At 60.4% G+C, this 230,686-nt stretch carries 188 protein-coding genes, 2 tRNA genes, 1 pseudogene and 1 riboswitch (2 of these 192 only partly in view); of the genes and pseudogenes, 95 read left to right on the top strand and 96 right to left on the bottom strand.

Features of this window, described 5'->3' with window-relative positions; translation table 11 throughout:
• The 4 genes from ACA051_RS03330 to ACA051_RS03315 form a co-directional block, all read left to right on the top strand.
• Positions 1-192, top strand: partial view of a 3-oxoacyl-ACP reductase gene (locus ACA051_RS03330; protein WP_497373489.1) — the 3' end only. The gene continues 1,161 nt to the left of window position 1, outside the view; 192 of the gene's 1,353 nt are visible here — the last part of the coding sequence; its start codon lies off the left edge, out of view; it ends in the stop codon at positions 190-192.
• A 2-nt stretch (positions 193-194) separates the two neighbouring features.
• Positions 195-1,049, top strand: coding sequence for a MaoC family dehydratase (locus ACA051_RS03325; RefSeq protein ID WP_497375497.1), 855 nt, complete (start codon positions 195-197; stop codon positions 1,047-1,049).
• A gap of 398 nt (positions 1,050-1,447) precedes the next feature.
• Positions 1,448-2,998, top strand: a complete 1,551-nt coding sequence (locus ACA051_RS03320) for a collagen-like triple helix repeat-containing protein (RefSeq protein WP_497373487.1) — start codon at positions 1,448-1,450, stop codon at positions 2,996-2,998.
• 137 nt (positions 2,999-3,135) lie between these two features.
• Entirely contained in the window at positions 3,136-4,806 is a 1,671-nt protein-coding gene (locus ACA051_RS03315; RefSeq protein ID WP_497307630.1) for a ShlB/FhaC/HecB family hemolysin secretion/activation protein, read from the top strand.
• Positions 4,807-4,928: 122 nt separating this feature from the next.
• Here the strand turns inward: ACA051_RS03315 and ACA051_RS03310 are convergent, their stop codons facing one another.
• Positions 4,929-5,339: a response regulator gene (locus ACA051_RS03310; RefSeq protein WP_497307628.1), complete on the bottom strand. Its 411-nt coding sequence runs from the start codon at positions 5,337-5,339 to the stop codon at positions 4,929-4,931.
• 68 nt (positions 5,340-5,407) lie between these two features.
• Complete coding sequence (locus tag ACA051_RS03305) at positions 5,408-5,620, bottom strand: Flp family type IVb pilin (RefSeq protein ID WP_497307626.1); 213 nt, start codon at positions 5,618-5,620, stop codon at positions 5,408-5,410.
• 331 nt (positions 5,621-5,951) lie between these two features.
• Here ACA051_RS03305 and cpaB point away from each other — a divergent pair, with 331 nt between their 5' ends.
• Genes cpaB through ACA051_RS03265 form a run of 8 tightly spaced genes read left to right on the top strand, consistent with a single transcriptional unit; the run spans position 5,952 to position 13,429 of the window.
• Positions 5,952-6,893, top strand: coding sequence for a Flp pilus assembly protein CpaB (gene cpaB / locus ACA051_RS03300; protein WP_497373485.1), 942 nt, complete (start codon positions 5,952-5,954; stop codon positions 6,891-6,893).
• Positions 6,894-6,914: 21 nt separating this feature from the next.
• Entirely contained in the window at positions 6,915-8,177 is a 1,263-nt protein-coding gene (locus ACA051_RS03295) for a type II and III secretion system protein family protein (RefSeq protein ID WP_497307622.1), read from the top strand.
• Entirely contained in the window at positions 8,174-9,364 is a 1,191-nt protein-coding gene (locus ACA051_RS03290; protein ID WP_497307620.1) for a CpaE/TadZ family protein, read from the top strand. Before ACA051_RS03295 ends, ACA051_RS03290 begins: the two co-directional genes overlap by 4 nt.
• On the top strand, positions 9,361-10,641 hold the full coding sequence (locus ACA051_RS03285) for a TadA family conjugal transfer-associated ATPase (RefSeq protein WP_497307618.1): 1,281 nt from the start codon (positions 9,361-9,363) through the stop codon (positions 10,639-10,641). Before ACA051_RS03290 ends, ACA051_RS03285 begins: the two co-directional genes overlap by 4 nt.
• A gap of 10 nt (positions 10,642-10,651) precedes the next feature.
• A complete protein-coding gene (locus tag ACA051_RS03280; protein WP_497373483.1) occupies positions 10,652-11,536 on the top strand; it encodes a type II secretion system F family protein in 885 nt (294 codons plus the stop codon).
• Positions 11,533-12,423, top strand: coding sequence for a type II secretion system F family protein (locus ACA051_RS03275; RefSeq protein WP_497307615.1), 891 nt, complete (start codon positions 11,533-11,535; stop codon positions 12,421-12,423). The genes ACA051_RS03280 and ACA051_RS03275 overlap by 4 nt, the downstream gene beginning before the upstream one ends.
• Before the next feature lie 10 nt (positions 12,424-12,433).
• On the top strand, positions 12,434-13,147 hold the full coding sequence (locus ACA051_RS03270) for a tetratricopeptide repeat protein (RefSeq protein ID WP_497373481.1): 714 nt from the start codon (positions 12,434-12,436) through the stop codon (positions 13,145-13,147).
• 12 nt (positions 13,148-13,159) lie between these two features.
• Positions 13,160-13,429 carry a DUF3613 domain-containing protein gene (locus tag ACA051_RS03265; RefSeq protein WP_497307611.1) on the top strand — a complete coding sequence of 90 codons (270 nt, stop codon included), beginning with the start codon at positions 13,160-13,162 and terminating at the stop codon, positions 13,427-13,429.
• 92 nt (positions 13,430-13,521) lie between these two features.
• On the opposite strand, the gene ACA051_RS03260 is transcribed toward ACA051_RS03265, so the two are convergent.
• The 3 genes from ACA051_RS03260 to ACA051_RS03250 all read right to left on the bottom strand — a co-directional run bounded on the left by ACA051_RS03260 (position 13,522) and on the right by ACA051_RS03250 (position 16,216).
• Positions 13,522-13,890 carry a DUF6124 family protein gene (locus tag ACA051_RS03260; protein ID WP_497307609.1) on the bottom strand — a complete coding sequence of 123 codons (369 nt, stop codon included), beginning with the start codon at positions 13,888-13,890 and terminating at the stop codon, positions 13,522-13,524.
• A 948-nt stretch (positions 13,891-14,838) separates the two neighbouring features.
• Positions 14,839-15,621, bottom strand: a complete 783-nt coding sequence (locus ACA051_RS03255) for a response regulator transcription factor (protein ID WP_497307605.1) — start codon at positions 15,619-15,621, stop codon at positions 14,839-14,841.
• 124 nt (positions 15,622-15,745) lie between these two features.
• Positions 15,746-16,216: a prepilin peptidase gene (locus ACA051_RS03250; RefSeq protein ID WP_497373479.1), complete on the bottom strand. Its 471-nt coding sequence runs from the start codon at positions 16,214-16,216 to the stop codon at positions 15,746-15,748.
• 75 nt (positions 16,217-16,291) lie between these two features.
• Between ACA051_RS03250 and ACA051_RS03245 the strand changes: the two genes are divergently transcribed.
• Together ACA051_RS03245 and ACA051_RS03240 are read left to right on the top strand one after the other, a co-directional pair.
• Positions 16,292-16,732, top strand: a complete 441-nt coding sequence (locus tag ACA051_RS03245) for a TadE/TadG family type IV pilus assembly protein (protein ID WP_497307601.1) — start codon at positions 16,292-16,294, stop codon at positions 16,730-16,732.
• Positions 16,729-19,488: a PAS domain-containing sensor histidine kinase gene (locus tag ACA051_RS03240; RefSeq protein WP_497373477.1), complete on the top strand. Its 2,760-nt coding sequence runs from the start codon at positions 16,729-16,731 to the stop codon at positions 19,486-19,488. Before ACA051_RS03245 ends, ACA051_RS03240 begins: the two co-directional genes overlap by 4 nt.
• Here ACA051_RS03240 and ACA051_RS03235 read toward each other — a convergent pair.
• The 5 genes from ACA051_RS03235 to ACA051_RS03215 all read right to left on the bottom strand — a co-directional run bounded on the left by ACA051_RS03235 (position 19,458) and on the right by ACA051_RS03215 (position 23,761).
• On the bottom strand, positions 19,458-21,299 hold the full coding sequence (locus tag ACA051_RS03235; RefSeq protein WP_497307598.1) for a pilus assembly protein TadG-related protein: 1,842 nt from the start codon (positions 21,297-21,299) through the stop codon (positions 19,458-19,460). The genes ACA051_RS03240 and ACA051_RS03235 overlap by 31 nt on opposite strands.
• A gap of 165 nt (positions 21,300-21,464) precedes the next feature.
• A complete protein-coding gene (locus ACA051_RS03230; protein WP_497307596.1) occupies positions 21,465-22,022 on the bottom strand; it encodes a DUF4136 domain-containing protein in 558 nt (185 codons plus the stop codon).
• Positions 22,023-22,076: 54 nt separating this feature from the next.
• The gene (locus ACA051_RS03225) at positions 22,077-22,697 is read right to left on the bottom strand and encodes a DUF4136 domain-containing protein (RefSeq protein WP_497307594.1); all 621 of its coding nucleotides are present in this window, start codon (positions 22,695-22,697) and stop codon (positions 22,077-22,079) included.
• A 12-nt stretch (positions 22,698-22,709) separates the two neighbouring features.
• Positions 22,710-23,459, bottom strand: coding sequence for a methyltransferase domain-containing protein (locus ACA051_RS03220; RefSeq protein WP_497307592.1), 750 nt, complete (start codon positions 23,457-23,459; stop codon positions 22,710-22,712).
• Entirely contained in the window at positions 23,459-23,761 is a 303-nt protein-coding gene (locus ACA051_RS03215) for a MazG-like family protein (protein ID WP_497307590.1), read from the bottom strand. Before ACA051_RS03215 ends, ACA051_RS03220 begins: the two co-directional genes overlap by 1 nt.
• A gap of 187 nt (positions 23,762-23,948) precedes the next feature.
• Between ACA051_RS03215 and ACA051_RS03210 the strand changes: the two genes are divergently transcribed.
• Positions 23,949-24,242, top strand: coding sequence for a hypothetical protein (locus tag ACA051_RS03210; RefSeq protein ID WP_010463857.1), 294 nt, complete (start codon positions 23,949-23,951; stop codon positions 24,240-24,242).
• A 63-nt stretch (positions 24,243-24,305) separates the two neighbouring features.
• Positions 24,306-25,655: an MATE family efflux transporter gene (locus tag ACA051_RS03205; RefSeq protein WP_497373475.1), complete on the top strand. Its 1,350-nt coding sequence runs from the start codon at positions 24,306-24,308 to the stop codon at positions 25,653-25,655.
• Here ACA051_RS03205 and ACA051_RS03200 read toward each other — a convergent pair.
• The 7 genes from ACA051_RS03200 to ACA051_RS03170 all read right to left on the bottom strand — a co-directional run bounded on the left by ACA051_RS03200 (position 25,649) and on the right by ACA051_RS03170 (position 33,321).
• Positions 25,649-26,524, bottom strand: a complete 876-nt coding sequence (locus ACA051_RS03200) for an alpha/beta hydrolase (RefSeq protein ID WP_497373473.1) — start codon at positions 26,522-26,524, stop codon at positions 25,649-25,651. The two genes, ACA051_RS03205 and ACA051_RS03200, sit on opposite strands and share 7 nt — an antisense overlap.
• A gap of 18 nt (positions 26,525-26,542) precedes the next feature.
• Entirely contained in the window at positions 26,543-27,340 is a 798-nt protein-coding gene (locus ACA051_RS03195) for a DUF4123 domain-containing protein (protein ID WP_497373471.1), read from the bottom strand.
• Positions 27,337-28,659 carry a type VI secretion system Vgr family protein gene (locus tag ACA051_RS03190; RefSeq protein ID WP_497373469.1) on the bottom strand — a complete coding sequence of 441 codons (1,323 nt, stop codon included), beginning with the start codon at positions 28,657-28,659 and terminating at the stop codon, positions 27,337-27,339. The genes ACA051_RS03195 and ACA051_RS03190 overlap by 4 nt, the downstream gene beginning before the upstream one ends.
• Before the next feature lie 232 nt (positions 28,660-28,891).
• Complete coding sequence (gene speA, locus ACA051_RS03185; protein WP_219093800.1) at positions 28,892-30,805, bottom strand: arginine decarboxylase; 1,914 nt, start codon at positions 30,803-30,805, stop codon at positions 28,892-28,894.
• A gap of 223 nt (positions 30,806-31,028) precedes the next feature.
• Positions 31,029-31,400 (bottom strand): translation initiation factor Sui1, encoded by a 372-nt coding sequence (locus ACA051_RS03180; protein ID WP_497307580.1) that lies wholly within the window; start codon positions 31,398-31,400, stop codon positions 31,029-31,031.
• A gap of 292 nt (positions 31,401-31,692) precedes the next feature.
• Positions 31,693-32,250, bottom strand: a complete 558-nt coding sequence (locus tag ACA051_RS03175) for an NUDIX hydrolase (protein WP_497307578.1) — start codon at positions 32,248-32,250, stop codon at positions 31,693-31,695.
• Between the two features lie 3 nt (positions 32,251-32,253).
• Complete coding sequence (locus ACA051_RS03170; protein ID WP_403102875.1) at positions 32,254-33,321, bottom strand: DUF2333 family protein; 1,068 nt, start codon at positions 33,319-33,321, stop codon at positions 32,254-32,256.
• Positions 33,322-33,729: 408 nt separating this feature from the next.
• On the opposite strand from ACA051_RS03170, the gene gcbA reads away from it, so the two are divergent.
• The 14 genes from gcbA (at position 33,730) to ACA051_RS03100 (ending at position 52,465) form a co-directional block, all read left to right on the top strand.
• Positions 33,730-35,400: a diguanylate cyclase GcbA gene (gene gcbA, locus ACA051_RS03165; protein WP_497307576.1), complete on the top strand. Its 1,671-nt coding sequence runs from the start codon at positions 33,730-33,732 to the stop codon at positions 35,398-35,400.
• Between the two features lie 52 nt (positions 35,401-35,452).
• Positions 35,453-37,399: a methyl-accepting chemotaxis protein gene (locus ACA051_RS03160; protein ID WP_497373467.1), complete on the top strand. Its 1,947-nt coding sequence runs from the start codon at positions 35,453-35,455 to the stop codon at positions 37,397-37,399.
• A 168-nt stretch (positions 37,400-37,567) separates the two neighbouring features.
• Positions 37,568-39,319 (top strand): protein-disulfide reductase DsbD, encoded by a 1,752-nt coding sequence (locus ACA051_RS03155; protein WP_497307572.1) that lies wholly within the window; start codon positions 37,568-37,570, stop codon positions 39,317-39,319.
• Positions 39,320-39,450: 131 nt separating this feature from the next.
• Positions 39,451-39,903 carry a type II 3-dehydroquinate dehydratase gene (gene aroQ / locus ACA051_RS03150; protein ID WP_497307571.1) on the top strand — a complete coding sequence of 151 codons (453 nt, stop codon included), beginning with the start codon at positions 39,451-39,453 and terminating at the stop codon, positions 39,901-39,903.
• 48 nt (positions 39,904-39,951) lie between these two features.
• Positions 39,952-40,410, top strand: coding sequence for an acetyl-CoA carboxylase biotin carboxyl carrier protein (gene accB, locus ACA051_RS03145; protein WP_497307569.1), 459 nt, complete (start codon positions 39,952-39,954; stop codon positions 40,408-40,410).
• A 17-nt stretch (positions 40,411-40,427) separates the two neighbouring features.
• Positions 40,428-41,786, top strand: a complete 1,359-nt coding sequence (gene accC, locus ACA051_RS03140) for an acetyl-CoA carboxylase biotin carboxylase subunit (protein WP_008153754.1) — start codon at positions 40,428-40,430, stop codon at positions 41,784-41,786.
• Positions 41,787-42,111: 325 nt separating this feature from the next.
• Positions 42,112-42,990: a 50S ribosomal protein L11 methyltransferase gene (gene prmA, locus ACA051_RS03135; RefSeq protein ID WP_497373465.1), complete on the top strand. Its 879-nt coding sequence runs from the start codon at positions 42,112-42,114 to the stop codon at positions 42,988-42,990.
• A gap of 30 nt (positions 42,991-43,020) precedes the next feature.
• Entirely contained in the window at positions 43,021-44,238 is a 1,218-nt protein-coding gene (locus ACA051_RS03130; RefSeq protein ID WP_497373463.1) for a DUF3426 domain-containing protein, read from the top strand.
• Between the two features lie 185 nt (positions 44,239-44,423).
• Positions 44,424-45,434 carry a tRNA dihydrouridine synthase DusB gene (gene dusB, locus ACA051_RS03125; protein WP_056746229.1) on the top strand — a complete coding sequence of 337 codons (1,011 nt, stop codon included), beginning with the start codon at positions 44,424-44,426 and terminating at the stop codon, positions 45,432-45,434.
• Positions 45,431-45,751, top strand: coding sequence for a DNA-binding transcriptional regulator Fis (gene fis, locus ACA051_RS03120; RefSeq protein WP_007907419.1), 321 nt, complete (start codon positions 45,431-45,433; stop codon positions 45,749-45,751). The genes dusB and fis overlap by 4 nt, the downstream gene beginning before the upstream one ends.
• An 81-nt stretch (positions 45,752-45,832) precedes the next feature.
• On the top strand, positions 45,833-47,440 hold the full coding sequence (gene purH, locus ACA051_RS03115) for a bifunctional phosphoribosylaminoimidazolecarboxamide formyltransferase/IMP cyclohydrolase (RefSeq protein WP_497373461.1): 1,608 nt from the start codon (positions 45,833-45,835) through the stop codon (positions 47,438-47,440).
• Between the two features lie 191 nt (positions 47,441-47,631).
• A complete protein-coding gene (purD, locus tag ACA051_RS03110) occupies positions 47,632-48,927 on the top strand; it encodes a phosphoribosylamine--glycine ligase (protein WP_497373459.1) in 1,296 nt (431 codons plus the stop codon).
• Between the two features lie 99 nt (positions 48,928-49,026).
• A complete protein-coding gene (locus tag ACA051_RS03105; protein ID WP_497307563.1) occupies positions 49,027-51,804 on the top strand; it encodes a hybrid sensor histidine kinase/response regulator in 2,778 nt (925 codons plus the stop codon).
• A 64-nt stretch (positions 51,805-51,868) separates the two neighbouring features.
• Complete coding sequence (locus ACA051_RS03100; protein WP_007937197.1) at positions 51,869-52,465, top strand: MarC family protein; 597 nt, start codon at positions 51,869-51,871, stop codon at positions 52,463-52,465.
• Here the strand turns inward: ACA051_RS03100 and ACA051_RS03095 are convergent, their stop codons facing one another.
• The 5 genes from ACA051_RS03095 to cobG form a co-directional block, all read right to left on the bottom strand.
• Entirely contained in the window at positions 52,466-59,413 is a 6,948-nt protein-coding gene (locus tag ACA051_RS03095; protein WP_497373457.1) for a TcdA/TcdB pore-forming domain-containing protein, read from the bottom strand.
• Positions 59,414-59,907: 494 nt separating this feature from the next.
• On the bottom strand, positions 59,908-61,611 hold the full coding sequence (gene cobJ, locus ACA051_RS03090) for a precorrin-3B C(17)-methyltransferase (RefSeq protein ID WP_497373455.1): 1,704 nt from the start codon (positions 61,609-61,611) through the stop codon (positions 59,908-59,910).
• Positions 61,611-62,342 carry a precorrin-2 C(20)-methyltransferase gene (locus ACA051_RS03085; RefSeq protein ID WP_219093862.1) on the bottom strand — a complete coding sequence of 244 codons (732 nt, stop codon included), beginning with the start codon at positions 62,340-62,342 and terminating at the stop codon, positions 61,611-61,613. Before ACA051_RS03085 ends, cobJ begins: the two co-directional genes overlap by 1 nt.
• Positions 62,342-62,968: a precorrin-8X methylmutase gene (locus ACA051_RS03080; protein WP_403102924.1), complete on the bottom strand. Its 627-nt coding sequence runs from the start codon at positions 62,966-62,968 to the stop codon at positions 62,342-62,344. Before ACA051_RS03080 ends, ACA051_RS03085 begins: the two co-directional genes overlap by 1 nt.
• Positions 62,961-64,268: a precorrin-3B synthase gene (cobG, locus tag ACA051_RS03075; RefSeq protein ID WP_497373453.1), complete on the bottom strand. Its 1,308-nt coding sequence runs from the start codon at positions 64,266-64,268 to the stop codon at positions 62,961-62,963. Before cobG ends, ACA051_RS03080 begins: the two co-directional genes overlap by 8 nt.
• A 143-nt stretch (positions 64,269-64,411) precedes the next feature.
• Between cobG and cbiE the strand changes: the two genes are divergently transcribed.
• From cbiE to ACA051_RS03010, 13 genes are all read left to right on the top strand, one after another.
• Positions 64,412-65,623 (top strand): precorrin-6y C5,15-methyltransferase (decarboxylating) subunit CbiE, encoded by a 1,212-nt coding sequence (gene cbiE, locus ACA051_RS03070; protein WP_497373451.1) that lies wholly within the window; start codon positions 64,412-64,414, stop codon positions 65,621-65,623.
• On the top strand, positions 65,616-66,713 hold the full coding sequence (locus ACA051_RS03065) for a cobalt-precorrin-5B (C(1))-methyltransferase (protein ID WP_497373449.1): 1,098 nt from the start codon (positions 65,616-65,618) through the stop codon (positions 66,711-66,713). Before cbiE ends, ACA051_RS03065 begins: the two co-directional genes overlap by 8 nt.
• The gene (locus ACA051_RS03060; RefSeq protein ID WP_497373448.1) at positions 66,710-67,498 is read left to right on the top strand and encodes a cobalt-precorrin-6A reductase; all 789 of its coding nucleotides are present in this window, start codon (positions 66,710-66,712) and stop codon (positions 67,496-67,498) included. The genes ACA051_RS03065 and ACA051_RS03060 overlap by 4 nt, the downstream gene beginning before the upstream one ends.
• Before the next feature lie 64 nt (positions 67,499-67,562).
• Positions 67,563-67,874 (top strand): helix-turn-helix domain-containing transcriptional regulator, encoded by a 312-nt coding sequence (locus ACA051_RS03055; protein ID WP_497307549.1) that lies wholly within the window; start codon positions 67,563-67,565, stop codon positions 67,872-67,874.
• Positions 67,875-67,922: 48 nt separating this feature from the next.
• Positions 67,923-68,321 carry a DUF2946 domain-containing protein gene (locus ACA051_RS03050; protein WP_497307547.1) on the top strand — a complete coding sequence of 133 codons (399 nt, stop codon included), beginning with the start codon at positions 67,923-67,925 and terminating at the stop codon, positions 68,319-68,321.
• Positions 68,322-68,369: 48 nt separating this feature from the next.
• Positions 68,370-68,849, top strand: a complete 480-nt coding sequence (locus ACA051_RS03045) for a copper chaperone PCu(A)C (RefSeq protein WP_497307545.1) — start codon at positions 68,370-68,372, stop codon at positions 68,847-68,849.
• 21 nt (positions 68,850-68,870) lie between these two features.
• On the top strand, positions 68,871-69,320 hold the full coding sequence (locus ACA051_RS03040) for a DUF2946 domain-containing protein (protein WP_497373447.1): 450 nt from the start codon (positions 68,871-68,873) through the stop codon (positions 69,318-69,320).
• 223 nt (positions 69,321-69,543) lie between these two features.
• Positions 69,544-71,661 carry a TonB-dependent copper receptor gene (locus tag ACA051_RS03035; protein ID WP_497373445.1) on the top strand — a complete coding sequence of 706 codons (2,118 nt, stop codon included), beginning with the start codon at positions 69,544-69,546 and terminating at the stop codon, positions 71,659-71,661.
• A 155-nt stretch (positions 71,662-71,816) separates the two neighbouring features.
• A complete protein-coding gene (locus ACA051_RS03030) occupies positions 71,817-73,196 on the top strand; it encodes a PepSY-associated TM helix domain-containing protein (protein WP_497307539.1) in 1,380 nt (459 codons plus the stop codon).
• Positions 73,197-73,346: 150 nt separating this feature from the next.
• Positions 73,347-75,467 carry a TonB-dependent receptor gene (locus tag ACA051_RS03025; RefSeq protein WP_497373444.1) on the top strand — a complete coding sequence of 707 codons (2,121 nt, stop codon included), beginning with the start codon at positions 73,347-73,349 and terminating at the stop codon, positions 75,465-75,467.
• A 125-nt stretch (positions 75,468-75,592) separates the two neighbouring features.
• A complete protein-coding gene (locus tag ACA051_RS03020; protein ID WP_497307535.1) occupies positions 75,593-76,381 on the top strand; it encodes an ABC transporter ATP-binding protein in 789 nt (262 codons plus the stop codon).
• On the top strand, positions 76,378-77,325 hold the full coding sequence (locus ACA051_RS03015) for an ABC transporter substrate-binding protein (RefSeq protein ID WP_497373443.1): 948 nt from the start codon (positions 76,378-76,380) through the stop codon (positions 77,323-77,325). Before ACA051_RS03020 ends, ACA051_RS03015 begins: the two co-directional genes overlap by 4 nt.
• Positions 77,322-78,332, top strand: coding sequence for a FecCD family ABC transporter permease (locus ACA051_RS03010; protein WP_497373442.1), 1,011 nt, complete (start codon positions 77,322-77,324; stop codon positions 78,330-78,332). The genes ACA051_RS03015 and ACA051_RS03010 overlap by 4 nt, the downstream gene beginning before the upstream one ends.
• A gap of 58 nt (positions 78,333-78,390) precedes the next feature.
• On the opposite strand, the gene ACA051_RS03005 is transcribed toward ACA051_RS03010, so the two are convergent.
• Positions 78,391-82,878, bottom strand: a complete 4,488-nt coding sequence (locus ACA051_RS03005) for a hypothetical protein (protein WP_497373440.1) — start codon at positions 82,876-82,878, stop codon at positions 78,391-78,393.
• 702 nt (positions 82,879-83,580) lie between these two features.
• On the opposite strand from ACA051_RS03005, the gene ACA051_RS03000 reads away from it, so the two are divergent.
• The 13 genes from ACA051_RS03000 to ureC all read left to right on the top strand — a co-directional run bounded on the left by ACA051_RS03000 (position 83,581) and on the right by ureC (position 94,801).
• Entirely contained in the window at positions 83,581-83,952 is a 372-nt protein-coding gene (locus tag ACA051_RS03000; protein WP_497307527.1) for a DUF6124 family protein, read from the top strand.
• A 75-nt stretch (positions 83,953-84,027) separates the two neighbouring features.
• A complete protein-coding gene (locus ACA051_RS02995) occupies positions 84,028-84,327 on the top strand; it encodes a 7(1) septoil knot domain-containing protein (RefSeq protein WP_497307525.1) in 300 nt (99 codons plus the stop codon).
• A gap of 223 nt (positions 84,328-84,550) precedes the next feature.
• Entirely contained in the window at positions 84,551-85,816 is a 1,266-nt protein-coding gene (urtA, locus tag ACA051_RS02990; protein WP_497307523.1) for an urea ABC transporter substrate-binding protein, read from the top strand.
• 163 nt (positions 85,817-85,979) lie between these two features.
• Complete coding sequence (gene urtB / locus ACA051_RS02985; RefSeq protein ID WP_497307521.1) at positions 85,980-87,482, top strand: urea ABC transporter permease subunit UrtB; 1,503 nt, start codon at positions 85,980-85,982, stop codon at positions 87,480-87,482.
• A complete protein-coding gene (urtC, locus tag ACA051_RS02980; protein ID WP_010464088.1) occupies positions 87,482-88,561 on the top strand; it encodes an urea ABC transporter permease subunit UrtC in 1,080 nt (359 codons plus the stop codon). Before urtB ends, urtC begins: the two co-directional genes overlap by 1 nt.
• Positions 88,558-89,430, top strand: a complete 873-nt coding sequence (urtD, locus tag ACA051_RS02975; protein WP_497307519.1) for an urea ABC transporter ATP-binding protein UrtD — start codon at positions 88,558-88,560, stop codon at positions 89,428-89,430. The genes urtC and urtD overlap by 4 nt, the downstream gene beginning before the upstream one ends.
• A gap of 122 nt (positions 89,431-89,552) precedes the next feature.
• Positions 89,553-90,251 (top strand): urea ABC transporter ATP-binding subunit UrtE, encoded by a 699-nt coding sequence (gene urtE / locus ACA051_RS02970; RefSeq protein ID WP_008031204.1) that lies wholly within the window; start codon positions 89,553-89,555, stop codon positions 90,249-90,251.
• A 30-nt stretch (positions 90,252-90,281) separates the two neighbouring features.
• Positions 90,282-91,121 (top strand): urease accessory protein UreD, encoded by an 840-nt coding sequence (locus tag ACA051_RS02965; RefSeq protein WP_497307517.1) that lies wholly within the window; start codon positions 90,282-90,284, stop codon positions 91,119-91,121.
• Positions 91,122-91,259: 138 nt separating this feature from the next.
• Complete coding sequence (ureA, locus tag ACA051_RS02960) at positions 91,260-91,562, top strand: urease subunit gamma (RefSeq protein WP_497307515.1); 303 nt, start codon at positions 91,260-91,262, stop codon at positions 91,560-91,562.
• 9 nt (positions 91,563-91,571) lie between these two features.
• Positions 91,572-92,105 carry a GNAT family N-acetyltransferase gene (locus tag ACA051_RS02955; protein ID WP_497307513.1) on the top strand — a complete coding sequence of 178 codons (534 nt, stop codon included), beginning with the start codon at positions 91,572-91,574 and terminating at the stop codon, positions 92,103-92,105.
• 6 nt (positions 92,106-92,111) lie between these two features.
• Positions 92,112-92,645: a GNAT family N-acetyltransferase gene (locus ACA051_RS02950; RefSeq protein WP_497307511.1), complete on the top strand. Its 534-nt coding sequence runs from the start codon at positions 92,112-92,114 to the stop codon at positions 92,643-92,645.
• Positions 92,645-92,950 carry an urease subunit beta gene (locus ACA051_RS02945; protein WP_008146494.1) on the top strand — a complete coding sequence of 102 codons (306 nt, stop codon included), beginning with the start codon at positions 92,645-92,647 and terminating at the stop codon, positions 92,948-92,950. Before ACA051_RS02950 ends, ACA051_RS02945 begins: the two co-directional genes overlap by 1 nt.
• Positions 92,951-93,100: 150 nt before the next feature.
• Complete coding sequence (gene ureC / locus ACA051_RS02940) at positions 93,101-94,801, top strand: urease subunit alpha (protein ID WP_497373438.1); 1,701 nt, start codon at positions 93,101-93,103, stop codon at positions 94,799-94,801.
• A 65-nt stretch (positions 94,802-94,866) separates the two neighbouring features.
• Here the strand turns inward: ureC and ACA051_RS02935 are convergent, their stop codons facing one another.
• Positions 94,867-100,152, bottom strand: a complete 5,286-nt coding sequence (locus ACA051_RS02935; protein WP_497373436.1) for an NEL-type E3 ubiquitin ligase domain-containing protein — start codon at positions 100,150-100,152, stop codon at positions 94,867-94,869.
• A gap of 237 nt (positions 100,153-100,389) precedes the next feature.
• Here ACA051_RS02935 and ACA051_RS02930 point away from each other — a divergent pair, with 237 nt between their 5' ends.
• Positions 100,390-101,517, top strand: coding sequence for a sensor histidine kinase (locus tag ACA051_RS02930; RefSeq protein ID WP_497373434.1), 1,128 nt, complete (start codon positions 100,390-100,392; stop codon positions 101,515-101,517).
• Positions 101,518-101,649: 132 nt separating this feature from the next.
• On the opposite strand, the gene ACA051_RS02925 is transcribed toward ACA051_RS02930, so the two are convergent.
• Both ACA051_RS02925 and ACA051_RS02920 read right to left on the bottom strand, forming a co-directional pair.
• A complete protein-coding gene (locus ACA051_RS02925; RefSeq protein ID WP_497307503.1) occupies positions 101,650-101,955 on the bottom strand; it encodes a chaperone modulator CbpM in 306 nt (101 codons plus the stop codon).
• 23 nt (positions 101,956-101,978) lie between these two features.
• Positions 101,979-102,926, bottom strand: coding sequence for a DnaJ C-terminal domain-containing protein (locus ACA051_RS02920; protein WP_497307501.1), 948 nt, complete (start codon positions 102,924-102,926; stop codon positions 101,979-101,981).
• Positions 102,927-103,222: 296 nt separating this feature from the next.
• Here ACA051_RS02920 and ACA051_RS02915 point away from each other — a divergent pair, with 296 nt between their 5' ends.
• On the top strand, positions 103,223-104,497 hold the full coding sequence (locus ACA051_RS02915) for an Hsp70 family protein (protein WP_497307499.1): 1,275 nt from the start codon (positions 103,223-103,225) through the stop codon (positions 104,495-104,497).
• A 143-nt stretch (positions 104,498-104,640) separates the two neighbouring features.
• On the opposite strand, the gene ACA051_RS02910 is transcribed toward ACA051_RS02915, so the two are convergent.
• The 4 genes from ACA051_RS02910 to ACA051_RS02895 all read right to left on the bottom strand — a co-directional run bounded on the left by ACA051_RS02910 (position 104,641) and on the right by ACA051_RS02895 (position 111,624).
• Entirely contained in the window at positions 104,641-105,654 is a 1,014-nt protein-coding gene (locus tag ACA051_RS02910) for an AI-2E family transporter (protein WP_497307497.1), read from the bottom strand.
• Positions 105,655-105,888: 234 nt separating this feature from the next.
• Positions 105,889-106,194 (bottom strand): PsiF family protein, encoded by a 306-nt coding sequence (locus tag ACA051_RS02905; protein WP_497307495.1) that lies wholly within the window; start codon positions 106,192-106,194, stop codon positions 105,889-105,891.
• Between the two features lie 98 nt (positions 106,195-106,292).
• A complete protein-coding gene (locus ACA051_RS02900) occupies positions 106,293-110,693 on the bottom strand; it encodes a dermonecrotic toxin domain-containing protein (RefSeq protein ID WP_497373432.1) in 4,401 nt (1,466 codons plus the stop codon).
• A 148-nt stretch (positions 110,694-110,841) separates the two neighbouring features.
• Complete coding sequence (locus ACA051_RS02895; RefSeq protein ID WP_497307491.1) at positions 110,842-111,624, bottom strand: AraC family transcriptional regulator; 783 nt, start codon at positions 111,622-111,624, stop codon at positions 110,842-110,844.
• Between the two features lie 97 nt (positions 111,625-111,721).
• On the opposite strand from ACA051_RS02895, the gene ACA051_RS02890 reads away from it, so the two are divergent.
• Entirely contained in the window at positions 111,722-112,609 is an 888-nt protein-coding gene (locus ACA051_RS02890) for a DMT family transporter (protein WP_497307489.1), read from the top strand.
• Positions 112,610-112,735: 126 nt separating this feature from the next.
• On the opposite strand, the gene ACA051_RS02885 is transcribed toward ACA051_RS02890, so the two are convergent.
• The 3 genes from ACA051_RS02885 to ACA051_RS02875 all read right to left on the bottom strand — a co-directional run bounded on the left by ACA051_RS02885 (position 112,736) and on the right by ACA051_RS02875 (position 114,678).
• A complete protein-coding gene (locus tag ACA051_RS02885; protein WP_497307487.1) occupies positions 112,736-113,626 on the bottom strand; it encodes an esterase/lipase family protein in 891 nt (296 codons plus the stop codon).
• 108 nt (positions 113,627-113,734) lie between these two features.
• Positions 113,735-114,040, bottom strand: a complete 306-nt coding sequence (locus ACA051_RS02880) for a DMT family transporter (protein ID WP_497297194.1) — start codon at positions 114,038-114,040, stop codon at positions 113,735-113,737.
• The gene (locus ACA051_RS02875; RefSeq protein WP_497307485.1) at positions 114,040-114,678 is read right to left on the bottom strand and encodes an FMN-dependent NADH-azoreductase; all 639 of its coding nucleotides are present in this window, start codon (positions 114,676-114,678) and stop codon (positions 114,040-114,042) included. The genes ACA051_RS02880 and ACA051_RS02875 overlap by 1 nt, the downstream gene beginning before the upstream one ends.
• A 117-nt stretch (positions 114,679-114,795) precedes the next feature.
• On the opposite strand from ACA051_RS02875, the gene ACA051_RS02870 reads away from it, so the two are divergent.
• The gene (locus ACA051_RS02870) at positions 114,796-115,698 is read left to right on the top strand and encodes a LysR substrate-binding domain-containing protein (RefSeq protein WP_497373430.1); all 903 of its coding nucleotides are present in this window, start codon (positions 114,796-114,798) and stop codon (positions 115,696-115,698) included.
• A 176-nt stretch (positions 115,699-115,874) separates the two neighbouring features.
• Positions 115,875-116,025 (top strand): annotated as a pseudogene (locus ACA051_RS02865) (ferritin-like domain-containing protein); the annotation flags it as partial.
• 102 nt (positions 116,026-116,127) lie between these two features.
• On the opposite strand, the gene ACA051_RS02860 reads toward ACA051_RS02865, so the two are convergent.
• A complete protein-coding gene (locus tag ACA051_RS02860; RefSeq protein ID WP_497373428.1) occupies positions 116,128-118,203 on the bottom strand; it encodes an AsmA family protein in 2,076 nt (691 codons plus the stop codon).
• Positions 118,204-118,589: 386 nt separating this feature from the next.
• On the opposite strand from ACA051_RS02860, the gene ACA051_RS02855 reads away from it, so the two are divergent.
• The 7 genes from ACA051_RS02855 to ACA051_RS02825 all read left to right on the top strand — a co-directional run bounded on the left by ACA051_RS02855 (position 118,590) and on the right by ACA051_RS02825 (position 123,964).
• On the top strand, positions 118,590-119,144 hold the full coding sequence (locus ACA051_RS02855) for a hypothetical protein (protein WP_497307479.1): 555 nt from the start codon (positions 118,590-118,592) through the stop codon (positions 119,142-119,144).
• A 175-nt stretch (positions 119,145-119,319) separates the two neighbouring features.
• Positions 119,320-119,952, top strand: a complete 633-nt coding sequence (locus ACA051_RS02850; protein ID WP_010464134.1) for a TetR family transcriptional regulator — start codon at positions 119,320-119,322, stop codon at positions 119,950-119,952.
• Between the two features lie 284 nt (positions 119,953-120,236).
• Positions 120,237-120,737 carry an urease accessory protein UreE gene (gene ureE / locus ACA051_RS02845; RefSeq protein ID WP_497307476.1) on the top strand — a complete coding sequence of 167 codons (501 nt, stop codon included), beginning with the start codon at positions 120,237-120,239 and terminating at the stop codon, positions 120,735-120,737.
• Complete coding sequence (locus ACA051_RS02840; protein ID WP_497373426.1) at positions 120,734-121,408, top strand: urease accessory protein UreF; 675 nt, start codon at positions 120,734-120,736, stop codon at positions 121,406-121,408. The genes ureE and ACA051_RS02840 overlap by 4 nt, the downstream gene beginning before the upstream one ends.
• A 23-nt stretch (positions 121,409-121,431) precedes the next feature.
• A complete protein-coding gene (gene ureG / locus ACA051_RS02835; protein WP_497373424.1) occupies positions 121,432-122,049 on the top strand; it encodes an urease accessory protein UreG in 618 nt (205 codons plus the stop codon).
• 29 nt (positions 122,050-122,078) lie between these two features.
• Positions 122,079-122,651 carry a HupE/UreJ family protein gene (locus tag ACA051_RS02830; protein WP_497373422.1) on the top strand — a complete coding sequence of 191 codons (573 nt, stop codon included), beginning with the start codon at positions 122,079-122,081 and terminating at the stop codon, positions 122,649-122,651.
• A 185-nt stretch (positions 122,652-122,836) separates the two neighbouring features.
• Complete coding sequence (locus ACA051_RS02825) at positions 122,837-123,964, top strand: AGE family epimerase/isomerase (RefSeq protein ID WP_497373420.1); 1,128 nt, start codon at positions 122,837-122,839, stop codon at positions 123,962-123,964.
• 123 nt (positions 123,965-124,087) lie between these two features.
• Here the strand turns inward: ACA051_RS02825 and ACA051_RS02820 are convergent, their stop codons facing one another.
• The 8 genes from ACA051_RS02820 to amaB form a co-directional block, all read right to left on the bottom strand.
• Complete coding sequence (locus ACA051_RS02820) at positions 124,088-124,858, bottom strand: SDR family oxidoreductase (RefSeq protein WP_497373418.1); 771 nt, start codon at positions 124,856-124,858, stop codon at positions 124,088-124,090.
• Positions 124,859-125,699: 841 nt separating this feature from the next.
• The gene (locus tag ACA051_RS02815; protein ID WP_497307464.1) at positions 125,700-126,416 is read right to left on the bottom strand and encodes an ABC transporter ATP-binding protein; all 717 of its coding nucleotides are present in this window, start codon (positions 126,414-126,416) and stop codon (positions 125,700-125,702) included.
• On the bottom strand, positions 126,413-127,288 hold the full coding sequence (locus ACA051_RS02810) for an ABC transporter ATP-binding protein (RefSeq protein WP_497307462.1): 876 nt from the start codon (positions 127,286-127,288) through the stop codon (positions 126,413-126,415). The genes ACA051_RS02815 and ACA051_RS02810 overlap by 4 nt, the downstream gene beginning before the upstream one ends.
• Positions 127,285-128,568, bottom strand: coding sequence for a high-affinity branched-chain amino acid ABC transporter permease LivM (gene livM / locus ACA051_RS02805; protein ID WP_497307460.1), 1,284 nt, complete (start codon positions 128,566-128,568; stop codon positions 127,285-127,287). Before livM ends, ACA051_RS02810 begins: the two co-directional genes overlap by 4 nt.
• A gap of 3 nt (positions 128,569-128,571) precedes the next feature.
• On the bottom strand, positions 128,572-129,486 hold the full coding sequence (locus ACA051_RS02800) for an ABC transporter permease subunit (RefSeq protein ID WP_010464150.1): 915 nt from the start codon (positions 129,484-129,486) through the stop codon (positions 128,572-128,574).
• A 171-nt stretch (positions 129,487-129,657) separates the two neighbouring features.
• On the bottom strand, positions 129,658-130,791 hold the full coding sequence (locus tag ACA051_RS02795) for an ABC transporter substrate-binding protein (RefSeq protein WP_219093672.1): 1,134 nt from the start codon (positions 130,789-130,791) through the stop codon (positions 129,658-129,660).
• Positions 130,792-131,154: 363 nt separating this feature from the next.
• A complete protein-coding gene (amaA, locus tag ACA051_RS02790) occupies positions 131,155-132,438 on the bottom strand; it encodes an L-pipecolate oxidase (RefSeq protein WP_497373416.1) in 1,284 nt (427 codons plus the stop codon).
• A 130-nt stretch (positions 132,439-132,568) separates the two neighbouring features.
• The gene (amaB, locus tag ACA051_RS02785) at positions 132,569-134,059 is read right to left on the bottom strand and encodes an L-piperidine-6-carboxylate dehydrogenase (RefSeq protein WP_497307456.1); all 1,491 of its coding nucleotides are present in this window, start codon (positions 134,057-134,059) and stop codon (positions 132,569-132,571) included.
• A gap of 175 nt (positions 134,060-134,234) precedes the next feature.
• Here amaB and ACA051_RS02780 point away from each other — a divergent pair, with 175 nt between their 5' ends.
• The 3 genes from ACA051_RS02780 (at position 134,235) to nadE (ending at position 137,443) form a co-directional block, all read left to right on the top strand.
• Entirely contained in the window at positions 134,235-135,140 is a 906-nt protein-coding gene (locus tag ACA051_RS02780) for a LysR family transcriptional regulator (RefSeq protein WP_497307454.1), read from the top strand.
• Between the two features lie 235 nt (positions 135,141-135,375).
• Entirely contained in the window at positions 135,376-136,611 is a 1,236-nt protein-coding gene (gene pncB / locus ACA051_RS02775) for a nicotinate phosphoribosyltransferase (protein ID WP_497307452.1), read from the top strand.
• Positions 136,612-136,615: 4 nt separating this feature from the next.
• Positions 136,616-137,443: an NAD(+) synthase gene (gene nadE, locus ACA051_RS02770; RefSeq protein ID WP_497307450.1), complete on the top strand. Its 828-nt coding sequence runs from the start codon at positions 136,616-136,618 to the stop codon at positions 137,441-137,443.
• A 191-nt stretch (positions 137,444-137,634) separates the two neighbouring features.
• On the opposite strand, the gene azu is transcribed toward nadE, so the two are convergent.
• A complete protein-coding gene (gene azu / locus ACA051_RS02765) occupies positions 137,635-138,081 on the bottom strand; it encodes an azurin (protein ID WP_497307448.1) in 447 nt (148 codons plus the stop codon).
• Positions 138,082-138,424: 343 nt separating this feature from the next.
• Here azu and ACA051_RS02760 point away from each other — a divergent pair, with 343 nt between their 5' ends.
• Together ACA051_RS02760 and ACA051_RS02755 are read left to right on the top strand one after the other, a co-directional pair.
• Entirely contained in the window at positions 138,425-139,012 is a 588-nt protein-coding gene (locus tag ACA051_RS02760) for a cytokinin riboside 5'-monophosphate phosphoribohydrolase (protein WP_497307447.1), read from the top strand.
• A gap of 68 nt (positions 139,013-139,080) precedes the next feature.
• Positions 139,081-139,269 (top strand): hypothetical protein, encoded by a 189-nt coding sequence (locus tag ACA051_RS02755; protein ID WP_007947526.1) that lies wholly within the window; start codon positions 139,081-139,083, stop codon positions 139,267-139,269.
• A 221-nt stretch (positions 139,270-139,490) separates the two neighbouring features.
• Here the strand turns inward: ACA051_RS02755 and ACA051_RS02750 are convergent, their stop codons facing one another.
• The 11 genes from ACA051_RS02750 to rnr all read right to left on the bottom strand — a co-directional run bounded on the left by ACA051_RS02750 (position 139,491) and on the right by rnr (position 156,506).
• On the bottom strand, positions 139,491-140,381 hold the full coding sequence (locus tag ACA051_RS02750; protein ID WP_497307446.1) for a transglutaminase family protein: 891 nt from the start codon (positions 140,379-140,381) through the stop codon (positions 139,491-139,493).
• Complete coding sequence (locus ACA051_RS02745) at positions 140,381-142,867, bottom strand: circularly permuted type 2 ATP-grasp protein (RefSeq protein WP_497307444.1); 2,487 nt, start codon at positions 142,865-142,867, stop codon at positions 140,381-140,383. The genes ACA051_RS02750 and ACA051_RS02745 overlap by 1 nt, the downstream gene beginning before the upstream one ends.
• Before the next feature lie 88 nt (positions 142,868-142,955).
• A complete protein-coding gene (locus ACA051_RS02740; protein ID WP_497373414.1) occupies positions 142,956-146,231 on the bottom strand; it encodes a transglutaminase family protein in 3,276 nt (1,091 codons plus the stop codon).
• Positions 146,232-146,620: 389 nt separating this feature from the next.
• On the bottom strand, positions 146,621-148,924 hold the full coding sequence (locus ACA051_RS02735; RefSeq protein ID WP_497373412.1) for a YgiQ family radical SAM protein: 2,304 nt from the start codon (positions 148,922-148,924) through the stop codon (positions 146,621-146,623).
• Between the two features lie 287 nt (positions 148,925-149,211).
• A complete protein-coding gene (dnaB, locus tag ACA051_RS02730; protein WP_497373410.1) occupies positions 149,212-150,606 on the bottom strand; it encodes a replicative DNA helicase in 1,395 nt (464 codons plus the stop codon).
• A 109-nt stretch (positions 150,607-150,715) separates the two neighbouring features.
• The gene (gene rplI, locus ACA051_RS02725; RefSeq protein ID WP_003197251.1) at positions 150,716-151,162 is read right to left on the bottom strand and encodes a 50S ribosomal protein L9; all 447 of its coding nucleotides are present in this window, start codon (positions 151,160-151,162) and stop codon (positions 150,716-150,718) included.
• A gap of 19 nt (positions 151,163-151,181) precedes the next feature.
• On the bottom strand, positions 151,182-152,075 hold the full coding sequence (locus ACA051_RS02720; RefSeq protein ID WP_497307437.1) for a hypothetical protein: 894 nt from the start codon (positions 152,073-152,075) through the stop codon (positions 151,182-151,184).
• A gap of 36 nt (positions 152,076-152,111) precedes the next feature.
• Positions 152,112-152,342 carry a 30S ribosomal protein S18 gene (gene rpsR, locus ACA051_RS02715; protein ID WP_002551829.1) on the bottom strand — a complete coding sequence of 77 codons (231 nt, stop codon included), beginning with the start codon at positions 152,340-152,342 and terminating at the stop codon, positions 152,112-152,114.
• A gap of 28 nt (positions 152,343-152,370) precedes the next feature.
• Complete coding sequence (rpsF, locus tag ACA051_RS02710) at positions 152,371-152,793, bottom strand: 30S ribosomal protein S6 (RefSeq protein ID WP_003236224.1); 423 nt, start codon at positions 152,791-152,793, stop codon at positions 152,371-152,373.
• A gap of 318 nt (positions 152,794-153,111) precedes the next feature.
• Positions 153,112-153,879 carry a 23S rRNA (guanosine(2251)-2'-O)-methyltransferase RlmB gene (gene rlmB, locus ACA051_RS02705; protein ID WP_497307435.1) on the bottom strand — a complete coding sequence of 256 codons (768 nt, stop codon included), beginning with the start codon at positions 153,877-153,879 and terminating at the stop codon, positions 153,112-153,114.
• Positions 153,876-156,506 carry a ribonuclease R gene (gene rnr, locus ACA051_RS02700; RefSeq protein ID WP_497373408.1) on the bottom strand — a complete coding sequence of 877 codons (2,631 nt, stop codon included), beginning with the start codon at positions 156,504-156,506 and terminating at the stop codon, positions 153,876-153,878. Before rnr ends, rlmB begins: the two co-directional genes overlap by 4 nt.
• A 226-nt stretch (positions 156,507-156,732) precedes the next feature.
• Between rnr and ACA051_RS02695 the strand changes: the two genes are divergently transcribed.
• The 4 genes from ACA051_RS02695 to ACA051_RS02680 all read left to right on the top strand — a co-directional run bounded on the left by ACA051_RS02695 (position 156,733) and on the right by ACA051_RS02680 (position 159,885).
• Positions 156,733-156,819 (top strand) — tRNA-Leu (locus ACA051_RS02695).
• A 166-nt stretch (positions 156,820-156,985) separates the two neighbouring features.
• Positions 156,986-157,072 (top strand) — tRNA-Leu (locus tag ACA051_RS02690).
• Positions 157,073-157,309: 237 nt separating this feature from the next.
• On the top strand, positions 157,310-158,320 hold the full coding sequence (locus tag ACA051_RS02685) for an iron ABC transporter substrate-binding protein (protein ID WP_497373406.1): 1,011 nt from the start codon (positions 157,310-157,312) through the stop codon (positions 158,318-158,320).
• Complete coding sequence (locus tag ACA051_RS02680) at positions 158,320-159,885, top strand: ABC transporter permease (RefSeq protein ID WP_497373404.1); 1,566 nt, start codon at positions 158,320-158,322, stop codon at positions 159,883-159,885. Before ACA051_RS02685 ends, ACA051_RS02680 begins: the two co-directional genes overlap by 1 nt.
• A 127-nt stretch (positions 159,886-160,012) precedes the next feature.
• Here the strand turns inward: ACA051_RS02680 and ACA051_RS02675 are convergent, their stop codons facing one another.
• From ACA051_RS02675 to ACA051_RS02620, 12 genes are all read right to left on the bottom strand, one after another.
• Complete coding sequence (locus tag ACA051_RS02675; protein WP_497373402.1) at positions 160,013-161,947, bottom strand: methyl-accepting chemotaxis protein; 1,935 nt, start codon at positions 161,945-161,947, stop codon at positions 160,013-160,015.
• A gap of 150 nt (positions 161,948-162,097) precedes the next feature.
• Positions 162,098-163,390 (bottom strand): adenylosuccinate synthase, encoded by a 1,293-nt coding sequence (locus tag ACA051_RS02670; protein ID WP_010464193.1) that lies wholly within the window; start codon positions 163,388-163,390, stop codon positions 162,098-162,100.
• 54 nt (positions 163,391-163,444) lie between these two features.
• Positions 163,445-164,632, bottom strand: a complete 1,188-nt coding sequence (locus ACA051_RS02665; protein WP_109627704.1) for an ATP phosphoribosyltransferase regulatory subunit — start codon at positions 164,630-164,632, stop codon at positions 163,445-163,447.
• Between the two features lie 315 nt (positions 164,633-164,947).
• A complete protein-coding gene (gene hflC, locus ACA051_RS02660; protein ID WP_497297163.1) occupies positions 164,948-165,817 on the bottom strand; it encodes a protease modulator HflC in 870 nt (289 codons plus the stop codon).
• On the bottom strand, positions 165,817-166,989 hold the full coding sequence (gene hflK, locus ACA051_RS02655) for an FtsH protease activity modulator HflK (protein ID WP_497307422.1): 1,173 nt from the start codon (positions 166,987-166,989) through the stop codon (positions 165,817-165,819). The genes hflC and hflK overlap by 1 nt, the downstream gene beginning before the upstream one ends.
• 96 nt (positions 166,990-167,085) lie before the next feature.
• Positions 167,086-168,387 (bottom strand): ribosome rescue GTPase HflX, encoded by a 1,302-nt coding sequence (gene hflX / locus ACA051_RS02650; RefSeq protein ID WP_219093612.1) that lies wholly within the window; start codon positions 168,385-168,387, stop codon positions 167,086-167,088.
• A 12-nt stretch (positions 168,388-168,399) separates the two neighbouring features.
• On the bottom strand, positions 168,400-168,660 hold the full coding sequence (gene hfq, locus ACA051_RS02645; protein WP_007902656.1) for an RNA chaperone Hfq: 261 nt from the start codon (positions 168,658-168,660) through the stop codon (positions 168,400-168,402).
• 94 nt (positions 168,661-168,754) lie between these two features.
• Positions 168,755-169,726 (bottom strand): tRNA (adenosine(37)-N6)-dimethylallyltransferase MiaA, encoded by a 972-nt coding sequence (gene miaA, locus ACA051_RS02640; protein ID WP_497310530.1) that lies wholly within the window; start codon positions 169,724-169,726, stop codon positions 168,755-168,757.
• Positions 169,726-171,624, bottom strand: a complete 1,899-nt coding sequence (mutL, locus tag ACA051_RS02635; protein WP_497310529.1) for a DNA mismatch repair endonuclease MutL — start codon at positions 171,622-171,624, stop codon at positions 169,726-169,728. Before mutL ends, miaA begins: the two co-directional genes overlap by 1 nt.
• Positions 171,625-171,632: 8 nt before the next feature.
• Positions 171,633-173,012, bottom strand: coding sequence for an N-acetylmuramoyl-L-alanine amidase (locus ACA051_RS02630; RefSeq protein WP_497375495.1), 1,380 nt, complete (start codon positions 173,010-173,012; stop codon positions 171,633-171,635).
• Between the two features lie 48 nt (positions 173,013-173,060).
• On the bottom strand, positions 173,061-173,531 hold the full coding sequence (gene tsaE, locus ACA051_RS02625; protein ID WP_497373400.1) for a tRNA (adenosine(37)-N6)-threonylcarbamoyltransferase complex ATPase subunit type 1 TsaE: 471 nt from the start codon (positions 173,529-173,531) through the stop codon (positions 173,061-173,063).
• On the bottom strand, positions 173,519-175,018 hold the full coding sequence (locus ACA051_RS02620) for an NAD(P)H-hydrate dehydratase (RefSeq protein ID WP_497373398.1): 1,500 nt from the start codon (positions 175,016-175,018) through the stop codon (positions 173,519-173,521). The genes tsaE and ACA051_RS02620 overlap by 13 nt, the downstream gene beginning before the upstream one ends.
• Positions 175,019-175,081: 63 nt before the next feature.
• Here ACA051_RS02620 and queG point away from each other — a divergent pair, with 63 nt between their 5' ends.
• Complete coding sequence (queG, locus tag ACA051_RS02615) at positions 175,082-176,161, top strand: tRNA epoxyqueuosine(34) reductase QueG (RefSeq protein ID WP_497373396.1); 1,080 nt, start codon at positions 175,082-175,084, stop codon at positions 176,159-176,161.
• On the opposite strand, the gene ACA051_RS02610 is transcribed toward queG, so the two are convergent.
• Positions 176,143-176,754, bottom strand: a complete 612-nt coding sequence (locus ACA051_RS02610; protein WP_007945604.1) for a trimeric intracellular cation channel family protein — start codon at positions 176,752-176,754, stop codon at positions 176,143-176,145. The genes queG and ACA051_RS02610 overlap by 19 nt on opposite strands.
• A gap of 212 nt (positions 176,755-176,966) precedes the next feature.
• Positions 176,967-177,509, bottom strand: a complete 543-nt coding sequence (orn, locus tag ACA051_RS02605; RefSeq protein ID WP_008048058.1) for an oligoribonuclease — start codon at positions 177,507-177,509, stop codon at positions 176,967-176,969.
• A 107-nt stretch (positions 177,510-177,616) separates the two neighbouring features.
• On the opposite strand from orn, the gene rsgA reads away from it, so the two are divergent.
• The 4 genes from rsgA (at position 177,617) to ACA051_RS02585 (ending at position 180,716) form a co-directional block, all read left to right on the top strand.
• On the top strand, positions 177,617-178,648 hold the full coding sequence (gene rsgA / locus ACA051_RS02600; RefSeq protein WP_074873186.1) for a small ribosomal subunit biogenesis GTPase RsgA: 1,032 nt from the start codon (positions 177,617-177,619) through the stop codon (positions 178,646-178,648).
• A gap of 212 nt (positions 178,649-178,860) precedes the next feature.
• Complete coding sequence (locus tag ACA051_RS02595) at positions 178,861-179,268, top strand: TIR domain-containing protein (RefSeq protein ID WP_497297159.1); 408 nt, start codon at positions 178,861-178,863, stop codon at positions 179,266-179,268.
• A 3-nt stretch (positions 179,269-179,271) separates the two neighbouring features.
• Positions 179,272-180,231 carry a caspase family protein gene (locus tag ACA051_RS02590; RefSeq protein ID WP_497373394.1) on the top strand — a complete coding sequence of 320 codons (960 nt, stop codon included), beginning with the start codon at positions 179,272-179,274 and terminating at the stop codon, positions 180,229-180,231.
• The gene (locus tag ACA051_RS02585) at positions 180,231-180,716 is read left to right on the top strand and encodes a toll/interleukin-1 receptor domain-containing protein (RefSeq protein WP_497307411.1); all 486 of its coding nucleotides are present in this window, start codon (positions 180,231-180,233) and stop codon (positions 180,714-180,716) included. The genes ACA051_RS02590 and ACA051_RS02585 overlap by 1 nt, the downstream gene beginning before the upstream one ends.
• Before the next feature lie 42 nt (positions 180,717-180,758).
• Here ACA051_RS02585 and motB read toward each other — a convergent pair whose 3' ends face one another.
• The gene (gene motB, locus ACA051_RS02580) at positions 180,759-181,793 is read right to left on the bottom strand and encodes a flagellar motor protein MotB (protein ID WP_497373392.1); all 1,035 of its coding nucleotides are present in this window, start codon (positions 181,791-181,793) and stop codon (positions 180,759-180,761) included.
• A gap of 3 nt (positions 181,794-181,796) precedes the next feature.
• Complete coding sequence (gene motA, locus ACA051_RS02575) at positions 181,797-182,648, bottom strand: flagellar motor stator protein MotA (protein ID WP_219093597.1); 852 nt, start codon at positions 182,646-182,648, stop codon at positions 181,797-181,799.
• A gap of 166 nt (positions 182,649-182,814) precedes the next feature.
• Between motA and ACA051_RS02570 the strand changes: the two genes are divergently transcribed.
• From ACA051_RS02570 to asd, 3 genes are read left to right on the top strand one after another with little or no spacing between them, the layout of a single operon-like run.
• Positions 182,815-184,353 (top strand): HDOD domain-containing protein, encoded by a 1,539-nt coding sequence (locus ACA051_RS02570; RefSeq protein ID WP_497373390.1) that lies wholly within the window; start codon positions 182,815-182,817, stop codon positions 184,351-184,353.
• A 42-nt stretch (positions 184,354-184,395) separates the two neighbouring features.
• The gene (locus tag ACA051_RS02565; protein WP_497307404.1) at positions 184,396-185,211 is read left to right on the top strand and encodes a rhodanese-like domain-containing protein; all 816 of its coding nucleotides are present in this window, start codon (positions 184,396-184,398) and stop codon (positions 185,209-185,211) included.
• Between the two features lie 18 nt (positions 185,212-185,229).
• Positions 185,230-186,090, top strand: coding sequence for an archaetidylserine decarboxylase (gene asd, locus ACA051_RS02560; protein WP_497307402.1), 861 nt, complete (start codon positions 185,230-185,232; stop codon positions 186,088-186,090).
• Positions 186,091-186,147: 57 nt separating this feature from the next.
• On the opposite strand, the gene ACA051_RS02555 is transcribed toward asd, so the two are convergent.
• Positions 186,148-186,549, bottom strand: a complete 402-nt coding sequence (locus ACA051_RS02555) for a lectin OAA family protein (protein ID WP_497307400.1) — start codon at positions 186,547-186,549, stop codon at positions 186,148-186,150.
• A 197-nt stretch (positions 186,550-186,746) separates the two neighbouring features.
• Between ACA051_RS02555 and ACA051_RS02550 the strand changes: the two genes are divergently transcribed.
• Positions 186,747-188,525, top strand: coding sequence for a cyclic-di-GMP receptor FimW-related protein (locus ACA051_RS02550; RefSeq protein ID WP_497373389.1), 1,779 nt, complete (start codon positions 186,747-186,749; stop codon positions 188,523-188,525).
• A gap of 147 nt (positions 188,526-188,672) precedes the next feature.
• Here ACA051_RS02550 and serB read toward each other — a convergent pair whose 3' ends face one another.
• Positions 188,673-189,887, bottom strand: coding sequence for a phosphoserine phosphatase SerB (gene serB, locus ACA051_RS02545; RefSeq protein WP_054053330.1), 1,215 nt, complete (start codon positions 189,885-189,887; stop codon positions 188,673-188,675).
• Between the two features lie 135 nt (positions 189,888-190,022).
• Between serB and ACA051_RS02540 the strand changes: the two genes are divergently transcribed.
• A complete protein-coding gene (locus tag ACA051_RS02540) occupies positions 190,023-191,549 on the top strand; it encodes an AhpA/YtjB family protein (RefSeq protein ID WP_497307397.1) in 1,527 nt (508 codons plus the stop codon).
• 230 nt (positions 191,550-191,779) lie between these two features.
• Here ACA051_RS02540 and ACA051_RS02535 read toward each other — a convergent pair whose 3' ends face one another.
• The 9 genes from ACA051_RS02535 to ACA051_RS02495 form a co-directional block, all read right to left on the bottom strand.
• Positions 191,780-192,493 (bottom strand): PqiC family protein, encoded by a 714-nt coding sequence (locus ACA051_RS02535; protein WP_497307395.1) that lies wholly within the window; start codon positions 192,491-192,493, stop codon positions 191,780-191,782.
• A gap of 176 nt (positions 192,494-192,669) precedes the next feature.
• Entirely contained in the window at positions 192,670-194,937 is a 2,268-nt protein-coding gene (gene parC, locus ACA051_RS02530; RefSeq protein ID WP_497307394.1) for a DNA topoisomerase IV subunit A, read from the bottom strand.
• Between the two features lie 7 nt (positions 194,938-194,944).
• Entirely contained in the window at positions 194,945-195,469 is a 525-nt protein-coding gene (locus ACA051_RS02525; protein WP_497307392.1) for a retropepsin-like aspartic protease family protein, read from the bottom strand.
• Positions 195,466-196,455 (bottom strand): esterase-like activity of phytase family protein, encoded by a 990-nt coding sequence (locus ACA051_RS02520; protein WP_497307390.1) that lies wholly within the window; start codon positions 196,453-196,455, stop codon positions 195,466-195,468. The genes ACA051_RS02525 and ACA051_RS02520 overlap by 4 nt, the downstream gene beginning before the upstream one ends.
• The gene (gene parE / locus ACA051_RS02515) at positions 196,455-198,359 is read right to left on the bottom strand and encodes a DNA topoisomerase IV subunit B (RefSeq protein WP_309675704.1); all 1,905 of its coding nucleotides are present in this window, start codon (positions 198,357-198,359) and stop codon (positions 196,455-196,457) included. The genes ACA051_RS02520 and parE overlap by 1 nt, the downstream gene beginning before the upstream one ends.
• Positions 198,360-198,413: 54 nt before the next feature.
• Entirely contained in the window at positions 198,414-199,022 is a 609-nt protein-coding gene (locus ACA051_RS02510) for a YqiA/YcfP family alpha/beta fold hydrolase (protein ID WP_497307388.1), read from the bottom strand.
• An 896-nt stretch (positions 199,023-199,918) separates the two neighbouring features.
• A complete protein-coding gene (cpdA, locus tag ACA051_RS02505; RefSeq protein ID WP_497307386.1) occupies positions 199,919-200,734 on the bottom strand; it encodes a 3',5'-cyclic-AMP phosphodiesterase in 816 nt (271 codons plus the stop codon).
• Between the two features lie 98 nt (positions 200,735-200,832).
• Entirely contained in the window at positions 200,833-201,285 is a 453-nt protein-coding gene (locus ACA051_RS02500) for a DUF1249 domain-containing protein (protein WP_008153350.1), read from the bottom strand.
• The gene (locus tag ACA051_RS02495; RefSeq protein WP_131058782.1) at positions 201,276-201,893 is read right to left on the bottom strand and encodes an NUDIX domain-containing protein; all 618 of its coding nucleotides are present in this window, start codon (positions 201,891-201,893) and stop codon (positions 201,276-201,278) included. Before ACA051_RS02495 ends, ACA051_RS02500 begins: the two co-directional genes overlap by 10 nt.
• 215 nt (positions 201,894-202,108) lie before the next feature.
• Here ACA051_RS02495 and ACA051_RS02490 point away from each other — a divergent pair, with 215 nt between their 5' ends.
• A complete protein-coding gene (locus ACA051_RS02490) occupies positions 202,109-202,855 on the top strand; it encodes an RsiV family protein (protein WP_497307384.1) in 747 nt (248 codons plus the stop codon).
• Here ACA051_RS02490 and cytX read toward each other — a convergent pair.
• Positions 202,824-204,116, bottom strand: coding sequence for a putative hydroxymethylpyrimidine transporter CytX (gene cytX, locus ACA051_RS02485; protein ID WP_497307382.1), 1,293 nt, complete (start codon positions 204,114-204,116; stop codon positions 202,824-202,826). The genes ACA051_RS02490 and cytX overlap by 32 nt on opposite strands.
• Positions 204,117-204,267: 151 nt before the next feature.
• Positions 204,268-206,157 carry a phosphomethylpyrimidine synthase ThiC gene (gene thiC, locus ACA051_RS02480; RefSeq protein WP_497307380.1) on the bottom strand — a complete coding sequence of 630 codons (1,890 nt, stop codon included), beginning with the start codon at positions 206,155-206,157 and terminating at the stop codon, positions 204,268-204,270.
• A gap of 166 nt (positions 206,158-206,323) precedes the next feature.
• A riboswitch (TPP riboswitch) is annotated at positions 206,324-206,429 on the bottom strand.
• A gap of 192 nt (positions 206,430-206,621) precedes the next feature.
• On the opposite strand from thiC, the gene ACA051_RS02475 reads away from it, so the two are divergent.
• Positions 206,622-208,061, top strand: a complete 1,440-nt coding sequence (locus ACA051_RS02475) for a TolC family outer membrane protein (protein ID WP_497373386.1) — start codon at positions 206,622-206,624, stop codon at positions 208,059-208,061.
• Positions 208,062-208,112: 51 nt separating this feature from the next.
• On the opposite strand, the gene waaA is transcribed toward ACA051_RS02475, so the two are convergent.
• Together waaA and ACA051_RS02465 are read right to left on the bottom strand one after the other, a co-directional pair.
• Positions 208,113-209,393, bottom strand: a complete 1,281-nt coding sequence (gene waaA, locus ACA051_RS02470; protein ID WP_497373384.1) for a lipid IV(A) 3-deoxy-D-manno-octulosonic acid transferase — start codon at positions 209,391-209,393, stop codon at positions 208,113-208,115.
• Positions 209,386-210,306, bottom strand: coding sequence for a LysR family transcriptional regulator (locus ACA051_RS02465; RefSeq protein ID WP_497307375.1), 921 nt, complete (start codon positions 210,304-210,306; stop codon positions 209,386-209,388). The genes waaA and ACA051_RS02465 overlap by 8 nt, the downstream gene beginning before the upstream one ends.
• A 103-nt stretch (positions 210,307-210,409) precedes the next feature.
• On the opposite strand from ACA051_RS02465, the gene ACA051_RS02460 reads away from it, so the two are divergent.
• From ACA051_RS02460 to ACA051_RS02445, 4 genes are all read left to right on the top strand, one after another.
• Complete coding sequence (locus ACA051_RS02460) at positions 210,410-210,742, top strand: DMT family transporter (RefSeq protein WP_008027887.1); 333 nt, start codon at positions 210,410-210,412, stop codon at positions 210,740-210,742.
• Between the two features lie 212 nt (positions 210,743-210,954).
• Positions 210,955-212,130 carry an NAD(P)/FAD-dependent oxidoreductase gene (locus ACA051_RS02455; RefSeq protein WP_497307373.1) on the top strand — a complete coding sequence of 392 codons (1,176 nt, stop codon included), beginning with the start codon at positions 210,955-210,957 and terminating at the stop codon, positions 212,128-212,130.
• Positions 212,127-212,939 (top strand): aldo/keto reductase, encoded by an 813-nt coding sequence (locus ACA051_RS02450; RefSeq protein WP_497307371.1) that lies wholly within the window; start codon positions 212,127-212,129, stop codon positions 212,937-212,939. Before ACA051_RS02455 ends, ACA051_RS02450 begins: the two co-directional genes overlap by 4 nt.
• A gap of 32 nt (positions 212,940-212,971) precedes the next feature.
• Complete coding sequence (locus tag ACA051_RS02445) at positions 212,972-213,940, top strand: metal ABC transporter ATPase (protein ID WP_497373382.1); 969 nt, start codon at positions 212,972-212,974, stop codon at positions 213,938-213,940.
• A gap of 101 nt (positions 213,941-214,041) precedes the next feature.
• On the opposite strand, the gene hldE is transcribed toward ACA051_RS02445, so the two are convergent.
• Together hldE and msbA are read right to left on the bottom strand one after the other, a co-directional pair.
• A complete protein-coding gene (gene hldE, locus ACA051_RS02440; RefSeq protein ID WP_131058771.1) occupies positions 214,042-215,466 on the bottom strand; it encodes a bifunctional D-glycero-beta-D-manno-heptose-7-phosphate kinase/D-glycero-beta-D-manno-heptose 1-phosphate adenylyltransferase HldE in 1,425 nt (474 codons plus the stop codon).
• 173 nt (positions 215,467-215,639) lie between these two features.
• Entirely contained in the window at positions 215,640-217,442 is a 1,803-nt protein-coding gene (gene msbA, locus ACA051_RS02435) for a lipid A export permease/ATP-binding protein MsbA (RefSeq protein WP_497307367.1), read from the bottom strand.
• A gap of 156 nt (positions 217,443-217,598) precedes the next feature.
• Here msbA and ACA051_RS02430 point away from each other — a divergent pair, with 156 nt between their 5' ends.
• Together ACA051_RS02430 and ACA051_RS02425 are read left to right on the top strand one after the other, a co-directional pair.
• Entirely contained in the window at positions 217,599-219,461 is a 1,863-nt protein-coding gene (locus tag ACA051_RS02430) for an O-antigen ligase family protein (protein ID WP_497373380.1), read from the top strand.
• Positions 219,461-220,678 (top strand): acyltransferase family protein, encoded by a 1,218-nt coding sequence (locus tag ACA051_RS02425; RefSeq protein ID WP_497307363.1) that lies wholly within the window; start codon positions 219,461-219,463, stop codon positions 220,676-220,678. Before ACA051_RS02430 ends, ACA051_RS02425 begins: the two co-directional genes overlap by 1 nt.
• Before the next feature lie 81 nt (positions 220,679-220,759).
• Here the strand turns inward: ACA051_RS02425 and ACA051_RS02420 are convergent, their stop codons facing one another.
• The 9 genes from ACA051_RS02420 to ACA051_RS02380 all read right to left on the bottom strand — a co-directional run.
• The gene (locus ACA051_RS02420; RefSeq protein WP_497373378.1) at positions 220,760-221,644 is read right to left on the bottom strand and encodes a glycosyltransferase; all 885 of its coding nucleotides are present in this window, start codon (positions 221,642-221,644) and stop codon (positions 220,760-220,762) included.
• Positions 221,641-222,795: a glycosyltransferase family 4 protein gene (locus ACA051_RS02415; RefSeq protein ID WP_497307359.1), complete on the bottom strand. Its 1,155-nt coding sequence runs from the start codon at positions 222,793-222,795 to the stop codon at positions 221,641-221,643. The genes ACA051_RS02420 and ACA051_RS02415 overlap by 4 nt, the downstream gene beginning before the upstream one ends.
• The gene (locus ACA051_RS02410; protein ID WP_497373376.1) at positions 222,792-223,676 is read right to left on the bottom strand and encodes a DUF6625 family protein; all 885 of its coding nucleotides are present in this window, start codon (positions 223,674-223,676) and stop codon (positions 222,792-222,794) included. The genes ACA051_RS02415 and ACA051_RS02410 overlap by 4 nt, the downstream gene beginning before the upstream one ends.
• Before the next feature lie 53 nt (positions 223,677-223,729).
• A complete protein-coding gene (locus ACA051_RS02405; protein WP_497373374.1) occupies positions 223,730-225,163 on the bottom strand; it encodes a PIG-L deacetylase family protein in 1,434 nt (477 codons plus the stop codon).
• Between the two features lie 8 nt (positions 225,164-225,171).
• Positions 225,172-226,068, bottom strand: coding sequence for an antimicrobial resistance protein Mig-14 (locus ACA051_RS02400; protein WP_497373372.1), 897 nt, complete (start codon positions 226,066-226,068; stop codon positions 225,172-225,174).
• A complete protein-coding gene (locus ACA051_RS02395; RefSeq protein ID WP_497373370.1) occupies positions 226,068-227,198 on the bottom strand; it encodes a glycosyltransferase in 1,131 nt (376 codons plus the stop codon). The genes ACA051_RS02400 and ACA051_RS02395 overlap by 1 nt, the downstream gene beginning before the upstream one ends.
• A complete protein-coding gene (locus ACA051_RS02390; RefSeq protein ID WP_497307351.1) occupies positions 227,182-228,939 on the bottom strand; it encodes a carbamoyltransferase family protein in 1,758 nt (585 codons plus the stop codon). Before ACA051_RS02390 ends, ACA051_RS02395 begins: the two co-directional genes overlap by 17 nt.
• Positions 228,940-229,102: 163 nt before the next feature.
• Positions 229,103-229,438 (bottom strand): YceK/YidQ family lipoprotein, encoded by a 336-nt coding sequence (locus ACA051_RS02385; RefSeq protein ID WP_497307349.1) that lies wholly within the window; start codon positions 229,436-229,438, stop codon positions 229,103-229,105.
• Between the two features lie 148 nt (positions 229,439-229,586).
• Positions 229,587-230,686 carry the 3' portion of a lipopolysaccharide kinase InaA family protein gene (locus tag ACA051_RS02380; protein WP_497307348.1) on the bottom strand. The gene runs 352 nt beyond the window's last position, so only the last 1,100 of its 1,452 coding nucleotides appear in the window; the start codon falls outside the window, past its right edge — the gene reads right to left on this strand; its stop codon occupies positions 229,587-229,589.

Below are 230,686 nucleotides of genomic sequence, written 5' to 3'. Positions count from 1 at the left end.
TTCATCGAAACCCAGATGACCGCGCACCTGCCGTTCGGCATCCGCGAGGCCGGGCGACGCATGAGTTCATTGGGCCAGGGCGGCCTGCCACAAGACGTTGCCGAAGCAGTCGCGTGGCTCGCTCAGCCGGGGACCGGCGCGTTCACCGGGCAAGCGTTGCGAGTCTGCGGCCAAAGCGCCTTGGGGGCATGAAAATGATCACCGATTGGCACACCCTCAACCGCGAACCGAGCCTGACGGGCCTGTACGTGAAGGCGGCATCGCGGCGCAAAATCACCGGCACCACGTTGCCCGACACGGGGTTGCGCTGCTGGGTCGAGGTCGATCCAAAACGCCTGGCGGCCTATCGCAAGGTCTGTGGTTTTGCCGATAACGGTTTACTGCCGCCGACCTATCCACACATCCTGGCGTTCGCGTTACAGATGCAATTGCTCACGGCCAAGGACTTTCCGTTCCAACTGCTGGGGCTGATTCACCTGAGCAATCGCATTCGTGTATTGCGCCCCATGGGCGGGGTCAACCGCGTGCGGGTCAGCGTGCAGGTTCAGAATCTGCAACCCCATGCCAAGGGTGCGACGTTCGATCTGGTGACGACGCTCGACGATCAGTTGGGGCCGCTGTGGGAAGCTGAAAGTCAGATGCTGTGCCGCGGGGTCAAGCTGGAAGGTGAACCGATCGAGGACGTGTTGGCAACAACCCTGGAGGGGGTGGAAGTGGCTCGCTGGACAGCGCCGGCGGACATTGGCCGGCAATACGCCAAGGTGTCCGGGGACTACAACCCGATTCACCTGAGTGCCGTCAGCGCCAAATTATTTGGCTTCCCCACAGCCATCGCCCATGGGCTGTGGAACAAGGCTCGGACCCTGGCGGCGTTGAGTGAGCATCTGCCCACGGCGAATGTCGAGATCGCGGTGCAGTTCAAGAAACCGGTGCGCTTGCCCAGTGAAGTCACGTTGCTCGCGAGTGCGGCAGGGTCCAGCGGGGATTTCCGGTTGGTGGGGGCTGGAGACTTTGAGCACATGGTCGGGCATTGGCGGCCGATTGCCTGAACCGGTTAATCGTCTGTGAAATCGTCATCGCGAGCAGGTCGAACCGCCGCACCTGCTTGCGATAAGCGATTTCGCGCCATGGCTGAAGCAACAGACGATGCTTAATTGTGTGTATATCACTTAAGTTTTTTCAGGCTCTCCCGCCTCCTGCGCAAATCCCTTTCCTTCTGATCTACAACGCATTTCCCCGACAGAAACTTCCTGCCTTATACCCAAGCGGTTAGTCCTTAGGCAGCATCCGCACGCCCCTATATCAAACGGTTAATACCAACTTGAGAATGGTGCCCGCACGCCCTTGCGATTGTTATGTGCACAACGGACGAAGGCATTGCCGGCAACAGAAACCGGCAGGCTATCGAAGACAGCGAACGTTGTAACAGGTGCAAGGAATACCTCTCATGACTACTCAAGTGTGGTGCAAGTCGGCAACAGCATTGGCGCTCATTCTCTCGCTCGGCCTGACCGGTTGCAGCAGTGGCGGTGGCGGTCATCGCAGCAGCTCCGGCAGTTCTTCCCCTGACAGCGCGACTGCTGCGGGAACCGGCGGGACGGGCGACACTGCGGGCACCGGCGGAACGGGGGGGGCCAGTGGCGGCACCGCGGGGACGGGCGGCACTGGCGGTACTGGCGGTACCGGAGGCACCACTGGCCCGACCAACCCCACCAACCCGACGGACCCGGCCAACCCCACTGATCCGGCCAATCCATCCGTTACGCCTCTGGTCACCACCACGCTGATACAGGATGTCGGCAATACCGTCAGTGGCGTGGGCGATGGCGTGGGTCAACTTGGCGACGCCCTGAGCACCGTGCCAGTGGTTGGCGGCGTTGTGCAAAGTGCGGTCAACACCACCGGCAATGTGGTCACCACTTTGGGTGATGGCGTGACCAACGGCGTCGGCAAACTGGGCACCGACCCTAACGGGCTGGGTGTCACCGCCTCGGCGGTCGGCGGTGTCGTGCAAGATGTCGGCAACGGCGTTTCCGATGCCAGCGGCAAACTGGCCACCGCGACCAACAGCATCCCTGTAGTGGGCGGCGTGGTGACGAAAGTTGCGCCCGTCCTGGATGGCGTCGGCGAAAAAGTCACCATGCTCGGCGACACCTTGAGCCTCGCCACCACCACCGGCCCCCTGGGTTCGGTGACTCAAGAAGTCGGCAGCAAACTGGTCCCCGTGATCGCCATGGCAGAAAGCACGACCGACAAGATCGGTGATGCCACCGGCCTGGGTGATCCGCTCAAAGGCCTCGTCAAGAACATCGGCGATACGGTGAATGGCGTGGGCGACAAGGTTACCCTCGCAGGCAACGGCAATGCGCTGACCAACACCGTTGGCGGCGCCTTGAGCAACACCGGCACCGCCGTCGGCAAGACGGGCGGCCTGGTGTCCAACGGCACCGGTTCGAGCGGCGGCCTGGGCGGCACCGGCCTGCTGCAAACGGTGGGGGGTGCGGTGGCTAACGTCGGCAGCGGCTTGAATGTCGGCAGCAGCAGCGGCGTGGTCAGCGCTGGTGGCGCCAACGTCGTCGGGGCCGGCACGCTAGTGGCCTCGGTCAACACCCTCCTTGGCGGTTCGGGTGCACCGAACACCGGGGCCACTGCGCCGCTGGCAGCGCTCACCGGCAACGTGGCCAATGGTTTGAATCCGGTGACCAGCGCGGTCACCAGCCTCACGCAAAATGTCGGTGCCGCGACGGGCCTCGGCAGCCCGGTGGCCAGCCTGACCGGGCAGACCGGTGGCGCCGTCGCCAGCCTGGGCGGAGCGATTGCCGCGAGCAACGCCAACCCGGTGTTGACGGCCGTCGGCAACACCGTCACGACCGTGGGCAATACCGTCGCGGCGGTCGGTGGGGTGGTCAACGGCCCTGCCGGCGGCACCGGCGTAGCGGGAGGCCTGGGCGGCGTGCTCGGCGGGCTGACCGGAGCCCTCAACAACGGCAATCGCTGATTTGCACCTGGCCGATTCGACGGCCCTTTCTACAGCGCCTACGCTTGGTTGATGGCGGAGGATTCACATGAGTCCTCCGCTTTTTCTTCTGGAGCATGAAGCTCCAGGTGATGCCGGATCTGAACAGGGAGTGTCCTATGCGCGTCATGGCTTCTTTGCTGTTATTGGTCGCCTGCTCTAATGCCTTCGCCGATACCCTTCCCGCTTTTCTCAACAGCAACGAAACCATCCGCAACCTCCCGGTGCCCAACCTGCCCGCCGATGCCTATCGCCCGACGACGGCGCCGCTGCAAGTGCCGGAGCCGGGTACGACCCAGACACAACCGCTGATGATGGGCACCCGAGTCGTCATCAAGACTGTGCAGATCGAAGGCGGAACGATTTACCCGCTCAGCGAGTTGGCGGCGGCGTATCAACCGATCATCGGTCATGAGGCCAGCCTTGCCGATCTGATCGAAGCGACCCGCAACATCACTCGACGCTATCAGCAGGACGGTTACCTGTTGTCCTACGCTTTTTTACCGCAGCAGACCTTCGATAACGGCGTGGCGCGCGTGGTGCTGGTCGAGGGTTACATCAAGGATTATCGGTTGCAGGGCGACATCGGCCGGGTCAAGGGCCTGCTCGATAAACTGGTGGCCAAATTACAGGCCGAACGCCCCCTGACCCGCAAAACCTTCGAGCGTTACACCACCTTGATGAGCCGCATTCCCGGTGTAACCTTGCAGGCGCAAGTGCCGCCACCGGGCACCACCGATGGCGCGGCCGACCTGGTCGCCCAGGCCAGTCGCAAACCGTTCACCAGCACCCTGAGCACCACAGCCGACAACCGCAATGGCACCCAGGCGTTGTTGGGTGTCAGCAGCAATTCGCAGACGTCCATGGGCGAACAGTTGAGCCTCAGCGGGCTGTTTCCACCGGGCGATGACGCTGAGCACTACTACCGTCTGGACTACAACCAATTCCTCAATGCCGAAGGCACTCAACTGGCTTTGTCCGCCTCGCGCTATCGCGCCGACCCCGGCACGCTGGTGCAACTGAACAATGGCCTGCAGCTCAAACCGCATCGCGAAAACGATCGCTACTCCATCGGCTTCAGCCATCCCGTCATCGCCTCGCCCAACGAATTACTGAGTGCCGGCGCGCGGCTGTATGCGGTCAACGACAAGACCCGCTACAAGGTCGTCGGTTTCCCGCTAAGCGTCGAAGAACGCACCGACACCCGCGCCGTCGCCTTCGAGAGTGACTGGCGCAAAGCCGATGCCCAACAACTGCGAATTCTCAGCGGCGGGATCTATCAAGGCATCGACGGCATGGGAGCAAAAACCAACAATACTGCCCTTGACCTCGACTTTTTGCGGCTGCGGTTATCCGGGGTGCAAAGCGACAAGTTTTTCGAGCATTGGCAGGGCGTGTTGTCGGCGGCGTTGTACTGGAGTGAAGACACCTTGCCTGACAGCGAACGCGCGGTATTCGGCGGGCAGAATTTCGGTCGCGGCTACCCCGATGATCAGGCGTCCGGCGACAAAGGCTGGGGCGTGGCATACGAAGTGAACTACAGCTTCAACCGCGATGGGGATTGGGTGCGGATTCTTCAGCCCTATGCGGTGCTGGACCGGTCCAGGAGCTGGTTCAACCAACTGCCAGTCAAGGGCAACGACCTGTCATCGGCTGCCGTGGGGCTGAGGTTGGGCGATGCCAAGTACTACAACATTGCGCTGGAAGCGGCGAAGCCGATGTCGGACGAAGCGCTGGATACGTTTAACAGAAGGCCTCGATACAGCATCAGTTTCAGTTACCAACTGTAGCGGTGGGCTGAGCCTGAAAATGTGCTGTCAGGGAGGCCGTCTTCGCGAGCAGGCACGCTCCCACAGAGGGGCGTGTTTCCAGGTCGACTGAGGCCACGAGCCTGCTCGCGAAAAGCGGCGGCTCAGGGATTCAAGAGCGCGCTCGGCTGCGGAAACAGGTTATTGAGCGTCTCCAGCAACCGCACGTGATAGATCGGCTTGCGGAACAGGTCGAGCACCTGCAAGCGCAGCATGTCGCTGACATCTTCCATGTCGGCATGGCCGGACGTCACAATCACGGGTAAATGTTGGCGGGAGGTGTGCTCGCGCAGGCGTTTGATCAGCGACATGCCGCTTTCCTCCGGCATGCGCAGATCGGTGATCACCAAGGCGATATCAGGGTGGCGGGTCAAATGATGCAGGGCGAGTTTGACTGAGGTTGCGGTAAAGCAATTGAAGCCCTCGCCCTCAAGCAGCTCCGCCAGTTCCAGCAACGCATCCTCCTCATCATCGACCAGAAGGAGTTGTTGGCGTGGGAATGCGAGAGCGTTCATAGGGTGTTCCTGCGATGGACTAAGCGCTGACGTTAGATCCACTCAGGCCCGTTGGCAAACGGCAACGATCAAGGCGCTGCCGCCGGCAGTACCGCCTTGATACTGTTGAAGATCGAAGTAATCGAACCCGAGATCGGCGTCATGAAGGCTGCCAGCGCGACCGCCGCCATCCCCGCGATAATGGCGTACTCAATCCCCGAAGCCCCTTCGGTGTCTTTCGCCAGGTTGATGTAGAAGACGACTTCAGACTTCAGCCGCTGAACAAACTGAGTGAGGGGCATGACGATTTCTCCTTGGAGGGTGCCGGGTGTTGCATGGCCGCAACATGATTCCCCTGTGCCAGCATCAGCATTGTCGGCATTTCCCTTACCAACAACTGTAAGAACGTATTAATACCTAAGTATTAACCGGCCAATTGACGCCAAAAAACGGGGTTTGGCACGATACCTACTTACTTTCGTTAGATATTTGCCAAGCAGTAATGGCATTTTGTTCTACCTGCGCTAACGTCAAATAGCGAAATAGTTAGAAGGTCAAAGCTGCCTGATTGCGAAGTTATCTCGTTGGACCTTACGAGTCGAGTCATCAAGCAGCAGGAAAGGGAGAGCCGTCATGAACAGCCGCGTCACCATGGGTCTGGCCGGGTTGTTTCTGGTGGGTGCCATCATTGCCGGTTATTGGGGGCTGACACTGAGTCGACAACCAGCCCCCGACCCCGTCACACCGCCGAACACTGTCGCCACCGCACCTGTTCTGGCACCTGCGCCGGTAGACGATCCCACCCGCCAACCCGTTGTCGTGCTGCTGCGCGACGTGGCACCCTTCGTTCAAATCACCGCCGCCGACGTGACCCTGGAAAAACTGCGCACCGCCCCTGCCGGCAGTCTGACAAGACTCGATCAGGCCATTGGTCGCACGCCGTGGCGCGCACTGACCGCAGGCGCCTGGCTCAACGCTGAAAGCTTCGAAGCCGGCAGTGCATTGGCGCGAATGATCCGGCCCGATGAACGTGCGCTCGCCGTCGCAGTAGACGAAGTGATCAATGCCGGCGGGCAACTGAGCCCTGGCGATTATGTCGACGTGATGCTGTTTCTGCGTGCAGACGCCAACAATGTTCAGCAGTCGGCTCAGGTCGTCATCCCGGCGTTGCGGGTGCTCGGCGTCGGCGAACAGCTGGGACTGACCAACGATGGGCGCCCGGCCAAACCGGTGCGCAGCAGCGAAGAACAACTCAAGCAGGACCCACTGCGCGCCAACGCCCGTTCGGTGGTGCTCGCCGTGCCCGAGTCGCTGCTGAGCCGGCTGATGCTGGCGACCCAGGCCGGGGTGCTGCGCCTGGCCGTGCGCAGTGCCGAAGAGAAACGCCTGGCGCATTACTGGGCCGGTGAAAACGATTTAAACGCCAACCTTGCCCGTGCTGATCGCGACCTGGTGCAGTTCAGCCAGCTGGCCCTCGTTGGCACACCCAAAGCACTCACCCTCGGCAGCACGGCACCGCGCAAATCAGGAGTGGAAGTCATTCGCGGCAACCAAGTCACCCAACAAACCCCCTGAGTCGAGCAAGGACGCCTTTAAATGCGCAGATGTTCCATGTCCATGTTCCAAGGCCTGCTCTGGGTCTCCTTGCTGGGTGCTCAACCGCTCGGCATGGCATTCGCCGCCGTGGGCAATTGCTCTGCATTGGGGCCCCTGCCGGCGGTGCTGGAAGTCGGCGAAGGGTTGCAGCAGGAACTGCAATCGCCGGTAGCGATCACGCGACTGGCCGTGGGCGATCCGAAAATCGCCGACGTGCGCGTCAACGGCAATCAGGCCTTCCTGCTCACCGGCATGGCGCCGGGCGCCACCAGCCTGATGGTCTGGACCGCCTGCGCCAGCGCACCGCGCCAAAGCATGGTGTTCGTTCAGGGCCGGGCCACGGCGGCCATGACCGGCACGGCGTCGATGCCCTCCGAAGACCCGATGCTGGCGGCGCAAGTGCAGACCGATATTCGTTTCGTCGAGGTCAGCCGGACCAAACTGAAAGAGGCCAGCAGTTCGATCTACGGCAAAAACTCGAACTTCCTGTTCGGCTCACCCGGCACCGTGCCCAACACGTCGGTGACGCCGCGCGTGCTGCCGTTGCGCAACATCGATCCACGCATTGCCGTGCCGAGTATTCCGCTGGCCAACGACATGTACAACATCGTCGCCGGCGGCGGTAACTTCCTCGCCATCATCAACGCCATGGAAGGCAGCGGCTTTGCCTACACCCTGGCACGGCCGAGCCTGGTGGCGATCAGCGGGCAGAGTGCGAGCTTTCTGGCGGGCGGTGAAATCCCGATTCCGGTGCCCAGCGCCAACAGCAACAGCTACTCGATCGAATACAAAGAATTCGGTATTCGCCTGACACTCACGCCGACCGTCGTCAGCAACCAACGCATCGCCCTGAAAGTGGCACCCGAAGTCAGCGAGCTGGATTACAACAACGGCGTCACCATCGGCGGCACCACGGTCCCGGCGCTCACCATCCGCCGTACTGACACCAGCATCTCTCTGGCCGATGGCGAAAGTTTCGTCATCAGCGGTTTGATCAGCACGCAAAACGCCTCGCAGGTCGACAAATTTCCCGGGCTGGGTGACATCCCGATACTCGGTGCGTTTTTCCGCAGTTCATCGATCAAACGCGAGGAGCGTGAACTGCTGATGATCGTCACGCCGCACCTGGTGCAGCCGCTGGCGGCCAACGCGAAATTGCCGTCGCTGCCTGGTGAACAACTGCGCAACTACGACCCCGGTTTCTATCGCATGTACTTCCTCGAAAACGGCAACTTCGATAAACGCAGCGGGTTGTCGCAATGAGCCAGAACCTGAGCCAGACCTTCCTCGCGATCACGCGCAACCACACCGACCTTGAGTGGCTGCAAGGCGCCCTCGCTCCGCTGGGCCAGGTGGTCAGCGCCGGTGGCGGTAGCCTCGACGAACTGCTGGCGCTGGTCGACGTGACCTTCGCCAGCCTGGTGTTCGTGGGGCTGGATCGCGAACACGTGGTGGCGCAGAGCGCCTTGATCGAGGGCGCACTGGAAGCCAAACCGATGCTGGCCATCGTCGCGCTGGGCGACGGCATGGACAACCAGCTCGTGCTCAACGCGATGCGGGCCGGCGCCCGGGATTTCGTCGCGTATGGCTCGCGCTCCAGCGAAGTCGCGGGGCTGGTGCGACGTCTCAGTAAACGCCTGCCACCGGTGGCTCCGAACACCCATCTGGGTGGCCTGACCGTGCTGTATGGCGTGCAAAGCAGTGCCGACGGCGCGCTGCTCGCCAACCATATGGCGCACGTGGTGCAAAAGAGCGGACAGCAAACCTTGCTGCTGGACCTCGGCCTGCCACGCGGCGACAGCCTTGCCTTGCTCGGCCTGGAGAGCTCGTTTCACTTCGGCGATGCCCTGCGCCATTTGCGGCGGCTGGACGCGACACTGATCGACAGTGCGTTCACCAGCGACGGTGACGGACTGCGGATTCTGGCTTACGCCAATCACGACGAACCGCTGGAACACACCAGCGCCGCCGAGTTGTACATGCTGCTGAGCGCCCTGCGCCAACACTTCCAGCACATTGTGGTGAACCTCACCGGCCAGCCGGACAGCGAGGCACTGCGCACGTTTGTCAGCCATTGCGACAAGCTGCTCTGGTACACCGATCAGAACGTGCTGGACTGTCGCCGCAACCTCGCGGTGCTGAATCTGTGGCGCGAAAAAGGCATGAAGCTTGATCACGCCAAATTGCTGATCGACCGCTATTTGCGCCACGTCGCGCCGGACTCGGAAACCCTGGGTAAAAGTTTCGGCATGGAGATAATCGCCACCCTCGCCTACAGCCCGGAAGTGCGGCTCAACGCCAAGAACCAGGGCGTCAGCCTGTTCGAACTGGCCCCTCGTGAAAGCCTGAGCCAAGGCCTGCGAGCCCTCGGCGAACGCCTGGCCAAACGCTCCGAAGCCCTGTCCAAACCCAGGACCGGTTGGCTCAACCGGTTGCGAGGTACGCCATGAGCGGTGAAAAACTGTTCGGAGCACCGCAACGCACTTCGAGCGGCAACACCGACTACGAAGGCCTCAAACTGGTGTTGCACCGTTTCATCATCGACGCCATCGAAGAGTCCGGAAAAAACCTGCTGGAGGGCTCGCGGCAGGTGCTGTCGCAATTCGTCACCGACAAAGTGGCCGAGTACATCGCGCGACTGCACCTGGCGATTTCCCGTTATGAAATGGAGCGACTGGCCGAAGAACTGGTCGACGAACTCACCGGTTTCGGTCCTCTTGAAGTGCTGCTGCGCGACCCGGCAGTGACCGAAATCCTGGTCAACGGCCCGCACCGGGTGTTCATCGAGCGCGACGGTGTGCTGCATCAAAGTGACTTGCGTTTCATTGATGCGCACCACGTCGAACGCGTCATGCAAAGGATTCTCGCGCCGCTGGGTCGGCGGCTCGACGAATCATCGCCGATGGTCGATGCACGCCTGCCGGATGGCAGCCGGGTCAACGCAATCATTCCGCCGATCGCCCTCGACGGCCCCTGCCTGTCGATCCGAAAATTTCGCAAGGACATGCTCAAGAGCACCGACCTGATGGCGATGCAAACCATCGATCAGCCGATCTTCGAGTTCCTTCAGGAAGCCGTGGGCAAGCGCTGCAATGTCTTGATCAGCGGCGGCACCGGCACCGGCAAAACCACGCTGTTGAATATTCTCAGCCAGTTGATCAACCCGCACGAGCGGCTGGTCACCATCGAAGACGTCGCCGAATTGCAACTCGGCCATCCGCATGTCGTGCGCCTCGAAACCCGTCCGCCCAATGCCGAGGGCCACGGTGAAGTGAAGTCCAGCGACTTGATCCGCAACGCCCTGCGGATGCGCCCGGACCGCATCATCCTCGGCGAAATTCGCGGTGTCGAAGTGCTCGACGTGCTCACCGCCATGAACACGGGCCACGACGGTTCGATGAGCACCGTGCACGCCAACAACGCCCAGGATGCGCTGCTGCGCCTGGAAACCCTGGTCGGCCTGACCGGTCGCGCCATTGCTGAAAAAACCCTGCGGCAAATGATCTGCGCAGCGCTGGACGTGGTCATCCAGTTGACGCGCATGCCCGATGGTCGACGTTGCGTCAGCGAAGTGGTGGAGGTGGTTGGCGTGCGTGACGACGTCTATGTCACCAATACGCTGTTCCGGCTAGACCGGCGAAGCGGATTCGGGTTTCTGCGCGAGGCCGTCAACCCGGCCGGCGATAAACTGCGCCGCGAGTCAGCGCTCCCGTCATCACCGCACTGAGGGTCACGGCATGCTCAAACCGGCGTTGCTCATCCTCGTTTGTCTGATCATGCTCGGCTTGTCGATGCACCTGCTGCTCAAAGGTTTGCGCCAGACCGGCACCGAGCGCGTGCTCAATCGCCTGGCCCAGGGGCAGCCGCAATTAGTGGTGGAAAAAACCTCCTGGGTGGGCCTGGAACGGGCTTTCCTGCGCGCGGGCCTCGGGCGCCCGAACGAACGGCTGGGGCGCTGGATGCTGTTGTGGGCGTTCGGTATGTTGATCGGCTTCGCCGCCGGTGGCTGGATCGGGCTCGTGGTGTGCTTGCTGGTACCGCCACTGGTGCTTCGGCTGTTCATAAGCTGGCGCTATCAGCGCCGGCTCACGCGCATGATCGAACAACTGCCGACGTTGCTCGATCACACCGTGCGTAGCCTGAAGTCCGGTCGCACCCTGGCCGACGCGGTGCTGGGTGCTATTCATGCCGCCGACAATCCGCTCAAAGAGGCCATGGGCCGGATACAACGCAACGTGCAGTTGGGTGTCAGCCTGCCGGACGCCGCGACGGACTTCGCCGAGCTGTATGAGAGGGATGAACTGCGCCTGCTTGCCCTCGGCCTGAAGGTCAATCACCGCTACGGCGGCAATGCCAGCGAACTGTTGGAGAACCTGATCAAAATGATCCGTGAACGCGAACAGGCCGCCCGCCAGCTCAGCGCCATGACCGGAGAAACCCGCGTGACGGCCTGGGTGCTAGGCAGTTTGCCGCTGGGCCTGGCCACTTATTTCCTGGCCGCCAACCCCGCTTACCTGCTTGCGATGTGGCACGACAGCTCAGGGCAAATGATGCTCGCGAGCGCGTTTGGCTTGCAGGCGGTGGGCAGCCTGGCGCTCTGGCGCATGTTGCGCAGCGTATGAAAATACCGCTGCTGATCAGTGCGCTGTTGTTTACGGCAGCTACGTTGTTGCTGCTCGGCAGTTTGCTGGAACAGCGTCGGCGTGCGCGTCAGGTGGCGCAACGACTGGACGGCAAAGTGGCCGAAAACAACCGCATGGGCCACTGGCTGCAAGCGCTGGGCAACAGCCGCATCGGTCAGCGTTCGGTCAATCTGGACAACGAAACTCAAACCCTGCTCAACCGCCTGGGCTGGCGCAGCGCCCGCCGCCGCTCACAGTTCGCCGCGTTCCAGGTGGGAGTGCCTGTGCTGGCGCTGGCCCTGGCGTTGCTGATTCAGGGCGTGTTTTACCCTAGCGTGCAAAACCAGTGGATCGCCCCGCTCTTCGCCACGGCCATCGGTTACCTGCTGCCCAAACGCCTACTCGCCGCCGCGTCTCAACGCCGGCAAAAACAGTTGGCCCTGGAGATATCGACCTTCATTCCGCTGCTGCGCATCCTGTTTGAATCGGGCATGGCCGTAGAGCAATCGCTGCGCGTGCTGAGCCAGGAAGGCAAGCAACTGATGCCCGCGCTGACCCACGAACTGCGCCTGGTTCTGGCCCGTGTCGATTCCGGCCTGGAGCTGGGCGAAGAGCTGAGCAAGGCCAGCCGCTTGCTGGCGGTCGACGAATTTACGGACACCTGCGTGATCCTTCAACAGCTGATCCAGCAGGGTGGCGGTGCGATGAAATCGCTGCTGGCGCTCAAGCAACTGTTCGATGACCGGCGCCTCACGCGCTTGCAGGAATACATCTCCAAGATGTCCGCCAAAATGTCCGTCGTGATGATGCTGTTTCTCTTCCCGGCGTTATTGATCGTCCTGGCCGGCCCGGGCTTCACCGCCCTGGCCCGGGCCATTGGTTCATAGAGGGATCGTGATGAAAGCAATGATTGCCGGTTTGAGTTTGCTCCTGTTGAGCGGTTGCGCCACCGACGGCCAGACGCCTTGGAACGCTCTGACCCAAGGCGCCAGTTGCAGCAAGTTGGGTTCCGATGAACAGCTGAAATTGAACCTTGCCGATGACATGGCCAACGACGGCAAACTGCACGCCAGCCTCGCCAACCTGCAAAGCCTGCCCGACAACGTCGCCGACGTGCGCTTGCGTCGGGCCAAGGTCTACCGCCTGCTGGGCCGCAGCGAAGCCGAGCCGCTTTACCGCAGCCTGCTCGGCACCTGCCTCGCCCCCGCAGCCGAACACGGCCTCGGCCAACTCGCGGCCGCCAGGGGCGACAACGGCCAGGCCCAGGCCCACCTGCAACGCGCCGCCCGACTGGCGCCAACCGACGAAAAAATCCGCAACGACCTCGGCGTGGTCTACCTCAATCAACGGCGCGTCGACGATGCGCGCTTCGAATTCCTGACGGCCATGGAGCTCAAGCAAAGCGATCAACTGGCGGCGTTGAACATGGTGACGCTGCTGATCTACCAGGACGACTGGAGCCGCGCCGCCGAACTCGTCAGCCGCGTCGGCCTGAGCCCCGCCCAAGTCACCGAAGCCCAGGAGCGCGCACAAAAACTCAAGGCCCCGGCCAAGGTGACCCCGACACGCGCAAACCAGGTCGCCACCGTCGCAACGCCGGACCTTCAATAGGAGAAGACTCAGATGAAACCGCCCCTCCTCTACCTTGCCCTGCTGGCCTTGCCACTCACCGCCAACGCCCTCGACGGCCCCGCCTCGCCACAACAACAGGAAACCGAAGGCTGGTTGAAATTGCAGATCAGCAACCAGGCCGCATCACACACCCCACAGACCTCAACCGCAACCGAACGTGAGCTGAGCATGCAGCGCTGGCTGAAGAGCTATCAGCATGAGATTCCAAGGTTCTTTGATCAGGAGGAAGGCGGGACCGTGAACGGTGGCTCGGGCGGGTAGCGTCAGGCTTTCTTGCATCTGATTCATCGCCTTCGCGAGCGGTGCAGCGATCCGACGCGCCCGCGAAGAACGATAACGCGGCCTAACCGGTACTACACCGCTTGCGATAGATCCACATTATCCAACGCTCGATTGACCGCCAGCTCAGCCAGCATGATGACCTGCTGGATCGCCAACGCCGTATGCCGCTGCGCCCCTTCCAGATGCCCCGCAAAATCACTGGCCAGCACACTCGCCGACGCCAGGGATTCGCAAGCGTGGGCCAACAGGCTTTCGTTATCGATATCGGGGGCGACGATGAACATTGTGCTGGGTCTCCGGATGGCAGGGACTTTCAAGGCAGACGGATTGAGGTAGTGATCCAACGCGCGATCGGCGGCTTCGTGGAGTTTTTTGGGATCGAGGGGATCGTAGGGGGAAACGTCGTTGGCTTCCGGGGGATTGGGTGTGGCTTTGAACATGGTGACACCTCAGATATTCACTGGAGCCACTTCCAAATTGCCGCGATGCAAATTGGGGTGGCGACTGTACGCAGGTTCGCGGACCGATTCTGAGGCAACTCGGCATACCCGAAGGTATCCCGCGCACAGACGCCATGACACGAATGACAGACACGAAACGTGCTGAAAATTCGGGCGAGTGATTATGCCTCAGTTGAATGGACCGCGAAGTCCGATCGCTGATTGGCAGCGATGGGGAAACGATAAAGACCAGGGTCAAAGCGCACAAGCCGGCGGATTCTGGCGTAGTCGTAGGCAAAGGAGCAAGAAACTGTAGCTTTCAGGAAGTAACGCTAAACACTATTAAACACAGCCCTCAAATCCACATGCATTCCCCCTGTGGGAGCGAGCCTGCTCGCGATTGCGGTCCGACATCCGGCATTCACGTCGTCTGACACTCCGCCATCGCTGGCAGGCCAGCTCCCACAGGGTTGGGTGTACACCTGCAAGTCATTGGTCGGCTGTCAGGCCGCCTTCGCGGGCAAGCCTCGCTCCTACAAGGGTTCGGTGTACACGCTTCGCTTCTCACCACTCATCAGGCCGAGCGTTAGCTCGCCTGCAGCTCTTGATCTTGATCCACCCGCCCCTTTCGGGAGGCTGAGTGGAGGTGTTCATCCGGGGAGTGGCGCGCAGCGCCGTTCGACGCAGTCGAACACGCTGCATGTAGGTCGTCGCGAAGCAGACCGGAGGGCAGTGTCCCCGGATGGATACCGGAGCGAAGGAACGCCGAGCCCAAGCGAGGGGCCGGACGCTTGGGGCGAGCCTTTTTTGCTTACTTTTTTTGGCGTTTGAAAAAAAGTGAGTCGCCGTAAGGGCGAAACCGCCAGCCGCCGTTACCGCAGAAACGGATATATACCCAACCACCAAGAACATGGTCGGCCCAAAGGCCGCCAAAGCAACCCACCACAATCAGTGAGCCGTAACCCGCTGGCGCATCCCGGAGTTACTGGGCGACAACGCCAACGCCAACTGCGTCCGATTATGCATATGCGTCAACCGCAACACCTGCGACACATACAACTTCACCGTATTCTCGGTAATCCCCAACTCACAGGCAATCTGATAATTGGTCTGCCCCTTCCCCACCAACCGCGCCACATCCAACTGCCGGGGCGACAACTGATTGAAAATCGCCGGGATCTCCACCCGATCCACATCACTGACATCAGCCCCGGAAGAATCCGACCCCTGCGGACCACGCCGCACCTTATCAAGATCCTGATACAAATCATCGATCGACTCAGTCAGGTACTGCAGCTTCTGATTCAAATGCCCCAACTGCAAACTCTTCTGCCGCTCCTGCAACGCCACCTCTTGGCGCTGAACCCCTTCGAGCAACTCATCGAGATCAATCGGCTTCTGGTAATAATCGGCAATCCCCGCCCGCAACGCCTTGATCACATCCTGCTTGTCCGCACGCCCGGTGAGCATGATCGCCTCGAAAGCCCGGTGCTTGCCGGACAACCGCTGCAACTCCTTCACCAGATCAATCCCGTCCATGTCAGGCATATGCAAATCACACAGCACCAGGCCGATTTGCAGATCCTCGCTGTAACGGGCAATGGCTTGCTTGCTCGACTCGCATGGAACGCAGCGATAGCCGCTCGCCTCCAGAAACTCGCAGAGTTCTTCGACAATCAACGCCTGATCATCAACCACGAGGACTTTTACTGCCGAGGTGAATTTGTTCACGCGCCACTCCATGCTCGGTCTACAGCTGACCGTTCCTGTACGAAAGCCACTGGCTGTACCACTACCAATTTGAAAAGTAGACGCACTTTCCGACTATGTACATAGGGGGGGTGGAACAAGATGACTAGTGGATCCAAAGCAGGGCCAATGAAAAACCCATCAGCACGAACGGCGCAAATGGCTGCTTTTTTGACAGCCCAGGGCCTAAATATCGAAGACGCTCCCTAACCCGTTGACTCATATGAGTCCATACTTTTGGCGCGAGCAGCAGCCAGCACACGCTGGCCAGCGCGGCCCCGACAAAGCTGCCCAACAGGTGCATACCGTCCGTCGCCAAACCCAAGGCTGTCATTAATTTCACATCGCCGGCGCCCAATCGCCTCAACGCATAGCCGGGCAACGTGAAGGCCAATGCCAGAAAAACAGCCCAGCCGCCCTGCGCGCCCTCTGCCCCCAGCCAAGTGGTGCCGGTCCATAGCAAATACGCCAACGCCAACACTCCCACGCCCAGGGTCAGCGAGTTGGCAATGTGCTTTTCTCGGGCATCCTGCGCTGCGCAAAGCGTCAGCCAGATCAGTAGGACAAAAATTTGCATTGCGTAAAAAAAGTCCCTTTTGGCTGAATGATTCTATGCTGATATTACGCAGTGACAGTCAGGGTAGACGCACTCATGAATTCGAGCCTCCCCCGCCAGCAAAAAGGCGCCGTAGCGATTGAGTTCGCCTTGGTGTTCGTGATTTTTTTCGCCGTGTTTTACGCCATTGTCAGTTACAGCCTGCCGCTGTTGCTGATGCAGTCGTTCAACCAGTCGACCGCCGAAGCGGTGCGCCGCAGCGTGGCGGTGGACCCGGGCACGCCCGGTTACGCCGCCAACGTCCAAGCCACGGCCTCAGCCGAACTGACCCGGCAACTGGCGTGGATTCCCGCCGCACTGAATTTCAATGTCGCCACCGATTCGACCATTACCTTCGTCGGTGGCACGCTCAAGGTCAAAATCGATTACCCCACCACCAAGCTCAACCGGGTGCTGCCGTTCCTGGTGCTGCCGGGCATCGGCGCGGTGCCCAACCTGCCGGCGACCCTCTCGGCCAGCTCGAGCCTGCAATTTTGAGTTCCAGGGAAAAACTCTTCGGGCGCCTGCTCAACCGCCAATCGCCACAGCCTCAGGTCGCGCCGGACACCCTGAGCGTGCCGAGTGTCGGCTTGCAGGTGCACCTGGATGGCGAAGGCCGGGTGCTGCACCTGACCGGTCCATTGCGCCATACGCTCGCCCCGCAACGACTCTCCACACAGGCGCCGCCCCTGCTCGATTACCTGATGCCCCACAGCAGCCTGGTCATCGAAGGTATCCCCGCTGACTGGCAAGGCCAAACCCTCGACCTGGACTTTCACAGCGTCAGCGGGCACCCGCTGCACCTGCGCGGCTGGGTCCTGCCGTTGGCGGACAACTGGCTGTTGCAGTTGCTGGACATCAGCGATGTGTTGGTTGAACGTCGGCAATCGTGCCGCCGCGAACAGAATCAGCTACTCGCGGCAAGGATCAGCGAACAGTTGCGCCTGTGCAGCCTCACGCGTCTGCCCGACGTGTTGCAGGAGCAGCTTCAAGTGTTGGCGCAGCGCTTTCACATTCCGTGCATCGCGGTGGCGCTGCTCGATGAGCAGGAACAGGGTTGGCAAATCCATCAGCATTACGCGGCCTTCGATGCACCGACGCTGTGGCAGAACGGACAACGCCTGGGCACCGGGCTCGACAGTCTGAACGGCTCTGCCCCGCAACACCTGGCGCGTGGCGAGCACCCGCGTCTGCAAGAAATATTCGGGCATGCCGAAGGGCTTGCGGTGCCCTATTACGATGCTCACGGCGTGGTGTCCTGGTTGCTGTGCGGTGTTTACACGGCGCAGCAGCGGGCGCCGGAATTAAACGATGGCGATTGGTTACAGCTCACCGCCGCCCTCGCCAGCCCCCTGCTGGAACGCTTGCGCGAGCATCGGCATCATCTGCAACTGGAGCGCCTGGCGTCGCTGCAAGCGCTACTCGGCACCGGATGGTGGGAAGTGTTCAGCGACAGCGTCGAGGTGCAACTGGCCCCTTCGCTCGCCGCCACGCTGAACCTTGCGAGCCCCCGCCTGACACTCGGCGAATGGCTTGATCAAGTGCACCCTGCCGACCGCGAGGAACTGCGCAGCCGACTGCATGCCTTGGAGGACTCTGGCGCCCCGTTGCTGCTCTGCGTGCGCTGGAACCGTCCGCAAACGCCCGTCTGGTATCGGCTGCAAGGCCAAGCCATCGGTATCGGTAAAAACCGCCGGCTAGTGGGCTTCATGCTCGACATCAGCGACATCAAAAACCAGGAGCAGAACGCCGCCACCGCCCATGCCCGACTGGACAACCTGATCGCCAGTTCGCCGGCCGTGATTTATGTGCAGCGCTACGTTGAAGGCGCGCTCCTGCCGACGTTTTTCAGCGCCAGCCTGCTGCCATTGCTCGGTCTGACACTCGCCGATTGCAACGCAGGCGCCTTGATAGAAAGGGTGCATCCAGAAGACCGTGAGCACTACTTCGAGCGCACCCGACGGCTGCTGCGTGAAGGTACGGTGCGCGCCCGTTACCGCTTGCGCGACAGTCGCGGCGAGTACCACTGGCTGCTTGACGAGGCCAAGGTGCTGCGCGACGACCTCGGCCTGCCGGTGGAAGCTGTCGGCTTGTGGCTGGACGTCACCGAAGCGACCCTCGCCACCGAGCAGGTGAAACAGAGTGAAGAGCGCTATCGAATCCTCGTGGAGGATTCCCCGGCGATGATCTGCCGGTATCGCCCGGACCTGACCCTGAGCTTCGGAAACCGTCCGCTGGCGACGTACCTGGAGTGTCAGCCCGAACAACTGCCCGGCGTGAACCTGGGCAACTGGATGTCAGACGATCAGCGCCAGGCATTCGTGCTACGTCTCAGCCAACTGACGCCGCAAGCCCCGGTCAGTACTGCGGAAATCAACCTGCAACTGCCGGGGCGGGAACACGCCTGGTGGGTCTGGTCGGACCGCGGCGTGTTCGACGCCGAGGGTCGTTTGCTGGAGGTGCAAGCGGTCGGTCGCGACAACACCGAAGTCCGCCGCTCGCAGCAGCAACTCACTCAGAGCGCAAAAATGGCCACCCTCGGCGAAATGGCCACGGGCCTGGCTCACGAAATCAATCAGCCGCTGAACGTGATGCGCATGGCCATCGTCAATGTGCTCAAGCGCTTGAACAATGGCGACGTGCAGATCGATTACCTGAAAGACAAACTCAACCGCATCGATTCACAGGTCCAGCGCGCCGCACGGGTGGTCGATCATATGCGCGTGTTTGGCCGCCGTTCGGAGATCGAGCAGCAACCTTTCGACCCTGCCGACGCGATCGAAGGCACGCTGTCGCTGCTGGCCGAAGGCATGCGCGGCAAAGGGGTTGAGCTGCGTATCAGCGAGACCGGTTTTGCCGTGCGAGTGTGCGGTTTTATCGACCAGCTGGAGCAAGTGCTGATCAACCTGATGGTCAACGCCCGGGATGCGCTGCTGAGCAAACGCAAAGCCGACCGTGAGTTCAATCCGTGGATTGCGGTGTACGCCGAACGGGACGAGCAATGGGTGCGGTTATGGGTCGAGGACAACGGTGGCGGGATAGACCCGCGGTTGATGGAGAAGATTTTCGAGCCGTTTTTCACCACCAAACCGGTGGGCATCGGCACCGGGCTGGGGTTGTCGGTGAGCTACGGCATCATCGAGAACATGGGTGGGCGGCTGAGTGTGCGTAACTCGGCGCAGGGTGCGAGGTTTTGCATTGAGTTGCCGATAGTCCCCGAGGATCAGATCACCAGCGCTGGCCGCCCGGAATGACAACTGAGGTTGGCACCGACCTGGATTTTCCCGACCTCGATTCCGAGGGTTTTCAGGAGCGTGTTAAGCAGGTTATCCAGCAGTGGGCTGAGGATTGAGATCAGTGTCGTCTTCAGCAACGACATCACACCATCGAGCAGTGTTTTCAATAATTCGAAGGCCACGGTCAACAGGAAGTTGGGCGTGAACGACGGCGTGTGGACGATCAGGTTCAATCCACTGACAGTTTGCGACAGTCCGGAAACCGCGTTGGTGGCGGTCAAGGTGTAAGGCGGATCCGACGGGGCCAACCCGACTTTCGGCGGGTTGATGAACGTCGAGGTGGCATTGGTCGGCAACACGGGACTGTAAATTTGCAGCTCAGCGCCACCGCCGGAAAAGGGCACGCCCGCTTTGCGGATATCGAGCAGGGTGACAGGCGTGACCGTCAGGGGCGCAGACGACGAAGCCCAGTCCGAATTGACCCGTCCAACGCGTAATTCAGCCACGCTGGTGGTGGTGTTCACGGTCAGGCTTTTATTGGTATCGCTGGGGCAGGTGTAATCGGTGACGTAGCTGTTGCCTCCACCGGCTTCCAGGCTGACGTCCAGGTTGGGGCTGGGCAACACGTACAAGTCGAGCCCGAGCAATCCGGTGACCACGTTCAAGGTCCCCGTCACCAAGCCGAGCAGGTTGGTGACCAATGACAAATCCAATGTCACCAGCACCCGGACCTGAGCAGTGCGCACATAGATTCGATTGGCCCCCAAGGGTGCCGTTTTTGCCAGTGCGGGATTGCCCACCGCCGACCACTGCGGGGGTTCGATGACTTTGATCTTTGCGCTGGCCCCGACGCCCAGACCCAGCAGATTCACCGGAATGGTGCCTGCCACGGCGCTCTTGCTGTTGCCGAGTTCGATAAAGGCCTGCACCAGTTGAAGCGCGTTCACGTTGGCATTAAGGCCGGCAGACGTGGTGCCTGTCTGCAGTTTCAACAGGTCCCCCAAATGCACTTTGAGCGGGCTGACGACCGTGCTGGCCAAGCTATCGAAACCGGCCTGCACGTCCGCCGTCGCCCCATTGAGTCGCGCCACCGTGGCAGCGGCTTGAAGTAACTGGCCCACGGTGGCCTCGGCACCGAGCAGCCCCGTGTAATCGCCTGCCGTGACCTGCAGATCAATGGCCAACTGGTCCATGTATTTGAGCAAGTTGATGTCGGCGCCCAGCAGCCCGTTCCAACTCGCGACCGGCAGGTTGATGGACGTCCCCGCGAGCGCGGAAAGGAAGCCGTTCAACAAGTTGACGTCGACCAGGGTGCTGCGAATGGTCAGTTGGGCGACCGGCGGCCCCGGCAGCCCGGCCACCGCCGTGGCGCTGAGGGTGATGGTCGAGTTCGCGGGGGCGCCCCCGAACATCGCGCCGATTCCGCCGACGAGACTCTGCGGCACGCCATGGCTGGCGATCACACGGACGGCTTCGCTTTTGCTCGGGTCAACGCCGAAAACCCGAAGGTTGTTGGCGCCGACGGTCAGCGCACCACAGGCAACGGCCAGTGTGCGATCCGCGCCGGGCACGGTGAAATTATTGCGTTGGGCGCTGGCAGTGGCGTAGATGAGCGCCGTTGTACCGACGCCGCAGTCACCGCCGCGCGTGGCGGCTTCGAGCGCGGCCATGTCGGCGACGCGCTGCAGGTTGCGCTTTTCCAGGTAAAGCCGGCCGCTGTCGATCACCACCAGCAAGAACACCAGCGCCAACGCGAATGTCAGCGCCGCCATCAAGCCTATAGCCCCCCGTTGGCGGGACGGGCCGCAAAACTGCAAGCGTGGAGACATCACGCACTCCTTTGCCGGTGAACCGCCGGGGGTTACCTCCATGGGTAAAAAGCAGTGTAGACAAGGCTGGGCAAGACTGCTGGCGACAAGCCACAACGACACACATCAAATGTGGGAGCAGGCTTGCCCGCTCTCACAGAGTTTGTGGTTGGGGCTGGGTGATGGTTAGTGCGGTGGATAGTTGGCGAGGATTCGCCCGACGGTTTCGCGTATCGCATTGCTGCGATCAGAGGGGTTCGTCGTGCGGCTGAGCAGTTGCTCATCGCTGCCGCGCCACACCAGCTTGCCGTCATTGCCATCGAGCAAATCAATCTGGATGGTCGCCACTTTGTAACTGACGCTACGGGTTTCGTTGTACATCGGCGCGCCCCAGTAGCCGTTCCAGGGATTGCCCCAGCCGCCGCCATAGTTGGTGGTCACTTGTTGCTGGCGTTCTTCGATGATCAGGTAGGTCTGAACGTACAAGTTACCCTTGCTGCCGGCGGCGGCCGGGCGCAGGCCACGCTGATCCAGTTGATCGGCCACCGATTGGCGGATGCGCTGTTCGGTCAGGTCGCTCTTGATCCGAGGGTCATCGGGACGATATTGCAGGGCCGGTTCTTTCCAGCTCCAGCTGCGATAGGCGGCGAAGTCGCGGCTGGCATCGAAGTCATTATTGACCTGGTTGGCGGCGCAGGCACTGAGCAGCGCGGCCACAGCCAGTAAAGCGAAACGGCGGACCATGAGCATTCTCCGGTTGAAGACATGAACCTGTGACAGGCTTACCGACGACAGAAGCTAACTCGGAGGATACGCCGACATGGCCTTTTCCACAGCCTCCCGTATCGCATCGGCACGCTCACTCTGGCTGCCCCGATTGCCGGTTTCTGCGCTGGCGCTCCACACCGGTTGACCGCTTTGCGCGTCGAACATGTCCACCCGCACCACCACGACCTGTTCCTGATACGTGCGCACGATCGGCACCGTGTTGTACATCCCGTAGCCGTTGCCGTAGTGGTTGTATCCGCCGCCGTAGTAACCACCGCCGTAACCATAGTCGTCCCGAACCTGGCGCAAACGGGTTTCCAGATGCAGATTGGCGCTCACAAACAGGTCAGCCGGACGGGTGTTGTCGTGCAGCGGGCGCAGGCCGCGCTGATCGAGGGCGTTGCTGACCGCTTCGGCGACCTGGGCCGAGTCTGCCCAGGCGCTGCCCGGTGGCAGTTGCCCGTTGAGCCAGGCCCAGCTGCGATAGCGCCCATAGTCACGCGGCGGTGCCGGGTAGGCGCTGCGGTCGAAGGTATTGGCCGCCTGAGGCGGTGCAGGCGGCAAGGGGTTGGAGGTCGCCACATAAGGGTTGCTGCCCTGGCAGGCCGCCAACCCGAGACAGATCACCAGTAACCCTGAACGACTTTTCATGTTGCGCTCCGATCAGACTGGCCGACAGATCCAATGCAAATAGCGCCCAAGCCCGGCAAAACTTGGGTGACGACGGTGGGCCAGCTCCATTTCGAGCAGGTCCACGAGTTCGGCGCGGGCCTGGAATTCCACCGGCATGTAGTCGTGGAAAACCCGCACCCCACTCTGGGTTTCGACCTGCCACATGCCCTCAAGTTGCGCCGCCAGTTCACGTGGATCAAGGGGCTGCTGCGGGGTCAGGCTCTGCTTCTCGCCGGCCATGTCGTTCTTGCGCATCTTGCGGAAATGGCCTTTGAGCAAGTTGCGGTAGATCAGCGCATCGCGGTTGTAGAAGGCCAGGGAGAGCCAACCCTCCTGTTTGGTCAACTGATGCAGCACCGGCAAGATGGCATGGGGTTCGGCCAGCCATTCGAGGACGGCGTGGCAGAGCACCAGGTCGTAAGGCTCGGTGAGCTGGCCGAGCAAATCCTGCCACGGAGCCTGAATGAACGTGGCGGTCTGCCCGGCGTCGGCGAAACGCTGGCGGGCGCCGTCGAGCATCGGTTCGGCGGGTTCGGCCAGCGTGACGTCATGACCACGCTGGGCCAGCCACAACGACATGTGGCCCAGGCCCGCGCCGATATCCAGCACGCGCAGCGGCCGGTCCGGCAGGGTTTCGGCCAGGTCGGCCTGAAGCACCGCCAGGCGGATCGCACCTTTGGCCCCGCCGTAGATTTTTTCGGCAAACCGGGTCGCCAGTTGATCGAAATGACGATCGCTCATCAGCTGAACCTCCGTTCACTGTCCGCGAGTTTGCTGCGCACCACGTCATTCATGTCCAGCCCCAACTCGCTGCACAGCAGCAGTAGATAGAGCACGATGTCGCCAATTTCCTGGCCGGCGTGGGCCAGTTTGTCCGCCGGCAACTGGCGCGACTGGTCTTCGGTCAGCCACTGGAAAATCTCCACCAGCTCGGACATTTCCACGCTCGCGGCCATGGCCAGGTTTTTCGGGCTGTGAAATTGCCGCCAGTCATTGCGATCACGGATGGCGTGCAGGCGTTCGGTCAGTTCAACAAGGTTCATCGGGCTCTCCTGAAGGCGTATAGCTTCGGGGGGATGATCGGGGATGGCAAGTGGGTAGATTGAGTGTGGGTGCAAGCCCGCTCCCACAGGTGCGATGCAACGCTCTATGCTTGTGGGGAACTCGGCACCGTAATCCATGGCCCAAGTCCGGCAAGCACGCCACCACTTACATCAGGACGTTCACGACATGCAGGTAGAAAGTTTCTTCGAATGGCTCGGCCAGGCACTCGGTTCGGTCATCCGGTTTATCGTTGATGGCCTCAGCGGCTTGTTCAACCTGCTGAGCCATGCCGGCAGCAATTTTGTCGAAGGCTTGTCCAGGGCGCTGGGCATGGACACATCGATCATCAGCATCATTGCGCTGATCCTGGGGTTGATGCTGCTGTGGTCGGCGATCCGGGCGTTCATGAATGCGTCGATCATCATGGGGATCATCTGGTTGGTGCTGGGGCTTTGGTTGCTGAGCTGGATCATCCACTAACTCTCCCGCTCCCACATTAATACGACACCTCCCGCTACAATGCCCGCTCCTCAAGGAGCCTGCATGTCCAACCTGATTGCCGACTGGCGCGACCGCCCTACCCATCGTCGGGTCTGGGCGCTGGCCGCACCGATGATTCTTTCGAACATTTCCGTTCCGCTGGTGGCACTGGTCGACAGCACCGTCATCGGCCACCTGCCCCACGCCCATCAGTTGGGCGCCGTCGCGGTCGGGGCCAGCCTGTATACCTTTCTGGCCTGGGGCATGGGTTTTTTGCGCATGGGCACGACCGGTTTCGCCGCACAGGCTGCCGGGCGCGGGGATGGCGCAGCGTTGCGGCAGATTTTGTTACAGGGTTTGTTGCTGGCGATGGGGCTGGCGATTGTCCTGGGCGCATTGGGCGTCCCGTTGAGCGGCGTCGCGTTGCACTTCATGCAACCCTCGACCGAGCTTGACCAACTCACCCGCGAATTTTTCCACACGCGGTTATTCGGCCTGCCGGCGGCGCTGGCCAGTTATGCATTGGTCGGCTGGTTCCTGGGCACCCAGAACGCCCGGGCGCCGCTGGCGATTCTGCTGAGCACCAACCTGGTGAACATCGCGCTGAACCTGTGGTTCGTGCTCGGGCTGGACTGGGGCGTGGTCGGTGCGGCCCGGGCGTCGGTGATCGCTGAATGGATCGGCGCCCTGATCGGCCTGCTGATGACTCGCAAAGCCCTGCGCGCCTATCCCGGCCACATCGCCTGGGCCGCGCTCGCGCTGTGGCAGAGCTGGCGGCCATTGCTGGCCGTCAACCGCGACATTTTCATCCGCAGCCTGGCGCTGCAATCGGTGTTTTTCCTGATCACCGTACAGGGCGCGCGACTCGGTGATGCCACCGTCGCGGCCAACGCACTGCTGCTCAACGGCTTGCTGCTGACCGCCCACGCGCTGGATGGTTTGGCCCATGCCGTGGAAGCCCTGTGCGGGCATGCCATCGGCGCGCGCGATCGAGAGGCGCTGCGTCGTTCATTGGTGGTGGCCTGCGGCTGGTCGTTGCTGGTGAGCCTGGGTTTTGCCGTGCTGTTTGCGTTCGCCGGGCATCTGTTCATCGAGATGCAGACCGACATCCAGAGTGTGCGCGACACCGCGTTTCTCTACCTGCCCTACCTCGCCGCCCTGCCGCTGATTGCGGTCTGGAGTTACCTGCTCGACGGGCTGTTCATCGGCGCCACGCGTGCCCGGGAAATGCGCAACGGCATGCTGTTGACGGTCATTCTGCTACTGCCGTTCGCCTGGGCGCTGCAAGGCCTGGGCAACCATGGGCTGTGGATAACGTTCTTGTTGTTCATGTTGCTGCGCAGCCTGACCCTCGGCGCTTTGGCCTGGTATTTACGCAAGATCGACGGCTGGTTCGCAGGCAAAGCTCACTGAGTCGGCGTGGATTTAACGAAGGACGTGACCTCATCCAGCACCGGCGCCAAACCCCGCATGGGCCGAGACAGCGTCGCCACCAGCGTGGCGTGGCCGGTGCGGGCAAAATAGAAGTCCTGAACCCGCACCCCGGCCTGGCGCAACTTCAGCGCCAGGCCACCAGTGTTACGCGTCGGGTTGACCACCTCATCGTCGCGCGAAGCCATCAACAAGGCCGGCGGCGCGCCTCGACTGACGTGGTTGATGGGCTGCGACTGGGGCGGTGAATCCGGCCAGAAGAATACCGGCCGCACATCCGGATTCTGGATAGGCAGAAAATCATAAGGCCCGGCCAGACCGATCCAGCCACTCAGATCGTGCGGCGACATCCCCACCGCTCCCAGCAAACCGGGGTCCAGCGCCAGCATGGCGACGTTATAAGCCCCGGAGCTATGACCCATCAGGTACAGCCGCTGCGGGTTACCGGAAAATTGCCGAATGTGTTCGTGAGTCCAGGCCACGGCTTTGGCGCCATCCTGGAGGAACAATGGATAGCGCACCTGTGGATACAGCCGATAGTCCGCCAGCACCGCAACGATCCCTCGCGACGCCAGTGCCTCGCCGACAAAACCGTAATCACTGCGTGAACCGCTGTTCCAGCTGCCGCCGTAGAAAAACACCACCACCGGAGCGCTCTCCAGAGAATGACGAGGCACATACACATCGAGTTTCTGCCGCGGATCATCGCCGTAGGCAATGCCCTCGGTCTTGTCGAACGTGCTGTCGGGGGTCAGGGCATTGAGTATTTTCAGCGGTGAACATGCCGTCACCATGGCCAGCAAAAAGACGCCCATGGTCAGGCCGAACAGCCAGCGGATTTTACTCGGCATCAATGTCGAACCTCGTGTTCAGGGTTGATCGTTCTGCCACAGGTTGCGCAGGCTATCGAGACGCTCCTGCTGAGTGATGCCCGGTAATGGCTGCACGGGCAAAGCGTCGGGATACTGCAAGCGTAGCCATAACCAGCCATCGAGCACCGGGCGTTCGCTGAAACCCAGCGCCAGCCCTTCCTGCACATGGGACCACAGGCTGTTGTAATCGGTCCCGGTGGCTCGGCTCCAATGCCAGATGTGCTGCTCAAGCAGGCAGGTTTGCAAGGTGTCCCGCTGACGAGGCGTCAGGTTTTCTTCGACGGCCAACGGACTGACGGCTAGCCCCGGATTGAACAACTGCTGCCAGCCCTGACTGCCGATGGCCCGGTCAGCCCAGGTTCCACCGAACCAGCGCAACTGGCTGATCGGCCCCAGCCAGCGACTCAGTTCCAGGGCATCGCAGGCATCGAAAAAATAGCTGGCGGTGTGTGGGTTGTAGTAACTCAACAACGCTCGGTGATGCAGGCCAAAGGTGACCGTCAGCATACGGCGCAAATGCTCGAGCAACTGCGACGGCGAAGCCTCACTGACCAGCAACAAACCGCTCCAGTTGTGCGGCTCACGCAGGCACAGCTCGGCCAGCGCCGGGCATCCCTTGAGGTCGACCAACAACGGGCCGTGCTCGCGCAACGGCTGCAACTCGGTGCTATCGAACAGCCAGAACCGTCGGGCCTGCGCAAACTGCTGAATCAGCCTCGCGCCAGCCCGGGGCGTGCCCGGTACGTCGAGCAATAGCCATTGTGCGGTTGAGTCCGGCGCCTGGGCGACGATCATGCCGCACCGCTCTGGCCAAGCTGCGTCGCTGCCCGGCAGGCACAGAAGGATTGTGCACAATGGCTGAAACTGCCCCCGCCGGGCATCAGACACAGCAGCACGACCGGTTCGCTGGATTGCAACAAACGCAACAATCCGTCGACTGACCCATTGTCATCTGTCGTCGCGGTGGGTGGATGCTCGGGCAAACCTGTCGCCTGGGTGAAGGGGGGGCCGGGAAGAAACCCGGTGATTAACGGTTGATCCGGATCGCCTTCGATAAAGCTCACCAGCACCTGGGTGCCTTCATTCAATGGCGTGGCGTGCGCGTCGCCCAACTCCGGCGCCAGCGGCAGCCAGCAATGACTGGGCGCAGCGCCTTCGCCCTGATAGACCCAATCAAATTGCACGGCAACGGGCCTGGATGAATCGGGTTGCGACTCATCGACATCCACCACCCAGGCCCGCTGCAGGCCGTGCATACGGGGGCTCATGACTGAATGAGGCGCCGAGAGCGGTACCGCCCCGGCAACAGCGCGGATCTTGTTGCCATAGGCAAACCCCGGCGTCTGCCCACCCTGATGCTCGACATGGATCAGCAGCCAGAGACGATTCCAATCGGCGCACGGATGGCCGAGTAATGGGACACGCTGGCCACTGCGCAACGGAGTCAGGTTGGTCTGACCTTCGCCGATCTGCGCAGTGCCTTGAACTTTGAACTGCCGCACGCCGGGCTGTTCCGGGTCGGGTGCAAAGACCATCTCGACGCCCTGCTGAAAGGGCCCCTGCCTATCACCCACTACCAGACAGTGCCCGCGCCGGCGATGCTCGAAGCGGTAGTGAAGCCGCTCCTGTGCACACAGCCGCTGGAGGAACTGCAAATCCGATTCCCGGTACTGCGTACAGAAATCACGCGTCGGGTAATCGCCGCTCAAGTCAAAGCGCAGATCGTTGCCGGCAATGCCATGCTCCTTGAGCACCTGAGCGAGGATTTCGGGCACTGAACGGTTGCTGAAGATGCGCTGGCTGAAACGCTGGGCCAGGCAGGCCAGTTTCGGCCTCAGACGCACACGACAAAGCCTGGGCGCAGCGCCATGACCTGCCTGGACGAGCTCATGCAACTGCCCGTGAAACCCGTTCCCCGGCGGCCCGAGATGCAAAAAGGCCGGGCGGTACAGCAGGCTTGCCAGGTCCAGTGTCGGGTCATCGATCAGCAGATCCACGTCAAACGCGAAGGGTTCGCTGATCGCTTCACTGCCGGTAAAGGCCAAGACCTCAACGGGGTCGGGCAGACCCTCTACATCCAGACGAAATGACGGCTCGTTGACTGGATCGAACATCGGCGATTCTCTACAGGAGGGGCGGCCGAGGATTCTCTCCGAGAGAGTTGGCCGAGTAGAGTGCCGAAGTACAACTTAGGAAATGACCTACGCGAAAAGAGGACCACATCGCTTGGATAGCGGAGATGTGAGTCATTTCGCTTGAAATCAGGGAGGCGTCCCACCAGGTCATCTGAAATTTCCGCAGCACACGGAACATTTTCCGACAACCTGATGAGACCAGTGCCTTACCTCAAGAAGACAGGTAAGACGAACGGGTCAGGCCCAGGCGCAGAGCGTCGAGGAACTGGGTGCGCTCGGCAGCGGTGATGCGCGCACTCGCGCACTTGTCGCGGTAGTGGGTCATCAGTTCTTCCGGCGACAAGTGCACGTAACGCAGCATGTCTTCGATGGTGTCGTGGGTTTCGATACCGGCGTGGTACACGCTACCGTCGGCGTTCTGGTAGATGTTCACCGAGTCGGTGTCACCAAACAGGTTGTGCATGTCGCCGAGAATTTCCTGGTAGGCACCGACCAGGAAGATGCCCAGCAGATAGTCCTCGCCCTCGTTCAAACCGTGAACCGGCAGGCTGGTTTCAATACTCTGCTCGTCGACGTATTGCTTGATCTTGCCGTCGGAGTCGCAGGTCAGATCCTGTAGCACGGCACGGCGCAGCGGCTCTTCATCGAGGCGGTGCAACGGCAGGATCGGCAGGACCTGGCCGATGGCCCAGGTGTCCGGCAGGCTCTGGAAGACCGAGAAGTTGCAGATGTACTTGTCGGCCAGCTTGTCGTTGAGTTCGTCGAGCACCTGACGGTGCGAACGCTGACGCGCCTTCAACGAGTTGTGCAGGCGACGGCACACGGCGAAGTAGCATTGCTCGGCCAGGGCTTTCTCGGCCAGGGTCAACTTGCCATCGGCGTACTGGGTCGCGATGTCGCTCATGTAGTGAGTGGCGCGCCAGTAGGTTTCGGTGACCATCTCGATGTCGGTCGGGCCCAGCAGGTCAACCAGCCACTGTACGGTTTCCGGCAGCTCTTCCTTGTTGTCGATCTTCGGCACGTCGTCGTTGTGCTTCTCGACGTCGGTGACCTGCACCACCAGCATGGCGTGGTGAGCGGTCAGGGAACGCCCGCTTTCGGAGAAGATGTTCGGGTGCGGCAGGCTCTGCGCGTCGCAGAATTCCTTGAGCATCCCGACCACGACACCGGCGTAATCGTCCATGTCGTAGTTGATCGAGCTGGCATTGCGCGAGTGCGTACCGTCGTAGTCCACGCCCAAACCGCCACCGACGTCGATGTGGTCCACCGGCAAGCCGAGGTTGCGCAGTTCACCGTAGTAACGAATCGCTTCCTTGAAACCGTGCTGGTAGTCGGCCAGGTTGGCGATCTGCGAGCCCATGTGGAAGTGCAGCAGGCGAATGCCTTGATCCAGGCCAGCCGCGCGGAAGCGCTCGACCACCGACAGCAGCTGCGCCGCCGACAGACCGAACTTGGATTTCTCGCCGCCGGTGTCAGCCCACTTGGACGAAGCGAGGGACGACAGACGCACGCGCAGGCCGACTTGCGGCTTGACCTTCAACGAGGCGGCTTCTTCGATCACCAGCTCAACTTCGGATTCTTTCTCGATCACGATGAACACGTTGTGACCAAGCTTCTGGCCCATCAGCGCCAGACGGATGAACTCGCGGTCCTTGTAACCGTTGCAAACGATGGTGCCGCCCTTCGGTGCCAGGGCTAAAACGGCCAGCAGCTCAGGCTTGGAGCCGGCCTCCAGGCCGATGGACACGTCCTGGGTAGCGATGATGTTTTCGATCACCGCTTCCTGCTGGTTCACCTTGATCGGGTAAAGCGCGGTGTACTTGCTCTGGTACTCCAGGCGCTCGATGTTGGCGTCGAAGGCGCCGGTCAGCTGACGCACGCGGTCTTGCAGAATGTCAGGGAAACGTACCAGCAACGGCAAGGACAGGCCGCTTTTACGCAGCTGGTCGACTTGCTCGAAGAGGTCAATAGGCGAACTGGTCGGACCGTTCGGACGAACTTCGACGCGACCGGCGTCATTGATCGCGAAATACCCGGCCCCCCAATGGCGAATCCCGTAAACACTGCGGCTGTCCGCAACTGTCCATTGGCTGCCATCGTCTTTGCGTGTGCGTCTTACGGACATTGAAGTCCCCTATAAAGAAGTCATAGAGCGTCGCCTGGGTTCAGGCCGGCGCAGTCTAAAGAATGAAAATGACGATTAGCCTGCATGCAAGGGCCATAGACCTCACATTCAGCACTGAGTTTAGAAACCGGTCAGAACAGGCTCTGTGAAAACCATGTAGACGACGCCAGGCCAGAGTTGAATCGGGACTGGATCAAGCCGAGGGTGGTTTTCACAGAGGCTGCTAGCCGCCGGACTTCTTCGCTTTGAAACCCAGCTTGATCAGTTCAGCCAAGAGTAGCTCGACATGATCGCCCTGGATTTCGATGATTCCGTCTTTCAACGCTCCCCCGGTGCCACAGCGTTTCTTCAACGTGGTGGCCAGGTCCTTGAGCGCTTCTTCCGCCAACGGCACGCCGGTGATGGTGGTCACCGTCTTGCCGCCACGCCCCTTGCTTTCGCGACGTACGCGAGCGATGCCGTCGCCGGCAGGGATAACGGTCTGTTTGCAGATGCAGGAGTCCACCGGTTGACTGCAATCCGGGCAATGACGACCTGCGTCGGTGGAAAATACCAAGCCACCAAGGGCGGCGAAGGATGCGGCTTTTTTGGCCACCGGCAATCCTCTTGGGAGGACAAAGACTGGTCGCGGCAACTTGGGAAGCTGCCATCGACCGCGAAGCCCCACTCAGGCAGGGGCAGCGCTACTGAACCGGTACAGACTTGTAGGAGCGAAGCGTGCTCGCGAAGAACGCAAGGACGATGCATACAATCTGGATGCACGCGTTTTCGTTAACGTCCTTCGCGAGCACGCTTCGCTCCTACAGAGAGCAATGCTGGTTCAGTTTGAAAAGGTCGCGCAGTGTAACGGCAAAAAGCCGACTTGCTAAGAGCCAATCGGCGCCAATTTACAGCTCTTTTGCGACGTCCTCGCCACAGGCACGCAGATAGCGCTTCAACGCGGCCAGGGAGTCCGGGCAATAAGGCTTTTGCTGGATTTCCAGCATGACTTGATCGACGGGGATGAAACGCGCTTCCAGCACTTCTTCCGGTTGCAGGATCAACGGGCCGTCCCACACCGCCGAAAACGCCGAACACCAGAGGCGATTGCCGGTGTCCTCGAAGAAGAAGTGATCGTGGGCGGTCAACTCCACGCCGCTCACGCCCAGCTCTTCTTCCAGTTCACGTGCAGCCGATTCGGCATACGTCTCGGTGGCGAGCACCATGCCGCCCGCCGCCACATCCCAGTAACCGGGGTAAATGGCCTTGCTCAGGGTTCGACGATGAACGCACAGTTCACCGGCCGAGTTGAACAGCATGATGTAGGTGCCACGCCCGATCAGCCCGCGTTCGCGCAGGTCGGAGCGGACCAGGGCGCCGAGCAGGTTGTCCTGCTCGTCGACCCAGGCGATGTGTTCGGCATCCGAGGCCGCGCGATGGGCGGCCTCTTTGGCGTTATCCCCCATGACTCAGCCCTGATTGAGCAGTTGACGCAGATCGATCACTGCAGCGTTCGCCCGGGAGATGTAATTGGCCATGACCAGCGAGTGGTTGGCCAGCACACCGAAGCCGCTGCCATTGAGGATCATCGGGCTCCAGACAGGCTCTTGCGAAGCTTCCAGCTCACGAATGATCTGACGCACGCTGACCGTGGCGTTCTTCTTGGCCAGCACATCGGCGAAGTCGACTTCGATGGCGCGCAGCAAGTGCGATAACGCCCAGGCCTGGCCGCGGGCTTCATAGAACACGTTGTCGATCTGCATCCACGGGGTTTCGACGATTTCTTCATCGACCTGCGGCACCTGACCCGGGGCCAGGACTTCGGTTTTCAGTGCGGTATTGAGCTTGACACGGCCGACGCTGGCCGACAGCCGTTGCGACAGCGAACCCAAACGGGTGCCGACATCGCCCAGCCAGTTGTTCAGGTTGTCGGCGCGGGCATAGAACAGTGCGCTTTTTTGACTCGGATCGGACAGACGCGCCTGATAACGGCTCAGGGAATTGATGCCTTCCTGGTATTCGGACTCACTGGAGGGCAGCACCCAGCTCTTGTTGTCGAAGTTGAAACGCGGCTCGGCCTTGGCCAGGTCAGCGTCTTCGGTGGACTGCGACTGGGAACGCGCGAAGTCTTTACGCATTGCACGACTCAGGTCGCGAACCTGGACCAATACGCCATATTCCCAGCTAGGCGTGTTGTCCATCCACAGGCCCGGCGGGAAACGGTCGTTGGAAATATAGCCACCTGGTTTGCTCAGCAACGTACCGGCGACGGTCTTGAGGGTTTCCACCGTGGTGTACCCGATGACCATCTGCTTGCCTTCTTTCTCGGCCGCCACTTGAGCATTCTGTTGAACCGGGAACAGCGCAGGCTCCTGGCTCCAATACCAACCCAGCCCTATCGTCACCAGCAGGTAAAGGCCAATCAACGTGGCCAGCGCCCGGCTGAACAACAGGCCGCCGACGTAACTGCGGGTGGCCGATTTCGGTTCAGCGGCACGTTCAGGCGCGCTGCCCGCGCGATTCTTCCAGTCCAGCATGGCGATATCCTTTCAATCACTTGAGTTCATCGGTTCGACCACAACCCTACGCCATCGTGCCTCGTTTGCCGCGTATTAATCGGGTCGAGGCGCCACTATAAATGAAGCACACACCTTTGTAGCAGCTGGCGTAGCCTGCGTTCGGCTGCGCAGCCGTCGTGAAATCAGGCAATGTGGTGTTTCAGGAATACCTCGCGCTCAGGTTTTACGACTGCTTCGCAGCCGAACGCAGGCTGCGCCAGCTGCTACATGATTGCGCACAGCGGCGAGCCTTTGCGACCAACCAGTCAGGAACTGAATGAGGCCGCTTTGCAGATTATTGACACACGACGCTCATGGGATTGAAAAGAGGTGCTAGCATAGAGCCACCAGTCGATCTCAGCATGCACCCTAACTAGTAGTCAGGATATGACCGAGCCAGAAGACCCCAGCCGTGAGCGCCTCAAGCACCACTTTGCCCAGCGGGTAATTCATCAGGCACGTCAGATTCTTGAGATATGGCAGCGCCTGCAACGCAGCGAGTGGTCCGCCACCGACTTGTCGGAACTGAGCGAGGCCAACCTGCGCCTGCTGCGGTTTGCCGAGCGTTTCGAACAACCGGAGCACACCCAACTGTCGCGCCACATAGGCCTGTCGCTGGAAGCTGTCGACGCCAATCGCGGACGCCTGAGCAGCGGACTGATCACTGACCTCAATCGCTTGATGCAGCGTCTGTCGCGCACTGGCCTGCGTCACGGCGATCAGCTCGAACAGACTTTCCTGCCACCGCTGCGCAAGCCGATCTACGTGATGCTGCAGGATCACGACCGCGCCGAGCGCCTGGCCAAGCAGCTGGAATTTTTCGGGCTCAGCGCCCAATCCCTGGACAGCGTCGCTGCGTTTCGCTCCTCGATGATCGAGCGCCTGCCCGCGGCGATCGTTATGGACGTGGACTTCAGTGGCACCGGTATCGGCCTGAAACTGGCCGCCGAAGCCCAGGTCGGACTGGACGAACCTTTACCGCTGCTGTTCTTCAGCCTGAACGAAACCGACACCCCGACCCGCCTCGCCGCCGTGCGCGCCGGTGGCCAGGAATTTCTCACCGGCACCCTCGAAGCCTCGAGCCTGTTGGAGAAGATCGAAGTCCTGACCTGTGTCGCCCAGTACGAACCTTATAAAGTGCTGATCATCGACGACTCCCGCGCCCAGGCCTTGCACACCGAGCGCCTGCTGAACAGCGCCGGCATTGTCACGCGCACCTTGATCGACCCGATTCAGGCCATGGCCGAACTGGCGGACTTTCAGCCGGACCTGATCATCCTCGACATGTACATGCCGACCTGCACCGGCACGGAACTGGCCAAGGTGATCCGTCACAACGACCGTTACGTCAGCGTGCCGATCATTTACCTGTCGGCCGAAGACGATCTGGACAAGCAACTCGACGCCATGAGCGAAGGCGGCGATGACTTCCTGACCAAACCGATCAAGCCTCGACACCTGATTACCACCGTGCGCAACCGCGCGGCGCGGGCACGCAATCTGAAAGCGCGGATGGTGCGCGACAGCCTGACCGGTTTGTACAACCACACCCACATCCTGCAATTGCTCGAAGACTGCAGCTTCCGCGCCCGCCGCGAGAGCAAGCCGTTGAGTTTTGCGATGCTCGACATCGACCACTTCAAACGGGTCAACGACAGCCACGGCCATCCCATGGGCGACCGGGTGATCAAGAGCCTGGCGCTGTTCCTCAAGCAGCGGCTGCGCAAGACCGATTTCATCGGCCGCTATGGCGGCGAAGAATTCGCCATTGTCATGCCGGACACCGATCTCGAAGCGGCCCACAAAGTGCTCGATGAGATCCGTCAGCGCTTTGCCGAAATCCACTACCCGGCCCAACCCCAGGACCTTTGGTGCACGTTCAGCGCCGGGGTGGTGGAACTGTGCGAACACTCCGACAGCCTGATGATGGCCAGCCAGGCCGACGAAGCGCTGTACCGCGCCAAGGACGGTGGACGCAACCGCGTGCAGGCCGCGCGGACGTCAAAGCAAAGTGCCACTTTTTCATCGGAATGGACCCATTCGGTCATAACCCTGTAACAGAAACGCAATAACTTCAGGCGCTTACCATTCTGCCGTTGGTACACCCGCGATGCGCCTGAAGCTGCTGACCAATCTCAACACCCTCCTTTTAGTCGCCGTGTGCGTGGCCCTTGGCGCGACGCTCTGGTGGTCACAAAAAGCCCTCGAACGCCCTTATCTGCTGATGGAGCGTTACCTCGGTTTGTCTCAGCAATTTCAAAATGAAGTAGCGCGCAACGTCGAGGATTACCTCGCCAGCGGCGATGCCCTGCGCCTGAGCAGCGCCAGCCAGGCCATCGACGGCCTGCAAAAGGAACTCGCTGAGTTGCCGCCGGCCCTGGCCGACACCTTGCGTCCGAGCCTGTCGAACCTGAGTGAATTCAGCAAAACCGACCTGCTGGCTGCCGGAAAACTCGCCGGTGATCCTCAGGCGCTGCTGCTGCAAGCCGAACGCGAACTCGGCGCCAGCCTCGACCAGTTGAGCCAATACGCCAGCGGTAACGCGGCCTACCTCGCGCCCTTGCTCGCTGCGTCCCAGCACTTGGGCAAACTGTCGCTGGCCCGGGACAAACTGGTCAGCAGCGGCCGCAGTGAACTGGCCGCCGATGTCGAGCGCGAAGTCGCCAGCATCCGCGCGCAGTCTGAGCTGATCGGCGCCTTGCCGCTGCTCGGCGTGGCCGCGAGCAGCGAATCCGGCACGGATGATTTCGCCGCAATGATGGGGTTGGAGAACACCGAAAAAACCGTCGCCGAAGATGCCGGGGTCGGTCTCAAACGGGAACTCAACAGCCTGCTGACGCGTTACCCCGCTGAACTGGCGCGCACTCGCGAGCAGATCCAGAAACGCACCGACCTCAGCGCCGCGACACACCTGAAAATCGCCGACGTACAGCAGGCCATTGCCGGCCTGGAGCCAGTGGTCCGCGCCCAGCACGGGCAGATCCAGGGCGAAGTGCGCTTGATGCAAGGCGTGATGATCGGCCTGATTCTGCTGATTGCCTTGTTGATCGACACCTTGCAACGGAAACTGGCCCGGACACTGACCAACCTCGCCCCAGCCCTTTCGACCTGGGCCGAAGGCGACTTCAGCCAGGACATTCAATTGGGCAAAACCAATCGCGAACTGCACGACATTGAAGCCTCGCTCAATCGCTTGCGCGCCTATCTGGTGGACCTGGTGGGGACCATTCGCCTCAATGCCGAGCAGGTGGCCTGCAGCAGCCGCACCCTGGCCGAGTTGAGCAACGACTTGCACAGCGGTGCCGAACACCAGGCGGGCGACACCGCGCTGATCCGTGATTCTCTGGGTGAACTGGAAGCAACGATTCAACAAGTTGCCGGCGATGCCAGCCAGGCCGCCGACGCCAGTCGTCACGCCGGATTGGCGGTCGAGCATGGTCAGCAGGTCATCGGCTTGAGCCTCACCGGCTTGCATGCGCTGGTGGGTGAAGTGCAAGGCAATGCGCAAATGATCGAGCACCTGGCTGAAGAGTCGGCGACCATCGGCGGCGTGCTGACGGTGATCCGCTCGATTGCCGACCAGACCAACCTGCTGGCCCTGAACGCCGCCATCGAAGCCGCCCGCGCCGGGGAGATGGGTCGTGGATTTGCGGTGGTGGCGGAGGAGGTTCGCTCACTGGCGCAACGCACCGCCGGGGCCACGGCAGAGATCCAGACCTTGATCGCCGGCCTGCAAGCCGCCGCGCGGCAATCGGTGGAAGGCATGCGCGCCCAGGTCGAACACGCCGAAGCCACGGCCAATCAAGCGCAAGCGGCCGACGGTGCCCTGGATAAAATCGTCGGGGCGATCCAGACCATTTCCGACACTGCCGTGCGCATTGCCGATGTCACTGCGCAGCAGAGTGGCGCCGTCAGTGAGATCCGCGATCACAGTGAGCGGATTCACCAGTTGGGTGGGGATAACTTGTTGCGCATCGGCGAGGGACGCGTGCAAGGGGAGAATTTGTTGGTGTTGGGTGGGCGACTGCATACAGCCGTTCAGGCCTTCCGCGTCTGACACACCCCAGCCCCCCGTAGGAGCGAGGCTTGCCCGCGAACCATACGATGCGGTCATTCGGACAAACCGCGTAATCGTTCTTCGCGGGCAAGCCTCGCTCCTACAGGGGCGGGGCAATCCGCGCGACTGTCCGCTATCATGCCCTCACTTTCGATACGCGAGATTGTCATGCGCCGCTTGCTCTGCCTGCTGCTTTTAGTGCTCGCCCTGCCGGCCACCGCCGCCGGGTTGCTGGAGAGTCGGCCCAGTTCCACCCTGGGCTCGATCAACAACAGCGCCGACTTCCTGCCGGTGCGCGAGGCGTTTCAGCTGCGTCTGGTCGACAGCACGCCGCAATCGATCAAGCTGCGGTTTGTCGCGACCGAGGGTTACTACCTCTATCGGCATCGCTTTCAGTTTCGCGCCGATCCTGCCGAAGTTGGCTTAGGCGCGGCGCAATTGCCCAAGGGCGAACAGAAGCACGATGAGTACTTTGGCGACGTCGAGGTCTATCACGGCGTGCTCGACGTCGAAGTGCCGCGCACCGATCCGCGCGCCTTCACGCTGGTCGTGACCTATCAGGGCTGCGCCGACAAAGGCCTGTGTTATCCGCCCGAAACCGAACGACTGAACATTGACGGCATTGGCGCACCGACGCCCGCCACCGCCCAGACCTGGACCTGGCGCGAGCTCGCCTTGTTCTTTCTTGCGGGTCTGGGGTTGACCTTCACCCCGTGCGTGTTGCCGATGCTGCCGATCCTCTCCGGCGTGGTATTGCGCGGCCAGGTCGGCGGGTTGCGCGGTTTCAATCTGTCGCTCGCTTACGTGCTGCCAATGGCTGCCTGTTTCGCCCTGCTGGGGGCATTGATGGGCCTGTTCGGCGCCCAGCTCAACCTTCAGGCGCGCCTGCAATCGGCGTGGGTGCTGGTGCCGTTCGCGATGTTTTTTGCGGTGTTTGCCCTCGCGATGTTCGGCGTGTTCGAACTCAAGTTGCCCCACGCCATCAGCAGTCGCCTGGACCGGATCGCCGGCCGCACCGAAGGCGGTTCGCTATGGGGCGCCGCGGTCCTGGGCGTGGTATCCAGCCTGCTGGTGTCGCCCTGCGTGTCGGCGCCGCTGGCCGGCGCGCTGCTTTACATCAGCGCCAGCGGCGATGCGCTGGGGGGTGGTTTGAAACTGTTCATGCTCGGCCTCGGCATGGGCGCGCCGCTGTTGCTTGTGGCCACCGGCGGCGCAGCCTGGCTGCCGAAAAGCGGGCCGTGGCTGGTCTATGTGAAAAATGCGATTGGCGTATTGCTGCTGGGGCTGGCGATCGGACTGGTCAGTCGCGTGTTGCCAGGGCAAATCACCTTGCTGCTGATCGGTTTGCTGGCCGGCGGCGTCGGCTTGTTCATGGGCGCGCTGGAGTTCGTCTACAAACCGCCGCGAAAACGCCTCGGCCAACTGCTCGGGATGTTCCTGCTGTTTTACGCGCTGGCCTGTTGGTTCGGAGCGTTCAGCGGGCAGACCGACCCGCTCAACCCGATTGGCTCACCACGCATCATTGCCGGCAATGAACAGCCGCAAAACACCGGCGCCTGGCAAACCATCAGCACCCCGGCGGACCTGGATCGCGTCCTCGCCGACGCCCGATCCGCCGGCACCCCGCTGCTGCTCGACTGGTACGCCGACTGGTGCATCAGCTGCAAAGTCATCGAACGCGAAGTGCTCAACGACGCCACCGTCGTCGAACGACTGAAAGGCTATCGTCTCGTGCGCTTCGACATCACCGCCAGCAATGCCGAGCAACGCGCCTTGCTCGATCGCTACAAACTGTTCGGCCCTCCGGCCCTGATGTTTTTCGGCAAAGACGGTGTCGAACGGACCGATGTGCGAGTGATCGGCGAGATCAACGCAGCAGACTTCGCCGAACGTGTTGCGAAAGCAAATGACCGGATTTAACAAGCCGGTCACATATTTCGCGCAAACATCGGCTATCGTGCTGGCTATTGCATAGAACTGGACAGTCACAAAGGCTTTGCGGCATAGTCGCCGAGTTCTGACAACTGCACACAGATAACAAGGAACAGCAGATGGCGACGTTATTGGTTCTGCACGGCCCCAACCTGAACTTGCTCGGCACCCGCGAACCGGGTACCTACGGCGCTACGACACTGGCGCAGATCAACCAGGACCTGGAACGCCGTGCCCGTGAAGCCGGCCATCATTTGCTTTACCTGCAAAGCAACGCCGAGTACGAATTGATTGACCGCATCCACGCTGCCCGTGGCGAAGGTGTGGACTTCATTCTGATCAATCCAGCAGCTTTTACACACACAAGTGTCGCATTACGTGACGCGCTGCTGGCGGTGAGCATCCCATTCATCGAAGTGCATTTGTCTAACGTGCACAAACGCGAACCTTTCCGCCATCACTCTTACTTCTCCGACGTAGCGGTGGGAGTGATCTGCGGCCTTGGCGCCAGCGGTTATCGACTGGCCCTGGAGGCCGCACTAGAGCAGCTTGAAAGACAGGCAACGACTTGAACAACAAGCGTTAAACGCCCCTGACCGACCCTTGGGAGTTGATGATTCATGGATATCCGTAAAGTTAAGAAACTGATCGAACTGCTGGAAGAGTCCGGCATCGACGAGCTCGAGATCAAGGAAGGCGAAGAGTCCGTACGCATCAGCCGTCATAGCAAAACCCCGGCTCAGCAGTTCTACGCACCGGCTCCGATGCAACAGGCGCCTGCGCCAGTGGCTGCTGCTCCGGTCGCCGCTGCAGCGCCTGCTGCTCCGGCCGCGCCAGTGCTGAACGGCACCGTTGCCCGTTCGCCGATGGTCGGCACCTTCTATCGCAAATCTTCGCCAGGCTCGCCGTCCTTCGTTGAAGTCGGCCAGACCGTGAAGAAAGGCGACACTCTGTGCATCGTCGAAGCCATGAAGATGATGAACCACATCGAAGCTGAAACCAGCGGTGTGATCGAATCCATCCTCGTCGAAGACGGCCAGCCGGTTGAGTACGACCAACCGCTGTTCACCATCGTTTGAACCGCGGAGAGACTTTGATGACTGCGAAGTTGGAAAAAGTTCTGATCGCCAACCGCGGTGAGATCGCCCTGCGGATCCTGCGCGCCTGCAAAGAGATGGGCATCAAGACTGTCGCCGTTTACTCCAAGGCCGACAAAGAGCTGATGCACCTGGGCCTGGCAGATGAATCCGTCTGCATCGGTCCGGCCTCGGCCGCCCACTCTTACCTGCACATTCCGGCCATCATCGCCGCGGCTGAAGTGACCGGCGCCACCGCCATTCACCCAGGCTACGGTTTCCTTGCGGAAAACGCTGATTTCGCTGAACAGGTCGAGAACTCCGGCTTCGCGTTCATTGGCCCGAAAGCCGACACCATTCGCCTGATGGGCGACAAGGTATCGGCCAAGCACGCCATGATCGCGGCTGGCGTTCCAACTGTTCCGGGTTCCGACGGCCCACTGCCGGAAGACGAAGAAACCGCTCTGCGCATCGGTCGCGAAGTCGGTTACCCGGTGATCATCAAAGCCGCTGGCGGCGGTGGTGGTCGCGGCATGCGCGTTGTGCATAAAGAAGAAGACCTGATCTCCTTCGCCAAACTGACCCGCACCGAAGCAGGCGCTGCCTTTGGCAACCCGATGGTCTATCTGGAAAAATTCCTGACCAACCCACGTCACGTGGAAGTCCAGGTGCTTTCCGATGGCCAGGGCCACGCCATCCATCTGGGCGACCGCGATTGCTCACTGCAACGTCGTCACCAGAAGGTTCTCGAAGAAGCGCCAGCACCGGGCATCGACGAGAAGGCTCGTGCTGAAGTCCTCGCCCGCTGCGTCAAGGCGTGCATCGACATCAACTACCGTGGCGCGGGCACGTTCGAGTTCCTGTACGAGAACGGCGCGTTCTATTTCATCGAAATGAACACCCGCGTTCAGGTTGAACACCCGGTTTCGGAAATGGTCACCGGCATCGACATCGTCAAGGAGATGCTCAGCATCGCCGCTGGCAACAAGCTGTCGTACACCCAGGAAGACGTGGTTATCCGCGGTCATGCACTGGAATGCCGGATCAACGCCGAAGACCCGAAAACCTTCATGCCAAGCCCAGGCACGGTCAAGCATTTCCACGCTCCAGGCGGCAACGGCGTTCGCGTCGATTCGCACCTGTACAGCGGTTATGCCGTTCCGCCGAACTACGATTCGTTGATCGGCAAGCTGATCACCTACGGCGCAACCCGTGACGAAGCGTTGGCGCGCATGCGCAATGCGCTGGACGAAATCGTTGTCGACGGGATCAAGACCAACATCCCGCTGCACCGTGACCTGGTCCGCGATGAAGGCTTCTGCAAAGGTGGGATCAACATCCACTACCTGGAACACAAGCTGGCTGGCGAAAAGCACTAAGCTTTAGCCCGATCAACAAAGCCGCCCTAGGGCGGCTTTGTTGTTTCTGGAGATTGCTACGCACAGAAACCCTGTGGCGAGGGAGCTTGCTCCCGCTCGGCTGCGCAGCAACCGCAAACCATTCAACTTCGCTTTATCAGACTGATCCGACCTTGCCATTTTGGGAGCGCTTCGCGCTCCAGCGGGAGCAAGCTCCCTCGCCACAGGTGATTTGTTAACCGCTGAACCCTGGCAACCCGGTCGTCTTCTGTCGCGCGCTCGCGTAAACTTGCGCGCTTCTCGCAGCCCGCTAGGCTGCAATCAATATTTTTCAAAGGTGCCCGCCATGCCTTGGCTGCAAGTCCGTCTCGCCATCAGCCCAGAACAAGCCGAAACCTACGAAGACGCTTTCCTTGAAGTGGGCGCCGTATCGGTGACGTTCATGGACGCCGAAGACCAGCCGATCTTCGAGCCGGAACTCAATACCACGCCACTGTGGTCGCACACTCACCTGCTGGCCCTGTTCGAAGGCGGCACCGAAGCGGCCAGCGTGCTGGCTCATCTTGAGTTGCTGACCGGCAGCCCGCTGCCCGAGCATCACAGCGAAGTCATCGAAGACCAGGACTGGGAACGCAGCTGGATGGACGATTTTCAGCCAATGCGCTTCGGCCAACGCCTGTGGATCGTTCCAAGCTGGCACGCTGCCCCTGAACCCGACGCCGTGAACATTCTGCTGGACCCGGGCCTGGCGTTCGGCACCGGCACCCACCCGACCACCGCACTGTGCCTGGAATGGCTCGACGGTCAGGACCTCAAAGACTGCAACGTCCTCGACTTCGGTTGCGGCTCGGGGATCTTGGCGATTGCCGCCCTGCTGCTGGGCGCCAAGGAAGCCGTCGGCACCGACATCGACGTCCAGGCGCTGGAAGCGTCCCGTGACAACGCCGGGCGCAACAACATTGCCGATGCACTCTTGCCGCTGTACCTGCCGGAAGATCTGCCACAGGTTCAGGCCGACGTGCTGGTGGCCAACATTCTGGCCGGACCGCTGGTTTCCCTGGCGCCGCAATTGTCCAGCCTGGTCAAGCCCGGTGGTCGTCTGGCGTTGTCGGGCATCCTCGCCGAGCAAGGCGAAGAAGTCGCCAAAGCCTACGCTCAAGACTTCGATCTGGACCCGATCGCCAATCGCGATGGCTGGGTGCGCATCACTGGCCGTCGGCGCTAGAATGAGCGCCTGCATAAACCGGATCGCCGCATGACCGACAGCTTCGTCACCCAGTGCCCGCATTGCCAAACCAGCTTCCGCGTCAACCATGCTCAATTGAGCGTGGCTCGCGGAGTGGTTCGTTGCGGCTCGTGCTTGCAGGTATTCAACGCCGCCAAGCAGCTGCTTGAGCAACGGGCCGGCAAGGAAGCGGTCAAACCGGTCGCCCCGGCCATTGTCGAACCGCCGGCACAGCGAGCCATCAGCCAAAAGCAATGGACCGCTGCCGAAATGGATCTGGACAGCCTGGACCTGGACGAAGAACTCGCCCGGCTCGAGCAACGGGAAATCCAGCCGACCACGGAATTCGGCCGGCACCGCGAAGACGGTCTCAGCGCTCGGCGCGACTCTGTGGAGCACGACGAAGAGCCCTGGTCAGACAGCCTCTTCAGCGAATCGGCGGCCGATCGCGCCCAGGCGGTCGAAGCCGACCAACGGGAAACGCAGACAGAACCGGGCAAGCACTCGCGCACTGAACCTTCGTTCTCGCTGGAACCGGTTGATCTGGACGACGAGCCCCAGGTGCCGCAACTGCGCCTGAATGATCCACTCGACGTGCCCCTGCACCATGATCGTCTATCGGCAACCGATGTACCTGACGACGACCGGCCCCCAATTGTCCCTTTGCGCAAGCGACACGAACGCAGCGAGTCGACCGAACGTGTCGACGCCTTGCAGGACTTGACCGACGACCCGCTGCAACTGGATTGGCAACAACGTCGCTCCCCCTGGGGCCGACGGCTTTTCTGGCTGCTGCTGGTCCTGCTCGGTACCGCCGCTCTCGCCGGCCAATACATCGCTTACCACTTCGACGAACTGGCGCGCCAGGATCAGTACCGTCCGTGGTTTCAGCAACTGTGCCCGCAAGTCGGCTGCACGGTGCCATCGAAAGTTGATATCGCGAAAATCAAAAGCAGCAACCTGGTGGTCCGCAGCCACCCTGAATTCAACGGTGCCTTGGTGGTCGATGCAATCATCTACAACCGTGCGCCCTTCTCCCAACCCTTCCCGCTGCTGGAACTGCGTTTCGCCGACCTTAACGGCCACCTGATCGCCAGCCGTCGCTTCAAGCCCGGCGAGTACCTCAACGGCGACCTCGAAGGCCTGGCAGAGATGCCGCCGCAAACGCCGATCCACATCGCACTGGATATCCTCGATCCAGGCTCCAAAGCGGTGAATTACAGCCTGAGCTTCCACTCACCCGAGTGAAACGCTTCAGTGTTACCGCTTTGGCGGCATATTTCTGACTTTGACCGCTCAGCCCAAACCGCTGGCGATAACAGAATTACTGTTCAGATTTTGTTCAATTCAGCCTTTATCCAGTCATCGAGAGCGGGTATCATGCCAACCCTTTTTCGAACTCTCATGATCCGGCCCCACAACAGGGAAGTCCTATGTCGGCGGTACGCATCGGTCCATATACATTGCACAACGGCTTGATTCTCGCCCCCATGGCGGGCGTCACCGACCAGCCCTTTCGTCAGCTGTGCAAGCGACTGGGCGCAGGGCTTGTAGTCTCGGAAATGGTCACCAGCGACATGAGCTTGTGGAACACCCGCAAATCGCGGATGCGCATGATCCACGAAGGTGATCCCGAGCCCCGCTCGGTCCAGATCGCCGGTGGTGATGCACAGATGCTGGCGGATGCGGCCCGAGCCAACGTCGAACTGGGCGCACAGATTATTGACATCAACATGGGCTGTCCGGCGAAGAAGGTCTGCAACAAGGCCGCGGGTTCCGCCCTGTTGAAGGATGAGGCACTGGTGACCGAGATCCTGCAGGCCGTCGTGGCTGCGGTTGATGTGCCGGTCACCTTGAAGATCCGTACCGGCTGGGACCGGGACAACAAGAACGGTCTGACGGTGGCGAAGATCGCCGAGCAGGCAGGCATTACGGCGCTGGCGGTCCATGGCCGCACCCGTGCCGACCTGTACACCGGTGAAGCCGAGTACGACACCATTGCCGCGATCAAGCAGGCGGTGTCGATTCCGGTCTTTGCCAACGGCGATATCGATTCGCCCGAGAAGGCCCGGTACGTGCTCGACGCGACCGGTGCCGATGGCCTGCTGGTAGGCCGGGCCGCCCAGGGGCGGCCGTGGATTTTTCGTGAGATCGATCATTTCCTGCGTACCGGCGAAAAACTCCCGGCGCTGGAATTGATCGAGGTGGAACGCATTCTGCTAGAGCATCTGGCTGCGCTGCACGTCTTCTATGGAGACGTGATGGGCGTCCGTATCGCTCGAAAGCATGTGGGCTGGTATCTCGCAACCTTGCCGGGCGCCAGGGAGTTTCGCGCCCACTTCAATCGTTTGGAAGATACGGAAGCACAATGCGCCAACGTTCAGGGCTTCTTCGCCGAACGTTACAAGAGCCTGACAGGGGACGGAGAAGGGGTGGCCGCATGACGATGATGACCGAGACTTTAGTGAGTGGAACAACACCCGTGAGCGACAACGTGAATTTGAAACAGCACCTCAATACGCCGAGCGAAGAAGGCCAGACCCTTCGCGGGAGTGTCGAGAAGGCGCTGCACAATTATTTCGCCCACCTTGAGGGCGCTGCCGTCACGGATGTGTACAACCTGGTGCTCTCCGAAGTCGAGGCGCCCCTGCTCGAGTGCGTGATGAACTACGTCAAGGGCAACCAGACCAAGGCCAGCGAGCTGCTCGGTCTGAACCGAGGCACGCTGCGCAAGAAACTCAAGCAGTACGATTTGCTGTAAGCATTCAATCAAACCAGAAAGGCGCCCGCGTAAAAACGGTCGCCTTTTTTGCTGACTCCTTTGCTTTTGATGGAAATTGAAATGACCGACCAGACTACCCGCCTGCCGATCCGCCGCGCCTTGATCAGCGTTTCCGACAAGACCGGGATCCTCGAATTCGCCAAAGAGCTTGAAGCCCTGGGCGTCGAGATCCTCTCCACCGGCGGAACGTTCAAGCTGCTGCGCGACAACGGTGTTGCCGCAGTGGAAGTCGCGGATTACACCGGTTTCGCAGAAATGATGGACGGTCGGGTGAAAACCCTGCACCCGAAAATCCACGGCGGGATCCTCGGTCGTCGCGGTATCGATGACGCCATCATGAGCGAGCACGGCATCAAGCCGATCGATCTGGTAGCGGTCAACCTGTACCCGTTCGAAGCCACCATCAACAAGCCAGGCTGCGACCTGCCGACCGCTATCGAAAACATCGACATCGGCGGCCCGACCATGGTCCGTTCGGCAGCCAAAAACCATAAAGACGTGGCCATCGTGGTGAACGCCAGCGATTACGCCAACGTACTGGAAAGCCTGAAGGCCGGCGGCCTGACCTACGCTCAGCGTTTCGACCTGATGCTCAAGGCTTTCGAACACACCGCCGCCTATGACGGCATGATCGCCAACTACATGGGCACCGTGAACCAGGCCGCTGAGACCCTCAGCACCGAAGGTCGCAGCGAGTTCCCGCGCACCTTCAACAGCCAGTTCGTCAAGGCTCAGGAAATGCGCTACGGCGAGAACCCGCACCAGAGCGCGGCGTTCTACGTTGAAACCAAGCCTGCGGAAGTCGGTATCGCCACCGCGACCCAACTGCAAGGCAAAGAACTGTCATACAACAACGTGGCCGACACCGACGCCGCGCTGGAATGCGTGAAGAGCTTCGTCAAGCCAGCCTGCGTGATCGTCAAGCACGCCAACCCGTGCGGCGTGGCTGTGAGCCCGGACGCCGAAGGCGGCATCCGCCAGGCCTATGAACTGGCCTACGCCACCGACACCGAGTCGGCGTTCGGCGGCATCATCGCGTTCAACCGCGAGCTGGATGCTGAAACCGCCAAGGCCATCGTCGAGCGTCAGTTCGTCGAAGTGATCATCGCCCCAAGCGTCAGCGAAGAAGCCCGCGCCATCGTGGCGGCAAAAGCCAACGTGCGCCTGCTGGCCTGCGGCGAGTGGTCGGCTGATCGCGCCGCTGCCTGGGACTACAAACGCGTCAACGGTGGTCTGCTGGTGCAGAGCCGCGACATCGGCATGATCGGCGCCGATGACCTGAAAGTCGTGACCAAGCGCGCCCCGACCGAACAGGAAATCCACGACCTGATCTTCGCCTGGAAAGTTGCCAAGTACGTTAAGTCCAACGCCATCGTCTACGCCAAGAACCGTCAGACCATCGGTGTCGGCGCTGGCCAGATGAGCCGCGTGAACTCTGCGCGTATCGCCGCGATCAAGGCTGAACACGCCGGTTTGCAGGTGGCAGGCTCGGTGATGGCCTCCGACGCGTTCTTCCCGTTCCGCGACGGCTTGGATAACGCGGCCAAGGTTGGCATCACTGCGGTGATCCAGCCAGGCGGCTCGATGCGTGATGCGGAAGTGATTGCTGCTGCTGATGAAGCCGGCATAGCCATGGTATTCACCGGCATGCGCCACTTCCGTCACTGATTTTTGCTCTTTGCTTCTGTAGGAGCGAGGCTTGCCCGCGAAGAGGACGCTGCGGTGCAACTGCAATACCGAGGTGAGGCCTTCGCGGGCAAGCCTCGCTCCTACAGGTTCGGTGCACGGCGGATACCGCGCATCGTTAGCCAGGCAGCTGAGGCTGCTCCACAGAATTAGCGTCATCCGAGGTTTTTGAAATGAATGTTTTGATCATTGGCAGCGGTGGCCGTGAACACGCACTGGCCTGGAAAGTGGCTCAGGATCCGCGCGTGCAGAAAGTGTTCGTTGCCCCGGGCAACGCCGGCACCGCCATTGAAGCCAAGTGCGAGAACGTCGCTATCGACGTGCTGGCCCTTGAGCAACTGGCCGATTTTGCCGAGAAGAACGTCTCCCTGACCATCGTTGGCCCGGAAGTGCCTCTGGTCGCTGGCGTCGTCGATCTGTTCCGCTCCCGTGGCCTGGATTGCTTCGGTCCGACGGCCGGTGCGGCCCAGTTGGAAGGTTCAAAAGCCTTCACCAAGGACTTCCTGGCGCGCCACAAGATCCCGACAGCCGACTATCAGAACTTCACCGAGATCGAGCCGGCCCTGGCTTATCTGCGTGAAAAAGGTGCACCGATCGTGATCAAGGCCGATGGCCTGGCCGCCGGTAAAGGCGTGATCGTTGCCATGACCCTGGCCGAAGCCGAAGACGCCGTGCGCGACATGCTCGCGGGCAACGCATTCGGCGACGCCGGTTCGCGGGTCGTGATCGAAGAATTCCTGGATGGCGAAGAGGCCAGCTTCATCGTCATGGTCGACGGCAAGAACGTGCTGCCGATGGCTACCAGCCAGGACCACAAACGCGTCGGCGACGGCGACACCGGCCCGAACACCGGCGGCATGGGTGCCTACTCCCCTGCCCCGGTCGTGACCGCTGAAGTCCACAAGCGCGTCATGGACCTGGTGATCTGGCCGACCGTGCGCGGCATGGCCGATGAAGGCAACGTCTACACCGGTTTCCTGTATGCCGGCCTGATGATCGACAAGGCTGGTAACCCAAAAGTTATCGAGTTCAACTGCCGTTTCGGTGATCCTGAGACCCAACCGGTGATGCTGCGTTTGCAGTCGAGCCTGGTGTTGCTGGTCGAAGCGGCCCTGGCGCAAGCCCTGGACAAGGTCGAAGCGCAATGGGATCCACGTCCGAGCGTCGGTATCGTGCTGGCGGCTGGCGGTTATCCTGGCGACTACGCTAAAGGCGTCGCCATCAACGGCCTGGATGCAGCCTCCGCACTGGAAGGCAAAGTCTTCCACGCCGGCACTGCGCTCAAGGACGGTAAAGTGGTGACCGCCGGTGGTCGCGTTCTTTGCGCTACCGCCATGGGCGCCAGCGTTGATGCTGCCCAGCAACAGGCTTACAAACTGGCGGCAAAGATTGATTGGGAAGGCAGTTTCTATCGCAAGGACATTGGCTACCGTGCCATTGCCCGCGAGCGTGGCGAAAATCAGGAATAAGCGATCCGTTCGGCAGGGCTTGGGCTTCAGGCCCTTGCCGGACTGTTCCGACGCCGCGCATAGTTATAATCTGGCATCAACCTACGAAGGGATTTCGCCGTGCGCTGGCTCAGGATTGCCATAGGTTTTACTGTCACGCTGCTGACCTTGCTCTGCATGCTCCCGGCACAGGCCGCGCAAGGCAGTGGCTGGGCGGTATTGCTTGACGAACAGGGCGACCTGCAGCTGAGCGACATCCGTTCCGCGCGCTACACCAATCAATTCAGCCCCATCGAACTCGACCGCCTCACCGCGGCCGAGCCCGAAGGTGCATTGTGGCTACGCTTTCGGCTGGCGCCCGGCAAGCACGAACAATTGCTGCGAGTGTTCGCCCCCGACCTGTCGCGCCTCAATCTGTATGTGCTCGACGGCGACACGCTGATCGATCAACTGAACACCGGCACCGGGCAGCCCCAGGCTGACCGTCCCCTGCCCAGCAGCGATTTCATGTTGCCGCTGCCGCAAAGCGACAAACCTCTCGACGTCTACCTGCGGCTGGTGTCAGAACACCAGTTACGGCCGTACATCACCCTGCAATCGGCGATCATGACCGCGGCCAATCAGAACCAGATGCTGATTTACGGCCTGCTGTTCGGTTGCATCGGCATGCTGATCCTGCACAACCTCGTCCGCTATGCCTATACCCGCTCACGCAGCAGCCTCTGGCTGGCCGGATGCGAAGCGTTGTTGATGCTCAGCCTGTTGCTGTTACTGAATCTGGCAGGACCATGGCTACCCAACTGGCACGCGGTGCAGACGCCCGGCGCTTATCTCGCCTTGCTGCTGACGGCGCCGTGCGGCCTGATGTTCGCCTATCGTTTCTTCGCCCCGCTCGGGTCGCACCCGCTGAACAAGCTGCTGCTGGGGGACATTCTGTTCATCGTGGCCTGCGGCTTGCTGCTGTTGTTCGTCAACACGCTGCCGCTGAACATCATTACCTACGCCCTGGTCGCCCTGGCGGGCCTGAGCATGTTGTTCGTCGGTGCCTACCATTGGCAAAAAGGCTATCGCCCGGCGCGCCTGTTTGTGGCGGCGATGGTGGTGTTCAACATCGGCACGCTGATCATGTTGCCCGCCCTGCTGGGGCTGACGCTGGTCGCGCCGCAGGGCTTGATCATGACGCTGCTGGCGTTCATCTGCATCAGCGGCCTGTTGATGAGCATTGCGTTGGGCGAACGTCAGCGCAGCATCACCGAAGATCGTTTCAGCGTCAGCCGCGACCTGGCGGCCAGCAACGCCGAGATCAACGCCAAGGCCGAGTTCCTGGCGAAGATCAGCCACGAAATCCGTACCCCGATGAACGGCGTACTGGGCATGACCGAATTGCTGTTGGGGACGCCACTGTCGGTCAAGCAGCGTGACTATGTGCAGACCATCCATAGCGCCGGTAACGAACTGCTGACCCTGATCAACGAGATTCTCGACATCTCCAAGCTCGAGTCCGGGCAAATCGAACTGGACGACGTTCAATTCGATCTCAATGCCCTGATCGAAGACTGCCTGAGCATCTTCCGCGCCAAGGCCGAACAGCAGAACGTCGAGCTGATCAGCTTCATCCAGCCACAAGTGCCTCGGGTCATCAGCGGTGACCCGACGCGTTTGCGCCAGACCTTGCTGAGCCTGCTGGAAAACGCCCTGAAGAAAACCGAAGAAGGTGAGATCCTGATCGTCGTTGCCCTCGATGAACGCAGCGCCAAACCGCGCCTGCGCATCGCCGTGCAAGACAGTGGCGTGCCGATGGAGGCCGAAGAACGCGACGCCCTGATGCACGCCGAACTGCACAGCAAGCACTTCCTCTCGGCGACCAGCCTGGGCGGCAACCTGGGGCTGGTGATTGCGCGTCAGTTGATCCGTTTGATGCAAGGGGAATTCGGCATCAAGAGCGGCGCCAATCAGGGCAGCACCTTGTGGCTGACCCTGCCCCTGGACCCTGATCGTCTCGAACACCCGACCTCAGACCTCGACGGACCGCTGCAAGGTGCGCGTGTGCTGGTTGTGGACGATAACGACACCTGTCGCAAAGTATTGGTGCAGCAGTGCAGCGCCTGGGGCCTGAATGTCAGCGCCGTGCCGTCCGGCAAAGAGGCACTGGCGTTGCTGCGCACCAAGGCTCACCTGCGCGATTATTTCGACGTGGTCCTGCTTGACCAGAACATGCCCGGCATGACCGGCATGCAACTGGCGGCCAAGATCAAGGAAGACCCGAGCCTGAACCACGACATTCTGCTGATCATGCTCACCGGTATCAGCAACGCGCCGAGCAAGATCATCGCGCGCAATTGCGGGATAAAACGCATCCTCGCCAAACCGGTGGCCGGCTACACCCTCAAGACCACTCTGGCGGACGAACTGAATCAGCGCAACAAGGGCCCGGCCGTCTCGCCGCACCTGCCCTCCGGTCCGACGCTTCCGGTCAAGGTCCCGAGTGATTTCCGCATTCTGGTGGCCGAAGATAACAACATCTCGACCAAGGTGATTCGCGGCATGCTCGGCAAACTCAACCTGCAACCGGACACCGCCAGCAATGGCGAAGAGGCCTTGCAGGCGATGAAAGCCCAGCGCTACGACCTGGTCCTGATGGATTGTGAGATGCCGATCCTCGATGGCTTCTCTGCTACCCAGCAGTTACGTGCCTGGGAAGTCGGCAACCAGCGGATTCGCACCCCGGTGGTGGCGTTGACCGCGCACATCCTTGCCGAGCACAAAGAGCGCGCGCGCCAGGCCGGCATGGACGGGCACATGGCCAAACCGGTCGAACTGTCGCAATTGCGCGATTTGATCGAGCATTGGGTTGCACAACGGGATCAGCAGAACCGGGCGACGGCACCGGCCTCTTGAGCCGACAGACCTTGTAACGCCTGATAGACTCCTCCTCGACCTTCCCAGACTGTGAGCCTGCACCATGCTCCATGTGTTATTCAGCGTTTACCTGAAGATGCTGGTGCTCTACAGCCCGTTCTTCGTGTTGTCCTGCTTCATCAGCCTGACCCGCGGTTATTCACGCAAGGAACAGCGTCGGCTGGCCTGGAAAGTGGCCACCGCGACGCTGGTGTCCAGCGTCTTGCTGTACTTGTTCGGACGGGTGATTTTCAGTGTCTTCGGCATCACCGTGGACGCGTTCCGCATCGGTGCCGGCAGCGTGCTGTTTATTTCGGCACTGGGCATGGCCCAAGGCAAGTCGGCGGTGCAAACCGACAATGTGCAGCAGGACGTGACGATCGTCCCGCTGACGATTCCATTGACGGTCGGCCCCGGCACCATCGGTGCCTTGTTGGTGATGGGCGTGAGCCAACCGCATTGGGACGACAAACTCACGGCCATTCTCAGCATTGCCCTGGCCAGTTTTACGGTTGGCGTGGTCCTTTATTTGTCCAACCGCATCGAACGGATTCTCGGAGACCAGGGCTTGCAGATTGTCAGCCGGCTGATGGGATTGTTTGTGTGCGCACTGGCCGCACAGATTATCTTCACAGGCGTGAAAGGTTACCTGGTGCCCTGATCAGCCAGGGAGCGCAACGTCCTGAATAGCCGGTTCTGCGACCACCTCGACCTGAGAGGTCGACATCAGCTCCGCTAACGTTGCGCTGCCGGAAACGCCTTTTCGCCTCAGTAACTCGGTCACAATTTCCGAAACCGCACGTGATCGATAGCCATTGAGCGAAAGGAACACGTCACCTCGCAACGCCACATCCGCGGAGTAAACACCGCGAAAAATCAGGCTACGCCCGCTGTCCAGGCCGTTCATCACCAAGTGTTCATCGACCAGACTGACCCATAACTGATCCATGATTGAAGCGTCCAGAATCAGTTTCCCCGGAATCAACGGTGGGCGCTCAAGCGGATAACGACAATCGACGATGACCGAGTCAAGTTTCAACCAGGCCGCTCGGGTCAGTCGGCTTGTCGTGGCCCCCTGACCCATTTTGAGCACCAGAATGCTGACATCATCGGCAATCAACGGCAGAAGGTCATGGGTCGTCTTCGGCCCCTCGACCACCAGTACTTCGGCGTTTCGCTGGACATAGTCGAGCGGCCCGACCGTGCTTTTTTGCGGATAGGTGCGCAATAAACCATCTTCGCTTTCGTGCAACATCACGCTGGTTTGATCCCGGGTGCCCACCAGCGTGTAGTGCGCAGTAACGGTGGCTTTCGGAACCCGGATCAATCGACCGCTGCGGACCACATACCATTGAAGGTTGTCAGGGTCTTTGACGGACAGGAAATCGGCGCAGCGATATTCGTTCGCCAGCGCCGCCAGCGCCTCACTCAATGAACCTTCCAATGCTGCGACCCAGCGGCTGCCCACACCCGTTATCCGTACCGGGGCGTTGTGCTGTAAATCCACTTCCAGACCATCAAGCGTTGTTGCCCTCAGGCCAGCGCCCTCCACTTTCACGTCGGTAAAGGTCCAGGGCGCCCACTCCTGCATCGGAACGGGCAATGCTTCGGCTTGCAAAAGCCGGGTTCCCTGGCCGAATGCGGCGTTCAAGTGTGTCGTTTCGATAAAGCGCTGGCTGAAAATCTTGCCCGTTGAAAGATCGAATAACCAAGCGGCCTGATTGTCCGGAACAATACTCAGCAACCGCACTTCTTTGCCATGGCCAAGGTCCGCGAGCAACAGCCGATCTTCCAGGTACCAAGCGCACAAACCGGCGGCCCCCGTAAAGAGGGTCAACCCAAGGAGGGCGAAACTCGACACCGGATATTGCGTCGACACCGCCGGCAGTTCGGACCACCACTGGGCTCGATCCTTGAACCAGGTTTCGGTCAATCCGCCCAAGTGCAAATAGCCGTCCGACGTCAGATTGAAAAACAGGCCCGAGTCGGTCACAGCGAGATGACCCTGCTCAACCGCGACAACATTTTTCAGCCCTGTGGGGGCAATTTCTGTGGAAGACCATTGCACGCGCCCCTCGACCATCGATCTTTGCTGTCGCACGAGGCTTTGAATGTCCTTGTCATATGTAACGAAGACCTCGCCCTCGGCACCGTAGGGAGCGATAAGTAAAAGGGTGTTCAAGGCCTTGATCGAATCCTTCCAACCCCGCACATGGTGACGCCGGGCAGGTGCACGGATGATCAACCCGTCAACATCGCGGACCCAGACCAGATCACGGGACTTGTCTTCGCGCTGCCAACAGATCGAAGCCAGCGCACCAAGGCGCCAATCCACGGTATCTATGGACGCTGCCGGCACCACATAATTGCCCAGTACCTGTTTCCAGTCCGTCAGCGTGTCAGCCTCTAAAACAGCCTGCAGCGCTGGATCCTGACCAAGGGTGATCGAGCTGAGCAACACGGCTTGCCCATGGATCAGGAAAGTCAGTTCATCGCGCTGACCGTCCTTTGGAACGGACTGCTGCACAATTTGAATACCGCCGTTGGCCACGGCCTCACAGCGGGCAATGCTCAAGCCATCCTTGGCCAGCAGACGATAGCGCCGAATCAGCGTACCGGTGGTCGCGTCGACCTGCCAGATATCGAAACTCTCGGGGTGATAGAAATAGGCCGAGCCCTCGACCACGGCGCCCAGCACGGCCTCATCGGCCAGCAGGACATTCGGGTCGCGGATATACAGAAAGCGATCCTGAGCCGAGTCGTAATACGCAGCCACCGTCCTCGGTTCGTCCGGCTTTTCAAACGGCACCACGAAGTTGTGAACCGGGGTGTACGGCATGGCCAGTCGATGTTCTCGGGCCAATGACTTGAAGTGATCCAGCAGCGCCTGCTCCCCGAGCGCCGGATCGGCCTCTTCCTCGACCACCTCCAATTTCAGGCCCACAAGATCAACGCGCACGATGGTGTTACCCGCAAGCTTGAGCAACACATCGTGAACGCCGCCGCCACTGAACTTCACACCCAACGTGCCCGAATCGAGCCTGCCGCCAGGTGCTATCCGCAGGTCTGCCTCCGCCAGCCAGGGAGCCTGCAGCACCCAGCGCATGGCCGTGTGACCGGGCGCCTCGAGGACAAGGTTCACCCCGGGGTTGAGCAAAACGGAACACTGGGCACCGGCACCTTCTATGCGGTAGGAAACCAGGCCATGCCAGGCCTTCGGCAGGGCCGGCACCACCAGCGAGCGTTCGATGTTGTCGAGACGCACGTTGAATACCGTTGGCTTGTAGACAGGGTTCAGCCGGTTGACCACGTACTCGCCGGGAAACGAGTAAAACGAAAACAGAAACTGCCATTGCCCCTGCTCATTTTTTTTCTCCAGTCGACGGGCCGTATCGAAGCCACCGGCATGACGAAACGTGACAAACGGCAGCAACTTGTAGTCATAGCCGTACCAGGTTTTGGGTGTGCCGGGCAAAACGATCGACTGCCCGGGCTGCGGCGAGAAAGGCGCCGAGTCGGGTAACCCAAGGCCCCGGCGGATATCCATGGCGCGGACGTAATCGACATCGAAATCAGGTACCCCGAAATGGTCTCGAAGCGGGAACAGTTTCGGGCTGTCAAAACGGACCGTCGATGCGCGCAAATCAAGCTCGGCGAATACCGGCAAGGGATGCGCAATCCAGGCATTCGAGGCCTTGTCCAGATGATAGCCGCCCTGTAGATAAGCCTTTTCCAGCCCCTCAAAAAACAGGGCGACCTCCTTGGCTTCCTCAGCAATGGTGGCAAACCCTTCGGCCAGCGCAGCGACGCCCACTGCCAACCCGCCCAGAATCACCCCGGCACCGCCCAGCACCGCCGCCACGGTACCCGCCCCGGCCAATGCCGCACCCAGCCCGGCGGCGCCCAACACGGCGCTCGCGGAGTCGAACGCCAATTGCGTCCCGAACTGCGCCTTCTCAATGTCATTGGTGGCACGGCTCAACTGGTAAATATCAAACCCGACATTCACCATCCCCAGCACCGTACCGACGCCTTCATTGGCGACATGCCCCAACGCCTTTTGCACCAACGGCGCGCTGGTGCGGGCGATCAGCTTTTCATCGTCCAGTGCCTGACGCACCAGTGTCACAACGCCGACCACATCCACCACGTTGCCGTGGACCAATTGGGCGTAATTGACGTAGGCATGCAAGCGAATGGCCGTGGTCAGTGCCTTGTCACCCCCGCTGGCCGCGCCTTCGTGATGACGCAGTGCGTTCATCAAGGCTTGCACGGTGAAACCGGCATTGAGCGTATGGACGCTGCTGGCCTCCGTGGGGTCAGACAAGCTGGCCGAATCATGCGGTTGCGCTGCCAGCGTATGGAAGGTCTCCGAGAGGTAGTTCTTGATCCTCAGGAATCGCGGATCATCGGTGGTGACGCGCACAACGGTCCGCGCTGGATCGGTATCGACCAGGCTGATTTTGTACTCGCCTGCCGGGGTGATCTCCAGCGTATCGAACAACGCAACGGCGCCGGACGACAGCCCGTGTTGTGCCTGCAACTGCCGTGTCGCCTGCGCGATCTGTCTACCCCACCAGTGCGCGTCCAGCTCCAGTAACGAACTGCCCAGCACCCCATTGTTGACCAGAGACTGCCCTCGCGCGCTGGCCAGCCGCTGCCTGACCCGAGGCGCCTGTTCTGGCAGGCTGCCCGAATCGGAAAGACTCGACACCCGGACACCCGATGACAACACCTTTGCATTGAGGCGGCCAGCGTCGAGCTCAATCAAGTCAAAGGCCGGACGACTGGGTTCTCCATAAGCGGCGTATGGCACGGCCATCTCTTGGCTAACGAAAAAATGGGTCAGCGCTACGCTGAGCGCTCGCGCGGTATCGAACTCGAAAACACCAAAGTTCGGATCGTAGAAATGATAGGTACTGCGCTCGCCCGCAACACTTTTGGCCAGCAGCATCGAGTGGTTATCCGAGTTGAGCATCAAGGTGCTGCTGCCGGTTTTCGCTTCAAGCGTCGCGATCACCTCTGCCAGATCCGAGCGCATCACCGGCCCGCCGAGGTCATGGACATCAACGTCTCGAAGCTCTTCGATAACGTTCACGAATGCATTCGAATCGCTGGTACCGGGTTCAATGACCGCCAGGTAAAAACGCTCACGAAGGATGTTGCCCGCTTCACTCCCCTTGCTGATCGCCGCCGCCATGGCCAAGGCCAACGGATAGCAACGCCCAGCGATCCGGTCACCGACGCCCTGCAGCAACAAGTCCTGCGGCACCAGTTTGAAGGTGCCTTGGTCGAAGCTTTCCAGCACATCGGTCATGCGCTCGCTGATGCGGTCACGGAATTCGAGTTTTGCGACCTGCTGAATCCGGGCAACCTGGCGCCCCCATTGCACCAAGGTCAGCGACTGCTCCAGCGCCTGCTTTTTCAGCTCTATGCTGGTCTCGGACAGCGCGACGGAAGGTGTCAAAGCGCTGGCTAAACCGTCAACGAACGCGGGATGGTTTTCTTTGAACAACTCCCGCTCAATGGCCCCGTAGCGGTGTGACACGCCCAATTCAGACACGCTGTTGGCGAGGTTTTCCAGGCGCACGCGCAGCTGATCAAAATTGCGTTGATCCATGGCCCGCGCGCCGAGCAACGAACCGATCAGCAACCGCTGCCGGGGGTCAAGCTGCTCAATCTGCAAGGTCCCTCGGCCAATTCGGTGAAGCAATTCATCCAGAGCCAAATCCGCAGTGGCCGGCTCACCGACCAACGACGGCGGTAGCACGATCTCCTGCGCAAGGATGGATTGACGCTCATCAAAACTCAGCTGCAACGGCAGGTCGAAAGTCACCTCACCGGTGGTCCGCTGACTCATCGTTAGCAAAAAGGGTTCGCCAAGCTGCTGCGCCAGGGATTGCAGCAATTCAGTCGACAACACATGTCGCCCTTCAATGACTGGCCAGCCATGGTCGAAATGAATCGTCTGCCCCTTTAGCAACTGATCCACTTTGCCCACGTAACGCGCCTTGAATTGCCCGGCTTCCCACCGTTGTTTTTCGTTCTTGAGCCACGCCTCGGTGTCACTTTCATTTTCTTTCCAGGAGTGGTCCAGCTCCTCCTCCGTGGCCCGGTTCACCGTTGCGGTGGGGTCAATCGCCACATCCGTTCGCCAGGCACCTGCTGCGCGAGGGGTGAAATGCCTGTTTGCGTAATCCGCGAGCGCATCGCGCATCGCCGCGGGCCCGGTCAGATAGATGGTCTCTTCGCTTTGTGGGCGAATGCCGTCGCTGTAGTAAAAGGTCGCAGCTTTTGCCAGAAAATACAGGGCGAGCTCTACATCCATTGGCAGCGCTTGCAACGAACCGAATTGTTTTTCGACGACCTCCAGCGCAATACGACCTACCGCCTCATCATCGCTAGAGGCCTGCCTCTCCATGGCCAAGCGGGCCGTGGCATCAACGATTTCATAGTTGAGTTTGAAGCGATCGATCACGGCGTTGACCATCGCTGACCCGGCATGAGCCATCAGAAACGCATTACTCAGGCTGCTCCCTTCGGCAACCGCTCGCAGTCCGTCCGCCCGAACAAGACGTTCTACGGGTGCGCGAAAAACACTGTTCAACAGCGGACGACTTTTGGCGAACCGTTCCAGCTCCGCGCGATGCTCTTCAGGGATGCGCTCAAAGTAACTTGTGTACTTGCTTCTTGATGCCTCACGACCCGGCATCCACTCAGGGTTCTGATCCAGCAACAATTGCAGTACACCCACGCGTGCATCCGTTCTGAATTGACGAATGTCGACATCGCCCAGACTCTCCTGGAGCGGTGGCAGGTTATCGACATCTGCATAACTACCGCCTTCAGCCATCAAGGCCTCAATGCGCACCACATCGGAAGCCGCGGCAAAGTTGCCTCGCAGACTGATTTCCCGCTCGTAAATGGCCTGCAAGTGCATCGGTGTTTCATTCGCTGCAATATTACGAAGTTCCAAACCGCCCTCGGCCATGGCCGAGATACTCTGGTTATTCTTGTCCCGCAAGGCTTTCAAGGTCGCTTGATTCTGGCCATACCCACGAACCAGAAGATCAATGCGTGCCTCATCCGCATTAACACCGTGCGCTACCGCTTTGTTGACATGGGCGAACATCTGTTTTTTTAGAACAATGGCCCGTTCCTCATACTTATCAACAAGATCAAGATACGATTCGCTGCCATGTCCGCCATTAACCATCGCATCGGCCTTTGCGGCTTCGACAATGATCCGGTTGGTTTCATAGGCCAAAAGTGCATCGCTGTCGTACCAGAGTTTCACGGTATAACCCTGCCCGGCCAACACCTTGAGCCATACATTAATATAGTCGCGCTGGATAGCACCCAAACCACCGCCGAGCCAGACGAAGTGCAGGTTTTTTGGCACTTCGGTGGCCGCGATGCTCAACTGCTCAATGCTATTGGACAGGCGCGAGTGAAAGCCTTCGACCCTGTCGCGGATCTCGCTCAGCCCCGGGGCTACGTCAACCGGCTGTGCCGTTGGCAATTCGGTGCCCGCAGCGCGTCGACGCCGGCGCTTTGGCTCAACAAAAGACCCGAGGGCCTCGCGCAGCAATCCCAGCGGTGCGAGCATCCTCGGAAAATCAAGCACTGCGATACAAGCAAAGTAATATCGAAATACCGCGTCGTATTCGTCTGTGCCTTTATGCGTTTGTAATGCCTGTTCAAGATCAGACAGTTTGAATAGATCAATAAAATTGACGTAGCCGTTTACATGACGAGCTGTTTGTTCACCCATAAAGATACTTCCCTGTAAAAATAAAAGCGGGTTACCCACCAGGACGGAGAACCCCACCCGGTTATAAAACAACACTAACCGAACGTTTTTTAATCCTCAAAGAAGAAAACAAACAATTGATGACCTGCCGAACATTCAGAAACTTTAAACATTAAAAAACAACAGATAAAAGACAAGAAAAAGGACAACCATCAACAAATTCGACAGTTACCTTACACTTGAGTAAAACATCGACTTACATCAAGACATCGAACGGCCTGCCGCAATGACTTCCTGTTCATTAACAACAGACCGTTATAAAAGCGGCCTCAGAACGAGGCCGCCGACACTCACGAAGAGGGCTTGTCGCCATACCACCGAGGCGTATACACCCACTGGCCACCCTCGGCACGCGGGAACACGCAGGTGGTGGAAGAGCCGACCAGCACCATGGTGCGCATGTCGACCTGATCCGGGGTCAGATCACCCAGCGTGGTGACACGCAGTGTCTGGCCCGGACGACCGATGTCCCGCCCCAACACCACCGGCGTTTCAGCGGTGCGGTGCTGCGCGACAATCTCCAGTGCCCGACCCAGTTGCCAGGGACGCGACCGCGAAATCGGGTTGTAGAACGCCAGCGCCAGGTCGGCCTGAGCTGCCAGGTCCAGCCGCTGCTCGATGATCGACCATGGCTTGAGGTTGTCCGACAGGGACATCACACAGAAGTCATGCCCCAGCGGTGCGCCGGCCTGAGCGGCCGTTGCCAGGGACGCGGAGACGCCCGGCAGAATCTCCAGATCAACGCTGTGCCAGCCCGGCTCACTCGACTCGTGCAGCGCTTCGAGCACGGCGGCCGCCATGGCGAATACGCCCGGATCCCCCGACGAAACCACCACCACCGACCGCCCCTGGGCCGCCAGTTCAAAGGCGTGGCGAGCGCGCTGCATTTCCTCGCGATTGTCGGTGCAATGCAGCACTTGATCCTCGCGAAACGGCCCGGCCATGCGCACGTAGGTTTCATAACCCAGCACATCATTGGCGCGCGCCAGTTCGGCCTTCACCGCCGGCACCATCAATTCGGCGGCGCCAGGGCCCAGGCCGATCACGGCCAGACGACCGCGTGCACGCCCGATCTGTGCAACCTCCAGTGGCTGACTGGCTACCGCGATCGCGATGCCGCTATCCGCCGACACGACGGCAGCGTTCGGCACGGTGTGGCGGGCCAGTTCGCTGACGTCACCACTGGCCGTGGCAAACCGCAGCGGCACGCCCAGCTCAAGCGCCGCTTCACGCAACGCAGGGTTGGCCATGTGCAGATCGCTGGCCAGCAGACACGCCAGCGATTGCATGGCGATGTTTGCCTGATGCAGCGCCGCGCGAATCGCGTTCGGCAGATCCGCCACCTCGGCGTTCACCGCCACCAGCACGTTGCGTGGGTAGATCAGCAACTCATTGGCCGCCGGCGTGCGCTCGGCACTGCCAACATGAATCGATAACGGCGCCTGCGGGTCTTCCGGCAACTGCGCTTGCGCCAGCCACGGCGCGGTGCCTTCGATGCGCACACTTTGGCCGGCGAGCAGATCCGAGACAAAGCGTTTGCCCAGTTCCAGATCGCCGAGGGCATAGCCGCTGGGTGGATTGAGCAGGCAGGTACCGAAGCGCAGTTCACCGCTGGTGGTGATCGCCGGCGCCACTTCGAGACCGGCAGCAATCTCCCGCGCCATGACGTTCACGCCACCGAGACCGCCCAGCAGCGGCACCACGGCGCTGCCGTCTTCGGCCACGGCCAGCACTGGCGGCTCGGCGCCCTTCTCAAGCAACAACGGCGCCAGCGTGCGGATCACAATCCCGGCCGCGCACAAGGCAATGATCGGCGTGTCCTGCTGATAGAACTCGCGCACGGTCGCGCCGAACTCGTGATAGACACGGTCCGCGCCTTCAACCCGTCCGGCCAGGCCATGAATCAAGGCGCCGGGGAAAACCTGCTGGATCTTGCGCGCGGTCGCGAGGCTGCCATTGCCAAGAATGACAATCGCCGGAGCTGGACGGGCCATCAACCTTGCCACCGTTCGCCGGGAACGATGATCAACGAGAAGTACGGCGAGGACATCGGCTCGACCTGATCCAGCGGCACGATCTTCTGATTGGCCATGGTCGCGCGCTCGACGTACAGCGCCCGCTCCGCCAGACCCAGTTCTTCGAGCACCTGACGGACCTTGGGAAAGTTGCGTCCCAGCTTCATGATCACCGCCGCATCGGCATCGGCCAGACGACGTTTGAGGTCCTCGTGCGGCAATACGCCGGAAAGCACCGACAGGCTCTGATTGCGATACACCAACGGCGCGCCCAGCACCGAAGCACCGCCCAGCATCGAGCACACGCCCGGCACGACTTCGGCTTCGTAGCGGTCGGCCAGGCGATCGTGCAGGTACATGTAGGAGCCGTAGAAGAATGGATCACCCTCGCAGATCACCGCCACGTCACGACCGGCATCCAGATGCGCGGCGAGTTCCTCGCCCGCCGCATCGTAGAAATCGCTGATCACTTGCTCATACGACAGCGGCGCCGGCAGCGCTTCGGTGGTCACCGGATACACCAGCGGCAGCAGTGTTTGTGCGTCCTGCAAATGCGCTTCGATGATGCCGAAGGCGTTGCCCTTTTTACCCTTGGCGACGAAGTACGCCACCACAGGCGACTCGCGCAGCAAGCGCAGGGCTTTGACCGTAATCAGTTCCGGGTCACCGGGGCCGACACCCAGGCCGATCAAGCGTCCAGGCTGCTGCATCATTCGATCTCCGTGGCGAGGGCATTGACGGCCGCAGCGGCCATGGCGCTACCGCCCAGCCGGCCTTGCATGATGACAAACGGCACGCCGCGACTGTCGGCCGCCAGCGCAGCCTTGGATTCGGCGGCGCCTACGAAGCCGACCGGGAAGCCGAGGATCAGCGCCGGTTTCGGTGCGCCGGCATCGAGCATTTCCAACAGATAAAACAATGCGGTCGGCGCGTTACCGATCACCACCACGCTGCCTTCCAGATGCGGGCGCCACAGCTCCAGCGCGGCGGCGGAACGGGTGTTGCCCAACTCACGGGCCAGTTCCGGAACGCTTTCATCGCGCAGGGTGCAGATCACGGGGTTGTTGGCCGGCAACCGCGTGCGGGTCACGCCTTCGCTGACCATCCGCGCGTCGCACAGGATGGGCGCACCGGCGGCCAGCGCCTCACGCCCGGCCTTGCCCGCGCCTTCGGAAAATTGCAGGCCGTCGATGGCGTCGACCATGCCGCAGGCGTGGATCACCCGCACCGCGAGTTTTTCCAGATCGGCCGGAATTCGCTCGAGGTTGGCCTCGGCACGAATGATCGCGAAGGAGTTGCGATAGATCTCCTGACCGTCGCGGATGTAATCAAGCATCTAAAGGGCTCCGTGAGCGGGCGTCGAGCAAGGCCGCGACCGCTTCAATAGTAAGATTGCGTGCGTGCAGCGCGCCGAAACCCGGCTGCGCTGCATCGCGAAAATAGAGGTCGTAATGACCGGGAGAAACCGCCAGCAACGTGACCGGCGCGATGTGCGCCGCCGCACAGGAACGCGGGCAGCCGGACAGGTGCACGTTCAGCGTCTGGCCGTGACGTTGCAACCGCGCCGCCAGTTGTCGGGCATCGCCCTTGGTGTCAGCCAGGCCTTTGCCGCAGCCGGTCGAGCCGGTGCAGGCGATGAGATGCGCCAGGGCATCGTCGGCCGAGCAGCGCAGGCCGAGGTGTTCAAGGCTGTGGATAACGTGAGGCGCCTGGTTGTCATGGACCCCGGGCACCACGAGGCTTTGCCAAGGCGTGAAACGCAGCGTGCCGTTGCCCCGTTCGCGGGCCAGTTGTGCGGCGCCTCGGAGCATCGCCGGACCCAGGCGGCCCAGCGGCGGCACTGCGCCGATGTACACGCGGCCGCTGTCACGCTGTGGATGAGCGCCGATGTGCAGGGCACTTGGCGTTGCCTCGCGCTGCCACCCCTCGATGGGCATCAACGGCACACGCTCGGCGAGACGCGCGAGAAACCTTTCGAGCGAACATTCGGCAAGCAGGTGTCGCATGCGGGTCTGGTCGGGGCGCGCCAGTTCCAGGAACAACTCCAGCACCGCGACCACCAGCCCATGGCCCTGCTCCAGCGACACCGCGCCGGCGGGCAGGTCGACAAGGCAACCCGCCAGGCCGAAGACAAACACTCGCTCACCGTCTCGCTCAGCAGCGGACAACCAAAGATCATGCGAGTGTTCGAGCATTGCCAGCCCTTCGCCGCCATCCAGTTGCACGGCGAACTTGGCGCTGAGGTCGTGAAAGCGTTCATCGCTTTGCAGCGTGGCGAGGATCTGTTCGGCCAATGGGCGCGTATCGATCAGCATCCGCTGATCAATGCCGGCGCCGGGGCTGAGCATCAGATTGCGCACGTCATCGCCCGCTGCGCTGGTCGGGCCGAGTCCGGCCGCCATCAGGCTGTCGATCAAGGCACCGTGCTCACTGCCGATCCCACGAATCTGCAGGTTGGCGCGGTTGGTGGCCTCGATCACCCCGCCAGCGAAACGCTCGGCCGCATCGGCCACCGCTTCGGCCTGAGCCGCGCTGATCGAGCCGCCAGTCAATTTGATCCGGCAGATGCCGCCATCCAGTGCCTGGACAATACGCAGCAACCCCGGGCAGGCCGAGGGGCGTAAGGCTGAGGACATCGGGCGTTCGTTCAAGGGGGCGACCGGCAATGGGGAAAGACGCTTCGCGGGCGAAGGCGCGGTATTATGCCTGCTTTGTCAGGCGGCATGAAAAGCCTGCCCGTCGGAACAGCGCGTTTGAAGACTATTTTTGAGGGCTACAGATGTCACCCTGGCTGACAGTAGTAGGAATCGGTGAAGACGGCTTCAAGGGCCTGGGTAAAAATGCCCGGCACGCCCTGTTGCGCGCTTCGCGGATCATTGGCGGCCAGCGACAACTGGATTTGCTGCCCGCCTGCATCCGTGGCGAGCGGCAGCTGTGGCCCAGTCCTTTCTCCCTCGAACCCGTTCTGGCGCTGCGTGGCGAACCGGTCTGTGTGCTGGCCAGCGGTGATCCAATGCTCTTCGGCGTCGGCGCCAGCCTTGCCCGGCAAGTGCCCAACGCCGAAATGCTGATCCTGCCCGCGCCCTCCTCCTGCTCGCTCGCGGCAGCGCGAATGGGCTGGCCGTTGCAGGAGGTGGTGACGCTTTCGGTGGTTGCCCGGCCCCTCGCCGCGTTGAACGCGCAGTTGTTCAGCGGCGTGCGTTTGCTGGTACTGAGCAACGATGGCCAAAGCCCGGCCGCCATTGCCGCACTGCTGCGTGAACGCGGTTTCGGTCCGAGCCGTCTCAGCGTGCTGGAACATCTGGGCGGCGCAGACGAACGGCGCATCGATGGGCTGGCCAAAGACTGGAACGATCCAGCGGTCGTCGATCTGAACCTGATCGCCATCGAGTGCATCGCCGCGCCGGACACCCCGCGGCTCTCGCGACTGGCCGGCCTGCCAGACTCGGCCTTCCAGCACGACGGTCAACTGACCAAACGCGACGTCCGCGCGATCACCCTTGCTCGCCTGGCACCGGTCCCCGGCGAACTGTTGTGGGATGTTGGCGCCGGCAGCGGCTCGATCGGCATCGAATGGATGCGCGCTCACTCCAGTTGCCGCGCGCTGGCGATCGAAGCAGATGATGGTCGGCAACGGCTGATCGAACACAACCGCGACGTCCTCGGCGTACCCGGTTTGCAGCTGATTCGCGGCAGTGCGCCGCAAGCCCTGGACGGGCTCGAACCCCCGGATGCGATTTTCATCGGTGGCGGCGTCACTCGCGAAGGTGTGCTCGACACCTGCTGGGCACAGCTCAAACCCGGTGGCCGACTGATCGCCAACGCCGTCACGTTGCAAAGCGAAGTGACCCTGATGGCCTGGCGCGAACGCCATGGCGGTGAGCTGACCCGCATTCACGTCGCCCAGGCCCAGCCGCTGGGGGAGTTCGACACCTGGCGCCAGGCGCTGCCGATTACCTTGCTGGACGTGACGAAGCCCTTCGATGCGTGACGAAACCGCCGAACAACCCGCCCCCCTGCGCAGCGGCCTGACCACGGGCAGCTGCGCCACCGCGACCAGCCTCGCCGCGGCCCGTTTGCTATTGGGGGGCATCAGTGCTGACGCCGTGGAGATCGTGCTGCCCAAGGGCAAGCAGGTGCAGATGCGCCTGGAGTTCTGCCGCCTGATCGACGATGGCGCCGAAGCCGGGACGATCAAGGATGCCGGGGATGACCCCGACGTGACCCATGGCGCGTTGCTGTATTCCCAGGTGCGACTGAGCCGCGAGCCGGGTATCCGTTTCAGCGCCGGGCGTGGCGTCGGCACGGTCACCCGCCCGGGGCTGGTGCTGGGTGTCGGCGAGCCGGCGATCAACCCAGTGCCGCGCAAAATGATCACCGAGCACCTGACGTTGTTGGCCGAAGAACTCGGCTACAGCGGCGGCTTTGAGGTGACGGTCAACGTAGAGAACGGCGAGGCGCTGGCCTTGAAAACCATGAACCCGCGCCTCGGCATTCTGGGTGGGTTGTCGATTCTCGGCACCAGCGGCATCGTCCGGCCGTTTTCCTGCGCGGCCTACATCGCCTCGATCCACCAGGGCATCGACGTCGCCAAAACCAACGGTTACCTGCACATCGCCGCGTGTACCGGCAACGCCAGCGAAGACACCATGCGCCGCGTCTACGACCTGCCGGAAATCGCCCTGATCGAAATGGGCGACTTCGTCGGCGCCGTGCTCAAACACGTGCGCAAAGTGCCGGTGGATAAACTCAGCCTGTGCGGCGGGTTCGGCAAGATCAGCAAACTGGCAGCCGGGCACATGGATTTGCACAGCCGGCATTCCAGCATCGACCTGCCGCAACTGGCGGGATGGGCCGCCGCGATGGGCGCCGACGAGGCGTTGCAACAAGGCATTCGCGAGGCCAACACCAGCCAGCAAGCCTTGGCGATGGCCAGCGCGGCGGGCATCGCCCTCGGTGATGCGGTGTGTCAGCACGCACTGGACTTCGCCCGCAGCGTGGTGCCAGCGCAGGTTCAGGTTGAAGTCTTTGCCATCGATCGCCAGGGCGGGATTGTCGGCCATGCAGGCGCTTTTCAATGAAACGCATTTTGCTGCTGGGCGGCGTGACCGAAGCCTTGGCCATCGCCCGCACCCTCGGGCCAGAACACATCTACAGCCTCGCCGGTGTCGGGCGCGTGCCGACGGACCTGACCTGCCAGGTGCGCGTCGGCGGCTACGGCGGTGCCGAAGGCCTGGCGCAATTCATTCGCGATGAAGGGATCGATCTGCTGCTGGACGCGACCCACCCCTACGCCGCACAAATCAGCCACAACGCCACGACCGCCGCGCAGCTGAGCGGCATTGCATGCTGGGCGTTACGCCGTCCTGCCTGGCAACCACAGGCCGGGGATGACTGGCGGGACGTTAGCGATTGGGCCGAACTGATCGAAGCCCTGAAACCCTTCCGCCGACCGCTGTTCACCCTCGGCCGCGAACCCTTGCAGCACCTGCACGAAATCCCGCCGGAGCAATTCTGGACCTTGCGCGCCCTGGACGTTTACCCCGGCAACGAACGCTGCGAAGTCATCGGCGCACGCGGGCCGTTTATGATCGAGGATGAACGGGCGCTGTTTGAGCGGCGGCAGATTGATGTGCTGATCAGCAAGAACAGCGGCAGCACCGCGACCGAACCGAAACTGGAAGTGGCGCGGGAGCGTGGGGTGCCGGTGATTGTGTTGCAGCGGCCGGAGTTGCCGGGGGTGGATCGGGAGTTTGGGTCGGTGACAGATGTGCTGGCAGCCCTGACCGCAGAATCCACCACAGGAAATGCGCAACGCCCTACATCTCTATCGGACCGCACACACAGCATCACCCAATTCGGCTGACTAGTCGGGTCGTAACCCCACCCCTATATTTCCGAGCATCATCAATGTCGCGCTCGGAATACGAATGACTGAAAAATTCTCTCGTTTCGATATTGCGGAGTTTCTCCGTACACCTGCCGATATGTGGAACTACCTCAAGGCTAGTGAAGAGGAGGATTCGGGAGACGGACGTTTCATCCGTTTGGCGTTCAGGGACGTCAAACACACCATCCGTGCACGAATTCAAAGTGACCCACATTTTGCTCAGGCAATCCGAATCGAAGTCGCTACACTCTTTCATAATGGCGAAGCGGAAATGGCTCACAGGCTGTTGCTTCTGTTAACTCTGGCACTGCGACACCACACCGCACGCCGCTTTTTTACTTATCGGCCCTGATCAGGCTAAATAGCCGCGCCTGATCGCCCACCCAACGGATTTTGTCCCATGTCCCGACAACGGCTCGCAATTGCCTGGATCGCCTGCTTCGCAGTGCTGTTCAACATGCTCGCCATGCCGATGACCGGAGCCATGGCGCAGTCGGCGAAATCATCCGCCGAGCAATTGTTGTGGGGCAGTTTCTGTACGTCCAGCGGCACGAAGATGGTGGCGATTTCCCTGGGCGACCTTGAGCAGAAAGCGCCACAGAACGACGATCACTCCAACATGCAGCATTGCTGGTGCTGTTCAGGCTCCGCCCCGCTGGTGGCGTTGCCGGGGCATGTGCCGCAGCTGTATTTCGCCCGTTTCGAGGCCAATCGAAGCGTGCCAGCCACCTCTCTCGACACCCCCACTCCGCGCCAGCAATGGCCGAGTCTCAACCCCCGCGCGTCCCCTCTGGTGTGATTCCTTCTCGCAATTGACCTGCGTTTTGAATCGCTCTGGAGAACTGCCATGTTGAACAAACTCATCGTAATGGCTGCGTTGCTGCTGCCTGCCTGCTTTGCCAATGCCCACGAATACAAGGCCGGGGAGCTGGAGATCGCTCACCCGTGGTCGCAGGAGTTGCCGCCCAATGCGCCAACCGTAGCGGCCTATTTTGTCATTCAGAACCCAGGCAAAACGGCCGACCGCTTGCTCAGCGTCGACTCGCCGATTGCCGGTGAAGCGCAATTGCATGAGCACATCATGCAAAACGACCTGATGAAAATGCAGCAGGTGCCGAGCGTCGAGATTCCTGCCGGTGGCAACGTCACGTTTGCGCCAATGGCCTATCACGTGATGCTGGTGAATCTGAAAGACCGCAGCCTGCTGAGCGACGGCAAGCGTTTTCCGCTGACGATGCACTTTGAAAAGGCCGGTGATGTGACCGTCGAAGTCGCCGTGCAGAAGAAGCCGCCGGAAGACATGCAGAAGCACGCCCACGGCCAGTAATCGACTGAGCTGAACACGCCCATGCGCCCGCTTAGCGCCAGGTCATCCGCACACCGTGGTCAGTCGTTATGCCTGACGCGCGGCAGCTGGATCAGCCTGTTCGCCATGCTGATGATCTTTATCGGCCCGCTGATTTCTCAGTCGATGCCGATGGATCAACGCGCCTCGTCGATGTCGATGAGCATGTCGATGGACATGAGCATGGACATGTCGGCCATGGAGCACGCCGACCACGACGCACAACCCGCCGCCGAACATTGCCCGCCCAAAGCCTCGCACCACGCCCTTTGGGAAAAATGCGGCTATTGCAGCCTGCTGTTCAATTGCCCGGCGCTGACCGGCGGCCAGACCTTCGTCGCGTTCGATACACCACCAGCCACCACCTTCACCGCTCCCTCCCCTCGTCTGGGCCATGCCCGGCACACCGTCTTCCCCGGCGCCCGCACCCGCGCCCCGCCCATCGTCGCGTAAACACCCACCTCTGATTTCACACGGTTTCGAAGACAACCAAAGCAACTTGTGGCGGTGGACTAGTGTGGCGAGGGAGCTTGCTCCCGCTTGAGTGCGCAGCACTCACAAAAGGGGCCGCTACGCAGCCCAGCGCGAGCAAGCTCGCTCCCCACACAAGCTCGCTCCCACAAGGATTGCGCCGGTTTCCGGCCGTGTCGTTTACGACTGTTCGATGGAAATTGTCATGTCCAGGTTTGCTGCTGACACACGCTTGAGCCCTGCCCAAGCTTCTTTTGCCCCGAACGGATCGAGTATTCGTTTCAGGCACGCCACCGCCGTCCTTTGCGGCGCATTGCTGACACCCACGGTGTTGGCCAACGAACACGCGGGCCACAGTGAAGAACTGAGCCCGACGGTCATCACCGCCATTGCGCCGAGTTCGCCGCTGACCATCGTTACCAACCCCAAGGACCCGCGCCAACCCGTTCCGGCCAGCGACGGTGGCGACTACCTGAAAACCATCCCCGGCTTCGCCCTGGTGCGCAACGGTGGCACCAACGGAGATCCGGTGCTGCGCGGCATGTTCGGCTCGCGGCTGAACATCCTCACCAACGGCGGCCAATTGCTCGGCGCCTGCCCCGGCCGGATGGACGCGCCCACCTCCTACATCTCGCCGGAAACCTACGACAAACTCACCGTGATCAAAGGCCCGCAAACCGTGCTGTGGGGACCGGGCGCATCAGCGGGCACCGTCCTTTTCGAGCGTGAGCCGGAGAGCTTCGGCGAACTCGGTACGCGTGTGAACGCCAGCGTATTGGCCGGCTCCAACGGCCGCTTTGACAAAGTGGTGGACGCCGCTGCCGGCGGTCCGCTGGGTTACGTGCGCGTGATCGGCAACACCGCGCACGCCGACGACTACAAGGACGGCAACAACGACACCGTGCCGTCGCGCTACGACAAATGGAACGGTGACGTGGCGCTCGGCTGGACGCCGGACGCCGACACCCTGCTGGAGCTGACCGCCGGCAAGGGCGATGGCGAGGCGCGTTACGCCGGGCGCGGCATGGACGGCTCGCAGTTCAAGCGTGAAAGCCTGGGCCTGCGGTTCGAAAAATCGAACATCGGCGAGGTGCTGGACAAGGTCGAAGCGCAGATCTACTACAACTACGCCGACCACGTGATGGACAACTACACGCTGCGCACGCCGTCCGGCACCGGGATGATGGCCGGCCCGATGGCCTCCAACGTCGACCGCCGCACCCTCGGCGCACGAATCAAGGCCACCTGGCGCTGGGCCGATGTGCAGTTGATCAGCGGCATCGATGCGCAGACCAACGAGCATCGCCAACGCGGCAGCATGGGCGTCGACACCTACAAAAACCTGCCGTACACCAAGGATGCCGACTTCCACAACTACGGCGTGTTCAGCGAATTGACCTGGTACGCCGCCGACCGTGACCGGTTGATTACCGGCGCGCGCCTGGACCGCGCCTCCGCCAAGGATTATCGGCAGACCACCGGTTCCGGGATGATGACTCGCCCCAATCCGACCGCCGACGACACCCGCGCCGACACGTTGCCAAGCGGTTTCGTGCGCTACGAGCATGACCTCGCCGACAGCCCGACCACGCTCTACGCCGGCCTCGGTCACACCCAGCGTTTCCCGGATTACTGGGAACTGTTTTCGCCCAAGTCCGGCCCCGCTGGATCGGTGAACGCTTTCGATTCGATCAAGCCTGAAAAAACCACCCAGCTCGACTTCGGCCTGCAATACAAGACCGAAGACCTTGAAGCCTGGGCCTCGGGTTACATCGGCCAGGTGCGCGATTACATCCTGTTCGATTACCCCCCTACGACGATGGGCACCACGTCCCAGGCCCAGAACATCGACGCGCGAATCATGGGCGGCGAACTCGGTGCAGCCTACCAACTGACTTCAAACTGGAAAGCCGACGCGACCCTGGCCTACGCCTGGGGCAAAAACAGCAGCGATGGCAACGCGTTGCCGCAAATGCCGCCGCTGGACGCGCGTTTCGGCCTGACCTACAGCGAAGACAACTGGAGCGCCGGGGCCTTGTGGCGCGTGGTCGCGGCGCAAAACCGCATCGACCGGAACAAGGGCAACGTGGTCGGCAAGGACTTCGACAAGACCCCCGGTTTTGGCGTGTTCTCGCTCAATGGCGCCTACCGCATCAACAAAAACTGGAAGGTCAGCAGTGGCGTCGACAACCTGTTCGGCAAGGCTTACGCCGAGCATTTGAACCTGGCCGGCAACGCCGGTTTTGGCTACCCGGCCAATGACCCGCAGGCCATTAAAGAACCGGGGCGAACGCTCTGGACCAAGGTGGATATGAGCTTTTAAGAGCTTCGCGGGCAAGCCTCGCCCCTACATTATTCGCGTCGATCACAAACGATGCGAATAACACAACTCCTGTAGGAGCGAGGCTTGCCCGCGAATGACTGCGCAGCAGTCACCAGACAACAACAAAAGAACCAAGCCAAAGCGGAGCACACATGATGAAACAGCCCAAAGTGAATTTCTACAATCTGGCCTGGCGCTGGCATTTCTATGCCGGTCTGTTCGTCGCGCCATTCATGGTGATGCTGGCCCTGACCGGCGTCATTTACCTGTTCAAGCCGCAACTCGATCCCTTGATGTACGGCAGCCTGATGAACGTACCGGCCGGGCATCACAGCGTCCCGGCCGACGATCTGCTCAAGCGGGTGAAACAGGCGTATCCACAAGCCACGATCAAACAGTACCTGCCACCGGTCAACGCCGAGCGCAGCGCTCAGTTTGTCGTGATCGATGGCGGCACCGAGCTCAACGTATTCGTTGATCCCTACCAGGGCGACATCCTCGGCGAGCAAGACGCCAAGATGAATCTGCAAGCAGTGGCGCGAGCGATTCACGGCGAATTGATGATCGGCACCGTCGGTGATCGATTGGTCGAGTTGGCCGCCGGCTGGGGCGTCGTGCTGGTGGTTTCCGGCGTGTTCCTGTGGTGGCCGCGTGGCCAGGCGGCCGGCATTCTGTGGCCGCGGTTGAGCAGTCGTGGTCGGGTGCTGTGGCGTGATTTGCATGCCGTGACCGGTTTCTGGGGCGCATCGTTGCTGCTGGTGATGCTGCTCAGCGGCATGACCTGGACCGGGTTCTGGGGTGAGAAATACGCACAGGTGTGGAACGTGTTTCCGGCGGCGATGTGGGACAACGTGCCCAAGTCCGACGTCGAGGCCCGCAGCCTCAACACCGCCACGAGCCAGACCGTGCCTTGGGCGATGGAAAACACACCGATGCCGATGTCCGGCGACCATGCCGAACACATGGCTCACGAAGGCGCCAATGCAGGGCCCGCGGCGCCGACCATCAGCTTGCAAGATGTGCAGAACATCGCCGTGCAGCGCAAGGTCGAACCGGGTTACAGCATCACCTTCCCGAAAACCGCGACGGGCGTTTTCACCATCGCCGTGTTCGCGGACGACCCGCGCAACGACGCCACCTTGCATGTCGATCAGTACACCGGCGATGTACTCGCCGACGTGCGCTACGAGCAATACGGCACGGTCGCCCGCGCCACAGAAATCGGCGTGATGTTGCATGAAGGCAAGATGTTCGGCGTGTTCAACCAGATCATCGTGCTGCTGATCTGCCTGATGATTTTGCTCAGCGCCGTCAGCGGCGTGGTGATCTGGTGGAAACGTCGTCCGCAAGGCAAGTTCGGTGTTCCACCGCTGCGCCACGACCTGCCGAAATGGAAAACCGCGATGGTCATCATGTTCGCCCTGGCCGTGGCGTTTCCGCTGGTGGGTGCTTCGCTGGTGGTGGTGTGGGTGCTGGATCGCGTGCTGTTTTCGCGATTCACCCGGCAAACTGAATCGGCTTCATCTTCATCATGAAGCAGGCGAGATGCGCGGTTTAGAGGGATCTGTAGACTTTCCGCGCTTATCTCCCGGTGAATTTTAGTGTTACTGCAAAACTCTAAATGCACCGCCTGACCCGCAGCCCTGGCTGCGGGTTTTCTTTTGAAGAAGTGATTCACCGTCACGATGAACAAGTACCTCTTGTCCGGCCTCTGCCTGCTCACCATGAACCACAGCGCCCACGCACAACCGTTGACGCTGCCCACCGGCACCATCACCGCCGAGGCCGATGACGACGAAACCGTCAGCCTCAACACCCCGACCACCGCCGGTTCGCGCCTGAACCTCACGGCAATGGAAACCCCCGCCAGCGTCGAAAGCCTGACCGGTGAGCAAATCCGCGCGCGCGGTGATCGCAGCGTGCAGGATGCGGTGTCGCGCAGCACCGGCATCAGCCGCACCGGTACGCCGGGCGATGGCGGCACGTCGTTGTCGGCGCGGGGTTTTACCGGGCAGAGTTCGGTGATGCAGTTGTATGACGGCAACCGCATGTACACCGGCATGGGTACTGTCACCTTCCCGGTCGACGCCTGGTCGGTGGAGCGCGTCGATGTGCTGCGCGGCCCCGCGTCAGTGCTGTACGGCGAAGGCGCGACCGGGGCGGTGGTCAACGTGATTCCGAAAAAGCCGTTTGCCGGCGAGATCGAAAACCACGTGCGCCTTGGCTACGGCTCCTACGACAGCCAGCAAGAGGCGTTCGACAGCGGCGGTTCTCTGAGTGACACCTTGAGCTACCGCTTGAATCTCAATCGCCTGCGCAGCAATGGCTGGGTCGATCGTGGTGACTCGTCCAGTGACTTCATCAGCGCCGCATTGCGCTGGCAGGCAACCGACGATCTCGCGTTCACCCTCGCCCACGATTACGGCGATCAGAAGCCGATGAATTATTTCGGCACGCCGCTGATCAATGGCCGCTTCAAAGAAAGCCTGCGGGACAAGAACTACAACGTCAGCAACGACAAGCAGCACTACAACGATCAATGGACCCGGCTGACCAGCAACTGGCAGATATCCGAGAATGTCAGTTCGAGCAACGAACTGTATTACCTCAAGGCCCAGCGCCGCTGGCAGAACGCCGAGAACTACAACTTTAACGGCAACACCCAACAACTGAGCCGCAGCGGTTATTTCGGCATCGGCCACAAACAGGAACAGGTCGGTGACCGTCAGACGCTCACCTTCAAACACACGTTGTTCGGCCTCGACAGCCAGACCGTGACCGGCGTCGATTACAACCGCATCCGCTTCCAGCTCGACAGCAATTCGCCGTTCAATGATGTGTTGCCGAACGGTCAACCGGTGGATCTGTATCACCCGCAACCGGGTCGATTTGAAAGTGCCGATCCGTACCGAGATCAGTTTCAGAGCACCACCAGACAAATGTCGGCCTTCGCCGAAAACCGCACGCAACTGAGCGAGCGCTGGTCGCTGGTGACCGGTGTGCGCCGTGACTACGTGCATGTGGATCGCGACAACCTGGTCGATGGCAGCCAAAGCGACAAGACCCTGACCGGCAACAACTGGAAGGCCGGGCTGGTGTTTGCGCTGACGCCAGACACTTCGTTTTACGGCCAGTACGCCACCAGCACTGACGGAGTCGGCGGCTTGATTTCCCTGAGCCCGAGCCAGCAGCAATATGACCTGGCGACGGCGAAGCAAACCGAGATCGGCGTGAAGCAGATGTTCTGGGATCAGCGCGGCGAGTGGACGCTGGCGGCGTATCGCATCGTCAAAAATAAGCTGCTGACCGACGATCCGGGCAACCCGACGCTCAAGCAGCAAGTCGGCCAGCAATCGTCCAATGGCCTGGAAGCCAGCCTCGATCTGCAACTGCCGCATGCCTGGCAACTGCAAGCCAACGCCGCCATCGTCAAAGCCAAGTACGACGATTTCGAAGAAGTAGTCAGCGGTGTTCCGGTGTCGCGCAACGGCAACCGCCCTGTGGACGTGCCACGGCGCACGGCGAATCTGTGGTTGAGCAAGGCAATCAATGATGACGTGAAGGCCGGCGCCGGATTGCGGTACGTCGATGCCCGTTATGCGGACATGGCCAACCGCAACGAGCTGCCGAGTTACACCGTGGTGGATGCCACGCTATCGTGGAAGGCGCTACGTGATACGACGCTGGGGTTGCAGGTGAACAATCTGTTTGACCGGCAGTACGCGCAAAGCCAATACAATGAGGGGCAGCAGTGGATCCTTGGCGAACCGCGGTCGTTTTTCGTCACTGCTGATTATATGTTTTAAGCATCTGGCCTCTTCGCGGGCAAGCCTCGCTCCTACAGTACTTATGTCGATCACAAAAATCGCGTACGACACAAATCCTGTAGGAGCGAGGCTTGCCCGCGAAGGCGTCCTCAAAGAGACCACGCATGACCTCGCTGAACCTCACACACCTCGCCTGGACGCCCCTGGGCCACGGCCACTGCCATCACCAGTTCCAGCTGCGTGATGCGTCCTTGCAGGTGGCCGCCGGTGAGTTCGTCGGGTTGATCGGCCCCAACGGCAGCGGCAAGACCAGCCTGCTGCGTTGCGCTTATCGCTTCAGCAAGCCCGAGAGCGGCGAAGTCCGGCTCGACCACCACAACGTTTGGAAGCAATCCTCGCGCTGGTGTGCGCAACGCATCGCCGTGGTGTTGCAGGAGTTCCCCGACGCCTTTGGCCTGACCGTCGACGAGGTGGTCGCCATGGGCCGCACGCCGCACAAAGGCCTGTTCGACGGCGACACCCTCGAAGACCGGAATATCGCGACTCAAGCATTGGCGTCCGTCGGCCTCAGAGGCTTCGAAGACCACGCCTTCGCCACCCTCTCCGGCGGAGAAAAACAACGTGTGATCCTCGCCCGCGCCCTGGCCCAACAACCGCAATTGCTGATCCTCGACGAGCCGACCAACCACCTCGACCCGCGCTATCAGCTGGAACTGTTGCAACTGGTCAAACGCTTGAAAATCGGCACCCTGGCGAGCATCCACGACCTCAATCTGGCGGCCGCTTTCTGTGATCGTTTGTACGTGATCAATCACGGTCGCATCGTCGCCAGCGGCACACCGAAAGAAGTCCTGACCGCCCCGCTACTGCGCGACGTGTTCGGCGTCGAAGCGCTGATCGATGAACACCCGTTGCACGGCTACCCACGAATCACCTGGATAACCCAACCATGACTTTGCGTTCCCTGCTTTGCTTCACGCTGTTGCTGGGCAGTGCCCACGCGCTGGCCGAGGCCACGAAATACCCGTTGACGATCCAGAGCTGCAACCGTGAAGTGACCTTCACGCAGGCGCCGAAACACGCGGTCAGCCACGACATCAACATGACCCAGATGATGCTCGCCCTTGGCCTCAAACCGCGCATGGCCGGCTACAGTGGCGTGACCGGCTGGAAGTCAGTCACGCCCCAGATGCAGACCATCCTCGACGGTTTGCCAGAGCTGGCAGCCAAATACCCGTCGGTGGAAACCCTGCTCAATGCCAACGTCGATTTCTTCTTCGCCGGCTGGGATTACGGCATGCGCGTGGGCGGCGACCTCACGCCTCAAACGTTGCAACCGCTGGGTATCAATGTCTACGAGCTGACCGAGTCCTGCGCCTTTGTCATGAAGCGCCCACCGGCCAGCCTGGAAGACACCTACAACGACCTGCGCAACCTCGGCAAAATCTTCGACGTGCAGGATCGCGCCAACACCTTGATCGCGCAGATGCAGGCGCAAGTCGCCGAGGTGCGCAAGGATCTGCCCGCCGACAAACCGCGGGTGTTCCTCTACGACAGCGGCGAAGACCGCGCCATGACTTCCGGCCGCCTCGGCATGCCGCAGGCACTGATCGACGCCGCGGGCGGGCGTAACATTCTGGAGGACGTCGAGGCGAGCTGGACCCGCGTCAACTGGGAAAACGTGGTCGAGCGCAACCCGCAGGTGATCGTGATCGTCGACTACGGCGAAGTCACCGCCGAACAGAAGGAGCAATTCCTGCGCAGCAACAAGGCGCTGCAATCGGTGGACGCGATCAAGAACCAGCGCTTCATCGTGATTCCGTATGTGCAGGCCACGCCGGGCATCGACAACGTGCTGGCGGTTGAAACCCTGGCCAAAGGTTTCCACGGCGAATGATGGACCGTCGCTATGCCTTGCTGCTGGTGATGCTCGGCGCGCTGTTGCTGGTGTCGTGCGTGGTGTCCCTGGGCTTCGGGCCGGCGCGGGTGCCGGTGGACGTGGTGTGGCGGATCTTGCTGCACAAGATGCTGGGGGTCGGCGTTCCGGACTGGACCGCCGGGCAGGAACACATCGTGTGGTTGATCCGTGTGCCGCGCATGCTGTTGGGCGCACTGGTGGGTGCTGGCCTGGCGCTGATCGGCGCGGTGTTGCAAGCGGTGACGCGCAATCCATTGGCCGACCCGCACCTGCTCGGGGTCACTTCCGGTGCGACCCTTGGCGCGGTGATTGTGGTGCTGCACGTGGGTGAAATCGTCGGTTTGCTGACCTTGCCGATCGCAGCGTTTATCGGCGCGCTGCTGAGCATGTTGATCGTGCTGATGATCGCCAATCGCAACGGTCGTCTGGACAGTGACCGGCTACTGCTTTGCGGCGTGGCGGTGTCGTTCGTGATGATGGCGATTGCCAATTTGCTGCTGTTCCTCGGCGACCACCGGGCGAGTTCGGCGGTGATGTTCTGGATGCTCGGCGGGCTCGGGTTGGCGCGCTGGGAGTTGCTTGCAGTGCCGGCCGTCAGTGTGTTGTCGGGCCTGGTGTTGTTACTCGGCATGGCCCGCCCGTTGAATGCGCTGATGGCCGGCGAACAGACTGCCGTCACCCTCGGCTTGAATGCGCGTACCGTGCGCCTGCGGGTGTTTCTGATTGCGTCGCTGATGACCGGCGTATTGGTGTCGATCAGTGGGTCGATCGGGTTTGTCGGGCTGATGGTGCCGCACATTGCCCGTCGATTGGTCGGGGCCGAACATCGGCGGTTGTTGCCGGTGTGCGCACTGTTGGGCAGTGCGTTTCTGGTGTGGGTCGATGTCGCCGCGCGCACCCTGATCGCCCCCGAGGACTTGCCGATTGGCGTGGCCACGGCGGCGATTGGCGGGTTGTTTTTCATCGGTCTTATGCGACGCCGCTGAGCCGTGCCAGCCCGGAAGGCACGGCTCATCAGACGTTCAGATCAATGAACGCTGCGCCTCACAGTTCGTCACGATCGGGCTTCGCCGCCGGTTGCACAGGTGGCTGCCACGTCGAATTCAGTCGACCGCGACGTTGCCAGTAACCATCGGTGTCCAGTACCTCAAGCAGGCCGACACCGGCAAGTGCGGCGAGGTAGGCCGCGACCCCGTCCTTCGCCTCCTCGTTGAACAAGGCCGTTTCCTGCGGCGAGAAGCTGGGGGTGAATTTGAACAGGGCGCCGCCACGACCGGTGAAATAGCAACTGCCCCCGGAGACGCCGCTCTTTTTCACAACGTCTCTGCAGAACCACAGGTCGGCCAGGGCCAGGTTATCCATCAGTAATCGATCAGACGCATTGGGGTCCTTCACGAACAGATTGAAGCGCTTGTAGAGCTGATGAACAGCCGCCCATTTGTAGCCCTGAGGAAAAACCGGCAACGGCAAAGGCTGCGCACCGGGCACCGTGACCGGTGCAATAGGCCCGCCCGGCCCTGAGTAAAACAGCGCACTGGCAGCCCCACTGCTGGCACCGTCCTCAAGCGGTTCGACGGCCACGAATGAAGAAGACACCGGGTGTATCAGCACACCGCCCAGATACGGTTGGCCGACGTACTCGCCCATCAATCGCTGCGTCGAGCGAGCGGCATCATCGGCATGGGCGAAGACAGGGCCGAGCGCAAACCGGTTGTCCTGCGTCCACTTGATCAGGCTGATACCGGTTTTGACACCCCGGGCGTCAACCCTGAGCGGCGACCAGAAAGCGCTGCGCACCACAACCTGCAATTCACCGTTGGCGATGATTTTGCGCAGGTAGTCGATCAGCGACTCCCGTCCTGATTCCAATACTTTCTCGTAGGCCACCGTGGCATGAAACAGGCTCCACTCAGGTGCCTTGGCCCTGGGGGCGTAGCACAACAAGGCGCCATCAGCGCAAGACAAGTAGACGTTGAGGTACGTGGATCCTTCTGCTGTGCGCACACCGACAGCGTCCAGCCCGTAAGACAGATCACGAGGCGAGATGAAGCTGTGTGCCGCGTCACGAGGCAATCGTCCCGGACTTGTCGACGGACACAAATAGAGGCCCATGACTCGATACCCCAGCGGTAATAAGCCTTCGGGAAATACCCGCTCGACCGTGAGATGGCCTTGCCGCCCGTCGATCGGCAGCGTCGTCACGTACCGATCACCGCTCAGCGCCTTGAGCACAAAGCCGAACATCAGGCTGGCACGGGCGCCCACCGTGCGATGGACATGGCGCATGGCATCGTCCATCTGCGTGAAGACCGGACTGAGCGCCGGCTCAGCAATGGCAAATCGATGCACGTCCGACGAGATCACGCCGGGATAAGCACTCCAGTCCGACAATTGCCTGGCCTTGCCCCACAGTCGGCTCCCCTGAATCACTTGCAACCGGCCGGCTTTTGCAACCTGATTGACGTACTCGCTCGGGGTTTGCGTGCCGTTGCGCATCTGCAGTTCTATCGGGGCATGCCGGCGCTGCAACTGGCTGGGTGGCGCTAATGCCCGAGCGAGTTGCTTCTCGCCGGCGCTTGCACTGAGGGTGTAGCTGATCAGGCTGCCATCGAGCCCCAGCAGGTATTCATTGCCGGGCGACAAAGACGGGGAACGCCCGGAACCGGTCAGGATGTCCGCCAGAAAATCAGTGGAAAACATCGCGTGGTACACGTCCCGCTCGCGGTTCGACAGGGCGAAAATCGGTTCGACAGGGATTCGGGAATGGTACCGGGCAACGACCGTACTCCCCGCCAGAAGCAAGCCCTGTTGAGTCAATTCATCCAGACGAATCCAGCTGACCGGGAAGCTTTCGACCTCGACGGGCACCGGCAGCGTTGCGACAAACAAGCCATCAGCGCGACGCAGCACCAGGCCACCGTAGATCCGCTCACCCCGCGCGCCCAACTGCGCCAGCGCATGGCGCACGGCATCATCCTGTGCAAGAAAGACCGGGCTGAGCGCCCGCCGCTGGACCTGCGTGAAAGGCTTCCAGTCCGGGCCGACAATGCCCGACTCGTCCCACAGCTCACTGGTGCGCAATACCTTCAGTTCTCCAGACTCCGCGACCTTCTGAATGACACTGGCATAGGGTGGCGTGTCCTTGCCCAGGACCGACATCAGTTGCGGCAAACCCTGCTTGTCGAATTGTGTTGAGGAGGCCGAGTACTGGTAACGCAACAATGCCCCGTCCAGCGTCGCGATAAAAATGTTCAGGTCCTGAAAATGCGTCAGACGTTGCGTGCCCTTGTCGTCGACGATCGCGGCCGCCAGCTCGCGGATGGAAGCGAAATGCCGGGCAAACCAGGCGTCCGCTGTCGATAACTCTTTGGGCATCCAGCTTGCCGCGTAATAAAGGCCGAGGGTCTGGAACTCGTCGATCAATACGGGAGCGCCAAAGTCGCTCGCCTGGTTCAGCGTCCCCAGGCGGTTGACCGGGACTGTTTCAGTCGCCACGTACTCATCGCGTTCTTTGTGCTTGAGGATAAATCCCCAACCCGCCGCAGCCGCTCGGTAGTCGAACCTGGCGCGATGGCGGGCGTTCAGCACCGCGTCTTCGGCACTGGTAAAAATCGCCCCCAGCACCGGAGCGGCAATGGCTGTGCGGGCGGCCTCGTTATTTGACTCATCCCCCGGCACCGTTCCCCGCGGCCCCCACACGTCGCTGCCGACCACCACGCGCAATTTTCCCGTGTCGGCCAGTTCGTCGACCACTGTACTGGGCTCCAGTGTGCCGGCCGCCAGCTCCCGATCTATCAGCGTTTTGCCGTCGGCGAGCACGGCCACACGCTGTTGCAGGCGGTTGCGAGCCGCCACTTTCGATGCGTCGGGGCTGTACACCAACAGGGAGTCGGCTGAGCCGGACAGGTAAAAATCCACAACATGCGCGGTCTTGTCGAACACCGAGCGAATGTCTTCGGTGGTGAACATTTGCCCGTGCGTCAGTTGCTCTTGCAAGTCAGTACGCGCAATGGACCTGGAGTCGGCTTGCCAGCGCGAAGCGTACAGTCCATGAAACGAGTGCCCCTCGACCAGCACGATCGGTGCGCCAGTGGCGTCGAGTGGGCACAGCTTGTCCAGTGCAAACCGTTTTGTGGCAAACACCGGTTCGGTGGCGACGAAGCGTTTATTTCGATCCTGCAAAATCATTCCGACAAAGCCCTGTTCACGCCGGCTGCCGATGTGTTCATGAGCAAAACGTGCGGCATCGTCCGCCATGAGGAAAGCGGGACTCAAACGCCGCGACCTGGCATAGGGTTGCCAGTCAGGCCCCACGATTCCGGCAACATCCCAAAGCGCGCTGTCCTTCAGCACCGCCAACTCGCCAGCCGCTGCCACCTGCCTGATGTAATCCGCAGGCTTGAGCGTTCCGGCCTTCAATCGGACGTTGAAATCCGCGCTGTCCTTCAGCGGTACTTCAAGAAGGTGCGCCGAAGGGCGGTACTGCAACACGGCGCCGTCCCGTGCCCGGGCGTACACCTTCAGATAATCCGGGTACGCCTGCCGATGGACTTCCAATAGCGAAAACCTGATGCCCGTAGCCAACTCCAGCGGTGAAAAAAAACGCTCATAAAGCCAGGGCTCGCCGGCACTCTGAGTCGCATCGCCCTGCGGCATGAAGTAGACGCCGTTCAGGTCGAAATCGAGCAGGCGCTCCAGCGTGCGATCAGCATTCAACGGGAATGTCTTGAACAGTTCGGCTGCCGGCTCGCTGGAAAGCACCGGGTAGGTCGCCATGCATTCCGCGCTGCCGGCAGAGGTCACGACAAACCCCAGATAAGCGCTGCCGGTGGACGCAGTTACCGTCGCGGCGGCCGCTTCGATGGCCTTGTCCACTTGATCGAACACCGCACAAAAAAACGGCTGCACTGGGATCGGACTTCGCACCGCAGCCGTACCGAGCGTCCAGTTCGCCGGCACCTTTCCTCGGACGCCGCCCCACGGCGCATTGGCTTCCAGTACGCTCAGCGTGCCGGTCTGGGCGACTTTCTGAATCAGTTGCTCAACGTCGGAGAACGGCCCGAAAGTCTTGCCCCCCTGCTCAAAGAGTTTTTTCTCTTCTGCCGGCTGAGTGGATTCGTACTTAATCAACGAGCCATCCGGCCCCGACAAATAATGGCGCTGGCCATAAGCGCCCGGGTCCTGCATGTGACTCAGCAGATGTCCTCTGGAAAAAAATCCGAGGCTTAACGTGACCTGCTCAGCCGTCCAGCCCGGATGAACCCGCAGGACTTCGGCGTGACTGGCCGAATGGGACAGGTAATACGCCGCGCCACTGTAGCCCGGTGGGGCAAACAGCTCATTGGGGTTACCGGGAGTCAGCAGAAAGTCGAAATCGAAATGCCCCATCCGACCCGCCACCGGCAATGTGGGCTGAAATTTTCCGTCGCCACGCTGCACGATCACGCCGCCGTAGGCTTTGTCACGGCTCGCGCCGATTTGCCGGTGAACCCAATAGGCCGCGTCATCCGCACTGATGAAGGTCGGTCCCAAAGCAGGAAATGTTGTCGTCTTTCGGGGGGCTGAAGGGGGACTGGTAGAGGTGCCGTTCATACGCTGCTCACTCGATTGAGAAGCCACGATGATCAAGATCCCGGAGCGCAGCGGGTGGTACATATGTATCGCCCTCCGGTTTTTTACTTTTGACGCAGCCAGCACCGATGCTGCGCACGCCGATGCACCGAAAATAAATCTGTCCCCTTTCTCCCCCTGCCGGTCGTCACTACGGCGTGTGCTGGTCAAGTCGAATGCAAACAATTGGTCAGCACGGATGCAATTGACTGCTCAGGGGCATTGCAACTGGGTGGTCAAGGCCACGCATAGACGCAAAAGCCTTCTCCCGCGGGAGGGGTGTGATTCTGGGTTTGTTTATGTGTGTTTATACGGATGTAAAAAACACAGACGTTTCCCACGGGTTTTTCAGGTTGTTCGTCGGACGTGGGCTGTCTAGTCTGGGGCTGTCACTGCACATCAGTGATCGGGCGTGAGAACCCGGCAGCCCCTGTTAATCCAACATCAGTACCACCATAATTGCCGCCGGCTTATCCGCTGCCAGCAATGTCTATGGCGGCTGTGTGCGGGCGGACTTCGGTCCGGCCGGATTTGGGGTCACCGGTTTCTCACTCCGCACATAGCTGCCACCCCTTCATCGTGTGAGAACGATTGAGTGGTGGCCTCAATTGAGTAGACCCCAAGATGAATAAGAAAATCGTTCCAGATCCACCCATCGACACCACCACTCCCGAACCCGAACCATCACGCAACGACGACCTGCTCCGAGACCGCGAAGCCATCAACCGCGCCCTCGACTACTACCTCGATCCCCCGGCGCTCTACACCGAAAAACCCCGCCGCCCCAGCACCATGTTCATGATTGCCCCGGACAACGACAGCGAAAGCCTGTTGGTTCATGCCTGTGAATCCCTGGCGTGCGCCAGTGTCCTGGCCAGCGACTTCGCCGCCGAGCTGATCGGCCCGCAACGCCATAAGGCGATGGCGATTCAGCAGGTCATCATGCTCGCGGAATTGGCCGTGAGCCGCGCGGTGGATAACGTTGTCCCCACCTAGAAACACCTGAGCCCGCTCCCACAGGGGCTCAACATTCCCTACACTGCATATCTCACGCCCCTCAGGATGAGCCTCATGTTGAAATCTGTTTTCCTGTTGTTGCTGGTGTTCGGCTCCAGCGCCGCATGGGCCGATACCACCGTCGATGTCTCGAAGATTTACGGCAAGATCCAGTTCGTCGACAGTTTCCCGGACTACAAGGTGCAGGTGGTGAACTCGTTTCCCGATCTGAAGGTGCAGCAGGTCGACTCTTTCCCGGATTCGCCAGGCAAGTGGAAAACCGTCGACAGCTTCCCGGATCACAAAGTCCAGATCGTCGATTCCTTCCCCGACTTCACCATTCAATACGTCGACTCATTTCCCGGTCCCAACTGAGCCCCTCTGCATCACCGCTGCCGCCAAGCGGCAGCACCACAATGACGCATACCCTCGCACCACCGCCCCGCCCTCGTCCCTTCGTGGTGCGCCGCCACCGCGCGCGACCGCTCTAAAACGACATTTCCCTGCCTTTTGCCGACCGGGCACAGCCTTTGCAAAACACCCTTCAGTAGTCCGCATCTGCCAACCAAAAAATTCATAAGTTCATGGAGATCGCACAATGAAGCGTCGTAGCTTGATCAAGGCTTTCACACTCACGGCAAGCATTGCCGCGATGGGCATGACCTGGACCGTCCAGGCCGCCGAGACCATCAAGGTCGGTATTCTGCATTCGTTGTCCGGGACCATGGCGATCTCCGAAACCTCGCTCAAAGACATGGCGTTGATGACCATCGACGAGATCAACGCCAAGGGCGGCGTGAATGGCAAGATGCTGGAACCGGTGGTCGTGGACCCCGCGTCGAACTGGCCGCTGTTCGCGGAAAAGGGTCGTCAGTTGCTGACGCAGGACAAGGTGGCCGTGGTGTTCGGTTGCTGGACGTCGGTGTCGCGTAAATCGGTCTTGCCGGTGTTCGAAGAACTCAATGGCTTGCTGTTCTACCCGGTGCAATACGAAGGCGAAGAGATGTCGCCGAACGTGTTCTACACCGGCGCCGCGCCGAACCAACAGGCGATCCCAGCGGTGGAATACCTGATGAGCGAAGAAGGCGGCAGCGCCAAGCGTTACTTCCTGTTGGGCACCGACTACGTTTACCCGCGTACCACCAACAAGATTCTGCGCTCGTTCCTGCACTCCAAAGGCGTGGCGGACAAGGACATCGAAGAGGTCTACACCCCGTTCGGCCACAGCGATTACCAGACCATCGTGGCCAACATCAAGAAGTTCTCGGCCGGCGGCAAGACGGCGGTCATCTCCACCGTCAACGGCGACTCTAACGTGCCGTTCTACAAAGAGCTGGCCAACCAGGGCCTGAAAGCCACTGACGTTCCGGTCGTGGCGTTCTCGGTCGGCGAAGAAGAACTGCGCGGCATTGACACCAAACCGCTGGTGGGCAACCTCGCGGCCTGGAACTACTTCGAGTCAGTCGAGAACCCGGCGAACAAGAAGTTCGTGGCCGACTGGAAAGCCTACGCGAAGAAACACAACCTGCCGGGAGCCGACAAAGCGGTGACCAACGACCCGATGGAAGCCACGTACGTGGGCATCCACATGTGGGCGCAAGCAGCTGAGAAAGCCAAATCCACCGACGTCGCTAAAGTCCGCGAAGCCCTCGCCGGCCAGACCTTTGCCGCGCCGTCGGGTTACACGCTGACCATGGACAAGACCAACCACCACTTGCACAAGCCCGTGATGATTGGCGAGATCCAGGCCGACGGTCAGTTCAACGTCGTGTGGCAGACCGAAGGGCCGATCCGTGCCCAGCCGTGGAGCCCGTTCATTTCGGGCAACGACAAGAAGCCGGACTATGCGGTGAAGAGCAACTAAGCCACTGGGTGTCGGCCTGAGCACTTCACTCAGGACCGACACAAATCCCTGTAGGAGTGAGCCTGCTCGCGATAGCGGTGGGACAGACAACAGACCTGTTGATTGATAGACCGCTATCGCGAGCAGGCTCACTCCTACATTTAGCCCGCGCAAGGCCTTACATATGCCCACCGCCCTTTACCGCTTGATCTTTGCTCTCGCGCTTTTACTGCCGATGGCCGTACAGGCCGGCGACGCCGAAGACTTTGTCGCCGCCAATCCCGTGCAGCAAGCCAAGCTTCTCGAATCCTGGGCTGCGCAGCCCGAACCGGCCCGTATCGAACTGATCAACGCCCTGCAGCAAGGCGAGTTGACCATCGACGGTCAACCGAAAACCCTGCGCCTGAACAACCGCCTGCGGGGTCTGATCGACACCGCTATGGCCAGCCATCAGCTGCTCGCCGCCGACGCCAAAATCCGACTGGACGCCGCGCAGCAATTGCAGAAAAGTGCCAAACCGGCGCAACTGAAATTTCTCGACCAGCAACTGGCCGGCGAAAAAGATGAAACCGTCCACGCGGCCCTGAGCCTGGCCCTGGCCAACCTGCAATTGGTCGACACCGACCCTGCCGTGCGCCTCGCCGCCGTGCGTTTGCTCGGTGAAACCGGCGACCCACTGGCCCGCACCCGCCTCGAAGGGTTGCTCGAACCCGGCGTCGAAGCTGATGCCGGCGTGCGCACTGCAGCCGAAACCAGCCTGGCCCAGGTCAAACGCAAACTGCTGATCGGCGAAATCCTCGGGCAAGCGTTCAGCGGCATGTCCCTCGGTTCGATCCTGCTGCTCGCCGCCCTCGGATTGGCGATCACCTTCGGCCTGCTCGGCGTGATCAACATGGCCCACGGCGAGATGCTGATGCTCGGCGCGTACTCGACCTACGTGGTGCAGCTGATGTTCCAGCGCTTTGCCCCGCAAGCCATCGAGTTCTACCCGCTGATCGCGCTGCCGGTGGCGTTTTTCGTCACCGCCGCCATCGGCATGGCGCTGGAGCGCACGGTGATTCGTCACCTTTATGGCCGCCCGCTGGAAACCCTGCTCGCGACCTGGGGCATCAGCCTCATGCTGATTCAACTGGTGCGCTTGGTGTTCGGCGCGCAGAACGTTGAAGTGGCCAACCCGGCGTGGTTGTCGGGCGGGATTCAAGTGCTGCCCAACCTCGTGCTGCCGTACAACCGCATCGTGATCATCGCCTTCGCCTTGTTTGTGGTGGTGCTGACCTGGCTGCTGTTGAACAAGACGCGCCTGGGGTTGAACGTGCGCGCCGTCACCCAGAATCGCAACATGGCCGCCTGCTGCGGTGTGCCGACCGGGCGCGTGGACATGCTCGCCTTCGGCCTCGGCTCCGGCATCGCCGGCCTCGGCGGCGTGGCCCTCAGCCAGATCGGCAACGTCGGCCCGGACCTCGGCCAAAGCTACATCATCGACTCGTTCCTGGTGGTGGTGCTCGGCGGTGTCGGTCAGTTGGCCGGTAGCGTCCTGGCCGCGTTCGGCTTGGGCATCGCCAACAAGATTCTCGAACCGCAGATCGGCGCCGTGCTCGGCAAGATTCTGATCCTCGCGCTGATCATTCTGTTCATCCAGAAGCGTCCGCAAGGCCTCTTCGCACTGAAAGGACGGGTGATCGACTGATGAACCAGCCCCTGATGCTCACGGCCAGCCAAAAGGCCGGCCCCAAAGTCACCATCGCGGTCGGCGCGGTGATTCTGGTTCTGCTGCTGGCGTTGCCGTTGCTCTCACTGTTGTCGCCGGACAGCGTGTTTCACGTCTCGGCCTACACGCTGACGCTGGTGGGCAAGATTCTTTGCTACGCCATCGTCGCCCTCGCCCTCGATTTGGTCTGGGGCTACGCCGGCCTGCTGTCCCTCGGTCACGGCCTGTTTTTCGCCCTCGGCGGCTATGCGATGGGCATGTACCTGATGCGCCAGGCGTCGGGCGACGGCTTGCCGGCGTTCATGACGTTCCTGTCGTGGACCGAGTTGCCGTGGTACTGGACCGGCACCAGCAGCTTCCTCTGGTCGATGTGCCTCGTAGTGTTAGCGCCGGGGTTGCTGGCGCTGGTCTTCGGGTTCTTCGCCTTCCGTTCGCGGATCAAGGGCGTGTATTTCTCGATCATGACCCAGGCCCTGACCTTCGCCGGGATGTTGCTGTTCTTCCGCAACGAAACCGGGTTTGGCGGCAACAACGGCTTCACCAACTTCCGCACCATTCTCGGCTTCGGCATCACTGAACCGGGCACGCGCGCGGTGCTGTTTTTTGCCACGGTGGTGTTGCTGGTGGCGAGTCTGTTTATCGGCTGGCGCCTGGCGCAAAGCAAGTTTGGCCGGGTGCTGACGGCATTGCGCGATGCGGAAAACCGCCTGATGTTCTGCGGCTACGATCCGCGCGGTTTCAAGTTGTTTGTCTGGGTCTTGAGTGCGGTGTTGTGTGGTCTGGCCGGTGCGTTATACGTGCCGCAGGTCGGGATCATCAACCCGAGTGAAATGTCGCCGACCAACTCCATTGAAGCCGCCGTCTGGGTGGCCCTCGGGGGTCGCGGCACGCTGATCGGTCCGCTGCTCGGCGCTGGCGTGGTCAACGGCATGAAGAGCTGGTTCACCGTGGCGTTTCCCGAATACTGGCTGTTCTTCCTCGGCGCGCTGTTCATCGTCGTGACCTTGTACCTGCCCAAAGGCGTGATCGGTCTGCTGAAAAAGAGAGGTGAGCAATGAGAGTCACTGCGACGGCTGAATTCATGCTCGAACCGGCGTTTTTCCCGCCGCTGGAACCGAACAAGGACGCCGGCAGCAGCCGCGATGCCATCGGCCTCGGGCAACGTGTCGGCCCCGGCCTGAATACGCGCCACGGCACCATCCTGACCCTGGAAGACATCAGCGTCAGCTTCGATGGTTTCAAGGCACTCAACGCTTTGAACCTGTACATCGGCGTCGGCGAACTGCGCTGCATCATCGGCCCCAACGGCGCGGGCAAGACCACGCTGATGGACGTGATCACCGGCAAGACTCGCCCCAGTCACGGCAAAGCCTGGTTCGGTGAAACCCTGGACCTGACGTCGATGAGCGAAGTGCAGATTGCTCAGGCCGGCATCGGTCGCAAGTTCCAGAAGCCAACGGTGTTCGAAGCCTTGAGCGTGTTCGAGAACCTGGAGCTGGCGCAGAAAACCGACAAGTCGGTGTGGGCCAGCCTGCGGGCTCGCCTCAGTGGCGAACAGAAAGATCGCATCAGCGAAGTGTTGGAAACCATTCGCCTGACGGCCTCGGTCAATCGCCCGGCGGGTCTGTTGTCCCATGGCCAGAAGCAGTTTCTGGAGATCGGCATGCTGCTCATGCAAGACCCGCAACTGCTTCTGCTCGATGAGCCGGTGGCGGGCATGACCGATGCCGAAACCGAATTCACCGCCGAGCTGTTCAAGAGCCTGGCCGGCAAGCATTCGCTGATGGTGGTGGAACATGACATGGGTTTTGTCGGGGCGATTGCCGACCACGTCACCGTGTTGCACCAGGGCAGCGTGCTGGCCGAAGGGTCGCTGGAACAGGTGCAGGATAACGAGCGGGTGATCGAGGTTTACCTCGGAAGATGAAATGGCTCTTGTAGGAGCGAGGCTTGCCCGCGAAGGGGACTCCTCGGTCCAACCGCAAGACCGCGTCATCGTTCTTCGCGGGCGAGCCTCGCTCCTACAGGGGATTTAAGGAGAATCTGAGAATGCTGCAAGTCGACAAGCTGCACCAGTATTACGGTGGTAGCCACATCCTGCGGGGCCTGACGTTTGACGTGAAGGTCGGTGAAGTCACGTGCCTGCTGGGACGCAACGGCGTGGGCAAGACCACCCTGCTCAAATGCCTGATGGGTCTGCTGCCGGCCAAGGAAGGCGCAGTGAACTGGGAAGGCAAACCGATCACCACATTCAAGCCGCACCAGCGTGTGCATGCCGGGATCGCTTATGTGCCTCAGGGCCGCGAGATTTTTGGCCGGCTGACCGTGGAAGAAAACCTGTTGATGGGCCTGTCGCGATTCCCCGGCAGCGAGGCGAAAGAAGTGCCGGCCTTCATCTACGAGCTGTTCCCGGTGTTGCTGCAAATGAAGCAACGGCGCGGCGGTGACTTGTCGGGCGGTCAACAGCAGCAATTGGCGATTGGCCGCGCACTGGCCAGCCGTCCACGGCTGTTGATTCTCGATGAGCCCACCGAAGGCATCCAGCCGTCGGTGATCAAGGAGATCGGCGCGGTGATCAAGAAGCTCGCAGCCCGGGGCGACATGGCGATACTGTTGGTGGAGCAGTTCTACGATTTCGCCGCCGAACTGGCCGACCAGTACCTGGTGATGTCCCGCGGCGAGATCGTGCAGCAAGGTCGCGGCGAAAATATGGAAGCCGAGGGTGTACGTGGTCTGGTTACGATCTAATCTGAAGCGTCCTGACGATAATTAGAAGACATGAATTTACCTCTCCCCACTGCCCTGTTTACCCCGAGCTGGCATGCCGAGCTGGAATTGGGCTACGCCCGGTTCGGCGACAGCACACGCCCGGTTCAGCGCCGACATCAAGGTCCGCTACGGGTGCAAAAGCACCTGTATGCCGAAGGACCGCAAGTGTGCCAACACATCATCGTTCATCCGCCGGGCGGCATTGCAGGCGGTGATCGACTGGATATCTCGGCCAGCGTCGGCACGGATGCCTGGGCGCAAATCACCAGCCCGGGCGCTGCCAAATGGTATCGCGCGGCGGGGCCTGCCTATCAGCAGCTGACGTTGAAGGTGGCGTGCGGTGCAACACTGGAATGGCTGCCACAAGAGACGATTATCTTCAGCGACGCTCAGGCTGAGCTCAGCACTTCGATTGATCTGGAGGGCGACGCCCGGCTGTTTTACTGGGACGTCGTGGCGCTGGGCCGACCGGCCAGTGGCGAACGCTTTGACCTCGGGCATTTTCAGGCACAACTGGACATCCGCCGCGACGGCCAGTTGCTCTGGCACGAACGCCAGCGCATTGTCGGGGATGATGGGCTGCTCGACTCACCGATTGGCCTGGATGGGCAGCCGGTGTTTGCGACGTTGCTAGTGACGGGGGAGATTGATAGCGAACTGCTGGAAACCTGTCGCTCGCTGCCCAATGAAGTGCGCGGGGACTTGACGCAATTGCCGGGGCTTTTGGTGGCTCGGTGTCTGGCCAGTGAAGCGCTGTTGGCGCGGGGCTGGATGATTGATTTGTGGCGTTTGCTCCGGCCTGCGTTACTCGGCCGAGAAGCCCTCCCACCCAGAATATGGAGCACCTGAACACCAATCCCCTGTAGGAGCGAGGCTTGCCCGCGAAGAACGATTACGCGGACTCCCCGTTAAACCGAGGCGCACCCTTCGCGGGCAAGCCTCGCTCCTACGGAAGCTTTTTTAACTGCCGAATTTGGATTCCAAACGATGGACCTGACCCCACGCGAAAAAGACAAGCTGCTGATCTTCACCGCCGGCCTCGTGGCCGAGCGGCGTTTGACGCGCGGCGTGAAACTCAATTACCCGGAAGCCATGGCTTACATCTCCGCTGCGCTGCTCGAAGGCGCGCGTGACGGCCAGACCGTGGCCGAGCTGATGCACTTTGGCACCACCCTGCTCAGCCGCGAACAAGTGATGGAAGGCATTCCGGAAATGATCCCGGAAATCCAGGTCGAAGCGACGTTCCCCGACGGCACCAAACTGGTCACCGTTCACCAACCCATCGCCTGAGGACGCGTCATGACCTATCAAATCCGCGATGCGCTGCACACCGACCTGCCGGCGATCCGCGACATCTACAACGACGCCGTACTCAACACCACGGCGATATGGAATGAACAGGCCGTGGACCTGGGCAACCGCCAGGCCTGGTTCAGCGCCCGGCAAGCCCAGGGTTATCCGATCCTGGTGATTGTTGACGGTGATAACAACGTGCTGGGCTACGCTTCATTTGGTGACTGGCGGCCATTCGACGGCTTCCGCCACACCGTCGAGCACTCGGTCTACGTGCGAAGCGACCAGCGTGGCAACGGCCTCGGCCCGCAATTGATGACGGTGCTGATCGAGCGCGCCAAAGGTTGCGACAAGCATGTCATGGTCGCTGCCATCGAAAGCGGGAATGCCGCTTCCATCCGTTTGCATGAACGGGCCGGTTTCGTGATGACCGGTGAGATGCCGCAAGTGGGCACCAAGTTCGGCCGCTGGCTGGACCTGACCTTCATGCAACTGACCCTCAATCCTGGCGCGGAGCCGCCGCCTGCCAACAAGGAGTAACGCCCGATGAACGCTGCCCAACTGCGCCGCGTCAATGTTGAAAGTTTTGCGCACTATCGACAGGGTTTGATTGATCTGCTGCTCGACGCTGTCGGCTATGGCGCCAGTGTCGGGTTCATGGCCGATCTGGATGCCGCTGCGGCCCGCGCCTATTTCGATGACGTTCAGGACAACCTGAACAAGGGCAACGTGCTGCTGTGGGTGGTGGTCAAGGACGAGCAAGTGCAGGCCAGTGTGCAACTGACCCTGTGCCAGAAAGCCAACGGCCTGAACCGTGCCGAAGTGCAGAAACTGCTGGTGCGTGAACATGCGCGCCGTCGTGGCCTGGGCCAACAATTGATGAGCGCGCTGGAAAAAGCCGCGCTCCAGCACCAGCGCGGCATGCTCTACCTCGACACCGAGGCCGGCTCACCGGCCGAAGATTTCTATAAGGCATTGGGTTACACCAAAGCGGGTGAAATCCCTGATTACGCCTGCGACCCGAGCGGCCAGTACAAACCGACCGCCCTCTACTACAAGATTCTTCAGGGAGCCCACTGATGATTCCTGGTGAATACCAGATCCAGCCCGGTGACATCGAACTCAACGTCGGCCGTCGCACTGTCAGCCTGAAAGTGGCCAACAGCGGCGACCGGCCGATCCAGGTCGGCTCGCATTACCACTTCTTCGAAACCAACGACGCCCTGACCTTCGACCGCGCGGCCAGTCGTGGCATGCGCCTGAACATCCCCGCCGGCACCGCCGTGCGCTTCGAGCCGGGGCAGAGTCGCGAGGTTGAACTGGTCGACCTGGCCGGGCATCGCCGGGTGTTCGGGTTTGCCGGCAGGATCATGGGTGATCTTTAAATTCTATGGCGTCTGAACTGGCCCCTTCGCGGGCAAGCCTCGCTCCTACCGTTTTGTGTCGTCGCGGATAATACGTTCGACGCGGACCTGTTGGAGCGAGGCTTGCCCGCGAATGCGATTTCACATCTAACTTATTACCAAGGCGTGCACATGAAGATTTCCAGACAAGCCTACGCCGACATGTTCGGCCCCACCGTCGGTGACAAGGTCCGTCTGGCCGATACCGAGCTGTGGATCGAAGTGGAAAAAGACTTCACCACCTACGGCGAAGAGGTGAAATTCGGCGGCGGCAAAGTCATCCGTGATGGTCAGGGCCAGAGTCAATTGCTGGCCGCCGAAGTGGTCGACACCTTGATCACCAACGCGCTGATCATCGACCACTGGGGCATCGTCAAAGCTGACGTCGGCCTCAAGGACGGCCGCATCGCCGCCATCGGCAAGGCCGGCAATCCGGACATCCAGCCGAACGTGACCATCGCGGTCGGCGCCAGTACCGAAGTCATCGCCGGTGAAGGCATGATCCTCACCGCAGGCGGCATCGACACGCACATTCATTTCATCTGCCCGCAACAGATCGAAGAAGCGCTGATGAGCGGCGTCACCACCATGATCGGCGGCGGCACCGGCCCGGCCACCGGTACCAACGCCACCACCTGCACGTCGGGGCCTTGGCACCTGGCGCGGATGCTCCAGGCCGCCGATGCGTTCCCGATGAACATCGGTTTCACCGGCAAGGGCAACGCGAGCCTGCCGGAGCCGCTGATCGAGCAGGTCAAGGCCGGCGCCATCGGCCTCAAGCTGCACGAAGACTGGGGCACCACCCCGGCGAGTATTGACAACTGCCTGAACGTCGCCGACCAGTACGATGTGCAGGTGGCGATCCACACCGACACCCTCAACGAGTCGGGCTTCGTCGAAACCACCCTTGCCGCCTTCAAGGGCCGCACCATCCACACCTATCACACCGAAGGCGCGGGTGGCGGTCATGCCCCGGACATCATCAAGGCCTGCGGCTTTGCCAACGTGTTGCCGAGTTCGACCAATCCGACCCGACCGTTCACCCGCAACACCATCGATGAACACCTCGACATGTTGATGGTCTGCCACCACCTGGACCCGAGCATTGCCGAAGACGTGGCCTTCGCCGAAAGCCGCATCCGCCGCGAAACCATCGCCGCCGAAGACATCCTGCACGACCTCGGCGCGTTCTCGATGATCAGCTCCGACAGTCAGGCCATGGGCCGCGTCGGTGAAGTGATCACGCGCACCTGGCAGACCGCCGACAAGATGAAAAAGCAGCGTGGCCCGCTGCCCGGTGATGGCGAGGGCAACGACAACTTCCGCGCCAAACGCTACATCGCCAAGTACACGATCAACCCGGCAATCACCCATGGCATCAGCCATGAAGTGGGCTCGGTCGAAGTGGGGAAATGGGCGGATCTGGTGCTCTGGCGTCCGGCATTTTTCGGCGTTAAACCGACCCTGATCCTTAAGGGTGGGGCCATTGCGGCCAGCCTGATGGGCGATGCCAATGCTTCCATTCCGACTCCGCAACCGGTGCATTACCGACCGATGTTTGCCAGCTACGGCGGCTCGTTGCACGCCACCAGCCTGACTTTCATCAGCCAGGCAGCACAAGAAGCGGGCCTTCCCGAGGCCTTGGGTTTGAAAAAGAAAATCGCAGTGGTCAAAGGGTGCCGCGAGGTGCAGAAAACCGACTTGATCCACAACAACTATCTGCCGACTATCGATGTCGACCCACAGACCTATCAAGTCAAGGCAGACGGCGTGCTGCTGTGGTGTGAGCCAGCGGATGTGTTGCCGATGGCCCAGCGATATTTCCTGTTTTGATCGGTGGATCGGACTGAAATCCCGGGGGGCCTGGCGTACCAGGTCCCCGGAAAAAGCAGCAGCAATCAAACGTCCGGCTGTACGACAAAGGGGAGTTCTACCCTTTGCAGTTTTGCCCGGTCGATCGCCTGTTGGGTGAAGGTTTTGACCAACGCCTTTTGCTCTTCATCGATCGCATTCAACTCAGCGGCGTATTGCGCATCGGTCATGGTGCGTCCCGGTGCAAAGTCGCTTTCCGGTTTTTTCAGTTCAGCACCGAGCACCCTGAGCTCTTCCTTTAGCTGAGCCTTTTGCTCAAGGGAAAGCGTTGTGTCGTTCGCACGCTTGTCCAACGCCATGTAGAAGTCTGTCGTGGCATCGATCCGGCGCCTGAACACTTTGAAAGCACGTCGGTTGACACCCTCGACATAGGATGACCAGAACGGCTGCTCGACCAGCAAATCACCGAGCAACTCCCCTTCCTCAAGGTCCAGCACACGCAGATAAGCATCATTGATCATCTGCGATGTGACACCCGCGATCCCTCTGAACTGCATGTTGCGAGACTGCCAGGGCAGGTCCAGCCGGTCGGCAAGATCGGTCATGAACGCCAGATGAACTTCAACCTCATCAATCGTGCCCGTCACCTCCCCCGCGGCGTTGACACGCCTGAACGCCTCGCCCATCGCCTCGCGCTCGGAGATCGTTTTGCGGGCAATCCTGCTCAGTTCATCCAGACGCGACTTGCCTCGCGCCAGCGACACAAGCTCTCCCTCCACCAGCGCGGGATTGGCCAGCTCATAGGCCTCATGAACCAGCACTTCCAGGCCCATGGCATTGAACAGCTGCGCGCCGGCATCGACGCACGCCGTGGGCACCGTGGTCATGGTGAAGAGTTTTTGCCGAAGCTCGGTGTTTTTGAACATCGCCTCGAGCATGCGCCAGACCTTGGCGGTCATATCGACCCGAAACCCGAGGTCGTTCTTGAAATGCGCCGACTCGGTGAGTTTACGTATCTCGTTGAAAAACCCGACCGAGCCGCGGTCATCCTCGACGCTGTTCCAGACCGCTTGTTTCGCTACCCATTCCGGCCGGGGCATGCCCGCCTCCCAGTCGAGACTGTCGCGCACGCCGCGTGGTGGATACGGTCGATCCGGGTCAAGGCCGACGGACTCGATGTAGTCCCTGAGCGTCTGCAGATTGGCCTCCGCCAACCACGGCGGCTCGCGGTTCAGCACCGTGCGAGCCAGCAATTCCGCCTGCACGGAACCCAGGGGTACCGCCGGAATTTGCGTGATTTCGTTGCCCTGCATATCCAGGAAAAAATGCCGGTACCGCGGTTGTGCGAACAGCCCCTGCGGCCAGGTATGAACGCCGGTGTCAGTCAGGATCAGCGTATGCAACATTCTCATGCTGCCGATATCCGGGGCTTGCCCCAACGGATTGCCAAACAGGTCCAGTGCCTCAAGTCGTGTCAGGTTGCGCAGGTCCGCGATGCCTTGGGCATCCAGGACAATACGGTTGCCTCGCATGCTGAGTTCCGTCAGCCCGCGCATGCGGCGGATGGCACGTGGAACACCGGTGAGCGCATTGCCGTTGACGTTGAGCAAACGCAAACGGGGGAAATGATCGAGGAAGGAACTGTGTGCGTCGGTCAATTCGGTCAGGGTCAGATTGAGGTTTGTGACGTGATCGAAATGGCCTTCCAGGGCGGGCATGGTGCGCAAATGACGCCCAAGTGGAATGTTTTCCAGGTCAAGCACAACGCCCTGCAGATGACCGAATGAATCCACATGGCGCAACCCGGTGTGTTGCCAGCACTCCCTGACCGCTTTGTACAAGGCGTTTCTGGATTGCCATTCGGCGACGCCGGCAGGCGTGAAGCTGTACGCTTCGGTCGGCGATTTCAACCAGCGTTGAAAATTGGCGTTGAGCCGATCGAATTCCGCTTCGAGTGCGCTCGCCCTCTGCTCGGGACTGAGTTCGCTGCCACTCGCCTGCAGATAGGCCAAGGCTTCGTCCTCGGTCCATCCGGGACGCACGACACGCACCCGCTCTTGCGGCGTCATGGGCTCGTTGACTCTGTGCAGCCCATGAGCAACCCCACGCATGCCGCCCCGCAGACGCATCGTGGCGGGGTCATACGCCGGTTTGCGCACAGGGTTCTCCCCGAGAAGCGCGCTCAACGTGTCCCGTGGTAATGGCGCTTTTTGAATGGCGAGCTTGAGCGTGGCGCCTTGATTGACGTGATACCCCAGCGCGTTTCGTTCGGCATCAGGCAGGGCATGCAACACCGAAGCGTAAAGATCATCGGCCCCGTGCAAATGAAGATCATCGGTATTGCGCGCCTGGTACTCGCCGTCCTCGCTGACCAGGATTCTGCGGTGGGTGGCATCCGTCGGGCCGACGCTGTCGCGCAACGGTCCGTCGAATGAAAACGCACGGATTTCAATCCTGACGTTTGCGGGCCAGTAGGGTAGCGCCTGCATCGAATGCAAGGCCAGCCGCTCGGTGTCCACACCGTAGGGCGCATCGAGGAAGAGCCCTTCATAAGCGCGCGCGGTTCGTATCGCCTGCATGGTGACGCTCACCCGTTCCTTGAGTTGCAAGGGGATGCGCGACGGCTCGGTGATGTTGAGCAGGTCTTGCGGCTCAATGTCGGCGAGCAACTCCCGGGCTACCGCCGTGGGGAGCCCATTGAACGCGTCCTGAAGCACCCGAACTTGCGGGTTGTCGGTCAGCTGCAAACGGCGATTCAGCGCGTCAAACAGAGGTCCGCGACGACTGCCTGCTCGTCCGGCAAGCAGGTTTTTCAAGGCGTAGATGCGGACTCGCTCGTCTGTTGAAATGCCCTGCCCGAGCATCGCGTGGATGTCGGTCTCGCTCGCAAACTTCACGGCAAGTTCCGGCAGTTTCCCTGTACTGACCTCGGCACGACTGATCTTCAGCGTGTCGGCCGGCAGTGCATCGACGTTGCCAAACTTGATCGAGCGCCCGCCGTGCCCGGGGCCGTCAAACAGCTCGATGCTTTTTTGCTCAGGCCATCTCGGCCATTCAACCAGCAACCGCAGCACCTGCTCGACGAACGCTTGCGGAACCTCGTTGAGCCTTATCTGCCCGGGCAGTTTTTGCACTTCGGCCCAGGCCCGGAAGCGTTCGATCGTGTCGGTCAGCAACACGGGCGGCGGGTCGCTGACGACATGCAACCGACGCAATTCGTCCTCACCCATACCGCTGACGAGACGAATCTGCTCCAGGGTGTTATCAGAGAAGCCCTCGACCGTCGGGCCCAAGCGCCGCATGAGGGTGGTTTTGTCCCACTCGATGGGGCGGTCGAGTTCGGTCTTCCACGCGCCGCAACCGTTGTGCTCCAGTGTCGGCTGATAAGCCTTTGGCCGGGTCGGATGTTGCAGGCGTGGCTGGCCGGTGCGTGGATCGTTTATGACTTCGAAGTGTTGGTTTTCATGCTTGAGGATGTCCTTTTCGCTGTGCCGGTACAGCCCCTGCTCGTTTGGCTTTGCCTCTGCGGGCAACACCATGTCATGGGCGTAGGGCGAAAGGTCCGAGTTCCAGAGGCGCGTCTTGCCGTCAGCCAGCTCAACCTTTTTCAACCGGTCGATAAACGCCGAGGGTTTGACGGCCGCCGCCGCGCCGGACGGCAAGACATGCCCGGCGCCCATAATGGCCAACTGTGCGAAATTGATCATGACGCTGGTGAGATGGGACGCCGCTTCTTCCTTGTCCCCTTTGCTCCAGTCCTCGATGCCTTCCAGGGTTTCCAAAACCATCTGCCCGGCCATGACGGCCAGCATCGCTTCGCCCAGACCGGGAACCAACATGGCGCCGAAGTTGAACACGTTCCAGCCGATGTTCAGATAGCTGTTCAACCGGTTCCAGCGGGTGGTGGCATCTTCGTCGCCGGTCGGCACGGCAATCTGCCGCGCATCTGCAATCGCCTTCTCCCTGCGCCACAGACTTGTTTGCGCCCAGAGATCCCCTGAAATGAGATGGGTGACAGGCTCTGCATTGGCGTTTTCAACTGCGGTTTCCCGCCACCACGGCCCCATGTCCAGCGGCTCGCGTTGTTTCCAGGTGAATGTCGAGAGGCGCTCGCGAACCCGGGCAAAAAACTTGCCCTGGTCTTTTTGCGCGACAAAACGGCTGAAAAACTGTTGATAACCTGGCGAGCGCAACTGGCTCGTCAGTTCCTTCATGAAATCAGTGAAGGACTCATATTCTTTGAAGGGGTGGTCGGGATCATCGGGAACATACGCAATCAGCGTCCCCTCCAGACGACTTTGTTGATAAGCATCATCCCGTTGCAACATGGCCTCAACGAGACCAGCGGGGCCATTGGCGAAAAACGCCTGGAGCAGCTTGAACTGTTCAAACTCCTGCCCCGGGAGCAGTGCCAGGCGTCGCGACCATTCCAGCATCGTTCGTTGATGCTGTGGAATCAGCGCGTCGTAAACCCGTTTGATTTTTGAAGGGTCCGCCACCGCACTGAACAACACAATGCCAGACAGTCTGAACCCCATGATTGAAAGCCGATGGCTTTGCAGGGGCCGACGCCTTATCAGAATGCCTTGTTCGTTGTCACGGATCTGCCGGAGCTTCCCGTAGCCATAGAACGTGATGTCTTTCTTCAGATACGCGATCAGCGCCGATTCGTGAAACGCGGCTTTTTCACTGGCCGTGCATTGCCGCACGACAGTCGCTCTGGCCGTGACCGCCTCGGGCATCAGCAATGCTTTGATGTGACGTTGGTATAGCGCACCGATATCGAGCGTCCGGCACAGGGCGGCAAATCTTTCGACCGTGAGCGTATGTCGCGAAAGTTCGTTTTCGTCGTCCCGGGTGAAGATGCCCGAGCCATCGCGAAACGCGCCCGCCTGCGTTTCGGGGGCTTCGAAATTGTGCAAGGCCGCTTCCAGCAATGACGATTGCCTGAGCCGACTGGCATGGGTATCGATGCCAATGGCCAGATTGGCTGGGACGTACAGCCGAATCAGCGTCGCGTTGACGTCCAGTTCCAGATTCAAATGCTCTTTCAATGCCTGGACCAGCAAGGGCTCGGCGAAGGCAAGAATGTCCTGCGGCACATTCTTCAGCGTCTCGTCCAATGGCCCCTGCAGGCGCCAGCGCTCGTCGATCAACTCCTTTAGGTACTGGCGATCCATGGCCCTTGAATTCAAATACCATTCTGGAAATTCCGGTTTCGAATGGGCAAGGGCAACCAGGCGCGAAGCGGGTGCGTCTTTGACCGGCGAGGGCAGTTTGCCCAGCAGATAATCACGATAAACATTGCGCTCTGCGTCTCTTACCTGCCCGGCAATGACGGGTCGATCCAGAGTGTCCGAACGTTCGCTCATTTCGCAAATCCTTATGCGATGAATTGAACCATCAGAGTATTGAGTGGCGACGAAAACAAAAGATCAAAAAGCAGCGCCGAAATCACGAATACATCAACGTCGCATCTGATTTAAGAATCTAAAAAACAAGTAATTACCACCCGAACCCCGCCCAAAGGAGCGCCCCCGCGTAACGGTAGTTTTTAGCGGGCGGCAAAGGGGCTAAGATGCGCCAGACTTCCCATCAGGAAACCGGACATGCGCCTACCCGACTTCATCAGGCAACACGTAGACCGTATCGTCGATGAATGGGAGCAGTTCGCCAGCACCATTACCCCGGCGGCCGAGCACATGGACAGGCTCGCTTTGCGCGATCACGCCAAGGCCATTTTGCTGGCCGCCGCGCGTGACATGACCACCGCGCAAACCTCCAGCGAACAGATGGCCAAGGCCAAGGGCGAAGGCCCGGAAAAAACCCCGAGCCTGGACGAGGCCGGCGCCAGTCATGGCGAACTGCGGCATACCGTGGGGTTTGATCTGGTGCAGATGACATCGGAGTTCCGTCATTTGCGTGCGTGCGTCATCCGTTTGTGGGTCGACAGCCTGGCGTCACCGGACCTGGACTATTTCCAGGACATGATCCGCTTCAACGAGGCCGTTGACGAAGCACTCGCCGAATCCACCGCTGCCTACGCCGAGCAGGTCAATTATTCGCGGGATATCTTTCTGGCGATCCTGGGGCATGACCTGCGGGCACCGTTGCAAGCGGTGAGCATGTCTGCCGAATTGCTGCTGCGCAAAGCAACGCTTGAAGGCGATGCCCTGGCCTGCGCGGTCAACATCAAGCATAGCGCGCGGCACATGGCGGCGATGGTCAGTGATTTGCTGGAACTGGTGCGCAGTCGCCTGGGTAAGAGCCTGCCGATCGAACCGGCACCCATGGACTTGGCCGATGCCGTACATGCGGCGATTGCCGTAGCCTGCGCCGGTAACCCCGAGTGCGATCCGACGGTCCACGTAAAGGGTGACACCCAAGGTGCCTGGGATGCCGGACGGGTGGCTCAACTGTTGCAGAACCTGATCGGCAACGCGTTGCAGCATGGTTTGAACAAGCGGGACACGACGCTGACCCTGACAGGCGAGCCAGACACGGTTCGCCTCACGGTGCACAACTACGGCGCTCCGATACCCGAGGATGCGATCGGCACGATTTTCGATCCGCTGGTGCGCAGCGCGGACGAGCAACTCGGCCACCCCTCCACCAGCCTTGGCCTGGGCTTGTTTATCGTCAAGGAAGTGGTCGATGCGCACGGGGGAACGATCGAGGTCAGTTCCAGTGAGGCGCAGGGGACGATGTTTACGGTGGTGTTGCCGCGCAAGGTTTAACACCGACGGACCGCGTCATCGTTCTTCGCGAGCAAGCCCGCTCCCACACTGGATCTGTGTACACCGCACTCATGTGGGAGCGGGCTTGCTCGCGAAGGGGCCCTGTCAAACGACACGAAACCGTCAGAATGCTTACTCGACCACCAACCGCCCCAACCGCTGCTTGAGCATGCGATTCTCGGCCCGCAACTGCTGGACCTCTTCAAGCAGGTCCAGCGCCAGGGCGACGCCTTCCCACTCCAGTTCCAGATCGCGCCGCAGCTTGGCGGCGCGCTTGGCCAGTGCCAGCTCATAATCGTTGAAGAGCCAATCCTTGGGCTGCTTGCCCTGAGGTTCGAGGATGCCGTGTTCGACGATTTCGATCACGTAGACGTCCGACAGGTCGGTCGCCTCACAGAATTCTGCCATGTCCAGTTGAACGATCAGGGGGTTGCTCATTATGGGCTACTCCGTCTCTTGGATCAGAAATTTTCTCTCGGGTCGAAAGCGGCTTTTTTCGCCAGTTCCTGCCACAGCGCCTTGACCTCATCGCTCGAGGTCTTGGGCATGACCGCCTTCAATTGCACGAACAGGTAGCCACGCTCGCCCGCCTTGTTCAGCAGACCGTGCCCCTTGGCACGCATGCGCTGGCCATTCTGACTGCCGGCCGGCACCTTCAGGTTGATCTTGCCTGTGAGTGTAGGCACGGCCACTTCGGCACCCAACGCCAACTCCCAGGGAGCCAGCGGCAAGGTAATGATCAGGTTCTCGCCTTCGACGTCGAATTTCGGGTGCGGCGCAAAGCGAATGATCAGGAACAAGTCGCCATTGGCGCCGCCACCGACACCCGGTGCACCCTGTCCCTTGAGGCGGATGCGCTCGCCGTCGGTCACGCCGGCCGGGATTTTCACGTTCAGGCTTTTGCTGGTGTTGCTGACGTGCTGGCCGGCAGCGTTGTATTGCGGCACCTGGAAGGTGACCTTCTTCGACTCGTTCGAAAGGGTTTCTTCCAGGAAAATCCCAAGTTCCATTTCCACGTCTTGCCCCCGACGTCCCGCACTGCGACGCGACTCTCCACCACCAAAACCAGGGCCACGGTTACCGAAGATCGAACTGAAGAAGTCCGAAAAATCGCCCGTATCCTGACCACCACCAAAACCACCGCCGCCACGCCCCTGCCAGCCCGGCGGCCCCTGGAACGGTTGGCCGTGCTGGCCGTATTTGCGCAAGTCGTCGTATTCGGCGCGCTTGTCGGCACTTTTCAGCGCTTCATAGGCTTCCGAGGCGTCCTTGAACTTGGCCTCGGCGTCCTTTTCCTTGCTGACATCGGGGTGGTATTTGCGCGCCAGTTTCCGATAAGCCGCCTTGATGGTCTTATCGTCCGCGGTCGGTTCCACACCGAGAATCTTGTAATAGTCTTTGAAGTCCATCGAGGGAATCACCATCCGTTATCGATATCGCGCCGTCACCGGCAGTCTGCGCGTATTTCCAGGCGCCGGGTTGACCGATCTCAAGTTTGTGACCGGGTAGCGCGTCAGAAGTTTATCGGCAGCGGTGGGCGGTTCTTGCGACCGTCCGATGGCTGCCAGGCTCAATGCAGACAAGTTTGGGGCATCCGGCCATCTTATCAAGGCGCCATTGGTGGATTTAGCGGATAGTCGGCCTTCGAATCTGCGCCGCACTGACATACACTGCGCGGCCGTTTTTTAACCGGAACCTGAAAGTCATGAAAAACGCATCTCCAGCCCGTGCCTGTGGTATCGACTTCGGCACGTCCAACTCCACCGTCGGCTGGCTACGCCCCGGCATGGAAACGCTGATCGCGCTGGAGGACGACAAGATCACCCTGCCCTCGGTGGTGTTCTTCAACATGGAAGAACGCCGCCCGGTGTACGGCCGGCTGGCGCTGCACGAATACCTGGAAGGCTACGAAGGCCGGCTGATGCGCTCACTCAAGAGCCTGCTGGGTTCCAAGCTGATCAAGCACGACACCAGCGTCCTCGGCACGGCGATGCCGTTCAAGGACCTGCTCGGGCTGTTCATCGGCCAGTTGAAGAAGCGTGCCGAAGCCGCCGCTGGTCGCGAATTCGAAGAAGTGGTGCTGGGTCGTCCGGTGTTCTTCGTCGACGACGATGAGCTGGCCGACCAGGAAGCCGAAAACACCTTGGTGGATGTGGCTCGCGCCATTGGCTTCAAGGACGTGTCGTTCCAGTACGAGCCGATTGCCGCGGCGTTCGACTACGAGTCGACCATCGAAAAAGAAGAGTTGGTGCTGATTGTCGACATCGGCGGTGGTACCTCCGACTTCTCGCTGGTGCGCCTGTCCCCTGAGCGCCGCATGCACGACAACCGCCATGACGACATCCTCGCCACCGGCGGCGTGCACATCGGCGGGACCGATTTCGACAAGCAGTTGAGCCTGCAAGGCCTGATGCCGCTGTTCGGCTACGGCAGCCGCATGAAGAGCGGCGCCTACATGCCGACCAGCCACCACATGAACCTGGCAACCTGGCACACCATCAACTCGGTGTACTCGCAGAAGTCGACCCTGGCCCTGGGCAGCATGCGCTACGACATCGAAGACACCGGCGGCATTGATCGCCTGTTCAAGCTGATCGACCAGCGCGCCGGCCACTGGCTGGCCATGGAAGTGGAAGAAACCAAGATCCAGCTGACCCACGCCGACAGCCGCCACGTGCCGCTCGACCGCATCGAGCCGGGGTTGAGCGTGGAGCTGAGCCGCGCGCTGTTCGAGTCGGCCATCGACAACCTGCTGGAGCGCGTGCGCAACAGCGTGACCCAACTGCTGAACGACGCCAACGTGCGCGTCGATCAGGTCGACACGGTGTTCTTCACGGGCGGTTCGAGCGGAATTCCGGCGCTGCGCAACAGCGTGTCGGCGATGTTGCCGAATGCACAGCATGTGGAAGGGAACATCTTCGGCAGCATCGGCAGCGGGTTGGCGATCGAGGCGATGAAGCGCTACGGCAACATGGACTGATCCAAAACCCTGTGGCGAGGGGGCTGGGTGGCGAGGGGATTTATCCCCGTTGGACTGCGAAGCAGCCCCCTTATAGCTAAATGCGGGGACTGCTGCGCAGTCCAACGGGGATAAATCCCCTCGCCAAAGAGATCAACCGCGGATCAAACCATTCCCACCTGCTTCAACTCGCTCTTGAGGTACGCGTAATAAATCGGCCCCGCCACCACCCCCGGCAAGCCGAACGCGGCCTCGAACACCAGCATCGCCAGCAGCAACTCCCACGACTTGGCACTGATCTGCCCGCCGACAATGCGCGCGTTGAGGAAGTACTCGAGCTTGTGGATAAAAATCAGATAGCCCAGCGCCGCCATGGCGACCCAGATCGACAGCGACAAGCCGACGATGGTGATCAGCGTGTTCGACATCAGGTTACCGATCACCGGCAGCAGGCCGAGCAGGAAGGTCAGCACGATCAGGGTTTTGGTCAGCGGCAGCGTGATGCCGAACATCGGCAGGATCACCGCCAGGAAGATCCCGGTGAAGAAGGTGTTGAGCAGGGAAATCTTGATCTGTGCGAACACGATGTTGCGAAACGCCTGGACCAGCAGGTGCAAGCGGTCGAACAACGCGGCAGCGAGAGGCTTGCGCTTGGTCAAGTCCGGTATGCGCTGCAAGGCGATGATCGCCCCGAGCACCATGCCGATCAGCAGCGTCACAAACATGTGCGCCGCGTCCTTGCCGACCAGTTGCAAGTCGCTCAGGTGTTTGCTCATCCACTCGCCGATGGCCACGCGGAATTCGGCGGCACTGGCGGGCAGATAGGCATCGATAAACGGCGGCAATTGTCCGCGCGCGCGGTCAACCACGTGCATGAATTTGTCGAGGGACGCGCCGGGGTTTTCCGCCTCGTGCAGCAAAAAGCTGATGGCGCCGGCGAAGATCAGGGTCAACACGCTGACCACCAAAGTCCCCAGCAACGCCACCGCCAGCCAGCGCGCGCGCCGACCTTCGATCAGCCGCTGCAATTGCGGGGTGAGCATGTTGACCAGTTCGAACACCAGCAACCCGGCCAGCAGGCTGGGCAGCAGTCGCAGTGGGATCACCAGCAGCAAACCACCAAAGATGATGACCCAACTGATCAGCAGCAAAACGTGGCGTTGAGAAAACGTTGGCATACAGCCTCAAAACGAACGACGTAAAAGGATTGGCAGTCTGCCAGCGTTCGCAGGCCAGCACTAGGGATTGTGTAGGTCGACCTTAGTGGGGCATTGGCGATTTTTTGCAGCGCCCATGCCGGCCTCTTCGCGAGCAGGCTCGCTCCCACAGTTGTCTTGCGCACACAGATCCATTGTGGGAGCGAGCCTGCTCGCGATGGGGCCATTACAGCCACCGCACATCTCCCGCTCCAGTTATTTTTTCTTCAGGCAATCACTCATGAACGCTTTGCGCTCGTCACCCTTAAACGCTTTGGTCGCAGCATCGGCGTTGCAGGTTTTCATTTTCTCTTGCTGAGGGGTCAGGGTCTTGGCGTCATTGGCGGCCGGCGCCGCCTTGAGGCAGGTGCTCATGAAGGCTTTGCGCTCGTCGCCCTTGAGGCTTTTCGCGGTGGCGTCAGCGTTGCAGGTGGTCATCTTGTTCTGTTGCGCAGTGGCGGCGAACCCCTGGGCACTAAGCAGCAAACCGATCATCAACAAAGGGACACGCAACATCTTCATGGAGTTTTCTCCTTGTTGCCGCACCGAGGGGTGCGGCCTCATTCTGGAGTGTAGACAACCCCTGTTACACCTTCATCCACCGACGCAACAGATGGCCCTCAATCGACCTCCGATTCCAGAAGATCCTTAAAGGCTTCCCGGTATCGCTGATAGGCCTCAATCCGGTTATCAATAACCGATGCGGGCATCCGCTCGAACAAGACCGGCGTGCCCCCCTCGACCGCATAAGTCTGTCCAAGCTCACGTAACGACGTCCATTGGGCATATGCCGCATCCTCCTCATAGAGCTTGTTGATTTTTATCTGCCGGAACGTGTTCGCCTCGGAAACCGCAGGCAATGCCGCAGCCCCGGGTGGTGTTTCATTGATAAAGTCGTACTCGGCCAAGGCCGGCCCGGGGGCTAGTGTGGTCACCGGCGGCATTTCAAAGTTGAAGTGTGCATTGCTGGCCACGTGCGCCGCGGGAAATTCCGGCCAGGAGTCAGCGACGACCAGTGCATCGAGATTGCTCAGATCATCCCCAATCACTACATATTGATGGTCAAAAAGGGTGGCCCTGACAATGTGAACACTGGACGTCCGGGGCTGGCTCGCCAGAATCGATAACGTGACCTTCGAGTTCTCCGAGCAATTGCCCCCCTTGATTTCAATGGCTTTGCGAGCAGCTTCGGCGGTGGTCAGTTTGGCGGAGAATCCGCCCTCCTCAAGGTCCATCCCTCGCAGGCCTTTGATTTTGGCAATGGCCGAACCGCCGTTTTGCCAAATGCTCGGCAACTGATTACCGGACAACGGCAGGAGCTCCTTGGATCGATAGATCGCTTCCTGCGCCATTTTCAAGTTGGCCATGGTTTGAGCCGATACCTGAATCGGCTCCCCGGACGTGGTTACGTCTGCGGACAGCAACTCTCCATATTCACTTAAATCCCTCAGCTCCGGACTTGGCGTTACACCGTTCTCCCGGACTGAACGTAACAGCGCCTGGTAGGCATTGGTCCGCCCGGTCTGTTCCAGATTGCGCGCATTCAAACCCAGGTTTCGCTCCAACTCCGTAAGCGGCACCAAGCCCTCGTCGGTAAACAGGCGCCCGGTCAATGCGCTGAACTGCCCTGGCAGCATCAGCTTCTGAAGATCGGGCAACGCCTCGATACTTTGGACGATGTCCAGGCCTGGCCCGGCCTCGCCGGTCGCATTGGCGGCGTTCAGGGCCTCGAACAGATCGAAGAGGTAATCCTGTGGAAAGCTGTCGTGAATCAGTTTCAGGCCACGCAGATAATCGAATTGCTTGAACGCTGAAACAGAAGGATGGAACGCTACCGTGACCAGATCGCTGTATTGGCCGCCGATGTCTTCCAGAGCTGTACGTTCGCCGCCAGCACCCAGCGCGCCGCCACGCAGGCGCATCCATTGAGGATCGTAAGTGAGAGGCTCAAGCACCGGCAGACCGTCCAGCACCTTCAGCAACTGATAGGGCTTCAACGCGTTGTCCCGCAAGGCCAGCTTCAGTTTTAGTCCTTGGCCGATATGGATGTTCAGCGCGATACGCTCGGCATCCGGTAACGCCTGCAAAATCGAGGAAAACAAATCCATGCCCGAATGCAGGGCGTTACCGTCTCCGTCATAAGCGATGAACGTCGAGTCGTGAAGCTCGACGAGCGTGCGGCGAATCCCAGCGTCGTCCTTGCCGATACTGTCGAGCAGGTGGCCGTCGTACTCGAACCGTCTGACTTCAATGCGCACATCGGAATTCCAGCCGCGAAGATGCTCAAGGGAGTGCAGCGCCAGTCTGTCCAGGTCAGCACTCTCGACCGAGTCCAGGTAAAAACCTTCATAAGCACGACTCATGCGCACATCTCGAAGCGCCCAACGCGCAAGGTTTTCCAGCCTTGCGGGCAACTGCCCACGCTCAATCGCCTGGACTTCGGAGGGCCTGGCGATGGACAGCAACTCGCGGGCGACAGTGCCGGGAAGGCCCGGCACTTTGGCCTGGATGGTTTTTGCGCTGTTACTCGTGGCAGCTTCGATACGACGATAACGTGCGTCGAATAGCGACGTGCGCTTGCTCTTGGCCCGTTTCGCCAACTCGGCCCGCAGATTTTTGACGTTCATTTCCTGCGTGCTGGGCGCAATACGAAACTCGACGTTCAACAAGGTGTTCAGCTGTGCGTCATCCAGGTGCGATAACAGCCTCTTGACCAGATCAACATCAGACAGACGATTGCTGTTTATCCGGACACGCGGCCCATCCACGCGACCAATGACCCGAAGCACTTCGCCACGTGCGTCTACCAGTTCAATCGCATTGCCCGGCCACAGACCATCGAGCAGTTGAAATTGCATCTCGGGATCGGCGCTTGAGTAATCTTGCGCACGTTCGCTACCCATCTGCTCGATGAAGGTCTGAATGTCGCGATCGATGCGGAACCGGGTTACGGTATCGCTGAGTAAAGGCGACGGCCGCTGATTGTCGGCATACATTCGGCGGATCGCGCTGGCGTCGGTCTGGCTGACCGCGCGGATGTCGCCGTAGGATTCAGCCAACTCACCCATGTCTGGCCCGAGTCGCGCCATCAAAGTCGAGTCATCCCAGGTGTGGGGCTGCTCGCCTTCAATCACGAAGGCACCTTCGCCGTTGCTGTCCACCACGGGTTGATAGGCATCGGATCGAGTCGGATGTTTAACCCTGTGCTGGCCGGTCTGTGGATCTTTCGTCAGTTCGAAGTGCCGGGTGTCCAGCTTGAGAATCGGCTTGCCCTCATGCCGGTGCAGCCAGGTTTCATCAGGCTTTGAATCCGCAGCCAGGGTCAGGTTTTGTTTTTGATAGGGCTCCAGGTCCCGGCTCCACAGTCGTTTGGCGCCGTTGGCAAGCGTGACCGGTGTTGTCGACTCGATGAACGATGACAACCTGGGCAGTACAACCTCCCTGCCGATTTTCATGCCGCCGGCGAAGGCCACCAACTGGATCACGCTTTCGACAAATCCGATGATGTGCTCGGCCCCCTCCAGATAGAGACCTTCAGCCAGATCCACAACGCCTTCGACGACCTCGCTGACCAACTGATAAACCATGTAACCCATCATTATCTCGCCCACAAAGGGTATGAAAGGCCCCACCACCATCAACGCGGCATTGAAGATATCGGAAAGCATTTTTTCCAGATTATCGAACCACGCCCAGCGCTCCATGCGATCAGCGTCTTGCGTCGAGATGACCATTTCCCGGGCATCGTTCAGGATTTTGTTTTGCTGTTGCTGATAGAGATAGAGCCAAGGGTCGCCCGTAAAAAAGGTATGGGTGTCGTTCTCGAACCGAACGTGGTCAAAGTGCAGGCGCGGATTCTCGATGGGCGTTTCGCGCCATACCGGCTGATCGACGCCCGGGACCTTTTCATGCAGGGTGATTTCTACCAGCGCGGCGTTGAGCGCTGCGAAGAAGCGCCCCCTTTGTTGATGGTCGACAAAACGGCTGAAGAACTGCTGATAGCTGTTTGTGGAATTCTTTGGGGAGTCACGCAATTGACGAGTGAGCTCACGGGCGAACTCGGCCTTCGAGGCGTACTCTTTCAGTGGATGTTGCGGATCGTGCGGCACATAGGCAATGACTCGCCGGGCGGCGCCGTCGTGGATATGCAGATCAGGGGCGATCAGTACGATGCCTCTCAACTGAACATCGAGCATTTTCAGCTGATAGTAATGAACGGGAAGGCCATCCATCTTCCACGCTTTAATATCCTTGAGCAGGCTTTGTACAGCCAGGTAGCCACTTCCCGAGATATCATTTTTAAGGCTGGCCAGATACAGGGCTGCTTTTAACGCAGCCTTTTGGCTTTTAATAATTTTTTGCTGCACCACAGCGCGCGCCAGTCCATCGACCGGGCGCACATAGTTTTCAAGATAGATTTTATATTGAGCACCGATATCCAGACTGCGGCACAGCGTCTTGAATTGGTCGACACTCATTTTGTTGCGGACACCGGTTATGTCGAACCGATTCGACTTGTCCGGTCGGGTAATAAACTGCGAATCAGAGGTTAATACTTCTTTATCCGAAAAATTATGCAATGCCGCATCCAACAGCGAAACAATGCGCGATTCCACGCCGTTATTGAAATTGTTGGCCCAGGGGGATAAATGAGGTGGAGAAAACAACTGCAAAAAAGTTTCCTTTACATCGACGTCAACACCGTATTGATCTTTCAACGCCTGACGAAGCAGCGGTTCAGCAAAGGCGTAGACATCTTGCGCCTCGCTCAGCATCTGGTCGACGTCGTTTTGTGCGCGCCAGCCTTCCTCCGAGGCACGCTGCAGGGCTGCGCGCTGCATCGGTGAAGCGCAGATGATCCATTCTGGAACAGGGGCAATCGCGCTTTTTAACGCGCTGATCCTGTGGGGTGAAGTCTGGCGTATCCATTCGGGGATAGCTTTTTTTATAAGTTCGTGGTGAATGCTTTTTTGTTGTATTGCGGCTGTTGATGTTTCATCGATTCGGGTTGAAGTGGCCACATTGATACTCTGCATAAGTAAGCTGAACAGGAACGGCTTATGCAACTAGCGTACAACGTTAATCACTCGATCAAATGAAGTGCGATTCCGATTAGCCTGTAAGAAACTTCACCACTTAAAACTTCTAATACAAACTTACTTCTTTAACTCAGATAATTCGTTGCCGCCGATATTGCTCTGGTGTACACCCGGCCTGACGTTGAAACATCGCAATAAATGCCGATCCCGTGCTGTAACCCATGTCAAAGGCAATGTTCTGAACACTGCGTTGACTGTCCAGCGCTTCGATCGCCGCGAGAAAACGCAAGCGTTGCCGCCACTCGCCGAAACTCATGCCCAGTTCACGGACAAACTGCCGCGCCAAGGTGCGTTCGCTGACATGGATCTGCGCGGCCCAATGCGCCAATGGCCGATTGTCCCCGGGCTCGGCTTGCAGGGCTTCAAGTATTACGAGCAATCCTGAACGGCTGGCGTAAGGCAAATAACACTCTTGGATGGGCGCCTGTTGCAACTGGTCCACCAACACCTGCGCCAGACGTTTGTCCGCGTCGTGTTCGGGAATTTTCACGTCGCGGACGGCGAAGTCCTTGAGGATCGCCTTGAGAATGTCGCTGATCGCCAGCGTGCATGCTTGCTGCGGCAACGCGCGGCACAACGCCGGCGCCAGGCAGACAGCACGGTAGTTGATCGGTTGATTGCTATAAAAACTGTGCTCGGTCTCAGGCGGCACCCATACGGCGTATTGCGGCGGCGACATGAAGCGGCGGCTGCCGATTTCCATGTGCAAGACTCCGTTGGCCGAATACTCGAGGGTGCCCCACGGGTGACGGTGGGCCGAGGCATATTCGTGGGTGTCGAAGTCGGCATAACGGAAATAGACAGGGGACGGCAATTCTGCGAAGTCGAGCAGATCGATGTGTTTACTGGTCATGCTGTCCGTCATCAGGGGCAGGTTGTCTGGATTGAAGTATAGGCTTGTATCCAGACAGGCGGATAATCGCTCCTCACTAACGTTGATGGTTTTTCTGATGCAATACGCTTATCCCCTGCTGGCCATTTTCATTTGGGCCGGCAACACCGTGATCAACAAACTGGCGGTCGGCGCGATCTTCCCTGCGGAAATCGGCTTCTACCGCTGGCTGCTGGCCGGGATTCTGTTCACGCCGTTCATGCTCAAACCGGTGATTGCGCATTGGCCAAAAATTCGCCCGAACCTGGGCAAGATTTTCATCCTGGGCGTGCTCGGCATGGCCGTCTATCAGAGCCTGGCGTACTTCGCCGCAACGCTGACTACAGCCACCAACATGGGGATCATCTTGTCGCTGATGCCCTTGATGTCGCTGGCCATGGCAATCGTCAGCCTGGGCCAACGCCTGACGGCGGGCGCATTGGCCGGCGCGGTGCTGTCGTTCGCCGGGGTATTGGTGGTGGTGTCGTCCGGCAGCCTTGGCGCGCTGCTGGAACATGGCGTGAACCTGGGGGATGCGATGATGCTGATCGCCACGCTGGCCTATGCGATTTACAGCACGCTGCTGAAAAAATGGCAGCTGCGCTTACCGCCGCTGGTGTTGTTGTATTTGCAGGTGCTGGTGGCGGTGGTGGTGCTGTTTCCGCTGTTTGTCGCTTCACCGAAGGTCGGACCGACCTTGCAGAATATTCCGCTGGTGCTTTATGCCTGTTTGCTGGCTTCGATGCTGGCGCCGCTGGCGTGGATGCAGGCCGTGGTGCGTCTGGGCCCGAGCCGGACCACGCTGTTTTTCAATTTGCTGCCGTTGATTACGGCGTTGATTGCGGCGGTGGTGCTGAATGAACAGTTGGCGATGTATCACCTGGTGGGTGGGGTGTTGACGCTGGGCGGGGTGGTGCTTTCGGAGCGGTGGACTACCGTGCTCGGCCGTAAGGTTAGTGTTGCCTGAGCCGACGCTTTCGCGGGCAAGCCTCGCTCCCACAGGTTTTGTGTCGTGCCCGAAATCGGCGAACCACACAAAACCTGTGGGAGCGTGGCTTGCCCGCGAAGAACGATAACGCGGTCTAACTGACGTTTACACGCCGGCCGCTTTCAACCGCGCCGCATGCTCGACAAATAACCGCACCGGATCCGCCCCCTTCCCCACCAGCCCCAGCGACTGATTAACGATGTCGAAGTGATCCATCGGATATTCATCGCCAATCACCGTCCCCAGGTGCGAGCTGTAACGCCCGACCATTCCGTCGCAGTGCCCGGTTTCGCGCACAAAGGTTCTGGCAAACAACCGGCAACTGCGGTTGGTGCCGTCGAACAGGTTACCGCCGCGATCCGTCTTGCCTGGTTGCAGCGTCCCGGACCACGAGTAATAGCGCACGCCGTTGACCTCTTCCGGCCCGTGTCCGCCCCAGGTTTCAGGCAGGCCCTGTGGATAAAGCTGGTTGAACGCTGCCACACCTGTGCTGGTCAGGGACTCATGGGAAGCGTGGATATCCACGGGCAATTTTGGTCCGCGATACCCGGTCTCCAACAGGCTCATCAATGCGCCGATCAGCCGCAGCAGTGCGGCGAGAAGCCGACCTTTGGCGCTGTCCGCCGGGTAATGTTTTTCCAGATAATCCGCCAGCTCCGAGCCATGGTTGGGGCCTGCGACCGACGTGACAGACGCCACGCGATCAGGGCGTTTGGCGGCCGCGTAACGGGCTGTGAGCGAGCCTTGGCTATGACCGATCAAGTTGACTTTGTCAGCCCCGGTTTCCCGCAGAATCTCCTCGATTCGCGCCAACAACTGCTCGCCGCGCACCTCGCTGGAATTGAGCGGCGAGACCTGCACCGCAAACACCGTCGCCCCTCCCCGGCGCAACGCCGAAATGATCCCGTACCAGTACGGATACAGCACCAGACGGATAAACCCGAGCATTCCCGGGACCAGCACCAACGGATAACGCGTGGCAGAACCTTGCGACATGGGCGGACATCCTTGTGATCGGTGAGATGAAGCAAGGCGCGATGCAAGACATTAGCCAAGCATCGTCACCCAAGATGACAACTCGACGACCAGTCTATGACATCCACCCTACTTCAGCCCCACCACGCCCACCACGATCAGCCCCACCGACACCAGTTTGATCGCCGTCAGGCTTTCGCCCAGCAGCGCAAAGCCGAGAAACACCGTGCCCAGTGAACCGATGGCGGTCCAGATCGGGTAGGCGATGCTCACCGGCAACTCGCGCATGGCCAGGGTCAGGAAGTAAATCCCGCCGACGGCGGCCACCCCCGTGATCAGCGATGGCCAGAGCCGGGTAAAGCCTTCGGCGTACTTCATGCCCATGGCGAAGGTGACTTCGAACCCGGCGGCGATCAGCAGAAACAGCCAGGCCATCAGAACTCTCGGGCCAGCGCCAGCAAACGCTGCTCGGCCTCGGCCAGCGAAATCGCGAACGTGCGCTCGGCCGACTCTTCGCCTTCGGCAGCCACCACGGTGATGTCGGTGATGCCGATGAACCCCAGCGCGGTGCGCAGCAACGGATCGGCATGGTTCATCGCCTCCAGTTCGCCGCCAGGCCCGAAACCGAAGCCGCCGCGGCTGGTGACGATCAGCGCTTTTTTGCCGTGCACCAGCGGCTCGTACTGCGCCACGCCATTGTCCAGGGTGTGATTGAACGTCAGCCCGAGCCGCACAATCTGATCGATCCACGCCTTGAGGCCGCTGGGTACGCTGAAGTTGTACATCGGCGTGGATATCACCAGCAAATCGTGACCGAGCAACTCGCCGACCAATTCATCGCTGAACGCCAGATCGGCCTGCATCGACAGGGGGCGTGCATGGGGCTCGGGGTAAAACGCCGCAGCCACAAAGGCTTCGTTGGCCGGAGGTATCAATGCCCGACCGATTTCCCGGCGAGTCAGCTGCGACTGAGGATGTCGCGCCTGCCAGGCGCAGAGAAACACTTCCGCCAGACGCCGGGAGTGGGACCGCTCGCCACGGGGGCTGGCATGGATCGCAAGAATCTTACTCATCTGAATCTCCTTAAGAGCTAAACTGCCTGTGGCTTGCAGATTGAAGCTCACAGCCGCCCCTCTTCAACTGAGTAGAAATCAGTCTGGATGAGTTTATTTCATCCATGGAGTATTTGAATGTTTGCCTCGCTGCCGCTGACCGCCCTGCGCGCCTTTGAGTCCGCCTCACGCTTGTTGAGTTTCAAGGCTGCCGCCGAAGAACTCTCGGTGACGCCGACGGCGGTGTCCCATCAGATCCGCTCGCTGGAGAGTTGGCTCGGTGTGCCGCTGTTCGAGCGGCTGCCACGGCAGGTGCGCCTCACCGATGGCGGCGAACGGTTGTTCCGCAGCCTGCACGGCGCGCTGCTGGACGTGGCGCAAAGCGTCGATACCCTGCGCCCGCAACGTAGCGGCGCGAGCCTGACGATCTCCACCACGGCCGCCTTCGCGGCGCTGTGGCTGGTGCCGCGGCTGGGTCGGTTCTACGCTCGCCATCCGAATATCAACCTGCGCCTGGACACCCACTGCGAAGTCATCGACCTGCATCAGGACGCCAGCGTCGACCTGGTGGTGCGCTACAGTCTTGATGACTACCCGAACCTGTATGGGCTGTGCCTGTTCGACGAATCGTTCGGCGTCTATGGCTCGCCCGAGCAGGTGGCCCTGGCGGCTGATCGGGCACCCACGCTGATTAGCGTGCGCTGGCACAACTCCAAACTCTACGCCCACGGCTGGGCGGCCTGGTGCGCTCAGTCCGGAGAGACCTGGCTGACAGGGCAACCGGCGGTCCGTGAATACGACGAAGAGCATTACGCCCTGCAAGCGGCGATCGCCGGGCAAGGCCTGGTGCTGGCAAGCAATATTCTGGTGTCGGAAAGCGTGGCCAATGGTTTGCTGGTGGCTTACCGGGGCGAGGTTCAGGTCAACGGCGCCGGCTACAGTGCGCTTTGCGTGCCGGGACGTGAACGACATCCACCCGTGCGGGCGTTTTTTGCATGGTTGCGCGAGGAGGCGTTGCTGTCCGGGCATGCGCTGGCTTGATCGTCTCGGGGCAAATCACATAAAACTTTTCGCCGCGCCCATCACTCACACCTCAAGTCGCGATCACTTCCATAGAAGGTGACGCAAACCGGATTAGCCTCCAGGAGAACGAGATGAGTGACATACATTTGTCCGATGTAACCACCCTTCGCGAACGGGCCCGCAAGAACGTCGAGAACGCCGAACGGATTGCCATCGACAGCTACCGCGAGATCATTCAGTACATCGGCGAAAAAGACCCGACGACCCCGGCGCATCTTTGAAGACATCCTGGCGCAGGAAGAAAAGCATGCGCATGACATGGCTGACATTCTGAAAGATCTTTAGCGCCTTTCAGATCGCCTTCGCGGGCAAGCCTCGCTCCTACGGGTTCAGTATTCCCCTGTGGGAGCGAGGCTTGCCCGCGAAGGCGCCCACACTGACACCCCATTATTTTTTGGGCTTGACGGTCACCGGTGCCTTCCCCGCCTTCATCTGTTCCAGCAACGGCGCACACTGGTTCGGCTCACCCCCGCTCGGTGCCACCAACGCCAGCAGCCCCGCCGCCGGTGCCGCAATCACACCCAGCGCAACCATTCCCGCGCCTCGCAAAATCAGCGGCACCGCCTTCACGCCCGCATCCGGCTTGATGAACTTGCCCCGCACATACAGCGGCGAGCGCAACGAAATCAACCGCCAGCCTTTGGATTCGGGGGTAATGGTCAGGTCCAACTGCTCCGTCGCCATGTTCGCGGTGCCGTCGATATAGATGATCGCGTTCTCGGTGTCGAAGACGAACAGTCGGGTAGTGGCCAAACCGGTCTTAATGTCGAAGTCGGCCGCCGCGCAATTGATCTTCACTTCCTTGTCGCCAAAGATCTTGCCCACCACGTAGTTGCCGACGTTGAGCCCGGCCAGTTCCATCAACTCGCGGCTGATGGCGCCGTCGTTAATCAGCATTTTCAAGTTGCCATTGGCGCTGCCCAACAGCTTGGCCACCGAGTTGCCACGGCCGGTGATGTCGGCATCGCCGTTGAGCTCGCCGAAACTGGTTTTCATCGGTTCAAAGGTCGGGAACAACTGCTTGAGCTGGAACTTGCGCGCAGTGAGCCTGGCCCGACCTTCCAACGGTTCGGTGCGGCCATTGAGGCGAATCTGCGCATCCAGAGTGCCGCCCGCCACGCCGAAACGCAGGGGTTCAAGACTCAGGACGCCGTCTGTCAGTACCAGATGCGTGTAGAGGTCATTGAACGGCAGTTTTTCGCTGTGGACGATGCGCTTGCCGGTGAATTCGACATCGGCGTCCATGTCGCGCCAGCGCTCGGTCTTGAACTCCTCGACCGGCAACACCTTGTCCGTCGGCTGTTTGCTTTCGCCGCCACGGGCCTTTTGCTTGGCGTTGGAATCGGCGCCGATCAGCGGGGCCAGGTCGGCGAACAGCAGTTGATTGGAGATCAATGAACCGCTGAGTTTCGGCCGCGGTTGGCTGGCGACATAGGCCAGGCTGCCGTGGATGTCGCTCTCGCCGATCTTGCCGTTGAACGCTTCATAGCGGAACACCGCGCCACCCGGCTCATGCAGTTTGGCGATCAGATGCCCGTCTGTCTCGTAGGGCGGCGTATCCGGCAGCGTCACACCGGTCAGCGGGTAGAGATTGCCCAGGCTGGCGCCAGCCAGCTTCAAGCGCAGGTCCAGGGCGCCGAGGTTCATCGGATCGGTCAGCGTGCCGGCCAGTTCGACGCGGGTATCGGCGATCTTCACTTGCGCCTGGAACGGGAACGGCCTGGCCGCGTCCTGCAACGCCAGCAACCCGCCGATCTTGCCTTCGCCTGCGAGTTTCTGGTCGTGGTATTGGCCTTTGACCTTCAGCGCGAACGCGTAATCCTGGGGAGCCGCGCCTTTCTCCTGCGCGGTTTTCGCAGCTTTTTCGCCGACGATATCGCTGAACGGAATGGGTTTGCCCAGCGGATCAATCAGCACATCGAGCTGAGTCTTGAGGTTCTGGTCGTCGAGGGTGACGTGGCCCTTGTCAAAGCCGATGGCACCGATGTCCACCACCCAGCTTGAAGGTTCGGCATTCGGGTCTTTGGGGTCGAACTGGAACGTCCAGTTGGCGCGACCATCGGCCAGACGTTGAAGGTCCGCATTCGGCTCAGTCAGGTCAATACGAGGGATCACCACCCGTTGCGCCAGCAGTGCCAGGGGAGAAATGCGCAGTTCGACGCGTTTAAGGGTGACCATCTGTGGTTTTTTCGACCAGTCCGGGTTGCCCAGGCTCAGGTCTTCTGCCACCACGTGCGGCCACGGCACCCAGGCCCGCCAACCGCCCTCGTCGGGCTCGCGCTGCCAGACCACCGCGAGGTTGCCATTGATGGCGAACGGACGATGCAGCTCTTCAGAAACTTTGGCGTTAAGGGGCGGTTTGATCCGGTTCCAATCGAAGAACACGATGATCAGAACCAATACCGCCAGCAAGACAATTAGGCTGGCGAAGGTCCAGGTAACAACTTTACGAGTGCGCGTCATTGCACAGGGCTCCTGATACGACTGAGCGCCCTGATTGCGACGCACGTGTGAAACGTTAGGCCAGAACCGGCCTGCCATGGAATCTACGACTGAAAAACGGCCCGCAGGTTTAAACCAAACGCCGATTAATCCTCAAATAATCGACTGGGGAGAGACTGCCCCCGAATCCGGCGTTACCGCCCCCGCACTTTTGTGCGGCACGAGTGGGTCGAAAATACCCACCCCAGTGCAAAAACGATCGCCGGAGACGCCCGTTCTAGAGCGCTTCGGCAGAACAATCAATTCCGTTGATTATTACCATTGCGTTTATGAACTTTTATATCGACTTATCGAGAGTAGCATTGCCCTCGTACCCACTTTATCGCCCTCCCAAGGAGCAACCCATCATGAAACGCCAATTACTGCTTAGCCTTACCCTCTCAATGCTGGCCAGCACCGCTTTCGCTCTGCCCGCTGCTGATCAGGCCACTCCGCAAGTCAAAGACAGCCACTCGGTGTTCAGCCAAACCGTTGCTGCCGATGGTTCGGACCGCACTCCACAAGGCCAGACCCTTGCCGAAGGCGGTAATGATCGCCTGAAAGAAAAAGGCCTGATCACCCAGGATGGCTCGGATCGTACTCCACAAGGTCAAACCCTGGCTGCTGACGGCTCCGATCGCACCCCACAAGGTCAAACCCTGGCTGCTGACGGCTCCGATCGCACTCCACAAGGCCAGACCCTGGCTGCTGACGGTTCCGATCGCACTCCACAAGGTCAAACCCTGGCCGCTGACGGTTCCGATCGCACTCCACAAGGTCAAACCCTGGCTGCTGACGGTTCCGATCGCACTCCACAAGGTCAAACCCTGGCTGCTGACGGTTCCGATCGCACCCCACAGGGTCAAACCCTCGCTGAAGGTGGTGGTGACCGTGTAATCGAACGCAACAGCGCTGTGAGCTGAGCCCATGGTGGCCCTGAAAAAAAGCCCAATCCCCGGATTGGGCTTTTGACTTTATAGGGTTTGGCCTTGTTGGAAGTTGCATCTCCCCCGCTTGATCCCCCGATAGTCGTTCGACGCCAGCGAAGCCGATTTGCTAGAGTGCGCCGCTGTCCCTGTCCAGAAAAACACCCTTGCGATGCTGCCCCGCGCCGAACAGAAACAACAAACCCGCAACGCCCTGATGGACGCTGCCCGTCACCTGATGGAATGTGGCCGAGGATTCGGCAGCCTGAGCCTGCGCGAAGTCGCGAAAACCGCCGGGATCGTGCCCACCGGTTTCTACCGGCATTTCGCCGATATGGATGAACTGGGCCTGGTGCTGGTGAGCGAAGTCGGCCAGACCTTTCGCGAAACCATTCGCCTGGTACGCCATAACGAGTTTGTCATGGGCGGCATCATTGACGCTTCGGTTCGCATATTCCTCGACGTGGTCTCGGCCAATCGCTCGCAGTTCCTGTTTCTGGCCCGTGAGCAGTACGGCGGATCGCTTCCCGTGCGCCAGGCCATTGGCCGTCTGCGTGAAGACATCAGCTCGGACTTGGCAGCCGACCTGTCCTTGATGCCGAAATTGCAGCATCTGGACATCGCCGGCCTGAGCGTCATGGCGGACCTGATCGTCAAAAGCGTGTTCGCGACCCTTCCGGACATCATCGATCCACCGGCCGAGGCGCTACCCGAGCACCTCACGCCACAGGCAAAAATCACTCAGCAACTGCGCTTCATCTTCATTGGCCTCAAGCATTGGCAAGGCCTGGGCAGCACCGAATAACCCCTGCAGGAATGAGCCTGCTCGCGATAGCGGAATGTCAGCCACATCAATGTTGATTGTGCCGACGCTTTCGAGGGCAAGTCGAATCGTCGCACCGCCGCTCCCACAAAAAACAGTCAAAAGCATCAATTTGGTGCCGCCGAACAATCCTCGCACCATTGCAGTTCAAAATCCTGCAGCATCCTGAAACACCCACTCAGCTCCGACAGGCATTTCCTACGTATCGCCCGATTGGCAAGCCCCTTGCTCTAGCCTGAACATTGTCCATTGCTGGAAGCCTCCCGATGCTGGTGATTCATCGCAGAATCGACCCTCAACCCGTCTGGGCCTCCGAGCTGCACCTGATCTTCGAAGCCCGGAGCAAAAGCCGTTTGCGCTGTTTCAGTGCCGAAGGCGAAGACGTCGGGTTGTTTTTGGAGCGCGGTCAGCCGCCACTGTATGACGGCGAGTGCCTGCAAGCCGAAGACGGGCGCATCGTCCGCGTCTGCGCCCGGCCCGAACAATTGCTGCACGTCACTTGCGCCAACGCGTTCGAACTGACTCGCGCGGCCTATCACCTGGGCAACCGCCACGTCCCGCTGCAAGTCGGCGACGGCTGGTTGCGCCTGCTTGACGATTACGTGCTCAAGGCCATGCTCGAACAGCTGGAGGCCAAGGTCGACAACATCGAGGCACCGTTCCAGCCGGAACACGGCGCCTATGGCGGCGGCCATCACCATTCCCGCCACGGCGACGAGGACTTCAACTACCCGCCGAAACTGCACCAGTTCGGCGTCCGGTTATGAACCCTGCCTGGGCGCTGCTGCGCCTGGCCAGCCCACAACTGCCGATTGGCGGTTACAGCTATTCGCAAGGCCTGGAAATGGCGGTGGATAACGGCCGGGTGAAGGATGCAGACAGCGCGCGATGCTGGATCAGCGATCAATTACTGCTGAACCTGGCACGCTTCGAAGCGCCGCTGCTGCTCGCCCACTGCTCCGCTGCCGCCGAAGAAAACTGGGCAGCATTGCTGCAACGCTGCGAGGAACATCGCGCCAGCCGGGAAACCCGCGAGCTGCATCAGGAGAGCCGGCAGATGGGCTATTCGCTACAGCAACTGCTCAACGGCTTGCCGGAACTCGATGCGCCGGCCCGCGCCTTTCTGCAACAGCGCCCCGAACCGCACTTGGCCCTCTGCTGGGCGCTGGCGGCTCGCGCCTGGCAGATCAGCCCGCAAGATGCGCTGGCCGCGTGGCTCTGGAGTTGGCTGGAAAATCAATTGGCAGTGCTGATGAAAACTTTGCCGCTGGGCCAGCAAGCCGCGCAACGCCTGACCAGCGAACTGCTGCCGCTGCTGCAACAAGCGCAGCAGAACGCCACCCGAATCAACCCCGAACACTATGGCAGCGCCGCGTTCGGCCAGTCCCTGGCGTGCATGGCCCATGAACGTCAGTACAGCCGTCTGTTCCGTTCCTAGGGCCTTTAAATTTGGAGAACAACATGAACACACAACCCCTGCGCGTCGGCATTGGCGGCCCGGTCGGTTCCGGTAAAACCGCCCTGACGCTGGCGCTTTGCCTGGCCCTGCGCGACCGCTACAACCTGGCCGTTGTCACCAACGACATCTACACCCGCGAAGACGCCGATTTTCTGGTGCGCAACGAAGCCCTGGCACCTGAGCGCATCATCGGCGTGGAAACCGGCGGCTGCCCGCACACGGCGATCCGCGAAGACGCCTCGATCAACCTCGAAGCGGTGGATCAACTGAACCGCCGCTTTCCGGGGCTGGATCTGATTCTGGTGGAGTCCGGCGGCGATAACCTGTCAGCGACCTTCAGCCCGGAACTGTCCGACCTGACCATTTACGTGATCGACGTCTCGGCGGGCGACAAGCTGCCGCGCAAGGGCGGGCCGGGGATCTGCAAATCCGACTTGCTGGTGATCAACAAGGTCGACCTCGCGCCGCTGGTGGGGGCGTCGCTGGAACTGATGGACAGCGACACCCAGCGCATGCGCAACGGCAAGCCGTTTGTCTTCAGCAATCAGAAAACCGGTTTGGGCCTGGAAGAAATCATCGCCTTCATCGAACGCCAAGGCCTGCTGACCAACGCCGCCTGATCACGACTTATCAACAAGGAAGCTTATCCATGACACTGAAACGCATCCTGGGCGCCATGGCCCTGCTGCTGACCCCGGCCATCGCCTTCGCCCACCCGGGCCATGGCGATAACGGTTTAATCGCCGGCATCAGCCACCCGATTGGCGGCCTTGATCACTTGCTGGCAATGGTGGCGGTGGGCTTGTGGGCGGCGCAGCATAAAGGCGCCGCGCGCTGGGCGCTGCCGTGCACGTTCGTTGGCATCATGCTGATCGGCGGGTTGCTGGGTTTTGAAGGACTGAACCTGCCGGCGCTGGAAGGCGGTATTGCGGCGTCGGTGCTGGCGCTGGGCCTGGCGGTGGCCTTGGCGGTGCGTCCGCCGTTGAGCGTGGCAGTCGGTGCGACGGCTTTGTTTGCGCTGTTCCATGGTGTGGCCCATGGGCTGGAGTTGCCTGACATGTCGAGCCCTTGGGCGTATGCCGCAGGGTTTGTGGCGGCGACAGCTGCGTTGCATGCTGCGGGTTACGGCGTGGTGCGTGTGTTGCCGCAAGCGGCGGCTCCGTTAATTCGATTGGCCGGAGCGGCTTCGGCGGCGACCGGGGCCTGGTTGTTGGCGGGCTGATTTCTTTATTGGCTGTGACGGCCTCTTCGCGAGCAAGCCCGCTCCCACACTCCACCGCATTCCATCTGGAGAAACCCGGTCCCATGTGGGAGCGAGCCTGCTCGCGAAGGCGGCCTGACAGACACCACTTCTCTCAGGCCTGCTAACATGTCGCGCAATCAACCCTGCCGTGACGACGCCAGCCAATGCCGCCTGTTTCCCGCTCCGCCTCCCAGCCTGAATTGACCGCTCTGTTCGCCTCGGTGCAACAGCATTTCCAGGACGTGATCGTGCCGCTCTGGCAAGGTCCCGGCTGGAATGCCGAAATGGCGTTGCCTTATGAAGCGCTGGATGCCGGGCATCAACCGCTGCCACCCCAGCGCTATCGGGCGATGGCCTGCGCGCGGCAGCTGTATCTGTTTTCCAGCCTGATCGGCCAGGTGCCGGGCGCCGAGGAGCGTGCTGCAGCGCTGTTCCGTTCCTTGCAACAGCATTTCCACGACGCCGAGCACGGCGGCTGGTTCTACAGCATCGACCCACAAGGTGCGCCGCTGGATCAGCACAAAGACCTCTACACCCATGCCTTCATCCTGTTCGCGTGCGCCCATTACTGGGACAAGGTTCGCGAGCCGCTGGTGGAATCGGTGCTCAACGCCACGCTGGAAGTACTGGCACGGCGCTTCTCCACAGGCGATGGTCTGTATGAAGCCAGCCTTGACCGTGACTGGTCCTCGCTCGACTCCGGCCCCCTGCAAAACCCCCTGATGCACTTGGCCGAAGCCTTCCTCGCGACCCTGTCGGTGCGCGACGACATCGCCGTACAGCGCGCGCTGGTCGAGTTATGCACAGCCATGCAGAAGCGTTTTATCGACCCGCAACACAGCGTGTTGATGGAGAAGCCGCTGGGCGCTGTGGATAACTGGTTTGAACCGGGGCATCAGTTCGAGTGGTATTTCCTGCTGGAGTCGTCGCCACTGCTGCGAGGTTCAAAACTGCATGTTTCGCTGGACCGTGCATTTGTACTCACCGAACAACTGGGGGTTGATCCAAAGACGGGTGCCGTAGCGGCAATGCTTGATCTCGATGGCTCTGCGAAGGATGCCACCCAGCGCATCTGGGCCCAGGCTGAATACCTGCGCGCCCTGACCTTGCGTCCAAATAGCGAACGCTCGGTGCAACGCCAATTGCAGGCGTTGCAACAACGCTTTTTGCATGCGGGGGGGTGGTATGAATGTCGCGACGAGCAAGGCGAAGTCAGCCGCAAGGACATGCCATCGACCACGCCTTATCACTTGGCAACCTGCTATCGCGGGCTGGTCGATTATCTCGGCTGACTGTCCGGCCGCTTTCGCGAGCAAGCCCGCTCCCACACTTGACTTGTAGTGTGTCCAAAATAGCAGACACGCCATAAATCCAATGTGGGAGTGGGCTTGCTCGCGAAGAACGATAACGCGGACTTATGCCTTGCCACCATTGCGCTCAATGGAAAAACCAGCCCACGTCTGGCTCACCGGCATCAGCTCCAGGCTGTTGATGTTGATGTGCGCCGGCGCATTGAGCACCCAGAAAATGGTCTCGGCGATGTCCTGCGGCTGGATCGGCTCGGCACCGGCGTAGGTCGCGTTGTAACGCTCCTGGTCACCGGCGAAACGCACCAGCGAGAACTCGCTCTCGCACAGGCCTGGCTCAATGTTGCTGACACGCACGCCAGTGCCTTGCAGGTCGCAGCGCAGGTTCAGTGAAAACTGCTTAACGAACGCCTTGCTCGCGCCGTACACATGGCTGCCCGGGTACGGGTAGTTACCGGCAATGGAGCCGAGGTTGACGATACCGGCACCGCGACCGTGGGCGATCAGGCGTGGCAACAGCAGGCGAGTGCTGTACATCAGGCCTTTGATGTTGGTGTCGACCATGGTGTCCCAATCGTCGAGGCCGCACTTCGGCGCCGGGTCAACGCCCAGTGCCAGACCTGCGTTGTTGATCAGCCCGCGCAGCTTGGCAAAGGACGGCGGCAAATTGGCGATCGCCTCCTCCATGGCCTTGCGATCACGCACGTCGAGCACCAGGCCATGGACCTCGGTCTGCTTCGACAACTCGGCGCACAAGGCATTGAGGCGTTCTTCACGACGGCCCGTCAGCACCAGTTTCCAGCCTGCGTCGGCAAAACGACGGGCACAGGCTTCACCAAAACCGGAGGTCGCGCCGGTAATAAACAGGGTGTTGGACATCGTGTTCTCCTTGCTTCGGCTGATGGACAGCCATTGGAATAGAAAATCAGCTGGCAGCATGCCCGGCCTTGCCCACAGCGGCAACCACCGCAAAAACTGTATAAAAAACAACCAGACCTTGCGAAGCCACAGGCGCCGTGGCTTGCAGCCATGTACGCGCACCTTATCCACAGGCCGGTCCACAGTTTCCGGGGGCAAGTGGAAAAGCTGGAAGCCGCTATCCACAAGGCTTTGCGGGCAGATTACAAAGTTTTTTGCTTGACCCTCGGGTGCCAGCTGTGTAGCCCATGGCATTTTGCACGATGGGCTGGTCAAACCGACGATGGCGCCAAGCCAGTAACTACGGCCCTCAGCCGAGTCTTTCCAGAGTTTAACCACAGACTTATCCACAGGCTGGCCCATCACATTTCCAGCCACTGTGGTCACCAACAAAAAGGTTGACAAAGCCTGTTCCGGGTCAAGCAAAAATACCTGATCAAAAAACAACCACATCGCTGCAAGCCACGGATTCAAAGGCTCTCAGACAGCTACTCCCACGTTATTCACAGCCAGTTCCACAGTAAACGGGGACAAGTCAAAAGCGTGACAAAACAACTATTTGCAGCGGCTTTATGTCGCGCTTTGAGAGCTTGTGAATATTGTTTTCCACAATTTCCGGAAAGCACACCACCGTCCTTGTGGGAGCGGGCTTGCTCGCGAATGCTGTGGCACATTCAGCATCAAGGTGACTGGAACGCCGTCTTCGCGAGCAAGCCCGCTCCCACAGGGGATTGAGGGTGTATTGGAGGCGTAAAAAAGCCCCGGCGATTGCGCGCCGGGGCTTGGTGTTAAAACAGCGAACTCAATGCCCGCCGAGATAAGCGTTACGCACTTCCTCGTTTACCAGCAGTTCCTTGCCGGTGCCCGTGATGCGGATCTCGCCGTTGACCATCACGTATGCCCGGTCCGACAGCTTCAACGCATGGTTGGCGTTCTGCTCGACCAGAAAGATGGTCATGCCGGTACTTGCCAGTTCCCGCAGGGTCGAGAAGATCTGTTTCACCACGATCGGCGCCAGCCCCAGGCTCGGCTCATCGAGCAACAACAGTTTGGGTCGACTCATCAACGCACGGGCGATGGCGAGCATCTGCTGCTCGCCGCCGGACATGGTCATGGCGCGCTGGTTACGGCGTTCCTTGAGCCGCGGAAACAGCTCGAACATGCGTTGCATGTCCTCGGCGGCGTACTTGTCGCCGATAGGGATGGTGCCCATCAGCAGGTTTTCCTCGACGGTCATGTCGGGGAACACCCGCCGGCCTTCAGGCGACTGAGCGATGCCGTTGGACGCGATGTAGTGCGACGACTTGTGGGTGATGTCCACGCCCTGATAAATGATCTGCCCGTTAGCCGCTCGCGGTTGGCCGAAGATCGACATCAGCAAGGTCGATTTACCGGCGCCGTTGGAGCCGATCAGGCTGACGGTTTCACCTACTTCGATATGCAGCGAGACCTTCTTCAGGGCCTGGATCGGCCCGTAAAACACATCCAGATCCTTGAGTTCGAGGATGGGTTGACTCATAGCGCCACTTCCTCTTCATCAGCGCCCAGATAGGCCGCAATCACTTTCGGGTCGTTACGAATCGCTTCAGGCCCGCCCTCGGCGATGACGATGCCGTGGTCCAGCACCACGATGTGGTCGGAAATGCTCATTACCATGCCCATGTCGTGTTCGATCAGCACCACGGTCAGATCGTGCTCGTCGCGCAGCAGACGGATCATCGCGCTCAGCGCTTCGGTTTCCTGAGGGTTGAGGCCGGCAGCCGGCTCGTCGAGGCAGATGATCTGCGGACGGGTACACATGGCCCGGGCGATTTCCAGACGGCGCTGTTGGCCGTAGGACAGCTCGCCGGCCAGACGGTTGGCGCAGTCCACCAGGTCCACGACTTCCAGCCAGTAGAAGGCGTGGTCCAGCGCATCGCTTTCGGCCTTGCGGTAGCCCTTGGTGTTGAGGATGCCGGCCAACATGTTGCGGTTGACCCACATGTGCTGGGCCACCAGCAGGTTTTCCAGCACCGACATTTCCTTGAACAGGCGAATGTTCTGGAAGGTGCGCGCCAGTCCGGCACGGTTCACCAGGTGGGTGCCGCCGAACATCTTGTAGCGCATCCGGGTGATAAAGCTTTTCGGCGAAACAAAATCCGTGGCTTTGAACGATTCGCCCAGCAGCTGGATGACATCGGTGCGCTCACCGCGGGTATTGAGTTCGATCTTGCCGCCGGAGGCCTTGTAGAAACCGGTCAGGCAGTTGAACACGGTGGTCTTGCCGGCGCCGTTGGGGCCGATCAGGGCAAAGATCGAGTTGCGATGAACCTTGAGGCTGACATCGCTCAACGCCTTGATGCCGCCGAAGTGCATCATCAGCTTCTCGACCGAGAGTACGACTTCGCTCATGGCGCTACTCCTTTACGCGGGGTCACACCGGTGCGGCTGATCCGAATCAGGCCGCGCGGTCGCCAGATCATCATCAACACCATCAGCACGCCGAACAGCAGCACGCGATATTCCGCAAAGCCGCGCAGCAGTTCCGGGGCAACGGTCAGCACGAAGGCTGCAATCACCACGCCGATGGTCGAGCCCATCCCGCCGAGTACCACGATGGCGAGGATCAGGGCCGATTCGAAAAAGGTGAACGAGGTCGGGTTGACGAAGCCTTGATACGTGGCGAAGAACACCCCGGCCAGGCCGGCCGTCGAGGCACCGATGGTGAATGCCGAGAGCTTGACCAGTACGTGGTTCAGGCCCATGGAGCGGCAGGCGATTTCGTCTTCACGCAAGGCTTCCCAGGCGCGGCCGACCGGCATCTTGACCAGACGATGCTTGATGTACAGCACGGCCAGCACCACCAGGAACAACACCGCATAGATGAAGTAATACTTCACGTCCGGGTTATAGGCGATGCCGAAGAACTCATGGAACGGGACACCCCCTTCCTTCGCGCGCTTGCCGAACTCGAGGCCGAAGAAAGTTGGCAACGGAGCCGCCATGCCATTCGGGCCGCCGGTCAGGGACAGCCAGTTGTTGAGGACCAGGCGAATGATTTCACCGAAACCCAGGGTCACGATCGCAAGGTAGTCACCGTGCAATCGCAGCACCGGGAACCCGAGGATGCAACCGGCAAGGCCCGCGGTGATGGCCGCCAGCGGCAGCACCGTCCAGAAACCCAGGCCGAGGTATTGATAACCCAGCGCCAGGCCGTAGGCACCGATGGCGTAGAACGCCACGTAACCCAGGTCGAGCAGACCGGCCAGGCCGACCACGATATTCAGGCCCAGGCCCAGCAATACATAGATCAGCCCGAGAATGACCACGCCCAGCAGGTAGGAGTTGGAAAAAAACGGAAACACCACGGCAACGAGGATCAACAGCGGGATGATCCAGCGCAAGCGGGATTTGTAATCAGGTGGCAGTACATGAACCCCGGAGCCGGTGCTTTCAAAGCCTTCAAGGATTTTCAGGCCCTTGGGCGTTTGCAGGAACAGGCTCAGGGCAAACCGGCCAGCCATGACGATGGCGACAATCCAGGCCACCCGGGTCGTTTCCAGATTGAAGCCGTAGCCGTCGAGGACCACGCCGACAATCGGGCCGAACACAATCAGGGCGACAAGGCCGGCAAGAATCGCGTCAACCAGGCTTCTTTTGAGATCAATGGTTTTTTTAGTGGTTGAAGACATCGCTTACACCTTCGACACAAGAGGACGGCCGAGCAGGCCTTGGGGCCGAAAGACCAGAACGAGAACGAGCAGCGAGAAGCTGAAAACGTCTTTGTAGTCCGAGTTGACCAAACCTGAGAACAGCGACTCGGAGATCCCGAGAATAATCCCGCCAAGCATCGCACCAGGCAGCGAGCCGATGCCGCCGAGTACCGCGGCGGTGAACGCCTTGATGCCGATGATGAAGCCGGCATAGAAGTCGAACGTGCCGTAGTTCATGGTGATCAGTACGCCGGCCAGGGCCGCCATCGCTGCACCGATGATGAACACGTAGGAAATCACGCGGTCGGTGTTGATCCCCAGGATCGAGGCCATCTTGCGGTCTTGCTGGGTGGCGCGGCACATGCGGCCGAGCTTGGTGTACTTGATGATGTAGGTCAGCAGGGCCATGCCGGCGAATGCGGCAATCAGGATAAACACCTTGGTGTAGGTCAACTGCACGAAGCCGGTGCCGATTTCGACGCGCCATGCTCCCGTCAGCAAGGTTGGAACACCTTGTTGTTTGGCGCCTTGGGCGATTTGGGCATAGTTCTGCAGGATCAGCGAAATCCCGATGGCGCTGATCAGCGGTGCCAGTCGGGTAGAGTTGCGCAGGGGCTTGTAGGCGACGCGCTCGATGACCCAGCCATACACCGCCGTGACCACGATGGTGAAGATCAAGGTGCCGAGCATCAACAGCGGGAAGGATTCAATACCGAAGTATGCCAGCAGAGCCAGACTGATTGCCGCGAGGTAAGCGGAAATCATGTAAACCTCGCCGTGGGCGAAGTTGATCATGCCGATGATGCCATAGACCATTGTGTAGCCGATGGCGATCAGGCCATAGACCGACCCGAGGGTCAGGCCGTTGACCAGTTGCTGCAGGAAAATACCATCCATAACGCAATCTCACGCATTTGAGAGACTGCACAGAAGCCGGGTGCGACGGACCGGGGTTCAGCCGCCGACGCAACTCGGTTGTGTGCAGCTCTACGAGAAAAGACAGGTACTGCACGGACATGTTGGTTGATTGCCCGGCGTACAAGGTGCCGGGCAGATCAGCAAGTCATATCACTTCTGTTTTTCCAGTTGGTGGTATTTGCCGTCCTTGTCCCACTCGTAAACCACGTAGTCGGAGACTTTCAGGTCGCCCTTGGCGTCCCAGGTCTTCTCGCCCATCACGGTTTTGACCGGGTTTTTCTTCAGCCACTCGGCGGCTTTTTCGCCACTGTTGGACTTCGCGCCATTGAAGGCAGCAGCCAGGGTCTGGACCGAAGCGTAAGCGTAGAGGGTGTAGCCTTCAGGCTCGGTACCGGCCTTACGGAACGCGTCTACCACGGTTTTGCTGTCTGGCAGCAGGCGTGGGTCGGCGCCGAAGGTCATCAGCACGCCGTCAACGAATTGCGGGCCGCCAGCAGTGGTCACCAGTTCGTCGGTCACGATGCCGTCATCGGACATGAACTTGACGTCTTTGAGGCCTTGCTCACGCAGTTGACGGACCAGTGGACCGGCTTCCGGGTGCAGACCGCCGAAGTAGACGACGTCGGCGCCAGCGCCGCGGATCTTGGTGACGATGGTGCTGAAGTCTTTCTCACCACGGGTCAGGCCTTCATACAGCACAGGCTTCACGCCGCGTTTTTCCAGTTGGGCCTTGGTAGCGTCCGCCAGGCCTTGACCGTAGGTGTCCTTGTCGTGAAGGACGACGACTTTCTTGCCTTTGAGCACGTCGACGATGTAGTCACCGGCCACGATGCCTTGCTGATCGTCACGCCCGCACATACGGAACATGGCGCTCAGGCCGCGTTCGGTGACTGCCGGGTTGGTGGAACCAGGGGTGATTGCAATGATGCCCGCTTCGTCGTAGATCTCGGAGGCCGGGATGGTCGACGAGGAGCAGAAGTGACCGACCACGCCGGCGACTTTCTGGTTGGTCAGGTCCTTGGCGACCGTCACAGCCTGTTTCGGTTCGCAGGCGTCATCGCCCTTCACCAGTACGATTTTTTCCCCGTTGACGCCGCCCGCCGCGTTGACCGCGTCGGCTGCAGCCTGTGCACCCTTCATGTACTGCTCGCCAAATGCCGCGTTGGCACCTGTCATCGGACCCGCCACACCGATTTTCACATCAGCCTGTGCAAACGCAGAAACACCCAACGCAGTTGCCACTGCGAGGGCCAGAAAGCCTTTCTTGTAAAACGTCTGGGACATGAGGTGGTGCTCCAAGGTTTTTTTAGTTGGCACTTCGACTTCTCTGAATGCTCAGAGCAAGGGCCGTGCCATCGGTTTTTTATTCTGAAAAAAGTCGCTGCTTTATTGTTATTTCGACTGTTTCGATCCCATTTTCATTGGGCGTGCAACCGTCTAAACCGCGGAAGGTGAAACCATTTATTTTTAAAGGCGCAACCCTCGCGCGCCATCATTGCAACCGCGGCGCCAAACGACGTGCAACCAGCCTGTAACAACGTGCGTCACCGAAGTGCACACTGCTGGTGCGGTACTGCTACGACCCGCACCTTTTACAGGCTAGTCGCTGCGCGAAAAAGCGCCGCTCCCAGCAACAAATTTCAACAATCAAATAACGATCCGCAAGCACTGGCCTGCGTGATACAGCGAGAAACCGGCCTCGTACAAACAGCTGCGCAAACCCACCCCCGCCAAGGGCTGCATGGGGGCGAAGGGAATCGGCAGTGCCTGAGGATTTCCGTTACACAGATAATCGGCAAAGGCTTTGCCGACCACCGTCCCCGTTGTCACGCCCCGGCCGTTATAACCGGTGACTGCCACTAAACCGGGCGCCGGCTCGAATAAACGCATCAGGTGGTCGGGGGTAAACGCAATGCAACCGGTCCAGGTGCATTCCCATTCCACGGGTTTGAGGTAGGGAAAATAGTGCTGCTGCACCCGATCGGCCCAGGCCTTGAGGAACCAGGCCGGTTTCTGATTGCCGTTACCGAGGCTACCCAGCAACAGACGACCGTCTTTGTCGCGCCGAATACTGCTCAGTACCTGACGCGTGTCCCAGGAACCCTGGCCGCCAGGCAGAATTTGCTGCGCGGCGTCTTCGGTCAGCGGGACCGACGCTACTTGATAGTAATAACCGGGGAAGAAATTGCGCCGCAGCTCCGTCCAGTCACCTTCGGTATAAGCATTGGAGGCGATGACCACTTGCTCGGCGAGCACTGAACCCTGAGCGGTTTGTACCGACCAGCGTTGACCCTGACGTTCGAGTCGGGTCACCGGAGAATGATCGAACAGCTGACCACCGAGGCCGATGGCCGCTTTGGCCAGCCCCGTGGTGTAGGCCATCGGGTTGATCGTGCCAGCACGCTTGTCGAGCAGCGCGGCAGCAATCTTTTTGGTCCCCGTCGCTTGTTCGCACGCTTGTCCGGTCAGCAGTTCGACCGGTGCCCCCCGACGTTTCCATTGTTCTTCACGACTGCGCAAGTCCGATTCACCACGGGCGTTGTGCGCCATGTGCAGCGTGCCTTCGCGACGTAACTGGCAATCGATGTTGTATTTGTCGACCAGGCTGAACACCAGGGAGGGCGCGGCACCCAGCATGCGATTGAGCTGACTGCCCACCGCTTCGCCGAACCCGGCTTCGATCTCGTCCGGTGGAATCCACATCCCGGCGTTGACCAGACCGACATTGCGCCCCGAACCACCATGACCCGCGCGATGGGCTTCGAGCACGCAGACCGTTTTACCTTTTTCCAGCAGATGCACCGCCGCCGACAGACCGGTGAAACCGGCGCCAATGACGCAGACATCGACGGTTACTTCGCCCTTGAGCGCGGCATTGTCGGGCCTTTGCGGCGTCAGTTTTTCCCACAGACACTCTTCGCGTAACGGCATTGCCAGACTCCAACAGAAACCTAACAAACAACAAAGCAAAAGCTTCGCGGGCAAGCCTCGCTTCTACAGGTGTTGAGTGATCCTGTAGGAGCGAGCGGGCGGCGATCCGACTTGCCCGCGAAGGGGCCTATCAGTCGAACGTAATGCCCTGAGCCAACGGCAACTCCAGCGAGTAGTTCACGGTGTTGGTCTGACGGCGCATGTAGCCGCGCCATGCATCGGAGCCCGACTCACGACCACCACCGGTTTCTTTCTCGCCACCGAACGCGCCGCCGATTTCCGCGCCGCTCGGGCCGATGTTGACGTTGGCGATCCCGCAGTCGCTGCCGACCGCCGACATGAACTGCTCGGCTTCACGCACGTCGGTGGTGAAGATGCACGAGGACAGGCCTTGTGGCACCGAGTTGTTCAGGCGCAGGGCTTCGTCGAAATCCTTGTAACCGACCACGTACAGGATCGGCGCGAAGGTTTCGTTGCAGACCACATCGCTCTGCTCCGGCATTTCGACGATGGCTGGCGAGACGTAGTAAGCGTTCGGATATTTGTCTTCCAACTGACGCTTGCCGCCAAACACCCGGCCGCCTTCGCTCAAGGCCTGTTCCAGCGCGTCCTGCATGTTTTCGAAACTGTTTTTGTCGATCAGCGGACCGATCAGGTTGCCCTCGAGCGGATTGCCGATGCGGACCTTGGAGTAGGCAGCCTTGAGGCGGGTGACGATTTCTTCCTTCACCGACTCATGGGCAATCAGCCGACGCAGGGTGGTGCAACGCTGACCGGCGGTGCCGACGGCGCTGAACAGGATGGCGCGAACGGCCATGTCCAGATCGGCACTTGGGGCGAGGATCATGGCGTTGTTGCCGCCCAGTTCCAGGATGCTGCGGGCAAAACGTGCGGCGATTTTCGGCGCCACTTCTCGGCCCATGCGGGTGCTGCCGGTGGCGCTGATCAGCGCGACACGCGGGTCATCGACCAGTGCTTCACCGGCATCGCGGCCGCCGATGATCACTTGGCTCAGGTGTGGAGGTGCGTCGCTGAAGTTCTTCAGTACGCGGTCGAACAACGCCTGGCAGGCCAGTGCGGTCAGCGGGGTTTTCTCGGACGGTTTCCAGATCACCGGGTTACCGCAGACCAGCGCCAGCGTGGTGTTCCAGGCCCAGACCGCAACCGGGAAGTTGAAGGCGCTGATGACGCCGACGACGCCCAGCGGGTGCCAGGTTTCGCGCATGTGGTGGCCAGGACGCTCGGAGGCGATGGTCAAGCCGTACAGCTGACGGGACAGGCCGACCGCGAAATCGCAGATGTCGATCATTTCCTGAACTTCACCCAGGCCTTCCTGAGTGATCTTGCCCGCTTCCCAGGACACCAGTTCACCGAGGTCAGCCTTGTATTCGCGCAAAATGTCGCCCAGTTGGCGCACCAGCTCGCCACGGCGCGGAGCCGGGACCTTGCGCCACAATTCGAACGCATGATCTGCACGACTGATGTGCTGCTCGACTTCAGCGGCGCCTTCCCAGTTCACAGCGGCAATCCGGCTGCCATCGATCGGCGAATGCACCGGCACTTTGCCGTTCTGGTACAGGGCCGGGTTCACACCAAGACGATCAAGCAATGCGGCAACCATGGGTTACTCCTCAAGCAAAAAACAGAAAACGTGCAGCCGGATATTCACGGCTGATCAGGCCTGTAGTTTTAGCTCCCCGGAGGTTACCCAACAAACGACCTTTAAGAGAGATATCATTCCGTTTATTCATGCTTTGAATTGCTGGCAGTAAAAGAAACAAGAAAAAGGACCGTCCATGCTGAATAAACGCTACTTGCCGTCGATCACCGCGCTGCAGTGTTTCGAGGCCGTGACCCGGCATTTGAGCTTCACCCGGGCCGCCGAAGAGCTGAACCTGACCCAGAGCGCCGTCAGCAAACAAGTCGCGCAACTCGAAGAGTTGTTGCAGCACTTGTTGTTCCGCCGGGTGCGCCGACGCCTGCAAATGACCCCGGCCGGAGATTTGTACCTGGTGGAGGTACGAAAAATCCTCACGCAGGTCGAAATGTCGACCCATTACCTGCGCTCCTACGGTGGCGAGACCGAAGTCTTGCGAGTTTCGACGCCGCCGACCTTCGGCGCGCGCTGGCTGGTGCCACGCCTGAAAGGCTGGCGCCTGCGCCACCCGTCAATCCATCTGGACCTGTGCAGCGAGCAGGAAGCCGATGATTTGCTGCAAGGTCGCAGCGACCTGGCGTTCTACTTCGGCCAGGGCTCGCGGCCAGGCACCGAATGCCTGAAGCTGTTTGGCGAGGAGCTTGTTCCTGTGTGTGCACCGGGCAGCCTGCCGGACACGCCGTTCACCGATCCTACGCAGCTTACCGATTTGGTCCTGCTGCAAAACGCCTCGCGCCCCCAGGCCTGGCACGACTGGTTCGGCAGCCAGGGCTACCACACCGAACACAGCTACCACGGCCCACGCTTCGAAACGTTCTATATGTGCATCCGCGCCGCGCAAGTCGGCTGCGGCGTCGCGCTGTTGCCACGGTTTCTGGTGGAAGAGGAATTGGCCGACGGCAAACTGGTCATACCCTGGCAGCACGCGATGCCCAGCGCTGATGCCTATTACCTGGCATATCCCGAGCACTCGGCGGAAGTGCCCAAGGTGCGGGATTTTGTGAAGTGGATGCTGGAGCAGATTGATGGCCCGGCTGCACCGTAGATTTGAAGCCCCTGCATATATTTGTGGCGAGGGAGCTTGCTCCCGTTGGACTGCGCAGCAGTCCTGTATTGGGGGCGCTTCGCACCCCAGCGGGAGCAAGCTCCCTCGCCACAAGGATATGCACTGTCTAAAAAATCGCTGGCAATACCCACCACTGATATGCGCCACTAGCCCCATTCATTGAACAGCTGAAACGTCGCGACCACGGGCCGCGGCAAGCCTGGAGAATCCCGTTATGAGCGAGAGCGTGTTTGGCGATCGCATCGTGCAGAACCTGCTCGACACCGACTTCTACAAACTGACGATGATGCAGGCGGTGCTGCACAACTACCCGAATGTGGAAGTCGAATGGGAGTTTCGTTGCCGTAACAGCGAAGATCTGCGCCCGTATCTGGCAGAGATCCGCTTCCAGATCGAACGCCTGGCCGACTTGAGCCTGAGCGCCGACCAGTTGAGCTTCATGGAGCGCATCAGCTTCATGAAACCGGATTTCCTGCGTTTTCTCGGGTTGTTCCGCTTCAACCTGCGTTACGTCCACACGGGTATCGAAAACGGCGAGCTGTTCATTCGCCTGCGCGGGCCGTGGTTGCATGTGATTCTGTTCGAGGTGCCGCTGCTGTCCATCGTCAGCGAAGTGCGCAACCGTTATCGCTACCGGGAAATCGTTCTCGAGCAGGCTCGCGAGCAGCTCTATCGCAAGTTTGACTGGCTGACCGCAAACGCCAGCAGCGAGGAACTATCCGAATTGCAGGTCGCCGATTTCGGCACCCGCCGGCGCTTTTCGTACCGCGTGCAGGAAGAAGTCGTAAACGTGCTCAAGCACGATTTCCCCGGGCGTTTTGTCGGCACCAGCAACGTGCACCTTTCACGCGAATTGGACATGAAACCCTTGGGCACCATGGCCCACGAATGGATCATGGCGCATCAGCAACTCGGTCCCCGGCTGATCGACAGCCAGATTGCCGCCCTCGATTGCTGGGTCCGCGAGTACCGGGGCCTGCTGGGGATTGCGCTCACCGACTGCATCACCACCGATGCTTTCCTCAATGATTTCGACCTGTATTTCGCCAAACTCTTTGACGGTTTGCGCCACGATTCCGGTGACCCGGTCATCTGGGCGGAAAAGGCCATCGCTCACTACCACAAGCTCGGCATCGACCCGATGAGCAAGACGCTGGTGTTCTCCGACAGCCTGACACTGCCCAAATCCCTGGAAATATTCCGGGCGTTGCGCGGTCGGATCAATGTCAGCTTCGGTATCGGCACCAACCTGACGTGCGATATTCCGGGTGTTGAACCGATGAGCATCGTGCTTAAAATGGCGGCCTGCAACGGCCAGCCCGTGGCAAAGATTTCCGATGAGCCTGGCAAGACTCACTGCAAAGACCCGAATTTCGTCGCCTATTTGCGACACGTTTTCAAAGTACCTGCCGCCCCTTCCAGCACATCTGGCACCACTAGCAAGGAGTGAGTTCATGCAAGCCGTACAGCGTGAGATTGCTGAGCAGCTCAAGGTTCAGCCGCCATTCGCCGACCACGCCGCCCTCGAGGCCGAAGTCGCCCGGCGGGTCAGCTTCATTCAGGATTGCCTGGTCAATTCCGGTCTCAAGACCCTGGTGCTCGGCATCAGCGGCGGCGTCGATTCGCTGACCGCCGGCCTGCTGGCCCAACGCGCCATGCGTGAGTTGCGCGAGCAAACCAGCGACAAAAGCTACAAGTTCATCGCCGTGCGCCTGCCTTACGAGACCCAGTTCGATGAACACGACGCCCAGGCCTCGGTGGATTTCATCGCCCCGGACGAACGTCACACCGTGAACATCGGCCCGGCGGTCAAATCCCTGGCCAATGAAGTGGCGGCCTTCGAAGGCAAGCACGCGGTCTCGGTGGATTTCGTGCTTGGCAACACCAAGGCGCGGATGCGCATGGTCGCCCAATACACCATCGCCGGCGCGTCGCACGGCCTGGTCATTGGTACCGACCACGCGGCGGAAGCAGTGATGGGTTTCTTTACCAAGTTCGGTGATGGCGCCTGCGACCTGGCCCCGTTGAGTGGCCTGGTGAAAAACCAGGTTCGAGACATCGCCCGCAGTTTCGGCGCACCGGAATCGCTAGTGGAAAAAATCCCGACCGCCGACCTTGAAGACCTGTCGCCCGGCAAACCGGACGAAGCGTCCCATGGCGTGACCTACGCCGAGATCGACGCGTTCTTGCACGGTAAGCCTGTGCGTGAGGAAGCGTTCAAGATCATTTGCGACACGTATAAGAAGACGCATCACAAGCGCGTGATGCCGTTCGCGCCATAAGGACGGAGGCGTCTGTGCCGACGCCTTCGCGGGCAAGCCTCGCTCCTACAGAATCTGCGTCGTGCCCATTTTCGGGTCCGACACAAAATCTGTGGGAGCGAGGCTTGCCCGCGAAGAACGACGACTCGGTCTTTCGTCAGGCACAAAAAAAGCGTCCCAATCGGGACGCTTTTTTTATGAACTTGATTCGATTACTTCAGCGTAACCGTGCCTTTCATCATCGAGATGTGGCCTGGGAACGAGCAGAAGAAGCCGTACTTTTCGTTAGCATCAAGCTTCGACACGTCGAAGGTCACCGAGTCGGTTTCCTTGGCACCAATGATTTTGGTGTGGGCGATGACGCGCGCGTCACCCGCTGGCAGGTAGTCTTTGTCGATGCCCGCAGCCAGGCCTGCGGTGGCGATGGGCTGCATGTCAGCTTCTTTACTCAGCACCCAGTTATGGCCCATGACGTTTTTCGGCAAGCTGCCGGAGTGAGTCAGTTCTACGGTGAACGTCTTGCAGCTTTTGTCGATTTCAATGGCCTTGGTGTTGAAGGACATTTGATCGGTGGAGTCGACAGTGACCTTGCATTCGGCAGCCATCAGTTGGCTGCTGGCCAGTGTCAGCAGGGATACCGCAACAAGTTTGGCAAACATGGTGAATCTCCAAGGCAGGGTTATCAAAAGTGCGAATGGACAGAAGACTGCCTGAAAACTTCGCAAGTTCCTATGACCTGAATCAAAAATTGTATACAACTTTCGGGCTATGACACCTATCGAAACAATCTACCAGCCAGACGTCTGGCCCAGCCCTATCATCAGGCCGTCATCCCTCATCTGGAGCGCCTGTCATGTCCTTTAACAGCCTGTTGCGCAGTTTGCTCGCCGCCTATGCCTGTGGCGCCAGCGGCAGCTACGAAACACCTGAACGCGAAGTTTAGACCTTGGAGCGCCGTGCGCCTGCCTTTACTCTGTGGCCATCCTGACCGTGGAGTAAGGCATGTCTTTAGCGTCCGTTTGTGTATTTTGCGGTGCCAGCACCGGCACCCACCCGGCTTATCGTGAAGCGGCTGTCGCCTTGGGGCGAACTCTGGCCGAGCGCAAGCTGACCCTGGTCTATGGCGGCGGCGCCGTCGGGCTGATGGGCATTGTCGCCGATGCGGCACTGGCGGCCGGCGGCGAAGTGATCGGGATCATCCCGCAAAGCCTCAAAGACAAGGAAATCGGCCACAGCGGGCTGACTCGCCTGGAAGTGGTCGACGGCATGCATGCACGCAAGGCGCGGATGGCAGAGCTCAGCGACGCCTTCATCGCGCTGCCCGGCGGCCTCGGCACCCTCGAAGAACTGTTCGAAGTCTGGACCTGGGGCCAGCTCGGCTACCACGGCAAACCGCTCGGCTTGCTGGAAGTGAACGGTTTCTACAGCAAATTGACCGGTTTTCTTGATCATATCGTCGGCGAAGGCTTCGTTCGCGAAGCACACCGTGACATGCTGCAAGTGAGCGAATCGCCGCAAACCCTGATCGATGCGCTGGACGCTTGGCAGCCGACAGTGGCGCCCAAATGGACAGAGCAAAAACCCAGCTAACGGCTCGACACCGATACAGGGCAGAATATGCGCCGCTCAACCTCACCTTCGACCCCAGAGGATCGCCCATGGCTAAACCTAATTATTCCTTCGCCAAACGTCAGAGAGACTTGGCCAAGGAGCAGAAGAAAGAGGAAAAGCTTCAGCGCAAGAAAGCTACAGCTGAAGAAGAAGCAGCAGCACTGAACCCGGATGCCGAAGGCGAAGTGGCTACAGACGAAACTGAAGCACCGAAAGATCAGGCGCCCGACGCCTGAGACCCTCAGGGCCCGATGATCTGATCAGGCCCACCGGATCTGTGTCCAGGGTCAGCAGTCACATTGCTGACCCTCACAGTCCCCTCTGAAATATCCCTATCTAAAGTAAGCACACAGTCCCTGTGGGAGTAAGCCTGCTCGCGATAGCGGTGGCACATTCAGCATTTAATTTTCTTATACACCGCTATCGCGAGCAGGCTCGCTCCCACAGGGGATCATTGCTACTCCAGTGGCATCACGGTGACGCGGACCTCGGGGTCGTGATTGCCCCCCCCCAGAATCACCCCACGCAACGGCGACACATCGGAGAAATCCCGGCCCCAGGCCAGGGTGATGTGTTCCTGCGCCGGTTGCACATTGTTGGTCGGGTCGAAATCCACCCAACCGAGCGCCGGGCAAAACACCGAAACCCAGGCATGCGAAGCATCGGCGCCGATCAGTCGCGGCTGGCCGGGCGGTGGCTGGGTCAGCAGGTAGCCGCTGATATAACGCGCCGCCAATCCGCGGGAACGCACACACGCGAGCATCAAGTGGGCAAAGTCCTGACAGACCCCGCGCCGACGCTCCAGCACCTCCACCAGCGGCGTTGCCACTTGCGTCGCCTCGGCGTCGAAGGTGAACTCGCTGAAAATCTTCTCCATCAACGCCTGGACACCCAGCAACAAAGGCTGTCCTGATGGGAAACAGCTTTCCGAGAACTCGACAAAGTTGCGTTTCAAATGCACATAGGGCGATTCAAACCGGTAACGGCACGCTTCCAGCAGCTCAGGGGAAAGCGGCTGACTGCTGTAGGTCAGCGCGTTGCGGGTTTCCTCCCACGCGGGGGATTGATTGAAATCCAGCGTCGGCCGGGCCAGGACCTCGACGGTGAGCCGGGCGTTGACCAGCAATTCATCGTGCGGCCGCTCAAACGCCAGCCGGGTGAGCGGATTGCCAAACACATCCAGCTCATCCCGGCGCGAGGTCGGGTCGGGACTTATCTGCAAGTGCTGCTCGGTGCAACGCTGCCAGGCACAGGCCCGTGGCCACAGGTGTGCGAGTTGTTGGGCCAGGGACACCGGGCTGTCGTAGTGATAATGGGTGTCGTGGAGAATCTGGTAACGGGCGCTCATCAGACGGACACCGTGCGCTGGCTGACATCATCGACATGGGCGAAATGGCGCAAGGCCAGACGATCCGACACTTGCCCGCTGGCATCGGCGATTTCTTGCAGCAAATCGGCCAGACCGTTGATGGCGGCGCGAACGCTGGCTTCGCCGAACAGCGAGTTTTCCAGGCAGCCCAGATCGAAACGCGCCAAGCGCTCCACCAGTTGCGGCAGACCCGCTTCGCGAGGCACGCCAAAATCGTCGTTCAAGCGTTTCAGTGTGCGCGTCACCAGTTTCAACTGGAACAGCACCGCGTGAGGGTTTTGCTCGTCGAGCAACAAAAGGTCGAGCACCGGAATCAACTGCGCCACCGCCAGGTACCTCGAGCGGTAAGTAATGCTGCTATTGCCCAGCTCCAGCAGCCATTCCAGCCCGGCCTGATCGAAAGCACCAGCACCACGCAGAAACGCCGCGAGGCTGCCGCTGAGAAACTGCAAGCGCTCGATCCGCCGGCCGATCATCAGGAAGCGCCAGCCTTCGTCCCGGGTCATGTCGTCCAAGGCAAAACCGGACAGTGCCGCCAGGGACATCACCAGCCGGTTGAGGAAATCCAGCAGCTCGCCGAAATCCGGCTCTTCGGTTTCCAGCTCCATTGCTTCGCGCTGCAATTCCACCAGCGCCTGCCAGTTTTCCCGCGAAAGTTTGCCGCGTACTTGCGAAGCAGCCCACTGCAAGCGCTGCAGGTTGGAGCGCAGGCTGAAGGGCCAATCATCGCCGAGTAGGGCAGCCAACAGCCGCTCGGGCAACTCACCTTCGTCTGGCAACAGATTCAGTCGCTCGCCGAGGTCGACCGCCGCTTCCAGGGCCTGCGGGTCATCGCCATCGACGTAGCGTGCCAGCATGATCCGCAGCAATCGCGCGCTGTCATCACACCGTTCGCAATAGCGGCCAAACCAGAACAGATTCTCGACCACCCGCGACGGCAGGTAAGGATCGCGTCGGACCAGGTCATGCACACCGATCGTGCGCTGGGTTTTCCATTGCTCGCCGCTGGGAGGACGATCCCCCAACACCCACGTGTCCTTGCTCGCGCCGCCGCGCTGCATCGACACCACTTCGGCATCCGCTTCGGCGGCCACCCGGGTCAATCCGCCCGGCAACACCCGATAACCGTCTTGACTGGCCACCGCATACACACGCATCCCAATGGCTCGCGGTTGCAGTTGACCGTCTTCGGCCTGCCAGATCGGTGCCTGGGACAACTGCGCCAATTCTTGCGCAACGTAGGCATATGGACGAGCCTGCATGCGCTCAGCCAGGGCCTGACGCTGTTTTTCACTCAAATCGCGGCCAAACACAGGGGCGAAGCTTTGCGACGGGAAGGCGGGTTTGATCAGCAATTCCGGCAGTTTCTCCAACGCCTGGGCCAGTACCGGCGCTTCGCCACACCACCACGTCGCGATGGACGGAAGGATCAGCTCTTCGCCGAACAGGAATTGATTGATCTTCGGCAGAAAGCCCAGCAACCCCGGCGATTCCAGCACACCGCTGCCGAGGGCATTCGCCACCAATACGCGCCCCTGCCGCACGGCTTCAAGCAAACCCGGCACACCGAGTGCCGAATCGGTACGCAATTCCAGCGGATCGCAGAAGTCGTCGTCGAGCCGACGCATAATCGCGTGAACCCGGCGCAGGCCACTGAGGGTTTTCAGGTAGACCGTGGCATCGCGCACCGTGAGGTCGCCGCCTTCTACCAGTGGATAACCGAGCTGTCGCGCCAGGTACAAATGTTCGAAATAGCTTTCGTTGAAACGCCCCGGTGTCAGCAGCACGATCAGCGGCACGTCATCATCGCTTGGCGCCTGGCGGGCGAGGGTTTCCTGAAGCGTGCGGAAGAACCCGGCCAAGTGCTGCACCTTCAGGTCGCGGTACAACTCGGGAAAGGCCCGGGACACGATGGTGCGGTTTTCCAGCGCATAACCGGCGCCGGAGGGTGCTTGAGTCCGATCCGCCGTCACCCACCAACGGCCGTCCGGCGTGCGCGCCAGATCGACAGCGTATAGATGCAGGAAGGCCCCGTCCGGCGGCGTAATGCCCTGACAGGGCCAGAGGAAATTGTTGTGACCGAACACCAGTTCAGCCGGCAGCAGCCCTTCGGCAATCAACCGCTGTGGGCCGTAGAGATCAGCCAGCACGGCGTTCAACAGCCGAGCTCGCTGGGCGATCCCGGCCGATAACTGCTGCCACTCATCAGCGGCAATCACATGCGGCAGCAAGTCCAGTTCCCACGGCCGATCCGCGCCCTTGGGGTCGGCGTAGACGTTGTAGGTCACGCCGTTTTCCTGGATCTGCCGGGTCAACAGGGCCTGACGCTGCACCAATTGCGCTGGCGTGCTGCGTTGCAATTGGTCGAACAACCGGCGCCAGTGCGGGCGCACGGCGCCGCTGTCGTCGAGCAGTTCGTGATAAGTGCCCGCCGTCAGCGGGTAGCGGTCAAGCAGGTCAGGCATGGAAAGCTCGGCAGACAACAAAGTACGGTCAGACTAACGCAGGCTCATGACGCCCGGATATACGAAAAGTCCGAGCGTCGTGTACGGTTTAGAAACGTCGCAAATCGAGCGTCATCGGCAGCTCGTCGTTAATTTCCACATTCGGTATAGGAAGTTTCCCAGGGCTGTGTCCGATACGGAAGAATCGCGCCATTCGACGGCTCTCGGCCTCATTCGCGTTGACCGGCAGGCTGTCGTAGTTGCGCCCGCCCGGATGGGCAACGTGGTACTGACAGCCACCCAGAGAACGTTGCATCCAGGTGTCGAGCAGGTCGAACACCAGCGGTGCGTGGACCGGGATGGTGGGTTGCAGGCAGTTGGCCGGTTGCCAGGCGCGGAAACGCACACCCGCGACAAACTCGCCGACTCTCCCGGTGGGCTGCAAGGGCACCGGAACACCGTTGCAGGTCAGCAAATAGCGCTGCGGCGGCAGACCGGTGAGTTTGACCTGCAAGCGCTCCAGCGACGAATCCACATATCGCACCGTGCCGCCGACCGCGCCCTCCTCGCCCAGCACATGCCAAGGCTCCAGCGCCTGACGCACTTCCAGCTCGATGCCGCTGACCGCGTAATCGCCAACCTTGGGAAAACGAAATTCCAGATGCGCGGCAAACCACTCTGCGCGCACGGGATAACCGGCGGCATTGAGATCGACGATCACATCAGCGAAATCCTGCTCGATAAAGTGTGGCAACAGGAACCGGTCATGCAGCTCAGTGCCCCAGCGCGCCAGTTTCGGCGGCGCATAAGGCTCGCGCCAGAACCGCGCTACCAGCGCCCGCAGCAGCAACTGTTGCGCCAGGCTCATGCGCGCATGCGGTGGCATTTCAAAGGCGCGCAACTCAAGCAATCCAAGACGCCCCGTCGCGCCATCCGGCGAATAGAGCTTGTCGATGCAGAACTCGGCGCGGTGCGTGTTGCCGGTCACGTCGATCAGCAAGTTACGCAGCAACCGGTCGACCAGCCACGGCGCGCACTCCTCGCCTGGTTCGGGCATCTGGGCGAAGGCGATTTCCAGTTCGTACAAGGCATCGTTGCGCGCTTCATCGACACGCGGCGCCTGGGACGTCGGGCCGATGAACAATCCGGAAAACAGGTAGGACAAGGACGGGTGGTTATGCCAGTAACTGATCAGGCTGCGCAGCAGATCGGGACGGCGCAGGAACGGTGAGTCAGCCGGCGTCGCGCCACCCAGGACGAAATGGTTGCCGCCACCGGTGCCGGTGTGCCGGCCGTCGATCATGAATTTCTCGGTGGTCAGTCGGGTCTGGCGCGCTTCTTCGTAGAGAAACTCGGTGCGCTCGACCAGCTCATCCCAGGTGGCGGACGGCTGCACATTGACCTCGATCACGCCCGGGTCGGGGGTGATGCGGAAGTTGCTCAGGCGTGGATCGCTCGGCGGCTCGTAGCCTTCCAGCAACACCGGGCAATGCAGTTCCTGAGCCGTCGCCTCGATTGCGGTGACCAGCTCCAGATAATCCTCGACCCGCTCCAGCGGCGGCATGAACAGGTACAACCGGCCTTCCCGAGCCTCGGCGCAAAACGCGGTGCGGGTCAGCCAGTCGGCGGATTCATCGACCTCCAGATCCCGCTCGAGCGCTTCGGCCGGCGCCCCCGGGCTGTTCAATTGCTGAGTGTCTGGAAGCGCGGGGAATTCCTGATTGGGGTCGTTCGGGTAGATGAACGGGTACTCGGCTGCCTTCACCCAAGGCTGCGAGCCCAGCGGCAGGCGATAACCCAGCGGAGAGTCTCCCGGCACCAGCCGACAATGCTCGTCACGCAGGTACCAGCGACCGGTTTGCCATTGATCGCCCTTGGCGGTGCGCGCCAGCGGCAGGACCTGGCCGATCACCTTGTCCAGGCCCTGGTTGAAGACTTTACGCAGGCGCGCCCGCTCCAACGGTTCTTCGAGACGTGAATCTTCAGCGCTGACGTTCAGCGGCAACGTGCCTTCGCGCCAGAGGTAATAGAAATTGTCTTCGTAGGCAGGAAAAACAAAGCGTGGCGGAATGTTCAGGCGTTCGGCGACACTCGACAGAAAACGCCCGGCCAGTTCGCCATCGGCGCCGTAGTCTTGCTGCTCATCGGCGATCAGCGCGCTGTTGTGCCAGATCGGCACGCCATCGCGGCGCCAATAGCAGTTCAGCGACCAGCGCGGCAATTGCTCGCCGGGGTACCACTTGCCCTGACCAAAATGCACCAGGCCTTTGGGCGCGTAGTGTTTACGCATGCGCTGGAACAATTCTGCGGACAAATGACGCTTGTCCGGCCCGAGCGCGGCGGTGTTCCACTCGGCACCGTCCGGATCGTCGATGGAAACAAACGTCGGCTCGCCGCCCATGGTCAGGCGCACGTCGCCTTCCAGCAGGTCGGCATCGATCTGCCGCCCCAGCGCCTGAATCGCCAGCCACTGGTCTTCGGTGTAGGGTTTGGTGACCCGCGGCGCTTCCCAGATCCGCTCCACGGACATTTCGTGGGTGAATTCGCACTCGCACGGTTCCACCAGGCCACTGATCGGTGCCGCAGAGCCCGGATCGGGGCTGCACGCCAACGGAATGTGTCCTTCACCGGCAAACAGCCCTGACGTCGCGTCCAGGCCGATCCAGCCGGCACCGGGCAAATAGACCTCGCACCAGGCGTGCAAGTCGGTGAAGTCCACTTCCGTGCCCGAGGGGCCGTCGAGGCTTTTGACGTCGGCAGTGAGTTGAATCAGGTAGCCGGAGACGAAACGCGCCGCCAGCCCGAGGTTGCGCAGCAATTGCACCAGCAGCCACGCCGAATCACGGCACGAACCGGAGGCGTGTTCGAGGGTGTGCTCGGGGGTTTGTACGCCGGGCTCCATGCGGATCAGGTAGCCGATGTCTTCGCTCAGGCGCTGATTGAGCGCCACGAGGAAATCCACGCTCGGCAGTGGCGTGCGGTCGATGCCGTCCAGATAGGCCTTGAACTTCGGCGTCAGGGGCAGGGTTTCCAGGTACGGTGCCAGTTCCTTGCGCTCGTCTGCGGCGTAGGTGAACGGGATCTTTTCCGCATAGGGCTCGAGGAAGAAGTCGAACGGATTGAAGACCGCCATCTCTGCCAGCAGATCGACTTCGATTCGCAGCTCATCGGTTTTCTCCGGGAACACCAACCGCGCCAGGTAATTACCCTGGGGGTCTTGCTGCCAGTTGATGAAATGCTGCTCGGGAGAGACTTTCAGCGCATAGGACAGAATCCGCGTGCGGCTGTGGGCGGCCGGGCGCAGGCGAACGATCTGCGGACCGAGCTCGACGGCGCGGTCGTAGCGGTAATGCGTGACGTGGTGCAATGCGACATGAATCGACACGGCGTGCCTCCTGCGAGCCTTAAGCGTATTGGGAAAGCGCGCAAGACTTATGCCATCCAGCGGTGCTGGCGCTTTCTTCGGTTGCTTGAGGCAGTACAGCACCAAAATCGGGCGATGCGGGAAATTGGTTCGAGGGAGTTGCACGAAAATGTTGCGGCCGGTGACCGCCAGCCTGGATGTGTAATGGCTGTGCTGGCCTCTTCGCGAGCAAGCCCGCTCCCACATTTGATCGGCGCCTTCTTTGCGAGCACGGTCTAATGTGGGAGCGGGCTTGCTCGCGAAGAGGCCAGTTGCCCCGAAACAGCTACCGCCCGGCGCCCTGTTTTTCGTAGCCCAGAAACGCAAAACGCCAACCCGAAGGTTGGCGTTCTGTTCAGCTCAAACGAGGCTTAGCGCGGCACAACCGGTTTGCGCGCAGGCTTGGGCCCTTTGCCTTTGGCCGCGTCCTTGCGCTCCTTGGCCGCCTGCTGGTTGCGGGCAAATGCCGCCGCCTTGGCCTGTTCACGCTTGTCCCACGGATTGCCGCCATCGCTGGCACGCGGTGGCAGGCCGGTATGCTGGGTCAGGATCTTGGTGGTCTTTTCCGTGGCCACTTTATGGCTGCCGGCCGGCGTCGAGTTCTTGCGACGGGCGCTCTGGTAGCTGTCGGTCGCCGGCTGATGCAGCGGGATCAACTGGTTCTTGCCCGGCCCGATCAGGTCGGCGCGGCCCATGCGGGTCAGCGCTTCACGCAGCATAGGCCAGCCTTTCGGGTCGTGATAACGCAAGAACGCCTTGTGCAGACGACGCTGCTCTTCGCTCTTGACGATGGTCACGGCGTCACTCTTGTAAGTGACCTTGCGCAGCGGGTTCTTGCCCGAGTGGTACATCGCGGTGGCGGTGGCCATTGGCGACGGATAGAACGCCTGCACCTGGTCGGCACGGAAGCCGTTGCCCTTGAGCCACAGGGCCAGGTTCATCATGTCTTCATCGGTGGTACCCGGGTGGGCGGCGATGAAGTATGGAATCAGGTACTGCTCTTTCCCGGCTTCCTTGGAGTACTTCTCGAACATGCGCTTGAACTTGTCATAGCTGCCGATGCCCGGTTTCATCATCTGGTTGAGCGGACCTTCCTCGGTGTGTTCCGGGGCGATCTTCAGGTAACCACCGACGTGGTGGGTCACCAGCTCTTTGACGTATTCCGGCGACTCGACCGCGAGGTCGTAGCGCAGACCGGAAGCGATCAGGATCTTCTTCACACCCGGCAAGGCACGGGCGCTGCGGTACAGCTGGATCAGCGACGAGTGATCGGTGTTCAGGTTCGGGCAAATGCCCGGGAACACACACGACGGCTTGCGGCACGCGGATTCGATTTCCGGGCTCTTGCACGCGATGCGGTACATGTTCGCGGTCGGGCCGCCGAGATCGGAAATCACGCCGGTGAAGCCTGGGACCTTGTCGCGGATCTCTTCGATTTCGCGAATGATCGACTCTTCGGAACGGTTCTGGATGATCCGGCCTTCGTGCTCGGTGATCGAGCAGAACGTGCAGCCACCGAAGCAGCCACGCATGATGTTCACCGAGAAGCGGATCATGTCGTAGGCCGGGATTTTTTCCTTGCCATACGCCGGGTGCGGAATACGCGCATAAGGCATGCCGAACACGTAGTCCATTTCTTCAGTGGTCATCGGAATCGGCGGCGGGTTGAACCAGACGTCGACTTCGCCATGCTTCTGCACCAGCGCACGGGCGTTGCCCGGGTTGGTTTCCAGGTGAAGCACGCGGTTGGCGTGAGCGTACAGAACCGCGTCGCCACGGACTTTCTCGACCGATGGCAGACGAATCACGGTTTTGTCACGGGTCATTTTCGGGCTGGCCAGGATCTGTACGACCTTGGCTTCGCTCGGGTCTTCAACCGGGCCTTTTTCCTGCTCGATGGCGCAAGCCTGGGTGTCTTGAGTATTCACGTACGGGTTGATGATCTTGTCGACCTTGCCCGGACGGTCGATACGCGTGGAGTCGACCTCGTACCAGTCTTTGGGCGTGTCACGACGAATGAACGCGGTACCGCGCACGTCGGTGATGTCTTCGATCTTGTGACCGTAAGACAGACGCTGAGCGACTTCGACGATCGCACGCTCGGCGTTGCCGTAGAGCAGGATGTCGGCGCTGGCGTCGATCAGGATCGAGTTGCGCACCCGGTCCTGCCAGTAATCGTAGTGGGCAATGCGGCGCAGGGAAGCTTCGATGCCACCGAGTACGATCGGTACGTTCTTGTAGGCTTCCTTGCAGCGCTGGCTGTAAACCAGGCTCGCGCGGTCCGGACGTTTGCCCGCCAGGCCACCGGGGGTGTAGGCGTCATCGGAACGGATTTTCTTGTCGGCGGTGTAGCGGTTGATCATCGAGTCCATGTTGCCGGCCGCGACGCCGAAAAACAGGTTCGGCTCGCCGAGCTTCATGAAGTCGTCTTTGGACTGCCAGTTCGGCTGGGCAATGATCCCGACGCGAAAGCCTTGCGACTCCAGCAGCCGGCCGATGATTGCCATACCGAAAGACGGGTGATCGACGTAGGCATCACCGGTGACGATGATGATGTCGCAGGAATCCCAGCCAAGCTGATCCATCTCCTCCCTGCTCATCGGCAGGAATGGCGCTGGACCGAAACATTCGGCCCAGTACTTGGGATAGTCAAATAACGGCTTGGCTGTTTGCATGACGATGACCGGTGTTGAGATGAAAAATCGCGGGCGCGGAATATAGCACAAAAAATAACCAATTCCGACGGCTATGGTCGGAAATTGGTGTCGACCGTTTTGCGCAAAGATCCAGAGACTAGGCGCAACCCTTGTGGCGAGGGAGCTTGCTCCCGCTGGGCAGCGAAGCGGCCCCAAAACCTTCGACCGAATTTTTCCAGACGGACCGCATTTCTCAGCTTTGCGACTGCTGCGCAGCCGAGCGGGAGCAAGCTCCCTCGCCACAGGGCAAGCGTCCTGCCTGGGCGTTATTCGTCGTCGAAGTTATAGCTGCCCGGCGCGAGGTTTTCGAAGCGTGTGTATTTACCGATGAACGCCAGTCGCGACGTGCCGATCGGGCCGTTTCGCTGCTTGCCGATGATGATCTCGGCGATGCCTTTATGCTCGGTCTCCGGGTGATACACCTCGTCCCGATACACAAACATGATCACGTCAGCATCCTGCTCGATCGCTCCGGATTCCCGGAGGTCGGAGTTGATCGGGCGCTTGTTCGGTCGTTGCTCCAGGGAGCGGTTGAGCTGCGACAGCGCCACCACCGGGCAGTTGAATTCCTTGGCCAGCGCCTTAAGGGAACGGGAGATCTCGGAAATCTCGTTGGTCCGGTTGTCGCCGCCGGAACCTGGAATCTGCATCAATTGCAGGTAGTCGATCATGATCAGCGCGACATCGCCGTGCTCACGCACCAGACGCCGGGTCCGCGCACGCATTTCCGACGGGCTGATACCGGCCGTATCGTCGATGAACAGCTTGCGATCATTCAGCAGATTGACCGCCGACGTCAGGCGCGGCCAATCGTCATCGTCCAGGCGACCGGCACGAACCTTGGTCTGGTCGATACGGCCCAGGGACGACAACATACGCATGATCAGCGATTCGCCTGGCATCTCGAGCGAGTAAACCAAAACGCACTTGTCACTGCGCAACACGGCGTTTTCCACCAGGTTCATCGCAAAGGTGGTTTTGCCCATGGACGGACGGCCGGCGACGATGATCAGGTCAGACGGTTGCAGGCCGCTGGTCATCTCGTCGAGGTCGGTGTAACCGGTGGACAGGCCGGTAATGGCGTTGTCGGTGTTGAACAAGGTGTCGATGCGGTCGATGGCCTTGGTCAGCAGGTCATTCACGCTCACCGGGCCGCCGGTTTTTGGCCGGGCCTCGGCGATCTGGAAGATCTGCCGTTCAGCTTCGTCGAGAATCTCTTCAGCCGTGCGGCCTTCGGGGTTGAAGGCACTGTCGGCAATTTCGGAAGCAATGCCGATCAGCTGTCGCAAGGTTGCCCGCGCGCGGACAATCTGCGCATAGGCCTTGATGTTCGCGACGGACGGCGTGTTTCTTGCCAGTTCACCGAGGTAACCGAGGCCACCAACCTGCGAAGTCTGACCTTCCTTGTCCAATTGCTCGGCCAGGGTCACGACGTCGATTGGCGAGTTCAGGTCCGCCAGTTTGGCGATTGCACGGAAGATCAAGCGGTGGTCATGCCGATAGAAATCACCGTCCGAAACTTGATCGAGCACGCGTTCCCAGGCGTTGTTGTCCAGCATCAAACCACCGAGCACAGCCTGTTCGGCCTCGATGGAATGCGGCGGTACCTTCAGGGCAGCGGTTTGCAGATCGTATTGCTCGGGAGCGGAGATATCGTTCATGGCCACTTGGAATTAGGAATTTCAGAAAAACAAAAGGCACGACCTGTAAACAGGATCGTGCCCGATGTTAACCGTCTGACGGGCAAGCCGCCAGTCGATCAAGTGCTGCTTAAGCTGCTACCACGACAACGCGTACAGTGGCTTCAACTTCGGCGTGCAAGTGCACGGCTACGTCGAATTCACCTACGTTGCGGATGGTGCCGTTCGGCAGACGAACTTCGCTTTTTGCCACTTCAACGCCAGAGGCGGTCAGTGCATCAGCGATGTCGTGAGTACCGATCGAACCGAACAGCTTGCCTTCGTCACCAGCGGTGGCAGTGATAGTCACTTCCAGCTCAGCCAGTTGGGCGGCACGGCTTTCAGCCGAAGTTTTACGGTCTGCTGCGGCTTTTTCCAGCTCAGCGCGACGCTCTTCGAACGCAGCCAGGTTGGCAGCGGTCGCAGCGGTAGCTTTGCCGTAAGGCAGCAGGTAGTTACGACCGTAACCAGCCTTAACGTTTACTTTGTCACCCAGGTTGCCCAGGTTGGTGACTTTTTCCAGAAGGATCAGTTGCATGTGAAAATCCTCTTAACTTTTAACCTTCACCGTTCGCGCTATCGGCATCTTTCGGTGCCGAACGACCGCGAAAATCAATCAGGCTGTCGACGATGGCCAAGACCACCAGCAACGGATAGATCAGCTGCATGAACAGCAACAGCGTGACGTACAACCCCACCAGCCAGAACCTGGCCAGTCGCTTTTGCGCCACCAGCCCGTGAATCAGGGCCAGCCCGGCGAACACCAGCGGTACGCTGCACAACGGCGTCAACATCGCCATCTGTGGGCCGATATTCGGCCCCAGAAGCATGAACGCCAGCAGCAACATCGCTGGTAAAAGCGGGAATCGGATGGCGCGAAACTCGCGACCAAAACCACCCGGGTTGTACAACAACGCCTGCCAGTAGCGCCCGACAATCAGGCTCAGCACACTGACGATTTGCAACAAGGCCGCAATCAGGCCGGTCAGGACCGGTGCAATCAGGGACGCAAAATGCGCTTGCTCGTCTACCGACAACTTCTGGTAGACATCACCGAGTAGCGACGGCATGACTTTTATCAAAGCCTGCGCCAGCATCTCGATTTGGGGAGCAAAAACTGTCCCCAGCACCACTGCAAACACCACTCCCATCGCTATGCTGACCAGCAGCACGCGGTTCCAGGACTCGCTTGCGCGTAAAACCAACGCAAGGCTCGTAGACCCCAGCAGCACCAGAAGTGCTCGTGGGTCATCGGAGTAAAGCCACCAGATCAACGCCGGCAGCAGTCCCAGAGCAAGTACGCCAATGGCGTCCTTCAATCCGCGCCGCAGAAGCACGAGGCATCCAGCGGCAGCACCCAACCAATACAACAACGGCAATATTGCGCATCCAGCCACTACCAGAGTGGCCTGCATACGGCCGCGCATGATGAACTCAGCTATGGCGCGCATGCATTCAATCCTTTGCTACGTGTCGACTGCCCGGTCTCAGCGGCCGTGGCTGTCGGTGTAGGCCAGCAGGGCCAGGAAGCGGGCGCGCTTGATAGCGGTGGCCAGCTGACGCTGATAACGAGCTTTGGTACCGGTGATGCGGCTTGGAACGATTTTGCCGGTCTCGGATACGTAGGCTTTCAGAGTGTTGAGATCTTTGTAATCGATCTCTTTCACGTCTTCAGCGGTGAAGCGGCAGAATTTACGACGACGGAAGAAACGTGCCATTTGATAGGCTCCTTAAAAGGTCCGTGGATTACTCGTCAGCGTTATCGCTGTTGTCGCTGTCATCACTATCAGCGCTATCAGCGCCTTCGTGCTCAGGACGGTCGCGACGCTCACGGCGCTCACTGCGGTTTTCTTCAGCCTTGAGCATCTCGGATTGGCCGGTAACGGCTTCTTCGCGACGGATGACCAGGTTACGGATCACTGCATCGTTGTAGCGGAAGTTGTCTTCCAGCTCGGCCAGGGCCTTGCCAGTGCATTCAACGTTCAGCATCACGTAGTGAGCCTTGTGAACATTGTTGATTGCGTAGGCCAGTTGACGACGGCCCCAATCTTCCAGACGGTGGATTTTGCCGCCGTCTTCTTCGATCAGCTTGGTGTAACGCTCTACCATGCCGCCGACTTGCTCGCTTTGATCCGGGTGGACCAAAAAGATGATTTCGTAATGACGCATGAATGCTCCTTACGGGTTGTAGCCTGCCGTTCAAAAACGGTCAGACAAGGAGTGAATGACACTTATGGACTTGCTTGCGATAGACACATCAGTGCCTGCCGTCACAGCAAGGGGCGCAATTGTAGAGAAGGGGCGGGAGAGGTGCAAGGCAATTGGTGATTATTTGAACAGTTCGTTCGCACCACAGATCTTTGCTCCAACACAGAACCAATGTGGGAGCGGGCTTGCTCGCGAAAGCGGTACATCAGTCAACATTGATGTCGACTGACACTCCCTCTTCGCGAGCAAGCCCGCTCCCACATTTGAATCGCGTGCAAATCAGGACTTCTTGGCGGCTCCGGCGGCCTTGACGCTACGCTGGCGCTGGGCCTCGAACAGGCAGACGCCGGTCGCCACGGACACGTTGAGACTGCTGACGCTGCCAGTCATCGGCAGATGCACCAGGTAGTCGCAAAGATCGCGAGTCAGGCGACGCATGCCGCTGCCTTCCGCCCCCATGATCAGGATGGTCGGGCCGGTCATGTCTTGCTGATACAGACTCTGCTCAGCCTCGCCCGCCGTACCGACAACCCACAAGCCACGCTGCTTGAGTTTTTCCAGAGTGCGCGCCAGGTTGGTCACGGCAACCAACGGAATCACTTCCGCCGCACCGCAGGCCACCTTCCGTACCGTCGGGGTCAGGGTGGCTGACTTGTCCTTCGGCACGATCACCGCCAGCGCACCGGCCGCATCGGCCGAGCGCAGGCAAGCGCCAAGGTTGTGCGGATCGGTCACGCCGTCGAGCACCAGCAACAGTGGTGCGCCTTCGGTGCGATCGAGCAACTCGTCGAGCATCGCCTCGCCCCAGACCTGGCTCGGGCTCACATCCGCCACGACGCCCTGGTGCACGCCTTCAACCCAGGCATCCAGCTCACGGCGCTCAGCCTGGCCGACGGCCACGCGATTTTCCGCAGCCAGGGCGATCAGTGTCTGAACCCGCGGATCACTGCGGCCTTCAGCCAGCCAGATCTGCTTGACGCGTTTCGGGTGGTGACGCAACAACGCTTCTACAGCGTGCACGCCGTAGATCTTTTCCAAATGACTCATGACTTGGCCTTAGGTTTACGCGCCCCGCCGCTTTTGGCTGGGGCCGAACCCGCTTTCGGCGGGCCCTTACGGTGTTTGCTTGGCTTGCTGCCGGGAGCCTTGTCAGGCGCCGACCGTCCGGTCTTTCCCCCAGACGCCGCTTTACCGCCGCTTTTCGCTTCAGACAGCAACGCCTGCTTCAGTTCACGACTTTTACGCAGCTCGGCATTTTTCGCCGCGGCATCGCTTGGGCGATAGGCCTCGACAGCCTTTTCCTTGGCAGGACGACGACCGGTTTTAGCCGGGGCCGGCTCTGCAGCGGTTTTAGCCGCGGTCTTGGCGGCAGGCTCAGTCTTTTCAGTGCCGCGCTTCTTGCGGCCGATCGGCGCGCTGATGGTTTTTTCAGCCATCTCGAAGTCGATCTTGCGCTCGTCGAGGTCAACGCGCATCACGCGCACTTCAACGGTGTCGCCCAGGCGGAAGCTGCGACCGGTACGCTCACCGGCGAGGCGGTGGTGCACTGGATCGAAGTGGTAGTAATCGCCCGGCAGCGCGGTGACGTGCACCAGGCCTTCGACGTAGATGTCGGTCAGCTCGACGAACAGGCCAAAACCGGTCACCGCGGTGATCACACCTGGGAACGATTCGCCCACTCGGTCTTTCATGAACTCGCACTTGAGCCAGTTCACCACGTCGCGGGTTGCTTCGTCGGCACGGCGTTCGCTCATCGAGCATTGCTCGCCAAGCTGTTCCAGCGCCGTTTCGTCGTACGGATAGATACGCGCTTTCGGAATGGTCATCGCGCCGGCACGGCGAACGTGCGGCGTGTCCTGCTTGGAATGGATGACGCTGCGGATCGCCCGGTGCGTGAGCAAGTCCGGGTAGCGGCGGATCGGCGAGGTGAAGTGGGTATACGCTTCGTAATTCAGGCCGAAGTGGCCCTGGTTATCGGCGCTGTACACCGCTTGGCTCAACGAGCGCAGCATGACGGTCTGGATCAGGTGGAAATCCGGACGATCCTTGATGCTCGCCAGCAATGCCTGGTAATCCTTCGGCGACGGGCCGTCCTTGCCTTTGTGCAGGGACAGACCGAGCTCGCCGAGGAAGGCGCGCAGTTTTTCCAGACGTTCCGGTGGCGGACCATCGTGGACGCGATACAACGCAGGGATTTCGTGCTTCTTCAGGAATTCGGCGGTGGCCACGTTGGCCGCCAGCATGCATTCCTCGATCAGCTTGTGCGCATCGTTACGAACGGTCGGACGGATTTCGGCAATTTTGCGCTCGGTCCCGAAGATGATCCGGGTTTCCTGAGTTTCGAAATCGATCGCGCCACGCACGTGACGAGCGGCCAGCAGCACCTTGTACAGTGCGTAAAGCTGCTTGAGGTGCGGCAGAACGTCGGTGTACTCGCCACGAAGCTGACGCGCTTCGGTGAGTTTCGGCGTTTCCAGCATCGCGCTGACCTTGTTGTAGGTCAGGCGAGCATGCGAATGAATCACCGCTTCGTAGAAGCAGTAGTCGGTCATCTCGCCGGATTTGGAGATGGTCATCTCGCAAACCATGGCCAGGCGATCGACGTGCGGGTTCAGCGAGCACAGGCCGTTGGACAACTGCTCCGGCAGCATCGGCACGACGCGCTCGGGGAAGTACACCGAGTTGCCGCGAACCTGGGATTCGTTATCCAGGGCCGAACCGATCTTCACGTAGCTGGAAACGTCGGCAATCGCCACGTACAACTTCCAGCCGCCGGAGAACAGCCGCAGCTTGCCTGGCTTGGCTTCGCAGTAAACCGCGTCATCGAAATCGCGCGCGTCTTCACCGTCAATGGTGACGAACGGCAGATGACGCAGGTCGATGCGCTTCTCTTTGTCTTTCTCTTCAACTTCCGGCTTGAGCTTGGCGGCTTCTTTGAGCACAGCCTCAGGCCAGACGTGAGGAATATCGTAGGTGCGCAGGGCAATGTCGATTTCCATGCCCGGCGCCATGTAGTTACCCACGACTTCAACCACGTCGCCTTGCGGCTGGAAGCGTGGCGTCGGCCAGTGAGTGATCTTCACTTCGACGAACTGACCGACCTGCGCGCTGGCGTTACGGCCCGGGGTGACCAGCACTTCTTGCTGGATCTTCGGATTGTCCGCAACCACAAAACCGATACCGCCCTCTTCGAAGTAGCGGCCGACGATGGTCTCGTGGGCACGGGATACCACTTCGACGATCATGCCTTCGCGGCGACCGCGACGGTCGAGGCCGGAAACACGGGCCAGGGCCCGGTCACCATCGAACACCAGGCGCATTTGCGCCGGGCTCATGAACAGGTCGTCACTGCCATCGTCCGGGACCAGGAAGCCGAAGCCGTCACGGTGACCGCTGATGCGGCCGAGGATCAGGTCGAGCTTGTCCACCGGCGCATAGGTGCCGCGACGGGTATAGATGAGTTGGGCATCGCGCTCCATGGCGCGCAGGCGGCGACGCAGGGCTTCGATCTGGTCTTCTGTGGTCAGACCAAACTCCTCCACCAGCTGCTCGCGGTTAGCAGGCGAACCCCGATCAGCAAGGTGCTGAAGGATCAGTTCGCGGCTAGGAATAGGGTTGTCATATTTTTCCGCTTCACGAGCGGCCTCGGGATCGAGGGACTGCCAATCGGCCATTAGAGAGTTTTCACCTTGTCTATATGCGGGTTAGTTTGGCATAGGCGTAATGAAACGGGAAATTTCAGGCTGTGACAGCCTGTCTAAAGCCTTATATCGACCGCGTGAAGCTGATTTAAATGCCGCTGGTAAAATTTTCAAGGTTTTTTTGATGCCAGGGGTTTACAGTTAAAAAGACGCTCCGTATAGTGCGCGCCATCGACGACGCACTAGCGTTGCCGATACTGCCCAGATGGTGAAATTGGTAGACACGCCAGCTTCAGGTGCTGGTGACCGCAAGGTCGTGGAAGTTCGAGTCTTCTTCTGGGCACCAATTTAGAGCTTGAGATTAGATCAATTTCAAGGCTCACACAAAAACCCGCGAAAGCGGGTTTTTTGCATTCTAAACATCTGATTTATTAAATCTAAATCAGGGGTTTACAGATCAAAACGCTCTCCGTATAGTGCGCCACATCGACAGCGGTGACGCTGAAGATTATGCCCAGATGGTGAAATTGGTAGACACGCCAGCTTCAGGTGCTGGTGACCGCAAGGTCGTGGAAGTTCGAGTCTTCTTCTGGGCACCAATTCAAATTCAAGGTCACGATCTTGAATTTCACAGAAACCCGCGAAAGCGGGTTTTTGCGTTTCTGGCCCCCCTAAAAAACAAGCCAACACCCCTTCCTGAGTGAAAGGGCTTTTTGTGGCGAGGGGATCGCAACCCCTTTAGCAAAACCCTCCCAACCCCGCAAGGCGCACTTGAGAAACAATATCGTTTATCATTGTTTCAAGTTTTTGCAATGCGACAGTGAGGAACCCTGCGAATGATGTTTCGAAATACCCTGCGCCGAGGCCTGACCTTCACCCTGCTCGGCCTGGCACTCGCCACTCCCCTCACCCAGGCTGCTGACCCAGTTTCCCTGACCCTCTACAACGGCCAACACAAGGAAGTCGGCGACGCCATCGCCAAAGCCTTCGAAGCCAAGACCGGCATTCACGTCAACGTGCGCAAAGGCAGCAGCAACCAGCTCGCCAGCCAGGTCGTCGAAGAAGGTGATCGCTCCCCTGCCGATGTGATCTACACCGAAGAATCGCCACCGCTGAACAAGCTCGGTGAACAGGGTCTGCTGGCCGAGACCGACGCCGCCACCCTCGCCGTTCTGCCGAAAGACTACGTCGCCGGCAATGGCACCTGGATCGGCATCACCGCCCGGGTCCGTGTGGTCGCCTTCAATCCGAAACTGATCGATGAAAAAGACCTGCCCAAGTCGGTGATGGAATTCTCCGATCCGAAATGGCAAGGCAAGGTCGGCTTCGTACCCACCAGCGGCGCGTTCCAGGAACAGGCCGTGGCAATCATCAAAGTGCACGGCATGGACGCGGCCGAAGAATGGCTGACCGGCCTGCGCGCGTTCGGCAAGACTTACAGCAACAACATGGTGGCGCTGAAGGCAGTGGAAAACGGCGAAGTCGCCACCGTACTGGTGAACAACTACTACTGGTTCGCTTTGCAACGTGAAAAAGGCCAGCTCGACTCGAAACTGCATTACTTCACCGGCGGCGACGTCGGTGGGCTGATCACTGTTTCCAGCGCCGCCGTGCTGAAATCCAGCAAACATCCAAAAGAAGCCCAGCAATTCCTCGCCTACATCGCCAGCGAAGAAGGCCAGCGCGTGATCACCCAGACCACCGCCGAATACCCGCTGCACAAAGGCATGGAATCGGATCGCGGCCTCAAGCCATTCAGCGAACTGGAGGCACCGAAAGTCACCCCGGCCGACCTCGGCAACGCCGAAGAAGCCCTGGACCTGGAACGTGACGTTGGCCTGAACTGATGAGCGCATCGTTATCCGCCCCCGCCTCGCGCGGGGGTTACGTGCCACGGCGCAAGCAGCCGTCGATATGGCTGCTGCTGCCGGTTTTGCTGTTGGTGGTGCTCAGTCTTTTGCCGCTGGTGTATGTCGGGCTGAAGGCCTGGCAGGCCGGCTGGGCTGAGGCACTGCACCTGCTGTGGCGGCCTTATGTGTTCGGGCTGCTGCGCAATACGTTGGCGCTAATGATCGGTGTGACAGTCGCGTGCGGCGTGATCGGCTTGTCCCTTGCCTGGTTGCTGGAGCGCAGCAATCTTCCGGGACGGCGTTTGTGGGGCGTGATCCTGTGCTTGCCGTTCGCCGTGCCGGCGTTCGTCAGCAGCTTTACCTGGGTGTCCCTGAGCGCGCATTTCGAAGGCTTGGGCGGGGCGATCCTGGTGATGACCCTGTCAAAGTACCCACTGATATTTCTGCCCGTCGCAGCGACCCTGCGCAACCTTGATCCATCCCTGGAAGAATCTGCCCGCACCCTGGGACAGAATCGCTGGGGCGTATTTTTCAGGATTACCCTCCCCCTGCTTTGGCCGTCCCTGCTTGCCGGCTCGCTGTTGATAGCCCTGCACATGCTGGTGGAGTTCGGCGCCCTGTCGATCATCGGCCTGCAAACCTTCACCACCGCAATCTATCAGCAGTTCGAACTGGAATTCAGCAATGCCAACGCGGCGATGCTGTCGGCGGTGCTTCTGGCGCTTTGCCTGGTGTTGTTGTGGCTTGAGTTACGAGTACGCGGCAAGGGCCGGCACGTGCGCACCGGCCAGGGCGCAGCGCGGCAGGCGGAACAGGTTCGACTGGGGCCGTGGACGGTCGCCGGACAGGTTTACTGCCTGACATTGGCGATCATCGGCAGCGGCATTCCGCTAGGGATGCTGGCGTATTGGCTGGCGGTAGGTTCGTCGGCGGCATTCCCGGTGGCGGCGATCAGCGAGGCGCTGCTGTCGTCCCTGGCGTTGTCGCTGGGTGGTGCTGCACTGTGCCTGGTGCTGGCGGTGCCGATGGGATTGCTGGTGGTGCGGCACAAAGGCCGACTGGCGATCTGGGCCGAGCGCTTGCCGTATCTGCTCCACGCGCTGCCAGGTTTGGTGATCGCGCTGACGCTGGTGTATTTCGCCCTGCATTATGTGCCAGTGCTGTACCAGACGTCGGCACTGCTGCTGATCGCTTATGCGCTGCTGTTTCTGCCCTTGGCGCAGGCGCCGATTCGCACGGCGCTGAACAAGGCAGCGCCGCAACTGGAAGAGGCGGCACGCACGCTGGGGGCGTCCTCTTTCAGCGCGTTTTGCCGGGTGACGCTGCCGATCATTTTCCCGGCGCTGGGTGCGGCGTTCGCGTTGGTGTTTCTGGATGCAATGAAGGAACTGACGGCGACGCTGCTGTTGAGTCCGACCGGGCTCAATACGCTGGCGACGGAGGTTTGGGCGCATACCGCGAACGTGGAGTTTGCGGCGGCGGCGCCTTATGCGGCGCTGTTGATTTTGGTATCGGGGCTGCCTGTGTACCTGTTAACAACCCGGATGTATTTGAGCCGCTGAAAAGCTTCGCGGGCAAGTCGAATCGTCGCACCGCTCGCTCCTACAGGGAATGCGTGATCCCTTGTAGGAGCGAGCGGTGCGACGATTCGACTTGCCCGCAAAGGCGTCAGACCCGCCAATACAAATCTTACGCCCTGAACTGCCCCAGGCTCGCCTTCAACTGCGCCGCCAACCCATCCAGCACCTTGCCGCTGGCCGTGGTTTCCACCACCGCCTGAGCCGCTTTCTCAGCCTGCGCATGAATCGTCTCAACCCGACCCCGCACCGCTTGCGCACCTTGTGCCTGATGCGCCGCTGCCTGGGTCGCCAGACCAATCGCAGCATGCACCTGCTCGACCGACGCCTGCACCGATTGCTGCAACCTAGCGCTGTCACGCAACACCAGCAACCCTTCATTGGCCTGACGCCCGGCCTGACCAATCGCAGCCACCGCTTCTCGCGCACCTTGCTGCAGGGCCACGATATGCGCCTGGATGTCGCCGGTAGAACTTTGGGTCTTGCTCGCCAACGCCCGGACTTCGTCCGCCACCACGGCAAAGCCGCGACCGGTTTCTCCGGCACGCGCCGCTTCGATGGCGGCGTTCAGGGCCAGCAGGTTGGTTTGCTCGGCGATCCCGTGAATCACGGTCAGTACCACTTCAATCTGCTCACTCTGCTGCGCCAGCCGCTCGATGACTTTCGCCCCGGTATCGACCTGCCCGGCCAATGCCTCGATGAGGCTGCCGACCTTGGCCGAAGTCCGAGTGTTTTCATCGGTGGCAGAACGAATGTCCACCACTTGCTGCAACGCCGCTTGCATGGCGTGGCTTTCTGATTGAGCTTCATCCGCCATCTGTGACAACGCACGCAGGCTTTCGGCCACTTCATCGCGCTGCATGCCCGCCGCCGCATCGGCTCCGGCATTGCGCAGGGTCATGGCGCCGATTTCCACGCCGGTGCGCTGGGCCACATCGCCCGCTTCGCGCACGATCGGCTGCAACTTATCCACAAAGCGATTGACCGCCGCGGCCATGTCGCCGATTTCGTCTTTGCTGTTGATCTGCACGCGCTTGGTCAGGTCACCCTCGCCCGCCGCCAAGTCATCCATCGCAGCGATGAGCATTTTCAAGCGATTGACCACTCGACGGCCCAACACAACAGCGAGCAACAGCAGCACACCGCAACCGACCAACGCCAGGAACATCCCGATGCGCCAGCGCAAGGTCGCCGCCGCTTCCTGCACGGTGCTGGTGGTGTTGGCTTTCATTTCAGAGGCCGTGGCCTGCGCGGAGGTGAGACGCGCACGCATCGCGGTGGCACTGTCGGCAGCCGCACCCTTGAGGCTGTCGCCGACCAGTTGATCTCCGCTGGCGATCAGCGCCGCAAAACGTTTATCCAGGGCCGCCAGATCGGTTTCCACTGAGGCGGTCGAGACACCCATCAAGACCTTGCCGATTTCCACGCCGTTGGGGTTGATCGAGGCTTCAAGGTAGTAGACCGACGGATCGTTCTTCGCCGCGTCCAGCACTTTGTCCAGCGCCCGCTCGCCCTGGCCTTTCTCCAACAGCGCCTTGTTGATCGGGTTTTCGCGATTGAGGTAGCGCGTCAAGTGCTGACCTGTCGCGTCGTCATATACCACGAACAACACGTTGGGATTGCGTTGGGCCCGACGGGCAAATTCGGACAGGGTTGGAACGTCGCTGTCCCACATGGCGCGAGGCGCGACCGAGGCCAGCAACTGCGCCATATCGTTGGCTGAATCCTTGAGATCCTTTTCCAACGTCGCACGCAATTGCACCTGCTCGTCTTTCAATCGCGTCGACAAGCTGGCGGTGAGTCGCTGACGGGTACTGGTGGAGAGATTGTCCAGGCTCGACGTGACTTCACGCCCCGCCTGCTCGAGTTCGCCAGACAGTTTTTGACTATCCGTCCCAAGACGCACGCCGAGATCGGCTTCAAGCGCAGTCACCGTGCTCCGAGTTAGGGCGACAGCCACCAGCACCTGCACCAAAAGGGCGATACCAAGGGTAACGAACACTGGCCGCAACAAACGGCTTTGTAACAATGAGAGAACGGCCGACACTTGGAATCCCTCTGCTTTGGCGCCATTAAATTGATGGCGCACTGGAAGCGATGCTTTTATTCAACATCACAGCAAAGGTCATGCCGTCCGGCAGGTATAAACGACAAAGGGCCCAATCAAGGGCCCTTTGCTTTCTACATCAACGACTTATTAAGCGAACGGGTGACGCAAAACGATGGTTTCGTTGCGGTCCGGGCCCGTCGAAATAATGTCAATCGGCGCACCGACCAACTCTTCGACGCGCTTGATGTAGTTGCGAGCAGCTTGTGGCAGCTCTTCCAGCGTCTTGGCACCGACGGTGGATTCAGTCCAGCCTGGCATCTCTTCGTACACCGGCTCCAGGCCGATGTAGCTGTCGGCGTCAGTCGGTGCGTCGATCACTGCACCATCCTGGTTCTTGTAGCCAACACAGATGTTGATGGTTTCCAGACCGTCCAGCACGTCCAGCTTGGTCAGGCACAGGCCCGAGATGCTGTTGACGTCGATAGCGCGACGCAGGATGACGGCATCGAACCAGCCGCAACGACGGGCACGGCCAGTGGTAGCGCCGAACTCGTGGCCACGCTTGGCCAGGAATGCACCCACGTCATCGAACAGCTCAGTCGGGAACGGACCCGAACCGACACGAGTGGTGTAAGCCTTGGTGATGCCCAGGATGTAATCCAGGTACATCGGGCCAAAACCGGAACCGGTGGCAATGCCGCCCGCGGTGGTATTGGAGCTGGTGACGTATGGGTAGGTACCATGGTCAATGTCCAGCAAGGAGCCCTGGGCGCCTTCGAACATGATGTCTTTGCCAGCGCGACGCAGCTCGTGCAGCTCGGCGGTGACGTCGAGCATCATCGGCTTCAGCAGCTCGGCGTATTCCATGCACTCGTCGAGCGTCTTCTGGAAATCGATGGCTGGTTCTTTGTAGTAATTGACCAGAACGAAGTTGTGGTAATCCAGCAACTCGCCCAGTTTGGCGGCGAAACGCTCACGGTGGAACAGGTCGCCGATGCGCAGGCCACGACGTGCAACCTTGTCTTCGTAAGCCGGGCCGATGCCGCGCCCGGTGGTGCCGATCTTCAGCTCGCCACGAGCCTTTTCACGGGCCTGGTCCAGCGCTACGTGGTAGGACAGGATCAGCGGGCAGGACGGGCTGATACGCAGGCGCTCACGCACCGGTACGCCTTTCTCTTCCAGCTTGATGATTTCCCGCAGCAGAGCGTCGGGTGCAACCACCACGCCGTTGCCGATCAGGCACTGCACGCCTTCACGCAGCACGCCCGACGGGATCAGGTGCAAGACGGTTTTTTCACCATCGATCACCAAGGTGTGACCCGCGTTGTGGCCACCCTGGTAGCGCACTACGGCGGCAGCATGTTCGGTCAGCAGATCAACGATCTTGCCTTTGCCCTCATCACCCCATTGGGTGCCCAGGACTACGACATTCTTACCCATAACACTTGTCCTCATTCGCGCAAACTTGGTGCCGGCCGCAGCCGACAGGAAAACTCAAGAAGCCAGTGGCGATACTTGCCAAAGCCCGTTCTGCTGAATCAATTGCCGGTCGCAGTCCGCTTCACGGGCGGCGGCCAAAGGTTGTCCAGGCAATGCCTGAACGACACGCTGACCCTCACTGCGCAACTGGCAAACCTGCTGCCAGAGTGCCGCATCCGTACTGTCAGGCATCCAGATACCGCCAGACGGTAGCTCGATCTCAGCACGCCCCAGGGTCACCAGGGTTTTCAAATCGGTAGAGAAGCCGGTTGCCGGACGAGCGCGACCGAAGTCGGCGCCGATGTCGTCGTAACGACCGCCCTGGGCAATGGACTGGCCAACACCCGGTACGAACACCGCGAACACGACACCGGTGTGGTAGTGGTAACCGCGCAACTCGCCCAGGTCGAAGTAAAGCGGTAATTCCGGGAAACGCGTGGACAGACGCTCGGCAATCGCCAGCAAATCGTCCAGCGCCGCCAGAACCGGTGCCGGCGCATTCGCCAGACGCTCGCGGGCAGCGCTCAATACTTCGCGACCGCCACACAGATCGACCAACGCGCGCAGCATGCCCGACAGATCGGCAGGCAAGCCTTCGGTCAAGGTAATGACCTCGTCGATTGCCTTGCGTTGCAATGCATCGAACAACTGTTGTTCAACTTCACCGGAAAGACCGGCCGCACGGGCCAAGCCGCGGTAGATGCCGACATGACCGAGGTCCATGTGCACATCCGGCACATCGGCCAGTTGCAGCATGGCCAGCATCAGGCTGATGACTTCCACGTCGCTGCTCGGGCTGGCATCGCCGTACAACTCGGCGCCCAGCTGGATCGGGCTGCGCGAGGACGACAAGGCGCGCGGCTGCGCATGCAGCACGCTGCCGGCGTAGCACAGACGGCTCGGGCCTTCGCGGCGCAGGGTGTGCGCATCGATGCGCGCCACTTGCGGCGTGATGTCGGCACGGAAACCCATCTGCCGGCCCGATTGCGGGTCGATGACCTTGAAGGTACGCAGATCGAGGTCCGAGCCCGCGCCGGTCAGCAGGGATTCCAGGTACTCGATATGGGGAGTTACGACAAACTCGTAACCCCAGCTCTGGAACAGATCCAACACCTGACGACGCGCGACTTCAATGCGCGCCGCCTCTGGTGGCAGTACTTCTTCGATGCCATCTGGCAGCAGCCAGCGGTCTACCGTTGCCATTACGCCATTCCCCTATGATCCGGGCGGCCAGCCGTTGGGCGAGCCTTGAGTGAAGCAGAAAATGGTCGGCTCATGTGCAAACCACGCGCATAAACAACGTGGCGAAAAGCCTGAAACCGGCTTCGCCAACCACTTTCCTCGAAAAACCTGTCGAGTCATTCAACTCGGGCGCCCGCTTAAAACAGCAATCAAACGTGCAGACGCAAAAAAGCCGGGAATTTCCCGGCTGCCGCATCATACACACGTTTTCCCAAAGGATCACCCCGCCCGAGGCTTTAGCCGCCAGGCGGGGGGATGATTCAGGTCAACGTCGTATCAAGGCTTGGCTTTTTCCAGGTAACGGAAGAAGTCGCTGCTTGGGTCCAGGACCATGACGTCGGATTTGTTCGCGAAGCTTTCACGGTAGGCGCGCAGGCTACGGTAGAAACCGTAGAACTCCTGATCCTGGCCGTAGGCCTTGGAGTAGATCGCAGCAGCCTGGGCATCACCGTCACCGCGAACCTCTTCAGATTCACGATAGGCTTCAGCCAGCAGCACGCGGCGTTGACGATCGGCGTCGGCACGGATGCCTTCTGCCAGCTCGTTACCCTTGGCGCGGTGCTCGCGAGCTTCACGCTCACGCTCGGAGCTCATACGCTCGAACACACTGCGGTTCACTTCTTTCGGCAGATCGATGGCCTTGACCCGGACATCGACCACTTCGATACCCAGCTCTTTTTCCGCCATCTTGTTAAGCGAGGCGGTGATGTCGGACATCAGCGCATCACGCTCACCGGACACCACTTCGTGCAGCGTGCGCTTACCGAACTGGTCACGCAGGCCCGATTCCAGACGACGGGACAGACGTTCGTCGGCAATCTGCTTGAGGCCGGAGGTCGCGGTGTAGTAACGCTCAGCGTCCTTCACGCGCCACTTGGCGTAGGCATCGACCATCACGGCTTTCTTTTCCAGCGTCAGGAAGCGTTGCGTCGGCGCATCCAGCGTCATCAGGCGTGCGTCAAATTTGCGCACCTGGTTAACGTAAGGCACTTTCACATGCAGGCCCGGCTGAACATCGGTCTGGACCACGCGACCGAACTGCAGCAGCACCGCACGCTCGGTCTGAGCCACGATGTAGAAGCAGTTCCAGGCAGCGATGGCCACGACGACGCCGACAATAAGGGCGATCAGCGATTTATTGCTCATCAGCGACTCTCCCTGGTACGTGCTTGCTGTTGCTGCAGATCAGCTGCCGCACGTGCATTCGCTTCATTGCTGGTGGCTGCCGCACCGGTCACCGGAGTGCTGGTGTTGCGACCACTTTCGACCATCTTGTCCAGCGGCAAGTACAGCAGATTGCTCTGGCCATTCTTGTTGCCGGTCACGAGCACCTTGCTGGTGTTGGTGAAGACTTCCTGCATGGTGTCCAGGTACAGACGCTCACGGGTCACTTCAGGAGCCTTGCGGTACTCGCTCACCAGTTTGGTGAAGCGATCGGCCTCACCCTTGGCGCGCGAGACGGTTTCGTCACGGTAGCCGTTGGCATCCTCGAGGATACGCTGGGCCTGACCACGGGCTTCCGGCACGACGCCGTTGGCGTAGGTTTCAGCCTGGTTGCGCGAACGCTGCTCGTCTTCACGGGCACGGATCACGTCATCGAAGGCTTCCTGCACTTCACGCGGTGCCGCTGCGCTCTGCACGTTCACCTGAGTGATGGTGATACCGGTGCGATAGGTATCCATGAAGCGTTGCAGACGCTCCTTGATCTCGCTGGCCATCAATTCACGACCTTCGGTCAGCACCTGATCCATCGCAGTGGAACCCACCACATGGCGCAAGGCACTTTCGGTCGCGTGCTGCAGGCTGATTTCCGGCTGATCAACGCTCAGCACGAAGTCCTGCAGGTTGCTGATCTTGTACTGCACGGTCAGCGGCACTTCGACGATGTTCTCGTCTTCAGTGAGCATTTGCCCCTGCTTGGTATAGGCACGCTCACGCGTGACGTTTTCCAGGTACTTGCGATCGATCGGCGGGAAGTAGATGTTCAGGCCCGGGCCGACGGTTTCGTAATACTTGCCGAAGCGCAGTACCACGGCTTGCTCCTGCTCGTCGACTACGTAGACCGCGCTGTACAGCCAGACGGCCGCCAACACGACCAGGCCGATGCCGAGCAGGCCGCCAAAGCCGCCACTCTTGCCCGAACCACCGCCGTCATCACCGCGTTTCTTACCACCACCGAACAACCCGTTCAGGCTTTCCTGCAGCTTTCGGAAGGCCTCGTCGAGATCCGGTGGTCCCTTGCGGTCGCCGTTATTGCGGCGTTTGCCACCCCAAGGATCCTGATTATTCGAGTTGCCACCCGGCTCATTCCAAGCCATAGCGCTCTCCATCTGATAAAGCAAAGACGCACCCACGGCGCGCCGACCAATGCTACAGAATGCCTGTCACCACGGCACAACCGCTTTCTCAGGCTTTTATTGCAAAGTGTGTTGCTCGATAAACTCCGTCGGCACAACGCCTTCACGGCTGACCAGCCGATTGAGCTCCGAACGCGGCAATCGAACGGCCAGCAAGCTGACACCTTCTTCGTCGTGTTCTTCTTTCTGCACCGCACCGAGTTCAAAAAACTGTGCACGCAGTCGAGCGAATCGTTGCGGCAGGCGCAAGGTACCGATAAACAACTCACTGCCAAGCAACTCGGCAATGGCTTGCTCAAGCAATTCCAGACCAGTGCCATCACGCGCCGACAGCCAGACCCGCTGGGGCTTGCCGTTTTCGTCGCGCTGAATTTGTGGCTCAACGCCTTCAAGCAAATCGAGTTTGTTATAGACCTCGAGGATCGGCAAGTCCTGGGCACCAATCTCGCCCAACACCACCATCACCTGCTCGATCTGCAACATGCGATCTGGTTCGGCCGCATCGATCACGTGCAACAGCAGGTCGGAGTTGCTCGACTCTTCGAGGGTAGACCGAAATGCCTCGACCAGCTTGTGGGGCAAGTGGCGAATGAAACCCACAGTGTCAGCCAGGACAATCGGCCCCAGGTCGTCTAGCTCCAGACGGCGCAAGGTCGGGTCCAGCGTGGCAAACAACTGGTCAGCCGCGTACACGTCGGATTTCGTCACGTTATTGAAGAGCGTGGATTTACCGGCGTTGGTGTACCCCACCAGCGACACGGTAGGGATATCCGCACGCATACGGCCACGTCGCGACTGTTCGCGCTGGCTGCGCACTTTCTCCAGCCGGCCCTTGATCTGTCGCAGGCGAACCCGCAGCAAACGGCGGTCGGTTTCGAGTTGGGTTTCACCCGGGCCACGCATGCCGATACCGCCACCTTGACGCTCAAGGTGAGTCCAGCCACGAACCAGCCGGGTGCTCATGTGATCAAGCTGGGCCAGTTCTACCTGGAGCTTGCCTTCATGGGTACGGGCGCGCTGAGCGAAAATATCGAGAATCAGACCGGTGCGGTCGATCACGCGACACTCGAAAACACGTTCGAGGTTACGTTCCTGACTGGGCGTAAGGATGTGATTGAAGATCACCAGATCTGCCTTCTCGGCATGGACCAGGTCGCGAAGTTCCTCGACCTTGCCGCTGCCAATCAGGAATTTGGCGGTTGGCCGATGACGCGGCACGTTAAAAAACGCAACGGTCTCGGCGCCGGCCGAATTAGCCAACTCCTGAAACTCCTGCGGATCTTCGCGCGCCTCAGGGTCCTGTCCATCCAAGTGAACGAGAATTACTCGTTCACCACCACCGTGGCGCTCAAAGAACAAAGGAGACTCCTATCAGGCGTTACCTGGCTCAGCGTCACCCGCTTCGGATTCGGTTGCGCTAGGCAGACGAATTGGACGAACCGGCACCACTGTAGAGATAGCGTGTTTGTAAACCATCTGGCTGACGGTGTTTTTCAGCAGGATAACGAACTGGTCGAAAGACTCGATCGTGCCTTGCAGTTTGATCCCGTTCACCAGGTAGATGGACACCCCAACTTTCTCTTTACGTAAAGTATTCAAGTAAGGGTCTTGTAGCGAATGCCCTTTTGACATGTGCCGCACTCCTTTAAGGATTCAATATAAAAAATAGGTAAACAGATGGCTTGTGGCCGTCACACCCCCAAGGATAGACGGCAATTGCAAGGACTCAGCTCAATATGGAGATGGTCCCCAGGTATTTCAAGGCGCGCGGCAGATTGTCGCAATCCAGGCTGTCCAACCAGTGTAAATCAGCCCAACTGCGCAGCCAGGTGAACTGACGCTTTGCCAATTGGCGCGTGGCAATGATTCCACGCTCCTGCATTTCGGCTTGGGTCAGCTTGCCATCCAGGTAGTCCCAGACTTGTCGGTAGCCTACCGCACGTATAGACGGCAACCCTGAATGCAGGTCACTTCGCTTACGCAGGGCTACGACCTCGTCAATGAATCCCTGTTCCAACATAACTGTGAATCTTTGTTTAATTCGCTCGTGCAGTACCTGGCGATTTGCCGGAGCAATGGCCAAGTTCGCGACAGTATAGGGCAATTGTTGCAGTCCCGAAGCGGCTGCTTCAGTACTTTGCGCACTTTGTCTCAGTCGCAGCTCGGTCATGCTCTGACCGCTGACGCGATAAACTTCCAGCGCTCGACTGAGCCGCTGCGGATCGTTCGGATGAATTCGCGCCGCCGAAACCGGATCAATGAGCGCCAATTGTTCGTGCAGGGCTTGCCAGCCAAGGCGTGCAGCCTCTTCTTCGATCTGCGCACGAACCTCGGGATCGGCCGCCGGCATTTCTGCCAGTCCTTCGACCAAAGCCTTGTAGTAGAGCATCGTGCCGCCTACAAGCAGCGGAATTTTGCCCCGCGAAGTGATCTCGGCCATCGCCTCAAGCGCATCACGGCGAAAATCCGCCGCCGAATAGCTCTCGGCCGGGTCAAGAATATCGATCAACCGGTGCGGAAACTCGGCCAGAATCTCTTTCGAAGGCTTGGCGGTGCCGATGTCCATGCCGCGATAGACAAGCGCCGAGTCGACACTGATCAGCTCGCAAGGCAGCACTTTGGTGAGCTCGATGGCCAGATCAGTCTTGCCCGCTGCGGTCGGGCCCATCAGGAAAATCGCAGGTGGGAGCTGGCTCATCAACGACCGCGCAAGAACAGTTTGTCCAGATCGTCCAGGCCCAATTGGGTCCAGGTCGGTCGGCCATGGTTGCATTGACCGCTGCGCTCGGTGTTCTCCATGTCCCGCAGCAGACCGTTCATTTCCGGCAGTGCCAGACGCCGGTTCGCCCGAATCGCGCCGTGGCAGGCCATGGTGCCAAGCAGTTCGTTGAGGTGCGCCTGGATACGGTCACTGGTGCCGTATTCCATCAGATCGGCCAATACATCACTCACCAATCGATTGGCTTCGGCTTGCTTGAGCAAGGCCGGGATCTGCCGGATCGCCAATGTTTCCGGGCCAAGTCGCTGCAGTTCGAAGCCCAGACGCTGGAACCAGGCGACGTTTTCTTCGGCACAATCGCCTTCGCGCTCACTCACCGCCAACGATTCCGGCACCAACAGCGGCTGGCCGCTCAGGCCTTCGCTGGCCATGGCGATTTTCAGGCGCTCGTACATGATCCGTTCGTGGGCCGCGTGCATGTCCACCAGCACCAGCCCTTGGGCGTTTTCCGAAAGAATGTAGATGCCTTTGAGTTGCGCCAAGGCGTAACCCAGCGGTGGAATATCGTCCTGCCCGGCCGGAAGTGCAGCTGCGTTGGCTTCTGGCAGCGGCGCAAAAAATTCCTTGTACGCAGCCTGAGCCTCAGCCGCCGGCACGCCGGACTGAGGACGTGGCGTGTATTGATACTGATAACCGGCGCCAGCGCCCGAGCCCGCCAGCGTATTGAACGACGGTTGTGCCTGCGGCTGCTCCAGCAACGCGTTGGCCGCCAGGCGCATTTCACCCTGCGGACCGAACTCGCCCGCATCGATACCGCTCGGTCGAACGATCGCCGTCGCCACCGGTGCAGCCAGATGATCATCCGGACGCACGTCGCCCAAGGCGCGGTGCAAGGTGCCGTAGAGGAAGTCGTGAACCATGCGCCCGTCACGGAAGCGTACTTCGTGCTTGGTCGGGTGCACGTTGACGTCGACACCGGCCGGATCGACTTCGAAAAACAGCACGAACGTCGGGTGCCGACCATTGAACAGCACGTCGCGATACGCCTGGCGCACCGCGTGGGCCACCAGTTTGTCGCGCACGGCACGGCCGTTCACAAAGAAATACTGCAAATCCGCCTGGCTGCGGTTGAACGTCGGCAACCCAACCCAACCCCACAAATGCAGGCCATTGCGCTCGATCTCGATCGGCAGCGCCTGCTCCAGGAAACCCGAGCCGCAAATCGCCGCCACTCGCCGCGCGCGGGCAGCGTCGTCATGTGCTTCATGCAGGCTGAGGATGGTCTTGCCGTTGTGGCGCAAATGAAACGCCACGTCGAAACGCGCCAACGCCAGCCGCTTGATCACTTCTTGCAGGTGATCGAATTCGGTTTTTTCGGTCTTGAGGAATTTTCGCCGCGCCGGGGTGTTGAAGAACAGGTCGCGGACTTCCACCGAGGTGCCCACAGGATGGGCTGCGGGTTGGACACGAGGCGCCATGTCCCGGCCTTCGGTCTCGACCTGCCAAGCCTGATCGGCATCCTTGGTCCGGGACGTCAGGGTCAAACGTGCCACGGAGCTGATCGAGGCGAGTGCTTCGCCGCGAAACCCGAGGCTCATGACCTGCTCGAGGTCTTCCAGGTTGCGGATCTTGCTGGTGGCGTGTCGCGCCAGGGCCAGCGGCAAGTCATCGGCCGAAATGCCGCTGCCGTCATCGCGCACCCGCAGCAGCTTGACACCGCCCTGTTCCACATCGACATCGATACGCTTGGCGCCGGAGTCGAGGCTGTTTTCCAACAGCTCCTTGATCACCGAGGCCGGACGTTCAACCACCTCACCGGCGGCAATCTGGTTCGCCAGTCGCGGGCTGAGCAGCTCGATGCGAGCCGTGTTGGACAGCACCTGATTCATTCTTTGGACGCCAGTTCTGTGCCGGGAATGGTCAGGGTCTGACCGATTTTCAGCTCGTCGCTTTTCAGGTTATTAGCGCTGCGCAAGGTGGCCGGAGACACCTGGTAACGCACGGCAATCATCGCCAGCGTCTCGCCCGGGTTTACCCGGTGGTCACGCGGGCCTTGGGCGATCTTGCCGGAATCACGCAACCAGGCGATGTAGGTGCCCGGTGGCGGGTTCTGCTGGAAGAACTGGCGCACGCCGCTGCTGATCGAACGCGCCAGCGCCTGCTGGTGGTTCGCCGCAGCTAGCTTGGAGGCTTCGTTGGCGTTGGAGATGAACCCGGTTTCCACCAGGATCGACGGGATGTCCGGCGACTTCAACACCATGAACCCGGCCTGCTCCACACGCTGTTTGTGCAGTGGCGTGACGCGACCGATGTTGCTCAAGACTTTTTGGCCAACGTTCAGGCTGGACGTCAGGGAGGCGGTCATCGACAAATCGAGGAGCACACCCGCGAGCATGCGGTCCTTGTCGTCGAGGCTGACGTTGCCGGCACCGCCGATCAAGTCGGAGCGGTTTTCGCTATCGGCCAGCCAACGCGCCGTCTCCGATGTAGCGCCGCGATCAGACAGGGCGAATACCGATGCACCGAAGGCTGCGGCCGAAGGCGCGGCATCGGCGTGGATCGAGACGAACAGGTCAGCACCTTTTTTGCGGGCGATTTCGGTACGGCCACGCAGCGGAATGAAGTAGTCGCCGGTACGGGTCAGTTCGGCGCGGAAGCCTTTCATGCCGTTGACCTGGCGTTGCAATTCGCGGGCGATGGCCAGCACCACGTCTTTTTCACGCTGACCACGAGAGCCCGAAGCACCCGGGTCTTCGCCGCCGTGGCCGGCGTCGATCACCACGATGATGTCGCGTTTGCCGGCAGGCGCAGGCGGCAGCTTCACTGCGGGCTCTACCGGAGTCACCGGCACCGGGGCCACCGTCGCGACGTTGGTCGGCACCGGTATAGGTGCGGCATCGGCGGCGTTATCGAACAGGTCGACCACCAGGCGATTGCCGTACTGGGCGTTTGGCGCCAGGGTGAAGCTTTTTGGTGTGACGGCTTTTTTCAGGTCGATGACCACCCGCAGGTCGGTCGGCGTGCGTTGAGCCGAGCGCATGGCGGTGATCGGGGTATTGGCGCTGTTGACGTTCAGTGGCGCACCAAGAGTGGCGCCATTGATGTCGATCACCAGCCGATCCGGGGAGGTCAGGGTGAACACACTGTGCTGCACCGGCCCCGTCAAGTCGAACACCAACCGTGTGTTGTCCGGCGCCCGCCACAGGCGCACGCTGTTGACCTTAGTCTCGGCCACAGCGTCGACGGTCACCGCCAAAAACAACATCCCTACGGCAGCTACCATCGCGCGAAAGCGCATACCTGACCCCATCATTTAATTGGTTTCCAATGCCAAAGCGGCACACCACGACTCGCCGCGCGAGCCCTGGGACAAAATTTTCAGCGAACGCCCGCTGTCTTGCGGGCTAATGGTAATGGTCAGGTCGGGCTTTGGCAAAAAGCCTGCACCCTTCTGGGGCCATTCGATCAGGCACAACGCGTCGTCATCGAAGTAATCGCGGATACCGAGGTACTCAAGTTCTTCCGGATCGACCAGCCGATAGAGGTCGAAATGGAAGGCCCGGATGTCACCGATCTCGTAGGGCTCGACCAGGGTGAATGTAGGGCTCTTTACTGCTCCGACATGCCCCAGACCACGGATGATGCCCCGTGACAGCGTGGTTTTCCCCGCCCCCAGATCGCCCTCCAGAAAAATCAGACCGTGCCCTTGCGTGGTTTGTGCGATGCGTGCGCCAAATGCGGTCATCGCCTCTTCATCGGCCAGGTACAGGGTTACTTCAGACACGGTGCTTGCTCCTCCAACAACTGACGAATGGCTGGGATCAGATCACTGGCCGCCAGCCCGCGGCCCGATTTACCTTCTTGCGCGCCGGCATTGGCGTGCAGCCAGACCGCCAGGCAGGCGGCGTCGAACGCGTCCATGCCCTGGGCCAGCAATGCGCCGACCAGACCGGCCAACACATCCCCCAACCCCGCAGTGGCCATGGCTGGATGCCCCTGATGACACAACGACAGGCGCCCATCGGGGCTGGCGATGAGGCTGCCGGCGCCTTTGAGAATCACAACAGCTGTATATTTTTTGCTCAACGCGCGAGCCGCAGCCGGGCGATCAGCCTGAACCTCGGCAGTGCTGATCCCCAGCAACCGCGCCGCCTCACCCGGATGCGGCGTGATCACGCAGTCGGTGGGCAGGCTCACGTGCTTCGAAGCCAGCAAATTCAACGCATCGGCGTCCCAGACTTGCGGCAACGGCGCGTTGGCCGCCGCCGACAAAAGGCTGCGCCCCCAGGCAGCCTGACCCAGGCCCGGGCCGACCACCAGCACGGAAACCTTTTGCAGCAGTTCCATCAGTTGATTGGCCGACGAAGCCCCCAACACCATGGCCTCGGGAATTCTCGCCAACGCCGCCGGGACATGCTCATTGCGCGTGGCCACAGACACCATGCCCGCACCACTGCGCAACGCGCTCTGTGCGCTCAGCAAAATGGCACCGCCGAAGCCACGATCACCGCCGATCAGCAAGACGTGGCCGAATATACCTTTATGGGCGGTTGGCGCACGACCCGCCAGACGCGGCAAATTGCCGGCTGTCAGACGACGGGCATCAACGGCAACCCCATTAAAAGACTCGGCGCTGGCTTGCAGATCATTGAACACCAACTCACCGACCACATCCGCCGCGTCGCCCGTAAACAGTCCCAACTTCAATCCAATGAACGTCACAGTCAGATCAGCTCGAACAGCGGTGCCCAATATGCGCCCTGTATCGGCGCACAATCCCGAAGGGATATCCACCGCCGCCACCGACAATCCACTGGCGTTGATCGCAGCGATCGCGCTGGCGAAGGGCTCTCGCACTTCCCCGGTCAAACCGGTGCCGAGCAAGGCGTCCAGCACGATCCCACGCAATTCCGACTGCGCAGTGAAGGTTTGAACCGCAATGCCCTCGGACACAGCCTCGGCATGAGCCAGCGCCGCATCGCCCTGCAAACACTGGGGATCACCGGCCGCCACCACCCGGACATGCCAACCGGCACGCCGCGCCAGCACCGCCACCAGATAACCATCGCCCGCGTTATTGCCGTGACCGGCCACCACGCTCAATTCATTCGCCGACGGCCACTGACGGACCAGCGCACGCCAGGTCGCTCGCGCTGCGCGCTGCATCAATTCGAAGCCCGGCGTGCCGGCCGCGATCAGGTTCGCATCGAGGGCTCGCACGTGCGCGGCACTGTACAGCGCGTCGGGTAAATCATCTTTAGTGTGCGGCATGCGTCTCCGGGCTCCGATGTCTGGCAGAATTATACGCACCTCAGCTCCGGTTTCTCTCGCCTCATGCCCGCTATTACTACAGACCTGCCCGCCCTCGCCCAATCCATCAAGGACTGGGGCCGCGAGCTGGGCTTTCAGCAAGTCGGCATCAGCGGCCTGGACCTGGCCGAGCATGAGCAGCACCTGGAGCGCTGGCTCGCGGCCGGCTACCACGGCGAAATGGACTACATGGGCGCCCACGGCAGCAAACGCTCCCATCCCGAAGAGCTCGTCCCCGGTACGTTGCGCGTGGTTTCCCTGCGCATGGACTACCTGCCCGGTGACACCCAAATGGCGCAATTGCTGGCGCAACCGGAAAAAGCCTACGTATCGCGTTATGCCTTGGGCCGCGATTACCACAAATTGATCCGTAAACGTGTGCAACAACTGGCAGAAAAAATTCAGGCGGTCATTGGGCCGTTCGGCTACCGCGCCTTCGTCGACAGCGCACCGGTGCTGGAAAAAGCCATCGCGCAAAAGGCCGGCCTGGGCTGGATCGGCAAAAACACCCTGGTCTTGAATCGCAAGGCCGGCAGTTACTTCTTCCTCAGCGAGCTTTTTGTCGATCTGCCGCTGCCGGTCGATCCACCGCACAGCACCGAACATTGCGGCCGCTGCACGGCATGCCTGGACATTTGCCCGACCAACGCCTTCGTCGGCCCGTATGTGCTGGACGCCCGGCGCTGCATCTCTTACCTGACCATCGAGCTGAAAAGTGCGATCCCCGAAGACTTGCGCCCGTTGATCGGCAATCGGGTGTTCGGTTGCGATGACTGCCAGATCGTCTGCCCGTGGAACCGCTTCGCCCGCCCGTCCGGCGAAAGCGACTTCAAGCCACGGCACAACCTGGACAACGCCGAGTTGGCCGAACTGTTCATGTGGGATGAGGACAGGTTCCTCAGCAGCACCGAAGGTTCACCGCTGCGCCGTGCCGGTTACGAGCGTTGGTTGCGCAATCTTGCGGTGGGATTGGGGAACGCGCCGTCGAGCATTCCGGTGTTGGAAGCGTTGAAGGCGCGCCGCGACTTTCCGTCGGAACTGGTACGGGAACATGTCGAATGGGCGCTGAAACAACACGCCGACCGTCAAGCCTCGTCGTTATAAACGAACTTAGGCATTTCCCAGTGGAAACGGATCGCCAGCAACCGCAGCAGGAAGCCGCCAAACAAGGTGATGAGAATCGCCTGTTCGCCGGGCAATTGCAGGTAAATGCAGAGCATGTAGCACCACGCTGCAGCGAACGAGACGCTGGCGTAGAGTTCGCGGCGGAAGATCAGGGGGATGTCGTTGCAGAAGATATCGCGCAGGATGCCGCCGAAAACCCCGGTGATCACGCCACTGACCGACGCCACCAGCATGCCGTGGCCCATTTCCAGCGCAGTCATGCAGCCGATCAGGGTAAATGCCACTAGCCCCACGGCGTCGAGCACCAGAAACAGCGAGCGCAAGTGGCGCATCCAGCGTGCGGCGAAGACGGTGAACATCGCCGCGATCGAGGTCAACACCAGGTATTCCGGGTGTTTGACCCAGGTCAGCGGATAGTGACCGAGCAACACATCACGCACCGAACCGCCACCGAGCGCCGTGATGCACGCGATCAGCACCACACCAAACCAGTCCATGCCACGACGGCCGGCAGACAGGGCACCGGTCATGGCTTCGGCGGTGATGGCGATCAGGTAGAGCATCAGCAACATGGTGGCGGTCCTTGCAGAAAGGCGCGCAGTCTAGCCATTTAGTCCCGGCACCAAAAGAGGGCGATCACCCACGAAGACCGAGTCGACTGCTTCGCGGGCAAGCCTCGCTCCTACGTGCACAACGCAGATCCCGTAGGAGCCGGCTTGCTGGCGATGGCGTACTCAAGGGCCCCATCGCCAGCAAGCCGGCTCCTACAATCCGTATTCCAGACTTAGAACTTGATGAAGTGCTTGCGGTAGTGCTGCAACTCGGCGATGGATTCGCGGATGTCGTCCAGGGCCAGGTGGGTGCTACCCTTTTTGAAGCTATCGCGCACGTCCGGCGCCCAGCGTGCGGCCAACTCTTTAAGAGTCGACACGTCGAGGTTGCGGTAATGGAAGTAGCTTTCCAGGGATTTCATGTGGGTATAAAGGAAGCGACGGTCCTGGCAGATGCTGTTGCCACAGATCGGCGACTTGCCCTTCGGCACCCATTGCTCCAGGAAGGCGATAGTTTCGGCTTCGGCCTCGGCCATGCTGATGCGGCTGTCGCGAACGCGCTGGGTCAGCCCGGAGCCGCCGTGTTGACGGGTATTCCACTCATCCATGCCAGCGAGAATCTCGTCGCTGTGGTGAATGGCGATCACCGGCCCTTCGGCCAAGGTGTTCAAGTCACTGTCAGTGACGATGGTGGCCATCTCGATGATGACGTCGGTATCAGGGTTCAGACCGGTCATTTCCAGGTCGATCCAGATCAGATTCTGCGGGTTTTGCATGTGTCGGCTCCTAGGCAATGCTGCGCAGTTTAGCCTAGGGCGGCGCCCGGGCGTGCTAAACTCGCGGCCGTTTTACCTAATCGCTGCATTCTTGATACGGAACACCCATGGCCAAACGCCAACTCAATCGTCGTCAAAACTGGCGCATCGAAAAGATTCAGGGCGAACGCGCTGCCCGCGCCGCCAAACGCGAGTCCTCAGCTGTCGAGGCACTTGAAGGTGGCGACCTGGGTCCGGAACAGACGGGCCTGGTGATCGCGCACTTCGGTGTGCAGGTCGAAGTCGAAGCGCTCGATGGCGATTTGGCGGGTCAGGTGTTCCGCTGCCATTTGCGCGCCAACTTGCCTGCACTGGTGACCGGCGATCAGGTGGTCTGGCGTGCCGGCAACCAGGGCATCGGTGTGATCGTGGCGCAACTGCCGCGTAAAACCGAACTCTGCCGTCCAGACAGCCGTGGTCAGCTCAAGCCTGTTGCCGCCAACGTCGACATGATTGTCATCGTCTTCGCCCCGCTGCCTGAGCCTCATGCGAACTTGATCGACCGTTACCTGGTGGCTGCTGAGCACGCCGGCATCCGGCCACTGCTGTTGCTCAACAAATTCGACCTGATCGACGAGCAGAACGCCCCCGCGCTGAATGCCTTGCTGGCGGTTTACCGCACGCTGGGTTACCCGGTGCTGGAAGTCTCGGCGCACCATGGCAATGGCATGGAGCAATTGCAGGCACAACTGGACGGGCACATCAGCGTGTTCGTCGGCCAGTCCGGCGTCGGCAAATCCTCGTTGGTCAACACCCTGTTGCCTGAAGTCGAAGCCCGTGTCGGCCCGCTGTCCGAGCTGTCTGGCCAGGGTACCCACACCACCACGACCGCTCGGTTGTTCCACTTCCCCGGTGGCGGTGAGTTGATCGACTCCCCGGGTATCCGCGAATTCGGCCTGGGCCACGTCAGCCGCGCCGACGTCGAAGCCGGCTTCATCGAGTTCAACGACTTGATAGGCACCTGCCGCTTCCGCGATTGCAAACACGACCGCGAGCCGGGTTGCGCCCTGCTCAAGGCCCTGGAAGAGGGTCGCGTGCAGCAGCAGCGGATGAACAGTTATCGGTCGATTATCGCCAGCTTGCCCGAAACCAGCTACTAAACAGACACTCCAGCCGCCCCGATGCAGACGGGGCGGCGGGTTGTTCGTTGCGACCTGCAAATCCCCCCGTCTTTTAAACGTCAGACAGCTCTGTAGGACATTTGCGCGCCTGCTTGAAGGACCCGTCTCTTTAACCGCGCAGACCTTGTTGCGGCCATCCAAGTGCATACATTCAAGCCCTCTTCGCATTCCGGCGATACCGAGGGACATCCATGCAAACCTACCATTTGTTCATCAGCCATTCGTGGAACTACCCCCACGCCCACGACAACCTCGTGCGGCTGCTCAACGCTAAACCCGGCTTCACGTTCAAAAATTTTTCGGTGCCGCCGGACAACCCGATCATCGGCGCGAAAACTGACAAACAGCTGGAAGAAGCCATCGAAAACAAGATCCGGCCCTGCTCGGCGGTGCTGATCATGGCGGGGATGTATTCGACCTACAGCAAGTGGATCAACAAGGAAATCGAGATCGCCAAACGAATGGGCAAGGTGATCATTGCTGTCAAACCCTTTGGTGCGGAGCGGATTTCTGCCGTAGTGCGCCAGGCCGCACATGCCGAATGCGCCTGGAATACCAACAGCATCATCAGTGCCATTCGCACTCACGCGGCGGGTTGAACCATGCGCAAGGGATTGTTCATCGGGATCAACCATTACGCCCACGTCTCCCCGTTGAGCGGATGCAATAACGACGCGATGGCCATGGCCTCGGTGCTGGAGCGTCACGCCAACGGGCGGGCGAACTTCAGCAGCAAGGTGCTGACCTCAGCCGAAGACGACCTTTCGCTGACGGCCATGAAGCAGCACATCCAAAGCCTGTTTTCCGGCGATTGTGATGTGGCACTGCTGTATTTCGCCGGCCATGGCCAGTTCGATACCAGCATCGACGAAGGGCTGCTGATTCCTCAGGACTTTGCACCGGGTGGCGATGGCATTCGCATCAGCGACATATTGAGTTGGGCGGACAACGCCCCCCACATCAAGAACAAAATCATCATCCTCGACTGCTGCCAGGCCGGCGCAGCCGCAGCGATGCGCGGGTTACGCGGCGGCAACAGCGTCATCGGCGAAGGCATGACCATTCTCACCGCCTGCAAAAAAGACCAGGTTGCGCTCGAAGGTCGCGGTCACGGCGTGTTTACCGATCTGCTGCTGCAAGCGCTGCACGGCGGGGCCGCCAATGTGCTGGGCAAGGTCACTCCCGGCAGCGTGTATTCATTCGTCGACAATGCGCTGGGCGCGTGGGAACAACGGCCGGTGTTCAAGACCAATGTCTCGCAATTTGTCCCCTTGCGCGAGGTCACGCCACTGATCGCCGAAGAGACCCTGCGCAAACTCAAGGACTGGTTCCCGGAGCCCAGCCATGTCTTTGCACTCGACCCCAGCTACGAACCCACCGAAACATCGTTCGACCCGGACCACGGTGAAGTCTTCGCTCAATTGCAAAAATGCAATCGCCACAGCCTGATCGAACCGGTGGACGCCGAGCACATGTACTACGCCGCCATCCATTCCACCGGCTGCCGCCTCACGGCCCTGGGCGCCTATTACCGCGAACTCGCGATCAAGGGACATTTTTGATGCCAGTGTTTATCAGCTACCGCCATAGCGATCGGCCACACGCCATCGCCATCAACACCCGTCTGATTCAGGCCAACATCAAGACCTACTTCGACGTGCTGGATCCGGAGTCACAGACCACTGACGACATCACCGGGGTCATCACCCGCAACATCACTGCGTGCACGCATCTGATAGCAGTGGTGTCGGACAAGACCGCGCTGTCTTGGTGGGTACCGTTCGAAATCGGTGAAGCGACCATCAGTAACCGACGGATCTGCTCATTCAAGACAGAGCCGGCGAAACTGCCTCTGTACCTCGATAAATGGCCAAAGCTCAGCACCGACAAGGATCTGGAGTTTTTTATTGATGCCTATCGAGAAGAAGTGACGACCAAACGCTCAATGACATTGGATTCGATCAACGACTCCCTATACGGCACTTACAGACGCAATGCCGAACTGTTCCACGACCAGCTCAAAAATCGCATCCGGCGCGGTTTCTGACAGGCAAAAAAAAGCCGCGATCATCTCGCGGCTTTTTTCGGGTCACTTCTTCGCCGGCTCCACCGGTTTCGGTGCCGGGTCTTCGAAGATATTCAAACGCTCGCGAAGCTCATGGGCTGGCAGCGGTTGTTTATCCGCCGGCAACGCGTTTGGATCGACCGGCGTGGCGGGCACTTCGCCTGGGCCACCCTGGCCTTGCGCGGGCGTCGGCGCTGGCGCAGGTTCAGCGCCTTGCGAACCTTCGATGGCGCGCTGGGCCTTTTTGGTCAGCACCACGATGTCGATCCGGCGGTTGACCGGGTTGAACGGGTTCTCGCGGTCGAACAGCGCCGACGAGGCATAACCGACGACCCGCGCTACTTGCTGATCCGGATAGCTGCCAGCGACCAGCGCACGGCGAGCGGCGTTGGCGCGGTTGGCCGAGAGTTCCCAGTTGCCGAAATCACCGGTGCCTGAGTACGGCTTGGCATCGGTGTGGCCGCTGATGCTGACCTTGTTCGGCACCGCTTTGATGGTGTCGGCCATGGCCAGCAGGATGTCTTCGAAATACGGTTTCAGACGTGCTGAGCCTGAGTCGAACATCGGTCGGTTTTCCGCGTCCATGATCTGGATGCGCAAGCCGTCCTGTGTGATTTCGAACAGGATCTGGTCCTTGAATTTTTGCAGCTGCGGGTTTTCATCGACCTTGTTCTGCAATTCTTGCAGCAACAGTTCCAGGCGTTCCTTCTCGACCTGTTCGGCCATGCCTTCGACCTGTTCAGTATCGACGGTGACGCGGTCGGGCTGCGGCTGGGACTTCACCTCGGGGTTGAGGGTGTTCTCTGGCGCCAGGGTCGGCGAACCGCCCAGATCGATGATGTACGGCGTGCCGCTTTCGGTGAAGCCGACCGGGTCCTTGAAGTAACCGGCGATGGCGATCTTCTGTTCCGGCGTTGCGGTGGACAGCAGCCACAGCACCAGGAAGAACGCCATCATCGCCGTCGCGAAGTCAGCGAAGGCTATTTTCCAGGAGCCCCCGTGATGCCCGGCCGCGTATTTTTTTACGCGCTTGATGATTATCGGCTGGTTATTTTCCATGACTTAGCGACCGCGAACCGCTTGTTCCAGCTCAGCGAAGCTAGGACGGTGCGCCGGGTACAGAACCTTGCGGCCGAACTCCACCGCCAGCGATGGCGGCATGCCGGAAGCCGAAGCCACCAGCGAGGCCTTGATGGCTTCGTAGACGTTCAGTTCTTCCTTGGCTTCGTGGGCCAGGGCATGGGCCAACGGGCCAAAGAAACCGTAGGCGGCGAGAATACCGAAGAAGGTACCCACCAGTGCCGCACCCACGTGCAGGCCGATCATTTTCTGGTCGCTTTCACCCAGGGAGGCCATGGTCACCACGATACCCAGTACGGCCGCGACGATACCGAAACCGGGCATGGCGTCGGCGATGCCGTTCACCGCATGGGAAGGATGATCCAAATCTTCCTTGAGGCTGGTCAGCTCCATGTCGAACAGACCTTCGAGCTCGTGGGGAGCCATGTTGCCGGAGGACATGATGCGCAGGTAATCGCAGATGTACGCGGTCATGCGGTCATCTTTCAGGACCGCCGGGTACTTGGCGAAGATCGGGCTCGCGGCGGCGTCTTCAATGTCGCCTTCGATTGCCATCATGCCTTCGCGGCGGCTTTTGTTGAGGATCTCGTAAATCAGACCCAGCACTTCCAGATAGAACGTGTGACTGAAGCGCGAGCTGAACATTCCCAAGGCTTTCTTGAGAACGAGCTTGAACATGTGACCAGGGTTGGCCTGCAGGAATGCACCGAGGGCCGCACCACCGATAATCATCACCTCGAAAGGTTGAATCAGGGCGGCAATCTTGCCGTGGGAGAGCACGTATCCGCCGAGCACGCTCGCGAATACGACGATGATGCCGATTATTTTAGCCATAGGTAGGAGAGCACTTACTGAGTCGGGTTCAAGGTCATATTCGGAAGTTAAAAAATCTCTTCTTCTACTTATCGGCAAAACTGCGCCAGACTATAGCCCGTTCAAGCGAAAAGCTAATTTAGCCCTCTGGGGGCATAGGTAATGCAGACGATGATCACGTCCAACCATGGCTAACGAAACGAACAATCCAACCCCGAAACCGACCACGCTTGAAGGCTGGGTAAAGCTTCTCGATGGCGTGCGCCTGCCGGTTCCGCAAGACAGTCACGACCGTGTCTGCAAGGCCCTAGCCGATAACCGCAGCTCGCTTCGCGACATCGCCGAGTTGCTGCAAGACAGCCCGGCCCTGGCCTTGAGCGTGATTCGCGAAGCCAATCGTCACACCCACGGCAGCATGACCACGCCTGCTGAAAACCTTGAGGTGGCGATCAATCGTCTCGGATTGAAACGCACCGAGGAATTGCTCGCCCGGTTGCCTGCCGAACCGCAATCCCAGATCCCGGTGGCGTTGCGTCAGCTGCAGATGATCAGCCAGCACGCGACCCAACAGGCCAACGGTTTTTTCGCCGGTCGGCTGGCGCGGCTCTGGCAGGACATCCACTGGGGCAGCCTGCTGTTTCTCTCACCGCTCTGGCCGATGGCGTTGACTCATCCGCAACTGCTCGAAGAGTGGGAGTTGCGGGTCATCCATAAAGGCGAGTCAGCGCGCAAAGTCGAAAAGCAATTGTTCGGCGTTCGCCTGCTGGACATCTGCCAGGCGCTGGTGGACATCTGGCGCCTGCCGATCTGGGTGCAGCAAGGTTATCGCCTGTTGCTCAACGAGCAACGAGAACTGGTCAAAGTCCTGCGCATTGCCCGGGACAGCGAGCATCCATTGCGTCAGCAAAACCGCCTTGATGACGATCCGACCCTGCGTCGCTGGCTCAACCAACCGGCCAATACCGTGTTGCTGGCCAATGGGCTGGCACTGTCGGCGCAACAAGCCTGGGACAGTCCGCACAGCGAGCGCTGGCAATACCTGACCAGCCTTTACCTGCAAATGCCGATGAGCGACGTGCAGCAGCAACTGCATCAACAAGCCGTCAACAGCGCGCATCAGCACGCCATGCCGGACATCTGGCACCCCGCCGTGGCGCTGATCTGGCCCTCGGGCATGAACCGCATTCACGCCGGGTTGTTGCCCGCTCCGGCGCCGACCACCGAAGACCTGACGGCATGGCGTAAACAATGTGCCGAACTGCTGGTCGAGCCAAGCCGCTTCACCAATGCGATGCACTTGACCACGTCGGCCCGGGACGCGCTGGTCGCATGTGGCATGCATCGGGTGATGATTTTGATGGCTGACCGCACCCACGCCAATTTGCGTGCGCATCAAACGGCCGGACTGGAGAAGGAAGCGGCAGGGCTGAACCTGGCCGTGAGTCAGAGCACCGTGCTGCAACGATTGCTTTCGCAACAGGCCCAAGTACGATTGACGCCGGCCAACAACGCCCAGTTCTCGGCCTTGTTACCCGCCAGCCTGCGCGCGCAGTTTCGCGGTGAACACTTGCTGTTGCGTTCGCTGGTCAATAATGGTCGGGTGATCATGGTCGTTGTGGCCGATCAGGGCGGCGGGCCCTTTTCGGAAATTACCGTGCAAGCCTTTGGCAAAACCGCGCAGTGCATTGAAAAGGCACTCCATAGCTTTAGCCTGCGCGGCCAATAAGGCTGCGCTACAATCCTCCCCTTTGTGCTCTGGAGACCTCACATGTCTGACTTCTCTGGCTTGGCGCTGGTCATCGAGCCGAGCGACTTGCTCCCTCGCCTTGAGTCCCGCGAACTGATTCTGGTGGACCTGACCAGCAGTGCCCGTTATGCCGCAGGGCATATACCCGGTGCGCGTTTTGTCGATCCCAAACGCACTCAGCAGGGTCAAGCGCCTGCTCCAGGCCTGTTGCCGACCCACGCCGCGCTTGAAGCATTATTCGGCGAACTGGGCCACAACCCTGATGCGGTCTATGTCGTCTATGACGACGAAGGCGGCGGTTGGGCCGGGCGATTCATCTGGTTGCTGGATGTCATCGGCCACACCAAGTATCACTATGTTGACGGTGGTCTGCCGGCCTGGCTGGCAGAAGGCTTGCCCATGTCGATCCAGATCCCGCCAGCAGTCGGCGGCCCGGTGAGTCTGACCTTGCACGACGAACCCACCGCCACTCGCGAATACCTGCAAAGCCGTCTCGGTGCCGCCGACCTGGCGATCTGGGACGCGCGCGGCCCGCTGGAATACTCCGGCGAGAAAGTCCTGGCGGCCAAGGCCGGGCACATTCCCGGCGCGGTGAATTTCGAATGGACGGCCGGCATGGATCAGGCGCGCAACCTGCGCATCCGCACGGACATGCCGCAGATCCTGGAACAACTCGGTATCACCAAAGACAAAGAAGTCATTACCCACTGCCAGACTCACCATCGCTCTGGCTTCACCTATCTGGTGGCCAAATCCCTCGGTTATCCGCGGGTCAAAGGCTACGCTGGCTCCTGGGGCGAATGGGGCAACCACCCCGATACGCCCGTAGAGATTTAAGGTTTTTAAGGACAGTTAATGAATAAGCGTCTGTTTATCCTCAGCCAATACCTGCTGCCTCACCACTTGCTCTCGCGACTGGCCGGCTGCATTGCCGAATGCCGCGTGCGCTGGTTCAAGAACGCCTTTACCGCCTGGTTCGCCAAGCGTTATCAGGTGGACATGTCCCAGGCGCTGGTCGAAGACCTGACCGCCTACGAGCATTTCAACGCGTTCTTCACGCGCGCCTTGAAAGACGGCGCGCGCCCGCTGGACGAAACCCCGGGTGCGATCCTCAGCCCGGCCGATGGCGCCGTCAGCCAACTCGGCCCGATCGAACACGGCCGCGTGTTCCAGGCCAAGGGCCACAGCTTCAGCGTCCTGGAGTTGCTGGGCGGTGATGCCGCGAATGCCGCGCCGTTCATGGGCGGCGATTTCGCGACGATTTACCTGTCGCCAAAAGACTACCACCGCGTGCACATGCCGCTGGCCGGCACCCTGCGCGAGATGGTCTACATCCCGGGCCGGATTTTCTCGGTCAACCAAACCACTGCCGAAAACGTGCCGGAACTGTTTGCCCGCAACGAACGTGTGGCGTGCATTTTTGACACCGAGCGCGGGCCGATGGCCGTGGTGCTGGTGGGCGCGATGATCGTGGCGTCGATTGAAACCGTGTGGGCCGGGTTGGTGACGCCGCCGAAACGCGAGCTGAAAACCTTCCGCTATGACGAAGCCGCCCGCGCGCCGATCCATCTGGAAAAAGGTGCGGAACTGGGTCGCTTCAAGCTGGGTTCGACCGCTGTCGTGCTGTTCGGGCCGGACCAGGTGAAATGGGTTGAAGGGCTCGGTGCCCTGTCGCCCGTGCAAATGGGCCAGGCGCTAGGCCTGCCAAACGCCTGACATGGCTAATCCGCCCCGTCGAACGTCTTCGAAGGGGCGGATATTTCGGTAGCGCCGTTACTCTATCTGCCCGCGGAAGCCGATCGGCCCTTCGTTGGCGTAGGTATTGGTGCCACTGAGGTTTTTCCCTCCATCATTGGAGGTGACGCTCAACGCCACAACGTTCTGATTATCACGGCCGCCGATGACCCACTTGCCACCCGGATGCCATGGAGCGTCGTTGCCGCCCCACTGATTTTCCACGTTGTACTGGTTCTGGCCCGTGCGTTGAGCCTTGAAGCCAATGGGACCTTCACCCGCGTAAGTCATGGTGCCGGTGAAGCTCTTCCCGCCATCGCCCGATTTGATCTCGATCGCGACGACGTTCTGGTTGTCCCGCGCGCCTAACGTCCAGTCTCCGCCCGGATGCCAGGGTGCCGAACTACCGCCCCATTGATTTGCCACTACGTATTTAGACATGAACCTCATCTCCTTGAAGTTACAAGAGACCTGCCCTGCATAGGCAGCAGGCCGTACGACTGTGCGTATCCAGTCGCACGTTTGTGAGATTAGTAGTACGCCCGAGCGGCACTCGGCTGACAGACAAACGGTAATCACGCGCAGCTGCTACAGTCAGGTCATTCACTGCCCATTTTCCGGCTGGAGTTTTCCAAGGCATGAATGAGACCAGTCCCCACCTGCTGCTACGTGCGCCGATCCCGACACAGCTGCGCCTGTCGTTCTGTGAACCGACGCCACGCGACCTCAAGCGCTGGATCGCCAACCTGCCCAAAGCCAATATCGGCGAAACCGCCCGCCTGCTCTATCAAGGCTTGAGCGAACTCAACCAACTGCTCACCCCCAGCGACAATCGCCTGCAACTGCTCGAACTGTTGCGACCTGAGGTGTATTACGTCTGCAAACACCTGGAACGGCATTTCCTGCACCAAGCGATTGTGCTCGACGAGCGTTCACGCAAGATCGCCAACCTCTGCCAGGCCCTGCAAAGTCACTTGGCGATTGGTTACAAACAGATCGTCGTGCGCATCACCCCGCGTTTCAGCAAGGACCGAGCCTCGCTACTGACCCAAGCGTTGCAGCGGGCGATCCATTGCCTGAACGGCCCGCTGATTCGCTCGACTCAACTGTATTGCCCGGTACCGGAAGGCCTGTGGCTGGAGCTGCATCAACTGTATCGGATCGCCTGCGCACTCAAACTCCAGCACCTGAGCCTGCGCGATGAGTTGGCCAGTCAGACCAAAACCCTGAGCATCGAACAGACTTACGTCACCGCCCTGCTGTTGGGCGCCTCCCGCTGCAATCAGTTGCGCCAGAGCCAGATCGCCCGGCTCGCCGAGGTACTGGAGCCGTGGAGCCAGTGGATCAAACTACAACCGGGCCAACTGGCTGAAGGATTATTTGCCGTCGCGCCGGACCTCGACACCGGGCCGCGCTATCGTTCGAAATTCAGGGCCGAGCAGCAGGCCGGTTTGCTGGGGATTGATGCGCAGCCACTGGTCGCCGCCATCGAAGCGCATCTGCAAGGCAATGACGGCACCCCGCCGCTGCCCGTGCCGACCGGACTGAGCCTGGATACGCTGCAACACCTGCACGCCGCCTGGGGCCAGGCGGCCGAGCGCAGCTTTCAGCGCACGGTCGGCCAAGGCACCTTGACTTTGTGCGTGGGCATGAGCGCATTGCACTTCTACCTGGGCGGGCAACGTTCGTTCAGCGATATTCTGAAAAACCCCGGCACCCGACTCGCGCAGTTCTCGGTAACGTCCCCGACGAGCCAGGGAAAGGACCAATGGCATCAGGCGTTCGACGCCGCCCCGCACGGCAGTGCCGATACCTTGCTGCCCTATGAAGAAATTGAATACCCGCAACTTCAGAACGACGACGGCCAAGAGGCGGCTGATAGCAATCGGCACTTTCCGACCTACGCCCTGCCGGTCATCAACCACAGCCCCGGCGGTTATTGCCTGGCGTGGCCCAACGTGGTGCCCGCCGAGTTGCAGGCTGGCGAAATGGTCGGCATCCAGGACTCTGCCAATCAGGGCTGGAGTATTGCGGTGGTGCGCTGGATTCGTCAGGTGCGGGGCGGCGGGACGCAGATGGGGATCGAGCAGGTCGCGCCTTACGCCGAGCCTTGCGGGCTGCAATTGGTGCGAACGCGGGACGACCACAGTCAATATCTGCGTGGCCTGTTGCTACCGGAAATCAGCGCCATCGACCTGCCCGCCACGTTGCTCGCCCCGCGCCTGCCCTTTCAGGAAGGCAGCAAAGTGCTGATCAACACCAACGGCCTGGAACGCCGTGCCGGGCTGGATCGGCAGGTGGCGAGCACCAACAGTTTCAATCAGTTTGCTTACCGCTCGTTGGAGGCGAGCAGGAACGACAACGCCGCGGGGAGCGGCGTCGAGGAGGATTTTGATTCGTTGTGGAAGTCGCTTTGAGCGTGAATCCAATACCTGTGGCGAGGGAGCTTGCTCCCGTATGGACTGCGTGGCAGTCCTTTTTTGGGGCCGCTTCGCAGCCCAGCGGGACGGTGCGGCGATCCGACAAGCTCCCTCGCCACAAGAGCCTTTCAGGCCTGGGGAGACTCAGAGTTGCCCGTCGCGATCCCGAAAGCCCAGCAGATACAGCACGCCATCGAGCCCAAGGGTGGAGATCGCCTGCTTCGCCGACTGCTTCACCAGCGGCTTGGCGCGGAACGCCACGCCCAGGCCGGCAATTGCCAGCATCGGCAAATCGTTGGCACCGTCGCCGACCGCAATGGTCTGCTCCAGGCGCAAACCTTCCTTGTGCGCCAGCTCCTTCAGCAGATCCGCCTTGCGCTGCGCATCGACAATCGGCTCGACCGCCACGCCGGTGACCTTGCCGTCGACCACTTCCAACTCGTTGGCAAACACATAGTCGATGCCCAGCTTGGCCTGCAATTGCTTGGCGAAGTAGGTGAATCCGCCCGACAGAATCGCGGTCTTGTAGCCCAGGCGCTTGAGCTCGGCAAACAGGGTTTCGGCGCCTTCAGTCAGACGCAACGAAGCACCGATCGAATCCAGCACGCTGACGTCCAGCCCCTTGAGCAAGGCCAGGCGCTCCTTGAAGCTCGCGCGAAAATCCAGCTCACCGGCCATCGCTCGCTCGGTGATTTCAGACACTTGGTCACCCACGCCCGCTGCCTTGGCCAGTTCGTCGATGACTTCGGCTTCGATCAGCGTCGAGTCCATGTCAAACACTGCCAGGCGGCGGTTACGGCGGAACAGCGAGTCTTCCTGGAAGGCGATGTCGACGTTCAGTTCCTGGGCGACGCTAAGGAATTCGGCTCGCAGCGCTTGCGGATCAGCCGCTTCGCCACGCACGGAAAACTCGATGCAGCCTTTGCCCTTGTCGGCCGGGGTGTCCAGCGGCATGCGCCCGGACAAACGATCGATGTGATCAATGTTCAGGCCATATTTGGCGGTGATCGAGCTCACGGCCTGCAATTGCCCGGCGGTCACTTTGCGGGTCAACAGCGTCACGATGTGGCGTTTTTTACCCTGATTGCCGACCCACTGCTGGTAATCCTCTTCGGACACCGGGGTGAAGCGCACTTGTTGATCGAGCTCGTAACCCTTGAACAGGATGTCCTTGAGCACCGACTTGCCTTGTTCGGTATCAGGAATTTCAACCAGGATGCCGAACGACAGGGTGTCGTGGATCACCGCCTGACCGATGTCGAGAATGTTCACACCACCCTGGGCCAGAACGCCGGTGATGGCCGCAGTCAGACCCGGTCGGTCGACTCCCGTGATGTTTATCAGGACGATTTCGCGCAAGGCGCACCCCCGCAAGTGGAAAAAAACCGCATTCTACCCACTTTCAGTGACCATCGGGCACCGTGAGCGCTTTGCCGGTCTAGGGCCTGTCGCTATACTGCGCGTCAACTTCACGGACAAAAGAGCCGAGCTCAAGTGAACCGGCCCACGCCAGTAAAAACCGATAACTTCTTTCTGCTGATCTTCCGTGCACTGCGCCACCGCCGTGTACCGATTGCATTGCGCATCGCCAGCCATAACGTGATCCTGGTCGCTCTGGCCCTGGTGATCTACGCCTGCGTGATGGGTTTGCAGTTCAAGCAGGCCATGCATGAGCAGGCTGACGCGCTGGGCGAAAGCCTGACCACGCAGACTGCCACCTCCGCCACGGAGCTGTTGGTGTCCAACGACATCCTCAGCCTCAACGTACTGCTCAACAACCTGACCAAAAACAAGTTGGTGGCCCACGCCGCCATTTATAGCGTGGATAACCGCATCCTCGCCGAAGCCGGTCAGCGCCCCAAGCACAGCCTGTTGGGCGAAGCCGAGGGCATGTACCAGAGCAAGATCACCTTTCAGGACGTGACCGCCGGGCAACTGCGCATCAGCCTGGATATGGATCAGTTCCAGCAGCCGATGACCATCAGCCTGCAAAGCATGGGCATTTTGAGTGCGATTCTGCTGGCCCTGTCCCTGGCCTTGAGCCTGCGCCTGGGTCGGCACATCTCCACGCCGTTGCTGCAACTGCGCGTGTGGCTGCGCAATATCGACGAATACACCCCGGCCACCGAGCGCCAGGACGAGATCGGCGACCTGGCCCGTCAGCTGCACGCCAATTTCGCGCCGGAGCCGGCCGAACCGGAACCTGAGCCGGAATACGACGACAGCGACTACGAAGACGCCGACGATAACGAGCCGTCCTTCGAAGTGCGCAACCTGCGGGATCCGAGTTTCGACGAAAGCAAGCCTGTGGCCGGCCTCAAGCCTGCGCCACGGCGCAGTGTCAGCACCGTTGAAGACGACGATGACGACGATGCCTTTGCTGACTTGCGTGATGAATCAGCCGACGTTGCGCCTAAACCGCTCGCAAAACCGGTGATTTCGAACGTGCCACAGCACAGCGCCGTCCTGGCCGTGCAACTGGGCGCTCAGGATCAGTTGCGTCGTCTGCCTCGCACACGCTTGGAAGAACTGCTGAAACGCTATCGTGATTGCCTCGATCAGGCGGCTTCGCTCTATCAGAGTGAACTGCACACCCTGAACGATGGCAGCACGCTGATGCTGTTCCACACCGAAGACAGCGGCGACGACTACCTGACCAACGCGATCTGCTGCGGTGAACTGCTGCGAGCCCTAGGCCATCAGTTGCAGATCGAAGTTGCGGACAGCGGCATCACCCTGCAATTGCAGCTGGGCCTGACGCTGGGCGACGAGTTGTTCGGCCTGACCCAGATCGACCTGCTGCTGACCGAAGCCGCTCAGGATGCCCTGGCATTGTCGCAACACAGCCGCAACCTGCTGCTGGTGGAACGCAAGATCAGTGACGATGCGCTGATCCGCCAGCGTGCGCGAATCCGCCCGATTGCCAGCCCTGAGGGTGCGTGCTGTGTGGAGCGGTTGATGGAGCCTTATCCGTCGATGCTGGAGCGGCAACTGGCGCGGATGCATGAGCGTCGGGCGTAAATAACCCAGCTATGAAAAAGCCCGCAGACGAGCAATCGGCTGCGGGCTTTTTGTTGCCTGTTCTGACGCCATTGCGAGCAGGCTCGCTCCCACAGGAGATCTCGGCCTACCACACATCCACTGTGAGCGAGCCTGCTCGCGATGAGGCCAGGACAGGCAGCACAGATCTCCAACCTCCAGAAACAACAAAGCCCGCATCACGGCGGGCTTTGTGTTGAATCAATCCAGGCTTAGAACCTGAACACTTCCATATCCGTCCGGATTGGCGAAGCCATCGGGATCTTTGGTTGTTTCTCTTGCTCAGCCGCCGGTGCTACAGGCTTTGGGGCAGGCTTTTTTGGCGCTTCAGCGATCGGTGGCTGATTAGCCAGTGGCTTGAGCGCCACGGACAATTGCTCGGCCAGACGCTGCAGCAACACACCCTGAGCCTGAACCTGAGCCGCCGTACCGCCTGCGTGCTGTTCCTGCAGGTGAATGATGCGGTTATCGCGTACCTGGCCACGACGGTCGATCAGACGCCATTGCGCATCCAGGATCGCCGGTTGCGATTTGCCCGAGTCCAGGCGAGTAATCGTCAGCAGCACTTGAACATCCGGCGTGAAGCCGAGGGTCGCAGGCGCCAGTACAACCCGCTGGCTGTCCAGATGGCCCGCTACCTGACGCAGCAACAGCTGATCAATGTCCGAAGACAGGCTTCCAGCCCAACGACCGTCGGTCGACGCCTGAAGGCTGCCATCCGGCTGTCGCTGCAACAGGGTTTCGCGTTGCAGGTAATCCGCAACCGTTACCGGGCCGAGCAATACCGCCATGCCCGCGCTTTGCGCAGGCTGAACCGGACTTCCGCTGTCCAGCTGATACAGCGACACCGGTTGGTGAACGCTGCAACCCGCCAGGCCAAGAACGCCAGCAAGCATCAAAATAAAAGGAAGGCGCAGAGCAGTCATCGTCCCATCCAGGTGGTTGCCACAAGGCTCACCACAGTGAAAATACTCAATAAATATGAAGAACGCTCGGCCACGCCGGCGCTTGAAAGGCCATATCATCCGTGAATATGCGTTCCGACTCCAGCGGCAAAGCGTCGATCTACGCGTTAAATCGTAGATCGAGCGCTCTAGCACGCTTAATTGAGGTTTTCGACGAGCAGCGCATCAACCCGCTGGAAGCCACGTGGCAGTTTGTTACCACGACGACCACGCTCACCTTTGTAGTGTTCGAGGTCGTCTGCTTTCAGCGACAACGTACGTTTTCCGGCCTGCAACACTAAAGTGGCGCCATCCGGAAGTACGGCGATGTCCGTGACATATTCTTCGCGACTGGCCACACGCTCACCGTTGATCCCGATAATCTTGTTGCCTTTGCCCTTACCTAATTGTGGCAGATCACTGATCTTGAAGATCAGCAGGCGACCTTCGGTGGTCACCGAGGCCAGCCAATTGTTCTCACGATCCGTCACCGGGCGCGGAAGAATGACCTTGGAGTTGTTCGGCAAGCTCAACAACGCCTTGCCGGCCTTGTTCTTGGCTTGCAGGTCTTCACCCTTGACCACGAAGCCGTATCCGGCGTCGGAGGCGATCACGTACAGCGAATCGTCTTCCGGCATCAGCACGCATTCGAAGCTAGCCCCTGGCGGTGGCGTCAGACGGCCGGTCAACGGCTCGCCCTGGCCACGGGCCGATGGCAACGTGTGCGCTGCCACCGAATAACTGCGACCGGTTGAGTCGATAAACACCGCGAACTGGTTGGAGCGGCCCGGCGCTAAGGCCCTGAAGCCATCGCCAGCCTTGTAGGAAAGCCCGGTGGCGTCGATCTCGTGGCCTTTGGCAGAACGAACCCAGCCTTTTTCCGACAGCACGACAGTCACTTTCTCGTTCGGCAGCAGATCGTGCTCGGTCAGGGCCTTGGCTTCGGTGCGCTCGACAATTGGCGAGCGACGGTCGTCGCCGTAGGTTTCGGCGTCCTTGATCAGCTCGGTGCGTACCAGTTTTTTCAGCTTGGCTTCACTGCTCAGCAGGGCTTGCAGCTTGGCCTGTTCCTTGAGCAGTTCATCCTGCTCGGCCCGCAGCTTCATTTCTTCCAGTCGCGCCAACTGACGCAAACGGGTGTCGAGGATGTAGTCGGCCTGGATTTCGCTCAGGGCGAACCGTGCGATCAGCGCGGCTTTCGGGTGTTCCTCAGTGCGGATGATGTGAATCACTTCATCCAGGTTGAGGTAGGCAATCAGCAAACCGTCCAACAGGTGCAGGCGACGCTCGACCTTGTCGAGGCGGAATTGCAGACGACGACGCACGGTTTGAACGCGGAATTCCAGCCATTCCACCAGCAGCGCACGCAGGTTCTTCAGCTGCGGCTTGCCGTCGAGGCCGATGATGTTGATGTTGACCCGGTAGCTCGACTCCAGCTCGGTGCTGGCGAACAGGTGTTGCATCAGCGCATCGTGGTCAAAGTTCTTCCGCGCGCCCGGAATGATTACGATCCGGCACGGGTTCTCGTGGTCGGATTCGTCGCGCAGGTCAGCGATCTGCGGGGCTTTGGACGGCTTGGCCTGCATCATGGCCGCGATCTGCTCCAGCACCTTGGCGCCCGAGACTTGATGCGGCAGCGCGGTGACGATGATGTCGCCATCTTCGATGTGGTACACGGCGCGCATGCGCACCGAACCCTTGCCGGTTTCGTACATTTTCAGCAGATCGGCGCGAGGCGTGATGATTTCCGCTTCGGTCGGGTAATCCGGGCCCTGGATGTGCTCGCAGAGCTGCTCGACAGTGGCTTTGGGTTCATCGAGCAAGCGCACGCAGGCTGTCGCGACTTCGCGCAGGTTGTGCGGCGGTACGTCGGTGGCCATGCCCACGGCGATGCCGGTGGTGCCGTTGAGCAAGATGTTCGGCAAGCGTGCCGGCAACACCAGCGGCTCGTCGAGTGTACCGTCGAAGTTCGGCCCCCAGTCCGCCGTGCCCTGGCCCAGCTCGCTGAGCAGCACTTCGGAATAACGCGACAGCCGCGCCTCGGTGTAACGCATGGCGGCGAAGGACTTGGGATCATCCGGCGCACCCCAGTTACCCTGGCCGTCGACCAGCGTGTAGCGGTAGCTGAACGGCTGAGCCATCAGGACCATGGCTTCGTAGCAGGCCGAATCGCCGTGCGGGTGGAATTTACCGAGCACGTCACCGACGGTACGCGCCGATTTCTTGTGCTTGGAATCGGCGTCCAGCCCCAACTCGCTCATCGCATAGATGATGCGCCGCTGTACCGGTTTCAGGCCGTCGCCGATATGCGGCAAGGCACGGTCCATGATCACGTACATGGAGTAGTTGAGGTAGGCATTTTCGGTGAAGTCAGCCAGTGACCGGCGTTCTACACCGTCCAGGCTGAGATCAAGGGAGTCGCTCATGCGGGCCTCATCGGTTCGTTGTCTGGCGCAGCAGCATGGTGCCACCGCGCTGGGTAAATTCAAGTTTGTTCAGCGCGCTCATACCGAGCAGCACTTGCTTGCCATCCAGGCCTGGCACGACGATGGCGCGCACATCACGCAGCACAATGTCGCCCAGTTGCAGCCGGTCGACGCGGGTTCGATAACCCTCGGTACGCCCGTTGGCGGTGCTCAGGGTCACCCCGAAGCCTTGTTCCAGTTTCAACTGTCCGGCCATTTGCGCCGGGATCGCCACATCGGTTGCCCCGGTATCAAGCATGAAATCCACCGGCTGGCCGTTGATCTGGCCGCTGGCGACGAAGTGCCCCTGGGTGTTGCTGGCCAGTTTCACCTCAATAAAACCTTCGCCCTGCTCCGAGGTGACGACCACATTGGGATTTTGCTGCCGATCCTCCCACTGGCCGAAAAACCGCGTCGCCAGGAACAGCGCCGCGCACCAGGCCAGCACCATAAACACCCGGCCGGCGCGCTTTCCCGGCGTTTGCTGGCTCACGGCTTGGCACTCCAGCCACCCTCAGGCGCGGCGAAACGCCAGACAACGGGGCGAACCTCGCCATCGGCGCGGGCATCGTTGTTGTTGTCAGTGCCGACCCAGGCGCCCTCGGCGTCGACGATCAGCGCTTCGGTCAGACCAAACGGATTTTGATAGCGGCGGTGTTCCTGCAAGGCTTCATCGGCAAACGACCAGCAGCGCTCGACCTTGGCCGTCACCGGGTCGCGGCGGCAGATCTGGTAAGCGTTGCGTTCCAGGGTAAACAGCTTGCCGTTGAACAGCGACAGATCGGCAAAGTCCCGAGTGACGGCTTTGGCCCGTGGAAACGGTGCCGGCTGCATTTCTTTCCCCGCCTCGCTCAGCAGCACGCAACCGCCGTCGCAATCCCACACCGTCTGTTTGCGCTTGATCAGCAACAAGCCACGGCTTTGACGCTCGGCGGCGAGCCACAACTGATCGCCCGCCGGATTGATCGCCAGCCCCTCGAACAGCGCATTGAACTGCAACAGCATGCCACTGGCCCGAGCTTCGCGAACCAGCATCGGCGAGATCTTCAGCCAGGACGACGGCCCAACAGGCGGCACTTGCAGGATCGCGGCATGGGACTCGCTGACGATGTAGCGATTACCGGCGCTGTCGCAAGTGATGCCTTCAAAATCCAGGTCCCCGCCCCGTACAAACGCCGCGCCCCAGGCCCGCGAACGCAAGCCCCAGGGCAAACCGCTGTCCGGCACCGCAGGCACGCCGATGCCCACGGTTTCGGCCTGCCAGACCGTGTCGCGGGTATCGAGGCGGTAGATCTGGTCATCGTCGCGATCGGAGATCGTCCACAGGTCCTTGCCACACTGGGCCAGCCCCGACAGATTGCCGCCGCGCATGCCGTCGACGGGATGCTCAGACAACAGGCGCAACTCCGGTGCCAGTTCGGCAAACGCCGTAACCGAGGTCAGAAGTAACGCACACGCCAGGGCAAAGCCAACCCGCATCAGCCAAGAACCTCGGCGAGGTTGCCTTTGGATTCCAGCCAGGATTTGCGGTCACCGGCGCGTTTTTTCGCCAGCAACATGTCCATCATTTCCGAAGTCGCTTCGAAATCGTCCAACGTCAACTGCACCAGACGCCGAGTGTTCGGGTCCATGGTGGTTTCGCGCAGCTGCGGCGGGTTCATTTCACCCAGGCCTTTGAATCGGGTGACCTGCGGCTTGCCGCGCTTCTTCTCGGCCACCAGACGATCGAGAATGCCATCGCGTTCGGCTTCGTCGAGGGCGTAGTAAATTTCTTTGCCCAAGTCGATGCGGTACAGCGGCGGCATCGCGACGTAAACGTGACCGGCATCCACCAACGGGCGGAAATGCTGGACGAACAAGGCGCAAAGCAAAGTGGCGATGTGCAGGCCGTCGGAGTCGGCGTCGGCGAGGATGCAGATCTTGCCGTAACGCAGCTGGGCGATGTCCGCCGAGCCTGGATCGACACCGATGGCCACGGCGATGTTGTGCACTTCCTGGCTGGCCAGCACTTCGCTGCCGTCGACTTCCCAGGTGTTCAGAATCTTGCCGCGCAACGGCAGGATCGCTTGAAACTCTTTATCCCGCGCTTGCTTGGCGGAACCGCCGGCGGAATCACCTTCCACCAGGAACAGCTCGGAACGCATCGGGTCCTGCCCGGCGCAGTCGGCCAGCTTGCCCGGCAGTGCCGGCCCCGCGGTGATGCGCTTGCGCTCGACCTTCTTGCTGGCCTTGAGACGTCGGCCGGCGTTGTTGATCGCCAGTTCCGCCAACAGCATGCCGGTTTCCGGGTGGGCGTTGAGCCACAGGCTGAACGCGTCCTTGACCACACCGGAAACGAACGCGGCCGCTTCACGGGATGACAGACGCTCTTTGGTCTGACCGGAGAATTGCGGTTCCTGCATTTTCATCGACAGCACGAAAGCGATGCGTTCCCAGACGTCTTCCGGCGCCAGTTTCACACCGCGCGGCAGCAGGCTGCGGAATTCGCAGAATTCGCGCATCGCATCGAGCAAGCCCTGACGCAGACCGTTGACGTGGGTACCGCCCTGCGCCGTCGGGATCAGGTTGACGTAGCTTTCCTGAACGCTGTCGCCACCTTCCGGCAACCACAGCAGGGCCCAATCGACCGCTTCTTTGTTACCGGCCAGGCTGCCGCAGAACGGCTCGTCCGGCAGGCGTTCGAATCCGTTGACCGCGTCGACCAGGTAGGAACGCAGGCCGTCTTCGTAATGCCATTCGACTTTCTCGCCGGTGGCCTTGTCTTCAAAACTGACCAGCAACCCCGGGCACAGAACGGCCTTGGCCTTGAGCACGTGCTTGAGGCGGCTGATAGAGAATTTCGGCGAATCGAAGTATTTCGGGTCCGGCGCGAAGAACACGCTGGTACCCGTGTTGCGCTTGCCGACGGTACCAATGATTTCCAGCTCGGTTTTCTTGTAACCGTCAGCGAAGGTCATCTGGTATTCGTTGCCGTCACGCTTTACGCGCACCCGGACTTCGTTCGACAAGGCGTTGACCACGGAAATACCCACCCCGTGCAGACCGCCGGAGAACTGGTAGTTCTTGTTGGAGAACTTGCCGCCCGCGTGGAGTTTGGTGAGGATCAGCTCGACGCCCGACACGCCTTCTTCGGCGTGGATATCCACCGGCATGCCGCGGCCGTCATCGCTGACTTCCAGGGAGTGATCGGCGTGCAGGATGACCTGCACCGACGTTGCGTGCCCGGCCAAGGCTTCATCGACGCTGTTATCGATGACTTCCTGGGCGAGGTGGTTCGGCCGACTGGTGTCGGTATACATGCCGGGGCGTTTGCGCACCGGGTCGAGGCCCGAGAGGACTTCGATGGCGTCTGCGTTATAAGAGCTAGCGCTGGGAGTGGCCATGGGGTCTCGTCGTCCGCCTGTAAAAAAACTGTTCTGTGAAAAAGAGGCGACGACTCACAGTGCTGTGAAATCGATCGCCTGATACAAATCTGCGCCGATACCGGCAAAACTCAGCATTGCCGGCAGTTGCGCGGCAAAACCCTGGAAACTATGGTCGCCGCCGGCCTGGATGCGCAAGGCACAGGCGCGGTAATACTGCTGGGCGAGGCGATAGTCCAGCGTTTCGTCGCCGGTCTGCAACCACACCTGATACCGCTGCGGATCCCGGGGCGCCGGCACTTCCAGCTCGGCCAGGGCCGTCACGTGGTCGTGGGTCAATTCCCAGGCCTCATCGGTATACAGGTTTTTCTGCGTCCCCAGGAACCCGTCGAACATCCGATGCGGACTGACGGCAGGGTTGATCAACAGGGCCTTGAGGCCATGGCGTTCAGCCAAGTGAGTCGCATAGTAGCCGCCGAGTGAGCTGCCGACCAGCAGTGGCCGCCCCAGCTGTTCAATCGCCTTGTCCAGCTGACCGATGGCTTCACGCGGATGGTGATGCAAGGCGGGAACGCGCAACTGATCACTCAAACCCAGACGGTCCATCACTTGCATCAACTGCGTGGCCTTTTTTGACGACGGCGCGCTGTTGAAACCGTGGATATAAAGGATCGAACCGGACATTTGAGCTCCCTGTGCGTCGGTAAAGAAGGCGGAGTTTACAGGGAGTCGGGGGGATCGGGATATGCATGGCGGGCATGGGGGTCTGAGTAGACGCATTCGCGAGCAGGCTCACTCCCGCAGTGGAATGATGTGTACCTGCAAGAGATTGGTCGGCTGTCAGGCCGCCATCGCTGGCAGGCCAGCTCCCACAATTGGAATGGGTGTATCAGCAAAATGTTGGTCGGCTGTCAGGCCGCCTTCGCAGCGATGCGACGACCCGACAAGCCAGCTCCCACCGGGTTTGGTGTCCACCTGCAAGAGATTGGTCGGCTGTCAGGCCGCCATCGCTGGCAGGCCAGCTCCCACAATTGGAATGGGTGTATCAGCAAAATGTTGGTCGGCTGTCAGGCCGCCATCGCTGGCAGTCCAGCTCCCACAATTGGATTGGGTGTATCAGCAAAATGCTGGTCGGCTTTCAGGCCGCCATCGCGAGCAGGCTCACTCCTACAAGGGTTCGGTGTACACGCATCGCTCCTCACCACTCATCAGGCCGAGCGTTAGCTCGCCTGCAGCTCTTGATCTTGATCCACCCGCCCCGTCGGGAGGCTGAGTGGAGGTGTTCATCCGGGGAGTGGCGCGCAGCGCCGTTCGACGCAGTCGAACACGCTGCATGTAGGTCGTCGCGAAGCAGACCGGAGGGCAGTGTCCCCGGATGGATACCGGAGCGAAGGCACGCCGAGCCTAGGCGAGGGGCCGGACGCTTGGGGCGAGCGTTTTTTTGCTTACTTTTTTTAGGCGTTTGAAAAAAAAGTGAGTCGCCGTAAGGGCGAAACCGCCAGCAGCCGTTACCGCAGAAATGGATATGTACCCAATCAACCACAACATGGTCGGCCCGAAGGCCGCCAAGTTCGCAACCGTCAGTAACCGTTCGAGCCGTAATCAACCTGAAAATCAAACCCGGTAACCCGCTCAACGCCAGTTTCAATCCGCCCATCCGGCAACAACCGCAACCAGCGATACCCCGGCGCCTGCTCCCCGACCTTGAAATCATCACTCCCAGGCTCGAACTGAATGCACGTCGATGGCGAAGCAATCAGCCGCACCCCATTGCGCTCCTGATCAACCTCCTGATGCACATGCCCCCACAAAATCGCACGCACCTGCGGAAAGCGATCCAGCACAGCAAACAAGGCCTCAGGATTACGCAACCCGATCGGCTCCATCCACGCACAGCCAATCGACACCGGATGATGGTGAAAGCACACCAGATGATGCCGTTCAGGCGCCTCACTCAGCGAACGAGCCAGCAACTGCAACTGCTCATCCTGCAAATACCCCGGCACCGACCCCGGCACCGCCGAATCCAGCAAAGTGACCCGCCAGTTGCCGACATCCACCACCGGCTCGAGCAACGCGCTCTGCACGGCCGCCTCAGCCATGATCTGCGGTTCATCATGATTGCCGGGGATCCAGCGCGCCGGCGCATCGAGCTGTCGGGTCAGGTCGCGAAACAGCTGATAAGACTCCAGCGTCCCGTCCTGAGACAGATCACCACTGGCAACGATCAGATCAATCTGCGGCTGCTGGAGGCGCACCAGCTCAATGACCTTTTGCAGGCTGTCCCGGGTATTCATGCCCAGCAGCGTCCCGTCCGCTTCGGCAAACAGATGACTGTCGGACAGTTGCACCAGCAACGCCGGATCGGCGGTGGTCAATGTGGATACGCTCGGCAAGGCGTTCTCCCAGGCTGAATCACGGGATTAAATGAGTGCCGCAATTATGCTGGGGGACGATCAAAAGGGGAAACCTGTGAACCTGACGCAGTTCACACTCAGCGCACAACGGCGTACTCATGTCCACACGCCAGACAATGACTCAGCCATTCACCCAGGAACATATTCAACTGGGCCTTTTCATCCGGCTGATGCATTGAGGCATTCGGGTAAGGATAGATGCCGCGAAAGCGTCGTGCATGCTCGGCGCTGACGACTTCGGCCATGCACGCGTCGTGATAGACCTGCACTTCCAGTTGTGGCACCGGCAGCCACGGCAGGCTGTGTTCCTGGCGCACTTGCAGGGTCGTGGTGTATGGGCAGACCTGCAGCACTTCGAGGGCCAGCACGCCGAGCATCTGGTCGCCGTGGGTCACGGCAATGCGCCGCGCCTCGGGTTCGTTGCGCATGTCCGGCAGCAGTCGCATGAGGCGCGCGTAGTTGGCCTCGCACGAGGCTTGCAGCCCCACGAGGTCCACCCTGTAACGATCGCGCAGCTTGTTTACGACCATAGCCCCCTCACTTCAGCGCGGTTCAAAGCTAACCATTGCAAGGCAATGATGCTGGCCGCGTTGGCAATTCGTCCGTCGCGGACGGCCTGCAGGGCATCTTCGAACGCCCAGACCGTGACGCGGATATCTTCTGCTTCTTCCTCCAGCCCATGCAGGCCGCCAACTCCGGTGCTGTCGCAACGCCCCAGGTACAAGTGCACAAATTCGTTGCTGCCGCCCGGCGATGGAAAGTATTTGGTCATCGGCCAGAGCGCCCCGAACACAAGCCCAGCTTCCTCCTGCGCCTCGCGGTGAGCAACTTCTTCCGGTACTTCATCCTTGTCGATCAGACCGGCGACCAGCTCGATCAGCCACGGATTGTCGGTCTTGCCCATGGCGCCAACGCGAAACTGCTCGATCAGCACCACTTCATCGCGCTGCGGGTCGTATGGCAACACGCACACCGCATCATGGCGAACAAACACTTCACGATTGATCTCGCGACTCATGCCACCGGCAAACAACTCATGGCGCAAGTGCACACGATCGAGCTTGTAGAAGCCCTCGTAGCACTTTTCGCGCCGAACGATATCAACGGCGGTCGGAATGGCGTTGGCAAAATCAGTCATGACAATCCTCGTTTACTGCAAATCCATGAAGAGGCTCCAACCTCGACTTCGCGCCATCCTAACGCGCCCGCGCCGTTTGATGCAGCCCCTTTCCCGTCAGCGAGATAGACGGTGAGGGCGAAACCAACTCTAATTAGCTTAGTGGCGAACTGACTGCTTCGTTGAGAGTCGAAGCGGATAACTTTTTGCCTTTCCCTGTTTTATGAAGGACGCCCATGTCGCTTTTTAAAATCGCCTCCATGGCCGCAATCGCCCTGACCCTGGGCGCCTGCCAGAGCTTGTTCCAACCCAACTATCGGGCACCGCTGGAAACCACCCGCGACGCCACCGAAACGCTGAAACCGGGTTGCACGACACCTGACTGCCCGCTGGTGAACATCGATACGCTGCGCTTTCCGGCCGAGCCTCAACTTGATGGCATTGTCGAAAAGCGCCTGCTGCAAATGACCCGCACCTCGCCCGATGCCCCTGCGGCACCGACGCTGACGGCCTATCGCGATGAGTTTTTGCGCACCGCCGGCCCGCGCTACAGCAGCTACCTGCAAGCCAAGGTACGGGAGCAGCATGACGGCTTGGTGATCGTCGAGTTTTCCAGCTACCTGGACACCGGCGGCGCGCATGGCACACCGGGCCGCAGCTTCATCAACTATTCGCGCCAGCAGCATAAAGTGCTGAGCCTGTCGGACATGTTGGTGCCGGGGCAGGAAGAGGCGTTCTGGAAAGCCGCGCAGGTTGCGCACAACAGCTGGCTGATCAGCACCAAGCTCGATCAGGAACCGGAGTTCGTGAAGAGCTGGCCGTTCCAGAAAACCCAGAACGTGGCGCTGACCTACGGCGGGGTGATCCTCAAGTACGAAACCAGCACCATCGCGCCTTACGCGCTGGGTCACGTCGAACTGAAGATCCCCTACCCTCGCCTGAACGGCATTCTCAAGCCCGAGCTGTTTCCCGGCCGTAACTGAAGGCCCGACCGAGCACCAGTTGCAGCAGCCCTGCCAGAATCAACGACGGCAGGGTTGCGCCGATGTCCGGATACAGATTAGCCAGCAAATGATAGGTGCTCACCCCGCCCAACCAGGCGAGCAGCGCCGGCCAGCGCAACGCGGCTGATGCGACTTGAGCACTGCGTTTGCGCAGGATGAAGTGATCCACCAGCACCACGCCGAACAGCGGCGCAAACACCGAGCCGATCAACAGCAGGAAATTCTGGTACTGGGCCAACGGCGCCAGGCACGCGATCAGCGTGCAGATCACGCCGATCGCCAATGCCAGATGTTCGACCTTCAAGCGCAACAGAATCCCGCTGGAAACGGCCGCCGAGTGAATGTCGGCGAAGGCGTTTTCCGACTCGTCCAGCAGAATCAGCAACAGCGGAATCCCCAAGCCAGCACCGGCCAATGCCAGCAGCAAGGCATTCACTTCACCGCTCGGCGCGAACGCCAGGGTGTAGGCGACGCCGAGGCTCATCAACCAGAAGTTACCGATAAAGAAGCCAATCGCTGTACCGCCGAACACGTTTTTCGCGCGTTTGCCGAAACGCGAATAGTCGGCAATCAGCGGCAGCCACGACAGCGGCATCGCAATTGCAATGTCGAAGCCCACGGCGAACGGCATCGAACCGTCACCGGCCTGTGCCCACAATGCGGCCAGATCGGCTTTGGCGAACAGGTTCCAGGTCAGCCAGATGCACGCGGCCAGCAGCAGCCAGATACCCCACTTGCGCAGGATCTGACGGACGAAAGTCAGCGGACCGCTGACGGCTAGCAAGGTCGCCAAACCACCAAAGAACACGGTCCAGAGCAGCGGATTCGACAGTAGGCTGCCTTCGCTGAACGCCCGCGCGCCGAGCAGGCTGGCGGCGTCGCGCATTACGATGATTTCGAACGAACCCCAACCGATCAGTTGCAGCAGGTTCAGCACGGCCGGCAGGCTCGCGCCATGTTTGCCGAGGCTGAGTTTGAGCGCGGCCATCGACGACAAGCCGGTGTCACTGCCGATCACGCCGACAGCGGCCAGCAGCAGAACACCGACCAACGTGCCGAGGAAGATCGCCAGCAGCGAACCGGACAGGCCCAGACCTGGTGCGAGCAATGCACCGGTCTGCAGCACCATCAGGCCGATGCCGAGGGAGAACCACAGGGAAAACAGATCGCGACCGCCGAAGACACGTTTGTCGATTGGCACCGCGATGTCGGGGGAATAAGTGCTGGGTTGAATGCTCAAGGGTGTTATCTCAGAGGGACATTTGTTGTTCTTTTGATCTCAATCGCCAGCAGGCTGGCTCCCACAGGGGACTTGTGAACACCACAAATCCAGTGTGGGAGCCAGCCTGCTGGCGATGGGGCCTGTGCAGGCCCACCTTACTCAGGTCAGATCAAACCTTCTTGTACAGCTGACTGCCTTCCTGCTTGAACCGCTCAGCCTGGTCCGCCAATCCCTGGGCGACTTCGGCGTCGACGGTTTCGATCCGTTGGTTGGCCGCGTATTCGCGGACTTCCTGGGTGATTTTCATCGAGCAGAATTTCGGCCCGCACATGGAGCAGAAATGCGCGACCTTGGCCGAATCCTTCGGCAGGGTCTCATCGTGATACGAACGCGCGGTGTCCGGATCAAGGCCCAGGTTGAACTGGTCTTCCCAACGGAATTCGAAACGCGCCTTGCTCAAGGCATTGTCGCGAATCTGCGCGCCCGGATGCCCTTTGGCCAGATCGGCGGCATGTGCGGCGATCTTGTAGGTGATGATCCCGGTCTTCACGTCATCCTTGTTCGGCAGGCCCAAGTGCTCCTTCGGCGTGACGTAGCAAAGCATCGCGCAACCAAACCAGCCGATCATCGCCGCACCGATACCCGAAGTGATGTGGTCGTAGCCCGGCGCGATGTCAGTGGTCAGTGGTCCGAGGGTGTAGAACGGCGCCTCGTCGCAGCATTCCAGCTGCTTGTCCATGTTCTCTTTGATCAACTGCATCGGCACGTGGCCCGGGCCTTCGATCATGCATTGCACGTCGTGCTTCCAGGCGATCTTGGTCAACTCGCCGAGGGTTTCCAGCTCACCGAATTGTGCGGCGTCGTTGGCGTCGGCAATCGAGCCCGGACGCAGGCCATCGCCCAGCGAGAAGCTGACGTCGTAGGCCTTCATGATTTCGCAGATGTCTTCGAAATGGGTGTAGAGGAAGTTCTCTTTGTGGTGCGCCAGGCACCACTTGGCCATAATCGAACCACCACGGGAAACAATGCCGGTCACTCGTTTGGCGGTCAGCGGCACGTAGCGCAGCAGCACACCAGCGTGGATGGTGAAGTAGTCGACGCCCTGCTCGGCCTGTTCGATCAGCGTGTCGCGGAACAGCTCCCAGGTCAGGTCTTCAGCGGCGCCGCCGACTTTTTCCAGGGCCTGATAAATCGGTACGGTACCGATCGGCACCGGCGAGTTGCGGATGATCCACTCGCGGGTTTCGTGAATGTGCTTGCCGGTGGACAGGTCCATGACCGTGTCCGAGCCCCAGCGAATGCCCCAGGTCAGTTTCGCCACTTCTTCTTCGATGGACGAACCCAGTGCGCTGTTGCCGATGTTGCCGTTGATCTTCACCAGGAAGTTACGGCCGATGATCATCGGTTCCAGTTCGGTGTGGTTGATGTTGGCCGGAATGATCGCGCGACCGCGGGCGATCTCGTCGCGGACAAATTCGGGGGTGATGATTTTCGGCACGCTGGCGCCGAAGCTGTGACCGGCGTGTTGCTGGTCCAGCAAGCCAGCGGCGCGAGCCACTTCAAGCTTCATGTTTTCGCGGATGGCGACGTATTCCATCTCGGCGGTGATGATGCCTTTGCGGGCGTAGTGCATCTGACTGACGTTGGCCCCGGCCTTGGCGCGGCGCGGGTTGTTCACGTGGGCGAAACGCAACTTGGTCAGCTCGGCATCGGCGAGGCGCTCCTGGCCGAAGTTGGAGCTGAGGCCCGGCAGACGCTCGGTGTCGCCACGGGATTCGATCCACGGCGAACGCACATCGCCGAGGCCTTTGCGCACGTCGATGATGACATTGGGGTCGGTGTACGGACCCGAGGTGTCATACACAACCACGGGCGCGTTGATCTCGCCGCCGAAGTCGGTAGGGGTCACATCAAGGCTGATTTCGCGCATCGGCACGAGGATGTCCGGGCGAGAGCCCTGAACATAGATTTTTTGCGAGCGAGTAAAAGGCTGAACTGATTGCTGATCGACCTTGGCCGAGTCACTCAGGTTCGTCGTATTTTTTAGTTTTATCGTCATCACGGGCTCTCCAACACATCCAGGCAGTGGATTTTTGTCGGAGTGAACCTGTAACGAATGGACGCGACCAATCAGCCATAACGAAGCCGTTGGTGCTGTGCTCAGTGCTCGAGGGGTGTTCGATTGTCGAACAACATCCCGGACGAAGCACAAGAGGACTCGCCGGGTGACGAGAAATCTTGTTCCCTACGCAGGCGCTAACCTGATCAGGTTCAACGGGATCCGAAATTATTCGATCTCAGCCTCATAGCAAGGCACCCCGACAAGAACCCGGCCAGTCTAGACACAACCGGCAAAGAACGCCAACACCGCGGTAAACACCATGATGAATGGCGCAATTACAGGATTGTTGCCACCGTTACGCACAACTACACTCGCTACGCCGTGCCGCGCCTTGACGCTGTATGGGCCGCGCCGTAGCCTTGGCGCTCAAATTATCAGCGTAATTTTTTAGGGATCGCCAAATGCTGCGCAAACTCTCACTGGCCCTTGCCGTGTCTTGTGCGTCCAATGGAATGGCATGGGCAGCAGAAGCGCCCTTATCGACCAAGACCGATCTGGTCAGCGTCTACCAGGAAGCGGTGGACAACAACGCCGACCTCGCTGCAGCCATCGCTCAATATGGCGCCCAGAAAGAAGTCGTGCCCCAGGCCCGCGCCGGGCTGTTGCCCAATCTCTCAGGCGGCGCTGAACTGGCCGCTGTGCGCACCGCCATCGACCAGCCATCGGCAACTGCCAACCGTAACGCTCATTCCTATCAAGCGACCCTGGCTCAACCGCTGTTCCGTGCTGATCGCTGGTTCCAGTTCCAGGCCGCCAAAGACGTTAACGAACAGGCTGCGTTGCAGCTCTCGGCAACCCAGCAAAACCTGATCCTGCAAACTGCCGTCAGCTACTTCAATGTCTTGCGAACCCAGGACAACCTGGCGTCAACCAAGGCCGAAGAAGCCGCGTTCAAACGCCAGCTCGATCAGTCCAACGAACGCTTCGACGTCGGTCTCTCGGACAAGACTGACGTGCTGCAATCGCAAGCCAGCTACGACACCGCTCGCGCCAACCGAATCGTCGCGCAGCGCCAGGTGGATGATGCATTCGAAGCCCTGATCACCCTGACCAACCGTCAGTACAACTCGATCTGGGGCATTTCCCATACCTTGCCGATCCTGCCGCCATCACCGAACGACGCCAAGTCCTGGGTCGATACGGCAGCCAAACAGAACCTCAATCTGCTCGCGAGCAACTACGCTGTCAGCGCCGCCGAAGAAACCCTCAAGCAGCGCAAGGCCGGCCACGCGCCCACCGTGGATGCCGTGGCGAAATACGAGAAAGGTGACAACGACGCTCTGGGCTTCAGCAACCCGAACGCCTTCGGCCAGCCATACAGTGGCAACGTCGAGCAAACGACAGTGGGCTTGCAACTGAATATCCCGATCTACAGCGGCGGCCTGATCAACTCCCAGGTGCGCCAGTCGTATGCACAGCTGGATCAGTCCGAGCAGCAGCGTGAATCCCTGCGCCGGCAAGTGGTGGAAAGCACCCGCAACCTGCATCGCGCAGTGAACACCGACGTTGAACAGGTGCAAGCGCGCAAGCAGTCGATCATCTCCAACCAGAGCGCGGTGGAAGCGACTGAAATCGGCTACCAGGTCGGCACGCGAAATATCGTTGACGTGCTGGATGCCCAGCGTCAGCTGTACACCTCCGTGCGCAACTACAACAACACTCGCTACGACTACATACTCGATAACCTGCGTTTGAAGCAGGCCGCCGGCACGTTGAGCCCGGGGGATTTGCAGGACCTGGCGCGATATCTCAAGGCCGACTACAACCCGGACAAGGACTTCCTGCCTCCAGATCTGGCCAAAGCTGCGGCGGCGCAGTTGAAGGCAAATCCAACGCAGTAAAGGTAAACCTGTGGCGAGGGGGCCCCTCGCCACAATGGATCAGCAACAGATTCAAGACTGTTTGATCAACCGCCCCAACCCATCCAGCAACCGCTGCAACGCGCCCTGATTGCGGCGCATCACTTTCAATCCTGCCTCCGCCATTAGCTGCGCATCGCGCGGCAATTCGAACAGCCGCTGCACCGCCAGCGCCAGGCCTTCGGCATCCTCCACTTCCTGCAACGCCCCGGCGCTGCGCAATTGCGCGGCGATTTCGAGGAAGTTGAACAGGTGCGGGCCGCTCAGCACCGGTTTGGCCAGGGCCGCCGGTTCCAACAGGTTATGCCCGCCGTTCGGCACCAGGCTGCCGCCGACAAACGCGCTGTCCGCCAAGGCATAAAGAAACAGCAACTCGCCCATGGTGTCGCCCAGCAACACCGACGTATTCGCCGCGACCGACTCGCCGGAAGATCGACGAACCGTGGCGAACCCTAGCTGCTGGCACAACGCGAACACCGAGTTGAATCGCTCTGGATGCCGCGGCACCAGAATCAGTAACGCATCGGGATGATGGGCGAGCAATTGGCGATGGGCCGCCAGCACCACTTCATCTTCGCCTTCGTGCGTACTCGCGGCGATCCACACCGGGCGTTCCTGCGCCTGCCACTGCGCGCGCAATTCGGTGGCGCGCAGAAGCAGTTGCGGATCGATGGTCAGGTCAAACTTGATCGAGCCGGTCACTTCGACAGTGTCCGCACGCGCACCCAAGTCACGAAAGCGCTGAGCCTCGGCTTCGGTCTGCACCGCGAACAGGCTCATTTCCGCCAGCATCGGCTGGGTCAGTTTGCGGAAGCGGCCATAACCCTTGGCCGAACGCTCGGACAGTCGCGCATTGGCCAACGCCACCGGAATCCCGCGTTTGGCGCACTGATGGATGTGGTTCGGCCAAAGTTCGGTTTCCATGATCACCGCCAGTTTCGGCTGGACCCGATCAAGGAATCGCTTTGCTGCGCACGGCAAGTCGTAAGGCAAATAGCAGTGCTGGATGCGCGGCTCGTCGGCGAACAGGGCATGGATGCGCTCCGAACCGGTCGGGGTCATGCAGGTCACGGTAATTGGCAGCTGTGGATAACGTTGCAGCAAGGCGCGAATCATCGGCGCCGCGGCAATACTCTCGCCCACGGACACCGCGTGTACCCAGAGACCGCCCGGCTTCATCGTCGGCAGACCGAGGGAGAAGCGCTCGCCGATGCGCTTGGCATACGCCGGCGCCTTGCGCGAACGCAGCCACAGCCGAATCGCTACCAATGGCAGCCCCAGGTAAAACAGCGCGGTGTAGAGAGTTCTATTCATGGCGGCGGAGTCTATCGGTTTTTTCGCCGATCGCCTGCAAGTGCACGGCAAAACGTTCAGCCAACCAGCGGGCCGCCGGGCCAAGCGGTTCGTCGCGGCGCCAGACCAGTTCCACAACCAGCGCCGGCGGGGTCCATTCGCTGTCCAGTTCGACCATCAGGCCCTGATACGCCGGGTACTGCACCACATGCCTGGGCAGCCAGGCCCAACCGAGGCCGCGCACCAGCCATTCCGCCATCACGTAGAAACTGTCGGCACGCCAGACCTGCGGGCTGGCCGGTTCGCTGCCGGGGTAGACGCTGGACTGCGTGGACATCAGCAACTGGCGATGCTGCGCCAGTTGCTGACAATCAACCTGCGCCTGTTTCGCCAGTGGATGGCCCACGCCGCAGACGGTGACCATCTCAACGCTGCCGAGCACCCGACGCTCAAGCGCCTCGGGAATCTGATCGTGATAGAACAGCAGCCCCAGATCGGCTCGACGCTCCACCAGTTTGCGCGCCACATCACCTTGGGCGGCGCTGGTCAGTTGCACTTCAAGGCTGGGAAATTGCTCTGCCAGGGCCTCGAAGCTTTCGATGATCGGCTGATAGGGCATCGCCTCATCCTGGGCCACACGCAAACGAGCCTCCTGTCCGCGCATCATCGCCAGCGCCCGACCGTTCAGGCGTTCGCACTGACGCAGGACTTCCCGCGCCTCTTCCAGCAAGGCATTGCCGGCCTCGGTGAGTTTCGGCTGACGGCCGCTGCTGCGGTCGAACAGACTGACGCCGAGGTCCTCCTCCAACAGCGCAATCGAACTGCTGACCGCCGACTGCGCCTTGCGCTGATCCCGCGCTACCGCGGAAAACGAACGCTGCTCCGCTACGCTGACAAACAAGCGCAGCTGTTCCAGATTCCATTGTGTGCTCATGCGACAACCCATCTTCAGAACAGATAGGTAATGACTTTACCGCATCTGGAGAATCTCTAAAATGCCGACCTCAAACCGCAACACTTCACACGAGGACGCACCTATGACCGCTTACTACTACCTGGCCATTGCCATCTGCGCCGAAGTGATCGCGACCGTTTCGATGAAAGCCGTCAAAGGCTTCAGCACCCCGCTGCCGCTGATTCTGGTGATTGTCGGCTACGGCATTGCCTTCTGGATGCTGACCCTCGTAGTGCGCAGCGTTCCGGTGGGCGTGGCCTACGCGGTATGGGCGGGCATGGGGATTGTGATGGTCAGCGTCGCGGCGCTGTTTATCTATGGGCAGAAACTGGATGTGCCTGCGATGCTCGGAATGGCCCTCATCGTGTTGGGCGTCGTCGTCATCCAGCTCTTCTCCAAAACCGCCGGGCACTGACTGACACCCCCTATCCCCTGTGGGAGCGAGCCTGCTCGCGATGGCGGCGTACCAGTCGACTGAAAGGTTGCCTGACACACTGCCATCGCGAGCAGGCTCGCTTGTATGTTTAGACTTGAAGGGGTGGGGTTGGTCATCTTTTGATCGCCAGCAAAACCTCCAATCTTCGAGTCTGTATACTGCGCCCTCGTCTTGAACACTGAGGTCGCTGCATGCCATCCGTTATTTCCACCGACGTTCTGATCGTCGGCGCTGGTGTCGCCGGCCTCTGGCTGAATGCGCGCCTGCGCCGCCAGGGTTTTTCGACCGTGCTGGTGGAAAGCGCCAGCCTCGGCGGCGGGCAGAGTGTGAAGTCCCAGGGCATCATCCACGGTGGCGCCAAGTACGCGCTGCATGGCGCCCTGACCGGCGCCTCGGAAGCCATCGCCGACATGCCGCGTCGCTGGCGTGAAGCCTTGGCCGGCGACGGCGAGCTGGATTTGTCCGGTGTGCGCCTGCTGTCCGAAGCCCATTACCTCTGGTCCCCCGGCACCCTCGCCGGCAACCTCACCAGCTTCTTCGCCAGCAAAGCGGTGCGCGGACGTGTCGATCAGGTCAAAGGCGAGCAACTGCCACCGGCCCTGCAAGACAAACGCTTCAAGGGCAAGGTTTACCGATTGGCGGAATTGGTGATCGACGTGCCGAGCCTGATTCAGCGCCTGGCCGATCTGGCCGGTGATGGCCTGCTCGCCGGCCAGAAGATCGAACCGTTGCTGGAGGCTGGCGTTCTGGTGGGTCTGAAGGTCGACGAGCGCGAGATCCGCGCCCAGCGCATCGTACTCAGTGCCGGTGCCGGCACAGCGGCGTTGCTCGAAGCCCTGGGGCTGAGCCAGCCCGCCATGCAGCGCCGACCGTTGCACATGATCATCGCCAAAGGCCCAAGCCTCAAACCGCTGTACGCCCACTGCCTGGGCGGCGGCACCAAACCACGCCTGACCGTGACCACCCACCCTGCCGCCGATGGCCAATGGGTCTGGTACATGGGCGGCGACATTGCTGAAGCCGAAGGGGTCGCCCGCGAACCCGCCGAGCAAATCGCCACCGCGCAGAAAGAACTCGGCCAGTTGCTGCCATGGATCGACCTGAGCACCGCGCAATGGGCCACCTTGCGCGTGGATCGCGCCGAGCCGCTGCAATCGGGACTGACTCGCCCTGACAATGCCTTCCTTGCCGAGGAAGGCCGGCTGCTGGTTGGTTGGCCGACCAAGCTGGCGCTGGCGCCGGACTTCGCCGACCGGGTCATCGCATCTTTGCAGCGCGACGACATCCAGCCAAGCCATCCGGCGCCGCTGCCCGACCTGCCAAAACCACCGATTTGCGTTCCAGCCTGGGAGCAACTGCTGCCATGAGCCAACCGACCCTGCACGACCTGCTTCGCCCCCTCGGCAGCACCGGCCTGCTGGTTTCACCGCTGGGCCTGGGCACCGTCAAACTTGGCCGCGATCAGGGCGTGAAATACCCCAGCGGTTTCCAGATTCCCGGCGATGACGAAGCGCGCATGCTGCTCAAACTCGCGCGCGACATGGGCATCAACCTGATCGACACCGCCCCGGCTTATGGCCGTAGCGAAGAGCGCCTCGGCCCGCTGTTGCGTGGTCAGCGTCAGGACTGGGTGATTGTCAGCAAGGTCGGCGAAGAATTTTCCGACGGCCAGTCGAGTCACGACTTCAGCGCCGCCCACACTCGACGTTCAGTGGAGCGCAGCCTGCAACGCCTGGAAACGGATGTTATCGATCTGGTGCTGGTGCACTCCGACGGCAACGACCTGGCGATTCTCAATGACAGCGAGGTCTACGCGACCCTCGCCGCGCTCAAGGCCGAAGGCAAGATTCGCGGCTTCGGGTTTTCCGGAAAAACCGTTGAAGGTGGCTTGAAGGCTCTGGAACAAGGTGATTGCGCCATGGTCACCTACAATCTGAACGAACGGAACGAGAAGCCAGTCATTGACTATGCTGCTGCTCACGGCAAAGCCATTCTGGTCAAAAAAGCCCTCGCCAGCGGTCACGTCTGCCTGAGTCCGGGCGTGGACCCGGTGCGAGCCAGCTTTGAGTTGTTGTTCGAACATCCGGGTGTTGCCAGTGCTATTGTCGGGACCATCAATCCGCTGCACCTCGCCCACAACGTCGCGACCGTTGCCCAGGTCCTACGTAGAAACTGATGCCGCCCTCGCGGCCTTAAGCAGGAGCCGACATGCCGCGCACGCTCATAAGAAAGAACCCGAGCAACTTCAAGACCCTGCCGTTGTACGTCGAAGCGACTCCCGAAGGCTTGAGCTATCAGAGCGTCGGGATGCCGCTCAATTTCTCCCAGACCCTGCAACGTCGCCGTCCGGTGACGGTGCCCGACACTGAGCGCTTCGCGCTGGAACTGGCCAACCTTGGGGTTTCGGTGCGCCTGACCCTGCATTGGCAGAATCGCGATTACTGGGTCTTGGTGCGCCAGCGCCGGCAAGACCGCGGCGATGTGGTGCTCAAGTTGATCTCCGGTTACGTGCCGGCCCACGAGCTGAACCTGCCGCTGCATACGGCGATCCAGGAGATCGCCGAAGAGTGCCTGCTGGAAACCCCGGAAGGTTGGCTCGGCGGACGGTTCAATGACACCTGGCTGCCGGCGCCCTACTCCTGCGCGCTGCATTATCGCGAGGCGCTGCCCTTTCGCCTGACGCCGTTGTCCGGCTCCGCGCGACCCGTGCGTTGCGCCAAGATGCAGTTAATCGAACGTCCACGGGCTTACGTGCATTTGCCAACGGCCTCGCTGCAATTGATCTATGACTTGCGCCTGGACGTACCCAAGGAAGCCAAGTCCCTGAGCCTGTTTCATGTCGATGAGCGACTGGAGGGCGATCAACTGGTGGCCCGACTCGACCGCAAGCGCCCCGATTTGTATTTGATGCCGCTGCAGGACGGCCAGCCGATGGCCGAGCTGTATACCTTGAAAAAGGATCAGTTGTACCCGGCGAGTACCCGCGGGTTGTATTTGGCGGAGAGCTTTGCCCAGCAGGAAGGCTGGCTGGTGCGGGATGAGCGGATACGCTGGAAGGATTGGGTACGGCAGCAGGGGTTGAGCCCGCCGGGGAAGGATTCCGGTTTAGCGCGGTTGCGTGGGAAGGCAAAGCTACTGCTGAAGAAAATTGTGCCACGCAAGAAAGTCAGCTCTTAGAAGCAAGAAATCGCAGCCTCGTTTCACTCGACAGCTCCTACATGAGATCCGATTCCCTGTAGGAGCTGTCGAGTGAAACGAGGCTGCGATCTTTTATGGCATCACTCAGACTTGCGGATTTTCTCGACAATCGCGGTGGTCGAGCTGTTTGCCACCAGCCCCAGCACTTTCACGGTTCCGCCGTAAGCGGTCACGATGTCCGCGCCGACCACCTGGTCGATTCCGTAATCCCCGCCCTTGACCAACACATCCGGCTTGACCTCGCGCAGCAGATTTTCCGGGGTGCCTTCAGGGAAGCTGATCACCCAATCCACTGCGCCCAGTCCGGCCAGTACGGCCATGCGACGGTCGACGCTGTTGATCGGACGACCCGGCCCTTTCAGGCGGCTGACCGAGGCATCGTCGTTAACCGCAACGATCAGACGATCACCTTGGGCGCGCGCCTGCTCGAGGTAGGTCACATGGCCGGCGTGCAGGATGTCGAAGCAGCCATTGGTGAAAACGATCTTCTCTTTATGCGCACGCGCATCGTCGACCGCCAGCAACAACTGCTCAAGGCCCAGCACACCGCGCTCGGAACCTTCTTCGCGCTGGATGGCACGACGCAGTTCCGGGGCACTGATCGCCGCCGTACCGAGTTTGCCGACGACGATGCCCGCCGCCAGGTTGGCCAGAGCCACCGCGTGGGGGAGCTCTTCGCCCGCGGCAATCGCGGCCGCCAGCGTGGAAATCACCGTGTCGCCGGCACCGGTCACGTCGAACACTTCACGCGCACGGGCCGGCAGGTGCAGCGCCGGATGGTCCGGGCGCAGCAGCGTCATGCCGTGTTCGCCACGGGTCACCAGCAACGCGCCGAGGTCCAGGTCGTGCATTAACTGCGCGCCCTTGCTCACCAGCTCATGCTCATCGGCGCAACCGCCGACGATGGTTTCGAATTCGCTGAGGTTCGGCGTGATCAGGCTCGCACCACGATAAATCGAGAAATCCTTGCCCTTGGGATCGGCCAGCACCGGAATGCCACGGGCACGAGCGGCCTGGATCAGCACCTGATGGTTTTTCAGCGCGCCTTTGCCGTAATCGGACAGCACCAGCACCTTGATGCCTTCGAGCAGCTCATCGACTTGCTCGCCCAGCGCCAGGGCATCGGTGGCGAAGGGTTCTTCGAAGTCGATACGCAGCAGTTGCTGGTGACGGCTCATGACCCGCAGCTTGACGATGGTCGGCTGGTGCGCGATGCGCTGGAACAACGCCCGTACGCCAGCGCCCTTGAGGCTGTTGGCCAGACTGTCGGCCGCTTCGTCATCGCCGGTCACGCCGACCAGCGAGGCCGGTGCGCCGAGGGCGGCAATGTTCAACGCAACGTTGGCGGCACCGCCCGGGCGGTCCTCGATTTGCTCGACCTTGACTACCGGCACCGGCGCCTCAGGGGAAATCCGTGAGGTACCACCATGCCAGTAACGGTCGAGCATGACATCGCCGACCACCAAGACAGGGGCTTGATCGAATCGCGGCATGGACAACTTCATGGAGCAACCCACATACAAAATGAACAGGGGCGCGATATTACCACAGGGTTGGCACTGGCTTGCGCGACGGCTGCAACGGGATGATTCGACACGTAAATCTGATCATTTATTGAGCAAAAATACTGATAACTGATACAAATCACCGGGCGCATTGCACGCCCGGTGAACAAGGGTCAGGCGATGTCTTCGGCCGGGGCGTCGAGGCCCATGGCGTTCAGTCGAGCGTAGTAACCGTTGTGCGCGAGGAGTTCGGCATGGGTGCCGCGCTCGACGATCCGGCCCTGATCCATGACCAGAATCAGGTCCGCCTTCTCGATGGTCGACAACCGGTGAGCGATCACCAGGGTGGTCCGGCCTTTCATGACTTGATCGAGTGCCGCCTGAATATGCCGCTCGGATTCAGTATCGAGGGCCGAGGTGGCTTCGTCGAGAATCAGCAACGGTGCGTTCTTCAACAGGGCCCGGGCAATCGCCAGGCGCTGGCGCTGACCGCCGGACAGCAACACGCCGTTCTCGCCGACCTGAGTGTCCAGGCCTTCGGGCAACTGTGCGATGAAGTCCATCGCATAGGCGTCTCTCGCCGCTTTTTCGATGTCTTCACGAGGCGCGCCAGCCAGATCACCATAAGCAATGTTGTTGGCCACGGTGTCGCTGAACAGCGTCACGTGCTGGGTGACCTGGGCGATGTGCTTGCGCAGGTTCAGCAGTTTGTACTGTTCCACTTCAACGCCATCGATCAGGATCTCGCCCTTGTCGTGGTGATAGAAACGCGGAATCAGGTTCGCCAACGTCGACTTGCCGCTGCCCGAACGCCCGACCAGCGCCACCATTTGCCCCGGTTCGACCGAGAAACTGATGTCGTCGAGTACCTGGCGATCGGTGTCCGGGTAGGTGAAGCTCAAGTGGCGCACGTCCAGACGACCGCTAACGGCGTCACGCTCGACCGTGCCGGTATCGACTTCCGGGGCGACGTCCAGCTGCTCGAAGATGCTCTCGGCACCAGCCACACCTTTCTGGATAGTCGAGCTGACTTCGGACAATTGGCGGATCGGCTTGGGCAGCAGGCCGGCCAGGGTGATGTAGGCGACCATATCACCGGCCGACGCATCGCCACGCAGGTACAGCACCAGGAACATCAGCACCGCCATGGCGCTGTAGATCACCAGTTGCAGCAACGGCGTATAGATGGCGCCGGTACGGGTCATTCGCAGTTGTTTGTCGGTGTTGCCCTGACTGGCCTCGTAAAAGCGCTTTTCTTCGTAGACTTCGCCGCCGAAGCTGCGCACCACGCGATAGCCCTGGATGGTTTCCGAAGCCACGTGCGTCACGTCACCCATGGCTAACTGGATTTTTTTGCTCTGCTTGCGAAATTTCTTGCTCGCGGTGCGCACCATCACAGCGATCAACGGCAGGATCGCAACCATCACCAGCGTCAGCTTCCAGTTCATGAACAGCAGCGAGGCGAACAGGAAGATGACCGTCATGCCTTCTCGGATTACGACCTTGATCGCATCTGTGGCCGCCCCGGTGACCATCGTCACGTTGAAGGTGATGCGTGAAATCAGATGACCCGAGTTATGCTTGTCGAAGTACCGATTGGGCAAAACCAGCAGGTTATTAAACAACTGAACACGCAAATCATGGACGAGCCCGAGGGAAACCTTGGCCAGAAAGTAGTTGCCCAGATAAGATCCCAGCCCCTGCCATGCGGCGATCAGGATGATCAGCAACGGCACCGCCTGCAGCAGTTGCAGGTCACGCAGGTAAGGCACGGTTGGAAACAGCACTGCCTCGGGGTTGGACAGGCCGTCGACAAAGTACTTGAGAATGTAGCCGAGCATTGGCTGCGTCGAAGCGAAAATCAGAAAACCGACGATGCTGATCAGAAACAGACTGATATACGGCCGGACATAGCCGAGCAGACGGAAGTAGATTTTCAAGCTCGAAGGGCTTGCGGAGAGACTGGAGTCGGTCATATCACGCGAATGTCGATAAAAAGGACGCTGACTTTAGCACAGCTTCCTCAGGGTTCTGGCAATCGCATAAAGGCTGTTATTGTTAGGCGTCAAATTAAGCGTCAAATAGCCATCACCCCAAAATGGCCGATCAACTTCAGGATTGAATCTCTCAGCATGCAACTCAGCGGTTTCAATAACGTTTCCAATCGAGTCTTCGATTTCATTTGCCTCTGGATTCTTCCGGTCGGCTATTTCCTGCTCCTTTGTGCGCTGTTTTTCCTGCCGGGACGAAGTTTGCACCACAAGCTTTTTTATGGGTTGTTCAGCATTCCAGCGCTGATTGCCCTTTGTTTGCGGCCTCGTGAATTCAAGGAATTACTCCGAGAGCCGATCTTTATTGCGGTGTTTCTGTTTGCCGCCTGGGCGTTGATCAGTTTGTGCTGGGGGCCAGGCAGCGAACGCATCGCCGCCCAGTTCAAACCCCCGCTGCATACCTTGCTGCTGTTCGCGGGTTGCTACCTGTTGGTGCGTTACCGCAGCGAAATCCTCCAGCCGCTGCTGTTCAGCGCCGCACTAGTGGGTCTGATCGGCACAGTTTACGATTTGTTCATGTTCACCCGAGTCTACGAGCCCGGATTGCGACTGGTCGGCGGTGGCGCCTTCGACAATCCATTGCTCAGCTCTCACATGTTTGGCTTTTTCTGCGCGTACTGGCTGAGCTATAGCATGACCTGCAAACGTCGGCAGATGCTCTGGCTGAGCATCCCGGCGATGGCCGTGATGTTCGCCGCAGTAATTGCGACCGGCTCCAGAACCCCGCTGGTTGCGCTGACCATGGCCTCGCTGTGGTTAAGCGTCATCTGCTGGGGCCGTCGCTCCCTGGTCCTGCTGGGCGCCCTGGCCGTCGCCGGGGCGCTGGTAATACTCGTGTTTTCGCAGATGATCATTCTGCGAGGCGACTCCTATCGTTTCGAAATCTGGCAGATGGTGCTCGGTAAAATCGCCGATCATCCGTGGATTGGTCATGGTTACAACGCCAGCCTGACCGTGGATCCCGGTGTTGGTTATAGCTTGCAGGAACCTCACAGCTTCGCCTTGGGCGTGCTCTATTACGTGGGTATTCTCGGTCTTCTGCCGTGGTTGTTTTTCCAGGCCTGGGGGCTGTTGAGCAGCTGGCGGCAACGGGTGCAACCGCTGCTGATCATCGCCTCGACCTGGCTGGTATTCGGCATTGGCGCGGGTTTGACCGAAGGTGGCGGGATCATTTCCCGACCGAAGGAGCACTGGTTCCTGCTGTGGATTCCGTTGGCGCTGATCGCTGCGCTGAGCATCAACCAGCGCGCCAGACGCCTGCTGGCAATACCTGTCAAGACGCTGACGCCCACCGCTCAACAGCAGTTGATCAGCGACGCACAAATCATTGAAGAAGATGGCCTGGGCCCCAAAGTCCTGCGCCTGGTCGATGGCAGCTTTCTCAAGCTGTTCCGCCGCCGTCGCTGGTACACCTCGGGCAGCTTCAACCCCTATTCCGAACGCTTTGCGGTCAACAGCGAGCAATTGCGCAACCTGGGTATTCCCACCCCGAAAATCCTTGACCTGTATCGGCTCGACGATGGCAGCAGCGCCGTGCACTACTCTCCACTGCCGGGCAATACGCTGCGTCAGGTGCTGCAAGGCATTACCGCACCGGCGGTACGTCAGGCGCTGGTAGAGCGGTTCGGCAAATTCATGGCGCAACTGCATGAACAGGGCGTCTATTTCCGCTCGCTGCATCTGGGTAACGTGCTGGTGCTGGAAGATGGCGAGTTCGGCCTGATTGATGTGGCCGACATGCGTATTTATCCTTCGTCGCTGAGCCTGTCCCTGCGTCAGCGTAATCTGCGCCATATGCAGCGCTACACGGTGGATAAGCGCTGGTTGTTCGAAGACCATTTCGAAGCGCTGCTCCAGGGATACGCCATGATGGCGTCGAAATCCGCTGTTGATAACCTGCACAGGCAGGTGCTGGCCGGGAGTTCCCCGGCCCGGGCTCATTGATGACTGAAACCAACCCGCTCATTGCGCTGGCGGCCTATCTGCTCGCCATCTTGACTGCCGCCCTGTTGTGGCGCGCCGTTCCGAAAATCGCCCGTCACCTGGAGCATTCAGGTGAAAGCCGCTCTGCCAGCATTGATGGGCTACGCGGCTATCTGGCGTTTGGTGTGTTCGTGCACCATTCGGTTATCACCTGGATCTTCCTGCGCACCGGTGTTATCGAATTTCCGCCGAGCAACTTCTACTCGCAGCTTGGCCAGGCCAGCGTCGCGTTGTTTTTCATGATCACCGGTTTTCTGTTCTGGAACCGATTGCTCACTCAGGGACGTCAACACGACTGGCTGGCCTTCGCAGTCTCTCGGGTGTTTCGCCTCTACCCGTTGTACCTGCCGTTGATGCTGATTGTATTTGTCACGGTGTTCTACATGCAGAACTGGGAACTCAGGGACCCCGGCATCCAACTGGCGGGGCAGATACTGGCCTGGCTGACGTTCGACCGACCGGACGTCAACCAGTACCACCAAACCGGCATGCTGATCTCCAACGTCACCTGGACCCTGGGCTACGAGGTGTTTTTCTATCTCGCCCTGCCCCTCGCCGCCATGGTGTTCATCTACCGTGGCAGCTGGTTGCAAGTGGTGCTGTGCCTGATCGGAATTTATGCCCTTTACCAGTTGGTCGGCTGGGAGCATTCGCTGAAAAAACACTTCCTGGCGAGCTTCCTCGGCGGCATCGGCGCCGCGTACTGGATTCGCCGGCCACAACTGGTGGCCTGGAGTCAGACGCGCATGGCGGGGATTATCGCGTTGCTGGCGTTGGCGATTGCCTTTACGGCATTCAACCGCGCGTTCAGCCCGAAGCCGCTGCTGCTCATGTCACTGTTTTTCGTGATCGTGGCATCCGGCAACAGCCTGTTCGGCGCTCTCAAACCGCGCAGCATCCGCTGGCTCGGGGAAATCAGCTACAGCACCTATTTGCTGCACGGGTTCGTGCTGTGGGTGATGGTGCAACGCCTGCCGCTGGTGCTGCACCTGGACGCTCGTGACACCTGGACCTATCTGTCGCTGTTGGCCGTATGCACCTGCCTGCTGATCGTCATCAGCAGCTTGACGTTCCTGTATGTAGAGAAGCCGGGCATGGCGGCCGGCAAGAAGGTCTTGCAGTGGCTGCGCCAAGGCAAAAAGGCCGACAAGAGCCTGGCGGAGAAGATCGCTCGCTGAAGCTTTCAACGCGCCCTTTCTGAAGCAGGCAACGCTTTCTAGGTAGCAGCCTGCGTCCGGCTGCTACATCGCGTCACGACCTCAGTCTTTTTCCAGCGGCGAGAAATACAGTCGCCCCAGACCGCGCCAGGTCTTCTTGTTCCAGGCCCTGAACGGGATCTGCGCCAGCAGCTCGCGGGCGAGCTTGCGATCACGGTTGGCGGTCTTGAGGAACATCGAACTCAGGAATTTGTAACGCACCTCGTCGTACAGCGGATGATCGCTGAACAGCGCGTAGGAGCGCAGGATGTTGTCGACCATGAAGCGATGGTTCTTGTAGGAGTTGGTGGCGTGCTTGCGATAGCGCGCCATCAGCACATTCAGGCCATCGATAAAGTAACCCGCACGGGTCACCTTCAGCTCGATCAGCAAGTCTTCCAGGCGAATGTTCGGATCGAACCCACCCACCTTGTCCAGCGCTTCCCGGCGGATCATCAGGGTTGGCGCGGGGGGATAGGGTTTGCGCTCCAGGAACATGTCATCGAAATCCAGACGACGGAACGGCACATCACGGCGCTGGCGCTTCTCGGGATACAGATTGCCGTCGGCATCGATCAGCTCGATGTTGCCGGCGCAGATACCGACCTCGGGCTTGCCATCCATGTACGCCACCTGAGTCGCGATGCGCTCCGGCAGCATGATATCGTCGGAACCGAATGGTACGATCAGGCTGCCCTTTGAACGGGCAATGGCGGCATTGAGGGTGTTGGTCAACCCCTGGTTCTGTTGAACCCGGAAATCGAAACCGTGCTTCTCCTGCAATGCCTTGATCCGCTCGACGCTGTCATCCTTGGAACCGTCATCGACCACCAGCAGCTCGATGTTCTTATAGGTCTGGTTGAGGACGCTGAGAATGCTTTCCTCGATATAGGGAGCGTGGTTGTACGACGCAATGATGACAGATACGAGGGGTAGGGCGTCGCTCATGGTTGTTCCTTGCGGGCCTGTTCCAGGCCAGAGTCGATCAGGTTCAGGTATTCCTGACGGAACACCTCGATGTCATGTTGTTCCTGGAGATAACGGTAGGACTGCTCGCCCTTGGCCTTGAGCTCGTCATCCGACAGCCCGAGGTAGTTATCCAGCGCCGCGACCAGGCTCGGCACGTCCTTCGGTGTAATCGTCAGCCCACCCGCGCCTTCAATCAGCGGCAGCATGGCCGGCACGCTGGAGGCAATCACCGGCAGATGTCCGCTCATGCCTTCGAGCAGCGCCAGCCCCAGACCTTCAGCCAGGGACGGCATGGTCCAGATGTCGAACGCGCGGATGTACTGCAAGGCGATTTCCTTGAAGCCCAGCAGGTGTGCGCGACCGGTCAGGCCCAGGCTTTCGATTTCGGCTTTCAGGCGCGACTCTTCGCGGCCGGCACCGATGATCGCCAACTGGGTGTTCGGGTATTTGTCTTTGAGGGCAGCAAACGCCTGCAACAGATAGGTGTGACCCTTGACCGGCACCAGGCGACCCAACGCCCCGATCAAACGCACCGACGGATCGATGCCCAACAATTCGCGGGCGCGCTCGCGGCTGTGCTGCAAGCCTTCGGCCTGTTCGATGTCGATGGCGTTGGTGATGGCGTAAGTATTCTGGTCGGTGAAACCGCAGTCACAGTCCAGCAGGTACTGTTTGACCGCCGGCGACACACCGACAAAGCGCCAGTGACGATCGATCAGGCGCTGGGTCTGGCGGCGCCGGTAAAACCGGTCGTACTCGCCAAAACCGTGGGAAATGCCGATGCACAGCGGGACTTTCAACCAGCGGTTGAGCGTCAGCATCATGTTCACCGGCTTGAAGCGGTTACAAATCACCACGTCGAATTTTTCTGCGCGGCAAAACTTGTACAGCGCCCACATCGCCCGCAGGCGCATGCCCTTGAGGGACTTGTCGGAAAATTCGAAATACACCGAACGGTCAGCCCGGCTCACAGCCTCGCCTGGCCCGGGCTTGCCACGCAGGAATGCCGCAGTGACTTCATAGCGATCACTCGGCAGCGCCTTGACGATCTGCTCCGCGAGGTCGGCAAAATCATGGGCTTTGACGTTGTAGTCAGGCTGCAATTGCAGAACCTTTGACCGTTGACTCATAACTCTCCCCGGTGAAAACCAGTCGCATCGATGACCCAGGCCGGTTCGGCGGCAATACGCCTGACCTCGGCTGGATCGGGTGGTGGCAACCGCGACCACTCGTTGCGTTTCCAGCAAACGAAGTGGAAATACGGAAACCGGCGATCGCCATCGCGATCATTACTCAAACAGCCATTTCGCCAATACCAGTGATGCGGAAAATCATCCGTACCGTCGTGCCACTTGATGCAGCCACCCGGGGTGCTGAACGCCTCGGTGAATTCGCTGCGCCGACGCCACGGATTGAACTTGCCCACCAAGGTGAACAATGGCTCGGGGAAATTCTTGCGCCAGAGGAAGATCCGACTGAATGCGCCCTCGTCCAGCGCATGATGCTCCTGATCGGTGAAGCGCTTTCGCCAGTCCTTCATCTGCATGAACAACTCACGCTTGCGGGCGTTGTTGCGCATCAGGCAAAGATGCCCTGCCACCCGTCGCTCGTGAGTCGAGAACAGGTCATAAGCGGCCAGCCGATCCGGGGTGAAGTAACTTCGCAGGTCACCATACACCAGATCAATATCGCCGAACCCCCAGAAATCATAGCCTTGCAGCCGGTCGGCATGAATATGCCCCAGCGCCGGCTTGATGTCGCAGAGCTTGTAAGCCGCAGCCGGTGCAAAGTCGATATCCAGTCGTTGCGACACCAGCCCACAGTATTCCCTGAACGTCATGCACTCGACAGTGACGTTGGGTGGCAGATTCTCGGGCGTGCCGCAGTCGCTGAACAGCAACCAGTCGATGTCGGCATTGCGACGGCAACTCTCGAGAAAAAACGGCATCCAGAACGGCCATTGGCCGAAATACGGAATCAGAAAAACAATGCGCGGGAGTGAGTTGGTCACAGAAGATTCACTGCAGTTGTTTAAGACGCGGCCATGCTAGACAGCGAAGTACGTCATTTCTGCTGTCGAGATGTTTCACCATGTTTCAAAAGCCATAACAACTCATGGCGTCTGACCGCCTTGCGAAAAAATTCGTTCTCGCCATAAAGGGGCGGCACTCTACGGGCCAACAAGCGCTGTATCAACCGACGCAAACGTCGCTTGAACGGCATGGGCGGTTGCAGGTCGTGCATCATGCTCAGCGCCATGGCTTTATCACGCTGAAGGTCCAGCGACAGCGGCAGGCAGCAAGGCTGCATCGGTGTGGTGGAGTCGAAGGCCGGCGGCAAGGCGATGCCATGCCCCGCATCGCCCATCGGCCAGCGGTCGTTGTCGTGCAGATGATTGGCGTAGCCCAGTAACGTGGTCGGCTGCCACTCCAGACCCTTCAGCGCTTCGAGGACCGCTTGCTGAGCGCAGATATGATCGGGATGAGGGTCGAGGGTCGGGTGCGGCAGCACGATCACTTCAGGTCGAGCCCGCAACAGCAATTCGCGTAAATCAGCCAGCAGGTTGTTCCAGGTCGGTGCGCCGTCGATGTCGCCCGGCAGGGCAAACGGATTCAACTGGCGATACACGCGGGTGTCGCTCAACTCGGCTTCACGCGAACCCATCGGCTGCGCTGGCGCGGCTTGCATCGCCGCCAGTTGCAGGCAGAAATAACCCAGCTGCACGCAATGCGCTTCAGGCACACCCGCCCAACGCGGCACCGCGATGCTGTCCCAGGCGCGCAAACGGCCCTTGAGTCGGGCGGCCTCGACTTTGTTCAGGCCCAGCTGTTGATAGTGTTCGGCTTCGATTTCACCGGCGGTGAGGGTGACGATCCAGGCTTCATCGGCCTGGCTGTACAAACCATAGGCAGCCAGTTCGGCGTCGTCGGCGTGAGGCGCGATCACCATCACCCGCTGACGGCGGTAATCCGGTTGCTCCAGCGCCCACAGCACCGGCTCTCCGAGCAGGCGGCAGAAGCGTCCGTGCAGGCGCAACTCGCCCCGCGACAACACTTGCGCCTGACCGCTGAGGTTCAGATAGCGCAGGCCATTCACACCGCGTTCAAAGGTTTGCCGGTCTGGGTTATCGCCACCCAGCAACTCGACCACCGGGTCGATAAATCGCCCCAGCCATGTACTTTTTAAACGCAGCGCCAACACCAGCGTTGCGTCGTCGACCAGCATCACGCCTTCGTCCAGGCGCAGACGCTCACCGTCCAGATGCACCTTGGGCTGCGGGGTGTACGGCGGAAAACTGTATTGGTAATCGTCTTTTGGCGAATAGAACAAATGGTCGGCGAACCACGCCTCGTGGGCAATCCAGCCCAGTACCCCGAGTACCAGCGGCAACCACCACGCTACCAGCACGCCGATGGCAATCAACAGCACCAGCGCGATCAACAGGCCGATGCGTTTGTTGCGCCGATGGCGCTTGAGCAGTTGCTGTTTGCGACTCATGGGTTCACTCACACGGTGAAGACCGGCACAGGATTGCACCAGCGGTCCTTGTATTCCCGGTCGGCGCGACCGAAGGAAAACCGCAAGGGTTTATCCAGGGCGCGTGCGTGTTCCCAGGCACTTTGGGTGTTGAGGAAACTCAGCACGCTACCGGGGCTGAACTCGCGCGTTTCGGGGTCGACGCCGCCATTGATGTACTCGACGCTGATCCACTCCGGCGCTTCGACGCGGTACACCAGTTGAATCGCGATCGGTGCATCGTTGAGAAAAATCACCGAGCCGATCAGCAAGTCGCGCAGCAGCTCGATCACCTCGCCCATACGTTCCGCGCCAGTGGCCGGGAAGCCCCAGCGGCGCTGGAACAGGTCGCAGTAGATCGCGGCCAGCTCAGTACTGGACAATTCGGCGACCGGCCGCACCACCCCGCCCGCCTCTTCCAGCAGACGCAATTCACGGCGCTGGTTATAGCGGAATTTTTTCGACAGTTCTTCGGGCGTGCGGGCCATGGCCAGTTGTTCGGCCTGCAACTTGATGTCGGTGAAACGGCCTTCGTTCAGCGCCGACAAATAACGTCCGCGATGGCGCAGCGGTGCTTGCGCATCAGCGGCGGCCGGCAGGATCAACTCGGCATTGCCGAGGTCGAACAAGCCCTTTTTACCGCGACGTTTGAGCACGTCTTTGGACAGCGCCAGGTCGCGGCCCCAGGTCGGGATGGCGGCTTTCACTTCACCGTTTTGCTCCCAGGCCAGGTAACGCACCGGGATGTCGGCCAACTGTGCCAGACGTTCAACCACCAGAGGGTGAGTCGCGACGCTGCCGCCAAAACGTTGCCAGGCCTGTGCATAAGTCGAGGCGTCGACCACCGCCCAGCCTCGTTCGCGCCAGCCTTGAAATCGGTTGAGCATCAGCCCCTCGGTGCCAGTTCTGTGACGTGTGGCAAATGCCAGAAAGCATCGCGTACCGCGCGGTCGGAGAAACGTTCACGCAGGCGATCGAGCATCAGCTCGGCGCACTGGTGACGTTGCTGGTCGTCCATCGCGGCCAGATGTTGCAGACCTTGGGCCAAGTGTTCGGCATCGCCCAGCGGGAACAGAATGCCCACGCCTTCAACGACTTCCTTGGCCCCACCGCACGCGGTGGCAAGCAACGGGACGCCGGCGGCCATGGCTTCGAGCAGCACCATGCCGAAGGGTTCGTGATCAGAACTCAGGGCAAACACATCAAAGGCACGGAAGTAGCGACGGGCATCCGGCACCTGGCCGAGGAACAGCACGCGGTCGCCGATTCCCAGTTCACGGGCCAGGGCCTTGAGGTCCTGTTCCAGTCGACCGCTGCCGAGGATCACCAGTTGGCTGTTGCCCGGCAAGCCCGACAATGCCTCGGCAAATCCGTGCAGCAGCGTGGCTTGGTCTTTGTCCGGATGCAGCCGCCCGACGTTACCGACAATCCAGGCATCCGCCGACAGACCGAGGGTTTCCCGGGCCTCTCGGACCGACACCTGACTGGTCTGCAACGCCGGCACATCCACACGGTTATAGAGCGTCTGAATCCGCCCGGCCGGCCATTTCGGCAGGCAACGGCGCATGTCGTCACGCACCGCATCGGAGACCCCGAGCAGGCTCAGGCGCTTGCGGAATATATGCGCGAAGAGTTTGCGGGTGCCGCGTTTGTAATCGTCAAACGCGTGATGCACACCAATCACCGGCAGCGAGGTGCCGAGCAAGGCGATGTAGATCGGCTTGAAGCGGTGAGCAATGCAGAAACTGAAATTGCGCGAGGCGGCGATCTTGCGCAGATCGCCGATGGCGCCCAGCTTCAGGCCACGAATGGCCTTGGAGCTGTATTCCATGAATAGCACTTCATCGGAAGCGCAGTTCGCGGCGACTTCGCTATCGGCGACCCCGGTCAAAAAAACCGTGGTCACCCGATAACCCGTCCCCGCGAACAGGCTGGCGTACTGCCGGGCACAGTCCAGGAACGGCCCGTCATAGCCGTGGCAGAACTGCAACACATGGCGTTCAGCCGAGCGTGTCATAAGCGTTGGCGCCCTCTTTGACCACCAGGATGTCTTCCATGATCAGATACTGTAGATCGGAACCGAAGAACATGTTCAGCGCGTCGGTCGGCGAGCAGATCATCGGCTCGCCACGACGGTTGAGCGAGGTGTTCAGCGACACGCCGTTGCCGGTCAGTACTTCCAGCGCCTTCATCATGTCGTAGTAGCGCGGGTTGTATTCGCGCTTGAGCACCTGGGCCCGGGAAGTGCCGTCTTCGTGGACGACTTCTGGCACGCGGGCCTTCCACTCTTCCGCCACTTCGAAGGTGAAGGTCATGAATGGCGCCGGGTGATCGATCTTGATCATCTGCGGGGCGACGGTGTCGAGCATCGACGGGCAGAAAGGCCTCCAGCGCTCGCGGAACTTGATCTGGTGGTTGATCCGGTCAGCCACGCCGGTTGCACTCGGGCAACCGATGATCGAACGACCGCCCAACGCGCGCGGACCGAACTCCATGCGGCCCTGGAACCAGGCCACAGGGTTGCCATCGACCATGATCTTGGCGATGTTTTCCGGCATGTTCTCAAGCTTGCGCCAGGTCGGCTTGCTCGCGTGACGAGCGCACGCGGCGATCACGTCTTCGTTGCTGTACGACGGGCCGAGGTAGACGTGTTCCATCTTCTCGACCGGGACGCCACGGGCGTGAGATACATAGGCTGCTGCGCCGACCGCCGTACCGGCATCGCCGGACGCCGGTTGCACGAACAACTCGGTGACGTCGTCACGGGCGATGATTTTCTGGTTGAGCTTGACGTTCAACGCACAGCCACCGGCGAAGGCCAGTTTGCCGGTTTCCTTGAGCACGTCGCCCAGGTAGTGGTCGATCATCTGCAGCGAGATTTTTTCAAACAGCGCTTGCATGCTCGCCGCGTAGTGAATGTAAGGTTCGTCGGCGATGTCGCCTTCACGCTTCGGCCCCAGCCACTCGATCAGCTTCGGCGAGAAGTAGAAGCCTTTGCCCTTCTCTTTATAGCGACGCAGGCCGATGACGTTGGCGTAGTCGGTGTTGATCACCAGTTCGCCGTTTTCAAACGAGGCCAGGCGCGAGAAATCATATTTGCTCGGGTCGCCATAAGGCGCCATGCCCATGACCTTGAATTCGCCATCGAGCATCTCGAAACCGAGGAACTCGGTGATCGCGCCATACAAGCCGCCGAGGGAGTCCGGATCGAAGAATTCCTTGATCTTGTGGATCTTGCCGTTCTCGCCGTAACCGAAGAAGGTCGTGGCGTACTCACCCTTGCCGTCGATCCCGAGGATCGCGGTTTTCTCTTTGAAACCGGAGCAGTGGTAAGCGCTGGAGGCGTGAGCCAAGTGGTGCTCGACAGGTTCGATCTTGATTTTCTTCGGGTCAAAACCCAACTGCTCGAGGCAGAACACGATCTTGTTGCGATAGCGCTTGTAGCGACGATTGCCCATCAGGATCGCGTCGAGTGCGCGGTCCGGGGCGTACCAGTAACGCTTGGCGTAGTGCCAGCGCGCCTTGCCGAACAGGCTGATCGGGGCGAACGGGATCGCGACCACGTCTACGTCGGACGGTTTGATGCCCGCCTGCTCGAGGCAGAACTTCGCCGATTCGTAAGGCATGCGGTTCTTTGCATGTTTATCGCGTACGAAGCGCTCTTCCTCCGCCGCCGCGACCAGCTTGCCGTCGATGTACAACGCTGCGGAAGGATCATGGCTAAGGGCGCCGGACAGGCCAAGAATCGTCAATGCCACAGGGGTCTAGCCTCTTTAGTCTGCATGCAGGCGACAAGCGCCTCAAAAATTAATGTGCCCCTCGCAAGGGGCGAGAGACAGCTAAAGGGCGGGATTATAGCGTAAACATGGCGGGAATGACCCAGCGCTTATTGCCCTCCTGGACGAAAGCGTGGCATCCCGCTTATCCGCGACCTGCCCGCCAGTAAATACCGAGATTGCCGTCGGTGGCCTGGCGATAAATCGTATAGGGCAAGGAAACGGTGTCCATGACCCCCGACAGGGCCAGGTCCAGCAACACAAAGGGGACAAGGAAGCCGGTGGGATCAGGCGGGGCATTCAAGATGCAGAAGTCGTAGGCCAGGCCGCTGTACATGCGGGGGATGGACTGGCAGTAGGTTTTTTGTTTTCGCAGGCCGCGAGTGGCGTCTTCGTCATCTTGCAGCACCGTCAGTGCGGTCCCGCAACCTGATAAAGCCAGTGAGATAGTACCGATCGCAACAGCCGTTTTTATGGTCAAAATTTGCCCTCCGTGAACATCAGGCAAACTAGCATCGCGGCTATTCAGGGCACAGTTCATGGGGTCTGGGGATCATGTAGGACAGTTCGCAAGAACTTGTCTCCTCAATCTCGGTTGACTGTTCCGACGATAGGGTCGAAGACCCGATTCAGGCAGCGCCCGAGATGTCCTTGGGCAGACGCTGATCGATGACCTGATACAGCGCGCTGCTCTCGGGCCAGTTACGCATGAACCGCGCCCGGTCCCGCGCATACGCCGGGGCAAAGCTCCCCACAGAGCCATGCTGACACATCGAATCCAGATCGATCAGCGCCCAGCGATCCTGCTGCCAGAACAGGTTATGTCCCTTGAAATCCCCATGACTGATGCGCTCACGGATCAGCTCGGCAAACAAATGATCCAGCGCCAGCAATTCAACTTCGGGCGCAGCACCACTGTCGACATACGGCGCAAAGCGCTCAATGATGTCCGGCCCCGGCAGATACTCGGTCACCAGGTACGCCCGGCTGCGCAACCAGAGAAAACGCTTTTCCAGCAACGCCAACGGTTTGGGCGTGGCGATGCCGAGGAACGCGAGGCGATTGCCTTCGCGCCACGAGTGCCAGGCACGGCTCGGGCGCCAGAAGCGTTTGAGCCAGTGTGCAAAGCCTTTGATGTTGTAGCGCTTGATCACCAGCGTCCGACCATCAACCTCGACTTTTCCTACGCTCGCCGCGCCGCCGGTCTTGTACAAATGACCCTGATCGAGCAACGCATCGGCCTGCTCCAGCACCGGCAGCATAGCTGCTGCTTCTTCGCGACGAATGGCCCGCAGGCCGAACGCGCCGCGCTGAACGCTGAACAACGAGCACTCGCGGCCCACCTTGATCAGATAGTCCTTCAAACGCCAACTGCGAACCTTGTCGATCTGCTTCTGCAACGCTTCCATCGGCAACGCGTGTTCGCCGTTACTCAGCAGGTAATACACCAGCAATTCTTCGGTGAACGGTTCCAGCGACTTGGGCAACTGGGCGAAGAACACGCCGAGGTTTTCCAGGACCTTTTGCCGTGACAGCGGCTGGCCCGGCGTTTCAGCACAGACGCCGCCGCCATCGATCAGGTACAACCGACCTCGCTGACGCAAAAGGTTGTCCAGGTGCAGGTCTTCCTGCCAGAGCCCCTTGCGATGCATTTGGCCAATGGCGCCCAACGCCTCGGCCAGCACGGCCCCTTGCATATCCGCCAGCACTGGCAAGTGTTCGACTTTTT

It is taken from the genome of Pseudomonas sp. LBUM1669 (assembly GCF_059695705.1).
The sequence above is the reverse complement of the archived record's forward strand: the minus strand, read 5'-3'. Positions and strand labels throughout refer to the sequence as shown.

What these genes read in the sequence shown, in the direction of transcription:
- ACA051_RS02930 (WP_497373434.1), top strand. Translation starts at nt 100,390, where the DNA reads ATGCGCCTACCCGACTTCATCAGGCAACACGTAGACCGTATCGTCGAT.
- ACA051_RS02910 (WP_497307497.1), bottom strand. Translation starts at nt 105,654, where the DNA reads ATGCCAACGTTTTCTCAACGCCACGTTTTGCTGCTGATCAGTTGGGTC.
- urtD (WP_497307519.1), top strand. Translation starts at nt 88,558, where the DNA reads ATGAGAGTCACTGCGACGGCTGAATTCATGCTCGAACCGGCGTTTTTC.
- cpaB (WP_497373485.1), top strand. Translation starts at nt 5,952, where the DNA reads ATGAACAGCCGCGTCACCATGGGTCTGGCCGGGTTGTTTCTGGTGGGT.
- cbiE (WP_497373451.1), top strand. Translation starts at nt 64,412, where the DNA reads ATGTCACCCTGGCTGACAGTAGTAGGAATCGGTGAAGACGGCTTCAAG.
- ACA051_RS03280 (WP_497373483.1), top strand. Translation starts at nt 10,652, where the DNA reads ATGCTCAAACCGGCGTTGCTCATCCTCGTTTGTCTGATCATGCTCGGC.
- ACA051_RS02550 (WP_497373389.1), top strand. Translation starts at nt 186,747, where the DNA reads ATGAATGAGACCAGTCCCCACCTGCTGCTACGTGCGCCGATCCCGACA.
- ACA051_RS02860 (WP_497373428.1), bottom strand. Translation starts at nt 118,203, where the DNA reads ATGACGCGCACTCGTAAAGTTGTTACCTGGACCTTCGCCAGCCTAATT.
- ureA (WP_497307515.1), top strand. Translation starts at nt 91,260, where the DNA reads ATGGACCTGACCCCACGCGAAAAAGACAAGCTGCTGATCTTCACCGCC.
- ACA051_RS02595 (WP_497297159.1), top strand. Translation starts at nt 178,861, where the DNA reads ATGCAAACCTACCATTTGTTCATCAGCCATTCGTGGAACTACCCCCAC.
- ACA051_RS02500 (WP_008153350.1), bottom strand. Translation starts at nt 201,285, where the DNA reads ATGGTCGTAAACAAGCTGCGCGATCGTTACAGGGTGGACCTCGTGGGG.
- rpsR (WP_002551829.1), bottom strand. Translation starts at nt 152,342, where the DNA reads ATGGCACGTTTCTTCCGTCGTCGTAAATTCTGCCGCTTCACCGCTGAA.
- ACA051_RS02755 (WP_007947526.1), top strand. Translation starts at nt 139,081, where the DNA reads ATGGCTAAACCTAATTATTCCTTCGCCAAACGTCAGAGAGACTTGGCC.
- ACA051_RS03000 (WP_497307527.1), top strand. Translation starts at nt 83,581, where the DNA reads ATGAATAAGAAAATCGTTCCAGATCCACCCATCGACACCACCACTCCC.
- ACA051_RS03175 (WP_497307578.1), bottom strand. Translation starts at nt 32,250, where the DNA reads ATGGGGGATAACGCCAAAGAGGCCGCCCATCGCGCGGCCTCGGATGCC.
- ACA051_RS02415 (WP_497307359.1), bottom strand. Translation starts at nt 222,795, where the DNA reads ATGAGTCAACGGTCAAAGGTTCTGCAATTGCAGCCTGACTACAACGTC.
- hflC (WP_497297163.1), bottom strand. Translation starts at nt 165,817, where the DNA reads ATGAGCAATAAATCGCTGATCGCCCTTATTGTCGGCGTCGTCGTGGCC.
- ACA051_RS03210 (WP_010463857.1), top strand. Translation starts at nt 23,949, where the DNA reads ATGCAGGTAGAAAGTTTCTTCGAATGGCTCGGCCAGGCACTCGGTTCG.
- ACA051_RS02465 (WP_497307375.1), bottom strand. Translation starts at nt 210,306, where the DNA reads ATGAGCACACAATGGAATCTGGAACAGCTGCGCTTGTTTGTCAGCGTA.
- ACA051_RS02565 (WP_497307404.1), top strand. Translation starts at nt 184,396, where the DNA reads ATGTCTGACTTCTCTGGCTTGGCGCTGGTCATCGAGCCGAGCGACTTG.
- orn (WP_008048058.1), bottom strand. Translation starts at nt 177,509, where the DNA reads ATGCAAAACCCGCAGAATCTGATCTGGATCGACCTGGAAATGACCGGT.
- ACA051_RS03025 (WP_497373444.1), top strand. Translation starts at nt 73,347, where the DNA reads ATGAACAAGTACCTCTTGTCCGGCCTCTGCCTGCTCACCATGAACCAC.
- ACA051_RS02925 (WP_497307503.1), bottom strand. Translation starts at nt 101,955, where the DNA reads ATGAGCAACCCCCTGATCGTTCAACTGGACATGGCAGAATTCTGTGAG.
- ACA051_RS03030 (WP_497307539.1), top strand. Translation starts at nt 71,817, where the DNA reads ATGAAACAGCCCAAAGTGAATTTCTACAATCTGGCCTGGCGCTGGCAT.
- ACA051_RS03225 (WP_497307594.1), bottom strand. Translation starts at nt 22,697, where the DNA reads ATGAAAAGTCGTTCAGGGTTACTGGTGATCTGTCTCGGGTTGGCGGCC.
- ACA051_RS02495 (WP_131058782.1), bottom strand. Translation starts at nt 201,893, where the DNA reads ATGACTGATTTTGCCAACGCCATTCCGACCGCCGTTGATATCGTTCGG.
- ACA051_RS02630 (WP_497375495.1), bottom strand. Translation starts at nt 173,012, where the DNA reads ATGTTGTTTTTGGCGGTGACCGTCGACGCTGTGGCCGAGACTAAGGTC.
- ureC (WP_497373438.1), top strand. Translation starts at nt 93,101, where the DNA reads ATGAAGATTTCCAGACAAGCCTACGCCGACATGTTCGGCCCCACCGTC.
- ACA051_RS03265 (WP_497307611.1), top strand. Translation starts at nt 13,160, where the DNA reads ATGAAACCGCCCCTCCTCTACCTTGCCCTGCTGGCCTTGCCACTCACC.
- ACA051_RS02555 (WP_497307400.1), bottom strand. Translation starts at nt 186,549, where the DNA reads ATGTCTAAATACGTAGTGGCAAATCAATGGGGCGGTAGTTCGGCACCC.
- ACA051_RS02875 (WP_497307485.1), bottom strand. Translation starts at nt 114,678, where the DNA reads ATGAGTAAGATTCTTGCGATCCATGCCAGCCCCCGTGGCGAGCGGTCC.
- ACA051_RS02965 (WP_497307517.1), top strand. Translation starts at nt 90,282, where the DNA reads ATGAATTTACCTCTCCCCACTGCCCTGTTTACCCCGAGCTGGCATGCC.
- ACA051_RS03095 (WP_497373457.1), bottom strand. Translation starts at nt 59,413, where the DNA reads ATGCTCGCACCGCTGGGATTGCTGCGCGAGGCCCTCGGGTCTTTTGTT.
- parC (WP_497307394.1), bottom strand. Translation starts at nt 194,937, where the DNA reads ATGAGCGACTCCCTTGATCTCAGCCTGGACGGTGTAGAACGCCGGTCA.
- ACA051_RS02885 (WP_497307487.1), bottom strand. Translation starts at nt 113,626, where the DNA reads ATGTCGCAAGGTTCTGCCACGCGTTATCCGTTGGTGCTGGTCCCGGGA.
- ACA051_RS03230 (WP_497307596.1), bottom strand. Translation starts at nt 22,022, where the DNA reads ATGGTCCGCCGTTTCGCTTTACTGGCTGTGGCCGCGCTGCTCAGTGCC.
- motA (WP_219093597.1), bottom strand. Translation starts at nt 182,648, where the DNA reads ATGGCTAAAATAATCGGCATCATCGTCGTATTCGCGAGCGTGCTCGGC.
- ACA051_RS02780 (WP_497307454.1), top strand. Translation starts at nt 134,235, where the DNA reads ATGCTGAATAAACGCTACTTGCCGTCGATCACCGCGCTGCAGTGTTTC.
- ACA051_RS02395 (WP_497373370.1), bottom strand. Translation starts at nt 227,198, where the DNA reads ATGACACGCTCGGCTGAACGCCATGTGTTGCAGTTCTGCCACGGCTAT.
- amaB (WP_497307456.1), bottom strand. Translation starts at nt 134,059, where the DNA reads ATGGTTGCCGCATTGCTTGATCGTCTTGGTGTGAACCCGGCCCTGTAC.
- rnr (WP_497373408.1), bottom strand. Translation starts at nt 156,506, where the DNA reads ATGGCCGATTGGCAGTCCCTCGATCCCGAGGCCGCTCGTGAAGCGGAA.
- ACA051_RS03010 (WP_497373442.1), top strand. Translation starts at nt 77,322, where the DNA reads ATGATGGACCGTCGCTATGCCTTGCTGCTGGTGATGCTCGGCGCGCTG.
- ACA051_RS03215 (WP_497307590.1), bottom strand. Translation starts at nt 23,761, where the DNA reads ATGAACCTTGTTGAACTGACCGAACGCCTGCACGCCATCCGTGATCGC.
- ACA051_RS02425 (WP_497307363.1), top strand. Translation starts at nt 219,461, where the DNA reads ATGACTGAAACCAACCCGCTCATTGCGCTGGCGGCCTATCTGCTCGCC.
- ACA051_RS02445 (WP_497373382.1), top strand. Translation starts at nt 212,972, where the DNA reads ATGCCGCGCACGCTCATAAGAAAGAACCCGAGCAACTTCAAGACCCTG.
- ACA051_RS02750 (WP_497307446.1), bottom strand. Translation starts at nt 140,381, where the DNA reads ATGAGCGCCCGTTACCAGATTCTCCACGACACCCATTATCACTACGAC.
- ACA051_RS02685 (WP_497373406.1), top strand. Translation starts at nt 157,310, where the DNA reads ATGATGTTTCGAAATACCCTGCGCCGAGGCCTGACCTTCACCCTGCTC.
- ACA051_RS02945 (WP_008146494.1), top strand. Translation starts at nt 92,645, where the DNA reads ATGATTCCTGGTGAATACCAGATCCAGCCCGGTGACATCGAACTCAAC.
- msbA (WP_497307367.1), bottom strand. Translation starts at nt 217,442, where the DNA reads ATGACCGACTCCAGTCTCTCCGCAAGCCCTTCGAGCTTGAAAATCTAC.
- ACA051_RS02760 (WP_497307447.1), top strand. Translation starts at nt 138,425, where the DNA reads ATGTCTTTAGCGTCCGTTTGTGTATTTTGCGGTGCCAGCACCGGCACC.
- ACA051_RS03320 (WP_497373487.1), top strand. Translation starts at nt 1,448, where the DNA reads ATGACTACTCAAGTGTGGTGCAAGTCGGCAACAGCATTGGCGCTCATT.
- accB (WP_497307569.1), top strand. Translation starts at nt 39,952, where the DNA reads ATGGATATCCGTAAAGTTAAGAAACTGATCGAACTGCTGGAAGAGTCC.
- ACA051_RS03295 (WP_497307622.1), top strand. Translation starts at nt 6,915, where the DNA reads ATGCGCAGATGTTCCATGTCCATGTTCCAAGGCCTGCTCTGGGTCTCC.
- fis (WP_007907419.1), top strand. Translation starts at nt 45,431, where the DNA reads ATGACGATGATGACCGAGACTTTAGTGAGTGGAACAACACCCGTGAGC.
- ACA051_RS02665 (WP_109627704.1), bottom strand. Translation starts at nt 164,632, where the DNA reads ATGGCAACGGTAGACCGCTGGCTGCTGCCAGATGGCATCGAAGAAGTA.
- ACA051_RS03260 (WP_497307609.1), bottom strand. Translation starts at nt 13,890, where the DNA reads ATGTTCAAAGCCACACCCAATCCCCCGGAAGCCAACGACGTTTCCCCC.
- ACA051_RS02430 (WP_497373380.1), top strand. Translation starts at nt 217,599, where the DNA reads ATGCAACTCAGCGGTTTCAATAACGTTTCCAATCGAGTCTTCGATTTC.
- ACA051_RS03305 (WP_497307626.1), bottom strand. Translation starts at nt 5,620, where the DNA reads ATGCCCCTCACTCAGTTTGTTCAGCGGCTGAAGTCTGAAGTCGTCTTC.
- miaA (WP_497310530.1), bottom strand. Translation starts at nt 169,726, where the DNA reads ATGAGCCAGCTCCCACCTGCGATTTTCCTGATGGGCCCGACCGCAGCG.
- ACA051_RS02460 (WP_008027887.1), top strand. Translation starts at nt 210,410, where the DNA reads ATGACCGCTTACTACTACCTGGCCATTGCCATCTGCGCCGAAGTGATC.
- ACA051_RS03060 (WP_497373448.1), top strand. Translation starts at nt 66,710, where the DNA reads ATGAAACGCATTTTGCTGCTGGGCGGCGTGACCGAAGCCTTGGCCATC.
- queG (WP_497373396.1), top strand. Translation starts at nt 175,082, where the DNA reads ATGCCCGCTATTACTACAGACCTGCCCGCCCTCGCCCAATCCATCAAG.
- ACA051_RS03310 (WP_497307628.1), bottom strand. Translation starts at nt 5,339, where the DNA reads ATGAACGCTCTCGCATTCCCACGCCAACAACTCCTTCTGGTCGATGAT.
- ACA051_RS03080 (WP_403102924.1), bottom strand. Translation starts at nt 62,968, where the DNA reads ATGCTTGATTACATCCGCGACGGTCAGGAGATCTATCGCAACTCCTTC.
- aroQ (WP_497307571.1), top strand. Translation starts at nt 39,451, where the DNA reads ATGGCGACGTTATTGGTTCTGCACGGCCCCAACCTGAACTTGCTCGGC.
- ACA051_RS02850 (WP_010464134.1), top strand. Translation starts at nt 119,320, where the DNA reads ATGCTGCCCCGCGCCGAACAGAAACAACAAACCCGCAACGCCCTGATG.
- ACA051_RS02450 (WP_497307371.1), top strand. Translation starts at nt 212,127, where the DNA reads ATGAGCCAACCGACCCTGCACGACCTGCTTCGCCCCCTCGGCAGCACC.
- purD (WP_497373459.1), top strand. Translation starts at nt 47,632, where the DNA reads ATGAATGTTTTGATCATTGGCAGCGGTGGCCGTGAACACGCACTGGCC.
- cobG (WP_497373453.1), bottom strand. Translation starts at nt 64,268, where the DNA reads ATGTCCTCAGCCTTACGCCCCTCGGCCTGCCCGGGGTTGCTGCGTATT.
- ACA051_RS02905 (WP_497307495.1), bottom strand. Translation starts at nt 106,194, where the DNA reads ATGAAGATGTTGCGTGTCCCTTTGTTGATGATCGGTTTGCTGCTTAGT.
- ACA051_RS03200 (WP_497373473.1), bottom strand. Translation starts at nt 26,524, where the DNA reads ATGCCGAGTAAAATCCGCTGGCTGTTCGGCCTGACCATGGGCGTCTTT.
- ACA051_RS02510 (WP_497307388.1), bottom strand. Translation starts at nt 199,022, where the DNA reads ATGTCCGGTTCGATCCTTTATATCCACGGTTTCAACAGCGCGCCGTCG.
- ACA051_RS03065 (WP_497373449.1), top strand. Translation starts at nt 65,616, where the DNA reads ATGCGTGACGAAACCGCCGAACAACCCGCCCCCCTGCGCAGCGGCCTG.
- ACA051_RS02670 (WP_010464193.1), bottom strand. Translation starts at nt 163,390, where the DNA reads ATGGGTAAGAATGTCGTAGTCCTGGGCACCCAATGGGGTGATGAGGGC.
- ACA051_RS02720 (WP_497307437.1), bottom strand. Translation starts at nt 152,075, where the DNA reads ATGCGCGCCATAGCTGAGTTCATCATGCGCGGCCGTATGCAGGCCACT.
- ACA051_RS02405 (WP_497373374.1), bottom strand. Translation starts at nt 225,163, where the DNA reads ATGAGTCGCAAACAGCAACTGCTCAAGCGCCATCGGCGCAACAAACGC.
- ACA051_RS03045 (WP_497307545.1), top strand. Translation starts at nt 68,370, where the DNA reads ATGTTGAACAAACTCATCGTAATGGCTGCGTTGCTGCTGCCTGCCTGC.
- ACA051_RS02570 (WP_497373390.1), top strand. Translation starts at nt 182,815, where the DNA reads ATGGCTAACGAAACGAACAATCCAACCCCGAAACCGACCACGCTTGAA.
- ACA051_RS03100 (WP_007937197.1), top strand. Translation starts at nt 51,869, where the DNA reads ATGCTCCATGTGTTATTCAGCGTTTACCTGAAGATGCTGGTGCTCTAC.
- ACA051_RS03035 (WP_497373445.1), top strand. Translation starts at nt 69,544, where the DNA reads ATGTCCAGGTTTGCTGCTGACACACGCTTGAGCCCTGCCCAAGCTTCT.
- ACA051_RS02825 (WP_497373420.1), top strand. Translation starts at nt 122,837, where the DNA reads ATGCCGCCTGTTTCCCGCTCCGCCTCCCAGCCTGAATTGACCGCTCTG.
- ACA051_RS02735 (WP_497373412.1), bottom strand. Translation starts at nt 148,924, where the DNA reads ATGCAAACAGCCAAGCCGTTATTTGACTATCCCAAGTACTGGGCCGAA.
- ACA051_RS02950 (WP_497307511.1), top strand. Translation starts at nt 92,112, where the DNA reads ATGAACGCTGCCCAACTGCGCCGCGTCAATGTTGAAAGTTTTGCGCAC.
- ureE (WP_497307476.1), top strand. Translation starts at nt 120,237, where the DNA reads ATGCTGGTGATTCATCGCAGAATCGACCCTCAACCCGTCTGGGCCTCC.
- ACA051_RS03160 (WP_497373467.1), top strand. Translation starts at nt 35,453, where the DNA reads ATGCGCCTGAAGCTGCTGACCAATCTCAACACCCTCCTTTTAGTCGCC.
- hldE (WP_131058771.1), bottom strand. Translation starts at nt 215,466, where the DNA reads ATGAAGTTGTCCATGCCGCGATTCGATCAAGCCCCTGTCTTGGTGGTC.
- ACA051_RS02810 (WP_497307462.1), bottom strand. Translation starts at nt 127,288, where the DNA reads ATGAGCGAAGTCGTACTCTCGGTCGAGAAGCTGATGATGCACTTCGGC.
- ACA051_RS03040 (WP_497373447.1), top strand. Translation starts at nt 68,871, where the DNA reads ATGCGCCCGCTTAGCGCCAGGTCATCCGCACACCGTGGTCAGTCGTTA.
- ACA051_RS02590 (WP_497373394.1), top strand. Translation starts at nt 179,272, where the DNA reads ATGCGCAAGGGATTGTTCATCGGGATCAACCATTACGCCCACGTCTCC.
- ureG (WP_497373424.1), top strand. Translation starts at nt 121,432, where the DNA reads ATGAACACACAACCCCTGCGCGTCGGCATTGGCGGCCCGGTCGGTTCC.
- ACA051_RS02455 (WP_497307373.1), top strand. Translation starts at nt 210,955, where the DNA reads ATGCCATCCGTTATTTCCACCGACGTTCTGATCGTCGGCGCTGGTGTC.
- ACA051_RS02920 (WP_497307501.1), bottom strand. Translation starts at nt 102,926, where the DNA reads ATGGACTTCAAAGACTATTACAAGATTCTCGGTGTGGAACCGACCGCG.
- cobJ (WP_497373455.1), bottom strand. Translation starts at nt 61,611, where the DNA reads ATGGCCCGTCCAGCTCCGGCGATTGTCATTCTTGGCAATGGCAGCCTC.
- ACA051_RS03250 (WP_497373479.1), bottom strand. Translation starts at nt 16,216, where the DNA reads ATGCAAATTTTTGTCCTACTGATCTGGCTGACGCTTTGCGCAGCGCAG.
- thiC (WP_497307380.1), bottom strand. Translation starts at nt 206,157, where the DNA reads ATGACGATAAAACTAAAAAATACGACGAACCTGAGTGACTCGGCCAAG.
- ACA051_RS03170 (WP_403102875.1), bottom strand. Translation starts at nt 33,321, where the DNA reads ATGCTGGACTGGAAGAATCGCGCGGGCAGCGCGCCTGAACGTGCCGCT.
- ACA051_RS03130 (WP_497373463.1), top strand. Translation starts at nt 43,021, where the DNA reads ATGACCGACAGCTTCGTCACCCAGTGCCCGCATTGCCAAACCAGCTTC.
- ACA051_RS02795 (WP_219093672.1), bottom strand. Translation starts at nt 130,791, where the DNA reads ATGTCCCAGACGTTTTACAAGAAAGGCTTTCTGGCCCTCGCAGTGGCA.
- urtA (WP_497307523.1), top strand. Translation starts at nt 84,551, where the DNA reads ATGAAGCGTCGTAGCTTGATCAAGGCTTTCACACTCACGGCAAGCATT.
- ACA051_RS03270 (WP_497373481.1), top strand. Translation starts at nt 12,434, where the DNA reads ATGAAAGCAATGATTGCCGGTTTGAGTTTGCTCCTGTTGAGCGGTTGC.
- rplI (WP_003197251.1), bottom strand. Translation starts at nt 151,162, where the DNA reads ATGCAACTGATCCTTCTGGAAAAAGTCACCAACCTGGGCAACCTGGGT.
- dusB (WP_056746229.1), top strand. Translation starts at nt 44,424, where the DNA reads ATGTCGGCGGTACGCATCGGTCCATATACATTGCACAACGGCTTGATT.
- ACA051_RS02475 (WP_497373386.1), top strand. Translation starts at nt 206,622, where the DNA reads ATGCTGCGCAAACTCTCACTGGCCCTTGCCGTGTCTTGTGCGTCCAAT.
- urtB (WP_497307521.1), top strand. Translation starts at nt 85,980, where the DNA reads ATGCCCACCGCCCTTTACCGCTTGATCTTTGCTCTCGCGCTTTTACTG.
- rsgA (WP_074873186.1), top strand. Translation starts at nt 177,617, where the DNA reads ATGGCCAAACGCCAACTCAATCGTCGTCAAAACTGGCGCATCGAAAAG.
- ACA051_RS03020 (WP_497307535.1), top strand. Translation starts at nt 75,593, where the DNA reads ATGACCTCGCTGAACCTCACACACCTCGCCTGGACGCCCCTGGGCCAC.
- gcbA (WP_497307576.1), top strand. Translation starts at nt 33,730, where the DNA reads ATGACCGAGCCAGAAGACCCCAGCCGTGAGCGCCTCAAGCACCACTTT.
- ACA051_RS03275 (WP_497307615.1), top strand. Translation starts at nt 11,533, where the DNA reads ATGAAAATACCGCTGCTGATCAGTGCGCTGTTGTTTACGGCAGCTACG.
- purH (WP_497373461.1), top strand. Translation starts at nt 45,833, where the DNA reads ATGACCGACCAGACTACCCGCCTGCCGATCCGCCGCGCCTTGATCAGC.
- livM (WP_497307460.1), bottom strand. Translation starts at nt 128,568, where the DNA reads ATGTCTTCAACCACTAAAAAAACCATTGATCTCAAAAGAAGCCTGGTT.
- amaA (WP_497373416.1), bottom strand. Translation starts at nt 132,438, where the DNA reads ATGCCGTTACGCGAAGAGTGTCTGTGGGAAAAACTGACGCCGCAAAGG.
- ACA051_RS02870 (WP_497373430.1), top strand. Translation starts at nt 114,796, where the DNA reads ATGTTTGCCTCGCTGCCGCTGACCGCCCTGCGCGCCTTTGAGTCCGCC.
- ACA051_RS02855 (WP_497307479.1), top strand. Translation starts at nt 118,590, where the DNA reads ATGAAACGCCAATTACTGCTTAGCCTTACCCTCTCAATGCTGGCCAGC.
- pncB (WP_497307452.1), top strand. Translation starts at nt 135,376, where the DNA reads ATGAGCGAGAGCGTGTTTGGCGATCGCATCGTGCAGAACCTGCTCGAC.
- parE (WP_309675704.1), bottom strand. Translation starts at nt 198,359, where the DNA reads ATGGCCACTCCCAGCGCTAGCTCTTATAACGCAGACGCCATCGAAGTC.
- urtC (WP_010464088.1), top strand. Translation starts at nt 87,482, where the DNA reads ATGAACCAGCCCCTGATGCTCACGGCCAGCCAAAAGGCCGGCCCCAAA.
- ACA051_RS03205 (WP_497373475.1), top strand. Translation starts at nt 24,306, where the DNA reads ATGTCCAACCTGATTGCCGACTGGCGCGACCGCCCTACCCATCGTCGG.
- ACA051_RS02490 (WP_497307384.1), top strand. Translation starts at nt 202,109, where the DNA reads ATGTCGCTTTTTAAAATCGCCTCCATGGCCGCAATCGCCCTGACCCTG.
- ACA051_RS02400 (WP_497373372.1), bottom strand. Translation starts at nt 226,068, where the DNA reads ATGCTCAACCGATTTCAAGGCTGGCGCGAACGAGGCTGGGCGGTGGTC.
- azu (WP_497307448.1), bottom strand. Translation starts at nt 138,081, where the DNA reads ATGTTTGCCAAACTTGTTGCGGTATCCCTGCTGACACTGGCCAGCAGC.
- waaA (WP_497373384.1), bottom strand. Translation starts at nt 209,393, where the DNA reads ATGAATAGAACTCTCTACACCGCGCTGTTTTACCTGGGGCTGCCATTG.
- prmA (WP_497373465.1), top strand. Translation starts at nt 42,112, where the DNA reads ATGCCTTGGCTGCAAGTCCGTCTCGCCATCAGCCCAGAACAAGCCGAA.
- hflK (WP_497307422.1), bottom strand. Translation starts at nt 166,989, where the DNA reads ATGGCTTGGAATGAGCCGGGTGGCAACTCGAATAATCAGGATCCTTGG.
- ACA051_RS03050 (WP_497307547.1), top strand. Translation starts at nt 67,923, where the DNA reads ATGTCCCGACAACGGCTCGCAATTGCCTGGATCGCCTGCTTCGCAGTG.
- ACA051_RS02680 (WP_497373404.1), top strand. Translation starts at nt 158,320, where the DNA reads ATGAGCGCATCGTTATCCGCCCCCGCCTCGCGCGGGGGTTACGTGCCA.
- ACA051_RS02610 (WP_007945604.1), bottom strand. Translation starts at nt 176,754, where the DNA reads ATGTTGCTGATGCTCTACCTGATCGCCATCACCGCCGAAGCCATGACC.
- speA (WP_219093800.1), bottom strand. Translation starts at nt 30,805, where the DNA reads ATGTCCGTAAGACGCACACGCAAAGACGATGGCAGCCAATGGACAGTT.
- ACA051_RS03055 (WP_497307549.1), top strand. Translation starts at nt 67,563, where the DNA reads ATGACTGAAAAATTCTCTCGTTTCGATATTGCGGAGTTTCTCCGTACA.
- ACA051_RS02935 (WP_497373436.1), bottom strand. Translation starts at nt 100,152, where the DNA reads ATGAGCGAACGTTCGGACACTCTGGATCGACCCGTCATTGCCGGGCAG.
- ACA051_RS03220 (WP_497307592.1), bottom strand. Translation starts at nt 23,459, where the DNA reads ATGAGCGATCGTCATTTCGATCAACTGGCGACCCGGTTTGCCGAAAAA.
- ACA051_RS03290 (WP_497307620.1), top strand. Translation starts at nt 8,174, where the DNA reads ATGAGCCAGAACCTGAGCCAGACCTTCCTCGCGATCACGCGCAACCAC.
- ACA051_RS02420 (WP_497373378.1), bottom strand. Translation starts at nt 221,644, where the DNA reads ATGAGCGACGCCCTACCCCTCGTATCTGTCATCATTGCGTCGTACAAC.
- ACA051_RS02890 (WP_497307489.1), top strand. Translation starts at nt 111,722, where the DNA reads ATGCAATACGCTTATCCCCTGCTGGCCATTTTCATTTGGGCCGGCAAC.
- ACA051_RS03325 (WP_497375497.1), top strand. Translation starts at nt 195, where the DNA reads ATGATCACCGATTGGCACACCCTCAACCGCGAACCGAGCCTGACGGGC.
- ACA051_RS03190 (WP_497373469.1), bottom strand. Translation starts at nt 28,659, where the DNA reads ATGTTCGATCCAGTCAACGAGCCGTCATTTCGTCTGGATGTAGAGGGT.
- ACA051_RS02745 (WP_497307444.1), bottom strand. Translation starts at nt 142,867, where the DNA reads ATGCCTGACCTGCTTGACCGCTACCCGCTGACGGCGGGCACTTATCAC.
- ACA051_RS02820 (WP_497373418.1), bottom strand. Translation starts at nt 124,858, where the DNA reads ATGTCCAACACCCTGTTTATTACCGGCGCGACCTCCGGTTTTGGTGAA.
- ACA051_RS02520 (WP_497307390.1), bottom strand. Translation starts at nt 196,455, where the DNA reads ATGCGGGTTGGCTTTGCCCTGGCGTGTGCGTTACTTCTGACCTCGGTT.
- motB (WP_497373392.1), bottom strand. Translation starts at nt 181,793, where the DNA reads ATGGAAAATAACCAGCCGATAATCATCAAGCGCGTAAAAAAATACGCG.
- ACA051_RS02955 (WP_497307513.1), top strand. Translation starts at nt 91,572, where the DNA reads ATGACCTATCAAATCCGCGATGCGCTGCACACCGACCTGCCGGCGATC.
- ACA051_RS02830 (WP_497373422.1), top strand. Translation starts at nt 122,079, where the DNA reads ATGACACTGAAACGCATCCTGGGCGCCATGGCCCTGCTGCTGACCCCG.
- ACA051_RS02840 (WP_497373426.1), top strand. Translation starts at nt 120,734, where the DNA reads ATGAACCCTGCCTGGGCGCTGCTGCGCCTGGCCAGCCCACAACTGCCG.
- dnaB (WP_497373410.1), bottom strand. Translation starts at nt 150,606, where the DNA reads ATGAACGATATCTCCGCTCCCGAGCAATACGATCTGCAAACCGCTGCC.
- ACA051_RS03315 (WP_497307630.1), top strand. Translation starts at nt 3,136, where the DNA reads ATGCGCGTCATGGCTTCTTTGCTGTTATTGGTCGCCTGCTCTAATGCC.
- ACA051_RS02620 (WP_497373398.1), bottom strand. Translation starts at nt 175,018, where the DNA reads ATGCCGCACACTAAAGATGATTTACCCGACGCGCTGTACAGTGCCGCG.
- ACA051_RS03015 (WP_497373443.1), top strand. Translation starts at nt 76,378, where the DNA reads ATGACTTTGCGTTCCCTGCTTTGCTTCACGCTGTTGCTGGGCAGTGCC.
- ACA051_RS03085 (WP_219093862.1), bottom strand. Translation starts at nt 62,342, where the DNA reads ATGCAGCAGCCTGGACGCTTGATCGGCCTGGGTGTCGGCCCCGGTGAC.
- rlmB (WP_497307435.1), bottom strand. Translation starts at nt 153,879, where the DNA reads ATGAGTCATTTGGAAAAGATCTACGGCGTGCACGCTGTAGAAGCGTTG.
- ACA051_RS02800 (WP_010464150.1), bottom strand. Translation starts at nt 129,486, where the DNA reads ATGGATGGTATTTTCCTGCAGCAACTGGTCAACGGCCTGACCCTCGGG.
- hfq (WP_007902656.1), bottom strand. Translation starts at nt 168,660, where the DNA reads ATGTCAAAAGGGCATTCGCTACAAGACCCTTACTTGAATACTTTACGT.
- asd (WP_497307402.1), top strand. Translation starts at nt 185,230, where the DNA reads ATGAATAAGCGTCTGTTTATCCTCAGCCAATACCTGCTGCCTCACCAC.
- urtE (WP_008031204.1), top strand. Translation starts at nt 89,553, where the DNA reads ATGCTGCAAGTCGACAAGCTGCACCAGTATTACGGTGGTAGCCACATC.
- rpsF (WP_003236224.1), bottom strand. Translation starts at nt 152,793, where the DNA reads ATGCGTCATTACGAAATCATCTTTTTGGTCCACCCGGATCAAAGCGAG.
- ACA051_RS03155 (WP_497307572.1), top strand. Translation starts at nt 37,568, where the DNA reads ATGCGCCGCTTGCTCTGCCTGCTGCTTTTAGTGCTCGCCCTGCCGGCC.
- accC (WP_008153754.1), top strand. Translation starts at nt 40,428, where the DNA reads ATGACTGCGAAGTTGGAAAAAGTTCTGATCGCCAACCGCGGTGAGATC.
- ACA051_RS02895 (WP_497307491.1), bottom strand. Translation starts at nt 111,624, where the DNA reads ATGACCAGTAAACACATCGATCTGCTCGACTTCGCAGAATTGCCGTCC.
- ACA051_RS02585 (WP_497307411.1), top strand. Translation starts at nt 180,231, where the DNA reads ATGCCAGTGTTTATCAGCTACCGCCATAGCGATCGGCCACACGCCATC.
- ACA051_RS02815 (WP_497307464.1), bottom strand. Translation starts at nt 126,416, where the DNA reads ATGAGTCAACCCATCCTCGAACTCAAGGATCTGGATGTGTTTTACGGG.
- ACA051_RS02880 (WP_497297194.1), bottom strand. Translation starts at nt 114,040, where the DNA reads ATGGCCTGGCTGTTTCTGCTGATCGCCGCCGGGTTCGAAGTCACCTTC.
- nadE (WP_497307450.1), top strand. Translation starts at nt 136,616, where the DNA reads ATGCAAGCCGTACAGCGTGAGATTGCTGAGCAGCTCAAGGTTCAGCCG.
- ACA051_RS03285 (WP_497307618.1), top strand. Translation starts at nt 9,361, where the DNA reads ATGAGCGGTGAAAAACTGTTCGGAGCACCGCAACGCACTTCGAGCGGC.
- ACA051_RS03245 (WP_497307601.1), top strand. Translation starts at nt 16,292, where the DNA reads ATGAATTCGAGCCTCCCCCGCCAGCAAAAAGGCGCCGTAGCGATTGAG.
- ACA051_RS03195 (WP_497373471.1), bottom strand. Translation starts at nt 27,340, where the DNA reads ATGATCGTCGCCCAGGCGCCGGACTCAACCGCACAATGGCTATTGCTC.
- ACA051_RS03235 (WP_497307598.1), bottom strand. Translation starts at nt 21,299, where the DNA reads ATGTCTCCACGCTTGCAGTTTTGCGGCCCGTCCCGCCAACGGGGGGCT.
- ACA051_RS02915 (WP_497307499.1), top strand. Translation starts at nt 103,223, where the DNA reads ATGAAAAACGCATCTCCAGCCCGTGCCTGTGGTATCGACTTCGGCACG.
- ACA051_RS02535 (WP_497307395.1), bottom strand. Translation starts at nt 192,493, where the DNA reads ATGACTGCTCTGCGCCTTCCTTTTATTTTGATGCTTGCTGGCGTTCTT.
- ACA051_RS02995 (WP_497307525.1), top strand. Translation starts at nt 84,028, where the DNA reads ATGTTGAAATCTGTTTTCCTGTTGTTGCTGGTGTTCGGCTCCAGCGCC.